We start from the raw sequence: 179,686 nt of genomic DNA on the forward strand, positions 1-179,686 counted from the left end.
CAGCAAGCCGAGCTCAGTTTGAAGCTCACCTCTCAAGTTCGCAACCGGGTAATTGAAGCTTACCAGGAAATTATGCGGACGCAAATGTAGTTTGACTCCAGGTCTAGCCCTATTGATGAGGTGACAATGTGAACGAGACGATTAGCCGGTATCGTGAAAGGTTGACGCGATATTGGACGCAAATGGGAAAAAAGCAAAAGGTTTGGCTCGGAGCGACGGTAGGGATTCTGCTTCTGACCATCATTTTGCTCACCTATGTTTTTTCCCGGACGCAATACGAATTGGCCTTCCAAAGCTTGGACACAACGGATGCGGCCGCTATTATGAGTTACTTGGATGAGAACGGTATTGCGTACAAGCTGGAAAACTCAGGAACAAGCATCTCCGTACCGAGTGCGGTTGCGGACCGCGTAAAGGTGGAAGCAGGTTCGCAAGGATTGGTGCAAAACGGATCCATCGGATTTGAAGCCTTTAATCAAAGTTCGTCCCAATTCGGGATGACCGACAATGAATTTAATGTGAAATACCGCAATGCGCTGGACGGTGAAATTCAGCAATTGTTGAATGAGATGCAAGGCGTGCAGAGATCGAAGGTCGTCGTCAATCTGCCGAAGGAGAGCGTATTTGCTTCCACGGAAGAGCAGGCCGGCGCTTCGGCTTCCGTCATGATTACGTTCAAGCCCGGATATAGACCATCACAGGACGAAATCGACGGCTATTTCAATCTCGTCAAAACGTCGATTCCGAATTTGAGCGTGGAAGACATCACCATTTCGACGCCGCAAGGCGAATTGGCGCCTTCCCCGAAAGCGGGCGGGAATGCTCCAAACACCCAGTCCGTCGATAACCAGTTCCAGATTCAGCGCAAATACGAAAGCGATCTGCGACGTAACATCGAGCAGTTTCTCGGACCAATGGTCGGATCCGACAACCTGGTAATCAGCGTATCCAGCAGTCTTAACTTTGACCAAAAGCAAACGGACGAACAGCTTGTAAAGCCGCTCGACAACAACAATAACAACGGCATTATCTTGAGCGAGCAAACCCAGTCCTCCAGTTCGGAGGGCACCAGCAGCACTGCGGGGGGCGTTGCAGGCACGGGCGCAACGGACGTCCCGGGTTACGTGGCGAACAACTCGAACGGAGGCGCGACGGCCGAAAGCAACTCGCGGACGACGAACTACGATTATAACAAAATTAAAAATACGATCGTATCCGGCCCCTATGTTGTAAAAGACTTAAGTGTGAGCATCGGGGTATCTAATAATGTATTAACCCCGGAAACCCAACTTCAAATCAGCAATTATTTAAATTCTTTGGTACGCTCGCAGCTCATCGATTCCGGGCAGGATGTAACAAACGATTCGCTCATTGCGAAAAAAGTGGCCGTAATCGGTCAAACGTTCGTCTCGGATAGCGGCGGGCCGATCAATTCCGGACTTTCAACCGCATGGCTGGCGGGCATCGGAGCAGCGGCGCTTGCACTCGTCAGCGGGATTTTGATCATCGTTCTAAGAAGGCGCAAGAAGCGGCAAGATCAGCTTGCGGCGGAAGAAGAAATGCCGGCCAAAGTGGAGTATCCGTCCATTGATCTGGAAAGCATCAACAACGAAAGTCAAGTCCGCAAAAATCTGGAAACATTGGCCAAGCGAAAACCGGAAGAGTTCGTCAACCTTCTCCGTACATGGCTTGTTGACGAATAGGGGGGGTTATAGTGTCGAAAATGATGAACGGATTGTCAGGCCGGCAAAAAGCGGCGATTTTACTCATTACGCTTGGACCTGAAGTATCCGCCCAAATATTCAAGCATTTGCAAGAGGAGGAAATCGAGCAGTTAACTCTTGAAATCGCCAATGTGCGCAAGGTGGACGGCACGGAACGGGATACGATCATGAACGAGTTTCACCAAATCTGTCTGGCGCAGGAATATATCTCTCAAGGAGGTATCGCCTATGCAAAAGATATTTTGGAGAAAGCGCTCGGACACGAAAAGGCGCTTGAGGTTATTAGCCGTTTGACGGCGACGCTGCAGGTGCGCCCGTTTGATTTCGCCCGGAAAGCGGAGCCGACGCAAATTTTAAACTTTATCCAGAACGAAAACGCGCAGACGATTGCGCTTGTACTGTCCTATTTGCAGCCGGATCAATCGTCGCAAATCCTTTCCTCGCTCCCGCAGGAGAAACAGGCGGAAGTGGCGCGCCGGATCGCGTTAATGGACAGCACGTCTCCCGAAATTATTTCGCATGTAGAGCGTGTGCTGGAACAGAAGCTGTCGGCAACGGTCACCCAGGATTACACGAATGCGGGCGGCATCGATGCGATCGTTCAAATTTTGAACGGAGTCGACCGTGGTACCGAGCGGACGATACTCGATTCCCTGGAAATTCAAGATCCCGAGCTGGCCGAGGAAATCAAAAAGCGGATGTTTGTATTTGAAGACATCGTTAACATCGACAATCGTTCGATCCAGCGGATCATCCGCGATGTCGAGAATGCCGATCTGCAGCTGGCGCTTAAAGTGGCAAGCGAAGAGGTGCGGGAAGCGATATTCCGCAACATGTCCAAGCGGATGGCCGAGACGTTCAAAGAGGAAATGGAGTTTATGGGACCTGTCAGACTGCGTGACGTGGAGGAAGCGCAAACGCGCATCGTCGCTACGATCCGCAGGCTGGAGGAATCCGGTGAAATCATCATCGCCCGCGGCGGAGGAGATGATATCATTGTCTAATTTGATTAAATCTTCGCATGTCGTCCCGCTGGATGCGCTCAAAAGGCTGGAGTGGATTCATCGCCAGCAAGCGGCCATCGGCGGCGGAGATCTATGGAGCGTGACGCCGGAAACGGCGGACGAAGAAACGTTGTCGCTGCGCGATCAAATATTGATCGATGCCCAGAACGTTGCGGAGGAACGTCTGCGTGAAGCGGAAGAGGCGGCGGAGCGCCTGGCATCCGAGGCGAGAAACGAAATCGAAAACTGGTGGGAGCTGCAGCGCGCGAAAGATGAAGAGGCCGCCGAAGAAGCGCGAAGAGCCGGCTATGAGAGCGGCTATGCCGATGGGCTTGCACAGGCGCGCCTTGAAGCCAGTCGGCAGTGGGAGCAGCGCCTTGCGGAATCCAAGACGCTTCTGGAAACGGCCTATTTGATGAAAGATCAGATTATTCAGGAATCCGAGCCGTTTCTGCTTGAGCTGAGCACCGCGATTGCCGAAAAAATTATCGCCCGGCAGCTGACGGTTTCGCCCGAAATTGCGATAGAGCTGATCCGGACGTCATTAACCCGCAGAAAAGAGCAGGGCGTTATTGCGCTGTGCGTTTCCCCGGAACAGCTCGGTTTCGTGCAGGCGGCCCGCGAGGAGCTGAGTCTCGCCATCGATTCCCAGGCGGAGCTGCAAATTTTGCCCGATGCGACCGTTAAAGATCATGGCTGTATCATTCGTTCTTCCTTTGGCAGTATCGATGCCCGAATCGATACCCAATTGTCGGAAATTAAGCGGGAACTGATTCATCTGGCCCTTCAGATCACCGAGCGGGGGCGTTCGGATGAATCGTAAGCCGCTTGACGCCGCCAAATATATCGAGCACTTGAAGCCGATCGATCCGATAAGGATTAACGGCAAAGTAACGCAGGTCATCGGATTGACGGTTGAATCCGAAGGCCCGGACGCCGGAATCGGGGACGTTTGTTTGATTTATCCGAGCAAGGGCGCCAAACCATTGAAAGCGGAAGTGGTCGGGTTCCGCGATAACAGGCTTATCCTGATGCCGTTTGGCGATTTGCAGTCGATCGGGCCCGGATGCGATGTTGTCGGCACTGGCAAGCCGTTAACCGTTCAGGCCGGTTCGGAGCTTCTCGGAAAAGTGCTCGACGGTCTTGGACAGCCGCTGGACGGTTCGTTTCTCCCGAGCCGAATGCCGCACTGCTCCACGAACGGAGTTCCCGGAAATCCGCTGCTGCGCCCCCGGGTAAAAGAACCGCTTGGAATCGGGGTGCGGGCAATCGACGGCTTGCTGACGGTGGGACGCGGCCAGCGGGTCGGCATTTTTGCGGGCTCCGGAGTTGGAAAAAGTACCCTGCTCGGCATGATCGCCCGCAACACCTCGGCCGATGTTAATGTGATCGCGCTCATCGGAGAACGGGGGCGCGAAGTGCTCGAGTTCATCGAGAAAGACTTGGGGCCGGAAGGCTTGGCCCGTTCCGTTGTCGTTGTCGCGACTTCGGATCAACCGGCGCTTATTCGCATTAAAGGCGCGCTGATCGCCACTTCGATTGCGGAATATTTCCGCGACCGCGGCTTAAATGTGATGCTGATGATGGATTCCGTCACACGCTACGCCATGGCGCAGCGGGAAGTCGGACTGGCCATCGGTGAACCGCCGGCCACACGCGGATATACGCCGTCCGTTTTTGCCAATTTACCGAAGCTGCTGGAGCGGGCCGGGACGGGGCCGACAGGCTCCATAACCGCTTTTTATACCGTTCTGGTCGACGGCGACGATATGAACGAACCGATTGCGGACGCAGTCCGCGGTATTCTGGACGGGCACATCGTGTTGAGCCGGAATTTGGCGCAAAAAGGCCATTTTCCGGCGATCGACATTCTCGCTTCGGTCAGCCGGGTGATGAAGGAGATTATTCCCGAAGATCACCATGAGGCCGCCGCCGAGTTCAAGAAACTTCTTGCTGTTTATAGAAGTTCGGAAGACTTGATCAATATTGGGGCGTATCAGAGCGGATCGAATGAAGAAATTGATAAATCGCTGCAATTTATTAAGGCGATCACGGAATATTCGACACAGAAAACGACGGAAAAGATCAGTTTTGAAGAGGCGCAGCAGCGTCTGATCATAGATTTCCACAAGAGGTGATTGTAGACGGTGGCGGGATTTAAATATGCTTATCAGAAAATCGTCGATTTAAAGAAAAGCGAAACGACCCAAGCGGAATGGCTGCTGTCATCGGCGATCGGCAAGTTAAAGGAAGAGGAACAAACCTTGAGCCGGCTTCAAACGGAACGCGATACTTGGGAAAAACGTCTGGAAGAGCTTTCGTGCGCAGGCAGCCCGCTCATTCAATTGCAGACGATTCAGAGCTATCTCGATTATTTACATAGCTGTATCGAAGATAAATGCCGGGAAATCCGTTTTGCCGCCCACGAGGTGGAGACGAGCCGCTCCCGGCTCGCAGACCGGATGACCGATGAGAAAGTTTGGCTGAAGACGAAGGAAAAGGCGCTGAGCGGCTTCCGCAAAGAGATGCTGGCAAGGGAGCAAAACGAGCTGGACGAGATGGCTTCGATCCGGTTTGCCGTTCCTGCCCCTTAACCGCCGCGCGGGAACGAAGTGGTTTTGCCTCCGGCAAAACCTAAGCTCATGCTTACGAAGTGGTTTTGCCTCCGGCAAAACCTTTAGGAGGTGTCAAATTGGCGAATATGGAGATGGAAAAGCAGGGCTACAGCGGCATGGAGCGGCTCATGTTTTTCCTAATTCCGATCTTGTTTACGATTATTTTGCTGGCGGTTTTGTTCGCGCTGTTCAACAGCAATACGCGCAACAAAATGCTTGAGGTCGGCAGCTCGGTGCCGGGACTGTCCAAGCTGCTGCCGCCTCCGCAGAGCGCGGATACGGAAACGGCTCCGAAAACGGACAATACGGCAAAGGAAAACGAGGCGAAGCTGGCGGCGCTGCAAAACCAGCTGAAAGACGCCCAGTCCAAGCTGGCGGCGGCCGCAGGGGAGAAAACGAAGCAGGAGGACACGATTAAAGACCTGCAAAGCCGCATAGACCAGCTCATCCGCATGAACGACGAAGAGGCGCTCAGCGAGGAACAATATCAAGCGAAAATTGCGGATTTAAGCCGGATGTTTGCGAACATGACTCCGAGCAAAGCGGCTCCGATTTTGCAAAATATGACCTTGGACGAAGCGGCGCTCGTGCTGAACTCCATGAGCAGCGACAGCCGCAGCGGCATTATGGCGAAGATGGATCCGAAGCTCGCCGCCGATGTCGTCATGAAGCTGAAAGATAACGTATCGGCTAAAGATATGCAGATCGCAGCGCTTCAATCCCGCCTTCAGAAGGAAGCGGCAGGCTCTTCGACGCAAACCGTGCTTGACATTGACCAATTGAAAACGACATTCGGTTCAATGGATCCGGAGGCGGCAGCAGAGCTGTTGATTAAAATGGCCGATGTCAGTCCAAGCAAAGTGTTGCGGATTTTGAATGTCGTAGACAGCGGCGTCCGCTCTTCTATCGTGGCCCAAATGTCGGACATCAACAACGATATTACCGCACAGCTGGTAAGCAAGCTTCTGCCCGGCAAATAAAATACGCGAAAGGGGGTGAAAAAAATGGAGCCAGCGATTACAGCTGCGGTTTCACCGTCAGCCAAAGCATCGCCATCGGCAAAAGCAAGCGGCAGGACCGGTTCGGCAGCCAAAGGCGGCGGCACATTTGATCAAGCGTTATCGAAAGCATCGACAGCAAGCGATCGTTCGCCGGCGAATAGCCGCAGCGGAAAATCTGCGGAAAACACCCCGGCAGTCAAAAATTCCGATGAAGCGATCAGCAGCGGAAAAGCGGCGAACATCGAAGCTGATGCCCATAACGGCGCAGCGGAACGACCGGCTGCCGCAGGGGGAACGGATGCCGCATCCGCCATTACGCAAAGCGTCGTGCAGACAGGCGTGCGAGGCGGAACAATCACGGATGCTTTGACAGCAGCATTGCAGACGGATAGACCTTTTGCCCAGGAAACAGCCGAGCTGGGAGCGGCGGCCGTTCAGCCGGAGCCTTCGGACGATGTAACGGCGCTTGAAAACTTGACCGGCCTTATCGATTTGCTGCTGGACAAACTGCATGAGGGAACTGAACCGTTATCGGGCGAAACGGAAAAAAAGCTGGGGTCGGCATCCGGGCAGATTGAAGCTTTGCTTGCTTTGCTCGGCACTCCGTTCGCGCAGCTGCAGCCGCTGCCGGACTCGTCTCCACAATTGCGGCAGAGTGAAGGAACCGGCCTAGGAAGCACGCCGGCAGCCGTTTCGGAATCGCTGCATAATGCGCTTCTTCAACTGCAAACCGCGCTTCAACAAGGCTTCGGTTCGAAGCTGGTACATAATCAGAATCCGGCAGAACTTGTATCGGTCCAGCTCCAATCGCTGCAGCAGCTGCTGGAGGCGGGCGGTCAAGAGCCGCCGCGTATTCAGACAGCAGCAGCACCGTCAGCACAGAACGGCGGTTTTGCATCCGGTATGGCGGACACGTCTCAATTGCTGAAGCGACTAAGCAGCCAATCGGCGCCTGCGGCGGTAGCGGCGGTGCTGCAGAAGACGCATGAAACGGACGTAACGGCGGATAAATTGCCGGCTGCGGAACAATTAAACGACGATATTCCGACGTTTTTTGGAACAGACGTCCAGCGGCAGCCGTTCAATGCGGTCAAAGCGGATGTCATTCCGGTCCCGGTCAGCGTACAGCAATTTAATGAGAAGATGACGGGCCTTATTTTACAAAAGTTTGATGTTTCGATAATTAACGGCGTTTCCGAAGCGAAGCTGACGCTTGCGCCCGAGCATTTGGGACAAGTGGATGTAAAGCTTTCGATCCATAATGGACAGCTTACCGCTGTTTTTGTGACGGAGAGCTCATTGGCGAAAGACGCTTTGGAAAATCAGCTCGCCCAGCTCCGGCAGACGCTGCAAACCCAAGGCATGCAGGTAGATCGTTTGGAAGTGTCTCAAAGTCAGCTGCAAACGCAGCTTTCGTTCGGACAGCAAGGCCAAGGCGGCGGAGGGCAGCAGTCCGGCCGGGGAGGCAGCGCTCGCCGAGTGGAGAAGGACGCCGACATCGAAGCTCCCTTTGAAGCCGAAATTGTCCAGCAGGCGGCTGGCGGCGATCTGGGTTACGGGCGCGCCATTAATGTGAAGGCGTAAAGCTGCTGCAATTTAGACAGTAATACTACGAACGGGGGTGATAAGGAATGTCAACCGGTTCCGTTTCCGGCAATGCCATTTATCCGTACGTATCGCAAAAGAACGCAAAGCACGGATCGGCCGTCAAGTCAGATAACTCGCAGCTTGGCAAAGATTCGTTTCTCCAGCTGCTGGTCGCCCAGCTCAAATATCAGGATCCGATGCAGCCCGCAAACAATACGGAATATATTGCTCAGCTTGCACAATTTTCATCGGTTGAACAGTTGACGAATATATCCGACCAGTTGTCGCTATCCGGACAAGATTTGGGCAACTCGTCGAGCCTGATCGGCAAGACGGTAGAGTGGCAGGCTTACAGCAGCCCGACATCGACCGAACTCGGCACCTATACCGGCACCGTTGACTCCGTCGTTTTGAAGGACGGTTTGCAGTATATCGTTACAGGCGGGGAACAAGTGCCGATCGATGCCGTCTCACTCGTTTCGGTAGCATCGACATCCGGCAGCGATTCGGCCGGGGAGAGCGAGGCGCCTTAATATGGACGATCGCTTCAAAGTCGGTCATATGTTTCCGATCGTGCCTAAACCGGCGGGAACGGTAAAACCGGCTCTCAAGACGCCATCGGATTTCAGCCGGCATCTGGATGATTGCATTCTTAAATTCAGCCATCATGCCCAGCAGAGAATACAGCAGCGGGGGATACGTCTGCAGCCGGAAACGATCCTGAACATTGGAAGGGCGGTCGATCAAGCCGCTGCCAAAGGCGCCGTAGACTCGCTTATCGTCGGTAAAGATTTTGCCATGATTGTAAATGTTCCGAGCCGTACCGTTATTACCGCTTTGGACAAGGCGCAATTGAAAGACAATGTGTTCACTCAAATCGACAGCGCGGTTTTCGTTCCTTAATAAAAAAAGCCGGACCAATAGCTTGGAGGCTTGCAGGCCGTGGACCGACAGAAGCGGCCTTAAAGGGAAGAGCCGGAGCATTCAGGAGGTTAACAAGAGATGTTGAGATCACTGTATTCAGGCGTATCAGGTATGAAAGGCTTCCAGACGAAGCTTGACGTTATCGGCAATAACATCGCAAACGTCAATACCGTCGGTTTTAAGTCCGGCCGCGTCATGTTCCAAGATATTTTGAGCCAGACGGTTTCCAGCGTATCCCAGCCTGAAGATGGAGTAAGAGGCGGACGCAATGCGCAGCAGATTGGCTTGGGGGCTACCGTTGCCGCTATCGATACGATCCAGAACTCGGGCAGTGCGATGACGACTAACGTAACGACTGACCTCCGCATCGACGGGGACGGTTATTTTGCCGTCCGGCCTGCAGGCATGGAGGAAGGATTCTATTTAACACGGGCCGGCAACTTTACACTCGATGCGGCAAAACAGCTTGTCACGGCCGATGGAGCGCTTGTGCTCAGCTCGGACGGCGAACCGATTTCGCTTGCGGACGCCAACTCGTTCTCGATCAGCTCCGACGGCTCGGTCATTCCGGTGAATACAGACGGAACGACCGGCGACGCGATCGCTCAAATCGGAATTGTCAAAGTGCCTAATCCCGGCGGACTTGAGAAGGTTGGAGGCAATATGTTCAGGTCGACCGTAAACTCAAACGTCGACGAGTTGGCGATCGGAACGGCGGAGGATCCCGATACCGGAACCGGTTCGGTCGTATCGGGACAGCTTGAAATGTCCAACGTCGATCTGACGGGCGAATTTACGGAGATGATCGTCGCACAGCGCGGTTTCCAAGCCAATTCGCGCATTATTACGACCTCGGATTCCATATTGGAAGAAGTCGTCAATTTAAAGCGGTAAGTTAGCCGTTTGCAAAGGCGCAGCGTAAGCAGATAGATTATCATTCATGGAAGCTGTGCCTTTCGCCGGCCCGGAAACAATTTTGGACGAATCGATTGATTATGGACGGTAAACGTTCTGATCGCGGCTGTCCGGCTTTGTTTTTGGTTATGTTTTTGCTGTCGCAAAAACTTAGGAGGGGGAACATGGTCGAGGTTACCCGTTTGAACGGAACCAAATTTATCATTAACGCTTTGCTGATTGAATTCATAGAAGAAACGCCGGATACGATCGTCACCTTGACGACCGGCAAAAAAATCGTTGTCCTGGAAAAAGCCCAGCAGCTCGTTTCGCTTATCGTTGATTTTCACCGTTCCATTGGCGTTTATGCGGCTTCCCAGAAGAGCGGAATTTCGGAGGGACCTTCGTTATGAAAAAAATGCTGCCTTGGCTGATCACGACTTTGCTGGCCATATCGCTTATTGCCATTGTAGCCGTGTTTTTGTTTAATTCCATGTTGGGCGACTCTTCCGCGAAAACAGCGGGCAAACAGAGTCCGGCCGTGACCAAACCGCTCAGCGCCGACAAACGGTTGGAAGTTACGTCACAGCTCGAAAATATTAAGCGCAATTTGAAAGATAACGACAAGCTTGTCGTCATCAGCTTTGCGTTTCAGCTTGACAAGAAATCGACCAAAGAAGAGTTCGATAAAATCAAAGATATCGTCGTAAAACCGATTATTAACCGGACGCTCGCGGACACCTCCTCGGAAGGCCTTAACGGCTCAAAAGGGCAGGACGATCTGGAATCCAAGCTGTTGACGCAAATCAACGGTTCTTTGCCGGAAGGAAAGCTCGTTCGGGTCGATATTACCGATTTTATTTTAACGGAAATGTAATATTGCTTACGAAGTTTTTTTGCTACGCAAAAACTTAGCTTACGCTTACGAAGCTGGTTTTGACTCCGTCAAAACCTGGGCTTATGCTTACGAAGTGTTTTTGCTACGCAAAAACTTAAGGAGGTGAGAGATGTGGTAGATGTCTTGTCGCAAAATGAAATCGATGCGCTGCTGGAGGCCCTTTCCTCCGGCGAAATGGATGCGGAGGAACTGAAAAAGGAAGAAACCCAGAAAAAAGTCCGCGCCTATGATTTCAAACGCGCCGTTCGGTTCTCGAAGGATCATATCCGGAGCCTGACCCGCATTCACGAAAACTTCGCGCGATACTTGACGACCTATTTCTCGGCTCAACTGCGCACCTTCGTTCAAATCAACGTGGTGCAGGTTGAACAGCTTCCATATGACGAATTTATCCGCTCGATTCCGAAGATGACGATTTTGAATATTTTCGAGGCGGAGCCGCTTGAAGGCCGGATGGTACTGGAGGTGCACCCGAATGTCGCGTTTGCCATGGTGGACCGTATGCTCGGCGGACAAGGGATCGCGCCTTCCAAAATCAATGCGCTGACGGAAATCGAAACGATCATCATGGAAAAAATATTCAGCCGTACGTTTGAAAGCTTGCAGGAAGCGTGGAAAACGGTTGCGGATTTGACCCCGCGGCTGGAAGCGCTGGAAACGAATCCGCAGTTTATGCAAATCGTGTCGCCAAACGAAACGATCGCGCTCATATCCCTCAGTACCAAAATCGGCGATACGACGGGCATGATCAATTTATGTATCCCGCACGTCGTCATTGAACCGATTATGCCGAGACTGTCGGTGCACCACTGGTTTGTGTCGCAAAAAAAATCCCGTACGCCGGGAGAAGTTGAAATATTGGAGCAGCGGGTGAACAAAGCAAAGCTGCCGATTGTCGCCGAGCTTGGCGAGTCTACCCTCTCTGTGCGTGAGTTCCTTGATCTTGCGGTGGGAGATGTCATCTCCTTGAATAAGCGGGTGGACGAAGGACTTCGGATCAAAGTGGGCGAGAAGCTTAAATTTATCGGCAGTCCCGGCTCAATCAAAGATCGTCTTGCCATCCAGGTTGACGAGATTGTAAGCGAAGGAGCGGAAGAAGATTATGATGAGTAAAGACTATTTATCCCAGGAAGAAATCGACGCGCTGCTTCGTCAAACCTCGGAGGATAACGATTCCGGAAGCGAGGCGGCGGCCGATTCGCAGATCGGCACATACCTGACACCCATCGAGCAGGATGCGCTGGGGGAAATAGGCAACATTACGTTCGGCAGCGCCGCAACGGCGTTATCTACTTTACTGGGCAAAAAAGTCGATATTACGACGCCTCAAGTTACTATAGTCAAACGAGATAAGCTGGATGTCGAATTTCCGCGGCCGCATGTTGCCGTATCGGTCAGTTATGTGGAAGGATTCCAGGGCATCAACTCGCTCGTCATCAAATCGATGGACGCTCAAATCATCGCCGATTTGATGCTTGGCGGCGAAGGAAATGTGTCAAACGGAGACGAGCTGAACGAAATTCATATCAGCGCCGTGCAGGAAGCGATGAATCAGATGATGGGCTCGTCGGCGACGTCCATGTCGACCATTTTTAACCGTCTCGTCAACATTTCGCCGCCGGGAATCGACATTCTTGATATTGAGAAAGGGAACGGCATCGGACAGCTGCCGCCGGATGACGTGTTTATTAAAGTGTCGTTCAAGATCAAAGTCGGCGATTTGATCGATTCGACTATTATGCAGCTGCTGCCCGTTGACTTTGCCAAACAGATGGTGGATTCGTTAATGGGAGGCGGGTCAACCGATCCCCATTCTGAACCGGCGCCGAAGGCGTCTTCCAATGCGGAGCAGCCAGCTTCTGCGCCGCAGCCGCCTGCTCTTGCTTCTGCACCGGCAGCGGATATAAGTGAGCAGCCGCAAGTATCTTTCAGCGGTCTGCCGCCGGAACAGCAGTCTCAAGCGAATGATCCACAGCTGCCGTACGGTGTGCCGATGCAGCCGCAGCATGGTATGCCGATGCATCCGCAGTCTGGTTTGCCAGTGCAGCCGCCGTACGGTGTCCCGATGCAGATGCCTGGCGGTGCGCCTTCGCAGCCTGCGGGCGCGAATACATACGGTAATGCAGTGAACCGCAGCGTAAACGTGCAGCCCGTTCAATTCGCCAATTTTCAGGGCGGGTCCTTTGCCCATGGCGACGATACGAATCTTAATTTGCTGCTCGACATTCCGCTGAAAGTAACCGTAGAATTAGGCCGCACCCAGAAGCAAATTAAAGATATTCTTGAACTTTCGCAAGGTTCGATTATCGAACTGGACAAGCTTGCCGGCGAACCGGTCGACATCCTTGTCAACAACAAGCTGATCGCCAAAGGCGAAGTGGTCGTTATCGATGAAAATTTCGGCGTAAGGGTTACCGATATTGTCAGCCAATGGGATCGCATTGCGAAAATCCAATAACTTTCATCCAGGGAGGAAATTACAATGGCAAACCGCATTTTGATCGTAGACGACGCAGCTTTCATGAGAATGATGATTCGCGACATTTTAACGAAAAACGGATATGAGGTTGTCGGTGAAGCCCAAGACGGCTCGCATGCAATCGAGAAGTATAAAGAACTGAAGCCGGACTTGATTACGATGGACATTACGATGCCTGAGATGGACGGCATCGCGGCGCTTAAAGAGATCAAGAAAATCGATGCCGGCGCAAAAGTGATTATGTGTTCGGCCATGGGGCAGCAGGCGATGGTCATTGACGCCATTCAGGCGGGTGCGAAAGACTTTATCGTGAAGCCGTTCCAGGCGGACCGGGTTATCGATGCGATCAAGAAAACGCTCGGTTAAGGCAATGGTCGTACATCCTTTTATAAGGATCGCTGCCCGTATCTTGCTATGCTGTTGTCCGGCCCTCTTCATCGGGGCGGCAGCGGCATACGCGGAGAGCGGCAGCAGCGGGACTGCGGATAACGATGGCACCGCTCCGCATGTTAGCGGCGGCAGTATGGCCGGGAGCTTGATCTGGGTCGTCATCGCCCTTGCGCTCGTCATCGCCCTCATTCTCGCGGTAATTAAGTGGTTGTCCCGGCGCAACCAGGCGTGGGGAACGAACCGCACGCTGCGCTCTCACGGGGGAGTTGCGCTCGGCCAGAACAAATCACTGCAAATCGTCGAGGCGGGAGGCAAGCTTTACGTCGTCGGCGTAGCGGAAACGATTACGCTACTGGACAAGATCGAGGACCCTGCCGGGGTACAGCAGATGTTGGAATCGCTGAACCAGTCTTCATCCGGCGGCAATGCAGCATCAGGCTTAACGGAATGGATCGCCAATTTGCGCAATCGCAAAGGTAAGAACGATCCCGAACAGGACCAAATGCGGAACGCTTCATCTTTTCAAATCGTGCTGAACCGAAAGCTGGAACAGCAGGCCAAGCATCGGGAAGAGATGGAGATGATGTGGAAAGATTCAAATCAAAGTGATCGGTAGATGGAAAAATGAAAAAAAAATGGATGTTATTATTTTTGATGCTGTCTGCAGCTGCGCTGACGATCCAGTCGCATGCGTTTGCTGCGGATCCGCTTCCAAGTATTGACATCAGCGTCGGCGGCGGGGACGGCCAAAACGGGACAAGCGCGCTTTCCATCCTGCTGCTGCTCACCGTACTTAGCGTCGCTCCGGCCATTTTGGTGCTGATGACCAGTTTTACGCGGATCGTCATCGTGCTTGGATTTGTGCGGACCTCGCTCGGAACGAACCAGACGCCGCCGAACCAGGTGCTGATCGGGCTGGCGATGTTTTTAACCTTTTTCGTCATGACGCCGACTTTGTCGCAGGTGAATGAGGCGGCTCTTCAGCCGTACTTGAAAGGCGAGATGACGCAGACGCAGGCGCTCGAGGCGGCGGCGGTTCCGATGAAGAAATTCATGTTCAACCAGACAAGGGAAAAAGATCTGCTGCTGTTCATGAACTATACGAAGACCGAGAAGCCGAAATCGTACGAGGACATTCCGATCACCGTACTCGTTCCGGCTTACGCCATCAGCGAATTGAAGACGGCTTTCCAGATGGGCTTTATGATTTTCATTCCGTTTCTTATTATCGATATGGTCGTTGCCAGCACGTTAATGGCGATGGGGATGATGATGCTTCCGCCGGTCATGATTTCGCTGCCGTTCAAAATATTGCTGTTCGTATTGGTAGACGGCTGGTATCTGGTCGTGAAGTCGCTGCTGCTGAGCTTTAATACTTAAGACCGGCGATAGAAAGGGGAGCGGGATGTGAGCGCGGATTTTATTATCGGTCTGGCCGGGCAAGCGGTATTCGTCGTATTGAAGGCGAGCGCGCCGATGCTGGTCCTTGGTCTGATCGTCGGTTTGATTGTCAGCATTTTTCAGGCGACGACGCAAATTCAAGAGCAGACGCTTGCTTTTGTTCCGAAGATTGTAGCGGTGCTGGCTGCCATCTTGCTGTTCGGACCGTGGATATTGAACACGCTTGTTGATTTCACATACAACCTGCTGAACAACATGTACAAATATATCGGATAGGCTGAAGGTATATGGAACTGCTTTTAAACGGATTCCCTATTTTTTTGCTAATATTTTGTCGAATAACAGCTTTTTTCGTCGTCGCGCCGATTTTTTCCACCAATTCTGTGCCGGCGACGTTCAAAGTCGGACTCGGGTTTTTCGTTTCCGTACTTGTGTTTCTCGTTTATGGGGTGAAGCAATCGATCGTTCCGGATGCAACGTATTTGCTTGAAGTGGCCAAAGAAATTATGGTCGGCCTGCTGCTCGGATACGTCGTCTATCTCTTTTTTTCCGTGGTACATTACGCGGGCGCATTCATCGATATGCAGGTCGGTTTTTCGATGGTGAACGTGATCGATCCGCTAAGCGGTGTTTCCTCGCCGCTCACAGGCAATTTGAAGTATATGCTGCTGGCGCTCGTCTTTCTTTCCATGAACGGCCATCATTATTTGCTGAAGGCGCTGATGGAAAGCTACCAGTGGATTCCGCTTCAGAGCGAATTGTTCGCAGCTGTAGGAAACGGTACGGTAAGCGGCATTCTAATCCGGTTCTTCTCGCAATCGTTTCTGCTCGCCCTGCAGCTGTCCGCGCCGATTATGGTCGCCATGTTTTTGACCGATGTCGGGCTCGGATTTCTGGCACGGACGGCTCCGCAGTACAATGTGTTTGTCATCGGCGCGCCGCTCAAAATTTTAGTCGGGATGATTATGCTGATCCTGCTCATGCCGACGCTCGGCCTGCTGTTTGACAAATTGTTTTCGGTTCTGTTTCATGCGCTGGACGAGCTGGTCGTCTCTATTCAGCCGTCCCGGGCAGGCGGACCTTAAGCCTAATCTCACGAAGTGTTTTTGCTTACGCAAAAACTTTAGGAGGGTTCCCGTGGGCGCTTATCGTTATCCGCTGAATCTGCAGCTGTTCAATCAAGAAAAAACGGAGCCCGCAACCCCGAAAAAAAGGGATGAGGCCCGCAAAAAAGGTCAAGTTTCCAAGACGCAAGAGCTGCCGGGAGCATTAATTATCCTCTTCGTTTTTCTCAGTTTTTTGGCGCTTGGAGGCTACTATAAGGAGCGGCTCTACTATTTATTCGGCGGTCTGCTGCAGGATTGGCTGACGATGGATTTGTCCAGCGGCAATGTAATGTCCCTCTTTAATTCCGTCACGATGCAGATCATCATTATGCTCGCACCTGTGTTCGCCATTGCGGTTTTAACCGCTATTGCGTCGTATTATGTGCAGATCGGGTTTCTGCTTACCGGAGAGCCGTTAAAGCCGAAGCTCAGCAAATTGAACCCGCTGACCGGTTTTAAACACATTTTTTCGCTGCGTTCCCTCGTGGAACTGTTGAAAAGCTTGCTGAAGCTTACGGTTGTCGGATTGATATTGTTCTTTACCATTTGGAAAGAATGGGACCGGATTTTGACGCTGGGCAACGTTCCGGTTGAAGAGCTGTTTCTGTTCACCGCCCGGTTGACGCTGCAGCTCGGAATCGAGTTTGCCGCCGTCCTCTTTATACTGGCGGTGGGCGATTATATTTATCAGCGGTATGAATATGAAAAAAGTTTGCGGATGTCCAAGCAGGATATTAAAGACGAATTCATTAAGACCGAAGGTAATCCGCTCATTAAAGGGAAAATACGCGAACGCCAGAAACGGATGGCGCTGCAGCGCATGATGCAGGAGATCCCGAAGGCCGACGTTGTCATTACAAACCCGACCCACTTCGCCGTCGCGCTCAAATATGATTCGTCCAAAATGGAAGCACCGGTTATTCTCGCCAAAGGAATGGATTATGTGGCGCAGCGGATCAAAGAAATTGCCAAAGAAAACGGAATTGTGACGATGGAAAACAAGCCGCTTGCCCGTGCGCTGTACGACCGGACGGAAATCGGGGACAGCATTCCCGCCGAGTTGTTTCAAGCCGTGGCGGAAGTGCTGGCTTATGTATATAAACTGAAAGGCCGCACGAAATCATCTTGAGTTTATCGGGGGTTGCATCATGAAACCAAGGGACTTATTTATTTTGATCGGTATTATCGGCATCGTGCTGATGATGGTAATACCCGTCCCAACCTTTTTGATGGACGTGCTGCTTGTCATCAATATATCGGCCGCCCTTATGATCCTCCTGATCGCAATGAATACGAACGATGCCCTTGAATTTTCCATCTTTCCGGCATTGCTGCTCATAACGACGCTGTTCCGGCTGGCGCTGAATGTGTCGACGACACGGAATATTCTCTCCAAGCATGAAGCCGGAGAGGTCGTTGCCACGTTCGGCAGCTGGGTGGCCGGCGGGGAAATCGCGATCGGGTTCGTCGTCTTTCTCATTCTCGTTGTCGTGCAGTTTATCGTCATTACGAAAGGATCGGAGCGGGTGGCCGAAGTCGCCGCAAGGTTTACGCTTGACGCCATGCCGGGCAAACAGATGAGCATCGATGCCGATTTGAACGCCGGGCTCATCAATGAATCCCAAGCCCGCGACCGCCGTGCGAAAATTGAGCGTGAAGCCGACTTCTACGGCTCGATGGACGGTGCGAGCAAATTCGTCAAAGGCGACGCGGTAGCGGCCATCATTATTCTGATCATTAACCTGGTCGGCGGATTTATTATCGGCATGGCCATTCATGGAATGGGCTTCGGCGAATCGCTCAGCACCTATTCGATCCTTACGATCGGCGACGGATTGGTGAGCCAGATTCCGGCACTGCTTATTTCGACTGCAGCGGGATTGATCGTGACCCGCGCCGCATCGGAGGGCAATCTGGCCCACGATGTGACCTCGCAATTGTTCCGGTTTCCCAAGCTGCTCTACATCGTCTCGGGAACGATCGCACTGCTCGGCGTCTTTACGCCGATTGGCCCTGTGCGTACGATCCCGATTGCCGGCATCCTGGCGTTTGCCGCATGGAAAATGCAGTCGTCCCTCGATAAACGCCGGCAGGAGGCGGATCTGATGGTCGAGGAGCAGGAGATCGAAGAGGTGCGGAGCCCGGAAAGCGTCATTAGCCTGCTGCAGGTCGATCCGATCGAGTTCGAATTCGGCTACGGTTTAATTCCGCTCGCGGATACCCAGCAGGGCGGCGATCTGCTGGATCGGATCATTATGATCCGGCGGCAGTGCGCGCTCGAGCTTGGACTCGTCGTTCCGGTCATCCGGATCCGGGACAACATTCAATTGAAACCGAGCGAATACGTCATCAAAATTAGAGGCAATACGGTCGGGCGCGGCGATTTGCTGCTGAATCATTATTTGGCGATGAGCCCCGGCTTCGAGGACGATACGATCGTCGGGATCGAGACGCTTGAGCCTGCGTTCGGGCTTCCGGCGATTTGGATCGACGAGCAGACGAAGGAACGCGCCGAACTGTCCGGCTATACGGTCGTCGACCCGCCGTCGGTCGTCGCCACCCATTTGACGGAAACGATCAAGCGACACGCTTACGAGCTGATCGGACGCCAGGAAACGAAGGCGCTGATCGACAATGTGCGGGAGTCGTATCCGGCGCTTGTGGAAGAATTGATTCCGTCCGTCATGACGGTCGGCGATGTGCAGAAAGTGCTGGCTAAGCTTTTGAAAGAAAAAATTTCGATCCGTGACCTGGTAACGATTTTCGAGTCGCTTGCCGATCACGGCCCTTATACGAAAGATACCGATGTGCTGACGGAATATGTAAGACAAGCTTTGTCGCGCCAAATTACGCAGCAGTATGCGACGGAAGGCAGCGCGATGCGCGTCATAACGGTGGGCCCGGCGCTGGAGAAGCGTATTGCCGAATCGGTGCAGCAATCGGACCAAGGCAGCTATTTGACGCTCGATCCCGTCTCGACCCAGCAAATTTATCAGAAACTGAGCGAGCAGGTGAACCGTCAAATTCAATCCGGACAGCAGCCGGTCGTCCTCGCTTCTCCCGCGATTCGGATGTATTTGCGGCAAATCGTCGAACGTACGATGCAGGACGTGCCCGTGTTGTCCTACAGTGAGCTGGAGCCCAGCATTGAAGTGCAGAGCATCGGGGTGGTGAATTTATGAGAGTAAAACGGTATATCGTCAATAAGGTTCCGGACGCGTTGCCGATGATCCGCAGCGAGCTGGGCAAGGAAGCGGTCATTCTCAATACGAAGGAAATCAAAGTAGGCGGCTTTCTGGGACTGTTCGGAAAGAAAAAGATGGAAGTGATTGCCGCTGTCGAGTCCGGCGGTGCTGCCAAAGAACCGGCTCCGGAAAGAGCGCCTGCGCCTTCGTTCACCCCGCCCTCACGAAAGACTGCAGGATGGAGTAACGAACAGGGCGGAGCAGCGCCGATACACGCACGGAGCGCAGCAGCGACGAGTACCGCGTACGCGCCGACAGCGGTGAGTAACACACAGGGACCAACATCGATAAGCGGCGCTCATGGTTCCATCAAGCAGGCCGTGACTACGTCACGGGACGCTGTTGCGACGCTGGAAGTACCAGGTCCGCGGGCCGTGCCGCCTGCCGCGGCGTCGGCGTATTACACCGCCGCCAAACAGGCGTCCGTTTCGGTGGATCCGGTACCTGCAGAGAAAACGGCGTCCGAAGAAGACAACTTTCCGGTGGCGGGAGAGAAAGAGGAGCAGCTGCTGAGCGAGATCCGGGATATGAAAAGCTGGATCCGGCAGTTAACGAGGCAGTATGCCGAGCAGGCGCTGCCGGACAATCTGCAGGCGCTGCGGGAGAGATTGCTGCAGCAGGAAGTGTCGGCCGATTTGGTCAGCCGGCTGCTTGAGGAGCTGCAGGCCCATCACCTGTTCGGGGAGGCAGCCGGCAGCAGAAGGGAAATTTGGCAGCTTGCAGGCGGAATGTTGACCGAATGGCTGGAGCCTTTAACAGCCGGAGGGATCGCAGCGAACATCAGGACGATTCACTTTGTCGGTCCCACCGGCGTCGGCAAGACGACGACGATCGCCAAGCTGGCCGCGGAGCAAATTTTGAAGCAGGGCCGCAAAGTCGGCTTCGTCACTTCGGACACGTACCGCATCGCCGCCGTCGACCAGCTGCGTACCTACGCCAATATTTTAAACGTACCGCTTGAGGTTGTGTTTTCTCCCGCAGAAGCCTCCCGCGCGTTCCGCCAATTAGAAGATCGAGATCTGATCTTTATGGATACGGCGGGCCGCAATTACAGGAGCGAGCTTCATGTTTCCGAAGTGAGCAGTCTGCTGAGCTTTGAGCAGGATAGCGAAACGCTTCTCGTTCTCAGTCTTACCGGCAAATCGAAAGATATGGCTGACGTAGCCCAGCCCTTTATCCGGCATGGCGTGCGCAAAGTGGTGTTCACCAAGATGGATGAAACGAGCCAATACGGTGCGATTTTAAACCTTGCCATGGAGCAGGGCATGATGCCGACCTATATCGGGTTCGGCCAAACGGTGCCGGACGATATCGAACCGTTCCGTGCCGCGTCGTATATCGAACGGCTGCTGGGAGATGCTGCGGATGAATGATCAGGCCGAGGCGCTTCGCAACTTAGTCCGCAAACGGCACGAACCGGCCAGCCATGAGCGGCAGACCCGCATCGTAACCGTTACGAGCGGCAAAGGCGGCGTAGGCAAATCGAATTTCAGTCTTAATTTTGCGTTGACGCTGCATAAGATGGGACGCAAAGTGCTTCTGTTCGACGCGGATATCGGAATGGCGAACATCGATGTGCTGATGGGCGTGACGGCAAAGCACTCGCTCTATCATCTGCTCCGGCAGGAGAAAACGATTTGGGACATCGTTCAGCTCGGTCCGCAGGGACTGCATTTTATTTCCGGCGGATCCGGACTGAGCGATTTGCTGCAGCTCAGCGAAGGCCAGCTAAACTATTTCGAATCTGAAATTGCAAAGCTTTACGGTTTGTACGACGTCATTCTGTTCGATACGGGAGCGGGATTGTCCAAGGAAACGGTGAAATTTATTGCGGCCGCGCAGGAAACGTTCGTCGTCACCACTCCGGAGCCGACATCGATCACCGATGCGTATGCGCTCATTAAGATGGTAAGCGCGATGAAAATCGGCGCCGAGTTCAAATTGATCGTCAATCGGGCCGGTGACCGGAAAGAAGGTGCGCAAACGGCCGATAAAATGGTTATGGCGGTGAAACGGTTTTTGAACGTGGATCTGCAGACGCTCGGAATCGTTGCCGACGATCCTCTCGTAGGCAAATCGGTGAAGAAGCAGATCCCGTTCTCGGTTGCTTTTCCATCCGGGGAAGCGGTGAAAGGCGTTGAAGAGATTGCGAACCGGTTTCTGAATGCTCCCGCTGCGGCGGCTGCCGCGCATGGGGGCGTTAGAGGATTTGTGCAACGTATGTTCAGACTGATCAAATAATCCTTGTTTAGAACGGAGGGAGAATCACGTGTCTCCTTATCGCATTGTCGTCGTAGACGATTCGCCTTTTATGCGCAAAATCATTTCGGATTTAATTAACGCCGATCCCGATTTTACCGTTGTGGCGACTGCCGCTACCGGAACTGAAGCGGTCTTGGCCGCAGCGGAATGGAAGCCCGATGCCATCACGATGGATTTGGAAATGCCGGAAATGAACGGTCTGGAAGCACTGCAGAAGATCATGGATTCGAGTCCGCTTCCGGTTATTATGTTTTCCGGGATCAGCGAGGACAACACCCGCCAGACGATTGCTGCGCTTCAGTTCGGGGCGTTTGATTTTATGCGCAAGCCGTCTGTTTCGATGGATATGTTGCAAATCGGCTGTCAGCTGCTCGAAAAGCTTAAAATTGCCGTCCAGACCCGCAAACGTTTCTCCTTAGCGTTGAAGACGGGCAGTGCGCCTCCGGCAAACAACATCGAACATGGCGAAGGCAAAACGGCTCGCTCAAAGCCCGGATCTCTTGATTCCGGGAGCGGGAAATCGGCGAATAAACCGCAAGAACTTCCCCGGTCCGGCAAGAGGGAGTCCGGTCCGCCCGAACAGATACCCGATGTCAATGAGCGGTCATCCCGGCCTTCATCGGCTAACCGGATGGGAGTCGAAGGGAGGACGGAGCAAGCGCCGAATACCAGTCATTGTTCCAATCCCGGTGTTCCGGAGCATGCGGACGTAAAGGCGGGCATTTCCGTTCCCGGTCCTGCAAAGTTTGAAGTTCAGCGGCAAACGTTCCAGCATCTGATTGCAATCGGCACGTCTACCGGTGGACCGAGAGCGTTACATAATGTCATTACAGCACTGCCGGAAGATTTGCCGGCACCCGTTCTTGTCGTCCAGCATATGCCGCCGCGGTTTACCCGTTCTCTTGCCCAGCGTCTTGATTCTTTCAGCAAACTATGTGTCACGGAAGCCGAGCATGGAGAACGGCTCGCGGCCGGAACGGTATATATTGCGCCAGGAGGAAGCCATCTGAAGCTCGGACGCGATTCGCTCGGCTATTATATATCGCTGACGAACGAGGATGCCGTTTGCGGACACCGACCGTCGGTCGATGTTTTGTTCCGGTCGCTTATTCCTCATCCGGAGCTGCAGCGGATTGCGGTCATTATGACCGGCATGGGCAGCGACGGCGCACAAGGAATGAAGGAACTCGCGGCTAGCGGCCCGGCCGTTACGATCGCCGAAGCGGAGGAAACGTGTATTGTATACGGAATGCCCCGCTGCGCGGTTGAAAACGGAAGCGCAAAGGCCGTGCTGCCGCTTCACCGGATTGCCGAGCGGCTGATCAACGAAGTTACGAAGCCATAAAAAGATGAAACAGCCATTTCTGGCTTATCAGGAGGTGTGAGCAGATGGATATGAACGCTTATTTATCCATGTTTATTGATGAATCCAACGATCATCTTCAAGCTTTGAACGATAACTTGCTGCAACTTGAAAGCTCTCCGGGCGATCTTTCCATCGTACAGGTAATTTTCCGGTCGGCGCATACGCTTAAAGGGATGTCTGCCACGATGGGCTTTGAAGATCTGGCTTCGCTCACGCATGAAATGGAAAATGTGCTCGATCTGGTCCGGAACGGCAAGCTGGATATGGACGCATTTATATTCGACGTGCTGTTTAAATCGCTTGATGCGCTGGAGGCGATGGTTCGCGACATTACCGGCGGCGGTGAAGGCAAGGCGGATGTGTCCGAAATCGTAGCAGCGCTTAAGTCGATCGTGAAAGGCGACTATAAGAGCGCAGCTGCGCAGCCTCCGGTGAATACGGCAGCGGGAGGTCCGGCGGCAGGCGCTGCCAACTTGGATGAATTCCAGGTGTCGGTCCTCAGCCAATCGATCGAAAGCGGTCTGCCTGTTTATTACATCAAAGTTGCACTCGATAAAGACTGTGCATTAAAAGCGGCCAGAGCTTACATGGTATTCAACGTGCTCGAAGAAAACGGCGAAGTCATCAAATCCGATCCTTCGGTCCAAGACTTGGAGCAGGAAAAATTCGACCGCTCATTCACCGTCATTCTTATATCTCCGCTGGAACAATCGGCGCTGCAGGCAAAAATCGAAGCGGTCTCGGAAGTGGAATCGGCCGAAGCCATACAGCTTGATGCCGAGTCGCTTGCGCAGCTTGCCAAGCCGGAGACGCCCGCAGTGCCGCAATCCGCCGCTATCGGGACCGAGCCGCAGGAAGAGGCTTCGCGGCAGCCGGCCGCCGCAAAAGCGCAAACCGCAGCCGCGGCTCCTGCCGCTTCGCGGACGATCCGCGTCGACATCGAGCGGCTGGATACGCTGATGAATTTGTTCAGCGAGCTGCTGATCGACCGCGTCCGGCTGGAGCAGCTCGCAAGCGAAATCCGCAAGCCCGAGCTGACGGAGACGGTGGAGCATATGTCCAGAATAAGCGGCGATCTCCAGAACATTGTGCTCAAGCTGCGGATGGTGCCGGTGGAATCGGTATTTAATCGCTTTCCGCGCATGGTTCGCGATATAGCCAAGTCGCTGGACAAAAAAGTCGATCTGGTCATTACCGGCGCCGATACGGAGCTGGACCGGACGGTCATCGACGAAATCGGCGATCCGCTCGTCCATTTGCTCCGCAATTCGCTTGACCACGGATTGGAAACGACAGAAGGCCGAATTGCGGCACGGAAGCCGGAAACCGGAACGATATATTTACGGGCTTACCACAGCGGCAATAGCGTGTTTATCGAAGTGGAAGAAGACGGACGCGGCATAAACGGCGATAAAGTGAAAGCGAAAGCGATCGAGAACGGGATTTTAACGGCTGAAGAAGCGGCCAAGCTGACGCCACCCGAAATCAACAACCTGATTTTTGCTCCCGGTTTCAGTACGGCGGACAAAATCTCCGACATTTCCGGCCGCGGAGTCGGACTCGACGTCGTACGCTCCAAAATCGCTTCGCTCGGCGGAACGGTCTATGTGGAATCCGCCCTTGGCGTCGGCTCGAAATTCAGCATTCAGCTGCCGCTGACGTTGTCCATTATTTCGGCGATGCTGATCAAGCTCGGAAGCGAGAAATACGCGTTTCCGCTCTCCTCGATCGTGGAGACAGGCCTGATCCGCAAAGAACATATATTGAACGTCCACGGCAGCCGCATGATTCAATACCGCAATGCAGTCATCCCGCTCGTATCGCTCAGCAAAGCGCTTGATTCGCCGGACTTCGACGAGTCGGCCGAAGAAGAAACGGAAATCATCGTCGTGCGCAAAGGCGACAAATGGGCGGCGATACTGGTGGACGAGTTTATCGGTCAAAGCGATATTGTACTGAAGCCGCTCGGCAGTTACTTGTCGGACACCGAAGCGTTCTCGGGGGCGACGATCCTCGGCGACGGTCAGGTTGCCCTTATTGTCGATCCCAATGCGATGTTCCAATGAGGCACCATACTTTTATGCATATGCTTACGAAGTGGTTTTCCCTTCGGAAAAACCTTAAGGAGGTTGTATAGATGGCTGAAGAATTGAAAGTAATCGTGTTTGGTCTTGGTGATGAAGAGTACGGAATCGAAGTGGAAAAAGTGCGAACGATCGAACGGATGATGCCGATTACGCGCGTGCCCAAAACGCCATCATTCATTAAAGGTGTTATCAATATGAGAGGGGTCGTCGTTCCCGTTCTTGATTTGCGCGGCCGCTTTAATCTTCCGGAAACGGCTCCGACTGATGCGTCGCGCATCATTATTGTGGCGGTGAATGAGATGGAGGTCGGATTTATTGTCGATGCGGCGAATGACGTCATCGATATCGATGCGGATACGATCGCTTCCCCGCCCGAAGTGGTCGGAGGCATTAAAGCCAAATATTTGCGCGGCATCGCCAAGCTAGGCGACGATCGTCTCCTCATTATGCTTAATTTGTCCGAAGTTTTAAACAAAAACGAGATTATTCAGCTGGAATTGTTAGAGGTTTGATTTTCGTGAGCGCTCTTGATCGGCTGGCGGAATTCGAACTTGACGTCCTGAAGGAAATCGGCAATATAGGAGCCGGAAATGCCGCGACCGCACTGTCGCTATTGCTGGACAAGCCTGTAGATATGGATGTGCCGCGCGTCAGTCTTGTTCCGTTTGAAGAAATTGCGGAGCGGGTCGGCGGTTCGGAACAGGTCGTCATTGCCATCTTCCTCAGGGTGGAAGGCGAGGCTCCGGGAAATTTGTTTTTTATCGTCCAGCAGCAATCGGCCAAATCAATGCTGAATCAGCTGCTTGCGATGGAAACATCGGAAGATGACCGGTATTCCGAGATGGAATTTTCGGCTTTATGCGAGATCGGCAATATTTTGGCGGGATCCTACCTGTCATCGCTAGCCGACTTTACAAATCTTTCGATGGCTCCGAGCGTTCCATTTGTGACGCTTGACATGGCGGGCGCCGTCCTAAGCTACGGGTTAAACCAATACGGGGTGATGGGGGATTCCGCTCTGCTGATCGAAACGGCTTTTCTGGACGGAAGTGAGGCGCTCAAGGGACACTTCTTTTTAATCCCCGATCCCGAATCGTTTGCGAAAATATTTCGGGCGCTGGGAGTGCCGCTTGAATGACGGAACAACAATTGATCAAAGTCGGAATGGCCGATTTGAATATTGCTTCCGGCGGCGAAGCGCTGAAAACAACCGGTCTCGGTTCCTGCGTCGGCCTTACGCTATACGATTCCGTCGCGAAAGTAGGCGGTATGGCGCATGTGATGCTCCCGAGCTCGGAAATCGCCCGCGAAAGCCGGATTAATGCCGCCAAGTATGCGGACACCGCTCTTCCGCAGCTGATTGAACGCATGGAGGAGGCCGGCGCCCGAAAAGCGAGGATGGTTGCGAAAATGGCCGGCGGAGCCCAGATGTTCGCTTTTTCGGGAGGAGCAGACTCGCTTCGAATCGGGCCGCGGAATGTGGAGACTTGCACCGCGATTTTGGCGGATCTGGGCATTCCGATTTTGGCGCAGGATACGGGCGGGAATTACGGCCGCACCATCGAGCTCGATTCGACAAGCGGCACGCTCTCCATACGCAGCGTCCAGCATGGAATAAAGGAGCTGTAACATGATCGGAACATGGCGCTGGAATGTATCGATAGGCCTCGTCGGATTTATATTTACATGTTTGGTTTCAATAGCTAAAAATCCGTTGCCGGTTACCGGTTTGCGCGGGATATACGCTTTTATCGCTTTTTTTGCGTTCGGATACGTAATCCGGTTGATGGCGCGGCTGACGATATCCGTTCCGGATCGAGTGCAGCGGACGGATGCCGCGCCGGACCAATCCGGCAAAGGGGAGCATTTGGATTATGTCACCCCGGATAACGGCGAAGATTTGAACGAGCTGCTACGGTCCGGGTTATCGGGCAAAGACGATACGGCTCGGGCTCAGCCGGGCGCATTTAAACCGCTTAAGCCTCCGCATCTGGTTTCCACCGCCAGGAGCAAAAATCCGCAGGAGCTTGCCGAAGCCGTGCGTCATTGGAACAATCAGGAGGAGTAAAGGACACGCGGGATGAAATGAACGGTTACGAAGCGGTTTTGCTTACAGCAAAACTTTAGGGGGCGAAAAGACGATGATTGAACCGAAGGCGCCTCATTTGTCTAACATCGAGATGTGGCAGAGTTGGAAAGAAGAGCGGAATATTGAAGCAAAGAAGCAGCTGGTCGAACAGTATCTGCCCCTGGTCGATTATGTGACGAACCGGATGGTTATCGGCTTGCCCAAAAATGTGTCGAAAGACGACATATTCAGCAACGGCGTAATGGGGCTGATCGACGCGATCGATAAGTTCGACTATAAGCGCGGACTTCAATTCGAAACGTACGCTTCTTGGCGGATACGAGGCGCCATTATTGACAGCCTTCGTCAAGGAGATTGGGTGCCGCGTTCCGTGCGGGAAAAAGCGAAACGAATCGAAGAAGCTTATCAGCACCTGGAGCAGCGGTATTTAAGATCCGTCAGCGACGCGGAAATTAGCGACTATCTTCAGGTGACGCCAAAGGAATTTACAGGTATGCTGCAAGAAATTGCGGTTACAACGGTTTGCTCCCTCGAGGACCCGATCCGGGAAGAGGACGCGGAGACGCGGATGTCGCTGCTCGTGGACGAAAAGGCGAAAAATCCGGATCACAAGGTGCACGAGTTTTTCTTGAAAGAATCGCTGGTGAAAGGGATTGAGCGGCTGACCGAAAAAGAACGGACGGTTGTCTCTTTGTTTTATTATGAAGAACTGTCGTTAAGCGAAATAGCCGAAGTCATGTCTTTGTCTCCATCGCGGATTTCTCAGCTTCATTCCAAAGCGATCTTGCGGCTGAGGGGCGCTCTAGCCAAACAAAAAGACCAGTTAATGCAAAAATCGTAGCGAAAGGCGGGGACATGGTTGATACAGGTTCGGGAAATGGAATTGAATCTGCGTGTGGATGTATCGACAGATAAGCTGGGCGCCTATGTTCAACTGGTCCGTCTCGATGACACGTTCACCTGCACGGCGGATGAGCTCGAACAGTTTTTGCATCAGAGCGGGGTCAAATACGGCATTTTACCCGATGTTTTGGCACAGATCGCGAATGAACCTGCAGCTTATTATATGAAGCAAACGCTTGTCGCGCAGGGGCAGCCTGCCGTCGCCGGCGAAGACGGGCGGCTTGTATTTGCGATCAATATGAGCGGGAAGCGCGGACCGGCCGAGAATGAAGACGGCAAGGTCGATCTGAAGGAGATTGTACAGCTGTTGAACGTCAAGCGCGGGCAGCTTATTGCAGAGTGTGTTTCACCTGCCGAAGGAAAACCCGGCAAGGCGGTGACCGGAGAACCGATTCCGGGCCGGAGGGGTAAGGAAGCAAAAATTAAAGCGGGTAAAAATGTTGTGCTCAACGCGGAAAAAACGGCATTATATGCTGCGATGGACGGTCTCGTCACGAAAACGGAAAATGACAAAATCAACGTTTTTCCCGTTTATGAGGTGAATGGGGACGTCGATTACCGGACAGGCAATATCGATTTTGTCGGTACGGTAGTTGTGCGGGGCAATGTGCTGACGGGTTTCAAAATCCGGGCGGCCGGCGATATCCGGATTATCGGCGGCGTCGAAGGCGCGGAACTCGAGTCCGACGGTTCGATTGAAATTACGAGCGGGATCATGGCCGGCGGCAAAGGACTTGTGAAAGCGGGTTGGAACGTCCGCAGCTCATTTATTCAAGACGCAAATGTCATCGCCGGTGAAGATGTGATCGTCAATCAGAGCATTATGCATTCGAACGTGCGTGCTGGCCGCACCGTGCTGTGCACCGGCGCAAAGGGGCTTATTGTCGGCGGAATCATACAAGCAGGCGAATGCGTCAGCGCGAGGGTGATCGGCAATTCGATGTCTACCGCAACGGCCGTTGAAGTAGGGGTATTGCCGGAGCTGCGCAGCGAGCTGCTGGAACTGCGTAAAACGATCAAACAGCTTAGCGATAGTTTGAATAAAACCGAAAAAGCATTGAGTCTGCTTGACCAGTTGGCAGCAGCCGGACAGCTTGGCGCCGATAAGATGGAAATGCGCATGAAATTCGGCACAACCAAGAAACAAATGCTGCAGGAGCTTGAAGAATCGAAGGATCGCATGCTGGTCATCGAAAAATCGGTGGAAGAGAGCAATAACGCCAAGGTGGATGTGATCAACACCGTTTTTGGCGGAACCAAGATCGTGATCGGGCGCTCTACGCGCTTCGTGAAGGAACCCGTAAAGCGGATATCGTTCCGGTGTTCAGAAGGCGACATCGCGATGATTGCGTACCGTTGACCGTTTTCAAAGCGCCTCAACGACAATAACAAGCATATACGGCAGGTGATAGCGTTGGCTTTGCAGCCATGGCATTATGTAGTATTGATCGGCGCAGTTGCGCTGGTGTGGGCACTGGCGATGCCGAAAGCGAAAAAAGGCGACAATAAGGAAGCGCAGACGCTGCATAACATGGAGACGGCACTTGAGGTGTTCATGGAAAATATGGAGGCCGATAACCGCAATTTGACCGAAAAGGTGCTGAAAACGCAGCGGGAATTCATGCTGCTTGCCCAGCAGCGTGAGGAGAGAATCGCCGAGCTGGAACGCAAATGCGCGGCTTTGGAAGTTGCGCTTGAACATAGGGGTCCGTTAAGCGGCCCGGCAAGTTCCATGGCCGTTTCGGAAGGAGCTGAAGAGTGGCGCGCCGCGGAATCAAATGACGCGACGGACTTCGAAGCGGATGCGCGAAATAATGCGAGCGAACCACCAGCGGAGATAACGATCCGCTCCCGGTATAAAGAACTGCTCGAGCTGCTCGAGCAAGGCCAGTCGGTCGAGCAAACGGCCCGGAAATTGAACATGAACAAAGGGGAAGTCGAGCTCATCCGGCAGCTGGCAAGGCGGGAGGAAACGGCATATGGTTAAATCCCGGAATTTTAGAGCCGGCTTCGGTCTCGGCATGATCGCGGGAGCGCTGCTTCTGCAGCTGATGCTCGCGGGCGAGAGCCAGCAGGCAAAGCTGACCGGGTTTGCCGGAGGAGAGAATCCGGAAGATTCCGGACAAGCCAAAACCTATACGGAGCAAGAGGTTGCAGCATTGATTGAGAAGGCGAGGCGGGAAGGAGCCTCCGAAGCAGCTTCCTCAGCTGCGTCCCAGGAGCCTCAAGCCCCCGCAAAGGCCGAGCAGTCCGGGGCCGCGAAATTAAAGACGGTCATCCGCATACCGCCCTCATCAAGCTTGACGCAAACCGCAGCGATTTTGCAGGACAACGGTTTGATCGGCGATGAGGCGGCTTTTGTTGCTTATATACGGAAACAAAAACTTAGCGGCAGCATTCGGGCAGGGTATTTTTTGTTCGAAGGGAAGCCGGCGATGGAGGATATCCGCAATACGATTACCGGCGAGCCGCTGCCTGAGGCGAAAGGCAAGGAATGGATGGCGGCAAACGGCAAGTCAAAATAAGAGCGGAGCAAGCACGACGTGTTTTTGCGACAGATATTGCGCCATGTAACGCGTTGTGTTATAGTAATACACGGTGTTAAAAACACACGCGCATGAATTTTGTCAAGGGTGCTTTCCGCTGCGGAAAGTTTTGACAGAAGATGACATTCGCGGAGGAAACCATCAAAAACCATTTAGGAGGTGTTGTGGGTATGGCGGTAATTTCCATGAAACAGCTGCTTGAAGCAGGTGTACACTTCGGTCACCAAACTCGTCGTTGGAACCCGAAAATGGATCGTTATATCTTCACGGAAAGAAACGGTATTTACATTATTGACCTGCAAAAGACGGTCAAAAAAGTCGAGGAAGCGTACAATTTTGTTCGCTCCATCGCAGAAGAAGGCGGATCGGTGCTGTTCGTAGGAACGAAGAAACAAGCACAAGATTCCGTTAAAGAAGAAGCTGCACGCTGCGGCAATTTCTACATCAATCAACGTTGGCTCGGCGGCACGCTGACCAACTTCCAAACGATTCAAAAACGTATCGAACGTCTGCGCAAGCTCGAAGCTTGGGAAGAAGACGGCACGTTCGAAGTGCTTCCTAAAAAAGAAGTTATCATTCTTCGCAAAGAAAAAGATCGCCTGGAGAAATTCCTCGGCGGCATCAAAGGCATGAGAAGCCTTCCGAGCGCTCTGTTCATCATCGATCCGCGCAAAGAGCGCATCGCGGTTGCGGAAGCCCGCAAGCTCGGCATTCCGATCGTCGGCATCGTCGACACCAACTGCGACCCGGACGAAATCGACTATGTCATTCCGGGTAATGACGACGCAATTCGTGCCGTCAAACTGCTCACTTCCAAAATGGCCGACGCTATCGTGGAAGCGAACCAAGGCGAGCAAACGACTGCGTAAGACGATTTAGGAAGCGAAAAGGGTGGTCAGAAGGTGCAAGCCTCCTCACCGCCCTTTTTTCGAATGTAAATCCGGGGAGTTTTGATTCCGGCGGCAGATTTGATAATCAGGAGGAGTTAATATGGCGGTAAGTGCGAGTGCAGTAAAAGAACTTCGTGAAAAAACGGGCGCAGGAATGCTCGATTGCAAAAAAGCGTTGGAAGAAGCAAACGGTGATCTGACGAAAGCCGCAGAACTTCTGCGCGAGAAAGGTTTGGCGGCAGCGGCTAACAAGGCGGGCCGCGCAGCTACGGAAGGCGTTGTAGAATCCTACATCCACGCGAACGGCCGGATCGGCGTTCTGGTTGAAGTGAACTGCGAAACCGACTTCGTTGCCAAAACGGATCAGTTCAAAGCGTTCGTAAAAGATATCGCGATGCAAATCGCGGCAGCGAACCCGAAATATGTTCGCCGCGAAGAAGTTGTTCAAGAAGAGCTGGACAAAGAGCGCGAGATTTTGAAAGCACAAGCGCTTAACGAAGGCAAACCGGCCCACATCGTTGAGAAAATGGTTGAAGGCCGTCTCAGCAAATTCTACGAAGAGTACTGTCTCCTCGAACAGTCCTTTATTAAAGATCCGGACAAAACGGTCGCTACGCTGCTGAACGAAAAAATCAGCACGATCGGCGAGAACATCTCCATCCGCCGCTTTGCACGTTTCGAACTTGGCGAAGGTTTGGAAAAGAAACAAGACAACTTCGTTGAAGAAGTAATGTCGCAAGCAAAACTGTAAGCTTAATCCGAACGCGCTAGGCGGGGCGGGGCGTCCGCCCCGCTTTTTTTAAACTAAACATAGCAGGTAACAACCGGTACTTCTCCGGTCTCATATAAAGAATACAAATTGGGTGGATAATGGAGGGTATAACAATGGAGAGTCCCGTATACAAGCGCATTGTATTGAAGGTTAGCGGCGAGTCATTGTCTGGACAGGCGGGCTACGGTATTGATGCCGGCATTATTTCATCTATTGCTGAGCAAATCAAGGAAGTTGTGGAGCTAGGCGTCGAAGTAGCGATCGTTGTCGGAGGCGGCAACATTTGGCGCGGCATCGCGGGTACCGCAAAAGGGATCGACCGTGCGACAGCAGACTACATGGGCATGCTTGCAACGGTTATGAATTCGCTTGCTTTGCAGGATTCGCTCGAGTCGATCGAAGTTCCGACCCGTGTGCAATCGTCGATTGCGATGCAGCAAATTGCGGAGCCCTATATCCGCCGCCGCGCGATCCGCCATTTGGAGAAAGGCCGCGTCGTCATTTTTGCAGCAGGCACGGGCAATCCGTTCTTCTCCACCGATACGACGGCAGCTCTGCGCGCCGCCGAAATCGAAGCGGAAGTCATTTTGATGGCGAAGAACAAAGTCGACGGCGTTTACTCCGCCGATCCGTTTAAAGATGCTTCGGCAGTGAAGTTCGAGACGCTGACTTATTTGGATGTGCTTAACCGCAATCTCGGGGTGATGGACTCCACTTCCACCTCTTTGTGCATGGATAACAATATCCCTCTCGTCGTATTTGCGATTACCGAACAAGGCAACATCAAACGTGTCGTTCTCGGTGAAAAAATCGGAACGATCGTAAAAAGGAGTGCAGAGTAAGATGCCGCAATCAATTAAAAAAAATGCGGAAGAACGGATGGAAAAAGCGATTGGCGCTTTGAAACGCGATCTTGCCACCCTTCGTGCAGGACGGGCTACGCCGGCATTGCTCGACCGCGTTCAAGTTGAATATTACGGAGCGATGACGCCGGTCAGCCAGCTGGCCAACATTAACACGCCGGATTCGCGTACGCTTTTTATCCAGCCGTGGGACAAATCGTCGATCGCCGCCGTTGAAAAAGCGATTTTGAAATCGGATTTGGGCTTGACGCCTTCGAATGACGGCACGTCGATTCGGATATCCGTTCCGCCGCTTACGGAAGAACGGCGTACCGAACTGGTCAAAATGACGAAAAAGTTCGGTGAAGAAGCAAAAGTGGCGATCCGAAACATCCGCCGTGATGCCAACGACGATATTAAAAAGCTGGAAAAAACGTCCATCTCTGAAGACGAGTCGCGCCGCCATCAGGAAGATATTCAGAAGTCGACCGACAAGTTTGTTGCAGAAGTGGAAAAAGTACTGGTTTCCAAAGAGAAGGAAATTATGGAAGTTTAATGAATAGAAGCCCCTCCGTAAGGTGGGGTTTATTGCTTAAAGGAACGATCGCGGCTGAAAACGGCCGGATTGCGGCTGGGAGGAACGAAGATGATTGAACGACTTTGGTCCAAATTCGGCAAAACATCTCCGCAGTCGGCTGAGCCTTCTGTGGCTGATAATGTACCGCAGCATGTGGCAATCATAATGGATGGGAACGGCCGCTGGGCGAAGAGCCGCGGACTGCCGCGAATCGCAGGCCACCATTCCGGCATGAAGACCGTAAAACGGATTACGATGGCTGCAGACCGGATCGGCGTTAAATATTTGACGCTGTACGCATTCTCTACTGAAAACTGGAAGCGTCCGAAAGCGGAAGTGGAGTTTTTAATGAAGCTGCCGCAGGAGTTTCTCGCTTTGGAACTTGACGAACTGATCGCGAATAACGTACAAGTCCGGATGATGGGATACAAAGAGGATCTGCCGGGCTATACGCTTGAGGCCGTTGAGACGGCCATTCAGAAAACTGCCGGTAATACGGGGCTTGTCCTCAATTTTGCGCTGAATTACGGAAGCCGCAAAGAAATGATGGAAGCGGTCCGTGAAATTGCGGCTGCTGTGCAAAAAGGCGAGTTGAGCCCTGAAAATATCGGGGAGCAAACGATGGGTGATCTGCTTCTGACAAGCGGATTGCCCGATCCGGATCTGCTCATCCGTACGAGCGGGGAATTGCGTCTAAGCAACTTCATGCTGTGGCAGCTTGCATACAGCGAGCTTTGGTTTACCGATGTATACTGGCCGGAATTTTCGGAAGAACATTTCCATGAAGCGATTCATGAATACCAGCGGCGCGCACGCCGGTACGGCGGACTGTAGCTCCCGCATTGGAGTGTGGCACTTTAGTGAAGCAACGGATTATTACTGGACTGCTGGCAGGAGCAGTATTTGTTGTGCTGACTGTCATCGGCGGCTGGGCATATTATGTGCTGTTGCTGCTGCTGGCTCTTATCGGGTTTCGCGAATATGCCCGAATGAACGGTTTTGCCCCGCAGCATCCGGCGTCGCTGCTTGGTTACGCCGGCATGCTGTTTTTTCTTTTTCCATGGGATTTACTGCAAGTGGAGCGGCCTTCAGGCAGCGATATGCTGTGGCTGCTGATGCTTCTTTTGCTGGCGCTCAGCGTCCTGACCAAAAATCGCACGACAATTGACGGCGCGGCTCTTATGCTGCTCGGTTCTCTATATCTCGGATACGGCTTTAATGCCATGATGCTGGTACGAGACTCGGATCCGCAAGGGTTGTTTTGGACAACGTTAAGCTTCGGCTCGATATGGGCTTCCGATATTGGCGCTTATTTTATCGGCAGGGCATTCGGGCGCATCAAGCTGTGGCCCGCAATCAGCCCGAACAAAACGGTTGAAGGGTCTATTGGCGGAGTGGCGGTATCGCTCGTCGTTGCGCTGTTGTTCAGTGTATTTTCACCCGGGTGGGTGTCGGTCGGACAAGCTTTGCTGATCGGACTTACCGCCGCTGTCGCGGGACAGTTCGGGGACCTGATCCAATCGGCTTACAAGCGGGTCCGAGGCATTAAAGATACGGGAACACTGCTGCCTGGCCACGGCGGCGTCCTGGACCGCTGCGACAGCTGGCTGATCGTGTTTCCGCTGCTCGTGTTAACCGGGCTCGTGCCAGTGTAAGCTCCCGCCTTTATAAGGCGTGCAAGTAAATGGCCCGTGCATATATTGGATCGGCCGAACAATGTTTGGCCCATCAGAAACCGAGTACATATATCGTGTCTGAGGACCGCGGCAGTTTCGGCAGCAGACGGATGCTTAGGAAGGCTTACGAAGTGGTTTTCCTTTCGGAAAACCTTTGGGAGAGATCATCATGAAAAAAATATCGATTCTGGGCTCTACCGGCTCCATCGGAACCCAGACGCTCGATGTCATCGGCAGCGATCCGGGACGTTATGAAGTGGAGGGGCTTGCAGCCGGCGGCAATGTGGCGCTGCTGCTGGAGCAGGCGCGGAAGTTTCGGCCGAAGCGAGTCTGTCTCGCAACCCGGGAAGCGGCGGCGGAAGCGGCGCAGCATCTCCCGGCCGGGACAAAAGTGCTCTACGGCGAGCAAGGCTTGGTGGAGCTTGCAGGTGAAGGCGATGCCGATCTCGTCGTAACGGCGATCGTGGGCAGCCGCGGCTTGAATGCGACGCTGGCCGCAATCGAAGCCGGACGGACGATTGGACTGGCCAATAAGGAAACGCTTGTAACGGCGGGGCATATCGTGACGAAGGCCGCAGCCGACAAAGGGGTTTCGCTGCTGCCGATCGACAGCGAGCATTCCGCTATTTTTCAATGCCTGAATGGGGAAAAGCGCTCCGATATTCAAAAAATTACGCTAACCGCTTCCGGAGGCTCGTTCCGCGACAAAACGCGCGATCAGCTGAAAGGTGTAACGGTGGAACAGGCGCTCAGCCATCCGAATTGGTCGATGGGAGCGAAAATTACGATCGATTCGGCAACGATGGTCAACAAAGGGCTGGAAGTGATCGAAGCCCGCTGGCTGTTCGGGGTCGACTACGACCGTATCGGCGTCCTCATTCACCCGGAGAGCATCATCCATTCATTCGTCGAATTTACGGATAACAGCGTTATCGCCCAATTGGGCTTGCCGGATATGCGAGTGCCGATTCAGTACGCGCTAAATTATCCGGACCGGCGTCCGACGCCGACGGAGAGGCTCGATCTGGCCAAAGTAGGCACGCTGCAGTTTCGCGAGATGGACGAGCAGCGGTTCCCGTGTCTGCGCATGGCTTACGAGTGCGGAAGGGCGGGCGGTACCGCTCCGACCGTATTCAATGCCGCGAATGAAGTGGCGGTTGCGCGTTTCCTGAGCGGCGAAATCGAGTTTTTGGCGATCGAGCATATTCTCGAAACCGTTCTTGCAAAACACGATTGTATTAGCCGGCCGGAACTGGAAACGATCTCCGAAGCGGACGCATGGGCGAGGGAACTGGCGTCCCGGGTGTAAAACCCGGTTCTCTTGTAACGGGCGGGAGAATAATGATAATCTAAATACAAGCCGTTACGTTACCGACAGGAGGCCATTACATGCAGATGATTCAGGTCGTTTTTTTGACCGTTCTCGTATTTTTCGTCATTGTCACCATTCATGAATGGGGACATTTCTTTTTTGCCAAACGTGCCGGCATATTGGTCCGTGAATTTGCAATCGGCTTCGGGCCGAAGCTGCTTTCCGTCAAAAGGGGCGAAACGCGCTACACGCTGCGTCTCATTCCCGCAGGCGGCTTCGTGCGGATGGCGGGGGAAGATCCGGAAATCGTCGATATTCAGAGCGGACAAACGGTCGCCGTTCGGCTGAAGGACAATAAAGTAACGCGTATTTTTCTGGACCGGCTCGATGAGCGCAGCGATGTCATTCGCGGCGAAGTGACTGCGATCGATTTGGAAGATCGGCTGTTTCTCACGCTGAACGTCGAAGGGGCGGCGGAACGTTTTGACGTCCACCCGCAGGCGTTTATGGTGACGAAAGGGAAAGAAACCCAAATCGCCCCGGTCGACAGACAATACGGCAGCAAAACGGTCGGGCAGCGGGCGATGGCGATATTTGCCGGACCGCTGATGAACTTTGTGCTTGCGTTTGCGTTGTTTGCAGCCTATATTCAAATGGCCGGCGTCACCGTCAGCAACCCGGACCACCTGCTCGTAAACAGCGTAGTGGATGGGATGCCGGCGGCGAAAGCGGAGCTGAAGAAGGGCGACCGGATCGTTTCGGTGAACGGCACGAATATCGGAGCCGATTACGACAAAATGATCGGAATCATCGGCAAGTCGGCCGGAGTTCCGATTAAGCTGGACATCGTACGCGCGGGCAAAGCGATGGAGCTTGAGATGACGCCCGTTAAAGATCCGCAGAGCGGACTCGGAAAGGTCGGCATCACCGCCGCTTACCCGACGCGTTCGGCAACGTTCGCGGAGACGATTTCCGGTTCTGCGAAATTAATGAAGCAAATGACGATCAGCATTTTTCAAGGATTCCTGAAAATTATCGTCGGCGACTTCAAGCTGGACGATCTCGGCGGACCGGTGCGCACGGCGGAAGTGACGGGGCAGATCGCCAAGCAGGGCATTACGCAGCTGACCAGCTGGGCCGCGCTGCTGAGCTTGTATCTCGGCATTTTCAATTTGCTGCCTATCCCCGCGCTCGACGGAAGCAGGCTCGTCTTTATCGGGCTTGAGGCGCTGCGCGGCCGTCCGATCGATCCGAACCGGGAAAGTATGGTGCACGTTATCGGTTTTGCGATGCTGATGCTGCTTATGCTGGCTGTAACATATAACGATATTTTAAGATTAGTAAAAGGTTAGAGGGGAGCCGTTAGTCGCTTATGTCGAAGGAAAAGCAGTTTGTGACGGAAATTACGCCGCAGGGCGAAGATTTTTCCCGTTGGTATATTGACGTAATCAAGAAGGCGGAGCTGATGGATTACTCGCCGGTACGCGGCTGTATCGTATTCCGTCCGGAAGGGTTCGAAATTTGGGAAAACATCCAACGTGAAATGGACCGCCGCTTCAAGGAAACCGGGCATCGCAACGCGTATTTTCCGCTGTTCATTCCCGAAAGCTTTTTTCAGAAGGAAAAAGAGCACGTGGAAGGCTTCAATCCGGAGCTGCCTTGGGTAACCGAAGCGGGCGGCGAGCCGCTGGAAGAAAAGCTGGCCATCCGCCCGACGTCGGAGACGATGATCGGCCATATGTATTCAAAATGGATCCAGTCGTACCGGGATCTTCCGGTTCTCATTAACCAATGGGCGAATGTCGTCCGCTGGGAGAAGCGGACGCTGCCGTTTCTGCGCACAAGCGAATTTTTGTGGCAGGAAGGCCACACCGCGCATGAGAACGAAGCGGAGGCTCGCGAGGAAACGATGCGGATGCTGGAAGTTTACCGCGACTTTGTCGAAGATTTCCTGGCGATTCCGGTCATTACGGGACAAAAGACGCCTTCGGAGAAGTTTGCCGGCGCCGTCGATACGTATTCCATTGAGGCGATGATGAAGGACGGGCGCGCCGTACAGGCGGGAACGTCGCATTATCTCGGAACGAACTTTGCCGTCGCCTTCGACATTAAATATTTGGATCGCGAAAATACGCAGCAGTTTGTGCACACGACATCCTGGGGCACGAGCACACGCTTGATCGGGTCTCTCATCATGGTCCACGGGGACGACCGCGGACTCGCGCTGCCGCCGAAAGTGGCGCCGACTCAAGTGATCATGATCCCGATCGGACCTCCAAAAACGCGCGAGGCGGTCATTGGCCGCGTCGACGAGCTGTACAAAGAGCTTAAAACCGCCGGCGTGCGCGTACGTGTGGACGACCGCAGCGATATTAGCCCGGGCTGGAAGTTCAACGAATACGAAATGCGCGGCGTTCCGATTCGGCTGGAGCTTGGACCACGCGATATGGAAAACGGACAAGCCGTTCTCGTTTCGCGCGCCTCGGGCGAGAAACGTATCATTAAACAAAGCGAGCTGGAGGCGGAAGTCGAGAAGATGCTGGAAGAGATTCACCGCGATATGTTCGAGAAGGCCAAGCAGTTCCGCGCGGACAACTTCCATGCGGTCGATACGCTCGACGAAATGAAAGGTTTGCTGGAGCAGAAGCGCGGTTTCGTACTGGCCGGCTGGTGCGGTTCCGCCGCCTGCGAGAAACAGGTGAAGGAAGAAACGGGAGCGACAAGCCGCAACATCCCGTTCGAGCCTGCCGAGCATAAGCATAGCTGCCTCGTATGCGGCGAGAAAGCCGAGCATACGGTCGTCTTTGCACGGGCTTATTAATGGGATGAAAAAAGAAGACGCTGCGCGGACTAATTATTCTTCCGATCGCTGTTGTCTCCGGATTTCTTTGATTGTACCGCATAGCGGTTGAAATCCGGGGACAAAGCGTATGCTTCCGAAGTGGCTTTCTTGCAGAAAGCCTTTAGGCGAACGCTGGCGCTTCTCCAGAACAATTAGTCCGCTCCGCTCTCCTTTTTTTGAGGGGCAGCAGACGCGGCTGCGCGAGAGGCGCGCTTGCCGCCTGAACCGGCCAAGGGCTGGATTACAAGTCTGGGAACCGTCAGACTTGTATAGGGGAATAGTATGATCGAATGTTAGTACTGATCATACATAAGCTTTACATTGGCGTATCAAAGCAAGGAATAAAGCCAACGGTCTTAAACTGAAAAAAGTGGATTTCCTCCACTTTTTTTCGTGTTTTAAGCCGAAGCGGTGAAAAGCGAGCGGAGCGGCTGGTTTGGAGTCGGAGAAGCGCCAGCGTTCGTCTTTGCAGACGAATCGTAACCAATCCATGGTTACCTATTCAAGACGATTCGTCTGCAACAACGATCGGAGACCCAAACATGCCGTGCAGCGAACTACTTTTTCACCAATACAAGGCTGATAGAAAAAGGGGGAGGAAATCATGGGGGACAAGCGCCATCGTTTCGAGCTGCTTATGAAGCAGGCGGAGCTGCCGTTTGATATGATCGACACCCATTTTTCGGACGGATATATCGAGAAAGTGATCGTAAGCCCGAGCAACCGCGAATGGACATTTTGCATCCGTAAAGCGTCCTTGGTGCCTGCCGGCGTTTTTCTGAACTTTTGCCGAGGAATCCGGGACAAGTTTGCGCATATTGCGCAGGTGACGTTCATGTTCGAGTACGAAGAAGCGGTTATGACGAGCGATGTGCTGAAAGAATATTGGCCGATCTTCGTCGAATGGGCGCAGCGCGAGATGGTTTCGGTCAACGGCTGGCTCGGCAAAGCATCGATTGAAGCACAGGACGATGTGCTGCAGCTGACGATGATGGACGCGATGGGACTGGAGCTGGCCAAAAAGAAGCGGATCGATGAAGCGATCGTCCGCTTTTACGGCGATTATTTTTCGCGGGTGTGCCGGGTGAAGATGTCGGCGGGCGAAGCGCGCCAGGATCTGTATGAGGAGTTCAACCAAAAGATCGTGCAGGAAGAACGGGACGCCGTACAGCAAATTATGACAAGCGTCGCGAGTGAAGTGCCGGATGTGGAAGAAGGCGACGTGCAGCTGGCGGTCGGTTACGATATTCGCGAAGAGCCCGTTCCGATTATGAACGTGGTGGAAGAAGAGAAAAAGGTGACCGTGCAAGGCGCCGTCTTCGGTCTCGATGTGAAGGAGCTGCGCAACGGCAGCACGCTGTTTACGTTTAACGTCACCGATTTTACCGATTCGATCGCGATGAAAATGTTCGCCAAGACGAAGGAAGACGTCAAAGTGCTGAGCAAGCTGGCGAACGGCAAGTGGATCAAGGCGCGCGGCCGCGTGGAATACGACCGGTTCATGCAGGAGCCGGAGCTTGTCATGATGCCGAATGATATGCACGAGGTCGTGGCTCCGCCAGACCGTAAGGACGATGCGGAAGAGAAACGGGTGGAGTTCCATCTGCACAGCACGATGAGCACCATGGACGCCGTAACGCCGGTAGACGTTTATATCAAAACAGCGGCGAAGTGGGGGCATAAGGCGGTCGCGATCACTGACCACGGCGGCGTGCAGTGTTATCCCGATGCGTTCAAAGCCGGGAAAAAGCACGGCATTAAAGTGCTGTTCGGGCTGGAGGCGAACGTTGTCAACGACGCCGTGCCGATGGTGATTCATCCGCGCGATGAATCGCTGAAGGATGCCGAGTATGTCGTATTCGATATCGAGACGACGGGTCTTTCCATAACGGCCTGCAAAATCATCGAGCTTGCCGGGGTCAAATACCGCGAAGGCAAAAAGATTGATGAATTCCAGACGTTTATCGACCCTCATGAAAAAATTCCGTACCATATCCAGCAGCTGACGAACATTACCGACGATATGGTGCGCGGAGCGCCGGAGCTTGAGCCAAAGCTGAAGGAATTCGTTGAATTCGTCGGCGACGCCGTCCTTGTCGCCCATAACGCCCGCTTCGATATCGGATTTATTCAGGCGGCCTGCAAAGAAATCGGCATCCCCGAGGTGCCGAATCCGGTGCTCGATACGCTCGAGCTGGCCCGTTTTCTTCATCCGACGATGAAAAACCACCGTCTCAACACGCTGGCGGACAAATACAAAATTTCGCTCGACAACCATCACCGCGCGATCGATGACTCCATCGCCCTCGCCGGCATTTTGTACGGCCTGATCGGGGATACGCTGGAGCGCAATATTACCGGACTCCATCAGCTGAACGACTATGTCGGTCTCGACTTGTCGAACAGCCGTCCTTTCCACTGCAATATTTACGCCCTGAACGCGGCCGGCAAGAAGAACCTGTTCAAGCTCGTTTCGCTGTCCCACACGGAGCATTTCAAGCGGGTGCCCTGCATACCGAAAAGCAAGCTGACCGAGCTTCGCGACGGGCTGCTGATCGTATCGGGCTGCGAGAAAGGCGAATTTTTCGAATCGGTGCTGAACAAAACGGTCGAAGAAGCGGAAGAAGTGGCGGAATATTACGATGTGCTGGAGATCCAGCCGGTCGAATTTTATATGCATCTCGTGGAAAAAGGGCTCGTCGGCAGCCGTGCGGAAATCGAGCAGACGATGCGCAAAATCGTGCAGATCGGCGCCAAGCTCGGCAAGAAAGTGATCGCGACTGGCAACGTGCACTATTTGAACCCGCGTGACAAGCTGTTCCGCGACATTACGATTCACGGCATTACCGGTTTCAGCCCGCTCAAAGATATGCGTAAGCCCGATGCGCATCTGCGGACGACGAAAGAAATGCTGCAGGAGTTCAAGTTCCTTGGGGAAGAGATCGCGTATGAAGTCGTCGTGACCAATACGAGTGAGCTCGCCGACCGTTTTGAGCCGTTCGAGATGTTCCCGGACAAGCTGTTCACGCCGATCATCGAAGGAGCGGACGATGAAATCCGCAATACCTGCTACGACACCGCCCGCCGGATGTACGGGGAGGAGCTGCCGGACGTCGTTGTGCAGCGGCTCGAAAAAGAGCTGGTGCCGATTATCAAATACGGCTTCTCCGCCAACTATCTCATTTCCGAGCGGCTCGTGAAAAAATCGAACGAAGACGGCTATCTGGTCGGCTCGCGGGGGTCAGTCGGCTCGTCCGTCGTCGCGACGTTTCTCGGCATATCCGAGGTTAATCCGCTGCCGCCGCATTACTTGTGCCGCAATTCCGATTGCCGCCACAGCGAGTGGATACTCGACGGCAGCGTGTCGAGCGGCTTCAACCTGCCGGATAAGGCTTGTCCGGATTGCGGGCAGATGATGAAAGGAGACGGCCAGGACATTCCGTTCGAAACGTTCCTCGGCTTCAAAGGCGATAAAGTTCCCGATATCGACTTGAACTTCTCCGGGGAATACCAGCCGCATGCGCATAACTATACGAAAGTATTGTTCGGCGAGAAGAGCGTATTCCGCGCCGGCACGATCGGTACGGTAGCGGAAAAGACGGCGTTCGGCTTCACCAAGAAATACGAGGAAGACCAGGGCAAGAAGTGGCGCGGAGCCGAGCTGTCGCGATTGGCCGCCGGCTGCACCGGCGTCAAACGGAGCACCGGTCAGCATCCCGGCGGCATCGTCGTCGTCCCGGACTACATTGAAGTGGAAGACATTACGCCGGTTCAGTATCCGGCTGACGATACGAGCGCGGAGTGGAAAACGACCCACTTCGATTATCATGCTTTTGACGCCAATCTGCTCAAGCTTGATATTCTGGGACACGACGATCCGACGATGATGCGGATGCTGCAGGATTTGACGGGCATCGATCCGACGACCATTCCGATGAACGATCCGAAAGTGATGAGCTTGTTCAACTCCACGAATGCGCTCGGAGTAACGCCGCAGCAAATCCGCTCGCCGGTCGCCACTTACGGTGTGCCGGAGATGGGGACGAAGTTCGTGCGGCAGATGCTTGAAGAGACGCTGCCGACCTCGTTTGCCGATTTGCTGCAAATTTCCGGACTTTCGCACGGGACGGGCGTATGGCTGGGCAATGCGCAGGAGCTGATCAAGAACGGCACCTGTACGATCAAGACCGTTATCGGCTGCCGTGACGAAATTATGCTTTACTTGATTTATAAAGCGGGCATGGACGCCGGGCTGGCGTTCAAAATAACCGAAAGCGTGCGGAAGGGCAAAGGGCTTACGCCGGAGTGGATCGAAGAAATGAAGCGGTGCAAGGTGCCGCAGTGGTACATCGATTCGTGCTTGCGCATCGAGTATATGTTCCCGAAGGCGCACGCCGCCGCATACGTCATATCCGCCGTGCGCACCGCCTTTTTCAAGCTGTATCATCCGATTGCGTTTTATGCGACATATTTTACGGTACGCGCCGAAGACTTCGATCTGGAATTGCTTTGCCAAGGCTACGACCCAATCATGAAGCGGCTGCTTGAAATTGAGCAGAAGGGATTCAACGCAACGCCGAAGGAAAAAGCATCCGTCTCCATCTTGGAGATGGCGCTGGAGATGACCGCCCGCGGCTTCTCGTTCAAGCCGATCGACCTGTACCGCTCCGACGCCACCCGCTGGACGATCGACGGCGATTCGCTTATCCCGCCGTTTGCCGCGATCGCCGGCATCGGCGACAATGCGGCGCGCAACATCGCCGCTTCCCGCGACTACGGTGAGTTCCTTTCGATCGAAGACTTTCAGCAAAAGTCCAAAGCGACGAAGACGATCGTCGAGGTGCTCGGAACGATGGGCTGCTTCCGCGGACTGCCGGAATCGAACCAGCTGTCGCTGTTTTAAAACAAATCTTGTCAGTTAATAATGGTTATGCTATAATTTTTCTGGTAACGATGTTGATATGGCTTTAACTTCGAAGAGTGGGGAAACCCACTCTTTACGTTTTGTCAACCCATTTTTCGGCTACTGATCGGGAGGTAACGTCAATTTGAGCGCATCCAAAATCAAAACCGCCGTAGAGGAAATGATTACCCCTTTTCTCCGGGAACATGGATTTGAGCTGGTTGATATCGAATACGTCAAAGAGGGAAGCAACTGGTTTCTCCGCGTATTTGTAGATAAAGAAGGCGGCATCGACATCGACGAATGCGGCCGAATCAGCGAGTATTTGAGCGAACGTCTGGATGAGAACGATCCCGTAACGGACGCTTATTTTCTGGAAGTATCTTCGCCGGGAGCGGAACGTCCGCTGAAGAAGCCGGAGGATCTGCGCAAAGCGGTCGGCAAACAGGTCAACATTACGACGTATGAGCCGATCGACGGCTTGAAAGAATTCGAAGGCGTTCTGACCAAATTTGACGGCGAGCAAGTATCCGTCACGATTGGACGCAAAACGCACGTCATTCCATACGCGAAAGTCGCCGGAGCAAGACTGGCGATCGTGTTCTAATAAGGGGGAGCTGTAGTTCCAATGAGCATGGATTTTATCGAAGCTTTGTCGGAAATCGAAAGAGAAAAGGGGATTTCCAAAGATGTGCTGCTGGAAGCGATCGAAGCGGCTCTGATTTCAAGCTACAAGCGCAATTTCAACACGGCTCAAAACGTACGGGTGGACATTAACCGCCATACCGGCGTCATTAAAGTTTATGCCCGCAAGACGGTTGTGGAAGAAGTGCTCGATCCGCGGCTGGAAACGTCGGTCGAGGCGGCACGCGAAATCAATCCGCACTACCAGCTTGACGATATTGCGGAGATTGAAGTCACGCCGCGCGACTTCGGGCGCATTGCGGCGCAAACCGCCAAGCAGGTTGTGACCCAGCGTATCCGCGAAGCGGAACGGGGCCTCATTTATCATGCGTTTATCGATAAAGAGGACGATATCGTAAACGGCATTGTACAGCGCCAAGATACCCGCAACCTGTTCGTCGATCTCGGCAAGGTGGAGGCGGTACTACCGCTAACGGAACTGATGCCAACCGACAAGTTCAAGCATGGCGACCGCGTCAAATCGTATATCACGAAAGTGGAAAATACGACGAAAGGTCCGCAAATCATTCTTTCCCGCACGCATCCTGGTCTGCTCAAACGATTGTTCGAGCTGGAAGTGCCGGAAATTTACGACGGCGTCGTCGAGATCCGTTCAGTGGCCCGCGAAGCGGGATTCCGCTCGAAGATCGCCGTTTATTCGCGCAATCACGAAGTGGATCCGGTAGGCTCCTGCGTCGGCCAGAAGGGCGTGCGCGTGCAAACGATCGTCAGCGAGCTGAAAGGCGAAAAAATCGACATCGTCCGCTGGTCGGAAAATGTGGATGAATATGTCGCGAATGCGCTCAGCCCGTCCAAAGTGCTGGAAGTGATCGTGTTTGAGCAGGAGAAGATGGCCCGCGTCATCGTACCGGATTACCAGCTTTCGCTCGCGATCGGCATCAAAGGCCAAAATGCGCGGCTTGCAGCCAAGCTGACCGGCTGGAAAATCGACATCAAGAGCGAATCGCAGGCCGAGCAGGAATACGGACGGGAACGCACGGGCGAGGAAACGATGCACCAGGACTCCGTTTCCATCGACTGATTTCGGTGATCCGCATCCAGCCGGATAACACGCGGCGGGAGCGCCGAATGAAGGCGGAAAGACAGGGGGGACAAAGCCGTGAGACCAAGAAAAGTGCCGCTGCGCAAATGCGTTGCCTGCCAGGAAATGAAGCCGAAGAAAGAGCTGATCCGGGTCGTCCGCACGCCCGCAGAAGAAGTGCTGATTGATCTGACGGGCAAAAAAGCCGGACGAGGCGCTTATTTGTGCGGCACTGTGAGCTGTTTCAGGCTCGCGAAGAAGAGCAAGGCGCTTGACCGCGCTCTTAAGCAGCCGGTTTCGCCCGAAATATACGACCAGCTGGAACGCGATTTCATCTCCGTTGAAGAAGCGTTTCTGGCCGCGAAGGATCGGGGGGATGACGATGAGTAAGGCATTGTCGCAGCTCGGGATGGCGATGAGGGCCGGGAAAGTCGTCACAGGCGACGAAACGGTGCTCAAGACTGTGCGTCAAGGTAAAGCACACCTTGTTCTAATCGCGAGCGACGCCTCGGACAACACCAAAAAAAAGTATCGTGACAAGTGCGCCACGTATGGGGTCGTGATGTCGGAAGCTTTTTCCCGGGAAGCTTTGGGAAGGGCACTCGGTAAGGCGGAGCGCGTATCGGTTGCAGTTACCGACGCCGGCTTTGCAAACATGATCAGGGGTCAATTAAGCCAAAATACGGAGGTGGAGTATATTGACTAAACCTACAGAGAGCAAAGACAACAAAGATAAACTGCGCGTATACGAATATGCCAAGTCGCTCAATATGAGCAGCAAGGAAATCATTACGATATTAAAACGATTGGATCTGCCGGTCAATAATCATATGAGCGTCATGGAAAACGAAATGGTCGGCAAAGTGGAAGGGTTCTTCAGGGACATTAAAGCCAACGCCGCCGCAAAAAGAGCGAAGGACGGCGCGACGGTTTCGGCCACCGCTGCTGCAGCAGCGGGGCAAACTCGTGCCGGCACGGAGAAAAGACAACAACAGCAAGGGGTGCATAATATTCAAACTCAACAGTCTTCCAATAAAAATCAACAGGATAATCAGGTGACTATGAATACAACTCAATCAAACTCGCAAGCAAACGGTGCTTCGACAGGCACACAGCAGCGTACTTCCAGCCATGGCGGCAACCGCCAAGGGCAGCAGGTCGGACGCAGCGGTCAAGGACAAGGCGGCAGCCGTCCGCAAGGGAGCGGCACAGGCCGTCCGCAAGGACAAGGTGCAGGACGTCCTCAAGGACAAGGCGGTCGCCCGCAAGGACAAAGCGGCGGCGGCAGCCGTCCGCAGGGCCAAGGACAGGGCGGTCGTCCGCAAGGGACGGCCGGCAGCCGTCCGGCTCAAGGCGGCGGATCGCGCCCGCAAGGTCAAGGCGGAGCGGGCCAAGGCCAAAGCTTTGGCGGCAATCGTCCGGCAGGAGGCCGCAGCGGTCAGGGAGGACCGGCACGCACGTTTTCCGATAACAGACCCGCTTCCGGCGGCAGCGGCCGTCCGGGCGGCGGAGACTCTAATTTCTCCCGCAACTCCGGCGGCGGTGCCGGCAAACGCAAACCGGGAGAAAATAAGCGGTTTGACGATCAGCGCGGCGGCAACGGCTTCAGAAACAACCGCGGCGGCAAGGGCAACAACCGCGGACGCGGCGCTGTGCAGCCTCCGCGCGAGAAAATCGACAACACGCCGAAGAAAATTATCGTCCGCGGCAATATGACGGTCGGCGATCTGGCCAAACTGCTTCATAAAGACGCTTCCGAAGTCATCAAGAAACTGATCTTCCTTGGCGTTATGGCTACGATCAACCAGGAGCTTGATCTGGACGCGATTCAGCTGGTGGCGGACGAGTACAAAGTGGAAGTCGAAGTGAAAATTCCTGTCGAGGAAGATACTTTCGAGAACGAAGAGGAGAAAGACGACGAAGCCGATCTCGAATCCCGTCCGCCGGTCGTCACAATTATGGGTCACGTTGACCACGGAAAAACGACGCTGCTCGACTCCATCCGCAAAACGAACGTAACCGGCGGAGAAGCCGGCGGCATTACGCAGCATATCGGCGCTTATCAGGTCGAAATCAACCATAAAAAAATTACGTTCCTCGATACTCCGGGCCACGAAGCATTCACGATGATGCGTGCACGCGGAGCACAAGTAACGGATATAACGATTATTGTCGTTGCAGCCGATGACGGCGTCATGCCGCAGACGGTAGAAGCGATCAACCACGCGAAAGCGGCGGGCGTCCCGATTATCGTAGCTGTCAACAAAATCGACAAACCGGAAGCGAATCCGGATAAAATCAAGCAAGAGCTGACCGAGTATGAGCTCGTTCCCGAAGAATGGGGCGGCGATACGATTTTCGTCAACGTTTCCGCGAAACAGCGTCTCGGACTTGAAGAGCTGCTGGAAATGATTTTGCTTGTTGCCGAAGTCAACGACTACAAGGCGAACCCGAACAAGCGCGCGCGCGGAACCGTGCTGGAAGCCGAGCTTGACAAAGGCAAAGGTCCGGTTGCCCGTATTCTCGTACAGCACGGCACACTGAAGATCGGCGACGCGTTCGTAGCGGGCAATTGTTTCGGCCGCGTTCGCGCCATGATCAACGACAAGGGTCGCCGTCTGAAAGAAGCGGGACCGTCCACGCCGGTCGAAATTACCGGTTTGACGGAAGTGCCGCAAGCGGGCGATCCGTTCATGGTATTCGAAGACGAGCGCAAGGCAAGAGCGATTGCCGAACGCCGTGCGATCAAGCAGCGCCAGTCCGAGATGGGCGCGAACTCGCGCGTTACGCTCGACGATTTGTATAAGCATATCCAGGAAGGCGAGATCAAAGATCTCAACGTGATTCTGAAAGCGGACGTTCAAGGCTCGCTCGAGGCGCTTAAAGGCTCGCTCAGCAAAATCGACATCGAAGGCGTGCGCGTCAAGAGCATTCATAACGGTGTCGGCGCCATCACGGAATCGGATATTATTCTCGCATCCGCTTCGAACGCGATCGTCATCGGTTTCAACGTCCGTCCGGAACCGCAGGCGAAAATAACGGCAGATCAGGAGAAAGTCGACATCCGACTGCACCGCATTATTTACAACGTTATCGACGAAATCGAACAGGCGATGAAAGGGATGCTCGACCCGGTATTCAAAGAAGTCGTCATCGGCCATGCCGAAGTCCGCAACCTCTTCAAAGTAAGCAAAGTGGGTACGATCGCCGGCTGTATGGTAACGGACGGCAAGATTTCCCGCAATGCGGAAGCCCGTATTACGAGGAGTGGGATTGTCGTGTACGAAGGCAAGATCGATACGCTCAAACGGTTCAAGGACGATGCCAAAGAAGTGGCTCAAGGCTACGAATGCGGCATCACGCTGGAGAAATTCAACGATATTAACGAAGGCGACATTATTGAAGCGTTTGTGATGGAAAAAGTGGAACACTAATAGACAAGGAACCGCGGGCTGCAGGCAGGATACGAATTCCAGCCCGTTAGCCCGCAATCCTTATTATTGTAAGATCGGCTAGAGAGGTGAACGATCCATGGCTAAAGTCCGCGTAGGCCGTGTAGGCGAACAGATCAAAAAAGAATTGAGCCAGATTATTCAAACCGAATTGAAAGATCCCCGCATCGGATTCATTACGGTAACCGGGGTCGATGTAACGAGCGATCTGTCACAGGCACGGGTGTTTTTAAGCGTGCTCGGCAGCGACGAGCAGAAGGAAGAGACGTTGAAAGCGATCGCGCGCGGCACCGGCTTTATCCGCTCGGAACTCGGCAAGCGGATCCGGCTGCGTCATACGCCCGAGCTTCTGTTCAAATTCGACAGCAGCATTGAATACGGCAGCCGGATTGAAACGCTGCTTGAAAGAATCAACCGTGAAAACGGTGCAAAATGATTATAAGCGAATACGATAACCGGCTGCAGGATGCTCTGTCTTTTATTAACGGAGGGGACGACTATTTGGTCGTCTCCCATGTTCAGCCGGACGGCGATGCGGTCAGCTCGACCGCGGCCGTTTTTTGGCTGCTTTCTAAGCTCGGCAAGCGTGCCGTCTTAATCAACGAAAGTCCTATCCCGCAGAAGTTTGCCTTTTTGGCGGGGGCGGAGACGATCGTCCATTACCGGGAACAGCCGCCGCAGCGCAAGTTCAAGCGGATCATTGCGGTCGATTGTGCGGATTTCCGCCGAATCGGCGACGTTGCCGCGTTGTTCGAGGAACAATACGAGCTGCTTAACATCGATCACCATCCGACCAATGACCGGTACGGAACGGTTAATGTGGTCCGTCCGGATGCGGCGGCTACCGTTGAAATTTTATATGATCTTATCCAGCATGCCGCCGTTCCGCTGGATTTGGAAGCGGCGACAGCGATTTATACCGGTCTGCTGACCGATACCGGCGGATTTCGTTATTCGAACACATCTCCGCAAGTCATGGAAGTCGCCGCCAATCTGCTCGCATTAGGCGTTTCGGGACATCAGCTCGCCGATCATTTGCTAGAGCGGATGACGGTTGCCCAGCTGAAGCTGTTAAGACTCGGTCTCAATCGGCTGCAGTTTTCCGGCGACAACAAAATCTGCTGGCTTTATATCGAGCCTGCGGATATGAAAGAGATCGGCGCCGTTCCGGAAGATTTGGAAGGACTCGTGAATTACGCCTTGAACATCGAGGGTGTGGAAGTCGGCATTTTGTTCAAAGCAACGGACAATGGGGAAGTGAAGGCGAGCTTGCGCTCGGCCGGCAAGGCAGACGTCGCCGCAATTGCGCAGCTGTTTGGGGGCGGCGGGCATACAAGAGCTTCGGGCTGCCGGCTGGCGGCTCCTTTGGCAGAGGCGATGCCGAAAGTCGTGGAAGCGGTTGGAAAGGCGTTGACATCATGATGAACGGAATTTTGGCCGTATGGAAACCTGCGGGCTGGACATCGCACGATGTCGTCGCCAAGGCGAGACGGCTGCTTCGCACGAAACGAATCGGACATGCAGGGACGCTGGATCCGCAAGTTACGGGTGTGCTGCCGCTTTGTATCGGCAAGGCGACCCGGGTCGTCGAGTACATGCAGGATCTACCCAAAGCGTATGAAGCCGTTCTTCAGCTCGGCCTCTCCACCGACACGCAGGATTTGACAGGCACGGTGATGGAGGAGTTGGGTACTGTTCGTGTATCCGAACAGGAACTGCGCCGGACGCTTGTTTCATTTGTCGGCGAGATCGAGCAGCTGCCTCCGATGTATTCCGCAGTTAAAGTGGACGGCAAACGGCTCTATGAGCTGGCCCGCGAAGGCAAAACGGCGCAGCGGAAGCCGCGCAAAGCGACGATTTACGAGCTTGAACTGCTGGAGGCCGACCTTGAGCGTGATCATCCGGTTATCAGATTCAGCGTCCGCTGCTCCAAGGGGACTTATATTCGTACGTTATGCGTCGATATCGGACAAGCGCTTGGCGTGCCTGCCGTTATGGCGAAGCTGGTGAGGACGCAGTCCGGCGGATTAACGGAGCGGGACTGTCTGACGCTGGAGGAGGTCGAGGCGCTGCAGGAAGACGGCACGCTGCAGGCTCGTCTGCTCCCGCCAGACGCGGTTCTAGCCCATTTGCCTCAAGCCGTTGCGGGCGAGGAAGCGGCCCGAATGGCGCTTCAAGGACGCCGAATCGCATATTGCCTGCTGCGGGAGCGGGAGGATGGGGAGCGGTTAACCCGACTGTACGGCGAGGACGGAACCTTTCTCGGCGTATTTCAACCGGAGTCGGAAGTTTCCGAGCTGAAGCCGGTAAAAGTATTTAAACCGGAAGAGACGGAATAAACGAGTGTACAGATTTAACAAGAAATGCAGGTGGAGCGCCAGTGCATGTTGAACATATCCAGTACCCGGTAACGGGTGAAGGCAAAAACCGGGTTTTTTCGCCTTGTTCGCTAGCGATCGGTTTTTTTGACGGTGTGCACCATGGGCACCGCAACGTTATCGGCCGCGCGGTTGAATCAGCGCGGACGGGCGGGTTGAAGGCGGCGGTGATGACCTTTGATCCGCATCCGAGAGAAGTATTGAAACAGGACAGTCCGGACGCATCTTGTCTCGCCCCGCTCGGCGAACGATTGAAACGTTTCGCGGAGCTCGGAGTCGACCTCGTCTATGTGATGCGCTTCGATACGGCCTTTGCTCAAGTTTCCCCAGAATCGTTTGTGAAGGAAGTGCTGCTGCCTTTGCAGGTGAAACACGCCGTCGTCGGTTTCGACTTCACGTTCGGACACCGCGGCGAAGGCACGTCGCAGCTGCTGAAGGAGCTGTCCGCTTCCTGGATGAACGTCGATATCATGCCTCCGCTGAACCGCGGCGGACTGAAAGTAAGCAGTTCCTATATCCGGGAGTCGCTTCAGGAAGGCAATGTGGAGCTGGCGGCGGAGCTGCTCGGCAGGCCATATGAAATCATCGGCAAAGTCGTTCACGGCGATGCCCGTGGAAGAACAATCGGATTTCCGACCGCTAATATCGAACCGCTGCATGCTTATGCAGCGCTCCGGATTGGCGTTTACGCCGTCACGGTTTCATTGCTTCGTGCAGACAAGGACGGAGAAGAAGCTGTGGTCGAAGCGGAATATAAAGGGATGCTGAACCACGGAATCAAACCGACATTCAATAGCGGAGAAATCCGTCCTGTGCTTGAAGCGCATCTTTTTTCGTTCAACGGGGATATTTACGATCGAAACGTTATTGTCCGCTTTCATCATTTTCTGCGGCCGGAGCGGAAGTTTGACGGGATCAACCAGCTGATTGAACAGCTTGGCCGCGATAAAGAGCAGGCGATCCGCATTCTGGAAAAAATCGACCTTTGAAAAAGTTTACTTTATGGATTCGTTTATGATATACTAATCATCGTTGCACGGAGGATACCGTTTTTAGGTTCTCCCGCATCTTAACCTTAGCTTGGTTGCCCGCTCTCACCGGCGGCGGCGAGGCTAACGGCGATTATAAGAAGAGGAGGTGAATAAGGATGGCACTTACGCAAGAACGCAAACAAGAACTGATCGAAACGCATAAGACGCACTCGAACGATACGGGATCCCCGGAAGTTCAAGTCGCTATCCTGACGGAAAACATCGTTAACTTGACTCAGCATCTGCGGGAGCACAAGAAAGATCATCATTCCCGCCGCGGTCTGCTCAAGATGGTCGGTCAGCGCCGCAAGCTGCTGGCATACCTGAAAAACAAAGATGTTCGCCGTTACAGCGCATTGATTGAAAAACTCGGCCTTCGCCGCTAAACAAGACGTGCTAAAGAAGCAACCTGGTTGTCCAGCCGTCCGGGATTTCCGGATGAGACTGGACCGGGTTGCTTTTTATAATATCCTGCTGAAGGGCAGGATTTGCCGTTCTACTGTCGAATGGATGAGTCAGGAGGGATACTATGGATCAAAAAGTTGAAATGATGCTTGGAGGCAGGCCGCTCGTACTCGAAACCGGCCGTCTGGCCAAGCAGGCCAATGCGGCCGTGACGGTCCGCTACGGCGATACGGTTGTGCTTTGTACCGTTACCGCATCTTCGGGCCCGAAAGACCTTGATTTTTTCCCGCTAACCGTGAACTATGAGGAAAGATTGTACGCTGTAGGCAAAATTCCCGGCGGTTTTATTAAGCGCGAAGGCCGCCCCAGCGAAAAGGCGATTCTCGCCAGCCGTCTGACGGACAGGCCGATTCGTCCGCTGTTCCCAGAAGGGTTCCGCAACGATGTTCAGATCGCCGATCTCGTCATGAGCGTCGATCAGGATTGTTCCCCGCAAATCGCCGCGATGATCGGGACGTCGGCTGCTCTGACGATTTCCGATGTGCCGTTTAACGGTCCGGTCGGAGGCGTCGTCGTCGGACGGATTGACGGACAATTCGTCGTAAATCCGACGGTGGAGCAGGAAGAAAAAAGCGACATTTTCGTCGTGGTCGCAGGCACGAAAGACGCCATTATGATGGTGGAAGCCGAAGCGAACGAAGTTTCGGAAGAAGTAATGCTGGAAGCGATCATGTTCGGACATGAGGAAATCCGCGGCATCGTTGCCAAAATCGAAGAGCTTCAGCAGATCGCGGGCAAACCGAAGATGGAAGTGCAGCTGCATGCGGTTGACGCCGGCGTGAACGAAGCGGTCCGCGCTTTTGCTTCCGCACGTCTTGTAGAAGCGATTCAAATTCCGGAAAAGCATGCGCGTCAAGATGCGATCGATGCGGTTAATGCCGACACGGTTGCCCATTTTGAAGAAGTATATGCCGAGACGCCGGAGCTTCTTTCCGATGTGAAGGAAGTGCTGTACGACATCGTCAAAGAAGAAGTTCGCCGCTTGATTACGCATGATAAAGTGCGTCCCGACGGACGGGCTCTTGACGAGATCCGGCCGATCGAATGCGACGTCGCTCTGCTTCCGCGCACGCACGGGTCCGGCCTGTTCACACGTGGACAAACGCAAGCTCTCAGCGTATGTACGCTCGGCGCGCTTGGCGACGTGCAAATATTGGACGGCATCAGCCCGGAAGAATCGAAGCGTTTCATGCACCATTATAACTTCCCGCCGTTCAGCGTCGGCGAAGCCCGTCCGCTCCGTCCTCCAGGACGCCGCGAAATCGGCCATGGAGCACTCGGCGAACGCGCATTGTCCAAAGTCATTCCGCCGGAATCGGAATTCCCGTACACGATTCGTCTCGTTTCCGAGGTGCTGGAATCGAACGGTTCGACATCCCAGGCCAGCATCTGCGCAAGCACGCTTGCAATGATGGATGCCGGCGTACCGATCAAAGCTCCGGTTGCGGGTGTGGCGATGGGACTTATTAAAGACGGCGACCATTTCTCCATTTTGACCGATATCCAAGGGATGGAAGACCACCTCGGCGATATGGACTTCAAAGTGGCGGGTACGGAAGCCGGCGTTACGGCGATCCAAATGGATATCAAAATCGACGGCATCGACCGCGCGATTCTGAGCCAGGCGCTGGAACAAGCCCGCGTTGGTCGGATGTTCATTTTGAGCAAAATGAACGAAGTGATGAGCCAGCCGCGCAAAAGCTTGTCCAAATACGCTCCGAAAATCGTTACGCTTTCGATCAACCCGGACAAAATCCGTGACGTTATCGGCGCGGGCGGCAAAATCATTAACAAAATCATCGAAGAAACCGGCGTAAAAATCGATATCGAGCAAGACGGCATGGTATACATCGCTTCCTCGAACGAAGAGATGAACCAACGCGCCAAGCAGATTATCGAAGGCATCGTGAAAGAAGTCGTCGTCGGCGAAATCTACACCGGTACGGTGAAACGGATCGAGAAATTCGGCGCTTTCGTCGAAATTTTGCCGAACAAAGACGGTCTGGTGCATATTTCCCAACTTGCCAACGAACGTGTCGGCAAAGTGGAAGATGTCGTCAGCATCGGCGATGTCATCACCGTCAAGGTAACGGAAATCGATCAGCAGGGCCGGATCAACCTGTCACGCAAAGCGGTTCTTGCGCCTCCTGCTCCAGCTCAGTAAGCAGCATACAATTTCATAGCACCAAGACTAAGAGTCAGATTCGATCTGTCTCTTTTTTATTGCAACCATGTCATAAGCCGGGAGATCAAAAATATGGATCATCCATCCCATTCCGCGTACGATATTGCGCAGGTGTGTTTGTTAGCCGGAAAAATCATGCTGGAAAACGGCGGGGAAACGTACCGGGTCGAGGATACGATGACGCGCGTTGCAGCGGCATTCGGCATCCGCAATTCGCAAAGCTACGTGACGCCGACGGGAATATTATTTTCCATCGACGGGCCGCAGCAGACAACCCGAATGATCCGGATCTCCGAACGATCGACGGATTTGCATAAAGTAACGCTCGTCAACGCCATTTCCCGAAAAATTAGTCTTGGGGAGCTGTCGGTATCGGAAGCCCATCGCTTGTTGAACGAGATCGAGGGAGCAAGCGCCATGTACCCGCTTTGGTTCAAAATAATGGCGGCGGCTATAGCAAGCGGCTGCTTTTTAATCATGTTCGGCGGGACGTGGCACGATTTCATTCCCGTTTTTCTTGCCGGCGGAATTGGATTTGCCTTTCAGCTTTATTTCCACCGATTAGTTCCGATCAAGTTTATCGCCGAATTTCTCGGCTCGGTCCTCATTGGCGCGATCGCTTATTTGTTCCTGAAAGCGGGATTCGGTCATGATTTGGATAAAATGATCGTCGGGTCCGTCATGCCGCTCGTGCCGGGACTGCTCATTACAAACGCGGTTCGCGATTTAATGGCGGGTCATCTCGTTTCCGGTCTTTCAAAAGGGGCGGAGGCTTGTTTAACCGCATTCGCCATCGGAGCGGGCATCGCGTTTGTTCTTTCGTTTATAAGCGGGGTGGGGATCGGATGATCATCGAGCAGCTTCTGATGAGCTTTGTCGCTTCGGCAGCCTTTGCCATCCTGTTCAATGTACCGAAGGGGAGTCTGCTGCAGAGCGGGTTTGTCGGCATGATCGGCTGGCTGCTGTACATATCGCTTTTAAACGTTGTCGACGAGCCGATTTTACCTACGCTGATTTCTTCCTTTGTTGTGGCGGTGACGAGCCAAGTTTTTGCAAAACTGTACAAAACGCCGATCATCGTGTTCAGCGTTTCGGGCATTATTCCGCTAGTTCCCGGCGGACTGGCCTATGACGCGATGCGAAAGGTGGTCGAAAACCACTATGACACGGCCGTCCAGCTGGCGGCCAAAGCGCTCATGCTCTCCGGCGCGATCGCGATGGGACTGGTTTTTTCGGAAGTGATCAACCACTTGATCCGAAGGTCCAGGTTGTGATCCGTCAGCGGAGTGGGCGGGTTTGAATCTGGAGAAGCGTCAGCGTTCGTAAGATCAACCGTACGTGCAGCTGCCCTCTGCTCCCTTTTACATAAAAATGCAGTGAAAACGGAGCGGAGTGGCTAACTTGTGACTGGAGAAGCAACAGCGATCGGAAGCACAAGTCAGCAACGAAGCGACTTACCTATCACCGCATTTTTAATCCTCTTCCGAATAATCCTGTCCACCTTTTCATACGATTTGGAGAGAAGGGTGGGAGATGAGGGGATGAATGTCAGGAGAACGATCGTAATGGCCGCATGCATGCTGCTTGTGCTCGCTTGCGCCCGCTGGAACGAAAATATGTCCGCTTATCTCACAGCGGTTAAGGAGGGAACCCGAACGGCATATCCGGCGCTGGCGCGGGTGACTGCGGCGGCGGATGCGGACAGCGAGTTGTATGCCGTAATCAAACAGGAAGCGACAAAACGTTATGTAGCTCCTGTCGATGCGAAAGTGGATCGAGTTTGGCATGCCGTCCCCGGCTACAACGGTCTGGAAATCGACATTGAGCAAACGTATAAAGCGGCTTTGGCAGCAGGCAAAACCTCCTCTTCCGCCATCACTTACGTATTCCGGGAAATTCCTCCGAAAGTGAGTCTCGACGACCTTGGCGAACAGCCGATTTACAGGGGCAATCCGAACAAGCCGATGGTGTCGCTGATGATCAATGTCGCCTGGGGAAACGAGTATTTGGATTCGATGCTGAATACGCTTGACCGCGAAGGGGTCAAAGCAACCTTTTTCCTGGACGGCTCCTGGCTGAAGAAAAATCCCGAGCTTGCGAAAACGATCCAGTCCCGCGGTCATGAAATGTCCAACCATGCCTATTCGCACCCCGATATGAAAACGCTCGACCGTCAATCGCAGTGGAATCAGATTGCGAAGACGGAGGCGCTGCTGAAATCGACTCTCGGCGTGAGCAACCGCTTCTTTGCCCCCCCTTCGGGCAGCTATAACGCAACGACGGTCAAAGTCGCCGCCGAGCAGGGGCTGAAGACGGTGCTGTGGACGCTGGATACGGTCGATTGGCGGAAACCGTCGCCCAGCTGGATTTTGAACCGGATCGGGAATGGGATTGAGCCCGGATCCCTCATTTTAATGCATCCTACCGCTTCCGCACGCGATTCGCTGGCAGGCATTATTAAGCTGGCGCGGAGCAAAGGCTATGCGCTTGGCACGGTCAGTCAGACGCTTTCGCCGGAGAGGGTGAAAGTGAGCGGTTGAGGGCAGGCGCTAATTTTGTTATAGTGGTATCATTCGTTTTATAGGAGGTGACCCGGTGAAGAAATATACCTTAAGCAATGGTCTGCGCGTCGTCGTGGAGCCGATTCCTACCTGCCGTTCCGTGTCGTTCGGAATTTGGGTGAAGACAGGGTCGCGGAATGAAACGCCGGACAACAACGGTATTTCCCATTTTATCGAGCATATGCTCTTTAAAGGAACCGGAACCCGCTCGGCCAAAGACATTGCGGACTTGTTCGACGGTATCGGCGGCAACGTGAACGCCTTTACGTCCAAAGAATATACATGCTATTTCGCGAAAGTGCTGGACGAGCATTTGCCGATTGCGGTCGATGCGCTTGCGGATATGTTTTTTGAATCGCAGTTCGACGGGGAAGAACTGGCGAAAGAAAAAAACGTCATTTTGGAAGAAATCTCGATGTATGAAGATACCCCCGACGACAAGGTGCACGATGAAGCATCGAGGGCCGCTTACGGGGACCATCCGCTTGCCTATTCGATCCTTGGTTTGGAAGAAAGATTATCGGCCATGGATTCGAATGCTTTGCGTCATTATATGAACGATCAGTATACGATCGACAATACGGTGATCAGCGTCGCGGGCAACGTTGAGGAACGGGCGCTGCTCGAACTATTGGAGAAGCATTTCAGCCGGTTCGCTACCCGCGGAACGACTTCGGTACTGGCCGCTCCGGAATTTAAAAGCGATTATTTGTTTCATAAGAAGAAAACGGAACAAAATCATATTTGCCTTTCGTTTCCGGGCTGCTCCATTTCCGACCCGCAGCTGTATGCGATGATTTTGCTGAACAATGCGCTCGGAGGGGGGATGAGCTCGCGGCTGTTCCAGGAAATCCGCGAGAAGCGCGGGCTCGCTTATTCCGTTTATTCCTATCATACTTCTTATGCGGATACCGGGTTGTTTACGATTTATGCCGGCACCGCGCCGAAGCAGACGAAGGAAGTGCTCGATCTGACGATGGATCTGCTCGGCGAGCTGGCGGTCAAGGGCTTAAGCGATGCGGAGCTGCACCGGGGCAAGGAACAGCTGAAGGGCAGCCTCATCCTGAGCCTGGAAAGCACAAGCAGCCGCATGAACCGGATCGGCAAAAATGAACTGATGCTTGGCCGTCATTACACGCTTGACGAGATGATCGAACGGATCGAAGCAGTCACAATGGCGGATATAACAGATATAACATCGCGCATGCTGGCGGTTCCTTTTGCAACCGCAATGGTAGGCTCCACCGATAAGGCGGCGGCCGCGCTCGGGAGGGATCGTTTTGTTTCAGGTACTGTTTAAAAAATTGCCGGGCAACGAAGATGTTGCACTGCCTGCCAAAATGTCGGAACTGGCGGCAGGCTTTGATCTTCATGCCGCGGTCGAATCCCCGGTAGAGCTGAAGCCGGGAGAGCGCAAGCTGATTCCGACCGGTTTTGCGATGGCGATGCCAGCCGGGCTGGAAGCGCAAATACGGCCCCGCAGCGGACTCGCGTATAAGCACGGCATTACGTGTTTGAATTCGCCCGGGACAATCGATGCCGATTACCGGGGCGAAGTAAAGGTGCTCCTCATTAATTTGGGAAGCGAGACGTTTACGATATCCCGCATGGAACGGATCGCCCAAATGGTGTTCCAGACCGTGCCTCAAATTGAAGTTGCGGTTGCGGACGAACTTCCGGAAACGGTCCGGGGCGCAGGCGGTTTCGGCCACACCGGGGTTTAGAAGTTCTTAAAGAAAAATATGGAGTTTACAAAAGGTCAACCGTTGTGGAACGGTTGGCCTTTTGTCTTATTCGGCCAACGCCCAATTTCTGGCCGGCCATTCGTCTTTTTCCTTTTCACCCCGCATTGGGCGGCCGCATACGATGATGTAGACGCAAGCAAACCGCTCGGGCGCAGCGGACTGTCCGAACACGGTTTACCCGCGGGCGGTTACCCGGCGAAGGGCTTCCGTCCGTTGCGATTTATGTTGGAAAGGAAGTGAAATCTTGATGCTTACAGGCGTTCAAGTGCTGTTGATCGGAGGCGATGCCAGACAGCTCGAGGTCATCCGCAAACTGGTGGAACTCGACGCGTCCGTTACGGTCGTCGGATTCGACGGTCTCGCCGCCTTGCCCGCCGGGGCAATGTGCGAAGAACTGCGCGAAGAGCTGTTTGACGGCGCGGACGCGGTCATATTGCCGGCAGTCGGGACGGACGATTACGGGATTGTGCCGGCTACATTCAGCACGGGCGAACTGAAGCTGACCGGCGATCATATTGCCAGACTTCCGAAACACTGTAAAATTTATGCCGGCATGGCCAAACCGTATTTGCGCGACCTATGCAGCGGCTATGAGATCGGATTGGTTGAACTGTTTGACCGCGATGACATCGCCATCTACAACTCCATTCCGACGGCGGAAGGGGCCGTGAAGATGGCCATCGAGAATACGGATATTACGATTCACGGTTCCAACTGCATGGTGCTCGGGCTTGGCCGCACCGGGCTCACTTTAGCGAGAACATTGCAAGGATTGGGCGCGAACGTACTTGCCGGCGTGCGCCGCGAAGACGATTTTGCACGTGCGTCGGAGATGAGATTTCAGCCCTTTTATGTACGGGATTTGCTCCATAAAACGGGCAACATTGACTTGCTTTTTAATACAATTCCGACTATGATAGTCACAGCGCAAATTATAACAAAATTGCCCTCTCGAGCCGTCATTATCGACCTCGCTTCCAAGCCCGGCGGAACGGATTTCCGCTTTGCCGAGAAGCGCGGCATCAAGGCGATGCTCGCTCCCGGGTTACCAGGTATCGTAGCACCCGTAACAGCTGGACGGATCATAGCGGATTGTCTCGGTCAGTTAATTATGGAAGATACCAGCAAGCGGGGGAATGGGCAATGAATTGGACGGGAACGACAGTCGGGTACGCATTATCCGGCTCGCATTGCACGTTCGAGGAAGTCATGCCGCAGATCAAGAAATTTGTGGACGCGGGCGCGAACGTGATTCCGATTGTATCGCAGAGCATTATGACGACAGATACCCGCTTCGGCACATCCGCCGAATGGCAGCGTCAATTAAAGGAAATTACGGGCAATGAAATCATATCGACCATTGTACAGGCGGAGCCGCTCGGACCTTCCAAAAAAATCGACGTGCTGCTGATCGCGCCATGCACGGGTAATACGACGAGCAAGCTCGCCAACGCAATGACCGACAGCGCCGTACTGATGGCAGCCAAGGCGCAAATGCGCAACGGCAAGCCCGTCGTTCTGGCGATCTCGACGAACGACGGTTTGGGGCTTAATGCCGCCAATATCGCCAAGCTGCTCGTTGCCAAAAACATTTATTTCGTGCCGTTCGGCCAAGATAATCCGGTGCAAAAACCGAATTCTCTCGTAGCTCGCATGGATCTGGTCATGGAATCTTGCGAGGCGGCGCTGCAAGGTAGACAGCTGCAGCCTTTGCTGGTGGAGCGACATACGTCCTAAACTCAACGTTTCGTGATAGGGATCATTCCTTGACATATGCATCTTAGAGGGGGAGACCACAAACAAATGTCGCATCAGAAATTGTTCAACGTTGCCGTGGTTGGGGCGACAGGCGCAGTAGGGGAACAAATCCTGAATCTGCTTGAATCCAGAAACTTCCCTATCGGACAATTGAAATTGCTTTCTTCCGCCCGCTCCGCCGGGACGAAAGTTTCCTTCAAGGGGCAGGAATATACGGTTGAAGAGGCGACTCCGGACAGCTTCAAAGGAATCGATATCGCGTTGTTCAGCGCAGGCGGAGACGTGAGCAAAGCGCTTGCGCCGCATGCGGTGGAGCATGGCGCCGTCTGTATCGATAATACGAACGCTTACCGGATGGACCCGCAAACTCCGCTCGTCGTTCCGGAAGTGAACATTGAGGAAGTCGGGGGCCATAACGGCATTATTGCGAATCCGAACTGTTCCACCATTCAAATGGTTGCGGCGCTCAAGCCGCTCTACGACCGTTACGGCATATCCAAAATTATCGTTTCGACTTACCAAGCCGTCTCGGGAGCGGGCAGCCGAGCGATCGATGAAATGCTGCGCCAAACGCGCGCTGTGCTTGACGGTGCCGAAGTGAACCCGGACATTTTGCCTGTCGGATCGCTGCCGGTGAAGCATCCAATCGCATTTAATGCGATTCCGCAAATCGACAAGTTTCAGGACAACGGCTATACGCTGGAAGAGATGAAGATGGTCCGCGAAACGAAAAAAATTATGAAGGACGATTCCATCGACGTAACGGCTACATGCGTGCGCATTCCGGTCGTATACGGGCATTCGGAATCGGTCTATGTCGAATTGAAAAACGATTACGAGCTCGAAGACGTCAAACGTCTGCTTTCGGAAGCCCCTGGTATTGTCGTTGTGGATAATAACAGTGAGCAGCAGTATCCTCTGGCAACGGATGCGGCCGGCAAACCGGATGTGCTTGTCGGACGGATTCGCCGCGACCTTGGCAACAAACGCGGTTTGAACCTGTGGATTGTATCCGACAACCTCCTTAAAGGAGCGGCTTGGAACGCCGTGCAAATCGCCGAGCACATTGCCGCAGGGGAATAAATAAACAAGAAGCGGATGGAACGAACCAAGCAGCGGTCGAAAGACGTCTTCAGATGCAACTGCGGAGGAGTAACAACATGGGCGTTCTGGTGCAAAAATTCGGCGGCACGTCGCTTGCTACCGAACAGGCCAGACAACTTGTCATCCGTCATATTGAACGGGAACGAAACTTGGGTCACCGCATCGTTGTTGTCGTTTCGGCAATGGGACGCAAAGGCGATTTATACGCAACGGATACGCTGCTGCAGCTCATTGCCGACAACGGAGGCGCGCTCCCGCCGCGCGAGCGCGATCTGCTGCTTGGCTGCGGAGAAATAATTGCGGCCTCCGTTCTGTGCAGCCTGCTCAATGCTGTAGGTATCCCTGCCGTTGCGTTGACCGGCGGCGGTGCAGGCATCCGTACCGGCGACCGTTTCGGCGAAGCGAGAATTTTGGAGGTTCGGCCGGAGAAGATTTTGCGGCATCTCGATGAAGGCAGCATCGTCATTGTGACCGGATTTCAGGGACAAACGGAAGCCGGCGATATGACGACGCTGGGCAGAGGCGGGAGCGACACGTCGGCGACGGCGCTTGGAGCCGCACTGCATGCAGATATGGTCGATATTTATACCGATGTGAACGGCATTTTGACGGCCGATCCGCGTATTGTGAAGGATGCCCGGCCGCTAACGGTCGTCGGATATGCGGAAATTTGCAACATGGCGCAGCAGGGAGCGAAAGTCATTCATCCCCGTGCCGTTGAAATTGCCGCTCAGGCGCGCATTCCGCTTCGGGTCCGCTCCACATTCTCCGAAGAGGAAGGAACGCTTGTTACGGACACAGTCGTGCTTGCGCATGGAGACCGTTCGCGGCTTCGCGACCGGCACGTAACGGGAATCGCCCATGTGCATGGCGTGACGCAAATTACGGTCGAAACGATTGAAGGACAAAGCGATACGCAGCTGCAGGTGTTTCAATCGATGGCCCGCAATCATATTAGCGTCGATTTTATTAATGTAACGCCGGGCGGAGCGGTCTACACCGTTTCCGATCAGGACGCCGCGAAGGCGGTGGGCATTTTGCAAGGATTGGGCTTCAGTCCGAAAACGGTAAACGGCTGTGCAAAGGTTTCGGTCATCGGCGGCGGCATGAACGGCGTGCCGGGCATTATGGCGCGTATCGTTGAGGCGCTCACCGAAGGGGATATCCCGATATTGCAATCCGCCGATTCCAATACGACGATCTGGGTGTTGGTGCGGGAAGAGCATATGGCCGATGCCCTGCGGGCGCTGCACGCCAAGTTCGAGCTGCATCTATAAAGCTGATGATGAATGCGGTAAGGAGCCAGCGCTATTTGATTGGCTCCTTTATCGCTTATATAATATTTTGCCCTATATAACAGGTAGCCTGATGACAGGAACGATTGTAAGGAGGAGCTTTGGACATGGACTTTGGAAGACTGATTACAGCAATGGTCACTCCTTTCGACGCGGAAGGAGCAATTGACTGGGACACGACGGCCCGTCTGGTTGATTATTTGATTGACGAGCAAAGGAGCGATTCACTTGTTGTATGCGGTACAACGGGAGAGTCACCGACGCTGACCGAGGAAGAGAAACTGGAAATGTTCCGCTTCGTCCTGAAACGGGCGAATGGCCGCTGCAAAGTGATTGCGGGAACCGGGAGCAACAGTACCGTTCACACCATTCATTTGACGAAAGAGGCAGAAAAAATAGGCGTCGATGGCGTTTTGCTCGTCGTGCCTTATTATAATAAGCCTAGCCAAGAAGGAATGTACCGCCATTTTAAAGCGGTTGCCGAAGCGACGGAGCTGCCTGTTATGCTGTATAACGTTCCAGGAAGGACAGGCATCAGCATTTCCGCGGAAACGACGATTCGCCTTGCCCAAATCCGTAACATTGTTGCCACCAAAGAATGCGTTGCGGATCAGGTCGTTGAGATCGTCTCCGGCGCACCCGAAACGTTTCGGGTATACAGCGGCGACGACTCGGCGACGCTGCCCGTACTCGCTGCCGGCGGCTACGGCATTGTCAGCGTAGCGAGCCATATTATCGGTCCCCAGATGAAGGAGATGATCGATGCGTATCTGAGCGGCAACGTAAAGGAAGCGGCTGCGCTGAACATCAAGCTCACACCAATCTTTGAAGGACTATTTGCATGTCCTCATTATGTCCCGAATCCGGTTCCGGTGAAGTATGCGCTCGGTTTGAAGGGAATGCCGGTCGGCGGCGTCCGTCTGCCGCTGGTGGAAGCGAGCGAAGCGGAAGCCGAGTTTCTGCGTCAGCTGGTTCTATAGGTGGAGACTGCGGCCCAATAAACTTACGACAGCCGATGCTTCCAGCATCGGTTTTTTGTTTTTTGGACAACCTGATAACAGCAATTGGAGAGCCGTGACTTGTGTTCCATCTTTTGCATCATGTATAATGAGTTCAAGTGACTGGGTGCGGCAAAGTTTGGCATTAAACTCGTGAGGAGCGGCGTCCAACAGGAATCCAGGAAATAAGCGTTTTCAATATAGAAGTTTTGCTCTCAAAACTATAGGAGGATAGATACACTTGTCAAAAAAGAACAACCAAGACAAACTGCTCATCTTCGCGCTAGGCGGCGTTGGCGAGATCGGTAAAAACATGTATGTCATTCAATACGGCAATGATATCGTCGTTGTAGATGCGGGGCTGAAATTCCCGGAAGAGGATATGCTCGGAATTGATATTGTCATCCCGGATATCAGCTATTTGAGCGAAAATCGCGACAAAGTACGCGGCATTCTGATTACACACGGTCATGAAGACCACATTGGCGGCCTTCCTTACGTTCTGCGTCACCTCAATGTACCGGTTTACGGAACAAAACTGACATTAGGTCTGATCGAAGGCAAATTGAAGGAAGCTGGACTGCTCGGAGAAACGAAGCGGATTTTGATCAACGCCGATTCCGAACTGCAGCTCGGATCGATCCGCGCCAGCTTTTTCAGGACGAACCACAGCATTCCGGATTCCGTCGGCGTATGCTTGGATACACCGGAAGGGACGGTCGTTCACACGGGTGACTTCAAGTTCGATTATACACCGGTTAACGATCAATTTGCGGATTTGCAGCGGATGGCTGAAATTGGAAAAAGAGGCGTACTCGCCCTTCTGTCGGACAGCACAAATGCGGAACGCGCCGGGTTCACGCCGTCGGAGACCAATGTCGGCAACGAATTGGAAGACATTTTCCGCAAAGCTTCCCAGCGTGTCGTTCTGGCGACGTTCGCATCCAACGTTCACCGTATCCAGCAGGTCGTGAACGCGGCGATGGCTACACGCCGCAAAATCGCCGTCGTCGGACGCAGCATGGTAAACGTCGTAACTATCGCTTCGGAGCTCGGCTATTTGAACATTCCGGAAGGCATGATCATCGAGCCGGAGGAAGTGAACAAGCTGGCGGCCGATCGTGTCGTCGTTCTTTGCACCGGCAGCCAGGGCGAACCGATGTCCGCTTTAACTCGCATGGCCCGCTCCACGCACCGCAAAGTCGACATTTTGCCTGGAGATACCGTCATCATTGCCGCAACCCCAATTCCCGGCAATGAACGTTATGTCGGACGCACCGTAGACGAGCTGTTCCGATTGGGGGCCAAAGTCATCTACGGCAACGGTTCCGTTTCGGGCGTTCACGTTTCCGGTCACGGCAGCCAGGAAGAACTGAAATTGATGCTTAATCTTATTAAGCCGAAATATTTTATTCCGATCCACGGCGAATACCGGATGCTCCGTCAGCATGCGCTGCTTGGCGAAGCGGTCGGAATCGAACGCGAAAATATTTTTGTTATCGACAACGGGGATACGGTCGAATTCCAGAACGGAACTGCACGCAGAGGAAGCAAAGTTACGGCGGGCAACGTACTTATCGACGGCTTGGGCGTTGGCGACGTAGGAAACATCGTGTTGCGCGACCGCAAGCTGCTTTCCCAGGACGGCATTCTCGTCGTCGTCGTGACGCTCAGCAAGCAGGACGGAACGATTTTGTCCGGACCGGACATCATCTCGCGCGGTTTCGTATACGTCCGGGAATCGGAAGGGCTGCTCGATGAGGCGAACCGGATCGTAACGTCGACGCTGCACAAGCTGATGAATGACAACGTTAACGAATGGGCGTCGCTCAAGACAAACGTGAAAGATGCGCTGGGCCGTTTTCTTTATGAACAAACGCGCCGCCGTCCGATGATTTTGCCGATCATTATGGAAGTTTAACCCGTGTCGCACTCGGTTGAAAGCTTCGTTTCAACTACCACAAACAAGTCACTAAAGACAGTTCTCTTCCCTTCGCGGGAGGGGAACTGTTTTTTTGTCGGGGAAATGGTGAACACTATGGCGAGCCAATCCACGAGGAGGTACTTGTATATGAATGAGTCACTTAAGCAGGACGCCGGTTCGCCGCGGTCGGAACAGACCGAACCGGCCTCATCTCCCGACAAAAGCAAAATGGAATTGCTGCAGTCTCTCGGACAGACGATGAGCCCCGCGGCGGAATCCAACATTTTTTGCATGACGATCATCGGCCAGGTCGAAGGGCATCTTGTGCTGCCGCCGCAAAACAAAACGACTAAGTACGAGCACTTGATCCCGCAGCTTGTCGCGGCGGAACAAAATCCGAAAATCGAAGGCGTCTTAATTGTGCTTAATACGGTCGGCGGGGATGTCGAAGCCGGATTGGCAATTGCCGAAATGATCTCGTCTTTAAGCAAACCGGCCGTCACGCTCGTGCTGGGCGGGGGGCATTCCATCGGGGTACCGATTGCGGTTTCGGGCAATAAATCGTTTATTGCCGAGACGGCCACGATGACGATTCATCCGATCCGGATGAACGGTCTTGTCATCGGCGTTCCGCAAACGTTCGAATATTTGGAGAAAATGCAGGAAAGAGTCGTTCGCTTCGTTACCTCTCATTCCAACATCTCCGAGCATTTATTCAAGGAGCTGATGTTCAAAACCGGCGAGCTCACCCGCGATATCGGGACGACGATTATCGGTGCCGATGCTGTCAGCAGCGGATTGATCGATGAAGTGGGAGGGCTGGGGCATGCACTGCGGGAACTGAACAGCCTCATCGCGCGCCGCAAGAGCGAGTCCGGAACCGATCCGATGACCGATCCCGCATTTCCATATTCGCCCGGAGTTACGGTGGGTGCGCCGGGAACCGTTATTCAGCCGCCGGTGAATCAGCCCGGTGCCGGAATTCAGCCGCCGGGAGGAATGCCGTCATGACACTTTACACCAATATGCCGCTGGAACTTGTATTGGACGGCTTCCACGGCGAGCGACCGTCGCTCATGACCATCCGAATAAACGGTGTTGTGATGGAGGTCGAGCCGGTTGCGCCGGGGACGGGGAAGATCGTCCGTCTGCTCGAATGCGATTTGTATCAATATTTGAACGCCCAGTATGCGCCGGGCGAACTCGTGTCGTTTTTTGCGGATGCAGTCGTCTCCCCGAATCATTAGGAACATTCCTCCACCTATGGTATAATATTTAGCCAGAGGTGACTGATTTGGGGAAACGCAAGCGTAAAAAAAGAAGATCATTCGGCGACAACTTAAAATATGAGGTTTACGGCATTTTGCTCATCACGATATCGGTGATCGCCTTATCCGGCGAAGCAACGGTCGGCAGATCGTTGTCCAAACTGTTCGGACTCGTGCTGGGCAAATTTTATTTTGTGCTCGCGCTGGTCGGGGTCTATGCCGGATTGTCCGTCATGGTCAAACGCCAATGGCCAAGCGGCTGGTCCAATCGCAAAAGCGGGCTGCTGCTGCTCGTTCTCGCATTTACGCTAATGAGCTCGATGTCGGAGGTCAGCCGCAAGCTCGAACCGAGCGTTGAATTGACCGCTTCGGCTATTATGGAGCAGCTCGGCAGTGATATCCGCGGTGCGCTGCTCACAAGTGACGCCTCGGGCGGAGGGTTGGCGACGCAGCAGTCGATCAGCGGAGGATATGCCGGTGCCGTTCAGTACGCCCTGCTTTACTCGCTCTTTGGCTACTTCGGCGCCAAATTTATTTTGATCGTCATGTTTGCAATTGCGATCATGCTGATCACGGGCCGTTCTTATGTCGATTTGGCGCGCGTTGTGCAGCGGCGTCTCCATAATTTGATTAAGCTAATCCATGCGAAAGCGGCGAGCAGGCCTGTTAAAAGGACGGCTCCCAAAACGAGCGGCCTAACCGCTTTGCAGCCGGACGATATGGTGGATCATTACGATGATGCCGACGACGATTTCGGCGGTACGCTTCAGCCCGCTCGGCAAAATAAAAAGTCGCTGTTTTTTTCATGGCGAAGCAAGGAAGCCGAGCAAACGGCGCAGCCGGCCGGTGACGACGATTGGATGATGGAGGAGCCGTTCAGCAGCGGAGGGGCGAGTCCGGTTTCACCGGAGGTTACCATCTCCTCACGTCAAAGCGATGATGATGTTGATGTGCCTCCTTGGCAGACGCGAGCGGACGATCAGCCGGACAAACGCGCAGGTCAAGCATCGTCTGAAGGGTCGAAGGCTGGCGCGGCGGTTGCTGAATATGAACGCCCCGCGACTGCGGAAAACGATGAGCTCGAGGATGACAACGATGATTGGACGGAGGATCTGGCCGAAGTTCATCCAGAAGGCATTGACGATGGTGAGCTTGACGAATTGCCGGCGGGTTCGGAATCTGCAGCGTTTGATTCGCCGGCTCTTGAAGGAGCAGCGCCGGCTGCCGGCAGCGGCAGTGCAGCAGCCGCTCCTCAAATCCCGGAAGCGAAGCCTTACCGCCTTCCGCCGCTGTCGCTTTTGGCCAAGCCGAGCGGCAGCAGAGGAGGGGATTCCGGGGACAGCAGCGAATCGCGGCGCAAGCTGGAGGCGACGCTGGAAAGCTTCGGCGTCCGCGCCAAAGTGCTTGACGTTGTGCGCGGCCCGGCTGTTACACGGTATGAGGTGCAGCCGGCTACCGGGGTGAAAGTGAGCCGCATCGTCGGTCTGACCGACGATATTGCGCTAGCTCTCGCCGCCAAGGATATCCGGATGGAAGCGCCTATTCCCGGCAAATCGGCAATCGGAATCGAGGTGCCGAATTCTGAAGTTTCCGTCGTTACGATGCGGGAAGTGATGGAGACGCCGACCTTTACGAGCGCACCGTCCAAATTATCAATCGCGTTCGGCCGCGATATTTCCGGACAGACGATCGTCGGCAATTTGGCGCGTATGCCCCATCTTCTCGTTGCGGGTGCGACCGGTTCGGGCAAATCGGTCTGCATCAACGGCATTATTACGAGTATTTTGTATAAAGCCGCTCCCGACGAAGTGAAATTTATGATGATCGATCCGAAGATGGTGGAACTGAACGTATACAACGGCATTCCCCATCTGCTTGCCCCTGTCGTGACCGACCCCCGCAGGGCGTCGCTTGCGCTCAAAAAAATTGTCGTTGAAATGGAAAAGCGGTATGAGCTGTTTTCCAAATCGGCGACGCGCAACATTGAGGGCTACAACGGTTTAATGAAGGACAATCCAGCCGCCGTATTGCCGTATATCGTCGTGATCGTGGACGAGCTTGCCGATTTGATGATGGTAGCGGCGAATGATGTCGAGGAAGCCATTACGAGGCTTGCGCAGATGGCCCGCGCGGCGGGCATCCATCTTATTATTGCGACACAGCGTCCATCCGTCGACGTCATTACCGGCGTGATCAAGGCGAATATTCCGTCGCGGATCGCCTTTGGCGTCTCCTCGCAGGTCGACTCCCGCACCATTCTCGATATGGTCGGCGCGGAGAAGCTGCTCGGACGAGGCGACATGCTGTTCCTGCCGGTCGGCATGTCCAAGCCGATTCGCGTCCAGGGCGCGTTTCTTTCCGATCAGGAGGTGGAAGCGGTCGTTGAGTTCGCCCGCGGGCAGGCGGAAGCGGAATATAAGGAAGATCTCGTTCCGGAAATCGAGGAGCCGTCCGGCGACGACAACGAGCTGCTGGATGAACTGTTCGATCAGGCGGTGCAAATCGTACTCGAAGCCAAACAAGCTTCGGTTTCGCTATTGCAGCGGCGTATGCGCGTCGGGTATACCCGTGCCGCCCGGCTTGTGGACCAAATGGAGGCCAAAGGCATCGTCGGGCCTTACGAAGGAAGCAAGCCGCGGGAAGTACTGCTTTCGCTGGATCAGTACCAGGCGAACCAGAAACATGCATAATCGGCCGCCGCTCTTCTCATACTAGGGACTGTCTTCGCTTTCAGCTGAAACGGCAGCCGTCAGCCGCACAAGAATAAGCTGACGGGCTTTTCGTTTCTCACAGGTTAAGGAAAGCGACCAACCTTGCGAAAGAAAGGCAGATCCCGATATGAAAAAACGACTGATTGTGATGACCGCGATTACCGTATGCTTGCTGATCAGTCTTTATGGGCTGGGAGAGCATCGAAAAGGCGGTTCCAGCGAAACGTTCGGAAATACGACGCTGAAGATCGGCTCGTCGGGCGGCGATGTTTACGAGCTGCAGGGCCGCCTTAAGTATCTTGGTTACTTCGACGGAACAATCGACGGGCATTTTGGCGCCTCAACCAAAAACGCCGTGACTTGGTTTCAATGGAAATTCGGTATGAAGTCCGACGGCGTCGTCGGTGCCCGGACGAAGCTCAAGCTGTGGGAGGCCACGAAGAATTGGCAGCCCGGCGGTCCGGGCGCCGGCGGGGGCGGGACGGCCAAGGCCGAAGCCGTCAATAATGCCGGTGGCGAAGTGGCCAAATCCAATAAATTGGGATTAAGCGCAGCCGATCTGAAAATTATGGCGAACGCCGTGTACGGCGAAGCCCGCGGGGAGCCTTATGAAGGACAGGTTGCCGTAGCGGCCGTCATCATCAACCGGCTCAAGTCGCCCAGCTTTCCGAATTCGATTTCCGGCGTTATTTTTCAACCCGGGGCGTTCACAGCCGTCGCAGACGGCCAAATTTGGCTGACCCCCAACGAAAGAGCAAGAAAGGCGGTCCTGGATGCCCTTAACGGCTGGGATCCGACCGGCGGATGCACGTACTATTTCAATCCGGTAACGGCAACGAGCAAGTGGATTTGGACAAGACCGCAGGTGAAGACGATCGGCAAACATATTTTCTGTATGTAGTCTTGGAAGCAACCAAGGAGCGGGTGATCCTCTTGGTTGCTTCTTCACTTTCGGATCGGTTAGAATGGTATAGAAACCTTGAAAATGGAATAGATTTACTTCAGATAAAGCAGGTATGGAAGGAGCAATCGGTGTGGCTTTTGAACGAGGATCGTACAACCGGATACGTTTGCATGTGCTTCCGACAAACAGGTTCAAAACGTTTGCCATTTCCCTGTTTGCCGGGCTGCCTTTGGATGAAAACTCGGTGACGGAGACGGCATTGATTCCCTTTGTACTGCGCAGAGGAACGGCGTCCACGCCGGAAACGATTGCTTTCCGCGAACGTCTTGATGACTTGTACGGAGCAGGCTTCGGCTTTGACGTCTATAAACGGGGCGACGCCCAGATCGTCCAGTTTCGCATGGACGTCATTAACGACCGATTCGTCAGCTCGGAGCAGTCGCTGCTGGCCGCTTCCCTTAAGCTGCTCGGGGAAGTGGTAACGGAACCGGCAATGGAAGGCGGCAGCTTCCGCACTAAATATGTAAACGCTGAGAAGACGACGCTCCACAAAAAACTGGAGGCGATCGTTAACGATAAAATCCGTTACGCCGCAGAACGCTGCCTGGAGGAAATGTGCAAGGGAGAGCCTTACCAGCTCCACCCGCTGGGCAGGCTTGACGACGTGGAGCGGATAACCCCCGAGTCATTGTCTGCCGCATACCGCGGCTGGCTGTCCCGTTCGGCGCTTGATTTGTACGTCGTCGGCGATACTTCGCTTGAAGAGGTCCAGAGGCTGGTTGCCGACTGCTTCAAGCTGGAGGCGGACGGAACGCCTTCCGCTTACAGCAAACCGGTGATCAAACGCCGGACCGGCGATGAAAAAACGGTTGTCGAACGGATGGAAGTGAGCCAAGGGAAGCTGAACATGGGACTGCGCACCGGAGTCGGCTACGCCGACGAACAGTACGCGGCAGCGCTGATGTACAACGGAATATTGGGCGGTTACCCGCATTCCAAGCTGTTTTTGAACGTGCGCGAGAAACAGAGTCTGGCTTATTATGCGGCTTCGCGGCTGGATGGGCATAAAGGGATCTGCACGATCCAATCCGGCATCGAAATCGCCAATTATGAGAAGGCGGTCGCGATTATTAAAGAGCAGCTGGAGAGCATGCGCAGCGGCGAGCTGTCGGAGCTTGAAATGAGCCAGACGAGGGCGATGATCACGAACCATTTGCGCGAGCTTCAGGATTCGGCCTACGAAATGATCGCCTACGATTTCAACACCGTTTTGTCCGGACAAGAACGCACCGCGACGGAGCTGATCCGCCAGATTGGCGCTGTAACGCCGGAGCAGATCGCGGAAGTCGCACGCGGCGTGGAACTCGATACGATCTATTTCTTGCGTGACGGAAAGGAGGCCTGAGGCGGCTGTGGAACCTCTCGTTTATGAAGGCGTCGAAGAGACGCTGTACCATGAAGTAATGCCGAACGGGCTGAATGTGTACGTCCTGCCCAAGGAAGGTTTTCAAAAAACGTATGCTACTTTCTCCACCAAATACGGATCGGTCGACAACTATTTTGCCGTCGGCGATCAGCCGCTCATTAAAGTGCCGGACGGCATCGCCCATTTTCTGGAACACAAAATGTTCGAGGAACCGACGGGGGACATTTTTGCCACCTTTGCGTCGCAAGGCGCTTCGGCTAATGCATATACCAGCTTTGACCGGACCGTTTATCTGTTTTCGGCAACGGAGCAGATATCAAGCAATATACGGACGTTGATCGACTTCGTGCAAAATCCGTATTTTACCGACCAGAACGTCGAAAAGGAAAAAGGAATCATCGAGCAGGAGATCAACATGTACCGCGACAATGCGGACTGGAGAGTTTACTTCGGTCTCATTGATGCGCTTTACAACGTGCATCCGGTACATATCGATATCGCCGGAACGGTCGAATCGATCCGGAAGATTGATAAAGAAACGCTGTATCAATGCTACCGGACGTTTTACCATCCCACCAATATGATTTTGTTTGTAGTGGGAGGCGTCAAGGCGGAAGAAGTGTTCGAGCTTGTACGCAGCAACCAGGCTGACAAGCATTTCGAGCCGCAGGGCCCGATCCGAAGAGAGTTCGAAATTGAGCCGACAAAAGTGAAAATTCCGCGCAGAACGTCGGTGCTTCCGGTATCGCTTCCCAAATGCCTGTTCGGCTTCAAAGAAAAGGAGACGGGGTTAACCGGCGCCGAGCTGCTGAAGCGTGAAGTGACGACGAAGCTGATGCTCGATACGCTGCTCGGTTCTAGCTCGCCGCTTTACCAGTCGCTGTACGACGACAATTTGATTTCCGATTCTTTTGGGCACGAATACAACAGCAGCACCGACTATGCATTCTCGGTTATCGGAGGCGACACCCGGGATCCGGATGCGCTGCTCGCTGCCATTAAAGCATCGGTGGAGCAAGCGCTTGAACAAGGGATCGACCGGACGGCTTTCGAGCGCAATAAACGGAAACGGATCGGCGGGTACCTGCGCATGCTCAATTCCCCGGAGGCTATTGCAGGCGAATTTACCCGTTATAAATTTCGCGGGCAGGATCTGTTCGAGCTGCTGCCGTTCTACGAAAATGTCACGATCGAGGACGTTAACATACGGATGAAAGAGCATTTCGACTGGAATCAGCTTTCCGTCTCGATCGTCGACAAAACCGCGCGGTGAAATCTTTGAACGAAATGACGGCGCTTATTACCGGGGGAAGCCGGGGCATCGGAGCAGCAATTGCGGAAAGGTTCGCCTCGGAAGGGATGAACGTCGTCATTCATTATTTAGAGTCGCACGAATCCGCCAATGATACTGCCCGCCGCTGTATGAGGTTCGGTGTCAACGTCATGACCGTATCCGCAGATTTGCGCTCGCGCGAACAGCTGCTTCGAATGAGGGAGAAGCTGCAGCACAATGGGATGATGCCGGACATATTGGTAAACAATGCCGGCATCGCCCATTTCGGTATGCTTTCGGACGTCTCGGAGGCGGATTGGGACGACGTGATGGCGGTCAATTTAAAAGGGATGTTTTTGTGTACCCAGTTGTTTATGCCGACTATGATTTCGCGCCGCTTCGGAAGAATCGTGAATGTCTCCTCCGTTTGGGGTCTGTCCGGCGCTTCCTGCGAAGTGCTTTATTCCACGACAAAAGGCGGAATGAACGCATTTACGAAAGCGCTGGCCAAAGAACTGGCTCCTTCCGGAGTAACGGTAAACGCGGTTGCGCCCGGCGCGGTCGATACGGTGATGAACAGCAATCTGGACGCAGAGGAAAAAAACGCACTGGAGCAGGAAATCCCGGCGGGAAGGTTTGCTCAGCCCGACGAAATCGCTTCTCTCGTTTATTTCCTCGCCTTGCCCGAGTCTGCATATATTACCGGTCAAATTATTAGCCCGAACGGCGGTTGGATGACTTAAGGCGCTTCTGCTTGCCGGCCGGCGCAACTTTTTTCCTTCGTTATTCGTTGAATAAGAAACGGCTGCTCCGCACAGAATAGGACTGTTGATGATTCCTTTCCCCAACCATTGAAGGAGGGTAACCCGATGTCAACTGTCCTGTCCAGTTTCGAATCATGGAAACATTTTTTGTCGGAGCGCGTGGAGCAAGGTAAAAAAATGGGCTTAACGGAAGATACAATCTCCAATCTCGCCTATGAAATCGGGGCTTTTTTGGACGAGAAGGTCGATCCCAAAAATGAAGAGCAGCGGGTGCTGAAGGAGATTTGGGATGCGGGCGACGAACAGGAGCGCAAAACACTTGCGCGCTTGATGGTCAAGCTGGTACAGCACTCGTAACGATGTTTTTGTGTAATCAGGAGGCTCCCTCTAAAGGGAGCTTTTCTGGCATGGTCTTGCAGGATTATGACGAACGTTGTAGAATTAGTACTTTAAATACGGTTTCGTAAGGTTGTCAATGGTCGAATTTTGTCGATTGATGGTGCGGAATGATAGGATGGTGTGTTTAATGGAATCTAAACAGTGGTATATGGAGTACAAAATACATAAGAACCGTCCTGGTCTGCTCGGCGATATCGCTTCGCTGCTCGGGATGTTAAATGTAAATATTATTACGATTAACGGGGTCGAGGATCGGACGCGCGGAATGCTGCTGCAAACGAACGATGACCAAAAAATCGAGATTTTGGAAAGAATGCTGCGTAAAGTTGAAAATATTACCGTCAATAAACTGCGCCCGCCTACGCTTCTCGACCGGCTGGCCGTACGGCACGGAAGATATATCGAGCGGGATTCGGACGACCGCAAAACGTTCCGTTTTACGCGGGATGAACTGGGACTTTTGGTCGATTTTCTCGGCGAAATCTTTAAACGCGACGGTAATCAGGTCATCGGGATTCGCGGAATGCCGCGAGTAGGCAAAACGGAGTCGATTATCGCCGGCAGCGTATGTTCGAACAAGAGGTGGACGTTCGTTTCTTCGACGCTGCTCCGGCAAACGGTCCGCAGCCAGCTCTCCAGCGAAGAGATTAATCCGAACAATATTTTCATTATAGACGGCATTGTCAGCACGATCCGCTCAAACGAGAAGCACCATGCCCTGCTTCAAGAAATTATGGCGATGCCTTCAACGAAGGTGATCGAGCATCCCGATATATTTATTCAGGAATCGCAATACGATTACAGCCATTTTACGACGATTATAGAGCTTCGTAATACGCCCGACGAAGAAATTACGTATGAAACGATAACGGCCAATTATAACGAATTCTAAGAAAGGAGGAGCGGCAGTTCATGTCTGAATTAGGCCTTACGCTTCGCAAAGCAAGAGAAGAGCAAGGATTGACTCTCGACGAAATTCAGGAATCGACGAAAATTCGGAAGCACTATTTGGAAGCGATTGAAGAAGGCAACTATAAAGCGCTCCCGGGGAGCTTCTATGTCCGCGCATTTGTCAAAAACTACGCAGACGCGGTCGGACTGGATTCGGAGGAGTTGCTCCGTTTTTATAAGAGCGAGCTGCCCGGCGCAGCGCCGGACCTCGTGATGGATACGGGAACGATTCGCGTTCCGCGGCGGGCTGAAACGTCACGTACTTCGGAACGGTTCGGCAAGCTCGGCTTTTCGGTGCTAATGTGGTCTTTTCTGCTGCTGATTGTCGTCCTTGTGTATGTTTTCGTCATTAACCGGGACAACGGGGAACCGCCAAAGACGGCCGATAATACATCGTTTACGGACAAAACGAATCCGCCGTCGTCTTCTGCTAACGGCAGCGGTCAGGGAGGTTCCAAAGGAACGGCGGGGGGCACGGAAGGACCAGGTGCCGGCGGGACGGACGCAGCGGGTGGAGGCACTGCAGGCGAGGGCACCGGGACACCTGGCACAGAAGCAGGGGCGGGTACAGGCGACCAGTCGGCTACAACCGTCACGTTTTCCAAAAAAAGCGGCAAGACCGATCATTATGATGTAGCCCCGCCGGGTCAGCATACGGTCGATATTTCGGTCAGCGGCGGCGATGCGTGGCTGGAAGTCCGCAAAGACAGCTCCAAAGGCGAATTTGTTCAGAACGGAATCGCACAGGACGGAACGAAGGTGAGCTTTTCGCTCGATACTCCGATCTATATCAATACCGGCCGTGCCGATTTGACGGAAATTAAGGTTGACGGTCAAGTGATCGAGGACGGAGACCGGCCCGGATCGAAAAAAATCCAGTTTGATCCTTCCGCCCCGGGGACTTCAGGCACATCGGCAGCGGACGGCGGATCGCGGGCCGGGAGTACGGCGGATAGCGGGGCTACCGGAAGCGATACTCCTTCTGCGGGTCAATAAATCAGCCAAAAGGCGTCCCAAGCCGGGATGCCTTTTCTTGTTTATCAAAGTACGTTATAATACGGCAAGAAAAGTTTGGAAACATAAAGGAGTGGAATGCGATGAGCTCTGAAAGCTCTTTTGATATCGTGTCGAAGGTGGATATGCAGGAATTGAACAACGCCATCGTACAGGCGGAGCGGGAAATCGAAACCCGGTTCGACTTCAAAGGCAGCAAAAGCAGCATTTCGATGGAAAAAGAAGACCTGGTCGTCGTATCGGACGACGAATACAAGTTGAAGAGCGTTATCGATATTTTGCAGTCCAAGATGATCAAGCGCGGGGTGCCGATCAAAAATATGGAATACGGAAAGATCGAGGGGGCCTCCGCCCATACCGTCCGCCAGCGGATTAAGCTGAAGCAGGGAATCGAGCAGGACATTGCCAAAAAAATCAACATTTTGATCCGCGATTCGAAGCTGAAAGTGAAAAGCCAGATCCAGGGCGACCAAATTCGCGTTACCGGCAAAAGCCGCGACGATCTTCAATCCGTCATCCAGCTGCTCAGAGGCGCCGATCTGGCGATCGAGCTGCAGTTTACCAATTACAGGTAGGGTGAAAAAGGAAGCGCTGCGCGGGCGGGCGGCTTAATCCTCCGATCGCATTCGCCTCCGGATTCGATTAACTTCGTTTGGTGAAAGGGCCCCGCTGCGCGGACTAATTATTCTTCCGATCGCTGTTGTCCCCGGATTTCTTTGATTGTACCGCATAGCGGTAGAAATCCGGGGACAAAGGCGAACGCTCCGCTTCTCCAGAACAATTAGTCTGCTCCGCTCGCTTTCACCTCGTTAAATCGGGGACAAAGGCGACCGCTGCGCTTCTACAGATTCAAGCCCGCCCGCTTCGCTCTCCTTTTTCGGGGTGGGAGCAGGGGAGGCTGTGCTAGAGTGCTCGCTTGCCTACAACTGAAAACATGGATAATCTGCAACGGTAATTAAAAGAAACGCTCCGGAGAAAAACGATTACTCGTTTTTTTGCCGGAGCGGCTCGTTTTGACACGTTACAAAAGCATGTATTATACTTGACATGATAAGCTTTTCGGCAAAGATCTGGGGGACCGTACCAATGACAGAACGAGTGAAAGTGGTTACGCTTGGATGTGAGAAAAACCTGGTTGATTCCGAGATTATGTCCGGACTCATTCACGGGCGCGGTTACAGCCTTGTGGAGGAAGCGGAGGAAGCAACCGTCATTATTGTCAATACATGCGGTTTTATCGACGCCGCAAAGGAAGAATCGGTTAATACGATTCTCGATATGGCCGAATTGAAAGAAACGGGAAGGCTGAAAGCACTCATCGTATCCGGCTGTCTGACGCAGCGGTACAAACAGCAGCTGATGGAAGAAATGCCGGAAATCGACGGCATCGTCGGTACCGGGGACTTCCATCATATCAATGAGATCGTCGATGAGGCGCTGCGCGGCAAACGGCCGGTAAAGGTCGGCAACCCGGTATTCGATTATGAGCAGAAGCTGCCGCGTATGGTGGCCACTCCCCGCTACACGGCTTATGTCAAAATTGCGGAAGGCTGCGACAATGCGTGCACGTTTTGCAGCATCCCGATTATGAGAGGCAAGTTCCGCAGCCGTTCCATGGAGTCGATTATTGCGGAAGTGGAGACTCTTGCGGCTGCAGGCGTACGCGAAGTCAGTCTGATCGCTCAGGATTCGACCAATTACGGAACGGATCTTTACGACCGGTTTATGCTCCCCGAGCTGATGAACCGTGTCAGTGAAGTGGAAGGAATCTCCTGGGTAAGGCTTCATTACGCATATCCCGGATTTTTTACGGATGAATTGATTGAAACGATTGCTTCCAACCCGAAAATTTGCAAGTATATCGACATGCCGCTGCAGCACAGCGAAGATTCGATTTTGAAGCGGATGCGCCGTCCCGGACGGCAGCGCGATACGCGCGAGTTGATCGCCAAAATACGCGGCCGTATTCCGGATGTGGCCCTTCGCACGAGTCTGATCGTCGGGTTTCCGGGGGAGACGGAGGAAGACTTCGAGCGGCTGTGCGATTTTGTGCGGGAAATCGGTTTTGACCGGTTGGGCGTATTCACGTACTCCAGCGAAGAAGATACGCCTGCAGTCCGGCTGCCGAACCATGTTCCCGACGAGGTGAAGCAGTGGCGCGCCAATACGCTGATGGAAATTCAGCGCGATGTGGCCAAGAACAGCGGCGGCAAATATGTCGGCCGTGAAATTGACGTGCTGATCGAGCGCTATGACGGCCGCAGCGACATCTATGTCGGCCGCTCGCAGTATGACGCTCCGGAAATCGACGGGGAAGTGTTTGTCACGGGCTGCTCTGCGCCGATCGGCGAAATTCAGCGGGTACGTATTACCCATGCCTACGAATATGATCTTTCCGGGGAGGGAATCGCATAATGAACCTGGCGAACAAGATTACGCTCGCGCGTATTTTTCTTGTACCCGTGATCATGATTTTCCTCCTGGTACAAATGGATTTGCAGCCGATAACGGCCGGAGAATTTTCGATTACATACAATCAGCTTGTGGCGGCATTAATTTTTATTCTTGCGGCCAGCACCGACGGTCTTGACGGCTACATCGCCCGCAAAAACAAAATCGTAACGAATTTGGGCAAACTGCTCGATCCTTTGGCGGATAAGCTGCTTGTCGCAGCCGTGCTCATTTCGCTCGTCGAGATGTCTAAGCTGAGCGCGTTTATTGCTATCGTTATCATTAGCCGCGAATTCGCCGTGACGGGACTGAGGCAAATTGCGCTGCTTGAAGGAACGGTTCTCGCGGCGAGCAAATGGGGCAAATGGAAAACGGCCATTCAGATAACGATGATTATTTTGCTGCTGCTGAACAATTTTCCGTTTGCGTTTATCGGCATCCCGCTCGATTTTATCGTAAGCTGGATGGCGGCGATCATTACCGTTTATTCCGGGATCGATTATTTTGTCAAAAACAAAAACCTGATTGCCGATTCCGTGAAAAGGTAATCTGGAAATCACCGTTAACTTATATTATTCGCTTTAACATCATTCCCCATGCCGGGAATGATGTTATTTATATCTCACGGGAATACAAATCGTATAAGGAATAAATTCAGATCCGGAAGGGGAGTCCCCGATTGAAAGCAGAAATTATTGCCGTCGGTACGGAACTGCTGCTCGGTCAAATCGTCAACACAAACGCCCAATTTTTATCGCAAGGACTGGCGGGACTCGGAATTGACGTTTATTTTCAAACCGTTGTCGGCGACAATGCGCAGCGGCTTCGCCAGGCAATCGAGGTGGCCCGGACCCGAGCCGATTTTATTCTGTTCACCGGCGGGATCGGGCCGACGCAGGACGATCTGACGAAAGACACGCTGGCGGATTACCTGGGCCGGCAGCTTCTTATTCACGAGCCGTCCATGTCCAAAATCGAACATTTTTTTTCGTCACGCGGCTCTCATATGGTGGAAAGCAACCGGCGCCAGGCGAACATGATCGAAGGCTCCGTGCCTTTGGCAAACGAAACGGGCCTTGCGGTCGGAAACGCGATCGTACAGGACGGAACGCTATATGCACTGCTTCCGGGGCCTCCGCGCGAAATGAAGCCGATGTTCAACGGACCGCTGCGCCAATGGCTCATTGACGTAAGCGGGCAGCACAATCTCCTGTACTCCCGTATTTTACGTTTCGCCGGAATCGGAGAGTCCAGCCTGGAGGCGGAGCTGATCGACATTATCGATGGGCAAACGGACCCTACCGTCGCTCCATACGCGAAGGAAGGGGAAGTGGTCATCCGCGTTTCGACTAAAGCGGGCAGCGCCGTCGAGGCGCTCGGCAAAATCGACCGTACCGTGGCGCTTATCCGGGAGCGGGTAGGCCAATATATGTATGCGGAAGAAGATATCCCGCTGGAAGAGGCGGTGCTGCGCAAATTAAGAGACAAGCGGCTGAAGCTCTCCTGTGCGGAAAGCTGCAGCGGCGGCCTGCTCTCGGAGCTGATTACAAGCGTGCCCGGAAGCAGCGGTGAATTTCTGGGCAGTATCGTCACCTATACGAATACGATGAAGCATAAGCTGCTCGGCATTCCGCTGTCGCAGCTCGAGGGGCCGGGCGCTCCGGGAGCAATCAGCGAGTCGACGGCACAGCTGATGGCGCAGCGTGTGAATGAGCTGACCGGGAGCGACTGGGGCATTGCGATTACAGGCGTCGCAGGACCGACGGAATCCGAAGGAAAGCCCGTCGGACTTGTGTATATCGCGCTGGCGCGCAGGGGCGGCGAGACGACGGTGCATTCGATGAAATGGAGCGGCAACCGCAGCTCCGTCCGGATCCGGTCTGCGAAAACGGCACTGTACCGCTTGTGGGAACTGCTGAAGGACGAAACATAGGGAACGCAATAATTGGGCAACAATCCGAATAAAGTGTCCCTGCCGGCAAGTGCGGCGGTGCATACGGCTTTCTAAGCGTATGCTCCTACAAAAGGCTTCACTGCTGTTCGCTCTTGTATTTCGAATTAGGATCAGGTATACTTGGGATAGTTAACGGAAGAACCGTGGCAAAAGTTCATTTTGCTGCGGTTTTTTGTTTTTTTAGCCGCATGTCCGCTTCCGCGCTCCGAAAAAAAGACGAATGTATGTTCGAAAAAATGCTTGGCAACCGCTCCAAAACAAGGTATTATAATAGTACAAATAAAGAAGGATGTGAAGCTCTTGTCAGATCGTCGCGCTGCGCTTGATATGGCTCTTCGTCAGATCGAGAAGCAATTTGGTAAAGGCTCTATTATGAAATTGGGTGAATCGGCACAACTGCAGGTAGAAACCGTTTCTAGCGGTTCGCTTGCTTTAGATATTGCGCTTGGAATCGGAGGCTTCCCGCGGGGAAGAATTATTGAAGTATACGGGCCGGAATCTTCCGGTAAAACAACGGTGGCGCTTCATGCCATTGCAGAGGTTCAACGCAACGGCGGACAAGCCGCTTTTATCGATGCGGAACACGCGCTTGACCCGCTGTATGCGAGCAAGCTTGGCGTCAATATTGACGAGCTGCTTCTTTCCCAGCCGGATACCGGAGAGCAAGCGCTGGAAATTGCGGAAGCGCTCGTACGCAGCGGAGCTGTGGATATCATCGTTATTGACTCCGTAGCTGCGCTGGTGCCGAAAGCGGAAATCGAAGGCGAGATGGGTGATTCCCACGTCGGTTTGCAGGCGCGTCTTATGTCGCAGGCGCTGCGCAAGCTGTCAGGCGCGATCAGCAAGTCGAAAACGATCGCAATCTTCATTAACCAGCTGCGTGAAAAAGTCGGTGTTATGTTCGGAAACCCGGAAACGACTCCGGGCGGACGCGCGCTGAAGTTTTACTCCAGCGTTCGTCTGGATGTGCGGCGCATCGAATCAATCAAGCAGGGCAACGACGTTGTAGGCAACCGCACCCGGATTAAAGTCGTTAAGAACAAAGTGGCTCCTCCGTTCAAACAGGCGGAACTCGATATTATGTACGGCGAGGGCATTTCCAAGCAAGGCAGTATTATCGATATCGGCACGGAGATGGACATCGTTCAGAAGAGCGGCGCCTGGTTCTCCTACAACGGTGACCGTCTCGGCCAAGGCCGCGAGAATGCGAAGCAGTTCCTGAAAGACAACGTCCACGTGTCTGAAGCGATCGAGAAGCAGATTCGCGAAGCGCATAACCTGAGCGCGGCTGCAGAACGTGCGGCTGCGGGGATTACTCCCCAGGAAGAGGATGACGAAGAGTTGGAGCTGGATCTTTAGAACGACCTGATCTTGCTTTGCGAGAAATCGCTGCTTTTAAATGAAGAAATGCGGTTATGAATAGATGCTCGAAAGCACCTTTTACATAAAGGTGCTTTTGTTGTCGTGAAGGAGCTTCGGCGTTTGTTGTTTTGGCTACAATGGGGTGATCGACAGATGAAAAGGGGACGATACGGTGGATGAGGAAGCAAATGAGACAAGCCGGGAAACGGGCCGGGGACCACAATCCACATCGCTGCTCTTAACGAAGGTAGAACCGGACAGAAAGCACCGCAGCCGTTACCTGCTTTATTTCGACGGCAGCGACGAGGCGGCGCTGTCCGTTCACGAGGACATTTTGGTAAGGTACCGACTGTTGAAAGGACAAACGCTGGATGCCGCTTTATTGGCGGAAGTGGCGGCCGAAGACGGGCGATACCGGGCGTATGCCGCCGCGGTTTATTATCTCGGCTTCAAGCCGCGAACGAGTAAAGAAATCGAGCGTTATTTGGCGCGCAAAGAATTTGACGAGGAGTCGATCTCGCATACACTCGACCGTCTAAACGGCGAAGCGCTTATTAACGACGGGGAATATGCGCGCATGTTCGCCGCTCAGCGGATGCGCGGCGCTTTGAAAGGAAGGCGGCTGATCCGGCAGGAGCTGCAGGTGCGCGGCATTGCCAAAGAAACGGCGGCAAAGGCGGCGGAAGCGCTCGATCCGCAAGCGGAATTGGATGCGGCTATGCGTGCGGCGGAGAAAAAATGGAGATCCTTAAAAGGGGAGCCTATCGACCGCAAGCGGAAGCTGACCGCTTTTTTGCTCCGCCGCGGTTTCCCGGGAGAGACGGCCAGAGCGGCGGTTCGCAGCATTTCGGAAGGCGAGCAAGGCGACGATGAAGGGCTGTGGCTTGACAATTGATTTTATCAAAAGATAAAATATGTGTGTATTCCTTTCCTTCGAATCAATTTTCCTTCCAAAAATTGAGACGAAACGATTTATTTTTAGCCGAATATTGATCGTTAAACGGTATGGAAACCGGCTTAAAGCAACTGAATATCAAGCGTTTGCCTTGGTGAATGCAACGAGGAGGTGAACAAGATGACACCTGGATTATGGATCTTATGGATCTTGATCGTTCTCGTTGTTGGCGCGGTTTTCTTTGGGATTGGTTACTTTATTCGAAAGTCGATTGCCGAGGCCAAAATTTCAAGCGCTGAGCAGGCCGCCGTCCAAATCGTCGAAAGTGCGAAGAAGGAAGCGGAAGCGCTAAAGAAAGAAACGGTCCTGGAAGCCAAGGACGAAGTACACAAACTCCGTTCTGAAGCGGAAAAAGACATTCGTGAGAGACGAAACGAAAGTCAACGTCTCGAAAGACGACTGCTGCAAAAAGAGGAGTCGCTGGATAAAAAACTAGAAGCACTAGAACGCAAAGAAGAACAGGTAGCCAACAAGGAGAAACGAATCGAAGAAACTCAAGAGCAGATCGATTCCATTTACAGACAGCAGCAAAGCGAGCTTGAACGTATTTCCGGCCTGACGACGGAGGATGCCAAAGGCATTATTTTCGCCAATGTCGAACAGGAAGTCCGTCATGAGACTGCGCAGATGATTAAAGAAATTGAGCTGCAGGCGAAGGAAGAAGCGGACAAGAAAGCGCGCGACATTATCTCGCTGGCAATTCAACGTTGTGCGGCCGATCATGTGGCGGAAACGACCGTTTCTGTTGTATCGCTGCCAAACGAAGAAATGAAAGGGCGTATTATCGGACGCGAAGGCCGCAATATTCGCGCTTTGGAAACTTTGACCGGTATCGATCTCATCATCGACGATACACCGGAAGCGGTCATTTTGTCCGGTTTCGACCCGATTCGCCGCGAGATCGCACGTACTTCTCTGGAAAAGCTTGTTGCGGACGGGCGAATTCATCCGGCCCGGATCGAAGAAATGGTGGAGAAGTCCCGTCGGGAAGTGGACGAACGTATTCGCGAATACGGGGAGCAAGCCACTTTCGAAGTCGGCGTACACGGACTTCACCCGGATCTGATCAAAATTTTGGGCCGCCTGAAATACCGGACCAGCTATGGACAAAACGTGCTGAAGCACTCGATGGAAGTGGCTTATTTGACCGGTTTGATGGCCGCGGAGCTGGGCGAAGACGTTACCCTGGCGAAGCGAGCGGGACTGATGCACGACATCGGCAAGGCGCTGGACCACGAAGTGGAAGGCTCGCACGTCGAAATCGGCGTAGAGCTGGCGAAGAAGTACAAGGAGCATCCTGTTGTCATCAACAGTATTGCTTCCCATCACGGCGATTGCGAGGCGACTTCGGTCATCGCCATGCTGGTCGGAGCGGCTGACGCGCTTTCTGCGGCACGTCCGGGAGCGCGGCGCGAGACACTGGAGACGTATATCAAGCGTCTGGAGAAGCTCGAAGAAATTTCCGAATCGTTCGAAGGCGTCGAGAAGTCGTACGCCATTCAGGCTGGACGCGAAGTACGCGTCATGGTACAGCCCGAGAAAATCGACGATACCGAGGCGTTCCGTCTTGCACGCGATATTACGAAGAAGATCGAGGGCGAACTCGATTATCCGGGACATATTAAAGTCACGGTGATTCGCGAAACGCGCGCGGTGGAATACGCCAAATAAACAAACGAATATTTGCGTATGCAACATGCCGCTTGGCCGCATGTTGCATACGCCAACTAAAGTGGCTGCCCGTCAGCCACTTTTCACGTCTTTGAAGGCAGGGATGAAACGGATGAAAGTATTGTTTATCGGGGACATTGTCGGCAATGTCGGACGCGGAGCGCTGCGAAAGGTGCTGCCTGCGCTAAAAACCAAATATTATCCGGATATTATTATCGTGAACGGAGAAAATGCGGCCGCCGGCCGAGGCATCACCGCCGCAATCGCCAGAGAATTTTTCGACTGGGGCGTTCACGGCATTACGATGGGCAACCATACGTGGGACAATAAAGATATTTTCGAATGGATCGAGGATGAAGGACGCATTGTCCGTCCCGCCAACTTTCCTCCGGGCACTCCGGGAAGGGGCTCGACGGTCATTAAAGCGAACGGGAAGAAGCTCGGCATTTTGAATTTGCAGGGACGAACATTTTTACCGCCGCTCGACTGCCCGTTCCGGAAAGCGGACGAAGAATTGGACCGGCTGCTAACCGAGACGAAGCACGTGCTCGTCGACTTCCATGCCGAAGCGACGTCGGAAAAAATCGCGATGGGCTGGTATTTGGACGGACGCGCTTCGATCGTCGTCGGAACGCATACCCATGTCCAGACGAACGACGACCGCATTTTGCCGGAAGGGACCGCTTATTTGACCGATGTCGGGATGACCGGCTCGATGGAGGGCATCCTCGGCATGGAGCGCGGCGCGGTCATGCACCGGTTTCTTACCGGTCTGCCGTCGCGGTTTGTCGTCGATGAAGGGGATTGGAATGTGCACGGCGTCTTCTTCGATCTCGACGACGCGACGGGGAAAGCGAAAAGAATGGAAAAAATTAGGATGTCTGAAACCGATTGGGCCATGATGTAGCGGATGCGATAATTGTCCGATTATTTCGAACAGTTTGGAAACTGCTGTCCAGCAAGCAGGAATTTTTTCTCCTCTCTCGAATAGTATGGAATAACACCAAACATCATTCCCGAGGAGGTACTTTCCATGGAAGTCTTAAAAGTTTCAGCAAAGTCTAATCCAAATTCCGTAGCAGGCGCATTGGCGGGCGTTTTACGGGAACGCGGTGCGGCCGAACTGCAGGCAATCGGGGCTGGTGCTTTGAACCAAGCGATCAAGGCGGTGGCTATCGCAAGAGGCTTTGTCGCCCCAAGCGGAGTGGATCTCATTTGTATTCCGGCTTTCACGGACATTGTCATCGACGGGGAAAACCGAACCGCAATCAAGCTGATCGTAGAACCGAGGTAGAGAGCTCATGGGTAACGATTCCGTATTTATAGATAAAACCTGTCTAAACGCTGGACAGGTTTTTTTGCGTCCGGCAGCTTGTTACTTCCTTTTACATGAGGAGCGCTGGGCATGACGCTTATCGTGGACGGCATAAACTGATAGAGACCGATTGCCGCTTATAGTTGTGAACTTTTACCGCTGCAAGGATTGAAGCTTGTTGACCGTTGCCGAAGCAAAGTTGGAAGAGGTGGACGATGAACCGATTTGGCGTTGTTGATTTTCACTGCGATGTGCTGTCCAAGCTGCTGGAGAATGACAAGCTGCGGTTTGCCGAAGACGGGCCGCGTGAAGAAGGTGCGAAAGAGCTTGACGTCACATGGGAACGTTTGCGCGCGAGCGGCAGCCTGTTTCAAATGTTTGCGATCTATATTCCGGAACGAATGGGCAAAACGATGACGCCGATTTTGCAAAGCGTCGATTTGTTCATGCGCCGCATTGAGGCGCTGCCCGGCATCGCTTTTGTCCGTACCCGCTGCCAGCTGCGGGAAGCGCTCCAGAACGGCAAGACCGGCGCCATGCTGTCGCTGGAAGGCGTCGACGGGCTGCAGGGGGATTTTATAGCACTTCGAATATTGTATTATCTCGGCGTGCGCGCGCTTGGTCTGACATGGAACCATGCCAACTGGGCAGCCGACGGGGTGATGGAGCCGAGGGGCGGCGGCCTGACGGGGAAAGGGCGTCAGCTTGTCCGGAATTGCAATGAGTTGGGTATGATGCTTGATGTCTCGCACTTGACGGATCAAGGGTTTTGGGAGGTTGTCGAATTAACGAACCGTCCCCTAATCGCTTCCCATTCCAACAGCCGGAAATTATGTCCGCATCCGCGCAATTTGACCGACGATCAAATCCGGACACTAGTGGCGATGGACGGAAGAATCGGCATTACATATGTTCCCTGGTTTGTAACCAGCGAAGGGGAAGCGTCGGTTTCCGGGGTCGTTCGGCATGTAGACCATGTATGCAGCTTGGGCGGGGAGAAGCACGTGATGCTCGGATCGGACTTCGACGGCATAGACCGTCATGTTGCCGGTCTTGCCCACCCCGGTGAAGTATGGAGATTAACCGAACAGCTTCTTCAGCACTATAAAGAAGAGCAGGTTCGAGGCTTCATGTCGGAAAATGCGCTCCGTTATTTGGATCAAAATTTGCCGGATTGAACGAAGGAAAAGGCATTCGGTCGATAGAGGCTGCATGCCTTTTTTGACTCCAATGGTAAGAGATAGTAATATACGAAGAGATCAAGCGACAATAAGGAGAGAACTACATGTCTAAAAATGTGCCAGTCGGCGTGTCAGCACGTCATATTCATCTATCCGCAGCTCATGTTGAAGCGCTGTTCGGACCGGGTGCGGGATTAACGGAAATGAAGCCGCTCTCCCAGCCGGGCCAGTTCGCCGCGGGCGAGACGGTTGCCGTCGTCGGACCGAAAGGGACGTTCCCGAAAGTCCGCATTCTCGGACCGGCGCGCAAAGCGACCCAGTTGGAAGTTTCCCGTACCGACGCGTTTGCGCTCGGAATCAATCCTCCCTTGCGGGAATCCGGCGATATTAAAGGGTCCGCCGGCATTACGATCAAAGGTCCGGCCGGCGAAGTGACGATCGATGAGGGCGTGATCGTTGCGGCGCGTCATATCCATTTCCATACGTCCGATGCCGAGAAATGGGAAATCCGCGACAAGCAGAAGCTTAGCGTCCGTTTTGGCGGCGAACGCGGCGTCGTATTCGAAAACGTCATCGCACGCGTATCGCCTGATTTCGCGCTGGACATGCATATCGATACGGATGAAGCGAATGCGGTTGGAGCCAAAACCGGCGATACCGCTGAAATTATCGGCTAATCATAATGAACAGACAGCCGCCGCCTTGCGCCGGCCCTGCAAACGCGAACCCGCACGCTGCGGCTTCGCGTTTTTCTGTTTTTCGCACGTGCAGCACGCACTTGTTAATGGTTTGATTTGGAGAATACGCTTTTTCTTCCAGATGGATATAGAAGAGTTTAGATGATATAATACGATATTGGACGATACAAATAAGGAACCATTCAACATAGAAGGAAGTGAATCCGTTTTGACCAAGGAGATTAGCTCGAAGGACAAGGCAATCGTCCAGGGCGGCAAGGACTACTCCAAATATTTCGATTTTTCCGGTGCGAAAGTCATCAAGGAAGAGGAAGGCAAGACGACTTACCGCCTTAAAGGAAGAGACATTACGATAAATGCTGTTCCGTCCTATAAGGATGAGAAACGAAGAGGCAAGGAAGAGATCGAGGTTCATTACGACTTTGCCATTCCGGAAGAAATGCGCACCTTCGGCGCAGGCAAATATTATTCGATCACAACGTACGGCTGCCAAATGAACGAGCACGACACGGAAGTGATGCGCGGCATGTTCGAGGCGATGGGGTACACATCGACGGAAGACCGCCGTCAGGCCGATGTGATTTTGCTTAACACGTGCGCGATCCGCGAGAACGCGGAAGATAAAGTGTTCGGCGAGCTTGGCCATCTGAAGACGCTGAAGACGGAGAAACCGGAGCTGATCTTAGGTGTTTGCGGCTGCATGTCGCAGGAAGAATCGGTCGTATCGCGTATTTTGCAAAAGCATTCGTTTGTCGACGTCATCTTCGGCACGCACAACATCCACCGTCTGCCGCATCTGCTGCAAAATGCGATGTTCAGCAAAGAAATGGTCGTCGAGGTGTGGTCGAAGGAAGGCGACATTATCGAAAATATGCCCAAGAAGCGCGAAGGGATGCGGGCTTGGGTCAATATTATGTACGGCTGCGATAAGTTCTGCACGTACTGCATCGTGCCGTATACGCGCGGCAAGGAGCGCAGCCGTCGTCCGGAAGACGTCATCGCCGAGGTGCGCGAGCTGGCGCGCCAAGGATTCCGAGAAGTGACGCTGCTTGGGCAAAACGTGAACGCCTACGGCAAAGATTTCGAAGATCTTGATTACCGATTCGGCGATCTGATGGCGGACATGTCCAAGATCGACATCCCGCGCATCCGCTTTACGACGAGCCATCCGCGCGATTTCGACGACCATCTGATCGAAGTGCTGGCCGGCGGCGGCAATCTGGTGGAACATATCCATCTGCCGGTCCAATCGGGCAGCACGGAAGTGCTGAAGCGGATGAGCCGCAAATATTCGCGCGAAACGTTTCTGGAATTGGCGGCCAAAATCAAAAAGGCCATCCCGAACGCGATGCTGACGACCGATATTATCGTCGGCTTCCCGGGCGAGACGGAGGAGCAGTTCCAGGACACGCTCTCGCTCGTGGAAGAAGTCGGCTTCGATTCCGCTTACACGTTTATTTACTCGCCGCGCGAAGGAACGCCGGCCGCAGGCATGGAGGATAACGTTCCGGCCGAAGTGAAGAAAGAGCGGCTGAAGCGCCTGAATGACCTGATGGCCAAGTTGTCGCGCGAAAGCAACGAGCGGATGAAGGGCCAGATCGTCGAAGTGCTCCTGGAAGGCGAAAGCAAAAACAACACGAATGTGCTTTCGGGCCGGACGCGCAGCAACAAGCTCGTTCATGTTGAAGCGCCGAAAGAGTGGATCGGCCAGTTTGCGATGGTGCGCGTAACCGAAGCGCAGACATGGTACATTAAAGCGGAACCGCTGGAAAAAATTTCTTTGCAGGGAGCCGTCTCCTGACGGTTTTCCGGCAAGATACTACAGAGGAGGAATCGTCTTATGGCAGAGCGGCAAGCGGCAGCGAAGCAAGATTCCGATACGTCCGGCAAGCACGATCATGAACATGGACAGGAGCCGGGAGCTTCCATTCCGGTTTACGATACGCGCGATTTGCTCGTGCGCAGCGATATTATGGCGAAAGCGAAAGAGCTGGCGAATCTGATCTACACATCCGAAGAAGTGCAGCAGTTCCGCCGCGCCGAAAAGCAGATTCAAGGAAACGACCGGATTCAGACGCTCATCAGTCAAATTAAGAAAAAGCAGAAGGAAGCGGTCGCCTTCGAGCAGACGTTCAAAAATGCGGCGATGGTCAAAAAGATCGAGAGCGAAATGGAGAATCTGCAGGATGAGCTCGACGGAATTCCGATTATTACCGAATTCCAGCAAAGCCAATCCGATATTAATTATTTGCTGCAGATGGTCGTCTCCGTCATCCGCGATACGGTTGCCGAAAAAATAACGCTGGACGACGCTCCGGAGGACGCGCCCGAAAACTGCGATTAAACGGACGGCAGCACAAAGTAATGCGTACTGTAACGTCTGTAGAAAAAAGCTTGTCCGTTGCTGGATGAGCTTTTTTCTTCCCCCGCAAGGGCGGGGCCTGCCTTCATGAATACATAACCGGTAAGAGAGGATGGTACGATCCTAATGAGAGCTTTTACGTTTCATAACCCGACAAAATTGCATTTTGGACGCGATCAGCTGAAGCAGTTGAAAACGGAAGCCGTTAAGCTCGGCAAGTCGGTGCTGCTCGTCTACGGCGGAGGCAGCATCAAGCGCAGCGGCCTTTATGATCAAGTGCTGGAGCAGCTGGAGCTTGCCGGCTGTACCGTGACCGAACTGGCGGGCGTCGAGCCGAATCCGCGTCTGACCACCGTCATGAAGGGCGCGGAGCTGTGCCGGCGCAGCGGAATCGAGTGGGTGCTGGCGGTAGGCGGTGGCAGCACGCTCGATTGCGGGAAGGCGATCGCCGCTGCAGCCAAATATGACGGCAGCTTCTGGGATATCGTGACCAAGAAGGCGCCGGTGGAAGCGGCGCTTCCGATCGGAACGGTGCTGACGCTTGCCGCTACCGGTTCGGAAATGAACGGCGGTTCCGTCATTACAAATGAGGAGACGCTGGAAAAGCACGGATGGGGGAGCCCGCTCGTATACCCTCATTTTTCGATTTTGGACCCCGTATTTACGGCAACCGCGCCGAAGGAACATACCGTATACGGGATTGCGGATATAATGTCGCACGTGTTCGAGCAGTATTTTCACCATGATGCCAATACTCCGGTTCAGGACGGCTTTTGCGAATCGATTTTGCGCGCCGTTATCGAAACCGCTCCGAAGCTGGTGCAGGATCTGGAAAACGTGGAATACCGTGAAACGATTCTGTACTGCGGCACGATGGCGCTCAATAATGTGCTCTCGATGGGCATTGTGGGCGACTGGGCCAACCACGACATGGAGCACGCCGTATCGGCGGTTTACGATATTCCGCACGGCGGCGGACTGGCGATTTTGTTCCCGAACTGGATGAATTATGTGCTGGACGACAACGTGGCGCGGTTCCGCCAGTTCGCGGTCAACGTGTTCGGAGTGAAGGAAGACGGCCGCAGCGACCGTGAAATCGCCGAAGAGGGGATTCAGGAGCTGCGCCGGTTCTGGACGTCGATTGGCGCCCCGTCCCGATTGGCCAACTACGAGATCGACGACAGCCGGCTTGAGGAAATGGCGGACAAGGTGGTCGGAGGCGGCACCCGCGGCAATTTCCGCGCTTTGACGATGGAAGATGTCATGAACATTTACCGGATGTCGCTGTAACCCGGCCGGAAGGATATTTGCGGGAAGCACGTAGAACGGCAAAACAAAGATGACCGCCCTTCACTTGGAGGCGGTCATCTTTGTTATGGCAATGCGTTTCAATTGGTGGTCTGTTTGTGGGCAGACGTTTTTAATAAGAGCTTCCGGCGGCGCCGTTATAAGGGGCGGAATCGCGGTGCAGGCTCGGCAAATAATTGCGGAGAGCGACCGCCGCAGCGGCGGCGACGACATTTTTCACGGCATCGCCGGGAAGATACGGATAGCATCCGGCAGTCATCGCTTTCGCAAAGGAAAGCCCTGTCACATGCATCAGCCACGGAATACCGCCGACGTAAGCCAGAAACGATCCGAACAGTTCCATCACGATAAATAACACGATGAACGAAAGCACGCGGTTCTCCGCGAGACGGCTGCGCAGCAGACGGACGGATACGTAACCGGTGAGCAGCGCGCAAAAGGGGAATATCCACAGAAACCCGCCGGTTGGTCCAACGATGAGCGACCACCCGCCCTGGCCGTGCAGCAGCGGAAGACCGGTTGCCGTCAGCGCCAGTACGAGCGCAATGCTGAGGAAGCCGTCACGTCCGCCGAGGAAGACGCCCGCCAGCACGACGCCGAGCGTCTGCAGCGTGAACGGAACCGGTGTAATGCCGACATTGAGCTTGATTGCGCTGAGCAAAATAAATAAGGCAGCAAACAAGGCGATGAACACCAGTCTGCGAATTTGGATACGGGATGACATGTTAAACCGACTCCTTTTATGTAACATCTTGATATGTTAACCTATATGATATGTTTTCGGTTAACATTCTGCATTCTAACATACGGAAATCGATTTTGGGAAGAGGGTTTGGGGGAAAAGTTTTGATGCCTTCATGGATGGTTTTAATGGAGCGGGTCGATGTTTATCCGCCGGAACTTCCGGCCGCTGCAGGCGGCGGGGCGATTGTACGCGGTATCGGTCTGGCGATATACGCGGGGGAATGGATCAACGTGACGGGCCGGAACGGCAGCGGTAAAAGCACGCTTGCCCGCGTCATTGCCGGATTCGGAAGATTCCGGGTCGAAGGCGTCGTTCGGCGCCGCTTCGACGGCCGCTTTCAAGGGGCCGCGCTGCCGCTTGTGCTGCAGCGTCCGGAGGAGGCGCTGATCGGCTCCACGCCGTGGGAGGATGTGTCGCTTACGCTGGAGCATCTTGGCATGACATGCGGTCAGATCGAGAAAGCGGCGGTCGCTGCGCTCACGCGGCTCGGACTGGAGAGCTGCATGCACCGCCCGTTCGCCGAGCTGTCCGGCGGCCAGAAACAGCTGACCGCTGCGGCCGGCTGTCTTGCGTCCGGAGCGCCGATGCTTATATTGGACGAGGCGACCTCGATGCTTGATCCGGATTCGTCCGCGCTTGTGCTGCAGGCGCTGCGGCGGTTGAACGGAGAAGGGGTGACGGTGCTGTGGGTGACGCAGAAGCTGGAGGAGCTGCGGCGCGGCGACAGGCTGCTCGCCGTCGATAACGGACGGATCGTGTATGACGGCCTTGCGGAACGTTTTTTTGCCCGTCCGGCAATAGGGGAGGACTTTCATCAAGGACTAGAGGGTGGAAGCCCGTGCGAGCGGACGGGGCTGCACCCGCCTTATGTCGTGGAGACCGCCTGGGAGCTGCAGCGGCTCGGCATAACGTTCGCGGACATGCCGCTTACGCCGGAAGATTTGGCCTCGGAAGTGGACCGCTATGGGTAAGGACTGGAAGGTATCGGAGCTTATTGTTGCCGCAGGGAGTGGAATGGCGAATCGCGCCGTTAACGCCTTTTTTCGGGACGGGCGGATTACGCTGCTCGTCGGAGCAAACGGTTCCGGCAAAACGACGCTGCTGGAGTCGCTTGCCGGATTGCGGCAGCCGGCGAGCGGAGCCGTGGAGCTGGGCGGTGAGTCGCTTTGGTCCGGCAGGCGCAAGCTGAATCGCAGCGTGCTGCTTGCGCTCGGCATCGCGCCGCAGCATGCCGAGTCGCAGTGGTTTACCGGCAGCGCCCGGCGCGAGCTCGATTATTCGATGAAGCCTTACCGGCTGGCGGAGCCCGAGCGGGAGCAGCGCATCCGGGAAGCGCTGGAGCGGACGGGGCTTGGTCCGGAGCTGCTGCAGCGCGACCCCTGGACGCTCAGCGGCGGGCAGCAGCGGCGGCTGGCGCTTGCGTGCCTGCTCGCATGCCGCCCGCATTGGCTGCTGCTGGACGAGCCGACGGCGGGGCTGGACGCCGAAGGCATTCGCCGCCTGTGCGCCATTTTGGAGGCGCATAGGCGGGAGGGGCGCGGAGCGGTCGTGGTGACGCACGACCTCGACGCGCTGCTGCCGCTCGCGGACGACGTCGTCGTCATGGACGGCGGCACCGTCCGCGAAGCGGTGCCGGCCGCGGCGTATGCGCGGTCGCTCGCCCGCGAAGCGGGCCCCGCGGCGCCGCAGGCGCTGCGCACGGCAGCGGAGCTGGCCGCAGCCGGCTTTGCGCCGCCGCAGCCGGAGGGCGGCGCGCCGTGGCTGCCGCCGCGAGCGCTTGCGGCGGAGCTGGCAGCGCAGCTGGGCCGAGGGCGCGAGGCGCATGCCAACGCGCCGACTGCGAGAAACGATGCGGCCTCTGGCGCCGCGATCCAACCGGCTGCAAACGAGCCGCCCGCCATGCTGCGGTCTGCCGGCACCGCCGGCGCCTCCAGAACAGAAGGAGCCACCAGAACAGAAGGAGCTGCCTGTGCAGAAGGCACTTCCGGCGCGCCGGTCGCAGCCGCCGGCGCTCATTCAGCTGCCTCGAAGCGGTTCGAGGCAGCCGGTCGCTTCGAAGCCCGCCTGTTTGATCCGCGGGCGCTGCTCGCTGCATATATGCTGCTTGCTGCGGCAGTGCTGCAGCAGCGCGGGTGGGCCGGAGCGGCTGTCGCATCGGCGCTGACGGCCGCGCTTCTGTGGCCGCTGCGCCGATATCTTCGTCCCTACGCGGGGGCGGTTAAGGCTTACGCGCTCTTAATCTTCATTATGACGGCGCTGGCAGGCATCCGGCTGCAGCCGCCGGGGTTCGACACAGCCGCCGCTTCACTTACGCTGCTGCGGCTCGGGAAGCTGCTTCTCGTTATGCTGCTCGGCTTGCCGCTGCTTGGGCTGACGACGCCGCTTAGGCTGCAGCAGGCGATCGAGCAGTCGCTGGCATGGACGCGCCGGCTTCGCGTTCCCGTTCATTCCATCGCGCTTACGGTTGCGCTCGTGTTCCGCTTTATTCCGCTGCTTGCCGCGGAATGGCACCGTTTTGCCCGCATTGCCTGCGCGCGCGGCAAAACAAACTCGCGTCCGGGCTCCGTGCCGCCCGCGATGCTGAAGGCGGTGCTCATCCCGTTCCTGCTGTCGCTGCTGCGGCTCGCGGACGGTGTGGCGGACGCGCTGGAGGCGCGCGGTTTCGGTTCCCGCGACGAGGGGGCGGCCCCCGGAACGCGCCTTCGCTTCACGCGTGCAGATGCCATTCTGGTGATGGCGGCGCTTGTTCTTTTTATCTGCTTATTTTTGGCCGCGCGAAGCGGAACGTTATAACGAACACAAGTAGATCGCTCCGAAACCTTCCGATGATCTAACGGAACACATCGCTCTTATTTTGCATTTATGAGCTCATTTGGATATCTAACGGAACTGATAGCTCTTAATCTCTTTAAAAAGGTGTATGTTCAGACCGAAAAACAGAAATAAGGTCCAATACTTCCGTTAGATGTTCAAATCAAACAACATGAGCTGAATAACGTCCACTGCTTCCGTTAGCATCCAAGAACAATCTGTAATGGTAACGGTTTTCAGGATCGTTCGACTTGTGCCGCGTCAATCGAGGACGCGGCTTTTTCATGTTTTCAAGCGGTATCGTCCGGCCAACTATTTACATACCGATAAAACTTTCCATGTAAAAAAAAGTACCAGCTCCTGCTAAACGGAACCGGACAGCTTCTCTCTAGTCCCGGCGATCCAGGCGTCAGAGCGGCTTTGCTTGCTTCATCCGGGTTCCTTCTGCCGTGCTCGAGCCGTTCATGGTTATAAACACGGAACATCGAGGACAGCAGCTCGAATAAGGCCGCAAAACTTTATCCGCCTTTTTATCGTTAACATTGTAAATGTGAATTTTTCCAGAAAATATACGTTCCGGCTGCTTGAGCACAGTCGGCGTGAAAGGGGCAGCAACGAAGTTGAACAATCCATCCTCGCCTAAAAAAGAGCCTAAGCGCAGCCTGTTCCGCGAAATACGCGAATGGACCGCAGCGATCGTAATCGCGGTGGCGGTTTCGATGCTTATCCGCAATTACGCCTTCGCCCAGACGGAGGTACATAACGTTTCGATGCAAAAAACACTCGTGGAAGGCCAGCGGCTAGTGGAAGATAAATTATCGTACCGTTTCTCCAATCCGGAGCGGGGGGATATCGTCATCATAAAAGGGCCGGAAAGCGAGCTCAGGCTGGTCAAACGGGTTATTGGCTTGCCCGGAGATAATCTGGATATGAAAAATGGCCATGTTTACATTAACGGCCGTCTAAGCGAGGAAACGTATACAAAAGGGGAAACGTTCCCGGAAGGGCTGAAGCTGCCTTTTACCGTCCCGGAAGGCACCGTCTTTGTGATGGGGGACAACCGCGAGAACAGCCAGGACAGCCGCGAGCTCGGGCCAATACGCTTCTCCAGCCTGGAGGGCAAAGTGATATTCAGGCTGTGGCCGCCGAACCGGATCGGACCTGTCCGCTAAGAGGCGCGTCCGAATGCATTGTCCGTTTCCTAAGGTCAACGTTTAACCATAACGCTGAACCAGCAGGATTTTGAATATGGAACTGCTGCTCATCTATCGAAAGGAGGAATTACTTTGCCATTCACCTTATCCCATCCGGTATACGCGGTCGTGCTGCGCAAAACGGTTCCGTCTTTCAGCTTCACCGGTCTCGCGCTCGGAAGCATGATTCCGGACATGGAATACTTCATGGCAATGGATACTTTCAAAACGATCGGACATTCCATCCCCGGTTTTTTGCTGCTTGGTCTGCCGCTCTCCATTTCCATCGCGTACGCCTTTCACAATGTAATGAAACCGGTCGTTCCAAGGCTGCTGCCGTCGGCAGGAGGATTGGACCGGTATGCCGCCCAGCGGCTTGGGGGACGCTGGAAACCGGAAGGCGTGACGGGTTGGTTCGTCTTTTTGATCTCGCTCTTCATCGGATACCTCGATCATCTATTTTTGGACGGCATGTCCCATACGGGCGGCTGGCTTGTGAATGAATTTCCCGGATTAAGGCGTACTGTTGCCGGTATTAAAGGATACTCGTGGCTGCAGTACTTTTTGTCACTGGTCGGACTTGCGATTCCGCTCAGATGGCTCTACAAGGACTGGCTGAAATGGCGCAAAAACGAGCCGCAGGTTGTAAGGCCGCTGCGGCGTTCTCCATACGGCCGCAAATTCGGTCCGCGCTTTATGCTGCTGTTGTCCGCAGCGATGCTGTTTACATTAAAAATGAAGCTGACGCCATATCCAGCCGACAATGTGATGCTGCTCGTATCTTCCAGTTCCGCGCTGCTGTTTGGCTGGTATGCCGCATCTCTTTTTCATTCCGGTTCCCTCCGGGGAGCGGGCATGCAGCGGATGTCTGCTTTGCTGGCGCTTTTGGCGATCATGGCGGTGTTCAAGGCGGCTCGTGCCGCCGCGGGCATGATCGTCGACAGCAGCATTCCGCAATTGGTGCTGTGGATCGCTTTCATCTGGACATGGTCGGCAGCCGTCTGGATCATATCCCGCCGGGCGGCAGAGGGAGCCGGATGGCCGTGGAAAATCCGGGGCAGATTTGTATGACCGGTCAATTTTTCAATCTTCTTGCAAAATTCAGACCGGATAACATATACAATAATCCTCCCAGCATCCAAAACGGTTCCCAAAACAAAAAGCGCCACCACGCTGCGTAATGACCGATAGATAAGTTCAATACTTGGATCATATGAAGAAGCTTAACGGCCCCTGTTAACCAAACCAGCTGCACGAAATGTTGTTCTCCGCCGCCAGCCCAATAGAAACTCATAAGTGCAAAAAGCAGCGACCAGAGGATCGCGCAAAAAACGGGCCGCCGATTTGGTGTAGTCATATCTTCAGGTACGTCCTTTCTGTTATAACCTGCGCATTTCGGGCGCAAAAACGGCAGCGGATACGAAGCTTCCTGCAAAGCTTTGTTCCCGCTGCCGCACTTATGTTTCATAAAGGTATTAATTGGTCACAAATGTACATGTACATGCACATGCTGTCCGATGTGTTAATTCGAATCTTTGCCTGCCGCCGCGGCAACAGTCAATTCACGCAGCGCAGCAACGAAAGCGTCCATCTCCTCATCGGTTCCGATGCTGACGCGCAGCCGGTTGTCGATCCGGGGCTTGTTGAAGTACCGCACCAGAATACCTTTGTCGCGCAGCTTGCGGAACAGCTCTTCGGCCGGCTTGTCCGGATGGGCGATGAACAGGAAGTTGGCTTTGGACTCCGGAACGTCAAACCCGAGCTCGCGCAGCTGTCCGGCTATCCGCTCGCGGGTGGCGATCACGTTGCGGCAGCATTGCTGGAAATAAATTTCGTCCTTCAGCGCCGCTACTGCGCCGGCCGACGCCAAACGGTCGATCGTGTAAGAGTTGAATGAATTTTTGACCCGGTTCAGCCCATCGATCAAGTCGGGATGACCGAGCGCGAAGCCGACCCGCAGCCCGGCAAGGGAACGGGATTTCGACAACGTTTGGACGACAAGCAGATTCGGAAAATCGTGGATCAATTTGACGGCGGATTCGCCGCCGAAATCAATGTAGGCTTCGTCCACAACGACGACGCGGTCCGGATTATGCTCGAGAATGGAGCGGATGCCTTCAAGCGCCACGTACTTGGAAGTCGGCGCATTCGGATTCGGAATGATGATGCCGCCGTCCACGTTGTAAAACGATTCGATCGGCACATCGAAATCGTCGGTCAACGGCACTTTTACCGATTCGAGTCCGTACAGCGACGCATAAACCGGGTAGAAACTGTACGTAATGTCAGGGTAATAAACTGGCTCCGATGTGCGGAACAGTGCCGCGAATGCGAATGCCAAAATTTCATCCGAACCGTTGCCGACAAATACGCTTGCAGGCGGCAGTCTGTAATATTCGGCAATCGTTTCCGTGAGGGCGGTGCTGCTTGGATCGGGATAAAGCCGCAAATCGCCGCCTGCTGCGCCGCGCAGCGCTTCCAGTACTGCGGGGGATGGCGGGTAAGGATTTTCATTTGTGTTCAGCTTGATGTACTTTTTGTCTTTCGGCTGCTCGCCCGGCACGTAAGGCACGAGAGAAGCGGCCAGTTCACTCCAGTATCGGCTCAAAATCGTAAGCTCCCTTCATATTACCGTTACTGCCATTATAGCGGAAAATACGTCAAAACGGGAACCGGGTAGCGGAAGACTTCTGCGGCCATACTAAGGGAACCGTACAAATGAAGGGAGAAAGGCCAATTAGATGAAAAAGAACATCATGATTTTTCCGCTGCTGGCGGCGGTTTTGCTGATTTGGGCTGTTCCGGCGCTTTGGGCTGTACCGTCGATTTCATCCGCCGAACCTTCCTATGCCCGCTTTGGACGAATCGCCGTTAAGGAAACGATCGCCAAATATGGCGCCGAAGTCGTCGATTACCGCTACGACGGCCGATTTCCGCTGCCGGATGATATGGCCGAGGAACGGTTCAGGCTGTGGCTGCGAAAGGAAAACCGGGAATTCGGCGTAACCGTGCATATGACGATTGTACCCTCGACAAACCGGCTTGTGTCCATCCGCTGGGAGTCCGGCACTTCTTGAAACGGGTTGCTGCATTGGCAGAAGAGAAACTTTTTGAAACAGTTTCCTTTTTCTGTACGTAATAAGGAGCGTGACAAACGATATTCGTTTTGTAACTGGAACCATTTTCCTGTATGCTGAAATGGACATCAAATTGTGAGAGGGGTTATTTCATTGCTGCTAACAACAACATCGACGATTCAAGGACGGGACATTTTGGAATATTCAGGAGTCGTGACCGGCGAAGCGATTATGGGCGCCAACGTTGTCAGAGATTTTTTCGCATCGATTACGGATATCGTGGGGGGCCGTTCGGGCGCATACGAAAGCAAGCTGAAAGAAGCGCGCGATGTGGCGATTGAAGAAATGAAGCAGCAGGCCTCCCGGATCGGGGCCAATGCGATTGTCGGCATCGACATCGATTACGAAGTGGTCCGCGAAGGAATGCTGATGGTGGCCGTCAGCGGTACGGCAGTACGGATTTAAAATCGAGGCGTTTCCGGCAGTTATTTAATCCTTTAGTTATAAGCAGTCTGGCATAGCAAGCAAGCGGCCGTTTCCGTTTCGGAAAACGGCTTTTTTTTTCGATGACCCTGCTCACTTTGCACCGTTTCGCCGGCTTATTGCGGAATGGCGAGATTGTAAGTTGCGCATCTGTTCCGGAAGCTTCCGCTCTGGACGCGGCGGCTGGCGGAAGGTACAATTCAACTAGGCAAATGGTTGGATTTGTTTTCTGGATCGTAAATTGCGAATCGTCTGGAGGTGCGGCAAATGGACCTGTTCTCGATTTTGGCGGAACAGAAAATCAAGGAAGCGATGGAGCGCGGGGAGTTTGACCGTCTTTCAGGCGCCGGCAAGCCGCTCGATTTGGAAGATTTATCGCATATTCCGGAGGAGCTGCGCGTAGGATACTTGATGATGAAGCGGGCGGAGCTGCTGCCGGAGGCGCAGCGGCTGAAAAAGGAAATTTCGACGCTGCAGGATTTGCTCGACCACTGCAGAGATGACGAAAGAAGGCGTTCCGAGCTGGAACGATCGCTGTCTGTACGCCGGCTGCAGCTGCGCAAGCTTGGTGAAAGCAGAGACTGGGTGAACAATGAAGCGGTTTTGCAGTACGAGCATCGAATCAAGACGAAATTGGAAGGGGAACAAACTTGATGAACAGCGAAATGACGACCGAACAGCTGCGGACAAAGCTGGAAGAAGGCGAGCCGCTCAACCTGATCGATGTCAGGGAACAGGAAGAGTGGAACGAGGGCCACATTAAGGAAGCGAAGTTTCTTCCACTGTCCGAGCTGCAGGAGCGGCTCGATGAACTGAAGGGACAGACTCAGCCGCTCGTTCTCATATGCAGAAGCGGAAACCGAAGCGGAAAGGCATGCGCTTTTCTCGCGGCTCAAGGTTACTCCGTCGTGAACGTGCTGGGCGGCATGCTGGCCTGGGACGGTCCGGTCACAACCGGGGAATAACAAAGCAGGATCCGTCATTTCCTCTCAGTGCTTGCGCCGTTTCCTCGCCGGGATTTACTTGTTTCCTGCTCGGGGTTTCCGTTGGTTCCTCTCCGAGGATCTTGTCGGTTCCTGCTTCGGGGCTTGCCGAAAGTGAGTCTTGAGATCGGGCATTTTTCCCCCTGTTCACAAGCTGCATACGAAGCAGGACGTAGACATCAAAGCAAAAGAACCGTTTAAGGGCAGCGCCTTGACCGGTTCTTTTGTTTATAAATCGTATGAGCTATACGTGATCCGCTAAAACCCTGCTTTAGCCGACATCCCAGTTTTTTCATTGGCAATCCTTATCCCGGCCATTCATGGAACTCTCCGGCCTGCCATATAGTGGAGGAGGGGACAACACGCCGATATGGAAAGCGGGGGGAGAACGTGAGCAATAAGGCCGGGGACGTATCGCTCGATTATCGAATCGAAGGGATGAGCTGCACCGCGTGCGCGGCTCGCATTGAACGGGCGCTAGGAAAAATGGACGGCGTCCGCCAAGTTTCCGTCAGCTACGCCTCCAGAATGGCTTGGATTCGCTTTGACCCGCTGTTGCAGCAGCCTGCCCGGATCGTGGAGAGGATCGGACAGCTGGGCTTTCGGGCGGTCGGCACCGAAGGTGCCGGCGTATCTTTCGATGAGGCTGCCCGTCTGCAAATGCGGCTCATCGTCTCCGCTTTATTCAGCTTGCCGCTGCTCTGGTCGATGGCGGACCATGTGCCGCTGCTTGGCCTGCTTCCTATGCCGCCGCTTTTTCGCAATCTGTGGTTTCAGCTGGCAATTGCGTCCGTCATCCAGTTCGGTATCGGAATGCCATTTTATATCGGCGCTTGGAATGCTCTCCGCGAGCGGACCGCCAATATGGATGTGCTCGTCGCGGTCGGCACTACCGCCGCCTATTTATACAGTCATTACATGGTCTTTGCTTTTATTCGCGAATCCGGCGGCTTTCGTTTGACGTCAGGGAGCCATCCTGCCGTCTATTTCGAAACGCCGGCTGTCGTTATTACCGCGCTCCTTCTTGGCAAATATATGGAATCCCGCATCGCTGCGCGCGCCTTGCGCGAAACCGAAGGCTACGGCGGGCTGCGCAGCAAGGAAGCGGTAATCGTCCGCGCGGGCTCCAGGCGCAGCGTCCCGCTTGCCGAGGTGCGGGTCGGGGATCACGTAATGGCGGAAGCGGGCGCCAAAATTCCGGTCGACGGCGTCGTGCTGGAAGGAGAGGCCGAGGCCGACGAATCGTTGCTGACCGGCGAGAGCCGTCCGGTCCGGAAGCGGACCGGAGCAGAAGTATGGGCCGGTACCGTGCTTATTGGCGGCACGCTTCGCATCCGTACGGAAGCGGTCCAGGCGGGTACGATGCTCGATCGTATCCATGGGCTGCTGAAGCGGGCGCAAGCGTCCAAATCGACGGTTCAGCGCCGGGTGGACCGAATATCCGTAATTTTTGTTCCCGCTATGCTTACGTTGTCGGTGTTGACGTTTGCCGGAAACTGGCTCTGGTTTGCCCCCGGCGAGACGGACCGCGCCCTGCTCCGTTCGCTGGCCGTACTGCTGGCCGCTTGCCCGTGCGCGCTTGGCCTTGCCGCTCCGATCTCACTGGTCATCGCTTCCGGGAGGCTCGCGCGCCGGGGGATCGTCGTCAAGGACGCGGGGGCGCTGGAGAGGCTGGCGCATCTCGACACACTCGTACTGGACAAGACGGGCACCTTGACCGAAGGAAAGCCAAATCTGAGCGCTGTGAAGCCGCTGGCGGTAAGCGAGACGGCTTTGCTGCGCTTGGCCGCGGCTGCGGAGTCCGCTTCGCCGCATCCGTTCGCGAAGGCGATTGTCGATGCGGCAGCAAGCCGCGGACTCGTTCCACCTTCCTCGACCGGCATCCGCGAGCTGCCCGGATATGGGATCACCGCTCAAGTGGAGGGCCGGCAGATCGGCATTGGCAGCGCCAAATTTATGGAAGATCAGCAGTGGACCGGATTGGAGGCGCTGCAGTTATTCGCACGGAAGCACGAGGATGCCGGCGCAACGGTGCTTTATGTCGCCGCTGACGGCAGATGCCTCGGCGCATTCGCGTTTTCGGATAAAGTAAAAGACTCGTCGGAACGGGCGGTAGCTTGGCTCCGAAAGGCGGGACTTGACGTACATCTTGCGACCGGCGACCACAAGGCGCCGGCGCTGGCTGCGGCGGAAACGGCCGGAATCGGGTCCGTGCATGCGTCGATGACGCCGGAGCGGAAGTTTGCGCTGGTGGAATCGCTGAAGCGGGAGGGACGCGTCACGGCAATGGCCGGCGACGGCTGGAACGACGCCCCTGCGCTGGCTGCCGCCGATGTCGGCTTCGCGCTCGGAAGCGGAGCCCGGGCGGCATTGGAGGCGGGTCATCTGACGCTGCTGCGGCCGCGCTTGACCGGCATTTGCCAGGCAATCGCGATCAGCCGCCTAACGCTTCGCAATATCCGGCAAAATCTGGCCTTTGCGCTGTTGTACAATATGATGATCGTGCCGCTGGCGGTCTGCGGCCTGCTTCAGCCGTGGATGGCCGGAGGCGCGATGGCGCTCAGCTCGCTGTCGGTCGTCTGCAACGCGCTGCGGCTCGGCCGCTTGATTGACCGCAAGCTGAAGGAGAATTCGGCAGAATGATGCGGCAGCGGGCACGCGCGGCGCAAGCTTTGCGGATAAGGATAGACAAGCCGGGGAAGGGATGGTATAGTTACTACGAATCTTTTTCATAAACATGGAAACAGGTGCCGCAGCGCGGGAGCAGTAGCTTTCGCCCGCAGCGGTTAAAAGGGAAGTCCGGTGAAATTCCGGCACGGACCCGCCACTGTAACAAGCGTTCCGCCTTCGGCAGTCTTTAAGCATGCCGTATCTTCGGAACATGCCGCGCACAGATGCTGTCACTGGAGCTTCATACTCCGGGAAGACATGCACGGCAGCAGCTTGAAGCCAGGAAACCTGCCTGTTTCAGGACGCTGTAACCTACGAGGATTTAGGGTGGTGTCGGAGAGAGGCTGCTTGCTTTGAGGGAACCTGTATTTTGATATGGTTGCCGCCGGACAAGCAAACCTTTTGTTCCTGTAGACAGGAAGCACTTCCGACACGTTCGGAGGTGCTTTTTTTAAATATAAGAAAGGATAACGTTTCATGCTGATCCTTCCTTAATATTTTCACAGCGAAACTTTTGACCGCTGTTGGAGATGAAGACAGCGCTCAAAAGTTTCTGCTTCAAGTTTTAAATTAAAGACAGGGGTGTTGGAAGAAATGAAACAACAAGCAATGAAATCCTTCAAATTATCGGTTGCCATCATGATCGCAGCAGTAATGCTGCTTCTCGCCGCATGCGGCAGCGGCGGCGAAAGCGGCAGCGGAGCCTCCACGAACGGGGCGCCTGCAAACGGTGCGAGCCAATCGGCCGCGTCAGAGGAACCAAGTACGGGAGCGGCAACCGGCAATTCGGCGGACGCCAAGACGACCGCGTATCCGCTGACGGTCAAGGATGCATCGGGAACGGAGATTACGTTTGACAAAGCTCCGGAGCGCGTCGTATCGCTCGTGCCGAGCGAAACGGAAACGTTATTCGCGATCGGAGCGGGCGATGAAGTCGTTGGCGTCGACGAATACAGCAACTATCCCGAGGAGGCAAGCAAAAAAACGAAAATCGGCGATTTGAAGACGAATGTGGAAGCCGTCACCGCGCTTAATCCCGACCTCGTTGTCGCCTCTTCGACGATGAATGCGGAAGCGATAGAAAAGCTGCGCCAGCTGAACATTAAAGTGTACGCGTCCGCACCGAAAACGTACGATGAAACGGTTGACAAAATCGGCCAGCTCGGTCTCATCATGAACAAACAGGAGCAGTCCGGACAAGTGCAGCAGCATATGAAAGATGTGAAGCAGCAGGTCACGGACGCGGTGAAAGACGCTCCGAAGACAAAAGTGTACCTGGAGTTTTCGCCGGGCTGGACGGTCGGCAAAGGCGAGTTTATGGATGAACTGGTGACGCTGGCGGGCGGTACGAATGTGGCCGGCGACCAAAGCGGCTGGTTCGAAGTCAACTCCGAACAAATCGTCAAGGCCAATCCGGAGCTGATCGTATATCCGAAATTGGACGGTAACCCGATTTTGCCCGGCATTAAGAGCCGTGCGGGCTGGTCGGTTATCGACGCGGTGAAGAACAACCGCTTCGCGGAAGTGCCGATGGATCCGCTTGTCCGTGTCGGTCCCCGCCTCGCGGACGGGCTTCTCGATCTGGCAAAGGCGATTCATCCCGACCTTGTGAAATAAAATGGGCATCAAAGCCAAATTGTACGGTTATGGAGGAGCAGGCTTGCTCCTCCTTGCCTTTTCTGTCGTTGTCAGTCTTTCTCTCGGCTCTGCCGGAATGTCCCTTCATGATGTATGGGGCATTTTGACGAGTCGATTGTTTGGAGGCGCAGCCGACGGTTGGAACGAAGGCCAAGAGGCCATCGTGCTGCAAATCCGGCTGCCCAGAGTGATGCTTGCCATTCTGATCGGCGCCGCACTTGCCCTCGCCGGAGCAGGATTTCAGGGCGTCCTGCGCAATCCGCTGGCCGATCCATTCACGCTTGGAGTCGCTTCCGGCTGTTCGGTGGGGGCAGCATTTTTAATTTTGTTCGGATACCAAACATTGGTCGGAATATGGACGCTTCCGGTGGTCGCTTTTGTAACCGGAATTGTCGCGCTGGCAGGTGTTCTGGCGCTTGCCCGCACCAAGGGCGCGATGGGGTTAGAGACGTTAATTTTGTCCGGTGTCGTCATCGAATCTTTTCTCGGCTCGCTCGTATCGTTTATGGTCAGTCTTTCTCAAGGTGTCGTCAACCAGATTTTGTTCTGGCTTATGGGCAGCATTGCGCTAAAAGGATGGAGCGAAGTTTATCTTGTCATCCCTTTTATTGCGGTCGGACTGCCGCTCCTGCTGGCATTTGCACAGCCGCTAAACCTGTTTGTGCTCGGTGAGCGCCATGCGGCTCATCTCGGCGTGCGCGTGGAGCGGACCAAGCTGATCGTGCTGGCAGCATCTACGCTGCTTACGGCGGCGGCGGTATCCGTTGCAGGCGTCATCGGTTTTGTAGGCCTTGTCGTGCCGCACTTGATTCGGCTCATCGCCGGTCCGGATTACCGGCTCATTATCCCGCTTTCTGCAATCGGCGGCGGCATATTCGTGCTATGGGCCGATACGCTGGCGCGGATTGCGCTCAGCCCGCGCGAAATTCAGCTTGGAGTCGTCACCGCTTTTATCGGGGCGCCGTTTTTTGCTTATTTGCTTTACCGCCGTAAAGCGGTTAAAGGGGGAACGACATGATCGAAGCGAAAAATGTCGCGTACCGGCTCGGACAAACCGAGGTGTTAAGCGGTCTTTCGTTTACGCTGGCGCCGGGCAAGCTGTACGGCATTATCGGTCCGAACGGAGTCGGGAAATCGTCGCTGCTTCGTCTCATTTCGGGCGTGGAGAAGCCGGCGGCAGGGCAGCTGCTGCTCGAAGGCAAACAGGCGGCGGCTTACCCCCGCAAGGAACTGGCCCGCTGGCTGTCCGTGCTGCAGCAGGGAGGACTGCCGCCGGTCGGTTTTACGGTCAGGGAAACGGTCGCGATGGGCCGCTTTCCGTTTCAAAACTGGCTTGGGGATGAAGAGGCCGACACCGAAGCCCTGATCGATTCGGTGCTCGAAGCGATGGGACTATCGGCGCTGCAGCACCGGACGATGGACAACTTGAGCGGCGGTGAACGGCAGCGGGTCGCACTGGCCCAAGTGATGGCGCAGCAGCCGCGTTTGGTGCTGCTGGATGAGCCGACGACGTACCTCGATATCGGCTTTCAGGTTTTGCTGATGGATACTGTTTCCGGCTGGCAGCGTAAGCGAGGGCTGACGGCAATTGCCGTCCTTCACGATTTGAATCTGGCTTCGCTTTACTGCGATGAGATATTGGTGCTGCATGAGGGGCAGCTTGCCGCATTCGGTCCTCCGGCCGATATATTGGATGCAGCGCTGGTCCGCCGTGTGTATGGGACGGAGGCGGCAGCCGTTGCGCACCCTGCGAACGGCCGGCCGCAGTTTTTGCTTATGAACGGAAAATGACAGGAAGAACGACAGGGAGGGTTCAAACTTTGAACGAATGGAAACGAAGTGGAACGGGGCAGAGGATTGGCGCGGATGATCGCGAATTCGGGGCTGCGGATGAGAAGGCCATCCAATCTGCAATCGAACGCATTCTTCCTTTTGACGAAGAAGCTGCCGCCGCGGCCGAACGCCATTCCGACGGACTGACCAAGCCGCCGGGAAGTCTCGGCAAGCTGGAGGCGATCGCCCGCCAGCTTGCAGGCATCGCGGGCGGATTATGGCCGGAATTATCGCGCCGTGCCGTTATCGTAATGGCCGGTGATCACGGCGTGTGCGAAGAGGGCGTCAGCGCGTTTCCGGCCGAAGTGACGCCGCAGATGGTGCTGAACTTTCTGGAGGGCGGCGCGGCTGTAAACGTGCTCGCCCGCCAGAGCGGTGCCGACGTCGTCTGTGTGGACATCGGGGTCAATGCGGAGCTTAAGCATGAGCGGCTTGTCAGCCGCAAAATTCGGATGGGCACCGCCAATATGGCGGCGGGCCCCGCAATGCTGCGCGGTGAGGCGGCCGCGGCGGTTCGCACCGGCATTGAAATTGCCGAGCGGCTGGCGCAGGAAGGCGTCCGGTTGTTTGCTACGGGCGAGATGGGAATCGGCAATACGACGGCCAGCGCCGCTCTTGCTTCCGTGCTGGCTGGCATCGATCCGGAACGCTCGGTAGGCAGCGGCACGGGGATTGATGAACAACGACGCCGCCACAAAGTGGACGTTGTCAAAAAAGCGATCGCCGTCAACGAACCGGATGCTGCGGATCCGCTCGGCGTGCTGGCGAAAGTGGGCGGACTTGAGATCGCAGGCCTTGTCGGGGTCATCATCGGAGCTGCCGCAAGCCGCTGTCCCGTCGTCATTGACGGCTATATTTCTACGGCTGCAGCGCTAGTCGCCGTACGTCTTGCTCCCGGGGTGAAGCCGTATTTGATCGGCTCCCATCTGTCGATGGAGCAGGGGCACCGGGATTTGCTTCAGGCAGTAGGGCTGAGCCCGCTTATCCAGCTGGATATGAGGCTGGGCGAAGGAACAGGAGCGGTGCTTTGCTTTCATTTTATCGATGCCGCGCTTGGGCTTATGCAGGAGATGGCAACGTTCGAAAGCGCCGGCATCTCGAAGGGATAGCGGAATTGCGGCGGCCGAATAAACAGTGGCGTTCGATGAAACCGAGCGTTAAACCGGGCTGTTAATTGATGTTGAGGCATGAAGGATTATTAAAAGTTAGGGGGCCGTATGCATGAAGGTGCTCGTTACGGGCGGCGCGAGAAGCGGCAAGAGCACATTTGCCGAGCAGCTCGCCATGCGGCTGTCGGACCAGGGAATTTATATCGCCACTTCGCGTATATGGGATACGGAAATGGAACAACGCGTCGAAATTCACCGCCGTCAGCGGTCGGAGTCCGGCTTTAGCTGGGAGACGGTGGAAGAGCCGCTTGCGCTCGCGGAACGGCTTACGGAGCTTAAACGGCGTCCCGATATCCGCAGCGGCCGTGCGCCTGCTGTGCTGGTGGATTGCCTGACGTTATGGTTAACGAACCATCTGCTGGAAGAAGAAAAGGAAGAAGAAAAGGAACAGCCGGCACAATCGGAAGAACGGGCAGAAGCGGAAGAAGCGGAAGAAGCGAATTCGCAAGCGGCCGGATTGCGGGGAAGTCTGGAATCGGCGATGAACGATTTGGAAGAGGCAGCGGCGGATTTTCCAAGCCCGATTATTTTCGTAACAAATGAAGTCGGAAGCGGCATCGTGCCGGCGTATCCGCTCGGACGGCGGTTTCGCGATGAAGCGGGGAGGATGAACCAGCGGATGGCACAGCTGTGCGAACGCAAATTTTGGGTCGTATCCGGCGTGCCGGTCGATCTGAATAAAGTCTCCTTCGCCTGGGAGGACTTGTGATTTTTTATTCGCTGCCGGAAACTTTGCTGTTGATTGCAGCCGCCATCGTTATTGATTGGACGGTAGGAGATCCAAGGCGTATCCCGCATCCGGTCATTATGATCGGAAAGTTGATTGCCTATCTGGAACGCAAGCTGCGCAGACAGGAAGCCGGGTATACGAATAACGGCCTGTTGTATCGCGGCGGAATATTGGCCGTGGCCGTCCTGACAGTTTCGTTTGCGGTGATGCTCGGAATGACGGTGCTGGCGGACGCCATTCATCCGTGGCTCGGATATGCGGTCACCGCTTGGTTCATTTCCACGACGATTGCCGTCAAAGGACTGAAAGACGCCGCAATGCTCGTTTTCCGCCCTCTGATGAGTGGGGATATGGATGAGGCGCGCAAATATACGGGTTATATCGTCAGCCGCGACACCCGCTCGCTGGATGAGCGCGGCGCGGCCCGCGCCGCTGTGGAGACGGTGGCCGAAAATATCGTCGACGCCTTTCTGTCGCCGCTGCTGTTCGCGATGCTCGGCGGCGCGCCGCTGGCGATGCTGTACCGCGCGGCGAACACGCTCGATTCGATGGTCGGCTACCGCAGCGACCGTTATTTATATTTCGGCCGCGTCAGCGCGCGTATTGACGACGCGCTCAATTACATCCCCGCGCGGCTGTCCGCGCTGCTGCTGGCGCTGTCGGCGCTGCTGCTGCCCGGGATGAATCCATGGCGGTCGCTCAAATCGGCGGCGGTTTTTGCCCGCCGTCATCCGAGCCCGAACAGCGGTTTTCCCGAAGCAGCTGCAGCGGGGGCGATCGGCATCGAGCTCGGTGGGACGAACGTTTATTTTGGGCATACGAGCGAACGGGCGCGAATGGGCTGGCCGCTGCGGCCGCTTGAGGCGCTTGATATCGTGAGGACGGTGCGGCTGCTCTATGCGGTCAGCATTTTGGTCTGGATCGGAGTGATCGGCTGGTGGCTGTATCTGTTGTTAAAAGGCTGACGGAAACGGTATGGCATCCGTTTGGCGCTTCCGTACAATTTTTGACCCGCTTTCCGCTGCCGGCAGCGATTCCGTTTACGCCGCCTGTATTGACGCGCAGCCTCGTCTTCTTTCCCGCTGCCGGCGCGCTGATCGGCGCTCTGCTTGCGGGCTGCGCTTACCTGTTTGATCTCGCTTTGCCGGCGCTGCCGGCAGCGGCGCTGCTGCTCGCGGTATGGGTTTGCGCAAGCGGGGGACTGCATCTGGACGGCCTGATGGATACGGCCGACGGCGTTCTGAGCGGAAGAAGCCGCGAGCGGATGCTCGAAATTATGAAAGACAGCCGTGTCGGCGCGATGGGTGTGCTGGCCGCCATATTGGTGCTGCTGCTGAAATTTTCACTGCTCTGTTCGCTGCTGCAGAGCGCCGATTGGGGCACTTGCCTTCCGCTGCTGTTCGCGGTTCCGGTATGGAGCCGCTGGTGGATGAGCCTGGCCATCGTGCGCTGGCCTTATGCGGGAGGGGAGAACGGACTGGGCAGCTATTTTCGCGGAGCGAATATGGGCCGCATCTGGGGCTCGCTGCTGGTCGGTGTCGCATTGACCGCAGCCGGCGCTCGGATCGGCGCTTTTTCGCCGGTGGAAACGATTATGCTGTGCGCATTGGCGCTGCTTCTCTGCCTTGCTGCCGGGACCGTATCGGCGCAATGGATCAGCAGGCGGCTCGGCGGATTAACGGGAGATACGTACGGGGCGCTCAATGAATTGCTGGAAGCGGCGCTGCTGCTTGCAGCGGTTGCAGCTATCGCGGGCTAACTGTAGGAAGCGGTTAAAGTGCGCAGCTACCATGGGCTAATTGGGGGAAGCGGTCAACGTGCGCAAGGGCTGCGGGTTAGTGTGGAAGCGGTCGTCGTGAGCAGCGGCCGCAAGCTTACTCCAGAAGCGGTCAACGTGTGCCGGGAGAGCAAACGTGCAGCCATTTGCTGCAATTACATATAGGGAGATGGAAACATGCTGGAACGATTCGGACATGGGGGCGATCTGCTGACGGCGGAAGAAACGTATGGGCTCTCCGCAGACGATTTTCTCGACTTCAGCTCCAATATGAATCCGCTCGGGCCGCCGGAAGCGGTAAGCAAGGTGCTGGGGGGTATGTGGCCAGCATCACGCAATATCCTGACCCGGCGGTACGCGGCCTGCGCCGCAAGCTGGCGAAACGCCACGGCGTGGGAGAGGAGCATATTCTTGTCGGGAACGGCGCTGCCGAGCTCATTGATCTGGCTGTGCGCGCGCGGCGTCCGCGCCGGACGGGCCTCGTGCAGCCGTGCTTTGCGGAGTACGGGGATGCCGCTGTCAAAGCTGAAAGCCATATCGCGGCGGCAAAGCTAAGCGAAGAAGACGGCTTCGAACTGCGCGCGCACCATTTGCAAGCGGAGACGGGACGCGAAGCGGATATGTGGCTGATCGGCTCGCCGAACAATCCGACGGGACGAATCGCCGATCCGCGGCTGCTGCTTCATCTCGCGCAGGCTAGCGGCTCGCTTGTCGCGGTTGACGAGGCGTTTATGGATTTCGTCCCGGAGGAGCGTACCTATTCGTTAGTCCGACAAGCGGTTTCACTGCCCAATCTGCTCGTCTTTCGTTCGATGACGAAATTTTATTCCGTTCCCGGCATTCGTCTCGGATACGTGATAGGCTCAGAACAGAGAATTGCCGAACTGCGCCGGCTGCAGGTGCCGTGGAGCGTTAATTCGCTTGCGCAGCAAATCGGGGAAGCGGTGCTGGAGGACGATGCGTTTGCGGAGCGGACGGGCGCTTGGCTGAGACAGGAGCGTCCTTGGCTCGCAGATGAGCTGCGAAAGCTCGGGCTGACCGTTTATCCCGGCGACGTCAATTACATTTTGTTCCGGCTGCCGGATACCGGCGTACTGAAGGAAGCCGGAGAGCTTCAGCGCCGGATGGGCCGGTGCGGCGTCCTTATTCGCGACGCCTCGCATTTTGCCGGACTCGGCCCGGGCTTCTGCCGCGTTGCGGTCAAGCTGCGCGAGCACAATGAGCGGCTTATCCGCGCGCTGCGCTCCTGCCTGGAGCAAGCTGCCGAAGGAGGTGCAGGCCGATGAAGCCAACCCGTATTGAAGGCGGAAACGGAAGTCCGATTGATGCCGGAAACGGCGGTACGTTCGAAAGCGGGAACGATTCACCGCTATGCAGCCGCTTGGCCGATGAGGGCACACCCCAGACGCAAGGGAGTCCCGCCGCCAGGAAGGCGAAGACGATCATGCTGCAGGGGACGGCGTCGGATGTCGGCAAAAGCTTGCTGACGGCGGCATTATGCCGCATCCTGACGCAAGACGGCTACCGGACGGCTCCGTTCAAGGCGCAAAATATGTCCAACAATTCCTATGTAACGCCGGACGGCAAAGAAATCGGGAGGGCGCAAGGCATGCAGGCCGACGCCTGCGGCATTGAGGCGACGACGGATATGAACCCGATTTTGCTGAAGCCGACGCGCGATATGTCGTCGCAGGTCGTGATGAACGGCGTCCCGCTCGGAAATTTCGAGGCGCGCGTATACCGCGAGCACGTGCTGGTGCAGGCGGGGGCGGCCGTACAGGAAGCGCTTGCCCGCCTGCGCAGCCGCTTCGACGCCGTCGTGCTCGAGGGGGCGGGCAGCCCGGCCGAAATCAACCTCCGCAGCCGGGATATTGTGAACATGCAGGCAGCCAGATGGGCCGACGCACCGGTCGTGCTGGTCGCGGATATCGACCGCGGAGGCGTGTTCGCCTCGATTGTCGGCACGATGGAGCTGCTGGAACCGGAGGAGCGGGAACGGGTATGCGGCTTTATTATCAATAAGTTCCGGGGAGACGTGACGCTTTTGCAGCCGGGGCTCGACTGGCTGGAGAAGCGGACCGGCAAGCCGGTGCTCGGCGTGGTGCCGTGGCTGCCGGAGCATGGACTCGAAGAGGAAGATTCGCTGTCGCTGCCGGCCAGCGCATCGCAAGCGCCGGGTCACCTTCAGAACCCGCTCTCAGAGGAGGCGCAAGAGCATTCCGCTTATAAGCGCGTACTTGATGTCATCGTGCTCCGCCTGCCCAAAATTTCCAACTTTACGGATATGGATCCGTTCCGGTTCGAGGAAGATGTGTCGCTGAGATACGTGGATCATCCGTCGCAGTGGGGAGAGCCCGATGCCGTCATCGTTCCGGGCAGCAAAAACGTCGCATCAGACCTGCAATTTTTGCGTGCGGCGGGACTTGCGGACAAGCTGGCGGCCCATATCGGCACCGGCGGCTGGACGGTCGGTATTTGCGGCGGATACGAAATGTTCGCGCAGCGGCTGCTCGATCCGGACGGGGTCGAGTCGGCTGACATCGAGAGCGCGGGACTCGGCATTTTTCCGATGGATATCGTGTTTGGGGCAACGAAACGGACGGAGCGGGTCGAAGGTGTATTCACGCTGGACGGAATCGGCACTGCTCTCCCTGTGGAAGGCTATGAGATTCATATGGGAGAGGTGCAATTTCTGGGATCGTGCGCGCATCCGCTTCGATTGGGAGCGGGAGCGGTGCCCGAAGGAGCGGCCGCGGTGGACGGACGGTGCTGGGGCACGTTTATGCACGGTATATTTCACAATGACGGGCTGAGACGGGCATGGCTGAATGCCGTTCGCGAAAGCAAGGGCTGGGAGCCGCTGGAGGAAGGAATGTCCTTCAGGCAGCGCCGTGCGCAGTCATTCGACCGTCTTGCCGATCATGTCAGGGCCCATGTAGATATCGAACGGATAAAGCTGGCGGCCGGACTTGGACTGGAGCGGATGCTGTGAGCCAGCCGTTCCGTACGGCGGCGGAATACCGGTCCAAATATATCGAAGGGCTTGTTCTCGCCTATTCCGAGGAACGGATCGTGCTGGAGTCCGCCATGCCGCTGCAAACGCTTGGAAACGCCGTGTTCGGGGGCGGGCTGGCGACAGTGAACCGGTTCGTCAACTGGAAGGTGCCCAGAAGCTACCGCGGCAACGATCCAAACGGTGACGCCGCAGAGGCGGTAAGGAGTTGGGGCTTCAATCCGAAACGAACGTCGGTGCTGCTGACGGCGGCCAAATTATCGCATGCTTCGGTGGAAGAGACGGCCGGCGACCGCTTCAGCCTGCTCATCTGCACGACCGCGGGGACAAGCAATGCGGCGCGAGCGGGCAGCGTCCGGACGCTTTTTCCCGCTTACGGCTACATGCCCGGTACGATCAATTCGTTTATTTATATCGACGGCGCCCTTACGCAAGCGGCGATGATCAATGCTCTCATGACAGCCGTCGAAGCTAAGGCGGCAGCGCTTCAGGATGCAGGAATCAAGGATGCGGATACCGGCCTGACGGCAACCGGAACGACGTCGGATGCCATCCTGCTCGGCGTAACCGGTTCGTCCGCTTACGGAGCGGTCCACGCTTATGCTGGAACGGCAACGACGATCGGCGGCGCCGTCGCGGAGGCCGTTTACCGGACGGTGCTGGAGGCGGTCATGACCCAGCATGAGCGGTAGCCGCTGAAGCGGGTTCAAATAAACGGTAAATGGGTTGATTTTCCACCCGGCGGCTTGTATGCTTTCCGTGTAGGAACGGTTAACAAACGTTTTGCTCAACCTGGTTATTTCAACGCGCGGTGAAAATACGGGAGAGGGTGTGGATGATACGATGAAGTACCGGACACTTGGAAAAACGGGTCTTAACGTCTCCGTTGTCGGCGTCGGAACGTGGCAGTTCGGCGGCGAATGGGGAATCGACTATACGCAGGAGGAAGTGGGATCCATATTGCGCCGGGCGAAGGAGCTCGGAATCAACCTGATCGATACGGCGGAATGCTATGGGCCGGATCATTTGTCGGAATCGCTCATCGGCGGCTATTTGAAGGAGGACCGGCGTGAAGACTGGATTCTCGCCACCAAGTTCGGACATCTGTTCACCCGCAATTTCGCAAGGGATAACCGCTGTTCGGCGGAAGATGTGATCAAGCAGCTGGACGAGTCGCTTCAAGCGCTGAAAACCGACTACGTCGATATTTACCAGTTCCACTCTCTCGGCAATGAATGGTTTGACAACGACGAGCTGTGGACGGCGCTGGACAAGCAGGTTGAGGCCGGAAAAATCCGTCATTTAGGCATTTCGATAGGTTCGAATGCGGATATCTATCAAACGTCGAAAGCGTCCGATGTTCGTGCCGGCGTCATCCAGGTCGTCTACAACCGCTTGGACCGGACTCCCGAGGAGAAGGTGCTGCCTTCCTGCCAGGAACAAAATCTCGGCGTGCTCGCCCGCGTCCCGCTCGCCAGCGGCTTCTTGAGCGGCAAATACGATGCCTCCACCACGTTTCCCGACAACGATCACCGCTCCCTGGAAGGCCGTTTTCCGCAAGAGAGGCGGGAGAAGCTGCTGCGCGAAGTCGAGGAGATCAGGCGAAGCGAAGTACCGCCCGGCGTGCCGATGGCCGAGTGGGCGCTCGCCTGGTGCCTGAAGCATCCGGCCGTTACAAGCGTCATTCCGGGCTGCAAAAACCCGGCGCAGGTGGAATCGAACGCCCGGGCGGCCGATTTGCTCGAAGCTTAAGCGGCTTGAGCAAGGAACGCACTTTGTTAATCCTCGCTATTGACAGAGATTTTCCGAGCATATATAATTCAACCCAAGTTATACCAATTAGGCCATGATCAAAGACACGACTTCATTATTCATGCTGCACAGAGAGAGGGGCGACAGCTGCAAGCTCCTTCAGTCATGACGATGAAGTTACCCCTTTGTAGCTGTGATGTGGAATCCGTATGTCTGCCCATACGGTAGTATTCGTCACCGGTTCATCCCCGTTAAAGGATGCCAAATGAGGGCCCCGATCTTTACATGGGGTCGAAATTAGGGTGGAACCACGAGTAAACAAGCACTCGTCCCTTTGCGGGATGCGTGCTTTTTTTATGCGCATTTCGCTTGACTTGATTTCAAAAATCAGGAAGGTGAGCACGATTGGCTATTCGAGTAACATTTCCAGACAGTGCCGTCAAACAGTTTGAAGCCGGAATTACAATTGAACAGATCGCAGGGTCGATTTCCCCGGGTCTAAGGAAAAACGCTATTGCGGGTAAAATTAACGGAAAGTTGGCGGATGTTTATTCGCCGCTGCATGCCGATGCTGCGGTTGAGATCGTAACGGTGGACAGCGCGGACGGCTTGGAAATTTATCGTCACAGCACAGCCCATTTGCTGGCGCAGGCACTTACGAGACTGTACGGGCAAGCAAACGTTAAACTGGGGATTGGCCCCGTTATCGAAGACGGGTTCTACTACGATATCGATATGGAACAGTCGCTCACGCCCGAGGACTTGGTGAAGATCGAAAAAGAGATGGAGAACATTACCGTACAAAATTTGGCTATCCGCCGCAGGGAAGTAAGCCGGGAAGAGGCTCTGGCGATATTTACGGAACGGGATGATCACCTGAAGCTTGAACTGATTCATGATCTGCCGGAAGATTCCGTTATCACTTTATACGATCAAGGTGAATTTTTTGACTTGTGCCGCGGGCCTCATCTGCCTTCCACCGGAAAAATTAAAGCTTTCAAGCTGCTCAGCATTGCAGGGGCCTATTGGCGCGGCGATTCCAACAATAAGATGCTGCAGCGCATATACGGCACTGCTTTTCCGAAGCGGGCCCAACTCGATGAGCACTTGTTCCTGCTTGAGGAGGCAAAGAAACGCGATCATCGTAAACTTGGCAAAGAGCTCGAATTGTTTATGTTTTCTGAAGAAGCGCCTGGGATGCCGTTTTACCTGCAGAACGGTATGCTCATCCGCAATCAGCTTGAAAACTTTTCCCGCGAGCTGCAGATGCGGCAAAACTATGAGGAAGTCCGGACACCGTTAATGATGAACCAGCGGTTGTGGGAGCAGTCGGGGCACTGGGATCACTACAAGGAAAACATGTACTTTACCGATGTTGACGATACCAAGTTTGCGTTAAAACCGATGAACTGCCCGGGGCATATGATCATTTATAAAAACCGGCTTCATTCGTACCGGGAACTGCCGATCCGCATATCGGAGTTCGGGCAGGTTCACCGTCATGAATTTTCAGGCGCTCTGAACGGCATGATGCGGGTGCGGACGTTTTGTCAGGACGATGCTCATATTTTTGTCCGCCCGGATCAGATTGAGGAAGAAATTAGCCGTGTGATCGCTTTAATTGACGAGATCTATGAAGTGTTCGGCTTCGAATATACCATTGAGCTGTCGACTCGGCCAGACGATTCCATGGGTTCGGAATTGCTGTGGAGCAAGGCCGAATCAGCCTTGCAAAATGTGCTGGACAGCCGCGGTATTTATTACCGGATCAACAAAGGGGACGGGGCGTTTTATGGTCCCAAGATCGACTTCCATATACTGGACGCCCTTAAACGGAGCTGGCAATGCGCAACGATCCAGCTTGACTTTCAGATGCCGGAGAAGTTTGAGCTCTCCTATATCGGTGAAGACAATCAAAAGCATCGTCCGGTTGTCATTCACCGGGCTGTATACGGCTCCGTCGATCGTTTTATTGGAATTTTGACGGAACATTACAGCGGACAATTCCCCGTATGGCTTTCACCCATACAAGTTAAACTATTGCCGGTATCGGATCACTATATCGACTATGCTTGCGAAGTGAAAAGCATTTTAAGCGGACACGGTATTCGAGCGGACGTTGATGCACGCAGCGAAAAGCTTGGCTACAAAATACGGGAAGCGCAGTTATCCAAAGTGCCGTACATGCTCGTGCTGGGCGAAAATGAAAAAACGAACCGATCTGTTTCCGTTCGTAAACGGGAGGAAGGAGATCTCGGAACGAGTGAGGTTCAAGCGTTTGTAGATCGCATTATCGAGGAAATTCAACTGAAAGTATTAAATTAGCGCCATACTGGCAGAGCTGCCGGTGTTGTGCCGGAATGTTGAGGACGTAGCCCCAGCTAATTCGCGGGGGAGACGTCCTCGTTTTACGAAAGCAATTATTAAAGAACCATTACTGTGATAATATGGGATTAATACAAAGGCTCAATACCGAAATCAGTATTTGATGATAACAGATTGCGATCGGACTGTAACTGGAATAAGGCTAGCCCATTACAGGGAGGAATATCTGTGGCAAATGACAATCATGCTCGTGAAGCAGCGTTCGCGACGAGAAAAATTGTAGCAGGACTTTTCATGTCGCTGGATGGGGTGGTGGACTCGCCCGCAAACTCGCCCCACAAGTGGATCAACGAACAATTAATGACCCAGATTGCCGCCGGCATCGCGCAGGCGGACGCCGTCCTGCTGGGTCCGGGTACGTACCGGCTGTTGGCTCAGTTTTGGCAGCACCAGAGCAACGACGTACCAATGGCTAATTTCCTGAACAATTCAACCAAGTATGTGGTGTCAAATACGGTGGACACGCTCGAGTGGCAGCCGGCGGCCCTGATCAAGGGCAATGTTGCCGAGGAGATCGCGAAGCTCAAGCTGCAGCCCGGCAAGAACATCCAGATCCCCGGCAGCCCCAGTTTGGTGAGGTCGCTGCTGCGCGATGGTCTGCTCGATGAGCTCAGCCTTAATATTTGTCCGGTCGTGGCAGGCTCCGGAATGCGCCTCTTCGACAATATAAACGATCAAGTGAACCTCGAACTCGCAGACTCGAAAATCTACAGTAACGGTGTGTTAGGGGTCACGTACCGGCCGGTGCGATCCGTCGACAAGTAGAACGATCCTGAAAAACCGTTACCATTACGGGTTGTTCTAGGATATCCAAACGGGCTCATAAATGCAAAATAAGAACTACTTCAGTTCCGTTCGATCATCGGAAGGTTTTTCGGATCGATCTACTCGGCACCATGCTCCGCTCCTGCATACAACCGTTCGCCGATAACCAACCGGCTAATCGCGGAAGCCCCCGTCGGAGTGGATGATTTGTCCTGTAATCCATGCCGCATCTTCCTTTATCCTGGCCGGATATCATATTGATGATCCGCCTGCCTGAAGGGTTATTGAAACGCCGCGCAAACTGGGCGCTGAGCAGGCACGCGGCGCGCACATTTACCGCATAATGGGCGTTCTGAAGCTTGCATCCAAGTTTTCATATCCGTCATGGGTTGAATGGGTTGCATTGTTGACTAAACTAAAATTCCATACCCGCTGCACGGACGCCTTCAAGCTGCAACAGCTCCACAAGACGCCCCGGCCAATCCCGGTCCTCGCCCCATTCCATCGCCCATTGTTTAACCTGCTTATCCCATACCTCCCTAACTAGATCACAATGATTGAGGAGGGAAGAGGGCGAAAATGAGTAGTGTCCCGAAACATTCCCGATTGCCCGGGATTCTCTCACCATGACGACGGGACCGTGTACTTGATATTCTTGTGAAGGATTCCGATGCAGGGGAATTGCCGATTAGCTGATTAGCTGCCGGGTATTCAATCATGAAATTGGAGGGTTATCGGATGAAGATGGAACAGATTACAAGGGGGCTGGCATTAACGGCGCTCTTGGGCGGTATCGCTCGGATCGGGATGGCGCCGAGCGCAGTCATTTGGGGAACCGACAGCCAGCAGGAACTCTATTTCGGATTCGTCGCTTGCTTGTTGATGGGGGTCGGTATTTTCGGCGTGTATCTGTACGAGGCGCATCGGCTTGGAATGATCGGGTTTCTATCGGTGCTTCTCATCTCGCTCAGCAGTACGCTGACGGCCGGATTAGTATGGTCAACAATGCTGGGGGTATCGGCAAGCAGCAGCGACTTTATCGCACCGATGCAAAATATCAACTCGCTTATGGCGCTGATTGGGATGCTCGGATTTTGCATTTTGACGTTACGAGCACGAATTTATCCGATTTGGACCGTTGTGCTCTTCTTGCTCTTCCCTGTGATATCCTTCATCCCGGTCGTGACAGATTGGGCAACCGTAGCATGGGGGCTCAGCTACATTGGCTTCGGCTATTATGTCCTGGCGAACAAGACGGTTAAAAATAGTTCCTATTTTGAGGCTTCGGTATAGCTGGCGGTTTGCTGTATGATAACTGAAGACGGCTTCGACGATTCCAGCTATAATTACAGATACAATAGCCGATGGAAGCTGGGGAAAGGATGATGAGTCGCCGTTTTCTGTTATTTTCCGTAACCATTGTTTGGTGGCTGGTTCTTGGATTGGCCTTGGCTGTCTTTGCCGTGTCCAAATGGGAAGGGTACGCTTCTCTCCAGATTGCATGCGAACAGCCGCTGCACTGCGAGAACCCGATGCGCTTAACTGAACATGCCGCGAATGATTTGGCCGCATACGGCATCACTGCTTCATTGTACAGCGCCTTGCTTATCATTTTCATGAGCATATCCAATCTCTCTTATTTTTCAGTGGCTGTTCTATTATACCATTATGGAAGACGGGATCCCTTCTGTCTGGCAGCGTCAATATTCCTGATCATAACGGGCACGATCTTCTGTACGGATCCGCTGGCGCTGCAGCAATCGCCGGTGCTGCTGTTTACATTCCACGCGATGGACGCGGCAGGATCCTTCTATCTGCCATTTTTATTCCTGTTTCCTGACGGGCGCTTCACCCCCAAATGGACGCTGATTCCGTCCGCGATTTGGGTGGGTGCCCAGTCGTACCGGTTTATTGTTCCGGAACATTGGGCGCAGCTGAATTGGGATCCCGTCTTTATGACGGTACTCCTATTGTCGACTCACGGTCCGTTCCTGCTCTCGCTCCGTGATCGAATGCGTCATACGATAACCGTCAAAGAACGACGGAACCTCAAGTGGTTCGCGATCAGTCTGCTGTGCTACGTCTTCGGCGGACTGCTGTTAGTGCTTCCTTATTTGCTGCAGGATGGGCTTGTGCAGCTCGTCGTGCAGGTGATATTTTTTGCAGCGTTGATGTTCTGGCCGGTCGCAATCGGAATCGGCGTGCTCGAGCACCGCCTTCAGAAATCAACTGTCGCGCTGCATCGCACGATCGTTTTTACAACACTGAGCTTTTTGATCACGCTGCTCTATGCTTTTTCGGTGGGCGGGTTCAGCATTCTGCTGCGGGGAGACAATGTTCTGGTCTCGCTTTTGGCCAGCGGCGTTATCGCCGTCCTCTTTCATCCGATTCATCTCGGTCTGCAGAGAGGCATCAATCGACTCGTTTATGGAGATCCGGAAAACCCATACCTGCCTTTGACGCGAATGATCGCTCAGGTGGAAACGATCGGGCGGGCGCAATCGGTTTGGACGGATATCGTGATCGGAATTGCGCAAGCACTTTCCCTCACTTACGCGTGTCTCTACACCGGGACCGGCGCCGAAAAGAAAGTCGCCGAATTTGGAGACCCGCACGAAATGAGCACGAAAGTGCCGCTTGAATGGGAAGGAAAGAACGTTGGAGCATTGGTCATCCATGCCGCGGAGTCGCTTAACAAAATGTCGATTGAACGGCTTGAGCTGCTGCATCATCTGATCCGTCAGATCAGCTTCGCCCTTTATGCGGAGCGGCTGAACGAACAGCTGAGGGAGTCCAAGGAGAGGCTTGTTCATACCCGCGAAGAGGAACGCCGCAGGCTGCGCCGCGACCTGCATGACGGACTGGGCGCTCACTTGGCGAGTATTCTGTTGAAAACCGAGGTAATCGCGGATCGCATGGAAAACAACACGTCCCTGCAGCGGCTCGTTACGGACGTTCAGGAAGGCATCGAGTCGGCAATCGCGGATATTCGTTCGCTCGTCTATGCGCTTAGGCCGCCGGTATTGGATGAGTTCGGACTGCTGTTTGCTTTGCAGGAGCTTGCTTTGCGGTTCTCGGAGGGTGGCAAAGAAGTGCGGATTATTGCCGCGCAGCCGCTGCCTCCCTTAAGCGCAGCGACAGAGGTAGCGATGTACCGGATTGTTCAGGAGGCAATTACCAATTCTTTCAGACATGGAGGGGCATCGCGTTGTCAGGTGGAATTGATGTCTTCAGATGGACTCCGCCTCACAATTGCGGACAACGGGAAAGGATTCGAAAGCCCTGTTTCCCCCGGTGTCGGGATCAGATCGATGAAAGAACGGGCGGAGGAACTCGGAGGATGCTGCCAAATCAATTCCACCGGACAAGGGACAACGGTTCAAGTGATGATTCCGGCAGCAAAGGAGGCGGCGGGCAATGGAGCGGACAGCTCAGGAAATTGAAGAGATGATCCGGATTTTGGTCGTCGACGACCATCCCGTTTTCCGGGAAGGACTGCTGTCGATTCTGGCCAGTGTAAAAGATTTTGAGTTCGCGGGAGAGGCGGCTACGGGCGCCGAAGCGATCGATATGGCAGAGGAGCAGCAGCCGGATATCGTGCTGATGGATATAGATCTTCCGGACTGCAGCGGTATCGAATCGATGCGCGAGATTCTGCGAATGAGCCCGCATATTGGAGTCATCATGTTAAGTATGATCGATGACGACGCTTCGATTTTCTCCGCCATGCGGGCGGGTGCTCGCGGTTATTTGCTGAAGGGAGCCCGAAAACGGGAAATCGTAAGAGCGGTATATGCGGCAGCCGACGGTGAAGCGATATTCAGCCCGGCGATTGCCAAACGGATGATCTATTATTTCGATTCGCAGCAGCATAGCGCACGGATTGATCTATTCCCGGAGCTGACGGCAAGGGAAAAAGAGGTTCTTGCTCTTCTCGCAAAGGGAAACAGCAATTCCGAGATCGGCACTCTGCTCGGACTGCGTCCGAAGACGGTCCGGAACCATATTTCGAACATCCTGAATAAATTACAGGTGACGGATCGATCCAAGGCGATCATATTGGCCAGAGAGTCCGGTCTGTAAAGCCGTTTAAAAGGAAAATGCGATGAACGTGCATTCGATTCAAGCTTGAATGTTGGACTGCTCCTTTATATGAGCAACAAGGGGATTCTCGTCATCAGCCATGAGCGGCATTTCATATATCGGTTGTGTTCGAACAGGAAGTGATGGAAATCACGAAAAAAGAGACCTTGCAAGGTCTCTTTTTTCGGAGAATCTCGTCCTCCAGCCAGAGTGTCGAGCAGCTCGCTTACTCGAGCTTGTCAGTAAACCGTGATCTCTCTCGGCGCACTGCGGCACTCTAATGTTCATCCATTCCGCGGCACAATCTGCCGGCGCGAGAATTGCTCGAAGCGTTACAGGTTGACGGCTTTCATGCCGGCTTCGTGATAACGGCTTCCCGCCGCGGCGCCTTGCGGAGCCGCTTCTTCGATGCGGGCGAGGTCCGCTTCCGACAGCGAGATGCCGAGCGCGCCCACGTTTTCTTCCAAATAGATTCTGCGTTTCGTGCCCGGAATGGAGACGATGTCGTCGCCCTGCGCAAGCAGCCACGCCAATGCAAGCTGAGAAGGGGTGCAGTCTTTTTCGGCGGCAATTTCTTCGATGCGGATGACAAGATCGAGGTTTTTCTGAAAGTTGTCCCCTTGAAAGCGAGGGGAGAAGCGGCGGAAATCGTCTTCGGCCAAATCATCGATCGTCCGGAATTGACCGGTGAGGAATCCGCGTCCGAGCGGGCTGTATGGGACGAATCCGATGCCAAGCTCCCGGCAGACCGGCAAAATCTCATCTTCCACATCGCGGCTCCACAGCGAATATTCCGTTTGCAGCGCCGTGATCGGATGGACCGCGTGTGCGCGCCGGATTGTTGCGGGAGCGGCTTCGGACAGCCCGAGGTAGCGGACTTTGCCTTCGCTCACAAGCTCGGCCATCGCGCCGACCGTTTCTTCAATCGGCACGTTCGGATCGACCCGGTGCTGGTAATAAAGGTCGATATAGTCGACGCCGAGGCGCTTCAGACTCGCTTCGCAGGCGCTTCTGACATATTCGGGACGGCCGTTGACGCCGAGGAAAGCGCCGTCCGCGCTGCGCATGTTGCCGAATTTGGTCGCCAGCACGACTTCGCCGCGCCGGTCTTTTATCGCTTGTCCGACCAGCTCTTCGTTTGAGCCGATGCCATACATATCTGCCGTATCGAGGAAATTAACGCCCAGATCCAGCGCCCTGTGAATCGTCAGCACCGATTCCTCTTCATCCCGGCCGCTGTAAAAGTCCGACATTCCCATACATCCGAGTCCCAGAGCCGATACTTCCAGCTCTCCGCCGAGCAATCTCTTCTCCATCGTAATCGCTCCTCTCATTTTGGACGCTTGTCCGCGTCCGGTTACGTCGAGACAACCATATTTTGGGATGAGTCCCATCTCCATTGTATTAAATGCCCATGCAGATGTACACCTCCGTACCATTCATCGATTCCGTTCACTTGCATCCAGTCTTTTTCCCCGCTCAAAACGACTCTGCCCAGCTCCGTTAAACGAACGGCACAGTTGCCGAATGACGGCGAGTGATTTTTATAATTTGGAAAAGAGGTTAGACCTTCGATATGGAGCAGGGGATGCGGACTTTGAGACATTTTCGCAAGACAGTGCCAATACTGCAGATCACCCATGCCAAGAACGTGAAGCCGATCCCCGGCTTGAGCGAACAGATTAAACGTCGTAAGCGGAGCGCGCTGCAGGATCTCCAGCGTCGTCTGCTCGACAATGCCGAGTCCGTTGTAAACGGAGGGGAGACGCGACAAATGGAGCTGAAAAGCGTCATGCACAAAGGGGAGGGCGGAGGTATCGGCTGCAAGGAGCCGCACAAGTTCGCCTGGTTCGGGCGAAGCGTACGCTTCCCACACTTGAGCGCCCAAATCGAGTTGCTCCTGCTGCACAGGGTGCCAAGCGCCGAGCAGTTGCTCCAGCTGTTTCACGGACAGCTGTCCCAAGCCGCGAAACGAATCGATGCCCGGAAACGAGTCGATGTTTAGCAGGCTCAGCTTCGTATGGCCAAGAGATTGTCCGGAAAACCAATGGAGCAAATAACAAAGCATCGTCTGGTCGAACAGATCGTATTCGAACCACAATACGATTTCCTTGTAGCGGCTGAAATCGGCCAGCGCCTTCTCCTGCGCTTCGCAGCCGGCAATGTATTCCCGGGCCGGAATTCCCATCGTCCGTTCCAAATATTGCGCCCGCACGGAACGGTGGGACTGCTGCGCGGGATCGTCAAATACCGGACCTTCAGAGTAGAGTTCTCTCCAGACGAGAATATCGCCCTGCACGACGGTTTGCCGCAGCTTGTCCGCGACGGAATCTCCGTTTACGATATGGAGCATGCTTCGACCTCCTTAATTGAAATGCTTCATAGTTCAATTAAAGCACACCGGCAAACTTTTTCAGAGTCCACGTTTAAAATTCTTTCATGATACCAAATTTTACAAAGACATTGCACGTATTTCGGGGGTATCGAAATCGACGGTTTCGCGCGTTACTTCCAATGATAACGGCGTCATTCACCTCGTCAACGACGATGAGCGCGGCGGGCAGCTGGCGGCCGAATTTATGCTGACGCTTGGCCTATCCAACATGGCGTTCATCGCAGGGCCTCAGGAACATCGAAGCCACTTTTTAAGGTTAAAAGGATTCCGGGAGAAATTGCATGGGCACGGCTATGAAATGGACGAGTCCCACATTTGCTGCTGGACACTTGAAGCAATCCGGGGCATCCGCCGATACGTTTCCTGTGCTATGGGACTCGGTAACGTTCAAAGGAAAAGTGTGGGATGATTTTCAGGAATAGGATTAAATGGAAAAAAATTCATAATCTCGCCGTCAACGGGAAAACGCTGTTTTATTTCGGCGGGGTGTGGAACGTGAACAACTGGGCTCAAGACACTTTCCATGACCAGCTCGGCAAAGTTCATGCGAAATGGGTGAATGAGCATTTTGGCATGATGCTTTACCCTGCGCGCAAAAAGGCGGCAAACCGCTTACGCTTTCCCACCCGTTCGATTATACCGTTTCTGCGCAAACGAAACACCCGGAGCTTGTGACGCGACTGCATGAAAGATCTCGAGGCGCAATTAAAGAACGAATCTCGGCGATCAACTGAAAAATCTCATAATGAGCTAAGCGGGCCTCATTTGATTGCTGTGTCCAATCGTTGGATTCGGTGACGCATAAAACAAGTGCCGAAATGCGAAATACGTTCAAATCCGCTTCCCGGTGTTTCCCGCCAGCATCTGCAGCAGACGCTCATCGACCTCTACAGCTTCGCGGGGAACGCGTTCCAGCTTGAAATCCGCCGCCAGCTCGGCGGACTTGACCGGCTCGGGCCGATCGAGCAGGCCGCTTAAGTAGGCCAGGCAGCCGATTACCGTCTCCGGCGGCGTGCCGCTCTCCCGGATGGCGTGAAGCGATACCGCACCGTGGCGCTTTGCCAGACGCTTGCCGTCACTGCCGTTAAGCAGAGGCACGTGGGCGAAGCGCGGAGGGGTGAGACCGAGTCCGTCATACAGATAAAGCTGGCGGGGAGTCGAATCGAGCAAATCGACGCCCCGAAGCACGTCCGTCACCATCATTGCGGCATCATCGACGACGACGGCCAGCTGGTAGCTGATGATGCCGTCAGCACGGCGCACGATGAAATCGCCGCCGGCACCGGCGGGAGCGGTCTGGTCGCCGGCGGCCTCGTCCCGGAAATGAACCGGCTCATCCGGCACTCGGAAGCGGAGCGACGGCGTCTTGACGCGCGCGCGTTCCAGTCGCTCCTGAGGCGACAGGCAGCGGCAGGTGCCGGGGTACTGCGGTCCCTCGGACGCCAGCCCGTGCGGCGCGCTGGCGACGGCAAGCAGCTCCGCGCGACTGCAGTAGCACGGATACAGCTTGCCTTCGCGTTCAAGCTTGCGCAGTGCCGATTCGTACAGCTCAAGCCGCTCGCTCTGCGTATAGGGTCCGAACGGACCTCCCGTATCCGGCCCTTCGTCCCAGTTCAGACCGAGCCAGCGCATATCTGATACAATTTGTTCCGCGAAACGGGGCTTGGATCGCGGTCGGTCGATGTCTTCCATTCGCAGGATGAATTCCCCGCCGCGGCTGCGGATTAGCAGCCAGGCCAGCAGCGCGGTCCTTGCGTTGCCGATATGCATAAGCCCCGAAGGCGTCGGGGCAAAGCGGCCGCGAATCAATCGCATCCTCTCCTTTTATGTATCCATGTTCCCATGGTATGATAACGGTCTAAAGAGACCGAATAATAGAGCCGAAACTTTGCGTATGGCTGCGGAAATATTTTTCCCGGAAAACAGGGAAGATGAGCATGAACCTGCAAAAGCGACACGATAATGATAGCATGCCTTTTTTGGACGGCGCAATTTGATCGGATAAGGTGCTTCATCGTAAGCTGCACCTGAGCAGCATATGAGCTGTGCCGGAACAAATAGAGAAGTATGAATAGCAATGACGCTGTGATCGGTAACGGGAGGAACGAAACGGGTATGATTCGAGTGATGGCGATGACGAAACAGCAGGAGCTGCTCAAAGATTTGAAGCTGGCGGATCTGGAGACGTTGGATAAGGAATGGTATTGGGTTGATTTCGACAACCCGGACGAATACGAAATTCAGCTGCTGGACAGCTATTTTCACTTTCATCCGCTGGCGATCGAGGACTGTCTTCATCTGCTGCAGCGGCCCAAAGTGGACCATTACGGGGATATCCATTTTTTCGTGCTTCATTCCATTGATCCCGGAACGCTCCATGTGAACGAAGTGAATGTGTTTCTCGGACCGGACTTTGCTGTGACGTTTCATTTTCATCCATCCTTTGAGATCGATGATGCATGGAAGCATTGTCCTTTTCCTGCCGAACATGCCGCCAGAGGGCATTTGTTTGCCGTTTATTTCGTCATGGACAAGCTTGTGGACCAATATTTTCCTGCCGTTTATGAGCTTGAGGATACGCTGCTCGATATGGAAATCGGGAGCGGCCATTTGGCGAGCCAGACGGATATGAACGATATTTTCAACATCCGGTCGCGTCTCCTCCGTCTTCGCAAAACCGTTGTGCCGATGCGCGATTTGCTGTACCGGATCATAAGCATGGGAGAGATTCCCGGCATGAAGGAACTGGCGGCTTTTTTCCATGACGTGTACGACCATCTGCTCAAGCAATCCGAAACGATCGAAGCGAGCCGCGAGATGACCGCCGATCTGCGCGACAGCTTCATGTCTTATAACTCCAACCGGATGAACCTGATCATGAAGACATTGACGGTCATCACGACAATCTTTATGCCGCTTACTTTTATTGCCGGTATTTACGGGATGAACTTTGTCAACATGCCGGAGCTGCAATGGCAGTGGGGTTATTTCGCAGTGCTCGGCGTTATGCTGCTGGTCGGGTTTTCCATGTATGCGTGGTTCCGCCGCAAGGGATGGTTTGAATGATTTCGATCAGGGGTCAATATGAAAAAAAAGGAGGCGGCGCAATGAAATCACTGCCGATTGACGGCGTGCTGCCGCAGCTGCTGAATGCGCTCCGGGAGCGGCGCAATGCGGTGCTGGTGGCGCAGCCCGGCGCAGGCAAAACGACGCGGGTTCCGCTCGCGCTCCTTAAGGAAACGTGGCTTGCCGGACAGCGCATTATTATGCTGGAGCCGCGCCGGCTTGCGGCGCGCTCGGCCGCACGCTACATGGCCGCCGAGCTCGGCGAGCAGCCGGGAGGAACGGTCGGCTACCGGGTGAGAATGGATACGAAGGTCGGGCCGTCGACCCGCATCGAGGTCGTAACCGAAGGCGTGCTTACTCGGATGCTGCAGGAGGATCCCGCCCTTGAGGGCGTCGGAGCGGTGCTGTTCGACGAATACCATGAGCGCCATCTGCACAGCGACCTTGGGCTGGCGTTATGTTTGCAGACGCAATCGCTGCTGCGGGATGATCTGCGGCTGCTCATTATGTCGGCGACGATTGAAGCGGAGCCGGTTGCGGAGCTGCTCGGAGATGCCCCGGTTATTGAAAGCACTGGGCGGCAGTATCCGGTGGAAACGAGGTATAGGCCTCTCGGTCCGGGCAAAAGGCTGGAGGAGGGAGCTGCTGCAGCAGCTCTTGAAGCGGTGCGTGAAGGGGACGTGCTCGTGTTTCTGCCCGGAATGGCGGAGATGCGCCGTACCGATACCGAGCTGCGCCGGCTCGGTCTGCCGGATGGTGTGAAGGTAGCCTTTCTGCACGGCAGTCTGCCGCTGCAGGCGCAGGACGAAGCGATCGCCCCTTGCGGACCGGGAGAACGAAAAATCGTGCTGTCCACCTCGATCGCGGAATCGAGCTTGACGGTGGAAGGCATTACTGCGGTTGTGGACAGCGGGCGGATGCGCGTGCCCCGATTCTCGCCGCGCACCGGCATGACGAGGCTGGAGACGGTCGCCGTCTCGCGCGCATCGGCCGATCAGCGGCGGGGGCGCGCGGGAAGGCTCGGCCCGGGAATTTGCTTTCGGCTCTGGTCGCAGCAGCAGCAGCTGCAGCTGCCCGCATCCGGAACGCCTGAGCTGCTGGAGGCCGATCTTGCGCCGCTCACGCTGGAATTGGCGGTCTGGGGCGTGCACGATCCGCTCGAGCTGGCGTGGCTTGATCCGCCGCCGCAGGGCGCTTATGCGCAGGCGCGGGAGCTGCTGCGCTCGCTCGGCGCGCTGGACGAGAGCGGCCGCGTGACGCCGCACGGCCGCCGCATGGCCGCGCTTGGCGGGCATCCCCGCCTCGCGCACATGGCGCTCGCATCCGCGCCGCTCGGCTGGGGCGATGCCGCATGCGAGCTGGCCGCGCTGCTTGGCGAGCGCGATCTGCTGCGCGGCGAGCGCAGCGCGGACATCCGCCTGCGCCTGGAAGCGCTGCGCGCATGGACTCGCGGCGGCGCGGCCTCCGGCCGCACGAGCGAACCGGGCTTCGCCGCGGCCGCTGCGAAGACGGCGGCGGAGGCGCGGCAGTGGCGCAGGGCGCTCGCGCAGCAGCTCGGCGCCTCAGGCTCCGCTGCCGTCGGTGGCCCGGCCACCGACGCTTCCCCTGCATCCCCTGCATCTGATGCACCCGACGCATCCATCGCACCCGACGTCTCCGCGGGATTCGCTGCACCTGTCGCACACGCCGCATCGGCCGCATCTGTTGCTCCCGCCGCATCGCGTGCTTCTGCGTCACCAGGTGCATCCGCGGCATCCGCGGCAGATGCCGCCGCCGGCGCTGACGGCAGCGGCGCATCAATGGCCCGCGCTGCGTCCGCCGAGCCGCCTTGGGGCTTGCTGCTTGCGCTTGCCTATCCCGACCGTATCGCCCAGCGCAGGCCGGACGGACGCTTTTTGCTCGCGAACGGACGGGGGGCCGCGCTTGCGCACCTGCAGCCGCTCTCGCAGGCAGCATATCTCGCCGCTGCCGAGCTGGACGATTCCGGCACGGAAAGCCGGATCGACCTGGCCGCGCCGGTATCAATTGAAGAGCTGGAAGAAGCGATGGAGACAAGGTTTCAAACCGAAGAGACGGTTGAATGGGATCGTGAAGCCGGAGCGGTTCGAGGACGGAGGCGGGTGAAGCTGGGAGCGCTTGTTATACGCGAAGTGCCGCTGCATCGTATGAATCCGGACGAGGTCGCAGACGCACTTTTGGACGGAATACGCCAGGAAGGGATTGGGCTGCTGCCTTGGAGCCGGGGGGCAAGACAGCTTCAGGAGCGGATCATCGCCATGCACAGCGTGAACGGTACCTATCCGGATGTGTCGGATGAAGCTCTTTCTGCAAATGTGGGGCAATGGCTGGCGCCTTTCGTTCACGGGATGAAAAGCCGGGAAGATCTGCGCCGGCTGCCGCTGACGGATGCGCTTGAGTCGATGCTTGACTGGCCGCAGCGGAGGGAGCTTGACGAGCAGATGCCGACTCATATTACCGTGCCGAGCGGTTCGCGCGTGCCCGTAGATTACAGCGATCCGGCCGCGCCGGCGGTTGCGGTGCGGCTGCAGGAAATGTTCGGCATGAGGCAAACACCCCGGCTCGGCGGCGGACGCCTGCCGCTAACGCTTCACTTGCTGTCCCCGGCCCGCCGCCCGGTTCAAGTGACGCGGGATCTGGAAAGCTTCTGGAGCAGCGTCTATTTCGAAGTGAAAAAAGATTTAAAAGGTCGGTATCCGAAGCACTATTGGCCGGACGACCCGCTGTCAGCCATTCCGACCAGCCGCGCCAAGCCGAGGACATAAGCCGCATTGAATAGGATCGGATTTTTTCATAAATGTCGGAAGGAGGTGACCGGATGGCTGTTGCGCTGTTTACACTATATATTGCCATTATTAATATTGCCGCTTTTGCCATGTTCGGGAGCGACAAAGCGGCCGCACGCAAAAACCGCCGCCGCATCCCCGAGAAACGTCTGTTTCTCGTCAGTGCGGCCGGCGGTTCCATGGGTGCGTTAATCGGCATGCGGATTTGGCGCCACAAAACGAAGCATGCTTCGTTCACGATCGGCATTCCGCTGCTGCTCCTGCTCAACTTGGCGCTTGGAGCGCTGTTCGTACGAAGCTTGTTATAGCCGGTGCGTTATTTGCGGCTTTCGGTCGTTTGCCCGCCCGCAAGCTCGCGCACCTTAAGCAGGGCGCGGCGCGAACCGAGCTGCTGGTCTTCGTCGCCTTCATATTCAACGGTAAGCCAGTCTTCGTAGCCGGAGAGCTGCAGCTGATCGAACACGTACCCGATATCAACCGAGCCTTCGCCGGGTACTTTGCCGGCAAACCGCTCCCCGTTAAGCGCCTTGAACGCCAAGCCTTCATAATTTTCCGGCACTTTCACGAAATCTTTCACATGCACATGCGACAGATAAGGGAGCAGCTTGACGATCGCTTCCGACGGATTGTCATCGACAAGCAGGAAGTTGCCCATATCGAACGTGCTGCGCAGGGCGGGGGAGTCCACCTGCTGAATGATTTCCAGCACCTGGTGCGCCTTGCCTGCAAACACGCCGTGATTTTCCAGGCAAAGCGCAATTCCTTTCGCTTCCGCGTAAGCTGCCGCTTCCTTCAATCCTTCCGCAATCCATAATTTGGCGTCGTCGTACGAGACGCCTTCTTTACGGTCTCCGGCAAAGACGCGGACGACACTCGCGCCGAGCGCGGCGGCACGATCGACGGCGGTGCGGATGTCGTCCACCTGCTGCCGGCGTTTGACTTCATCAGGCTCTGCAAAGTTATTCCCCGCTCCGAAGCAGGCCAGCTTCAGTCCGTTGCGTTCCAAAGCTTCCTTGACTCGGTCCAGTTCATCATCATTTTTCCAAAACATATTAAGCAGCTCGACGCCTTCAGCTCCGGCTTCGGCGGCAAAAGCGATGAAATCCTCATTGTTCCATGTTCCATCATACAAATATTTGTGGCAACTCCATATGCTCAGTGCCGGTTTCATGTTACGTTTCCTCCTTTGATTACCGTCAACGGAATGCCCGGATGAATTCGACCGCTTTGCGGATGTCTTCCTCGGGTTTCGTGCCGACCTCGCGTTCGATCGTCAAATACCCTTCATATCCGATTTCCTGCAGTGCGGCAAAATAAGCGCTGAAATCGACTGCTCCTTCCCCGAGCGGAACCTCTTCGAACGCGTTGCCCGAGGAAGCCATTTCGGAGATCGCCGCATGGTCCAAGCCGTTTCCTTCGAAGCCAAGAAAACCGTACACTTTGCGCGGATCGATCGGCCTGCGCCGGATGCCGTCCTTGACGTGCGTATGGACGATATAGTCTTTTAGCGTGCGGACGCCCTGTACCGGATCGTCGCCCGTCACCATGACCATATTGGCGGGATCGAAATTGACCGATACGCCGTTCGTGCTCAGCGTGTCGAGAAACGCCTTCAGATGGGCGGCCGGCTCCGGTCCGGTTTCGATCGCAAAATAAGCGTTCATGCTTTTGGCGTATCGTCCCAGTTCATCGCACGCTTCCTGCATCGCGGCATAAATCGGACCGTTTGCATCGTCCGGAACGATGCCGATATGCGTCGTCACAATGGGCGTTCCGAGCTCGACCGCCAAATCGAGGATCCGCTTGGACTTTTCCACCTTGGCAAGATTGGCGCCCCGGTCCTGGAATCCGTACCCGCCGAGGTCGCCGCACAGCGCCGAAATTTCAAGCCCGAGACCGTATATAAACTCCCGCAGCTCTTTCCGTTTGCCGGGGGAGAGAGCGGCCGGGTCCATTTCTCCGGATACGGCATAGATTTGAACGCCTTCCGCGCCGACCGCCTTCGCTTTCTTTAATCCCTCGGTAACGCCGATTCCGAAGCTGTCTACGATGACGCCGATTTTATTGGACAAATTCATCTATCGCACATTCCTTTCCTGATCAAGCGGTAAAATGGTGAGTATACTGCGCGCGGCTTGCCGGCTGCTAAAAGTGAATTTCCTTGCCGATTGCCGCCGATTCATAGATCGCGGTCAGCATTTTAATGAGTTCAACGCCGTCCTCAACTGGACTGAGCGTCTCCTTCAAGCCCCGGCAGCTGTCGGCGAAATGGGCAATTTCACGCCCGAACGCCTGCACAAAATCAAAGGACAAATGATCGACCTGAGGGGTGATGTTCATGATCGTATCGTGGCGCTCGGTCACGATGCGCAGCTCGGGCTCTAGCTCCGCGCCGCCCTTGTCGCCAAACAGCTGTACCGAAATCGAATCCTGTTTCGCATGCAGCGTAAAACTGACATCCACAAACAGCGACGCCCCGTTTTCGAAGCGGATGAGCGCATTGGCCAAATCTTCCACGTCATTGCGCTCGGCGTCGTAATCGGCTGCTTTGTAAAACGATAAGTTTTGGATGTTGGAGCGGTTGCCCAGCTTGCGGTATGTATTGCCGCTCACGCTTTTTACTTTCGGACGACCCATCAAATACCAGCACGCGTCAATGATATGAACGCCGAGATCGATCAGCGGACCGCCTCCGGACCGTTCGCGGTCGGAGAACCAGCCGCCCGGATTGCCGAGCCGCCGCAGGCAGCTCGCCTTTGCATAATAAATGTCGCCCAGCTCACCCGCGTCCACAAACCGGCGTACGACATCCGTGTTGGAGGCGTACCGCCGTACAACGCCGACTTGAAGCAGCTTGCCGGAACGGCGGACGGCGTCCTGCACGCGCAGCGCTTCCTCGACCGTTTTGCAAAGCGGTTTTTCGCACAGCACATGTTTGCCCGCTTCAAGGGCTGCGATGCTGATCTCGGCGTGCGTGTTGTTCCAAGTACAAACGCTGACGGCCTCGGCATCGGAGCTTGCAAGCAGCTCGCGGTAATCGGTGTACACGTTCGGAATGCCGTATTTGGCCGACGTTTCCTGCGCCCGCTGCTCGTTCAGGTCGCATATTGCTACCAGCTCAATGTCCGGGTTGGCCGCATAAGCTCCCAGATGCGCACCCGATATGGAACCTGCGCCGATCACTCCGACTTTCAATTGACTCATTCGCCTGTGCCTTCCTCTCCTGCGGTAAGTTTGCTGCCGCCTCGCGTTGCTGCCGAGATTAGCGGCATGACCTATTTGTTCATCTTCATTAAAAGGATGTGATATCATGATGTTTGAGATAGCTTTAATTTACCATGCAATATTCGGGTCGTGAATGTACAGAATGCCAACCTGCATGGACTATATATTCATTTCAACAAGATTTTGACCGTTCCGCCCTTTAATGAATTGAATGATCCTGAACCAATCTGCAATAAAGTAGACATCCGGTATTTCCGTCTTAATACAAAATCAAACCTGCTTAAACATGATTATGATCGTCTGGTTACCGGGGAATGAGTAAACGAAAGGCTATGAAAAATTCTTGAACATAAGGGTCCCAAAAACGTTGATGAATTAGAATCTAAAGCAGCTGATTTTTCTGAAGAAATTCAATAAACATCATAACAAGAAGACGGCATGCCGAATAATTCTCGGATGCCGGTTTCTCAACTAACGGGTACGATTCTTTAATACATTTGGCATAAAAGTTATACTGATAAATGATGTGAATCAATCACGTTCGGGAGGGAGTATTATCTTTTTCAATACAATAAATTACCTAAAGTCAGGGAATGAAGTTCAGCGCCGAGCCTATACAGTAATCAAAGAACTCAACGTTCTCAATGACCTGTCTAGGTATACACCTACACTATGCGGTACCATTCCAATTTCTATTGACGTAGAGGGGTCTGACCTCGACATTATTTTAGAGGTATATGATTTCGAGTTTTTTAAAAATGAACTCTATTCACTTTATGGAAACTTAGAAGGGTTTGTTTTAAAGGAGTTAAGCGTCAGAAGTGTGCCAACAATCGTGTCAAACTTTCGTTTTGGTGGCTTCGAATCGGCACATGATTATTGAAAATCACCTTTTAATATTGAACCCCCATATAAGAACAAAAATTATTAGCCTTAAGGAAAAAGGCATAAAGACAGAGCCGGCATTTGCTCAAGTTTTCGAATTAACAGGTGACCCTTATGATGAACTTCTTATTCTTGGAAGTAAAATTGGCATCATCAATTAAGCCAACGGTTACTTTAGTGAAATAGCGCAGCGGCAGTCTGGACTCTCGTCATTGACTGCCGCTGCTTCTTTGTTCAATGTTAGTCTAAAAAACTAATTTCTCTAAAGGCTGGTGATTGTTTGATGCCAAAATCCACATCAGATCAACAACGCCAGTCTGGAACTTATTTTCTCTGATCACCTGCGAGCTCCACTCCAACCATGATTTCCTCTTGGTCGGCAATACGCGTGCAGCTGCCCTGGCTGGTGCCGCATACCCGCTGCATGATGATCCCCGCCGTCCGCGACCCCTTCCATGAGAACGACGCGGTTTGGACCCGGTTGCTCCAGGGCATCGCCCACCGGTTGGGTCAAGCTGGCTCTACAGATCCTTCCGGCTGAACGCCCGGCACCCCAGCAAGAGCAGAACCGCCGCATACCCCACCGTATAAAGGAGGAAGGCATTCGAAGGAACACTCGGCATGGAAAAAGGACCCATGTCAGCCAGCGCCAACCCGGCCCAATCCGCTCCCCCCATAAGCTCGTAGAGGCTTCTTCGGTAGACCGAGTCCGTGGGCAGGAGCAGCCCGGTCAGAAGGACGAATTTTTCCAGTGCGGGGTGTGTCTCTCCATAGCTCGATACCCCTTCGAACAGCCCGCTGAAGAGGGCAAACCCGTACAGAAGGGCGGCGAAGATCCCGTTCCCGAGCATCGGCAAATAGACGGAACCCAGCATTGTCAGCGTGAGGAGAAGGAGCGGCATCCAGAGGAACAGCACGAAGCTTCGCAGCAGTTCTTCCGCCCGTACGGGAAATCCGCCCAGGCTGTGGATGGTCCAGACCACGGAAACGAACAGGACTGTGCTGTACACGGCGATCCAGACGGCGTGGCCCAGCCATTTGGCCAGATAGAGCTTCCAACGGGGGATGGGGCGGGCGGCGACGGCCAGCAGCAAACCGTTCTCCTGTTCGCCCGTGACGGTCCCCATGGCTGAGAAGAGCACGAAGAAGGACGCCAGGAATTGTGCGAAAAAAAGCCCCAGCACCATCAGCACCATGCTGTTCATCAGCCGTTCGGCGGGGGAGACCCGGTTCTGCCAGGCCATGCCTGCCAGCTCCCGGACCCCGAAGGCGAACAGGACCAGAAAGACGAAGGTCAGAATTAGCGTGACCAGGAACACCCGCTTGCGGGTCAGCTCCTTGAAGGTGGCGGAGATGTATAAGGTCATTGCGGGACACCTCCTTGACGGGACCCGGCCATTCGGAGGAACCAGTCCTCCAGGCTGTACGGCTCGGGGCCGGATTCGTAGAGCGTCAGGCCGCTCCGGATGAACAGAGAGATCAGATAGCCGGCCTGTTCCCGGTCGGTTACGCGGGCGGACAGGAGGGCGTTACCGCTCTCATCGGCCTCGACCAGGCTCAGCTGGGAGGAGAGGGCGCCGCCGACGGCGTCGTTCAGCTCCGCCCACGTCTCCGGGAGCCAGCCGCCGAGCCGGAAGCGCCAGTTGGCACCGCTGTCCCCGCTATCACCGGTGCCGCTGAGCAGCTTGTGCAGCGGACCCGACGCCAGCAGCTCGCCTCCGTACAGGAAGGCGGCTTCATCGCACAGCTCCTCCACATCCTCGAGCAGATGGGTATTGAGGAAAATCGTCACGCCTCTGCCCCGGAGCCGCTTCAGCAGGCTGCGGATCTCGTAGCGGCCGACGGGGTCCAGGGCCGAAGCGGGCTCGTCCAGGATCACCAGCTCGGGATCCAGGAGCAGGGCTGCAGCCAGGCCGAGGCGCTGCTGCATTCCCTTGGAGAAGCCGCCGACCCGGCGGTCCGCGGCTTCGGACAAGCCGACCAGCTCCAGGGAATCCCGGACCCGGCTGCGGAAGGCGGGCGCCCGCGTTTCCTGCGGGCGCAGCCCGCCCAGTTGACCATGGAAGCGGAGCACCTCCGCCGGTGTCAGCCAATCCTGAAAGCGGAACAGCTCGGGCAAATACCCGAGCTTGCGTCGTGCCTCCGGCCGGCCCAGCGGCAGCCCCAGCACGTTGGCCCGCCCGGAATCGGGGCGGTGGAGGCCGGCGAGCATTTTGACGAAGGTGCTTTTGCCGGCACCGTTCGGTCCCAGCAGGCCGAAGATGCAGCCCTTCGGCACCTGCAGGGTGATGCCGCGGCAGCCGCCGCGGCCGTTGTAGGTCTTGGTTAATTCCGCCGTTTCAATCATCATCATGACTGGACAAGCTCCTCCGCGGCCCGCTGGAAGGTGGATTCCATGGGGAAATCGTTCATATCGCCGCTCAGCAAGCCGATCCGTTCCCCGTCGAGCCAGAGCAGATAGCGATTGCTGCCGTCCAAGGTCATGATCGCATCATGTCCGCCCAGCCGCAGGCTGGTGGTCACGCCGTCTTGGACCGGAACCGGCAGGGTGCTCCGCCAATCGCCGATGGCGGCCAGTTTGGTCCGCAGGCTGTCCGGCAGCACGGGCAGCCCCAGTACCGCCTCTCGGACGGTTGCCGCATCGATGCCGCCCTCCACCGTCAGCTCCGGCTTGCCGAATTGGAGCAGCCGCACCGGCTTGCCCGACAAGGTGCCCTCTGTGGTGATGCCGTCCGGGATGTGCAGCCGGATGGCTTTGCCGTCCGCCTCGGCAGGCAGGGTGGTGGTGCTGCCCAAACGGGTGAGCAGCCGGTTGACCGCCTTCACGTTCAGGTGGAAGGTCAGCGTGGTGGCCGGCTGGTAGGCGGGGGCGGTAGGGTTCCCCAGCTGGAGCAGGGGGGCGCCCATCCGTTTTTTCGCTTCCTCCCAGGTAACGGTGCGGGCCTTCCCGCCACCCGATTGGGTCAAGGTGCCGTATTGGGCCAGGTTGAAGCTCCGGTCTCCATCGGGAGAGCCGCGGTCCAGCAGGCTGGAGATGGCCGCCATGTCATCCGCTGTGATCCCGACTCCGACCATGTGCTGGATGCGGAAGGTTTGCATCATGGCGGCCAGCGCCCGGTCCCCCAGGGGAGTGGTGATCAGGCCGATGGCTATAACAGCTGCGGCAACTCCGGCGGTCAGTCTCCGAAGCCTGCGTTTGGCCGGTCTCTCCGTCCGCCAGGTGCCGTCCGCGCCATTAGCACCTGTCGCCTTTTCAACCCCCGTTCCCCCGACAACCGGGGCCCCTTGTGTCACCCGGAATTCTCCTGTCTGCTTCATCTCAAGCGCACCATCCTTCTCGTGATCATTTTGATTCCCATCCAATCGTGCCTCGATCCTTGTTTCGTCCGTACGCCGATCTTCCTCCGCCAGCCTCCAAAATGCCGGAACCGGCTCCCGGGCCGCCAGCCTCTCGAACCGCTCCCAAGCCCGGTCCGTATCAAAAACCGGCTCCCCGCCGGTCCGTTTCGCTCCGTCCGCCATCGTGCTGCTCCTCCTCCTGCCCGTATTTCTTCTTCAGCCGTTCCTCCGCCCGGGCCAGCAGCGTGCCGACAATCTTCGGGTTGACCTCCAGCCGGAAGGCAATCTCCTCGTAGCTGTACCCTTCCTCCCGAAGCAGAAGGGCGGTCCGGTCCCGGTCCGAGAGTTTCTGCAGCACCCGGCGGACCACGTCTATTTCCCACTCGCGGATGACCTCCGTCTCTCCCGAAGGGGCGGTGCCTTCCGACCAAGCCGCCACACGGGCGGTTTCCTTTTCCAATAACGCCTTGCCCGACGACCGTTGTCTCAAATAATCGTAGCCCACCCGGGTCAGAACCCGATGCAGCCAAGCGCGGGCGGCCTCCAGCTGGTCCGGAGGGCTCCGGTAGAGCCGCAGGAACACCTCTTGGGCCAAATCCTCCGCCGTCGCATAATCGCCGGTCAACGCATAGAGCTTCCGCGCCACCTCGGGGTAATGCTCCCGGAACAAGCGCTGGAACAGCTCGGGTACTTGTGAGCCTTCTTCCATGTTGCCGCCGTCCCCCTTTCACTTATAAGACGGATGCCGGATCGTTTTTGTAGCAGTGTAAAAAAACAATTCTCATTTTGATATTATTCTGCGGAATCTCTTCCGCCATGGTGGGGGAAGTCCTGGTCCCCTGGCTAGCAGAACGATCCTGAAAAACCGTTACCATTACGGGTTGTCCTTGGATGCTAACGGAAGCCCCAAAGCTGGGCAATCGCGTCCTGGCAGGGCGGCACTGACGGATCAATCTGGATCGTTTCGGAATGCCTACTGTCAGATGAAAATAAAGTAGACAATTAATTCCAACAATGATATAATTCTCGCTCTTGACATTATTGGCGCGGATTTACGAAAGCGTCATTGCTTGCTGCAAAACTTTTGGGAGGTAACTGATCCATGACTGTTCAAAGTGCCTATCAAGAAGAAGAAAAGCGGCTGAACGAGGCCGTAACCGAAATTAATGGACAGCTCAGCGAAATCGGGCCGCGTTATACCGGCAACGATTTTACCGAACAGATGCTGGACGTTCAGCGCGAGGAGCGGAAGCAGAAGCTGGAAATCGCCCGCAAAGAAGCTTATTTCGGACGCATCGATTTTCAGGAAAACGGCGGAGCCGCTCCGAAGCCGCTTTATATCGGCAAAGCCGGCGTCGGGCGCCAGCATTCGTCCGATCTGCTCGTCATCGACTGGCGGGCGCCGGTAGCAAGCCTTTTTTACTCGTTCAGCGGCGGGGAAGCCCCGGTCCGGTACGAGTCGCCGGAAGGCGAGGTAAGCGGAACCGTCCATTTGAAACGGAACCTGATGGTGCGCGGCAGCGAGCTGCACCGGCTCGTTGACAGCTATATCCGGGGACAAGAGGAAGATGCCGTCACCGACGAGTTTTTGCTGTACCGTCTCGGCGAGAGCAAGGACAACAAGCTGCGGGATATCGTATCGACCATTCAGGAGGAGCAGGACAAAATCATCCGTGCGGACAAAAATGTCGCGCTCTTCATCCAGGGGGTTGCGGGAAGCGGCAAAACGACGGTGGCGCTGCACCGGCTCGCGTTTTTGCTTTATCGTTACGCCGACCGCATCTCGTCTGAACGGATGATTATTTTTGCTCCAAACCGGATGTTTCTTGATTATATATCGGGCGTTCTGCCGGAACTCGGCGTCGGGGATATCGTGCAGACGACGTTTGCGGATTGGGCGGTCGAGCTGTTGGATCATCAGGTGACGCTGCAAAGTGCGGCGGAAACGCTGGAATATTGGTTTGAACAGGAGCGGACCGAGGAAGATTTGCGACAAGCCTCGGGACGTTATAAAGGAAGCGCCGCGTTCAAAGAGCTGATCGACCGGCAGCTGCATGAGCTGGAGCAAAGCATTCTTCCGGAGCAGCCGTTTGAGCCGCTGGACGGCATCGTTCTGCAGCCGGCGCAAATCAAGGCTTGGTACGAGACGGATTACGGCGAAGAGCCGCTGATGAAGAGGCGCGAGCGGCTCGCAAGCCGGCTGAAGCGGTGGCTGGAGTCGGAGCTCAAGACGCGGCGCATCGTCGACAAGAAGTTGCGCGCCAAAGCGCTCGCCAAACTGAATTCGTATACGAAAAAGATTCCCGCTTTATCGGCGCTAGAGCTGTACCGTACATTATTCTCCGGCAAGCAGTCGGCGCCCGAAGTGCCGAAAAAGATCGCCGCGGAAACAGCCGCCCGGCTTAAAGCGGGCTTCGCCGCCGTCGAAGACTTGGCCCCGCTCGCTTATTTGCACATCCGGCTTTACGGGCTCGGCAAGCCGTATTTCGACCATATCGTCATCGACGAAGCGCAGGATTATTCGCCGTTTCAGCTCGAAGCGCTGCGTCTTTGCCAGCGCCAGCCGTCGCTGACGGTGCTCGGCGACCTGCAGCAGGGCATTCACGCCTACGCCGGCATCGGCAGCTGGCAGGAGCTGCAGCAATTATTCCCGGAGCAGGACACCGGCTATTTCGAGCTGGACCGCAGCTACCGCTCAACGATGGAAATTATCGATTTTGCCAATCGGATCTTATCCGGGATGGACGGCGGAGTAAAGCCGGCCGTACCGGTCTTCCGCAGCGGCGACTCGGTCGTGACGGAGCGGACGGACGACGCGCAGTGGCTGTCCCGAATCGCCGATACGGTGCGGGAGTGGCAGGAGGAAGGCATCTTCCAGAGCATTTCGGTCATCGGGCGTACCGCCCGCGAATGCGACCTTATTCACCGTTATTTGCTCGCCGGCGGCTTCGAAGCCTCGCTCGTTCAGAGCAGACAGCCCGCTTACGGCGGAGGCTTGACGGTCGTGCCCGCCTATTTGTCCAAAGGGCTCGAGTTCGACGCGGCGCTGATTGCCGACGGAAGCGGACAAGCGTACCGGCGAGCAGATGCGAAGCTGCTGTACGTCGCCTGCACGCGCGCCCTGCACCGGCTGAAAGTGCTGCATCGGGGCGAGCTGACCCATTTGCTTGATTAATCCATTCGATAGACCGTTAACGCTGCCGTCGTTAGCGGTCTTCTTTTTACATAGGCTATGTTAAATCTTAATGTTGCTTTTTGACTAACGATTCATTAAACAATCGTATTCGGTAGTCAAGACTCGATTTCAATACTGACAACTGTTTTCCACGTTTCTGGAAGATGACACTGCATTGCAGGTGTGAAATAGATTTCTTTTCGATCTCCTTTAATTCGATACTCCTGCTCGGCGATATAATTCTCAATTTCCTGGTAAGTTCGTTTAGTGTCACAATAATGCCCAACGTGAAGTTTCTGGGCACAGAGTATGGAATCGACTTCGATAAATTTAGTCTCAGGGATTACCTGTCCACGCAGGTTCTTCTCGACTTTAGCTCTTGCTTCTTCGTACATCGAAAGAGTAATACAATGAGGGATTTGCATCATGTAAGTAACGGAATACTGATTGCCTTCATTTAATCCGTGCCAGATGATTTCGTGCGGCATTAACTTAAATTGATAGCCCAATTCATATGGAAAGCGGTATTCATCTGCTGCGACACATATTGCAGCCTAGGAACTTGCTGAATACTTACGGCTCCTGGTTTAAGTGCGTAAACCTGAGGATAAATCTTTCGATGATCATGTATGATTTTTTTAATTTGTTCGGTTTCCAAAGATTAGATCCCTCCCAATGGGTTCTTCAATTCCTTCATATCCATAAGTAAATCATCTCTCCGAACAATGATGCTACCCAAATTATAGAACAAATGTTCGCATGTCGCAATATCTACAATGTAGTTTAACATAGCTTTACATAAAAATTGACAAATACACTCTTCCTCCTTTACCCTTTTGATTGACACCAATGTCAATGTAAAGAGAGGGAGCCGTCATGACGCCGCGTACAAAAGAACAAAATGAAGCGATTCGCAAGGAGCGAACCGATCAGATTTTGCAGGCTGCCATTCACGAATATGCGGAGAAAGGTTTTGCGGCATCGGAGATCGGCGAGATCGCACAGCGGGCTGGTGTTGCGCGCGCACTTGTATACCACTATTTTAAAAACAAGCAGACGCTGTTTCGTGAGCTTTACGAGTACATGATGGATAAAGCACGGCAAGCGACCTTATCTCATTTCGAGCAGGAGGGATCCGCGCCCCGGCTGTTCGGTGAGTATGCGAGGATCGTTTGCGAACAAGTGATGGAGGAACCGGCGGTTTCCCGCTTTTTCATGCGGATCAGCCTCGATGTCCATTATTTGTATCCGGCAGAAACATTTTCACCGTTCGAATGGGTAAAAGATTTTATCCAGCCGATGGCGCTGGCGATTGAGAAGGGGATGAAGGAACAGACGATCCGCCAAGGGGACGCCAATCTAATGGCGATGCAATTTTGGGGCGCCGTATCGCAAGGAATGAATTATTTGGACCGGCTGCAGCAAGATCTTCTCTCGGGCGGGGTTTCCGAGCCGGAGGCGAAGGGGCAGCTGAAGGTGGCGCTGGAGCAAGTCATTGAGTCGGCTCAGGCAGTCGTCAGACCGGAGTAGTTTTTTTTGCCTTTATAATTGACATTAGTGTTAGTCAAAAAAAGGAGTGATTAAATGGCGTTAATAACAATGACAAAACGTGAATTCGATTCTTTAGACGATGAAAGGCTCGGGCGGACATGCATGGAACCGACCTTCCTCCAAATCCGCGAAAAAGATATGTCCGTGAAAACAAAGGCCATCTCTCAACTGACCGAGGGACAGAAGGCGCTCTGCATGTTCAGAGTTTTTTACGATCATGCCGACAATTCTGCCGGTGAGTATTACGCATGGGTTTCCTACTTGCTCGATAAGCCGGACTTTTGGTGCGGAGTGACGGGCGGTCTGCGTTTCTTTGGCGATGCTTCCATGATGCATTTGTTAGAGGAAACGAAGGAGGCTCTCGAAGCGAGAAACCGAAAGCGGGGCTTGCAGTGGAGCGACGCTGCTTTGCAAGATCTAGACCGCGATCATGAACTCCAATACGCTGTAAACCTTTTGTTTGAACGCTTCCGGAAGAATGCCCCGCAAAGTCATAAACTTATCGGCACGTATATTCGATCCCATTCGAATGAATTTGTCATCATCGAGGACTAGAAAAACGTTCTGAAGAATCCGCTGCTTTCGCAGCTTTTCATCTAACACATGCCGTATCTCTTAGACTCGTTCAAGAGGAAAGTGCGGCTCCGGGGGCAGCTCGACGACGATCGGATCTTCGGGAAATACGACGCCATCCGACAGTACAATTCCCATGATGCCCGCCTTGCGAATGAGATTGCCCTGCTCATCGCGCCCAAGCACGGCTGCCGTCAGTCCCTGCTGAAAATGGTCTAACTGGGCTTTCCCGGCTTCAAGTTCCATTTTATTAAGCTCCTTCTTGCATTGGCTTTATTCTCTTTTATTGATCATTTTACAGCGGTTTCCATTCAAAGAAAATGAACACTTCCTCAAGTCTTCATCAACTCTCCAACATTCTAGCGGCAGCGCCTTGCGAATGTAACGCGCGGATCCTGTGAATCGGCAGGATATAAGTTGACAAAAATTGCCGATATGGTTATCTTGGATCTCAAAATAAGAGATTTCATTTAAACATTACCGCTCGTGATCATGTCGGTTCATCTGGAAAATAGCTCAATTGTCATCGCTCTTTTTTATACAAGTTAGGAGGCTCAGTTAATGTCAGCATTTTCGCAATTCGAGAACGGCGTATTCCGCTCCGTTTGTCCGCTCGATTGTCCGGATACATGCGCCCTGCATGTCCATAAAGAAAACGGCAAAATCGTCAAAGTAACGGGCAATCCCGACCACCCGGTAACGCAAGGAGCCATCTGCAATAAAGTGCGCAACATGGCGGAGCGGATTTACCATCCCGATCGGATTCAATATCCGATGAAGCGGATCGGAGCGAAAGGAGAAGGAAAGTTCGAGCGCATTACGTGGCAGGAAGCGATCGACGAGATTGTGCAGCGTTTTCAGCAGATCATCAAGGAACACGGTTCTGAGGCGATTTTGCCATACAGCTTCTACGGTAATATGGGGATCTTGAACGTGGACGGGATGGACCGCCGTTTCTTTCACCGCTTAGGCGCAAGCAAGCTGGATCAAACGATATGCAGCGTTGCCGGATCGCTCGGATTCAGGTATACGATGGGGATCCCGGGCGGCATCGACCCGGAAGAAACGACGGATTCCAAACTGATTATCATTTGGGGCGGAAATTTGGCGAGTACAAATATGCACCAGGTTGCCCTGGCGGAAAAAGCGCGCAAAAAAGGAGCGACGATCGTCGTCATCGATGTTCATAAAAATCAGACCGGCCGCTGGGCGGATTGGTTCATCCCGCTGCGTCCCGGAACGGATGCGGCGCTCGCACTCGGGATGATGCATGTGCTTTTTGCCGAGCAGCTAGTGGACGAATCCTTTTTGCAGCAGTATACGTACGGCTACGAGCAGCTGCGGGAGCATGTCAAATCATATCCCGTCGACAAAATTTCCCGCATTACGGGAGTTCCCGAAGAGGATATCGTCCGTTTGGCCCGTTTATATGGAGCGACCTCGCCGTCTTATATTCATATCGGCAACGGCTTGCAGCACCATGATAACGGAGGCATGAACGTCCGGACGATCGCTTGCCTGCCTGCATTGACCGGTCAATGGGCAAAAAGAGGAGGAGGAGCGACCAGGGGCAACTCATGGTACGCACGCGTCAACGGCAGAGCTTTGGAGAGAGCGGATTTACGTCCCAATCCAAAGGCCAGGAGCGTCAACATGAACCGGATCGGGGAAGCTCTGCTCGCGTTGGACCCGCCCATCCGCGCCATGTTCGTCTACTGCAGCAATCCGGCCGTCGTGGCGCCGGAATCGGGTAAAGTGCAGCAGGGACTGATGCGGGAAGATTTGTTTACCGTCGTGCATGATTTGTTCATCACCGACACCGCGAAGTATGCCGATCTGCTGCTTCCGGCCACGAGTTCATTCGAAAATACAGACCTTTACAATTCGTACTGGCATCATTATATACAGCTGCAGGAGCCGGTCATCCCGATCTATGGGGAAAGCAAATCCAACTATGAATTGTTCCGCACGCTGGCAAAAGCAATGGGATTTAAAGATGACGCTTTTGACGACACCGAAGAGGACATGATCCGGCAGGCGCTTGACAACCCGTCCAACCCTTATTTGGAGGGCGTAACATTGGAAGATTTGAAGGAGCACGGCTGGAAACGCCTCAGCATGGACAGGGAGAGGCCTTTTTTGAAAAGACTTCCTACTTCATCGGGAAAAATCGCGCTCTATTCAACCGCCTTGGAAAAGAAAGGGCTGCCTCCGCTTCCGACGTATATGCCGCTTAAGGAAGGTTATGATGGTGAGAGCCAGCCCGGGGCAGGCGAAGCGTTTCCGCTCATGTTTATTTCGCCTCCGAACCATAACTTCCTCAACTCTACCTTTGCCAATGTGCCCAAGCTGCAGAAGATCGAAAAGCGGCCGACGCTGCAAATCCATCCGGATGACGCAGCATTGCGCGGTATTTCGGACGGGGAGCTCGTTGACGTCTTCAATGAGCGGGGTCAAATCGAGCTGACCGCACTTGTAACGGAAAATTTGCTTCCCGGTGTCGTGGTCAGCCAGGGGCTTTGGTGGGAAGGGGAAAAGAGATCTCAGCGCGTCAATGTGCTGACGCCGAACCGGTCCGCCGATATGGGCGGAGGAGCGACGTTCTTTTCGACCACCGTTGAGGTAAGGAAAAATCGCGGACATTAATTGTTTCCGCCACGAATTCACCCCTCCTCATTGGAGGGGATGAATTTCGGCCGGTCGAAACATACCGGACTAATCGAAAAATTTCATATGCGGCTTTTCGCTCCGGTAATAACGCAAACGGTCGTTCAAGCTGCCGGTATGATGATACCCCGGTTTTCAGGCGAAGTTCCTTCCTTTTTTTACCTTATATTACCAATAGAAAGTATACGCGAATCGATCGCTCTAAACGAGTCAATCTTGACGAGGCGCTCTGTTTTGGAGCGGCAGACTGCAGTTTTTGCATCCTTAACGGGAACGCGAACGTATTACCGACTATCAGCTTGTTAAGGAACGATAAGGGGGAAAATGACGATGGCCAATCGGAATGCTTATACGGCTTCATCGATGGAGAGCAAAGCGGAGCTGGAGGCGGCGCTGCAGGAAATCCGGAAGTGGGAGAACAACCAGAAGGATCTCTGGTTCTGGGAAAAGCTCGGAAGGCTGCCGTTCATGCTGCTGGATAAAATCACGCCACGGTTTATTCAAGAGAAGCTCGGTGCCGCAATGGATGAGCTTGGGGGATATATTCAAAACGGCGGGCGATATCTCATTTCGGAAAAATCAATCGCCAGCCTGCTGGCGGACCATGCCCGCGGCTCAGGCGCGGAAGGTTTGCCGGCTTATCCGCTCGCGGTAATGGACCGCACGGCCGAACAATTAGCCGCCAGCCGCGCCAAACTCGCCGCTATACAAGGCGCTTCAACCGGAATCGGCGGGCTGTTCACGCTGGCAGTCGACATTCCGGCCGTGCTCGGCCTCTCGCTGAAAATCATTCAGGAAATCGCGATTTGCTACGGTTTTGATCCGAAAGAAAAGGAGGAGCGCATCTTTGCGGTCAAGGTGATGCAGTTCGCATCTTCGGACATTGTCGGGAAGCGGGCCATCATTGAGGAGCTGGCCGCAATCGGCTCGGCGGACGAGGACAAGCGGCAGCGGGCGATGATTTCGCAGCTTCAGGGCTGGCGGGAAGTCGTGGCCGTGTTCCGCGACAATTTCGGCTGGAAAAAGCTGTTTCAGCTCGTGCCCGTAGCGGGCATGATCTTCGGTGCGCTCATCAATAAGGGCATGCTGCAGGATATGGCGGAAGCGGCACAAATGTTGTATCGTAAAAGAAGAATATTGATTCGACTGGCCGAAAGCGGGGAACAGCATGACAAGCATGAACGATTGGAGCGAACGACATAAATTGGCGGCGGAAGCGGAAGCGTTTGTGCGTTCCTGTTACGGCGAGCTCGGCTTGACGCCGGAGGAGACACAGCGCAGAATCGCCGGCATCAAGCACGACATCGGACAAGCCGGCACGTACCGGCATACGGCAGAGGAACTGATCCACGGAGCCAAAATGGCGTGGCGCAACAGCGCCCGCTGCATCGGCAGATTGTTTTGGCCGTCTTTGGAAGTGTTCGACCGGCGGGAAGCGGCAACCGAGGAAGAAATCGCCGCAGCGCTCGTTCATCATATCGAATACGCGACGAATGGCGGGCGCATTCGCCCGGTTATAACGATATTCGCGCCCGATGAAGGCGGCGGACGCCGGATCCGCATTTGGAACCATCAGCTGCTCCGGTATGCGGGATATGAGACGGAGAGCGGCGTCGTCGGCGATCCGGCGTCGCTGGCGTTTACGCAGGAATGCATCCGGCTAGGCTGGAAGGGCGAAGGCACCGCCTTCGACATTCTTCCGCTCGTCATCCAGATCGGGGATAGCGAACCGAAGTGGTTCCCGATCCCGCCTTCCGTCATTGTCGAGGTGCCATTGTCGCATCCGGAGCTTTCCCGGTTTGAAGAACTGGATTTGCGCTGGTATGCCGTGCCCATTATTTCGGACATGATGCTGGAAATCGGAGGCATCCGCTATCCGGCGGCTCCGTTTAACGGCTGGTATATGGAGACCGAGATCGGCGCGCGCAACTTGGCCGACATCGATCGCTATAACCGGCTGCCGCAGGTCGCCGAGCTGTTCGGACTTGACAGGTCGACTAATACGTCGCTTTGGAAAGACCGGGCGCTGGTGGAGCTTAACCGCGCCGTTCTGCACTCATTCAAGCAGGCTGGCGTCAGCATTGTCGATCATCATACGGCGGCCGACCAGTTCATCCGGTTCGAGAAACAGGAGCAGGAAGCCGGCAGGGAAGTTTCCGGACGGTGGTCGTGGCTCATTCCGCCGTTGTCGCCCGCGGCGACTCCGGTTTGGCACAACAGCTACAATGAGCTGAATCTGTCTCCGAATTTTCATTATCAAACCGCTCCTTACGGAAGCGGGACAGAATCCGCTATTGGAAAGACGGATGCGCCGGCAGCCGGGAAGAATACCGAACCCTCCCAGGTTGCAGGCAAGCCGGCTGAGGCGGCTCATTCCGCCGCCGCGCGCTGCCCATTCCATTGATCGGGTGAGGCGTAATGTACCGCATTAACATTTAGAGGACTGCCAACCTGTGGCGTCCTCTTTTTTTGTGAGTCCGGCATAGGCATCACCATGATCCAATTCAGAGATTAGAGATTTTGTGCGTGAAGGGAATATGACCCGAAGGTATAGAACTGCGAAAGAACAACGAAAGGAATAGAACAACGAAAGGAATAGAAACGAAGTGTTGACAGAATGTTGTCCAAAATGATATTTATTAATTAATAAATTAATAACGCTTTGCCTTTTTAACCGACTTTGATTGATTTATTAATAAATAAAAAAGGAGATGAAAATGATGTTTACTGCATCGCGAATCCGGTTGCTGGTCGTTACTTGCGCCGCGCTGTTTATGGCCATGCTGGATAATCTTGTATTGGGAGTGGCTCTGCCCTCTATCCAAAAATCGTTCCAGGCCAGCATATCCGATCTGGAGTGGTTTACGAACGCTTATACGCTCGCATTTGCCGTGCTTCTCATTCCGCTGAGCATGCTTGGGGAACGATTTGGCCGCAAGCGGATATTTCTTATCGGAGTCACGATTTTTACACTGGGATCGGCACTGGCCGGGCTAAGCGTAACCCCCCTGCAGCTCATCCTGTCCCGGGTGCTTCAAGGCATCGGCGGCGCCGCAGTCGTGCCGCTCAGCCTAACGCTCGTTAGCCGCGCTTTCCCTGAACAAAATCGCGCCGCCGCGCTTGGCATTTGGTCGGGCATATCGGGCCTGGGGCTATCCAGCGGACCCCTTATCGGCGGGCTCATTCTGGAAGGCGCCCCTTGGCAGCTTATTTTCTGGGTAAATGTGCCGGTCGGTGTTCTTACGCTTTTGTTCGGACAGAGATGGGTGGAGGAGTCGCGCGGCGAGAAAACGGCGATTGATTTCATGGGTATTTTGCTGCTGGGATCCGGCTTGCTCGGCATTGTTTTCGGTCTGGAGAGAGGTAATACGGAAGGCTGGACGTCCTTAACGGTGACGGGACCGCTAGCGGGAGGCGGGGTGCTGCTCATTCTGTTCTATCTGTGGGAACGGACGCGCAGGCAGCCGCTTGTACGCTTTGATTTGTTTCGCAGAAGCCGGTACACCGTATTGATCGGGGCGGGATTTCTGATGAATGCGGGCGTCTTCGGCGCGATCTTCCTGTTGACTCTTTTCCTGCAGCAGGCCCAGGGCAATACCGCTCTCGGAGCGGGCGTACGGGAGATGGCTTGGACGGGCTGCACGATGGCTGCGGCGCCCCTTGCCGGTCTGGCCGTATCGAAGCTGGGCACCAGAGACGTTCTGCTCTTTGGACTGCTGCTGCAGGTGGCGGGGCTCACCGGTCTTGCCGCGCTCATTTTTTCGCTTGGCGTTGATATACCGTTTGGCTATATGGCGCCGTTTTTGATGATTGCCGGCACCGGCATGGGGATGAGCTTTACTCCGCTTTCGGACGGCGTTATTTCTTCTGTGCCGGAATCGTCGGTCGGCGAAGCGAGCGGACTGAGCAACGCAACCCGCGAGCTTGGAGGCGTGTTCGGCATTGCCTTGTGTACGATGATTTTTCAGCGGGGACCTGCCATTACATCGCCTGAAGACTTTGGCAATCATATCGTTCCTTCAGTATTTATGGGAGCCGGGCTCATTGCGGCGGCGCTGATTGCTGTGCTGCTGTTCGTCAGAAGGGAAGCCGTCCGCCCGGTTGCAGAGACAAATATGAATGGGGGCAGAGCAGAGGAGGCGGGCTGAACCTTTAGTTGTTCCATGCCGAGCGCTTGATCCCGAATCCTAGCTGGCGGTAGACTAAAAAACAAACGAACCGGTCGAAAGGGCAAACCCTTGACCGGTTCGTTTAAGTTTTTGAGCCAAATGAGCTGTATATCTTTTTTTGCAGCTGCGCTAGTTTGCTTTTTCGGGTTCCTTGAACATCATGCCTAACGTATCGACCGTAACGCTTTTCATAACCGGAAGCTGCTCGGGCTTGTCCTGGCTGTCGCGGGGCAGATTGACGATCTCATCCACGACTTCCATCCCTTCCGTCACTTTTCCGAACGCCGCATATTGGCCGTCCAAATGGGGCGCATCCGCTACCATAATGAAAAATTGCGAGCCTGCCGAATTCGGGTGCTGCGAGCGCGCCATCGAAAGCACTCCGCGCGTATGCTTCAGGTCGTTCTTAAAGCCGTTGCCGGAAAATTCGCCGGCAATCGAATAACCGGGGCCGCCGGCTCCCGTCCCTTCAGGATCGCCCCCTTGGATCATAAAGCCCGGGATGACGCGGTGAAAGACCGTACCGTTGTAAAATCCTTTGTTCACGAGCGAAATAAAATTGTTCACCGTGTTCGGCGCCACTTCCGGATAGAGCTCCAGCCTGATCGTTTTTCCGCTGTCCATTTCAATGGTGACGACCGGATGCTTGACATCGCTGTCGGCGCTTCCGCCGCTTGAACCGCTGCCCGTAACGTTTGAAGGCTTGTTTCCGCATCCGGCCGTTATGGCCAGAATCGCCGCAAACAGAAGAAATATTACCGCACGCCTCGATTTAAAACCTGACATGATGCACTCCCCTTTATCCGCATTCAACTTTTGTATCATAGCATATTGCGAAAATAGGCTCAATTGAACTAAAACTATCTCTGTTTCTATTTCGTTGTAAGAACGCCGTGTGTCATTACGGACATTTGAATCGAAGGCGCGAAAAAGCGGTAACAAGCGGGTGTCCGCTTATCCCGAATGTGCTATGCTATGGAGACGACTGATTACAGCGCAAGGGAGTTATTGGGGAACGATGGATTTTACCGTACATTTTTTATCTTTTTTTGTCATTCAAACCGATAGCGAAGCAAGCGATTCCGGCAAACGGTTCAAGCACTACCAAACGCTCGATAATGAAGATTACGCCCAAAGCGAATTGAAAGATTTCCTGGATGGGGAGTTCGGCCGCATCGTGAAGCGTAAGGCGGAGCGCAATCCGGTTTCGGAGACGGTTCCGACCAAGATCGGCCTTTTCCGGGTGGAGCCGGGCTATGAGCTGGAAAGCAACCCGGATTTCAATCTGCTGCAGCGGCTGCGCGATGCAGAAGACAAGGAACGTTTTCACAGCATCGCCGACGAGCTGGTACGAATTTATATGGATACCTCCGCCGTTCGGGGCGGAGCTCTAATTGTCGTTCAGGCGCAGCTGTCCAAGCTGTTCGACGAGTCGTTTTTGTTCGTCATGAAATGCGACTTCGAATCCAAAATTGCGCGCATCGCCGATGAGCGGAGCCTCATCTCACGGGTGGAAATGGCGATCAGCGCCAAAAGCATGAAATCGATCCTTTATCCGAACATGCCCGAGGAAGGGATGCTCGAGCGGTGGGAGGTCAAAATTCATCAGGCTTCGCACGCACGCTATTTCGAAGATTTTCTGAAATTCGTCACTTATGAAAAGCCGCTTCCGGAAGTAATGGGCGACCAAGTGCTGGAGATGGTGCAGCAGTATATGGAAGACAAATGGCAGGATCATCAGGGGGCGGAGCGGAAGGAAGAGGAGGAAGCGATTGAAATATGGGCAGCCAGCGAGAAGCGGGAGCTGCAGGAGAAGTGGACGCCGGAACAGGTGTCGGCCGCATCCGCCGTGCTGATCGAACAGAAGCCGGATTTAGGCTTTTCGTTCAAGCTGGGAGATGTGACGGTGAAAGGACTGCTGGCCGATTTTGGCAGCGCGATCCGTTTGGCGCGCCATAACGGCCGATATGTGGCCGTCATTGAGGGCGGCAGCTTCTTGTTCGAACGCGGCGTTTCGCCGGTCGAGCTGCTGCATCCACCTGAGCTGACCGATATTTTGGACGAAATCGGCAGCGGCGAGCCTGAAGCGTCAGGAGCGGGGGCTTCCGATTCCGGAACGGACTTTGCCGCCGGCTTTTCAGCCGGTGAAGACTCGGACGTTCCCTGGTGATGCCGGTGATGGGAATGATAATACCGCCAAATGGACGTTTTTAGGAAAATAAGACCCGCTGTAAGGGACGAAGTACTCTGTTCAGATGGCGAAGATTAGGGGAAAATGGAGTAATGCGTCAGCCAACAGAAAAACAGAAGGAGAGGACTAATTATGGAAAAGCTGTTTTTCATCGAAATCGGTATGGGAACGGATCTGCACGGACAGAACATCACGAAAGCCGCTGTGCGCGCGGTACAGAACGCTATCCATCACAATTCAATGCCGGGACTCGTATCCGTGCTCCCCGACGGGTCGCTGCACAACATGAAAGTAAATGTGAAGCTGGCGCTTCCATGCGATAAGGAGAAGCTGGATTACGAGCTGGTCAAGGCCGAGCTGCCATACGGACAGGTAACGATTGAAGCAGTGGATGGCGGTATGGTGACGACGAGCGGGGTTGTGCTTAAAGACAAGGATGATGTGAACGACCTGATTTACGTCGTGCTGGCTTCCGTGGAGGTCGGCTATTAGATGGGCTTCCGTGCAAAAACCGCCCGTACAGCCGGGGCGTTAATTATATATCAAGTCGAGTCTTAACAGGAGATTCGTGATGAATGTCGAATGAAAGATTTTTAGAGATTCAGACTGGATAGGAGGAGAAATGAAACTGTGGAACTATTAAAAGCGGTTATATTGGGAATTATTGAAGGACTAACGGAATTTTTGCCCGTCTCTTCCACCGGTCATATGATTTTGGTAGCGGATCTGCTGAACTTTGTCGGAGAGCGCGAGACCGTATTTGAAGTCGTCGTCCAGTTTGGCGCCGTAATGGCCGTATTCGTCCTTTATTTTAAACGATTTATAAGCTTTCTCCGCTTTGACTTCTCCAAAGGATCGGGCCTCAATATCATCCACCTTATTTTGGGTATGATTCCGGCTTCCATTATCGGATATCTCCTGCACGGTTTCATCAAGGAGCGCCTGTTCAGCACAACGACGGTGCTCATCGCGCTCGTGGCCGGCGGTCTGCTCATGATTGCGGCCGACAGATGGAAAGAACGGACGCGTGTGACGGCGGAAACGATTGACGACATTACATATAAGCAGGCATTCGGTATCGGATGCTTTCAAATTTTAGCTTTATGGTCGGGATTCTCCCGCTCCGGCTCCACCATCTCCGGCGGGATTTTTCTCGGGACGAGCCAGAAAGCGGCTGCCGACTTCACCTTTATATTGTCCGTCCCAATGATGCTGGGCGCCAGCGGCGTCGATTTGATCCAGAGCCGGGATGTGCTTTCAGCATCGGACGCGCCATTGTTTATAACGGGGCTCATTGCTTCGTTTGTTGTCGCGCTCATTGCGGTAACGACGTTTATCAATGTGATCAAACGGGTCAAGCTGACTTGGTTCGCTTATTACCGGTTTGTCATTGCGGCGCTCTTTTTAGCTTATTATTTTATTTGATCGTTACATGAACGCCTTGCTGGGCTGCTTAAACCGCAGCTTCGCAAGGCGTTTTTTTTACCACAGATAGAATTTATAAATTTCGGAGTTGCGAAAATCAAATTCTATCTTGGCGATAAAACCTACCTTTAAACGCGGTCGCTCATCCCTGAGAGGCCTCGATAGAGGTTTTCTCATATTGACAGCAAAACTTTTGAGCTTGTTTAAGAAAGCGTCAGCTGAATAAAGCAATTTTTGTTAAACATCCTGCTGTTACGGTTATTATTTATAAATATTGCGGCTGTAACAAACTATATTTTACAAAAGGGCTGTATCCGGCTTTAACGGCATAAAATTCGAACAGGAGGCATTCTTCATGTCAGCATTTTTCCGAAGATCGGCAGTATCGGCAGCGGTAACGCTCGCGCTCGGCATTACATCGGCCATACCCGCAACTCAGGTGGCAGCAGAAAGTTCGTCCGTATGCCGGACGGACGACCACGGATTGTTTAACGGCAAACCGGCGGGTGACGGTTATTATCACTTCTCGGACGTCAATTTTTTGAGCAAATCGACAGGGCGTGCTGCCGGAAACGGCTTTTTGATCGGGACATCGGATGCGGGCTGCAGTTGGCAGAATATTTATAAAGGGACGTGGCAGTTCAGCCAGCTCGACTTTGTTTCCAATACAACCGGTTGGGCGTTAGCCAAGTCATCCGAGACGGGACCCAATGCGCTCATCTACACGAAGGATGGGGGTTCTCATTTCACAAAAATCCCGACCGGCGAGATGAATTTGGAACGAATTCATTTTACCGATTCCCGCAGCGGATTCGGGTATAGCCGTATTTATGCTTATCGTACGACGGACAGCGGCATAACATGGACGAAGATCGCAACGCCGCCAAACAACCGCTATGCACAATTTGCGGATTCAAAGAGCGGCTGGTCGCTTGTTGTGGTGCCGGGTACGGGCTATAAGCTGATGAAAACGACCGACGGCGGCAAATCTTGGACGACGAAGCTGACGGTCAAATCCGAAGAAATCAGCGGCGGCGCAGTCTATACCGATGGCAGTCGAGTGTGGGCGCTGTTTAACGGCGGGGTTGGGATGTCGCAGATGTCTTACTCGCTCTATGCTTCAACGGACAGCGGCGCCAGCTGGCGCAAAGTCATTAGCCAGGATACGTCCGGAGGAGGTCCCGCGCCGGGTGGAGCGAAAGGCGTTGCTGACGAAGGGCCGGCTTCTCCCGGCAGCCATCCGGGCAATATGCAGCTTCTGGATGGAGCGGCGATATTAGCAGGTTATTCCGGAGCGGCCGAGAAAGCGGGCGTCGGACGTTCCCTCGACGGCGGCAAAAGCTGGACTAATCTGTCTACCGTTCATGGATTTGAAAACAGGATCTCGTTTACAAGTCCGGACAGCGGCTGGATGGCTGTGACAAGTATAAGCGATTCGGCGGTCTATTCAACCCGGGACGGCGGTAGATCATGGACCAAAACGATCAGTTTGCCGAATCCCGACTAACCGGCTGGCTGCATGTTTAATCAGGAGAATCTTAAGTGAGAAAGAGAATGTCATATTGAGTGCCATGATGAGGGCAGTTCCGGCGATTGTGAGCTGGAAGCTGCCTTTCTCTTTTCCGGACGTTTTAAATGCGATAAGACTGTGAGAGATGTATAAAGTATGGTTGAAGAATTGATTTCATTTACATATAAATTAAGGAAATTTAAGGAACTTTTTATTTAAAAGAATGATATGATCGGAATAGAGGCGTCGTTGCCGGAACCGGGAAGAGTTTTTAATTTTTTTGCCGTTTCACCATTGCAAGTTTACAAGTCTTCGTTGTGCCTCATATCCCCAAGAAATAACAACATACCTGTTTCAATTGTAAGTTCTTCCCTCATATTACACAAATGCTCACAATAAAATATAATAAAATGAAATTAATTTCAATAAATGTAGTTCTAAAGTCTCATTTACGAATAAATAACGGATTATTTATAAAAAATTACCTCTCTTTTAACTTAATGTGAGATATAATGACAACGTACTATTAGAGAGAGGGTGGAAAAAAGAATGGTAGGAGTAAACCGGTTTTTGGCTTGGAAAAAAACGACAGCCAGCACGCTTGCCGTGACCGTAGTGGCCGCCCAGACATTATTGGGAGCGGGAGCCATACTGGTTCCGGGACAAGCGTCGGCGGAGGAGGCATCGGCACCGCTTAAAATTCGTATTATGGACACGACCGACGTCCATACGAACGTCATGGATTACGATTATTTCAAAAATGCGCCTTCACTAACAGTCGGTCTCGACAAAACCGCGACATTAGTCACTTATGCCCGGGAAGAGAACCCCAACTCGCTTTTGTTCGACAATGGCGATTTGCTGCAAGGCACGCCGCTCGGTACATATATGGCGAAAGTGGACAAGCTGGCTGATCCGGATTCCGTTCACCCGATGTACAAAGCAATGAACTTGATGAAGTACGATGCCGCAACGTTCGGCAATCATGAATTCAACTACGGATTGGATTTTCTCGACAAGGCGAAAGATAAAGCGCAATTCCCGTACGTGAACGCCAATATTTACAAAGATAACGGCGCTGACGGAGATTCCAGCAATGATACGGAAAATATGTATACACCTTATATTATCCTTAATAAAACATTTAAGGATGAAGCAGGTAACGACCAACAGGTTAAGGTTGGCGTCATCGGTCTCGTAACGCCGCAAATTATGGAATGGGACAAAGTGAATCTGCTGGGGAAAGTGACAACGAAAGACATTGCGGAGACGGCCGCCCAATTCGTACCGAAGATAAAAGATGAGGGAGCAGACATTGTCGTCGCTTTGGCGCATACGGGCTTTGACGCCGGCGCCGTTTCGGGCGACATGTCGGAGAACGCAGTTAATGCGCTGAGCAAAGTGCCCGGTATTGATGCAATCGCGTTTTCTCATACACATAAAGTATTTCCGACCGTAGACGACAAATCTTTGGATGGGTCGTTTAAAGGAAGCGATGGTAAACTTCTTTCCGTCATCGATAATGTGTATGGCCGTATCAACAACGTTCCTGCTGTCCAAGCCGGATACGGTGGCTCCAACTTAGGCATCATCGATTTGACATTAGAGAAGAACAGCGAAAACAAGTGGACCGTTAAAGGTTCGAAGTCCTCTACATTGGCTATTTATGACAAGATTACAAAGACTTCGCTTGCCGATCCCGATCCGGCCATCGCAGCTGCAGTACAGGCCGAGCATGCGGCAACAATTGCCTACACCGGTCAGGAACTTGGTCAGACGACTGCGCCGATCAACAGTTATTTTGCGATGGTACAGGACGACCCGTCCATTCAAATCGTGACAAACGCGCAGAAGTGGTATGTGGAAAAATACATTCAAGAGAAACTGCCGCAATACAAGGACCTTCCGGTTCTTAGTGTCGGTGCTCCATTCAAAGCGGGACGCAACGGTCCTTCCGAATATACCGATATTGCAGCAGGACCGCTGACGATCCGCAGCGCAAGCGATTTGTACCTTTACGACAACACGTTGAAAGCAATTAAACTGAAAGGTTCAACCGTCAAGGAATGGCTTGAAATGTCCGCGGGAGCTTTTAATCAAATCGATCCGGCAATAACGGACGAACAGCCGCTCCTTAATTCAAAGTTCGCAGTATATAACTTTGATGTAATCGACGGGGTCACGTACCAAATTGACGTTACGAAGAAGGCAAAATATAACACGGATGGAACAATTAACGATGCAGGTTCCAGCCGGATTGTAAACCTTAAATACAATGGCCAGCCGGTTGATCCGAATCAGGACTTCATCGTTGTAACGAACAATTACCGGGCCGGCGGCGGAGGTAACTTCCCGGGCGTAAAAGGGTCCGAGCTTGTCGTTGATTCTCAGGATGAAAACCGTCAAGTACTGATGGATTTCATTGCGGAAGAGAAGTCGATCAATCCTTCGGCCGATGGAAACTGGTCTATTGCTCCTGTTCAGGGCAGCAACGTAAACGTCACATTTACAAGTGCTCCGGAAGCGGAGAAATACACGGCAGGTACGAACGGGAAAATCACGTTTACCGGGAAGTTCAACGATTTGAACTTTGGCATTTTCAATATTGATCTGAATCGTTCAGACATGGACAATTCGATCGACGTTCACATCCTTGGTATTAACGATTTCCACGGCCAGCTCGATACAACTTCCATTGTGGGGGGCAAACCGGTCGGAACGGCGGCAACGCTGGCTGCATATTTGAAATCGCTGCGTGCGGCATATCCATATTCTCTGCTTGTTCATAACGGAGATTCCGTCGGTGCTACGGCGCCGGTGTCGTCGCTGGAACGTGATGAGCCGACACTGGAATGGATGAACATGATGAAATTCGACGTTGGCACGCTCGGCAACCACGAGTTTGACCAAGGCGTGGCAGCGTTGAAAGCACAGCTTTACGGCGGAAAAGATCCGAAAAATGAGGCAATCGTTCATAAGGGAGTAGACTTCCCTTACGTCAATGCTAACGTCGTCGACGAGAAAACGAACGAGCCGATTATCGAGCCTTATGTCATTAAAGAAATCGGCGGCGTTAAAATCGGCTTTATCGGCGTCGTCACGATGGCTACCGTTACAAAGGTATCGCCGGAAGGTCTGAAAGGCGTGAAGCTGGTAGAGCAGGCGCCTGTCGTCAACAAAGCGGTCGAAGAACTGAAAGCGAAAGGCGTAAAAACGATTGTCGTACTGGCGCACGATCCGGCCACGACAAGAGGGGATGCAACGACCGGCGAAGCTGCCGATCTTGCCAAAGCGATCGATCCGGAAGTCGATGTGGTGCTTGCCGGAGACAATCACGCGATGGCTAACGGCATCGTGAACGGAAAGCTTGTTGTTCAGGCTTACTCCTACGGAACGGCGTTTGAAGACGTCAAGCTAACGATCGATAAAACGACAGGTGACGTTATAAGCAAATCGGCCGTCGTAACGACAACTTTCCAAGACGGCGTAACGCCGGATGCCGAATCGGTGGCGCTTGTAAACAAATATTTGGACAAGCATCCCGAGCTGAAACAACCGGTCGGCACAACGGACGGAACGATTACCAGAAAGGATGCTTACATCCAGGAATCTTCGCTCGGCAACCTTATTGCCGATGCGATGAGAACCGCATTCCCGGGATCGGACTTTGCGTTCATGAATCCGGGCGGAATTCGTGCCGATCTTCCAACGGGCAATGTAACGTTCGGGGATTTGGCTAAAATTCAACCGTTCGGCAATACGCTCGTGAAGCTGACGCTCACCGGCAAACAGATCCGTACGCTGCTGCAGCAGCAGTGGGGAACGAAGGCCGACGGTACGCCGGATACGAAGACGCTGCAAATTTCCGGACTGAAATATACCGCTTATATGAAGAGCCCGGTCAATGACCGTGTTGACGCGCTGACCAAAAGCGACGGCACACCGATCTATGACGACCAATATTATACGGCTGTCGTCAACAACTTTATGGCTGCCGGCGGGGACAATTACAAGGTGCTGACGGAAGCCAAAGAAGCCGTTGTCGGACCTAACGATCTCGACGTGTTTTACGATTATATTAAAAACACTTTTAAAGGCGGCAAAATTACAGCTCCGATTGAAGGACGCATCACAAATAAAGATGAAGAAAAGCCAGCACCTTCATCCACATATACGCCTAGTGCACCAACCGTGCCGGTCACACCGCCGGCAGGAGCCGTGTTCTCGGAAAAAGATATTCCAAAACCGGTTGACGGCGTCGTTACGCTCGATGTGAAGTTCCCGCAAGGGGCGAACGACGGAAGCATTTCGCTGCCGCGGAGCATTTCAGATCTTGTCGGCAAAGGCGGCAAGCTGAAATTAAACATCGGCAGTGTAACGGTTGCGGTGCCGGCTTCGGTGCTGGCGAAAGCGGCCGAACTTGCTCCTGCTGATAAAGCGACTGGCTCCATCCTGACTTTCACAACTGCAGGGTTGGCGGCCGATGCCGTTTCGAAGCTGACGACTGCCGCTTCCACGAGCAACGTTGCCGTGAAGGGCGCGGGAGCCGTAACCCAATTGGCATTGTCGGTTAACGCTGCGGATGGAACGGTAATCGGGAATGTGTATTCATTCGGCGAACCGCTGTCCGTTTCCGTCAAGCTTGATTCTTTCGCAGATGCGAAGCTGGCCGGTATTTACCGCATCGGCGACAAGGGCGAGCTGACTTATATCAAAGCGAAGTTGAATGACGGCATTCTGACTGCATCCGTGACGGAGCCGGGAACGTACGGCGCGCTGACCTATGATAAAACGTACCGCGACGTTTCAGCCTCGCATTGGGCGTATCAAATTATTAAGGAACTGACGGCGAAGCATCTCGTTCAAGGAATGACTGCGAACAACTTCTCGCCTCAGAAGCCGGTAACACGCGCCGAATTTGTCAATATGCTGGTGAATGAATTCGGGTTGAAAGCTTCATCCTCGCCTGCTCCATTCACGGATGTGCAAGCGGGAAGCTGGTATTCAAGCGCAGTTAATGCCGCATACAGCAGCGGGCTCATTCTCGGAAGCGGCACTGGCAGCTTCAACCCGAATGAGGTTCTAACCCGCGAGCAAATGGCGGTTATGCTGCACCGGATTCCGGCTCTGGCTTCCGGCAAGTCCGGATTGCCAGGATTCAAAGATGCCGGCGGCATCAGCAGCTGGGCGAAAGCTTCAGTTGATGTTATCGCCGGGGCTGGTATCATGCAAGGACGCGGGGCTGAGCTGTTTGCTCCCAAAGCGGTTACAACACGAGCCGAGGCAGTAAAAGTTCTGGCCAACCTGCTCGTAACGGCCGATAACGGCGGCGGCTTTACCATAAGCGCCAATTAATCGGTAGCAATGCCGATGAAATGAGTTTTCGCTCCGGGTGAAAGCTCATCGATTCAAGCAGAACATAACAAAAGCAAAAAATCCGCCCCTGCGTCATAGGTTCAGACGCAGCGGACGGATTTTTTTTGTTTCCGTAAAAATCAAGAGGTTACAGCAGAAAGATGGCGACGACGCTCGTTGCGCCAAATCAAGCAGGACCGGCTTCAAATTTCGCCGGGCGAGCTCAAACCGATCGACGCCGCAGATGGCTGCCACCGGAATAAGCGCCCATCACTTCAACATAGGGTTGGCGGGCAGTGTAACGCTGTCGTACAGAGAGCTGTCGACATCGGCTGCAAGACGGGTTAATTCGCCGGCCGTATACAGACGAAGCCGGTGCATCGCCCGTGTGCATGCCGTGTAAAACAACTTGCGGAGCCCTTCGTCGTCATATGCGGCAGCGGATGCGTCATAGATGAGGACGGCATCAAATTCCACACCTTTGGCCAAATAGGCGGGGATGATAACGAAACCTCCGCTAAAGGTCGGCGTTTCCCGCGTTACGAGCTTGATCGCATCCAAGCCGGGACGATTACGCAGTTCTTCGAAAGCGGCCGCGCTTTCGGTGGCCGATTTGCATATAACCGCAATGGAATGAAAGCCCTCATCGTTCAATTTCAGTATATCCAGTCTTATTTGTTCGAGGCGGTCACTCCCGCTTTCTGCAAAGACGATAACCGGTTTGCCGCCGTCGCGCTGAAACGGTTCGATCGCTTCGCCTCCCGGGAGCATCGCTCGCGTAAATTCCACGATTTCGCGGGTGGACCGGTAGCTGCGCGTCAGAACGATGTTTTCCGTCTCCACCTCGCCGTAAAGCCGGAGAAGGGCGGAGCTGCCGACGAGTGTCGTGGAATGAGGAAAAATTCCTTGGTTGAAATCGCCCAGCGCCGTCATCCGGCTGAACGGGAAGAGCCGTTTCAAAAATTCGAACTGGAACGGCGAATAATCCTGTGCTTCATCGATTAACACATAGCGGATGTTCGTATTGCTGTTGAACCCTTCCACCAGTTCCCGCAAATATAACAACGGCGCAGCATCCTCATAAGGCAGTTCCTTCGATCCGAGCCGCTCTTTCGTATAAGCGCAAATTTCGTTCCACCGGCCAGGGAGACTGCGACCTTCAGTTCCGTCTTCGTTAAGTTCCAGGGTTTGATCGGGAACGGGGGAGAACAGCCGCAAATAGAGTCCGGTATAATCGATAAAGGCGAGTCTTTTGATTCTTCGGCGCAGCGGCTTAAAATGATGACGTACAATGACTTCGCGCAGCATTTGTTCTTCCTGCAGGGCATCATCGAAGGCGGGATCATGGCCGCCCTGGCGTTTGCGCATCTGAACGTAAGCACGCTGATACTGCTCGTTATCCAAATAATCCATTTCATCCCGTACCCAATCCGCCGAACGTTCCGCCACCTCGAACCGTTTCAGCTCCGCAAGCAGCCATTCTTTCATCAGCTCGACCCGGTTCGGGAGCCGGATGGATGCGTCATAGCTGTAAAACTTTGCACGCATTTCTTCCTGAGTAATGAGCGTTCGACTGCGGAAACGCACGCTTTTGAACATCATGCCCGACTTCTCGAGCTGCTTGCCGAAGCGGAGCATATCATCCAGAAACAGTTCCGAGTTTTTGTAGCGGATGCCGCTCATGCGCGCCTCGTAACCGGGATCGTTGTGCCCGTTTAGCCGGTACTCCATTTGCTGGAACGGGTCTTCGATTTGAAACTGCTTGCCGAGCCTGTGTTCCAAGTAATCTTGGAACGTCGTCTGCCGGATATTTTCCTCCCCAAGCTCCGGCAGGACGGAAGAGATGTAGCTGTTGAACATCGGGTTCGGCGAAAAAAGCACCATCCGGTCGGCGCTTAAGTGTTCCCGGTGCTTATACAGCAAGTAAGCGACGCGCTGCAGCGCAGCCGACGTTTTTCCGCTTCCTGCCGCGCCTTGTACGACCAGCAGCTTGCTCCGGTCATTCCGTATAATGCGGTTCTGCTCCTGCTGGATCGTGGCGACGATGGACTGCATCTGGGTCCCGGCGCTTTTGCCAAGCACCTGCTGCAGCAGCTCATCGCCGATCGTGACGCCGGTATCGAACATCGCTTTGAGCTCGCCGTCCCGAATCAAATACTGTCTTTTCAACGTGATTTCGCCGCCGATTGTGCCTGAAGGCGTTTCATAACGGGCGGGTCCCGGCGGATAGTCGTAATAGAGGCTCGCTACCGGAGTGCGCCAATCGTAAACGAGAAACGTATCGTCCTCCTCGTTATAAAACGACGAAACGCCGATATAAATCTGCTCTGGCGACGGATCGCCTTTTTCTTTGAAGTCGATTCGCCCGAAATAGGGCGATGGAAGGAGGCGTTTCATGCTTTTAAGCTGCGCCTGCAAATGGCGGTGACTTCGTTCGCGTTCGGACAAAATTTCCGCCTGCTGCTTCATGCTGATTGCCGTTTCCAATTGATCGTCGCTGTTGGCGATATTTACGGTAACATCATCCCAAAAGTTCGTGCGAATATCGACCACTTGAGCACGCAGGTCCGATACTTCCGGCTCATTTTTCTCAATTTGTTTCTGCAATAGCCGTCGGACCCGTTCGATCCGCTGCTGTTCCTGCTGTCGATCCTGCTCCGAAATACTCATCGAAATTCCTCCTTACCGTTGTTCCCCCAGATGGTGTTGACAAGAATGGGACTTGGTGATATAATTATTATGAGATATAATTGTTTAAAATCCTAAGTTTGACATATAAGTTGATTTTACCATTTCATAGTTCCATTTGCAACGTTGAATATATTGGAGTCTCTCAGGAAACAGGTCGACCGATGGTCGGCCTGTTTTTTTGGCATTCCTGCCGGGTATGCGTTTATATCTTGCATAATACGTAAGGGAGCAGGGGAAAATGGCAGTAATAAATTACACTTCGGGTGGTCTCCATGCTGATAAACCGTATCATTAAATTTTTTTATCAAAAACAAAACGCACAAGACGATCCCGGTGAAGGAACAGAATCGCCTGAACCGGTCGCCTGCAGCCTGCAGCAAAATTTGGACACGATCAAAAAGCTGACGGGAAGCAGCTCGGACATTATCATCCGCAAAGTACAACGAAATCACAGCCTGCAGATGGCTGTTGTTTATATTGAGGGGCTTACCGACAACGCAATAATTAATCAGCACATTTTGAATCCGATCATAAACGGTGAACAAGACATCTCCGTTTACGCCGATTCGTCTCCCGATTCTTTCCCTGTCATTCAAAATCAAGTGATCCCTATAGGCGGAACGAATAAGGTTCAAGACATCAAAGCGATCATTGCCGCTTTATTTAACGGTTTTGCCGTTATTCTCGCCGAAGGATGGAACGAAGGTTTATCCGCCGCAGCGTCCAAACGGATGCAAAGGGGAGTGGAGGAACCGACATCGCAAACGGTGATCCGAGGGCCGAAAGAAGGTTTTACGGAAAATATCGGCACCAATGTGGCGCTGCTCAGGCATCGGATCAAAAGCCCGAAACTGTGGAAGATCGACCGCACAATCGGAACACTCACCCAAACTTCCGTCAGTGTCATGTACATAGAGGGCGTTGCCACAGAATCGGTGTTAAAAGAGGTGCTCCAAAGGCTGGACGGTATTAAAACGGACAGCATTCTCGAAGGCGGATATCTGGAGGAATTTATCCAGGACCACACGTTCACTCCGTTCCCGACGATTATCAACACGGAGCGTCCCGATTCGGCGGCTGCTGCCTTATTGGAAGGACAGGTTATCGTGCTCGTTGACGGTTCGCCGTTTGTGCTGATCCTCCCGATAACCTTTTTCAAATTTTTTATTGCCAGTGAAGACTATTATCAAAGATTCGATATTTCAACCTTTTTGCGCCTTATTCGTTTCGCCTCGTTTGCATTATCGATGCTGTTGCCTTCCCTGTATGTCGCCGTGACGACATTCCATCAGGAGATGCTGCCGTCGACGCTGCTCTACAGTTTGGCTGTACAGCGGGAAGGCGTTCCCTTGCCGGCGCTGTTTGAAGCCATCTTGATGGAGCTTACGTTTGAGATCTTAAGGGAAGCGGGTATTCGGATGCCAAGAGCGATCGGTCCCGCAATTTCGATTGTAGGTGCGCTTGTACTCGGACAAGCGGCGGTTCAGGCGGGGCTGGTATCGGCGGCAATGGTCATCGTCGTCGCCTTGACGGCGATTTCCAATTTCGTCGTGCCGCAATTCAATATGGCGATTGCAGCGAGGCTCCTGCGTTTTGTGCTGATGCTCTCTGCCGGCACATTGGGGCTGTTCGGGATTATGTCATGTTTGATTTTTCTGCTGATTCATATGGCAAGTCTTCGTTCATTCGGAATTCCGTATATGACTCCCGTCGCTCCAATGATACCCGCCAATATGAAAGACATTTTCGTCCGGGTGCCTTGGTGGATGATGTCGACGAGACCGAAGCTCTTCGCTCCGAAAAACAACGTTCGGCAAAGTGCGAATTTACGGCCTACGCACAAAAAGCGGAACGATTAACCGTCTAACGGTTTCCTGGCGAAAAGACGGCGTTACAACCTTTACGCTAGAAAACTTGTACGCATTGGAAAAAGGTCGCACAGCCGGAGGGGGACAATCGATGAAACGCGGAATCGTTTTGGTACTGATCGCAGTGCTGCCACTTTTCGTTAGCGGCTGTTGGAATAAAAGGGAGATGAATGAGCTCGGAATCGTCAGCGCAACGGCGCTCGATCTGGGTGAAAACAATGAATGGAATACGACTTATCAGCTCGTCATCCCGCAGTCGACCACCACGGTAACCGGCGGCGGCGGCGGCGCTCAGGCACCGATTACCGTCTTCTCGACGAAAGGAAAAACGCTGATGGAGGCGTCCCAGAATGCCCAGCTGGAAGCGCCCCGCCCCCTTTATTTTTCCCATAATCAAATCATTGTCATCAGTGAGAGCGTTGCCCGGCGGGGAATAAATGAGATCGTTGACGTCTATTTGCGGCAAAACGAAAGAAGGGAGACGGCGGATGTCGTTCTGACGAAGGGAAAGGCCATGGATTTGTTGGAAATTCTTACCCCATCGCAAAAAATTCCCGGTGAATCCATCAACTACCTGCTGCAAGGCGGTAAAGGAGGGCAGACCGTCCTGATCGATTCGCAGTTGTATCGGCTTGTCAACAAGCTGGCGACTCCGACTTCCAGTGCCATGCTTCCTGAAGTTGTTATTTCCGGCAATAAAGAAAAACAGAGCTCTTTGGACGCCTACAAAGAAACGCGTAATCCGGCCATCATGAAACTGAATCGGCTCGGGATATTCAAGAAAGATAAATTGGCGCACTGGTTAAAGCGCGAGGACAGCATCGGTATGGCGTGGATTTATGATCATGTCGATAATTTGACGGTCGTATTTCCATGCGGAGAGGACAATCAAGCGATGGGGTCGTTTTTGGTCGAACGAAATCGAACCAAGCTGAAACCGAAACAACAACAAGGGCGGCTCATCATGGATATCCGACTGAAAACGGATGGAAGCTTGTTTGAAACGCCGTGCAGGCTAGAGCTGAAAAAACCGGAGACACTAACGAAATTGGAAAAAGCGGTTGAAAAAGAAATCAAGAAGCAAGTCGAAAAAACGGTGGAAGCTTTACAGGGGATTAAAGCGGACGCCGTCGGCTTTGACGATGCTTTTCATCGCGCCTATCCGAAGCAATGGAAGACATGGAACCGGAACTGGGAGGATGAATTTGCCGAGATAAAGTTAATCGTGCATGTCAAGGTGAACATTCGCAGAACGGGAATGATCAATGATTCATTCTCTAAAATTTCGGGCGGTTAGATCAGAAAGGGGGTCCATATGGAGCGCATCAGCAAATATCAGCTGGGAACGATGATCATCCTGTTTGAAATCGGCAGCACGCCGCTGTTTGAACTCGGAATAAAAGCGCAGCGGGATGCGTGGATTGCGGTTTTGTTATCGATTCTTTTCGGGCTGGTCCTGCTCCTATTATTTCTGGCGCTCCAAAAGCGGGATCCGGAATTGAACCTGATCCAAATGATGATCAAGTATTGGGGACCGGTCATCGGGAGGGTTACGGCATTTCTCTATATCGTTTTTTTTGCTTATGAATCGATGCGCAATGTAAGGGACTTTGGCGATTTGACGCTCATGACCTTTCTGTCGCGAAGTCCGATTTCGATGATTATGGGGATTTTGATTTTTTTATCGATGTACGCGATCTATAAAGGGATCGAGACTTTTTTTCGGGTATCCGAATTTATGGTTTTGGGGGTCATCTCTTTTTATTTGGCGCTGTGCATTATGGCTTTCATTTCCGGCATTGTCGATTTTAAGCAGCTGCTGCCGATGTTGGAATACGGCGTTCTGCCCGTCGTAACGCTCGCGGCGTCGGATACGGTCTTTTTCCCTTTCGGCCAAATGGTCCTCTTTCTCATGTTTTGGTCTTATGTAAAAAAGAAAGAAGGACTGGCCGGCGCTTCGTTTGGCGCATATCTGGTTTCAAGCACAGTCATTCTTATATCCAATATTATGAACCTGGCGGTGCTCGGTGTGCACTACACCAGCATCAGCATGATTCCGCTGCTTCAAAACGTGCAGTTGATCCAAATCGCCCGAGTGTTCGAACGGTTTGACGCGCTGGTCATTCTGTTGTTCTACGTCGGAATTTTCATTAAGGCGACGTTGTGGTATTTGGCGGCCGTAATGGGACTGGGGGAGATTTTCAACACGGACTACCGCAAGATGATCCTGCCGGTAGGCATTGTCATTTATTCCAGTTCTTTTTTGGAGCCGGACTGGACGTACCATCTTTGGCTCGGACACTTCGTTGGGGTCACGAGTATGGTAAATCCGATTTTTCTTGTTTTTCTGCCCCTGCTTCTCTTTTTGGTCATGTTGATGAGACGAAAGTTAATGAAGGCCTCTGCTGACCAACCGGAGCCCGGACTGGAACAGTCGTCTGATGTGTAGCTGCGGCGCATGATGTGTGAAAAAATGGGGGTTCGTATGGAGCGGATCAGTAAATATCAGGTGGGTACGATGATCATCCTATTTGAAATCGGCAGTACGCCGTTATTTGAACTTGGTATTAAAGCGCAGCGGGACGCATGGCTGGCGGTATTGTTCGCGATCCTGTTTGGATTGGCGCTGGTGCTGCTGTTCCTGGCCATTCAAAGCCGCGAGCCGGAGCTGAATTTGACCCAGATGCTGACCCGGTATTGGGGGCCGTTCGTCGGGAAATTGACGGCTGTTTTGTACACGCTTCTTTTTGTTTATGAAGCGATGCGTAATGTAAGGGACTTTGGCGATTTAACCGTCATGACTTTTTTGTCGCGCAGTCCGATTTCCCTCATTATGGGTGTTTTGCTTTTTTTATCGGTATTTGCGATCTATAAAGGAATCGATAATTTATTTCGGGTTTCCGAATTTATGGTGATTGGAGTGCTGTTTTTTTATTTGCTGCTGGCCGTTATGATCTTCATTTCCGGCATCGTCCATTTTGAGCAGCTGCTCCCGATGTTTGAAAATGGCGTTCTGCCGGTTGTCACACTTGCGGCGACGAATACGGTCTTCTTTCCATTCGGCCAAATGGTGCTTTTTCTGATGTTTTGGTCCTGTTTAAAACCGAAACAAGGAATGATTGGCGCTACATTTGGCGCTTATTTGGTCTCCAGCACCGTCATTCTGTTATCCAATATTATGAATCTTGCCGTGCTCGGCGTGCACTATACCAGCATCAGCACGGTTCCGCTGCTTCAGAACATACAGCTGATCCAAATCGCCAGAGTGCTGGAACGGTTTGACGCTTTCGTCGTTATGCTGTTCTATGCAGGTATTTTCATTAGAGCCACTTTATGGTATTTAGGCGCCGTAATTGCGATGGGGGACATCTTTAACACGGACTACCGGAAGCTGATTCTGCCGGTTGGATTTGTCATTTATGCCGCTGCATTTTTGGAGCCGGATTGGCCTTACCATATTTTCCTGGGTCATTTCGTCGCGTATACGCTTATGGTCAATCCGCTGTTTTATGCGATTTTGCCCATGCTTCTCTATGTGGTCATGCTGATGAGACGAAATTTGAATCACAATTCGATGGAGGATGGGGAAGGAAAGATTAACCGGACGTCCGATTCATAGTTACAGTTAAGACAATGCGGCGGACTTGTCGAAAAAAGAGTTGTCGTTGGCAGGAAATGGCGCGTTAATGTCGAATAAATGTCTCTCGAATTCCGTATTCTGGCTTAATGTTCGGACTGAAGCGACTGAACCGGAATTGGAGCGGACCATAAGGGAGACATGACGATGGCACATTTGCTGATAGCCGAAGACGAGCCGGTGCTCAGAATGCTCGTACTGGACACATTGGAAGAGGAGGGCTACCGCATCGATGTCGCATGCGACGGCGAGGAGGCGTACCGGAAACTGCTTGACAACGATTATGACCTTGTATTGCTGGATTATATGATGCCGAAGATGACCGGGATCGAGATCATTGAGCGTATCCGGCAAATACCGGAGCGGAGCGGTTTGCAAATATTGATGCTGTCGGCCAAGAGCCAGCAGGCGGAGCGGCAAAAAGTGTTGGACGCGGGAGCGAACGCCTTTCTGTCCAAACCGTTCAGTCCGATCGAGCTGATCGATAAAGTGGAGGAAATGCTGAAATGAGCGGCGGCCTTGTATTTCGCAACGGGATCAGGCGCCAATTGACGCGCAGGCTTCTGTTCGTCTTCTGCCTGCTGCTCGCCGGTACCGTACTCGTCGCCGCGACGACATTGTTTTCGCTTATGCGTTACGAACGTACGTCGCAGTCGCTCCGTGAGAAGCAGAAGCTGGTTGAAGATATAAGGTACCATGCGGGTGAAATCATTTTGCGGTCCCGTGGATATTACGTTTTATTGAATGACTATGAATATAATCGGATATTTACAGAAAAAGAAGCGCTTGAGGCCGATCTTTCTTCGTTCAATAAAATGGCCGTCACCAAAGCGGAGAAGGATTGGACCGCGTCAATTGAAAGTTTTTACGATCATTTCTTTAACGATTTGCTGCCTGCCGCAAGTACGTACGCACAGCAAGGGAATTACGACGCCTTGCGCAAGCTTACGGTGCAAGGAGAGAACAGTCCGGCCAATACGATCATGAAGCTCGCGGATCAATTCAGGGCGCAAATCAACGAGGCGGCTGATGATCAGGACCGGCAGCTGTTCAGTATTATGACAATGCTGGGACTGATCTATCTTGCATTTATTGGCGGCACTCTCGGAATCTCCATCTTAGTTGGGAGGACGCTTGCCAAAGAAATCGGTTCGCCGCTGGAACAGCTTGCAGCGCAGGCAGAGCGCTATAGACGGGGCGAAGAAGTTCATATCCGGGTTCCGGATAAGGATGATGAGATTCGCCACCTGGCCAAATCGTTCGAGGCGCTGATGATCCAAATACAGGCCAACGAGGAGGAGCTGACAGCTCAAAACGATGAGCTGCATGCTCAGCAGGAGGAGCTGCAGGCTCAGCAGGAGGAGCTGACCGAGGCGCTGCGGCGGATGGAAGAAAACGAAGTGCTGCTTCAAAAGCGCAACCTGTTCATTCAATCCCTCGTCGACCCGCAAAATAGGGAGGAGCTGCTTGCGAGCGTCATCCGCAATACAGTCGAGATTGCCCGTTTCGACAAAGGGTTGATCGTGATGATGCCGGGTCTCCAATATGCGGCATTCGGCGTATCGGAGCGTGCGGCGCTTACGCTGCTCGAAAATTTGGACGACAGTCCGGTGAAGAGAATAGCCGAATCCGGCGAGCCCTATATTCAACACCGTGAAGGACTGTCGGGCGAATTCGGCATCCACGATGCGAAGCTTGCGGTTACCGACGCGTATGTACCGGTCCATAATACGGACGGGGAACTGTGCGCCGTCCTTATTTTGTCGCGGACCGGAAGAGCGGTCGGCAGCGCCGAAATCAATGAGCTGACCAGCTTCGCCCGGCAAATTTCGCTGTCGCTCGCCAAGCTTGACATGCTCGAAGCAATCCGGAGCCAGCGGAGGCTGATCCGCAACATTTTGAACACGGTGCAGGAGAGCATTCATGTCACCTCGCCAACCGGCGAAGTGACGTTCATCAACCGTAATATGAGAAATCTGGTCGGCGGGCTTGCGGCAGCGGAGCAAATGCATCTGACGGCAGCCGATCTGTTCCGGCAGCTTGATGGGAAAGTGAAGGATTCGGATAAGCTCAAACGGTTTTATGAAGATGCTCTTCAGCTTCCCGAAGGCAGGTCCAGCAGCTTCATTTATGAAATCGGGCAGCCGGAACGCATCATCATACAAGTTTATGCGCAGCAATTGTTTAACGGACAAGAGCTTTCGGGTACGCTGTTTGTGCATCGCGATATGACGCGCGAACGCGAAGTGGACGAGATGAAATCCGAATTCGTCAGTACGGTAAGCCATGAGCTGCGGACGCCGCTCGCAAGTGTTCTCGGCTTCGCCGAATTGATGCTTCACCGCGAGCTTACGCCGGAGCGGCAGCGCAAATATATTAGCACCATCTATCAGGAAGCGGCGCGTCTAACCGATTTGATCAACGACTTTCTTGATTTGCAGCGGATGGAATCCGGCAAGCAGTCTTACGACATGAAAGCGATCGAAATTGCGCCGCTGCTGGAAGAAGTTGCTGATCTGCATCGGGCCGCCGCGCCGCAATGTTCCATTGTGCTGCAATTGCAGGAACAACCGCTGACTGTTAAGGGCGACCGGGACAAGTTAAAGCAAATGCTGATGAATTTGATCGGCAATGCGGTGAAATATTCTCCGGACGGAGGGCGGATCGATATATCCTGCTTGTCGGAGCAAGACGAAATCCGTATCGATATTGCGGATCAAGGACTTGGCATCCCGGAAGAAGCGCTGCCGCACCTGTTCACGAAGTTTTTCCGGGTCGATAACAGCGACCGCCGCGAAATCGGGGGCACCGGGCTCGGACTTGCAATCGTTAAAGAGATCGTCGAGAAGCATGAGGGACGGATCGAAGTCCGCTCGACCCTTGGGGAAGGCAGTGTGTTTACCGTTCATCTGCCCGCAGCGCCGCCTGCGGTTAACCGCAGCTTGCCCGACAAAAATGCGGCCGAAGGCGCCTGGAGCTCCGGCGGCAGCCGGCCTACGATCATGCTGATTGAAAACGATTTGGCGCTATCCGATATGCTTGGCGACGAGCTGCAGGAGAGCGGGTTCGATGTACGGCACTTTTCGGCAGGAAACGAAGCGCTCGAGGCGATGAAGGAAATCGTTCCCGACGCCGTCATTGTCGACTTGATGCTGGAGCCGGGCATGGACGGCTGGAAAGTGATCGAATGGATGCAACACGTTCCCAAGCTGCAGCACGTTCCCGTGCTGATTTCCAGCGCGCTCGAAGAGAAAGAAAGGGCGATGCAAGCGGGAGTTCGTCATTTTTTGGTAAAACCGTATCAGCCGGGAAAGCTGATCGATTCGCTCCGCAGCCTGGTGACGACTTCCTAATGAAGCATTTTGCAGACGCTTGAAATATGTATCCGAAAAACGATAAAGCGAGGTCGAATAATGGTGGAAATAACGATTATACAAGCATCCATGTCTTACAGCAAAGAGGATGGATATATAGGTACGGTCGCCTTCACGGTGGAAGGGCATTCCGAGCCTTATGAAGTCGCTTTGCAGAGCAAGAAAGGCAAAGACTGGGCGTACAGCTTGCTTTTCCGGCACGGTTCCGGCAAAGAAGAGGACATTCTCGCGCTTGAAGAAAGGCTCGAGGAGGACGACGAGCTGTTTGACCGGCTTGTCGATGCGGCGATGGCCGCCTATCGCGAAGCATAAGGATTGTCTTGCAACGGTAATATTGGCCTAATAAAGAACCTCCCGCCCCACAATTTTAGTGGTGGTTTCGGAGGTTCTTTTGCTCATGTAATGGGACCGGTCATTCGCCTTCACTCTTTTGGGGCAGCCCCTGCCTAGAGCTTCTTTGCCATGCGAATATGCAAAATTCCGGCATCAAGGAAAGTATCGGGCGAGACGGGAGCATATCCGAGCTTCCGGTAAAACGGTTCCGCCTGGCACTGGGCGTCAAGTACGGCATCGGTGTAGCCGCTTGTCTTTGCCGCATCTTCCAACGCCTTGACGAGTTCTTTTCCTGCGCCTGTTCCTCTGTACGGCTTGCGGAGCGCAATCCGTTGAAGCTTGGCGGCCGAATCGCGATACGGAATCAGTCGTCCGGTTCCGACCGGTTGTCCGTCCCTTGTCAGCAATATGTGCAGGCAAGATGCCGGACTTGCATCGTAATCATCCATTTCCAGCTCGATATCGACTTGCTGTTCTTCGACGAATACTTCTTTGCGGATCGCCAGGCACTGTTCCAGCTGCTTCGCTGTCGTGACACGAATGGCTTGCATCGTTATCGGGTCGATCGTCATCTCTTCCTTCCGGTTTCAAAATCGAACATCTATTAAGGAAAATTCCGGCATTCCAATTGTAGCAAAAAAACGTTTGAAACCGCAATTATGATGCATATCGGCAGCTTCTCTCGGCTCTCCTAGTCCGGTAATGTTGACGGCTGCCCCTAGGAAATCTGTGTCATCACTCGCCTCCATAGGTTAAAGAAAAGAAACGGGAACCGCCGGATCCGGCTTCCCATAGGAGGAATGGACATGAATCAATTAAGCGAATTCCAGATTCAGCGGTTGAAGACGCTGCTGCTCGAAAATAAGCACGATTTGGAGGAACATTTTGAACTGAACTCCGAGCGGGATAGGGACGGTCAGCCGTTATCGCAATCGGATTCCACCGGGGAGCTGTCCGGATATGATAATCATCCGGCCGACAGCGGTACGGAAACGTTCGAAAGAGGGCGAGACCAAGCGCTCGATGAGTCGTTAGGCAGGAAGCTTGCACAGGTCAACCTGGCGCTCACCATGATGGAAGATGGCTCGTACGGCATATGTGCGGCTTGCGGGGAGCCCATTCCATTCGAGAGACTCGAAGCGATGCCGTCAACCCGATATTGCATCAAGCATACGCCCCGGAAAGAGCCGGCGGGAGACCGCCCGGTCGAAGAACAGGTGATGACGGCGCCGCCGTCCGGGGCCGGTGAAAGCCGACAGGCGCACGCAGGCCATTTCGATGAAGCGGATGCGTGGAGCACAGTTGAGAAATACGGGAATTCGTCGGATACCGTACCGGCGGAACCGCAGTCGTCGGAAGCGCTGAACGAGGTGAACAAGCTGTAAAAAGAGGGATCCAAATGGAATACGGGATGATTTTAACGAAGCTGGCGATCGCCATTATCGGATTATGGAGCATGATGAAGATGCTGGGTAAAAAAGAGATTTCCCAGCTGACGGCTTTCGACTTCGTCTCCTCTCTAATGCTCAGCGAGCTGGTCGGCAATACGATTTACGATAAAGAAGCATCATTATCTAAGCTGGTGTTCGCAATGATCGTATGGACGCTTCTTTCATTAGGGCTCGAAAAGCTGATCGGCGCTCTGCCGTGGCTTTCGCGCAAAGCGACCGGATCGCCCGATCTGTTGATTCAAAACGGGGTGATCGACTATAAGGCGATGAAGCGCAACAATCTGGATTTCAACCAGCTCGGCATGCTGCTGCGCGAAAACAACGTATTTTCGGTCAGCGAAGTCGCATATGCGGTTTTTGAAACAAACGGCAGCATCAGCGTGCTGCTCAAGTCGTTAAGCGACTCCCCGAGCAGAGGGGATTTGAACCTGCCCGAGCAGGATGTGCAGTTTCCTTTTACGATTATAGAAAACGGCTGGGTCGATAAACGGGCGCTGCGGCAAGCGGGCAAAGAGATGAGCTGGTTAATGGACACGCTGCACCGCAGCGGCATTCAAAAACCGGAACAGGTGCTGTATGCGGAATGGACGGAAGGGAAAGGGCTGTATTTTCAATTGAAACCGGTTCATCCGAAGCGAGATACTTCGGGGCTTTCAAAATGTGAACACCCGTCCGGGCGAGAAACGGGGAGCGCTTCTTTTATTTTCAGAAAAAGGAAAAGGAAATGAGAAAATCTTAACGGTTATACCCTCCAAAGCTGCGTTAAAATATTCGAATATTGTTTTCGAGGGAGGAATTGTGATGGAATCGAAACGTTGTTTATTTTGCGATACAGTCGTTCCCGTCAAAAAAAACGGTGAAGAGGATCTATTCGTCGGCTGCTACTGCGCGCCGGCAAGCTCCTATAGCCTGGATTGCGAAAGTTACGATCGGTTAAGCATGCTTTCATATACGAAGCAGCGGGTGCTGTATCCGATCGCATCGGCTTATATCCGGGAGTTGACCGATTGCGAAGAGCAGGTGCGACTTTCTCTGCCAGAGCTGGAACGGGTCGCCGCTTCCCCGCACATTCCGGCCACTGTGGAGGAGAAAGGCATCCGCCTTCTTCGTTATTTGCGCCGCAACAGCAGTGCACCGATGAATCCGGTTGTCATCCAGCCCCTGACGAAGAGCTTTAACTTAACGTATTCGCCTAATCTCCAGGAAATGGTCTATATTATCGAAACGTTGAAAGATAACGAGCTCGTGGAGCGTACCGGTTCGACTTTGCGTCTGACGGAATCGGGATGGCGGCGTGCGGAGGAAAGTATGGGAGACGGCAGGTTGAAGCCGTGTTATGTGGCGGCGGCGGATTGGGGAGCCCACAAGGAGATGTGGACGGAAGAGGTGCTCCCGCGCATTCAGCAATGCGGTTATTTACCCCGTTACGGCGGTCAGGCTGCGGATGAAAAAAGCGGCGACACCGCGCTCCGTCTAACGGCTGAATGTAAGCTTCTGATTGCGGATTTGACCGAACACGCGCATGAAGTATATTTAGCCGCAGGCTGCGCCATGGGACTGAATATTCCGGTCATCTGGACCGTTCATCGCGAGGCGGTCGACAGCATTCCCGTAACGTCCGATTACATCCGGCCGATCGTATGGGAAACCGGCGACGAACTGGCCGCTATGCTCCAGCAGCGGCTCGGGGGATAAAGCCGCAGATCTTGCCGCTGCGCGCAAAGGTTCCGCTTCCGAACGGATTATGCGATGAAACACGCGCGGCGACTAAGAGCTCGAGATATGCGAACGGTTGGGACGGACGAATTATATGATAACAAAGAGCGCCTCGCCGATTTCTTCGGCAAGGCGCTCTTTTTCTAAACTTGTCCTCTTTGAACCGCGTTGCATGCGCTTAACAAATTGCCGTCAGGGTCTTTAAACCCAAATCCTACGTGGTCTGAGTTCATATTCAATGACCCGACTTCTAATTTCAACATCCACTACAAACTTCCTTCCCGATCAATTATTTTCGTTATTAGCTCGGCACCAGACTTTACCGTATGGGGGGAGAGGTGTATAGGAAAGAATACTTGAAAATATCGGGTGAGGGAGGGGGGAATGCAGTGAAGAACGTGTCTGGGGCGGCGGCCGTTCAAATCAAAAGAACCTTATTTGATGACCGGATGCTAGAGGAGCTGCTTAAGCGGCTTCCGGTATGGAAAATAAAAGGGATCGTCGTTCCGTCGCTTATATTGGTCGTTACGATTCGCAAAAGACTTGATGGGCGCAATAATGCCATTTTTTCACGAAGGATGATGCTGGAATATGTGGTTTGGGCCGTTTATCGGCAGCAGCGTCAGACGAATGTAATGGGTTAGGTTAGTCGAATGTAACGGATTAGGAGGAATCCGGATGAAAGTCGGAATCGTGTCGGATACGCATATGCCCCGCAAGTCCAAGGAGCTGCCGAAATCGTTAATGAAAGGTTTCCGCGATGTGGAGCTGATCATTCACTGCGGTGATTGGACGACGGGTGAGGTTGTAAAGGCGCTGGAGTCGATAGCCCCTGTCGAAGGCGTTACGGGAAACGGAGACAGCAAAGAAATTGAGGAGCGGTTCGGATGGAGCAAAATCATCCGCGCGGGCGGTTTGGCAATTGGCATTGTACACGGTCATCTCGGAATCGGAGCTTCGACTCCGCAGCGGGCATGGAATACGTTTCGCGGACAAGCGGTTGATCTGATTGTATTCGGACATTCTCATATTCCGTTTAAAGAAAGCCGAGAAGGCGTTATGCTGTTAAATCCCGGTTCGCCGACGGACAAAAGACGCCAGCGGCTTTTTTCTTACGGCATATTGGAAGTCGGAGACGGAGTGTGGGATGTAAACCATCTTTTTTTTAGCACAAAAATCAAAACATAATCGCGGCTATTCCGGGAAAAGATACTTACAGATACGACCAATCTGAGCAGGAGGCCGTTAAAGATGAATGTAGGACAGAATGTAAACAGCATGAATATGACTTATGAGCAGTTTATGGATCAAGTCAGAATCCGCCGGGAGCAAGAAATGATGGCGGCAAGACAGGCTTTGCAAAATGCCGGTGCAGACAGTCAGTCCGGGCGGGGGAGAGAAATACTTAACAGTATGGAAAGCATTATTCGTGAATTGGAACTGGCCGAGAACCAGCTTCTCGTTCAAATGGATGCTCAGCAGCGCCAGTTGAAACGAGTCCGCGATCGGATCAGGGAGACGGAAGCAAGTATCCAAAATTATGTTCTGAAAGGCGGAACACTGCCTCACTGAGAAGGATAACCGGTTTACCGGACGATTTAGCGGTACGGGATTTAAAGTCAGACAAGCAGAGCGCCAGCGCCCTGCTTTTTCATTCTTGCAGTATTATGGAATCAGCACCCGATTTCCGAGCCAAACCATGCGAAATCCGCCGGGTTATGGTATGCTGTACAAAACTCGGAAGGAGGGATAGCTGTGAACCGGGATTTTATGCCGTTAATTGGAATGGACGGAGAACTTGTAATTTCAATAAAGAAAGCGGAATACGGAATGACGGTATTTACGAAGGAATTGGTGTACCATAAGCCGCATGTCAATTATTATATAAAACTCGCCGACATTACCAGCATCATTCCTTTCGAGACGCGCGAATCACATAAGGTGGCCATCGGCAGAGGGCTCCATGGAACCTCCGAATATGTGAACCTGATGCGCGGAGATCCGTCGTACAGCCTATATGTACGGGGAGCGCTGATGCATAACCGCAGCGGTTTGTTTACGATAGGGAACATGCAGTTCGTTCTCCCAGTTCCCGAGAGAGCTTTGGAAGTGATAGGGAAATACAGCGGAATGAATGTCTTTCGTACTTGAATCTTTGGCATGTTTGAAATCGCAATGGCGATGAGGCGTGAGTCGAAGCGGTCCGTTTCAAACGGATCCGCTCTTTTTTGTTTTGTGAACGGAGCAGGCAAGAA

165 protein-coding genes, 1 pseudogene and 1 riboswitch (1 of these 167 running past the window's edge) are annotated in these 179,686 nt (G+C 54.1%); of the genes and pseudogenes, 148 read left to right on the forward strand and 18 right to left on the reverse strand.

All coding sequences use genetic code 11. The features are described from left to right. The 90 genes from fliE to VN24_RS21280 form a co-directional block, all read left to right on the forward strand. Window positions 1-90: the 3' portion of a flagellar hook-basal body complex protein FliE gene (fliE, locus tag VN24_RS20830; protein ID WP_045671989.1), read on the forward strand. It extends 216 nt beyond the left edge of the window; 90 of the gene's 306 nt are visible here — the last part of the coding sequence; its start codon lies off the left edge, out of view; it ends in the stop codon at window positions 88-90. Window positions 91-128: 38 nt separating this feature from the next. Beyond that, window positions 129-1,703, forward strand: coding sequence for a flagellar basal-body MS-ring/collar protein FliF (gene fliF, locus VN24_RS20835; RefSeq protein ID WP_045671990.1), 1,575 nt, complete (start codon window positions 129-131; stop codon window positions 1,701-1,703). A 20-nt stretch (window positions 1,704-1,723) separates the two neighbouring features. Further along, window positions 1,724-2,728: a flagellar motor switch protein FliG gene (gene fliG, locus VN24_RS20840; protein ID WP_045673531.1), complete on the forward strand. Its 1,005-nt coding sequence runs from the start codon at window positions 1,724-1,726 to the stop codon at window positions 2,726-2,728. After that, window positions 2,721-3,551, forward strand: coding sequence for a FliH/SctL family protein (locus VN24_RS20845; protein WP_045671991.1), 831 nt, complete (start codon window positions 2,721-2,723; stop codon window positions 3,549-3,551). Before fliG ends, VN24_RS20845 begins: the two co-directional genes overlap by 8 nt. Then, window positions 3,541-4,866 (forward strand): flagellar protein export ATPase FliI, encoded by a 1,326-nt coding sequence (gene fliI / locus VN24_RS20850; RefSeq protein WP_045671992.1) that lies wholly within the window; start codon window positions 3,541-3,543, stop codon window positions 4,864-4,866. Before VN24_RS20845 ends, fliI begins: the two co-directional genes overlap by 11 nt. Window positions 4,867-4,875: 9 nt before the next feature. Beyond that, window positions 4,876-5,322 (forward strand): flagellar export protein FliJ, encoded by a 447-nt coding sequence (gene fliJ, locus VN24_RS20855; RefSeq protein ID WP_045671993.1) that lies wholly within the window; start codon window positions 4,876-4,878, stop codon window positions 5,320-5,322. Window positions 5,323-5,429: 107 nt separating this feature from the next. Then, window positions 5,430-6,323 (forward strand): magnesium transporter MgtE N-terminal domain-containing protein, encoded by an 894-nt coding sequence (locus VN24_RS20860; protein WP_238590945.1) that lies wholly within the window; start codon window positions 5,430-5,432, stop codon window positions 6,321-6,323. A gap of 24 nt (window positions 6,324-6,347) precedes the next feature. After that, complete coding sequence (locus VN24_RS20865; protein ID WP_045671995.1) at window positions 6,348-7,928, forward strand: flagellar hook-length control protein FliK; 1,581 nt, start codon at window positions 6,348-6,350, stop codon at window positions 7,926-7,928. A gap of 47 nt (window positions 7,929-7,975) precedes the next feature. Beyond that, window positions 7,976-8,464 (forward strand): flagellar hook capping FlgD N-terminal domain-containing protein, encoded by a 489-nt coding sequence (locus tag VN24_RS20870; RefSeq protein WP_045671996.1) that lies wholly within the window; start codon window positions 7,976-7,978, stop codon window positions 8,462-8,464. A gap of 1 nt (window position 8,465) precedes the next feature. After that, window positions 8,466-8,834, forward strand: a complete 369-nt coding sequence (locus tag VN24_RS20875; protein ID WP_045671997.1) for a TIGR02530 family flagellar biosynthesis protein — start codon at window positions 8,466-8,468, stop codon at window positions 8,832-8,834. Window positions 8,835-8,933: 99 nt separating this feature from the next. Continuing rightward, entirely contained in the window at window positions 8,934-9,749 is an 816-nt protein-coding gene (locus VN24_RS20880; protein ID WP_045671998.1) for a flagellar hook-basal body complex protein, read from the forward strand. Between the two features lie 185 nt (window positions 9,750-9,934). Beyond that, the gene (locus VN24_RS20885; RefSeq protein WP_045671999.1) at window positions 9,935-10,162 is read left to right on the forward strand and encodes a flagellar FlbD family protein; all 228 of its coding nucleotides are present in this window, start codon (window positions 9,935-9,937) and stop codon (window positions 10,160-10,162) included. Beyond that, complete coding sequence (locus VN24_RS20890; RefSeq protein ID WP_045672000.1) at window positions 10,159-10,626, forward strand: flagellar basal body-associated FliL family protein; 468 nt, start codon at window positions 10,159-10,161, stop codon at window positions 10,624-10,626. Before VN24_RS20885 ends, VN24_RS20890 begins: the two co-directional genes overlap by 4 nt. Before the next feature lie 132 nt (window positions 10,627-10,758). Next, window positions 10,759-11,760 (forward strand): flagellar motor switch protein FliM, encoded by a 1,002-nt coding sequence (gene fliM / locus VN24_RS20895; protein WP_045672001.1) that lies wholly within the window; start codon window positions 10,759-10,761, stop codon window positions 11,758-11,760. Beyond that, entirely contained in the window at window positions 11,750-13,105 is a 1,356-nt protein-coding gene (gene fliY / locus VN24_RS20900; RefSeq protein WP_045672002.1) for a flagellar motor switch phosphatase FliY, read from the forward strand. Before fliM ends, fliY begins: the two co-directional genes overlap by 11 nt. Window positions 13,106-13,129: 24 nt before the next feature. Then, window positions 13,130-13,492, forward strand: coding sequence for a response regulator (locus VN24_RS20905; protein ID WP_045672003.1), 363 nt, complete (start codon window positions 13,130-13,132; stop codon window positions 13,490-13,492). Beyond that, a complete protein-coding gene (locus VN24_RS20910; protein ID WP_045672004.1) occupies window positions 13,467-14,132 on the forward strand; it encodes a flagellar biosynthetic protein FliO in 666 nt (221 codons plus the stop codon). Before VN24_RS20905 ends, VN24_RS20910 begins: the two co-directional genes overlap by 26 nt. An 8-nt stretch (window positions 14,133-14,140) precedes the next feature. Then, window positions 14,141-14,896, forward strand: coding sequence for a flagellar type III secretion system pore protein FliP (gene fliP / locus VN24_RS20915; protein ID WP_045672005.1), 756 nt, complete (start codon window positions 14,141-14,143; stop codon window positions 14,894-14,896). 27 nt (window positions 14,897-14,923) lie between these two features. Then, the gene (gene fliQ, locus VN24_RS20920; RefSeq protein ID WP_045672006.1) at window positions 14,924-15,193 is read left to right on the forward strand and encodes a flagellar biosynthesis protein FliQ; all 270 of its coding nucleotides are present in this window, start codon (window positions 14,924-14,926) and stop codon (window positions 15,191-15,193) included. Between the two features lie 11 nt (window positions 15,194-15,204). Then, complete coding sequence (gene fliR / locus VN24_RS20925; protein WP_045672007.1) at window positions 15,205-16,002, forward strand: flagellar biosynthetic protein FliR; 798 nt, start codon at window positions 15,205-15,207, stop codon at window positions 16,000-16,002. Between the two features lie 52 nt (window positions 16,003-16,054). Next, window positions 16,055-17,152, forward strand: coding sequence for a flagellar biosynthesis protein FlhB (flhB, locus tag VN24_RS20930; RefSeq protein WP_045672008.1), 1,098 nt, complete (start codon window positions 16,055-16,057; stop codon window positions 17,150-17,152). A 19-nt stretch (window positions 17,153-17,171) separates the two neighbouring features. Then, window positions 17,172-19,205, forward strand: coding sequence for a flagellar biosynthesis protein FlhA (gene flhA / locus VN24_RS20935; protein ID WP_045672009.1), 2,034 nt, complete (start codon window positions 17,172-17,174; stop codon window positions 19,203-19,205). Further along, window positions 19,202-20,641 carry a flagellar biosynthesis GTPase FlhF gene (flhF, locus tag VN24_RS20940; RefSeq protein WP_045672010.1) on the forward strand — a complete coding sequence of 480 codons (1,440 nt, stop codon included), beginning with the start codon at window positions 19,202-19,204 and terminating at the stop codon, window positions 20,639-20,641. Before flhA ends, flhF begins: the two co-directional genes overlap by 4 nt. Then, the gene (locus VN24_RS20945; protein WP_045672011.1) at window positions 20,634-21,509 is read left to right on the forward strand and encodes a MinD/ParA family protein; all 876 of its coding nucleotides are present in this window, start codon (window positions 20,634-20,636) and stop codon (window positions 21,507-21,509) included. Before flhF ends, VN24_RS20945 begins: the two co-directional genes overlap by 8 nt. Before the next feature lie 28 nt (window positions 21,510-21,537). Further along, window positions 21,538-22,875 (forward strand): protein-glutamate methylesterase/protein-glutamine glutaminase, encoded by a 1,338-nt coding sequence (locus tag VN24_RS20950; RefSeq protein WP_045672012.1) that lies wholly within the window; start codon window positions 21,538-21,540, stop codon window positions 22,873-22,875. 44 nt (window positions 22,876-22,919) lie between these two features. Beyond that, window positions 22,920-24,962 (forward strand): chemotaxis protein CheA, encoded by a 2,043-nt coding sequence (locus VN24_RS20955; RefSeq protein WP_045672013.1) that lies wholly within the window; start codon window positions 22,920-22,922, stop codon window positions 24,960-24,962. 71 nt (window positions 24,963-25,033) lie between these two features. Next, on the forward strand, window positions 25,034-25,495 hold the full coding sequence (locus tag VN24_RS20960; protein WP_045672014.1) for a chemotaxis protein CheW: 462 nt from the start codon (window positions 25,034-25,036) through the stop codon (window positions 25,493-25,495). A 5-nt stretch (window positions 25,496-25,500) separates the two neighbouring features. Further along, window positions 25,501-26,121, forward strand: coding sequence for a chemotaxis protein CheC (locus VN24_RS20965; protein ID WP_045673532.1), 621 nt, complete (start codon window positions 25,501-25,503; stop codon window positions 26,119-26,121). Further along, window positions 26,118-26,612, forward strand: a complete 495-nt coding sequence (locus tag VN24_RS20970; protein WP_045672015.1) for a chemotaxis protein CheD — start codon at window positions 26,118-26,120, stop codon at window positions 26,610-26,612. Before VN24_RS20965 ends, VN24_RS20970 begins: the two co-directional genes overlap by 4 nt. A 1-nt stretch (window position 26,613) precedes the next feature. Then, window positions 26,614-27,051, forward strand: coding sequence for a hypothetical protein (locus VN24_RS20975; RefSeq protein ID WP_045672016.1), 438 nt, complete (start codon window positions 26,614-26,616; stop codon window positions 27,049-27,051). 73 nt (window positions 27,052-27,124) lie between these two features. Beyond that, window positions 27,125-27,913 (forward strand): FliA/WhiG family RNA polymerase sigma factor, encoded by a 789-nt coding sequence (locus tag VN24_RS20980; protein ID WP_045672017.1) that lies wholly within the window; start codon window positions 27,125-27,127, stop codon window positions 27,911-27,913. An 18-nt stretch (window positions 27,914-27,931) separates the two neighbouring features. Next, entirely contained in the window at window positions 27,932-29,335 is a 1,404-nt protein-coding gene (locus VN24_RS20985; RefSeq protein WP_238590744.1) for a flagellar assembly protein A, read from the forward strand. Window positions 29,336-29,389: 54 nt separating this feature from the next. Beyond that, the gene (locus VN24_RS20990) at window positions 29,390-29,962 is read left to right on the forward strand and encodes a hypothetical protein (RefSeq protein ID WP_045672018.1); all 573 of its coding nucleotides are present in this window, start codon (window positions 29,390-29,392) and stop codon (window positions 29,960-29,962) included. Next, complete coding sequence (locus tag VN24_RS20995; protein ID WP_045672019.1) at window positions 29,955-30,500, forward strand: hypothetical protein; 546 nt, start codon at window positions 29,955-29,957, stop codon at window positions 30,498-30,500. Before VN24_RS20990 ends, VN24_RS20995 begins: the two co-directional genes overlap by 8 nt. 191 nt (window positions 30,501-30,691) lie before the next feature. Then, window positions 30,692-31,390 carry a 30S ribosomal protein S2 gene (rpsB, locus tag VN24_RS21000; protein WP_045672020.1) on the forward strand — a complete coding sequence of 233 codons (699 nt, stop codon included), beginning with the start codon at window positions 30,692-30,694 and terminating at the stop codon, window positions 31,388-31,390. A gap of 121 nt (window positions 31,391-31,511) precedes the next feature. After that, window positions 31,512-32,162: a translation elongation factor Ts gene (tsf, locus tag VN24_RS21005; protein WP_045672021.1), complete on the forward strand. Its 651-nt coding sequence runs from the start codon at window positions 31,512-31,514 to the stop codon at window positions 32,160-32,162. 134 nt (window positions 32,163-32,296) lie between these two features. Next, window positions 32,297-33,025, forward strand: coding sequence for a UMP kinase (gene pyrH / locus VN24_RS21010; RefSeq protein WP_045672022.1), 729 nt, complete (start codon window positions 32,297-32,299; stop codon window positions 33,023-33,025). A 1-nt stretch (window position 33,026) separates the two neighbouring features. After that, window positions 33,027-33,581 (forward strand): ribosome recycling factor, encoded by a 555-nt coding sequence (gene frr, locus VN24_RS21015; protein WP_045672023.1) that lies wholly within the window; start codon window positions 33,027-33,029, stop codon window positions 33,579-33,581. Between the two features lie 90 nt (window positions 33,582-33,671). Next, a complete protein-coding gene (locus VN24_RS21020; protein ID WP_045672024.1) occupies window positions 33,672-34,436 on the forward strand; it encodes an undecaprenyl pyrophosphate synthase in 765 nt (254 codons plus the stop codon). 26 nt (window positions 34,437-34,462) lie between these two features. Then, window positions 34,463-35,257, forward strand: a complete 795-nt coding sequence (locus tag VN24_RS21025) for a phosphatidate cytidylyltransferase (RefSeq protein WP_045672025.1) — start codon at window positions 34,463-34,465, stop codon at window positions 35,255-35,257. Window positions 35,258-35,447: 190 nt separating this feature from the next. Further along, complete coding sequence (locus VN24_RS21030) at window positions 35,448-36,587, forward strand: 1-deoxy-D-xylulose-5-phosphate reductoisomerase (RefSeq protein WP_045672026.1); 1,140 nt, start codon at window positions 35,448-35,450, stop codon at window positions 36,585-36,587. An 80-nt stretch (window positions 36,588-36,667) separates the two neighbouring features. Further along, the gene (rseP, locus tag VN24_RS21035; protein WP_045672027.1) at window positions 36,668-37,942 is read left to right on the forward strand and encodes an RIP metalloprotease RseP; all 1,275 of its coding nucleotides are present in this window, start codon (window positions 36,668-36,670) and stop codon (window positions 37,940-37,942) included. Window positions 37,943-37,962: 20 nt separating this feature from the next. Next, complete coding sequence (gene proS, locus VN24_RS21040) at window positions 37,963-39,411, forward strand: proline--tRNA ligase (protein ID WP_045672028.1); 1,449 nt, start codon at window positions 37,963-37,965, stop codon at window positions 39,409-39,411. A gap of 625 nt (window positions 39,412-40,036) precedes the next feature. After that, on the forward strand, window positions 40,037-44,335 hold the full coding sequence (locus tag VN24_RS21045; RefSeq protein WP_045672029.1) for a PolC-type DNA polymerase III: 4,299 nt from the start codon (window positions 40,037-40,039) through the stop codon (window positions 44,333-44,335). A gap of 145 nt (window positions 44,336-44,480) precedes the next feature. Then, window positions 44,481-44,942, forward strand: a complete 462-nt coding sequence (gene rimP, locus VN24_RS21050) for a ribosome maturation factor RimP (protein WP_045672030.1) — start codon at window positions 44,481-44,483, stop codon at window positions 44,940-44,942. Between the two features lie 21 nt (window positions 44,943-44,963). Then, on the forward strand, window positions 44,964-46,061 hold the full coding sequence (gene nusA, locus VN24_RS21055) for a transcription termination factor NusA (RefSeq protein ID WP_045672031.1): 1,098 nt from the start codon (window positions 44,964-44,966) through the stop codon (window positions 46,059-46,061). Window positions 46,062-46,139: 78 nt separating this feature from the next. After that, on the forward strand, window positions 46,140-46,451 hold the full coding sequence (rnpM, locus tag VN24_RS21060) for an RNase P modulator RnpM (RefSeq protein ID WP_045672032.1): 312 nt from the start codon (window positions 46,140-46,142) through the stop codon (window positions 46,449-46,451). Continuing rightward, window positions 46,444-46,767 carry a L7Ae/L30e/S12e/Gadd45 family ribosomal protein gene (locus VN24_RS21065; RefSeq protein WP_148505283.1) on the forward strand — a complete coding sequence of 108 codons (324 nt, stop codon included), beginning with the start codon at window positions 46,444-46,446 and terminating at the stop codon, window positions 46,765-46,767. The genes rnpM and VN24_RS21065 overlap by 8 nt, the downstream gene beginning before the upstream one ends. 64 nt (window positions 46,768-46,831) lie before the next feature. Then, a complete protein-coding gene (gene infB, locus VN24_RS21070; protein WP_045673535.1) occupies window positions 46,832-49,495 on the forward strand; it encodes a translation initiation factor IF-2 in 2,664 nt (887 codons plus the stop codon). A 97-nt stretch (window positions 49,496-49,592) separates the two neighbouring features. Then, the gene (gene rbfA, locus VN24_RS21075) at window positions 49,593-49,949 is read left to right on the forward strand and encodes a 30S ribosome-binding factor RbfA (RefSeq protein ID WP_045672033.1); all 357 of its coding nucleotides are present in this window, start codon (window positions 49,593-49,595) and stop codon (window positions 49,947-49,949) included. Window positions 49,950-49,951: 2 nt separating this feature from the next. Further along, window positions 49,952-50,935, forward strand: coding sequence for a DHH family phosphoesterase (locus VN24_RS21080; RefSeq protein WP_420798635.1), 984 nt, complete (start codon window positions 49,952-49,954; stop codon window positions 50,933-50,935). Continuing rightward, entirely contained in the window at window positions 50,935-51,852 is a 918-nt protein-coding gene (truB, locus tag VN24_RS21085) for a tRNA pseudouridine(55) synthase TruB (RefSeq protein WP_045673536.1), read from the forward strand. The genes VN24_RS21080 and truB overlap by 1 nt, the downstream gene beginning before the upstream one ends. Before the next feature lie 41 nt (window positions 51,853-51,893). After that, complete coding sequence (locus VN24_RS21090; RefSeq protein ID WP_045672035.1) at window positions 51,894-52,880, forward strand: bifunctional riboflavin kinase/FAD synthetase; 987 nt, start codon at window positions 51,894-51,896, stop codon at window positions 52,878-52,880. A gap of 158 nt (window positions 52,881-53,038) precedes the next feature. Continuing rightward, window positions 53,039-53,308: a 30S ribosomal protein S15 gene (gene rpsO, locus VN24_RS21095; protein ID WP_045672036.1), complete on the forward strand. Its 270-nt coding sequence runs from the start codon at window positions 53,039-53,041 to the stop codon at window positions 53,306-53,308. A gap of 143 nt (window positions 53,309-53,451) precedes the next feature. Beyond that, a complete protein-coding gene (pnp, locus tag VN24_RS21100) occupies window positions 53,452-55,551 on the forward strand; it encodes a polyribonucleotide nucleotidyltransferase (RefSeq protein WP_045672037.1) in 2,100 nt (699 codons plus the stop codon). A gap of 93 nt (window positions 55,552-55,644) precedes the next feature. Continuing rightward, the gene (locus VN24_RS21105; protein ID WP_045672038.1) at window positions 55,645-56,421 is read left to right on the forward strand and encodes a threonine/serine exporter family protein; all 777 of its coding nucleotides are present in this window, start codon (window positions 55,645-55,647) and stop codon (window positions 56,419-56,421) included. Beyond that, window positions 56,418-56,846, forward strand: a complete 429-nt coding sequence (locus VN24_RS21110) for a threonine/serine exporter family protein (protein WP_045672039.1) — start codon at window positions 56,418-56,420, stop codon at window positions 56,844-56,846. Before VN24_RS21105 ends, VN24_RS21110 begins: the two co-directional genes overlap by 4 nt. A 267-nt stretch (window positions 56,847-57,113) precedes the next feature. Continuing rightward, window positions 57,114-58,112, forward strand: coding sequence for a polysaccharide deacetylase family protein (locus VN24_RS21115; protein ID WP_045672040.1), 999 nt, complete (start codon window positions 57,114-57,116; stop codon window positions 58,110-58,112). 55 nt (window positions 58,113-58,167) lie between these two features. Next, window positions 58,168-59,433, forward strand: coding sequence for a M16 family metallopeptidase (locus VN24_RS21120; RefSeq protein ID WP_045672041.1), 1,266 nt, complete (start codon window positions 58,168-58,170; stop codon window positions 59,431-59,433). After that, window positions 59,414-59,857 (forward strand): dUTP diphosphatase, encoded by a 444-nt coding sequence (dut, locus tag VN24_RS21125; RefSeq protein WP_082083973.1) that lies wholly within the window; start codon window positions 59,414-59,416, stop codon window positions 59,855-59,857. Before VN24_RS21120 ends, dut begins: the two co-directional genes overlap by 20 nt. A gap of 268 nt (window positions 59,858-60,125) precedes the next feature. Beyond that, window positions 60,126-61,025, forward strand: coding sequence for a dipicolinate synthase subunit DpsA (gene dpsA, locus VN24_RS21130; RefSeq protein ID WP_045672042.1), 900 nt, complete (start codon window positions 60,126-60,128; stop codon window positions 61,023-61,025). Then, window positions 61,022-61,615 (forward strand): dipicolinate synthase subunit B, encoded by a 594-nt coding sequence (locus VN24_RS21135; protein WP_045672043.1) that lies wholly within the window; start codon window positions 61,022-61,024, stop codon window positions 61,613-61,615. Before dpsA ends, VN24_RS21135 begins: the two co-directional genes overlap by 4 nt. A 66-nt stretch (window positions 61,616-61,681) precedes the next feature. Continuing rightward, window positions 61,682-62,719 (forward strand): aspartate-semialdehyde dehydrogenase, encoded by a 1,038-nt coding sequence (locus VN24_RS21140; protein WP_045672044.1) that lies wholly within the window; start codon window positions 61,682-61,684, stop codon window positions 62,717-62,719. Between the two features lie 77 nt (window positions 62,720-62,796). Next, on the forward strand, window positions 62,797-64,017 hold the full coding sequence (dapG, locus tag VN24_RS21145) for an aspartate kinase (RefSeq protein ID WP_045672045.1): 1,221 nt from the start codon (window positions 62,797-62,799) through the stop codon (window positions 64,015-64,017). Between the two features lie 125 nt (window positions 64,018-64,142). Then, on the forward strand, window positions 64,143-65,015 hold the full coding sequence (dapA, locus tag VN24_RS21150) for a 4-hydroxy-tetrahydrodipicolinate synthase (protein WP_045672046.1): 873 nt from the start codon (window positions 64,143-64,145) through the stop codon (window positions 65,013-65,015). A 259-nt stretch (window positions 65,016-65,274) separates the two neighbouring features. Beyond that, window positions 65,275-66,954, forward strand: coding sequence for a ribonuclease J (locus VN24_RS21155; RefSeq protein ID WP_045672047.1), 1,680 nt, complete (start codon window positions 65,275-65,277; stop codon window positions 66,952-66,954). 150 nt (window positions 66,955-67,104) lie between these two features. Continuing rightward, window positions 67,105-67,968, forward strand: coding sequence for a ClpP family protease (locus VN24_RS21160; protein WP_082083975.1), 864 nt, complete (start codon window positions 67,105-67,107; stop codon window positions 67,966-67,968). Beyond that, window positions 67,965-68,204 (forward strand): YlzJ-like family protein, encoded by a 240-nt coding sequence (locus VN24_RS21165; RefSeq protein WP_045672048.1) that lies wholly within the window; start codon window positions 67,965-67,967, stop codon window positions 68,202-68,204. The genes VN24_RS21160 and VN24_RS21165 overlap by 4 nt, the downstream gene beginning before the upstream one ends. Window positions 68,205-68,251: 47 nt before the next feature. Then, window positions 68,252-70,915 (forward strand): FtsK/SpoIIIE family DNA translocase, encoded by a 2,664-nt coding sequence (locus VN24_RS21170; protein WP_045672049.1) that lies wholly within the window; start codon window positions 68,252-68,254, stop codon window positions 70,913-70,915. A 148-nt stretch (window positions 70,916-71,063) separates the two neighbouring features. Continuing rightward, window positions 71,064-71,837, forward strand: a complete 774-nt coding sequence (gene sleB / locus VN24_RS21175) for a spore cortex-lytic enzyme (RefSeq protein WP_045672050.1) — start codon at window positions 71,064-71,066, stop codon at window positions 71,835-71,837. Between the two features lie 115 nt (window positions 71,838-71,952). After that, a complete protein-coding gene (gene yfmF, locus VN24_RS21180) occupies window positions 71,953-73,245 on the forward strand; it encodes an EF-P 5-aminopentanol modification-associated protein YfmF (RefSeq protein ID WP_045672051.1) in 1,293 nt (430 codons plus the stop codon). A 7-nt stretch (window positions 73,246-73,252) separates the two neighbouring features. Beyond that, the gene (gene yfmH / locus VN24_RS21185) at window positions 73,253-74,539 is read left to right on the forward strand and encodes an EF-P 5-aminopentanol modification-associated protein YfmH (RefSeq protein WP_045672052.1); all 1,287 of its coding nucleotides are present in this window, start codon (window positions 73,253-73,255) and stop codon (window positions 74,537-74,539) included. A 14-nt stretch (window positions 74,540-74,553) separates the two neighbouring features. Further along, window positions 74,554-75,282 carry an elongation factor P 5-aminopentanone reductase gene (ymfI, locus tag VN24_RS21190; RefSeq protein WP_045673539.1) on the forward strand — a complete coding sequence of 243 codons (729 nt, stop codon included), beginning with the start codon at window positions 74,554-74,556 and terminating at the stop codon, window positions 75,280-75,282. Between the two features lie 126 nt (window positions 75,283-75,408). Continuing rightward, window positions 75,409-75,660: a DUF3243 domain-containing protein gene (locus tag VN24_RS21195; RefSeq protein WP_045672053.1), complete on the forward strand. Its 252-nt coding sequence runs from the start codon at window positions 75,409-75,411 to the stop codon at window positions 75,658-75,660. A gap of 169 nt (window positions 75,661-75,829) precedes the next feature. Continuing rightward, entirely contained in the window at window positions 75,830-76,594 is a 765-nt protein-coding gene (locus VN24_RS21200; protein WP_045672054.1) for a DUF3388 domain-containing protein, read from the forward strand. Between the two features lie 20 nt (window positions 76,595-76,614). Continuing rightward, the gene (locus VN24_RS26540; RefSeq protein ID WP_052703069.1) at window positions 76,615-77,649 is read left to right on the forward strand and encodes a helix-turn-helix domain-containing protein; all 1,035 of its coding nucleotides are present in this window, start codon (window positions 76,615-76,617) and stop codon (window positions 77,647-77,649) included. A 101-nt stretch (window positions 77,650-77,750) separates the two neighbouring features. After that, window positions 77,751-78,242 carry a YajQ family cyclic di-GMP-binding protein gene (locus VN24_RS21215; RefSeq protein ID WP_045672057.1) on the forward strand — a complete coding sequence of 164 codons (492 nt, stop codon included), beginning with the start codon at window positions 77,751-77,753 and terminating at the stop codon, window positions 78,240-78,242. 511 nt (window positions 78,243-78,753) lie between these two features. Further along, entirely contained in the window at window positions 78,754-80,082 is a 1,329-nt protein-coding gene (gene rimO / locus VN24_RS21220) for a 30S ribosomal protein S12 methylthiotransferase RimO (RefSeq protein WP_045672058.1), read from the forward strand. Further along, window positions 80,082-80,666: a CDP-diacylglycerol--glycerol-3-phosphate 3-phosphatidyltransferase gene (pgsA, locus tag VN24_RS21225; protein ID WP_045672059.1), complete on the forward strand. Its 585-nt coding sequence runs from the start codon at window positions 80,082-80,084 to the stop codon at window positions 80,664-80,666. Before rimO ends, pgsA begins: the two co-directional genes overlap by 1 nt. A gap of 131 nt (window positions 80,667-80,797) precedes the next feature. After that, a complete protein-coding gene (locus VN24_RS21230) occupies window positions 80,798-82,051 on the forward strand; it encodes a competence/damage-inducible protein A (RefSeq protein ID WP_045672060.1) in 1,254 nt (417 codons plus the stop codon). A gap of 321 nt (window positions 82,052-82,372) precedes the next feature. Continuing rightward, window positions 82,373-83,431 (forward strand): recombinase RecA, encoded by a 1,059-nt coding sequence (recA, locus tag VN24_RS21235; protein WP_045672061.1) that lies wholly within the window; start codon window positions 82,373-82,375, stop codon window positions 83,429-83,431. Between the two features lie 175 nt (window positions 83,432-83,606). Then, window positions 83,607-84,329, forward strand: coding sequence for a regulatory protein RecX (locus tag VN24_RS21240; RefSeq protein ID WP_238590746.1), 723 nt, complete (start codon window positions 83,607-83,609; stop codon window positions 84,327-84,329). A 180-nt stretch (window positions 84,330-84,509) separates the two neighbouring features. Next, complete coding sequence (rny, locus tag VN24_RS21245; protein ID WP_045672062.1) at window positions 84,510-86,060, forward strand: ribonuclease Y; 1,551 nt, start codon at window positions 84,510-84,512, stop codon at window positions 86,058-86,060. Between the two features lie 112 nt (window positions 86,061-86,172). Further along, the gene (locus VN24_RS21250) at window positions 86,173-86,967 is read left to right on the forward strand and encodes a TIGR00282 family metallophosphoesterase (RefSeq protein ID WP_193790080.1); all 795 of its coding nucleotides are present in this window, start codon (window positions 86,173-86,175) and stop codon (window positions 86,965-86,967) included. A 126-nt stretch (window positions 86,968-87,093) separates the two neighbouring features. Next, a complete protein-coding gene (locus tag VN24_RS21255) occupies window positions 87,094-87,354 on the forward strand; it encodes a stage V sporulation protein S (protein ID WP_045672064.1) in 261 nt (86 codons plus the stop codon). A 236-nt stretch (window positions 87,355-87,590) separates the two neighbouring features. Then, window positions 87,591-88,553 (forward strand): dipeptidase, encoded by a 963-nt coding sequence (locus VN24_RS21260; protein ID WP_045672065.1) that lies wholly within the window; start codon window positions 87,591-87,593, stop codon window positions 88,551-88,553. 107 nt (window positions 88,554-88,660) lie between these two features. Further along, window positions 88,661-89,233: a phosphate propanoyltransferase gene (gene pduL / locus VN24_RS21265; RefSeq protein ID WP_045672066.1), complete on the forward strand. Its 573-nt coding sequence runs from the start codon at window positions 88,661-88,663 to the stop codon at window positions 89,231-89,233. 229 nt (window positions 89,234-89,462) lie between these two features. Next, window positions 89,463-91,055 (forward strand): tRNA (N6-isopentenyl adenosine(37)-C2)-methylthiotransferase MiaB, encoded by a 1,593-nt coding sequence (gene miaB / locus VN24_RS21270; protein ID WP_420798582.1) that lies wholly within the window; start codon window positions 89,463-89,465, stop codon window positions 91,053-91,055. A 39-nt stretch (window positions 91,056-91,094) separates the two neighbouring features. Further along, on the forward strand, window positions 91,095-91,598 hold the full coding sequence (locus tag VN24_RS21275; RefSeq protein ID WP_045672067.1) for a YlbF/YmcA family competence regulator: 504 nt from the start codon (window positions 91,095-91,097) through the stop codon (window positions 91,596-91,598). 144 nt (window positions 91,599-91,742) lie between these two features. Then, the gene (locus VN24_RS21280) at window positions 91,743-92,906 is read left to right on the forward strand and encodes an iron-containing alcohol dehydrogenase (RefSeq protein WP_045672068.1); all 1,164 of its coding nucleotides are present in this window, start codon (window positions 91,743-91,745) and stop codon (window positions 92,904-92,906) included. Window positions 92,907-93,036: 130 nt separating this feature from the next. Here VN24_RS21280 and VN24_RS21285 read toward each other — a convergent pair whose 3' ends face one another. Beyond that, window positions 93,037-93,648 carry a biotin transporter BioY gene (locus tag VN24_RS21285; protein ID WP_045672069.1) on the reverse strand — a complete coding sequence of 204 codons (612 nt, stop codon included), beginning with the start codon at window positions 93,646-93,648 and terminating at the stop codon, window positions 93,037-93,039. A 125-nt stretch (window positions 93,649-93,773) separates the two neighbouring features. Between VN24_RS21285 and VN24_RS21290 the strand changes: the two genes are divergently transcribed. From VN24_RS21290 to VN24_RS21310, 4 genes are all read left to right on the forward strand, one after another. After that, window positions 93,774-94,640 carry an energy-coupling factor ABC transporter ATP-binding protein gene (locus VN24_RS21290; RefSeq protein WP_045672070.1) on the forward strand — a complete coding sequence of 289 codons (867 nt, stop codon included), beginning with the start codon at window positions 93,774-93,776 and terminating at the stop codon, window positions 94,638-94,640. Beyond that, window positions 94,633-96,462, forward strand: coding sequence for an ATP-binding cassette domain-containing protein (locus VN24_RS26545; protein ID WP_052703070.1), 1,830 nt, complete (start codon window positions 94,633-94,635; stop codon window positions 96,460-96,462). Before VN24_RS21290 ends, VN24_RS26545 begins: the two co-directional genes overlap by 8 nt. A gap of 638 nt (window positions 96,463-97,100) precedes the next feature. After that, window positions 97,101-97,652 (forward strand): signal peptidase I, encoded by a 552-nt coding sequence (gene lepB, locus VN24_RS21305; protein WP_045672073.1) that lies wholly within the window; start codon window positions 97,101-97,103, stop codon window positions 97,650-97,652. A gap of 114 nt (window positions 97,653-97,766) precedes the next feature. Further along, on the forward strand, window positions 97,767-98,744 hold the full coding sequence (locus tag VN24_RS21310) for a DUF4184 family protein (protein WP_045672074.1): 978 nt from the start codon (window positions 97,767-97,769) through the stop codon (window positions 98,742-98,744). Window positions 98,745-98,748: 4 nt separating this feature from the next. On the opposite strand, the gene VN24_RS21315 is transcribed toward VN24_RS21310, so the two are convergent. After that, on the reverse strand, window positions 98,749-99,108 hold the full coding sequence (locus tag VN24_RS21315; RefSeq protein ID WP_045672075.1) for a hypothetical protein: 360 nt from the start codon (window positions 99,106-99,108) through the stop codon (window positions 98,749-98,751). An 87-nt stretch (window positions 99,109-99,195) separates the two neighbouring features. Then, window positions 99,196-100,281 (reverse strand): histidinol-phosphate transaminase, encoded by a 1,086-nt coding sequence (gene hisC, locus VN24_RS21320; RefSeq protein ID WP_045672076.1) that lies wholly within the window; start codon window positions 100,279-100,281, stop codon window positions 99,196-99,198. Between the two features lie 133 nt (window positions 100,282-100,414). On the opposite strand from hisC, the gene VN24_RS21325 reads away from it, so the two are divergent. The 22 genes from VN24_RS21325 (at window position 100,415) to VN24_RS21425 (ending at window position 124,031) form a co-directional block, all read left to right on the forward strand. Then, window positions 100,415-100,750 carry a DUF3889 domain-containing protein gene (locus VN24_RS21325; protein ID WP_052703071.1) on the forward strand — a complete coding sequence of 112 codons (336 nt, stop codon included), beginning with the start codon at window positions 100,415-100,417 and terminating at the stop codon, window positions 100,748-100,750. Between the two features lie 153 nt (window positions 100,751-100,903). After that, on the forward strand, window positions 100,904-101,215 hold the full coding sequence (locus tag VN24_RS21330) for a YbjQ family protein (RefSeq protein ID WP_045672077.1): 312 nt from the start codon (window positions 100,904-100,906) through the stop codon (window positions 101,213-101,215). Between the two features lie 285 nt (window positions 101,216-101,500). Further along, on the forward strand, window positions 101,501-101,887 hold the full coding sequence (locus VN24_RS21335; RefSeq protein WP_045672078.1) for a DnaJ family domain-containing protein: 387 nt from the start codon (window positions 101,501-101,503) through the stop codon (window positions 101,885-101,887). Beyond that, window positions 101,887-102,198, forward strand: coding sequence for a rhodanese-like domain-containing protein (locus VN24_RS21340; RefSeq protein ID WP_045672079.1), 312 nt, complete (start codon window positions 101,887-101,889; stop codon window positions 102,196-102,198). The genes VN24_RS21335 and VN24_RS21340 overlap by 1 nt, the downstream gene beginning before the upstream one ends. Before the next feature lie 408 nt (window positions 102,199-102,606). Next, window positions 102,607-104,859, forward strand: a complete 2,253-nt coding sequence (locus VN24_RS21345; protein WP_052703072.1) for a heavy metal translocating P-type ATPase — start codon at window positions 102,607-102,609, stop codon at window positions 104,857-104,859. 85 nt (window positions 104,860-104,944) lie between these two features. After that, window positions 104,945-105,196, forward strand: a riboswitch (cobalamin riboswitch). A 284-nt stretch (window positions 105,197-105,480) separates the two neighbouring features. Next, window positions 105,481-106,503, forward strand: coding sequence for an ABC transporter substrate-binding protein (locus VN24_RS21350; RefSeq protein WP_045672080.1), 1,023 nt, complete (start codon window positions 105,481-105,483; stop codon window positions 106,501-106,503). Between the two features lie 7 nt (window positions 106,504-106,510). Further along, the gene (locus tag VN24_RS21355) at window positions 106,511-107,542 is read left to right on the forward strand and encodes a FecCD family ABC transporter permease (RefSeq protein ID WP_045673544.1); all 1,032 of its coding nucleotides are present in this window, start codon (window positions 106,511-106,513) and stop codon (window positions 107,540-107,542) included. Beyond that, window positions 107,539-108,315, forward strand: coding sequence for an ABC transporter ATP-binding protein (locus tag VN24_RS21360; protein ID WP_045672081.1), 777 nt, complete (start codon window positions 107,539-107,541; stop codon window positions 108,313-108,315). The genes VN24_RS21355 and VN24_RS21360 overlap by 4 nt, the downstream gene beginning before the upstream one ends. A 110-nt stretch (window positions 108,316-108,425) precedes the next feature. Further along, window positions 108,426-109,466 (forward strand): nicotinate-nucleotide--dimethylbenzimidazole phosphoribosyltransferase, encoded by a 1,041-nt coding sequence (gene cobT, locus VN24_RS21365; RefSeq protein ID WP_045673545.1) that lies wholly within the window; start codon window positions 108,426-108,428, stop codon window positions 109,464-109,466. Between the two features lie 112 nt (window positions 109,467-109,578). Further along, window positions 109,579-110,235 (forward strand): bifunctional adenosylcobinamide kinase/adenosylcobinamide-phosphate guanylyltransferase, encoded by a 657-nt coding sequence (gene cobU, locus VN24_RS21370; RefSeq protein ID WP_045672082.1) that lies wholly within the window; start codon window positions 109,579-109,581, stop codon window positions 110,233-110,235. After that, the gene (cbiB, locus tag VN24_RS21375; protein ID WP_045672083.1) at window positions 110,232-111,221 is read left to right on the forward strand and encodes an adenosylcobinamide-phosphate synthase CbiB; all 990 of its coding nucleotides are present in this window, start codon (window positions 110,232-110,234) and stop codon (window positions 111,219-111,221) included. Before cobU ends, cbiB begins: the two co-directional genes overlap by 4 nt. Next, window positions 111,194-112,015 (forward strand): adenosylcobinamide-GDP ribazoletransferase, encoded by an 822-nt coding sequence (cobS, locus tag VN24_RS21380; RefSeq protein WP_238590747.1) that lies wholly within the window; start codon window positions 111,194-111,196, stop codon window positions 112,013-112,015. The genes cbiB and cobS overlap by 28 nt, the downstream gene beginning before the upstream one ends. Before the next feature lie 18 nt (window positions 112,016-112,033). Continuing rightward, window positions 112,034-112,198, forward strand: coding sequence for a hypothetical protein (locus tag VN24_RS27740; RefSeq protein ID WP_158453693.1), 165 nt, complete (start codon window positions 112,034-112,036; stop codon window positions 112,196-112,198). Window positions 112,199-112,353: 155 nt separating this feature from the next. Then, window positions 112,354-113,319, forward strand: coding sequence for a pyridoxal phosphate-dependent aminotransferase (locus VN24_RS21385; RefSeq protein WP_238590748.1), 966 nt, complete (start codon window positions 112,354-112,356; stop codon window positions 113,317-113,319). Next, a complete protein-coding gene (locus VN24_RS21390) occupies window positions 113,316-115,025 on the forward strand; it encodes a cobyric acid synthase (RefSeq protein WP_082083982.1) in 1,710 nt (569 codons plus the stop codon). Before VN24_RS21385 ends, VN24_RS21390 begins: the two co-directional genes overlap by 4 nt. Further along, window positions 115,022-115,738, forward strand: coding sequence for an adenosylcobinamide amidohydrolase (locus tag VN24_RS21395; protein WP_045672084.1), 717 nt, complete (start codon window positions 115,022-115,024; stop codon window positions 115,736-115,738). Before VN24_RS21390 ends, VN24_RS21395 begins: the two co-directional genes overlap by 4 nt. A 151-nt stretch (window positions 115,739-115,889) precedes the next feature. Continuing rightward, window positions 115,890-116,798, forward strand: a complete 909-nt coding sequence (locus VN24_RS21400) for an aldo/keto reductase (protein WP_045673548.1) — start codon at window positions 115,890-115,892, stop codon at window positions 116,796-116,798. Window positions 116,799-117,203: 405 nt separating this feature from the next. After that, window positions 117,204-119,123: a threonine--tRNA ligase gene (gene thrS / locus VN24_RS21405; protein ID WP_045672085.1), complete on the forward strand. Its 1,920-nt coding sequence runs from the start codon at window positions 117,204-117,206 to the stop codon at window positions 119,121-119,123. A 228-nt stretch (window positions 119,124-119,351) separates the two neighbouring features. After that, the gene (locus tag VN24_RS21410; RefSeq protein ID WP_052703073.1) at window positions 119,352-119,948 is read left to right on the forward strand and encodes a dihydrofolate reductase family protein; all 597 of its coding nucleotides are present in this window, start codon (window positions 119,352-119,354) and stop codon (window positions 119,946-119,948) included. 738 nt (window positions 119,949-120,686) lie between these two features. Beyond that, window positions 120,687-121,241 carry a hypothetical protein gene (locus tag VN24_RS21415; protein ID WP_045672086.1) on the forward strand — a complete coding sequence of 185 codons (555 nt, stop codon included), beginning with the start codon at window positions 120,687-120,689 and terminating at the stop codon, window positions 121,239-121,241. 92 nt (window positions 121,242-121,333) lie between these two features. Next, window positions 121,334-123,391, forward strand: coding sequence for a sensor histidine kinase (locus VN24_RS21420; RefSeq protein ID WP_158453694.1), 2,058 nt, complete (start codon window positions 121,334-121,336; stop codon window positions 123,389-123,391). Then, on the forward strand, window positions 123,366-124,031 hold the full coding sequence (locus VN24_RS21425; protein WP_202967399.1) for a response regulator: 666 nt from the start codon (window positions 123,366-123,368) through the stop codon (window positions 124,029-124,031). The genes VN24_RS21420 and VN24_RS21425 overlap by 26 nt, the downstream gene beginning before the upstream one ends. Before the next feature lie 332 nt (window positions 124,032-124,363). Here VN24_RS21425 and VN24_RS21430 read toward each other — a convergent pair whose 3' ends face one another. Both VN24_RS21430 and VN24_RS21435 read right to left on the reverse strand, forming a co-directional pair. Then, on the reverse strand, window positions 124,364-125,347 hold the full coding sequence (locus VN24_RS21430; protein WP_045672088.1) for an aldo/keto reductase: 984 nt from the start codon (window positions 125,345-125,347) through the stop codon (window positions 124,364-124,366). 41 nt (window positions 125,348-125,388) lie between these two features. After that, window positions 125,389-126,384, reverse strand: coding sequence for a DUF1835 domain-containing protein (locus VN24_RS21435; protein ID WP_045672089.1), 996 nt, complete (start codon window positions 126,382-126,384; stop codon window positions 125,389-125,391). A gap of 16 nt (window positions 126,385-126,400) precedes the next feature. Between VN24_RS21435 and VN24_RS28730 the strand changes: the two genes are divergently transcribed. Together VN24_RS28730 and VN24_RS21445 are read left to right on the forward strand one after the other, a co-directional pair. Further along, window positions 126,401-126,835, forward strand: coding sequence for a LacI family DNA-binding transcriptional regulator (locus VN24_RS28730; RefSeq protein WP_045672090.1), 435 nt, complete (start codon window positions 126,401-126,403; stop codon window positions 126,833-126,835). Further along, window positions 126,832-127,101, forward strand: a complete 270-nt coding sequence (locus tag VN24_RS21445) for a hypothetical protein (RefSeq protein WP_045672091.1) — start codon at window positions 126,832-126,834, stop codon at window positions 127,099-127,101. Before VN24_RS28730 ends, VN24_RS21445 begins: the two co-directional genes overlap by 4 nt. A gap of 156 nt (window positions 127,102-127,257) precedes the next feature. Here VN24_RS21445 and gluQRS read toward each other — a convergent pair whose 3' ends face one another. Continuing rightward, the gene (gene gluQRS / locus VN24_RS21450; protein WP_045672092.1) at window positions 127,258-128,241 is read right to left on the reverse strand and encodes a tRNA glutamyl-Q(34) synthetase GluQRS; all 984 of its coding nucleotides are present in this window, start codon (window positions 128,239-128,241) and stop codon (window positions 127,258-127,260) included. A 300-nt stretch (window positions 128,242-128,541) separates the two neighbouring features. Between gluQRS and corA the strand changes: the two genes are divergently transcribed. The 3 genes from corA to VN24_RS21465 are packed head-to-tail and all read left to right on the forward strand — an operon-like array spanning window position 128,542 to window position 132,604. Continuing rightward, on the forward strand, window positions 128,542-129,492 hold the full coding sequence (corA, locus tag VN24_RS21455) for a magnesium/cobalt transporter CorA (RefSeq protein ID WP_045672093.1): 951 nt from the start codon (window positions 128,542-128,544) through the stop codon (window positions 129,490-129,492). Window positions 129,493-129,533: 41 nt separating this feature from the next. Further along, window positions 129,534-132,275 carry an ATP-dependent helicase HrpB gene (hrpB, locus tag VN24_RS21460; RefSeq protein ID WP_045673551.1) on the forward strand — a complete coding sequence of 914 codons (2,742 nt, stop codon included), beginning with the start codon at window positions 129,534-129,536 and terminating at the stop codon, window positions 132,273-132,275. Window positions 132,276-132,328: 53 nt separating this feature from the next. Then, complete coding sequence (locus VN24_RS21465; RefSeq protein ID WP_045672094.1) at window positions 132,329-132,604, forward strand: DUF1294 domain-containing protein; 276 nt, start codon at window positions 132,329-132,331, stop codon at window positions 132,602-132,604. 8 nt (window positions 132,605-132,612) lie between these two features. Here VN24_RS21465 and VN24_RS21470 read toward each other — a convergent pair whose 3' ends face one another. The 3 genes from VN24_RS21470 to VN24_RS21480 all read right to left on the reverse strand — a co-directional run bounded on the left by VN24_RS21470 (window position 132,613) and on the right by VN24_RS21480 (window position 135,500). Beyond that, window positions 132,613-133,467 carry a sugar phosphate isomerase/epimerase family protein gene (locus tag VN24_RS21470; protein WP_045672095.1) on the reverse strand — a complete coding sequence of 285 codons (855 nt, stop codon included), beginning with the start codon at window positions 133,465-133,467 and terminating at the stop codon, window positions 132,613-132,615. Window positions 133,468-133,492: 25 nt separating this feature from the next. Further along, the gene (locus VN24_RS21475; RefSeq protein WP_045672096.1) at window positions 133,493-134,374 is read right to left on the reverse strand and encodes a sugar phosphate isomerase/epimerase family protein; all 882 of its coding nucleotides are present in this window, start codon (window positions 134,372-134,374) and stop codon (window positions 133,493-133,495) included. A gap of 67 nt (window positions 134,375-134,441) precedes the next feature. Continuing rightward, window positions 134,442-135,500 carry a Gfo/Idh/MocA family protein gene (locus VN24_RS21480; RefSeq protein WP_045672097.1) on the reverse strand — a complete coding sequence of 353 codons (1,059 nt, stop codon included), beginning with the start codon at window positions 135,498-135,500 and terminating at the stop codon, window positions 134,442-134,444. A gap of 577 nt (window positions 135,501-136,077) precedes the next feature. Here VN24_RS21480 and VN24_RS21485 point away from each other — a divergent pair. After that, window positions 136,078-136,567, forward strand: a pseudogene (locus VN24_RS21485) (DUF4269 domain-containing protein). Between the two features lie 360 nt (window positions 136,568-136,927). Here VN24_RS21485 and VN24_RS21490 read toward each other — a convergent pair. The 4 genes from VN24_RS21490 to VN24_RS21505 are packed head-to-tail and all read right to left on the reverse strand — an operon-like array spanning window position 136,928 to window position 140,454. After that, entirely contained in the window at window positions 136,928-137,773 is an 846-nt protein-coding gene (locus tag VN24_RS21490; RefSeq protein ID WP_045672098.1) for an ABC transporter permease subunit, read from the reverse strand. After that, complete coding sequence (locus VN24_RS21495; protein ID WP_052703074.1) at window positions 137,770-138,759, reverse strand: ABC transporter ATP-binding protein; 990 nt, start codon at window positions 138,757-138,759, stop codon at window positions 137,770-137,772. The genes VN24_RS21490 and VN24_RS21495 overlap by 4 nt, the downstream gene beginning before the upstream one ends. Next, window positions 138,756-139,928, reverse strand: coding sequence for a hypothetical protein (locus VN24_RS21500; RefSeq protein WP_045672099.1), 1,173 nt, complete (start codon window positions 139,926-139,928; stop codon window positions 138,756-138,758). Before VN24_RS21500 ends, VN24_RS21495 begins: the two co-directional genes overlap by 4 nt. Next, window positions 139,885-140,454, reverse strand: a complete 570-nt coding sequence (locus tag VN24_RS21505; protein ID WP_045672100.1) for a sigma-70 family RNA polymerase sigma factor — start codon at window positions 140,452-140,454, stop codon at window positions 139,885-139,887. Before VN24_RS21505 ends, VN24_RS21500 begins: the two co-directional genes overlap by 44 nt. Before the next feature lie 393 nt (window positions 140,455-140,847). On the opposite strand from VN24_RS21505, the gene VN24_RS21510 reads away from it, so the two are divergent. Continuing rightward, window positions 140,848-142,920, forward strand: coding sequence for a HelD family protein (locus VN24_RS21510; RefSeq protein ID WP_045672101.1), 2,073 nt, complete (start codon window positions 140,848-140,850; stop codon window positions 142,918-142,920). A 487-nt stretch (window positions 142,921-143,407) separates the two neighbouring features. Here VN24_RS21510 and VN24_RS27745 read toward each other — a convergent pair whose 3' ends face one another. After that, window positions 143,408-143,578 carry a hypothetical protein gene (locus tag VN24_RS27745; RefSeq protein ID WP_158453695.1) on the reverse strand — a complete coding sequence of 57 codons (171 nt, stop codon included), beginning with the start codon at window positions 143,576-143,578 and terminating at the stop codon, window positions 143,408-143,410. Between the two features lie 218 nt (window positions 143,579-143,796). Between VN24_RS27745 and VN24_RS21520 the strand changes: the two genes are divergently transcribed. Both VN24_RS21520 and VN24_RS21525 read left to right on the forward strand, forming a co-directional pair. Continuing rightward, a complete protein-coding gene (locus VN24_RS21520) occupies window positions 143,797-144,450 on the forward strand; it encodes a TetR/AcrR family transcriptional regulator (protein ID WP_045672103.1) in 654 nt (217 codons plus the stop codon). A gap of 123 nt (window positions 144,451-144,573) precedes the next feature. After that, window positions 144,574-145,026, forward strand: a complete 453-nt coding sequence (locus tag VN24_RS21525; protein ID WP_148505285.1) for a hypothetical protein — start codon at window positions 144,574-144,576, stop codon at window positions 145,024-145,026. A gap of 60 nt (window positions 145,027-145,086) precedes the next feature. Here VN24_RS21525 and VN24_RS21530 read toward each other — a convergent pair whose 3' ends face one another. Next, window positions 145,087-145,290, reverse strand: a complete 204-nt coding sequence (locus VN24_RS21530) for an MOSC domain-containing protein (protein WP_045672105.1) — start codon at window positions 145,288-145,290, stop codon at window positions 145,087-145,089. Window positions 145,291-145,605: 315 nt separating this feature from the next. On the opposite strand from VN24_RS21530, the gene VN24_RS21535 reads away from it, so the two are divergent. The 4 genes from VN24_RS21535 to VN24_RS21550 all read left to right on the forward strand — a co-directional run bounded on the left by VN24_RS21535 (window position 145,606) and on the right by VN24_RS21550 (window position 151,859). Then, window positions 145,606-147,690, forward strand: a complete 2,085-nt coding sequence (locus VN24_RS21535) for a molybdopterin-containing oxidoreductase family protein (protein ID WP_045672106.1) — start codon at window positions 145,606-145,608, stop codon at window positions 147,688-147,690. Between the two features lie 351 nt (window positions 147,691-148,041). After that, window positions 148,042-148,914: an EcsC family protein gene (locus VN24_RS21540; protein ID WP_045672107.1), complete on the forward strand. Its 873-nt coding sequence runs from the start codon at window positions 148,042-148,044 to the stop codon at window positions 148,912-148,914. Continuing rightward, on the forward strand, window positions 148,880-150,115 hold the full coding sequence (locus VN24_RS21545; RefSeq protein ID WP_082083990.1) for a nitric oxide synthase oxygenase: 1,236 nt from the start codon (window positions 148,880-148,882) through the stop codon (window positions 150,113-150,115). Before VN24_RS21540 ends, VN24_RS21545 begins: the two co-directional genes overlap by 35 nt. A 313-nt stretch (window positions 150,116-150,428) precedes the next feature. Next, window positions 150,429-151,859: an MFS transporter gene (locus VN24_RS21550; RefSeq protein ID WP_158453696.1), complete on the forward strand. Its 1,431-nt coding sequence runs from the start codon at window positions 150,429-150,431 to the stop codon at window positions 151,857-151,859. Between the two features lie 150 nt (window positions 151,860-152,009). Here the strand turns inward: VN24_RS21550 and VN24_RS21555 are convergent, their stop codons facing one another. Next, window positions 152,010-152,666, reverse strand: a complete 657-nt coding sequence (locus VN24_RS21555) for a peptidylprolyl isomerase (RefSeq protein ID WP_045672109.1) — start codon at window positions 152,664-152,666, stop codon at window positions 152,010-152,012. 232 nt (window positions 152,667-152,898) lie between these two features. Here VN24_RS21555 and VN24_RS21560 point away from each other — a divergent pair, with 232 nt between their 5' ends. The 5 genes from VN24_RS21560 to VN24_RS21580 all read left to right on the forward strand — a co-directional run bounded on the left by VN24_RS21560 (window position 152,899) and on the right by VN24_RS21580 (window position 162,361). Beyond that, window positions 152,899-154,050, forward strand: coding sequence for a DUF3900 domain-containing protein (locus tag VN24_RS21560; protein ID WP_082083996.1), 1,152 nt, complete (start codon window positions 152,899-152,901; stop codon window positions 154,048-154,050). 153 nt (window positions 154,051-154,203) lie between these two features. Further along, window positions 154,204-154,563: a Lin0512 family protein gene (locus VN24_RS21565; protein WP_045672110.1), complete on the forward strand. Its 360-nt coding sequence runs from the start codon at window positions 154,204-154,206 to the stop codon at window positions 154,561-154,563. Between the two features lie 138 nt (window positions 154,564-154,701). After that, the gene (locus VN24_RS21570; protein ID WP_045672111.1) at window positions 154,702-155,496 is read left to right on the forward strand and encodes an undecaprenyl-diphosphate phosphatase; all 795 of its coding nucleotides are present in this window, start codon (window positions 154,702-154,704) and stop codon (window positions 155,494-155,496) included. Window positions 155,497-155,851: 355 nt separating this feature from the next. After that, window positions 155,852-157,003, forward strand: coding sequence for a WD40/YVTN/BNR-like repeat-containing protein (locus VN24_RS21575; RefSeq protein ID WP_045672112.1), 1,152 nt, complete (start codon window positions 155,852-155,854; stop codon window positions 157,001-157,003). A 573-nt stretch (window positions 157,004-157,576) separates the two neighbouring features. After that, entirely contained in the window at window positions 157,577-162,361 is a 4,785-nt protein-coding gene (locus VN24_RS21580) for a bifunctional 2',3'-cyclic-nucleotide 2'-phosphodiesterase/3'-nucleotidase (RefSeq protein ID WP_238590749.1), read from the forward strand. Window positions 162,362-162,631: 270 nt separating this feature from the next. On the opposite strand, the gene helD is transcribed toward VN24_RS21580, so the two are convergent. Then, entirely contained in the window at window positions 162,632-165,031 is a 2,400-nt protein-coding gene (helD, locus tag VN24_RS21585) for an RNA polymerase recycling motor HelD (RefSeq protein WP_045672114.1), read from the reverse strand. A 293-nt stretch (window positions 165,032-165,324) separates the two neighbouring features. On the opposite strand from helD, the gene VN24_RS21590 reads away from it, so the two are divergent. The 7 genes from VN24_RS21590 to VN24_RS21620 all read left to right on the forward strand — a co-directional run bounded on the left by VN24_RS21590 (window position 165,325) and on the right by VN24_RS21620 (window position 174,243). Beyond that, the gene (locus VN24_RS21590) at window positions 165,325-166,911 is read left to right on the forward strand and encodes a spore germination protein (protein ID WP_082083999.1); all 1,587 of its coding nucleotides are present in this window, start codon (window positions 165,325-165,327) and stop codon (window positions 166,909-166,911) included. 100 nt (window positions 166,912-167,011) lie between these two features. Further along, the gene (locus tag VN24_RS21595) at window positions 167,012-168,217 is read left to right on the forward strand and encodes a Ger(x)C family spore germination protein (RefSeq protein ID WP_045672115.1); all 1,206 of its coding nucleotides are present in this window, start codon (window positions 167,012-167,014) and stop codon (window positions 168,215-168,217) included. Between the two features lie 18 nt (window positions 168,218-168,235). After that, a complete protein-coding gene (locus VN24_RS21600; protein WP_045672116.1) occupies window positions 168,236-169,369 on the forward strand; it encodes a GerAB/ArcD/ProY family transporter in 1,134 nt (377 codons plus the stop codon). Between the two features lie 36 nt (window positions 169,370-169,405). Beyond that, window positions 169,406-170,539, forward strand: a complete 1,134-nt coding sequence (locus VN24_RS21605; RefSeq protein WP_045672117.1) for a GerAB/ArcD/ProY family transporter — start codon at window positions 169,406-169,408, stop codon at window positions 170,537-170,539. A gap of 165 nt (window positions 170,540-170,704) precedes the next feature. Then, the gene (locus VN24_RS21610) at window positions 170,705-171,067 is read left to right on the forward strand and encodes a response regulator transcription factor (RefSeq protein ID WP_045672118.1); all 363 of its coding nucleotides are present in this window, start codon (window positions 170,705-170,707) and stop codon (window positions 171,065-171,067) included. Continuing rightward, window positions 171,064-173,910, forward strand: coding sequence for an ATP-binding protein (locus VN24_RS21615; RefSeq protein WP_045672119.1), 2,847 nt, complete (start codon window positions 171,064-171,066; stop codon window positions 173,908-173,910). Before VN24_RS21610 ends, VN24_RS21615 begins: the two co-directional genes overlap by 4 nt. Window positions 173,911-173,970: 60 nt before the next feature. Further along, complete coding sequence (locus VN24_RS21620; protein ID WP_338012193.1) at window positions 173,971-174,243, forward strand: hypothetical protein; 273 nt, start codon at window positions 173,971-173,973, stop codon at window positions 174,241-174,243. A gap of 134 nt (window positions 174,244-174,377) precedes the next feature. Here the strand turns inward: VN24_RS21620 and VN24_RS21625 are convergent, their stop codons facing one another. After that, complete coding sequence (locus VN24_RS21625; protein ID WP_045672120.1) at window positions 174,378-174,836, reverse strand: GNAT family N-acetyltransferase; 459 nt, start codon at window positions 174,834-174,836, stop codon at window positions 174,378-174,380. A gap of 234 nt (window positions 174,837-175,070) precedes the next feature. On the opposite strand from VN24_RS21625, the gene VN24_RS21630 reads away from it, so the two are divergent. From VN24_RS21630 to VN24_RS21660, 7 genes are all read left to right on the forward strand, one after another. Next, the gene (locus tag VN24_RS21630) at window positions 175,071-175,649 is read left to right on the forward strand and encodes a TraR/DksA C4-type zinc finger protein (protein WP_045672121.1); all 579 of its coding nucleotides are present in this window, start codon (window positions 175,071-175,073) and stop codon (window positions 175,647-175,649) included. A 14-nt stretch (window positions 175,650-175,663) separates the two neighbouring features. Further along, window positions 175,664-176,443, forward strand: a complete 780-nt coding sequence (locus VN24_RS21635; RefSeq protein WP_082084002.1) for a DUF421 domain-containing protein — start codon at window positions 175,664-175,666, stop codon at window positions 176,441-176,443. Between the two features lie 73 nt (window positions 176,444-176,516). After that, on the forward strand, window positions 176,517-177,410 hold the full coding sequence (locus VN24_RS21640; protein ID WP_045672122.1) for a hypothetical protein: 894 nt from the start codon (window positions 176,517-176,519) through the stop codon (window positions 177,408-177,410). 410 nt (window positions 177,411-177,820) lie between these two features. Beyond that, window positions 177,821-178,075: a hypothetical protein gene (locus VN24_RS21645; RefSeq protein ID WP_045672123.1), complete on the forward strand. Its 255-nt coding sequence runs from the start codon at window positions 177,821-177,823 to the stop codon at window positions 178,073-178,075. Between the two features lie 34 nt (window positions 178,076-178,109). Then, window positions 178,110-178,619 carry a metallophosphoesterase family protein gene (locus VN24_RS21650; protein ID WP_045672124.1) on the forward strand — a complete coding sequence of 170 codons (510 nt, stop codon included), beginning with the start codon at window positions 178,110-178,112 and terminating at the stop codon, window positions 178,617-178,619. Between the two features lie 63 nt (window positions 178,620-178,682). Further along, window positions 178,683-179,003: a hypothetical protein gene (locus VN24_RS21655; protein ID WP_045672125.1), complete on the forward strand. Its 321-nt coding sequence runs from the start codon at window positions 178,683-178,685 to the stop codon at window positions 179,001-179,003. A 183-nt stretch (window positions 179,004-179,186) separates the two neighbouring features. Next, a complete protein-coding gene (locus tag VN24_RS21660; RefSeq protein WP_045672126.1) occupies window positions 179,187-179,582 on the forward strand; it encodes a hypothetical protein in 396 nt (131 codons plus the stop codon). Window positions 179,583-179,686 lie beyond the last annotated feature (104 nt).

The organism is Paenibacillus beijingensis (assembly GCF_000961095.1).
Classification (GTDB): Bacteria; Bacillota; Bacilli; order Paenibacillales; family Paenibacillaceae; genus Paenibacillus_O; species Paenibacillus_O beijingensis.

Coding starts and splice junctions, on each gene's coding strand:
- VN24_RS21605 (WP_045672117.1), top strand. CDS start 169,406: ATGGAGCGGATCAGTAAATATCAGGTGGGTACGATGATCATCCTATTT.
- VN24_RS21640 (WP_045672122.1), top strand. CDS start 176,517: ATGGAATCGAAACGTTGTTTATTTTGCGATACAGTCGTTCCCGTCAAA.
- VN24_RS21360 (WP_045672081.1), top strand. CDS start 107,539: ATGATCGAAGCGAAAAATGTCGCGTACCGGCTCGGACAAACCGAGGTG.
- ymfI (WP_045673539.1), top strand. CDS start 74,554: ATGACGGCGCTTATTACCGGGGGAAGCCGGGGCATCGGAGCAGCAATT.
- VN24_RS26545 (WP_052703070.1), top strand. CDS start 94,633: ATGGGTAAGGACTGGAAGGTATCGGAGCTTATTGTTGCCGCAGGGAGT.
- fliR (WP_045672007.1), top strand. CDS start 15,205: ATGGAACTGCTTTTAAACGGATTCCCTATTTTTTTGCTAATATTTTGT.
- fliY (WP_045672002.1), top strand. CDS start 11,750: ATGATGAGTAAAGACTATTTATCCCAGGAAGAAATCGACGCGCTGCTT.
- pnp (WP_045672037.1), top strand. CDS start 53,452: ATGGATCAAAAAGTTGAAATGATGCTTGGAGGCAGGCCGCTCGTACTC.
- VN24_RS21495 (WP_052703074.1), bottom strand. CDS start 138,759: ATGATGATGATTGAAACGGCGGAATTAACCAAGACCTACAACGGCCGC.
- VN24_RS21110 (WP_045672039.1), top strand. CDS start 56,418: ATGATCATCGAGCAGCTTCTGATGAGCTTTGTCGCTTCGGCAGCCTTT.
- VN24_RS21565 (WP_045672110.1), top strand. CDS start 154,204: ATGGAAAAGCTGTTTTTCATCGAAATCGGTATGGGAACGGATCTGCAC.
- VN24_RS21510 (WP_045672101.1), top strand. CDS start 140,848: ATGACTGTTCAAAGTGCCTATCAAGAAGAAGAAAAGCGGCTGAACGAG.
- VN24_RS21390 (WP_082083982.1), top strand. CDS start 113,316: ATGAAGCCAACCCGTATTGAAGGCGGAAACGGAAGTCCGATTGATGCC.
- VN24_RS21620 (WP_338012193.1), top strand. CDS start 173,971: ATGGTGGAAATAACGATTATACAAGCATCCATGTCTTACAGCAAAGAG.
- VN24_RS21465 (WP_045672094.1), top strand. CDS start 132,329: ATGGCTGTTGCGCTGTTTACACTATATATTGCCATTATTAATATTGCC.
- VN24_RS20875 (WP_045671997.1), top strand. CDS start 8,466: ATGGACGATCGCTTCAAAGTCGGTCATATGTTTCCGATCGTGCCTAAA.
- VN24_RS21550 (WP_158453696.1), top strand. CDS start 150,429: ATGATGTTTACTGCATCGCGAATCCGGTTGCTGGTCGTTACTTGCGCC.
- VN24_RS21400 (WP_045673548.1), top strand. CDS start 115,890: ATGAAGTACCGGACACTTGGAAAAACGGGTCTTAACGTCTCCGTTGTC.
- VN24_RS21505 (WP_045672100.1), bottom strand. CDS start 140,454: ATGGAAGAAGGCTCACAAGTACCCGAGCTGTTCCAGCGCTTGTTCCGG.
- VN24_RS21610 (WP_045672118.1), top strand. CDS start 170,705: ATGGCACATTTGCTGATAGCCGAAGACGAGCCGGTGCTCAGAATGCTC.
- rimO (WP_045672058.1), top strand. CDS start 78,754: ATGACAGAACGAGTGAAAGTGGTTACGCTTGGATGTGAGAAAAACCTG.
- fliP (WP_045672005.1), top strand. CDS start 14,141: ATGAAAAAAAAATGGATGTTATTATTTTTGATGCTGTCTGCAGCTGCG.
- VN24_RS20975 (WP_045672016.1), top strand. CDS start 26,614: ATGATCGGAACATGGCGCTGGAATGTATCGATAGGCCTCGTCGGATTT.
- VN24_RS20860 (WP_238590945.1), top strand. CDS start 5,430: ATGGAGATGGAAAAGCAGGGCTACAGCGGCATGGAGCGGCTCATGTTT.
- helD (WP_045672114.1), bottom strand. CDS start 165,031: ATGAGTATTTCGGAGCAGGATCGACAGCAGGAACAGCAGCGGATCGAA.
- VN24_RS21500 (WP_045672099.1), bottom strand. CDS start 139,928: ATGGCGGACGGAGCGAAACGGACCGGCGGGGAGCCGGTTTTTGATACG.
- VN24_RS21520 (WP_045672103.1), top strand. CDS start 143,797: ATGACGCCGCGTACAAAAGAACAAAATGAAGCGATTCGCAAGGAGCGA.
- flhF (WP_045672010.1), top strand. CDS start 19,202: ATGAGAGTAAAACGGTATATCGTCAATAAGGTTCCGGACGCGTTGCCG.
- VN24_RS21650 (WP_045672124.1), top strand. CDS start 178,110: ATGAAAGTCGGAATCGTGTCGGATACGCATATGCCCCGCAAGTCCAAG.
- VN24_RS21350 (WP_045672080.1), top strand. CDS start 105,481: ATGAAACAACAAGCAATGAAATCCTTCAAATTATCGGTTGCCATCATG.
- pduL (WP_045672066.1), top strand. CDS start 88,661: ATGTCTAAAAATGTGCCAGTCGGCGTGTCAGCACGTCATATTCATCTA.
- VN24_RS21045 (WP_045672029.1), top strand. CDS start 40,037: ATGGGGGACAAGCGCCATCGTTTCGAGCTGCTTATGAAGCAGGCGGAG.
- cobU (WP_045672082.1), top strand. CDS start 109,579: ATGAAGGTGCTCGTTACGGGCGGCGCGAGAAGCGGCAAGAGCACATTT.
- VN24_RS21540 (WP_045672107.1), top strand. CDS start 148,042: ATGGCCAATCGGAATGCTTATACGGCTTCATCGATGGAGAGCAAAGCG.
- VN24_RS21415 (WP_045672086.1), top strand. CDS start 120,687: ATGAAGATGGAACAGATTACAAGGGGGCTGGCATTAACGGCGCTCTTG.
- VN24_RS21280 (WP_045672068.1), top strand. CDS start 91,743: ATGAGAGCTTTTACGTTTCATAACCCGACAAAATTGCATTTTGGACGC.
- gluQRS (WP_045672092.1), bottom strand. CDS start 128,241: ATGCGATTGATTCGCGGCCGCTTTGCCCCGACGCCTTCGGGGCTTATG.
- VN24_RS21160 (WP_082083975.1), top strand. CDS start 67,105: ATGAATGAGTCACTTAAGCAGGACGCCGGTTCGCCGCGGTCGGAACAG.
- VN24_RS21530 (WP_045672105.1), bottom strand. CDS start 145,290: ATGGAACTTGAAGCCGGGAAAGCCCAGTTAGACCATTTTCAGCAGGGA.
- VN24_RS20870 (WP_045671996.1), top strand. CDS start 7,976: ATGTCAACCGGTTCCGTTTCCGGCAATGCCATTTATCCGTACGTATCG.
- VN24_RS21285 (WP_045672069.1), bottom strand. CDS start 93,648: ATGTCATCCCGTATCCAAATTCGCAGACTGGTGTTCATCGCCTTGTTT.
- VN24_RS21140 (WP_045672044.1), top strand. CDS start 61,682: ATGTCGCATCAGAAATTGTTCAACGTTGCCGTGGTTGGGGCGACAGGC.
- VN24_RS21275 (WP_045672067.1), top strand. CDS start 91,095: ATGGCAGAGCGGCAAGCGGCAGCGAAGCAAGATTCCGATACGTCCGGC.
- VN24_RS21475 (WP_045672096.1), bottom strand. CDS start 134,374: ATGAATTTGTCCAATAAAATCGGCGTCATCGTAGACAGCTTCGGAATC.
- VN24_RS20970 (WP_045672015.1), top strand. CDS start 26,118: ATGACGGAACAACAATTGATCAAAGTCGGAATGGCCGATTTGAATATT.
- VN24_RS20980 (WP_045672017.1), top strand. CDS start 27,125: ATGATTGAACCGAAGGCGCCTCATTTGTCTAACATCGAGATGTGGCAG.
- VN24_RS21490 (WP_045672098.1), bottom strand. CDS start 137,773: ATGACCTTATACATCTCCGCCACCTTCAAGGAGCTGACCCGCAAGCGG.
- VN24_RS21470 (WP_045672095.1), bottom strand. CDS start 133,467: ATGAAACCGGCACTGAGCATATGGAGTTGCCACAAATATTTGTATGAT.
- VN24_RS21600 (WP_045672116.1), top strand. CDS start 168,236: ATGGAGCGCATCAGCAAATATCAGCTGGGAACGATGATCATCCTGTTT.
- VN24_RS21195 (WP_045672053.1), top strand. CDS start 75,409: ATGTCAACTGTCCTGTCCAGTTTCGAATCATGGAAACATTTTTTGTCG.
- VN24_RS20885 (WP_045671999.1), top strand. CDS start 9,935: ATGGTCGAGGTTACCCGTTTGAACGGAACCAAATTTATCATTAACGCT.
- VN24_RS21200 (WP_045672054.1), top strand. CDS start 75,830: ATGGAATCTAAACAGTGGTATATGGAGTACAAAATACATAAGAACCGT.
- VN24_RS21260 (WP_045672065.1), top strand. CDS start 87,591: ATGAACCGATTTGGCGTTGTTGATTTTCACTGCGATGTGCTGTCCAAG.
- VN24_RS21325 (WP_052703071.1), top strand. CDS start 100,415: ATGAAAAAGAACATCATGATTTTTCCGCTGCTGGCGGCGGTTTTGCTG.
- rpsB (WP_045672020.1), top strand. CDS start 30,692: ATGGCGGTAATTTCCATGAAACAGCTGCTTGAAGCAGGTGTACACTTC.
- VN24_RS21575 (WP_045672112.1), top strand. CDS start 155,852: ATGTCAGCATTTTTCCGAAGATCGGCAGTATCGGCAGCGGTAACGCTC.
- VN24_RS20905 (WP_045672003.1), top strand. CDS start 13,130: ATGGCAAACCGCATTTTGATCGTAGACGACGCAGCTTTCATGAGAATG.
- VN24_RS26540 (WP_052703069.1), top strand. CDS start 76,615: ATGTCTGAATTAGGCCTTACGCTTCGCAAAGCAAGAGAAGAGCAAGGA.
- VN24_RS21115 (WP_045672040.1), top strand. CDS start 57,114: ATGAATGTCAGGAGAACGATCGTAATGGCCGCATGCATGCTGCTTGTG.
- VN24_RS21135 (WP_045672043.1), top strand. CDS start 61,022: ATGAATTGGACGGGAACGACAGTCGGGTACGCATTATCCGGCTCGCAT.
- yfmF (WP_045672051.1), top strand. CDS start 71,953: ATGGAAGGAGCAATCGGTGTGGCTTTTGAACGAGGATCGTACAACCGG.
- VN24_RS21525 (WP_148505285.1), top strand. CDS start 144,574: ATGGAACCGACCTTCCTCCAAATCCGCGAAAAAGATATGTCCGTGAAA.
- VN24_RS21250 (WP_193790080.1), top strand. CDS start 86,173: ATGAAAGTATTGTTTATCGGGGACATTGTCGGCAATGTCGGACGCGGA.
- rbfA (WP_045672033.1), top strand. CDS start 49,593: ATGGCTAAAGTCCGCGTAGGCCGTGTAGGCGAACAGATCAAAAAAGAA.
- VN24_RS21630 (WP_045672121.1), top strand. CDS start 175,071: ATGAATCAATTAAGCGAATTCCAGATTCAGCGGTTGAAGACGCTGCTG.
- dapA (WP_045672046.1), top strand. CDS start 64,143: ATGGACTTTGGAAGACTGATTACAGCAATGGTCACTCCTTTCGACGCG.
- VN24_RS20995 (WP_045672019.1), top strand. CDS start 29,955: ATGGTTAAATCCCGGAATTTTAGAGCCGGCTTCGGTCTCGGCATGATC.
- VN24_RS20910 (WP_045672004.1), top strand. CDS start 13,467: ATGCGATCAAGAAAACGCTCGGTTAAGGCAATGGTCGTACATCCTTTT.
- VN24_RS21655 (WP_045672125.1), top strand. CDS start 178,683: ATGAATGTAGGACAGAATGTAAACAGCATGAATATGACTTATGAGCAG.
- VN24_RS21615 (WP_045672119.1), top strand. CDS start 171,064: ATGAGCGGCGGCCTTGTATTTCGCAACGGGATCAGGCGCCAATTGACG.
- VN24_RS21105 (WP_045672038.1), top strand. CDS start 55,645: ATGGATCATCCATCCCATTCCGCGTACGATATTGCGCAGGTGTGTTTG.
- VN24_RS21560 (WP_082083996.1), top strand. CDS start 152,899: ATGGATTTTACCGTACATTTTTTATCTTTTTTTGTCATTCAAACCGAT.
- hrpB (WP_045673551.1), top strand. CDS start 129,534: ATGAAATCACTGCCGATTGACGGCGTGCTGCCGCAGCTGCTGAATGCG.
- VN24_RS20945 (WP_045672011.1), top strand. CDS start 20,634: ATGAATGATCAGGCCGAGGCGCTTCGCAACTTAGTCCGCAAACGGCAC.
- VN24_RS21535 (WP_045672106.1), top strand. CDS start 145,606: ATGTCAGCATTTTCGCAATTCGAGAACGGCGTATTCCGCTCCGTTTGT.
- truB (WP_045673536.1), top strand. CDS start 50,935: ATGAACGGAATTTTGGCCGTATGGAAACCTGCGGGCTGGACATCGCAC.
- pgsA (WP_045672059.1), top strand. CDS start 80,082: ATGAACCTGGCGAACAAGATTACGCTCGCGCGTATTTTTCTTGTACCC.
- VN24_RS21595 (WP_045672115.1), top strand. CDS start 167,012: ATGAAACGCGGAATCGTTTTGGTACTGATCGCAGTGCTGCCACTTTTC.
- VN24_RS20865 (WP_045671995.1), top strand. CDS start 6,348: ATGGAGCCAGCGATTACAGCTGCGGTTTCACCGTCAGCCAAAGCATCG.
- VN24_RS21165 (WP_045672048.1), top strand. CDS start 67,965: ATGACACTTTACACCAATATGCCGCTGGAACTTGTATTGGACGGCTTC.
- VN24_RS21555 (WP_045672109.1), bottom strand. CDS start 152,666: ATGTCAGGTTTTAAATCGAGGCGTGCGGTAATATTTCTTCTGTTTGCG.
- VN24_RS21255 (WP_045672064.1), top strand. CDS start 87,094: ATGGAAGTCTTAAAAGTTTCAGCAAAGTCTAATCCAAATTCCGTAGCA.
- VN24_RS21435 (WP_045672089.1), bottom strand. CDS start 126,384: ATGCTCCATATCGTAAACGGAGATTCCGTCGCGGACAAGCTGCGGCAA.
- VN24_RS21445 (WP_045672091.1), top strand. CDS start 126,832: ATGATTTTCAGGAATAGGATTAAATGGAAAAAAATTCATAATCTCGCC.
- rpsO (WP_045672036.1), top strand. CDS start 53,039: ATGGCACTTACGCAAGAACGCAAACAAGAACTGATCGAAACGCATAAG.
- fliG (WP_045673531.1), top strand. CDS start 1,724: ATGATGAACGGATTGTCAGGCCGGCAAAAAGCGGCGATTTTACTCATT.
- VN24_RS21420 (WP_158453694.1), top strand. CDS start 121,334: ATGAGTCGCCGTTTTCTGTTATTTTCCGTAACCATTGTTTGGTGGCTG.
- sleB (WP_045672050.1), top strand. CDS start 71,064: ATGAAAAAACGACTGATTGTGATGACCGCGATTACCGTATGCTTGCTG.
- fliI (WP_045671992.1), top strand. CDS start 3,541: ATGAATCGTAAGCCGCTTGACGCCGCCAAATATATCGAGCACTTGAAG.
- VN24_RS20955 (WP_045672013.1), top strand. CDS start 22,920: ATGGATATGAACGCTTATTTATCCATGTTTATTGATGAATCCAACGAT.
- tsf (WP_045672021.1), top strand. CDS start 31,512: ATGGCGGTAAGTGCGAGTGCAGTAAAAGAACTTCGTGAAAAAACGGGC.
- pyrH (WP_045672022.1), top strand. CDS start 32,297: ATGGAGAGTCCCGTATACAAGCGCATTGTATTGAAGGTTAGCGGCGAG.
- VN24_RS21335 (WP_045672078.1), top strand. CDS start 101,501: ATGGACCTGTTCTCGATTTTGGCGGAACAGAAAATCAAGGAAGCGATG.
- infB (WP_045673535.1), top strand. CDS start 46,832: ATGAGCAGCAAGGAAATCATTACGATATTAAAACGATTGGATCTGCCG.
- VN24_RS20960 (WP_045672014.1), top strand. CDS start 25,034: ATGGCTGAAGAATTGAAAGTAATCGTGTTTGGTCTTGGTGATGAAGAG.
- VN24_RS21030 (WP_045672026.1), top strand. CDS start 35,448: ATGAAAAAAATATCGATTCTGGGCTCTACCGGCTCCATCGGAACCCAG.
- VN24_RS21340 (WP_045672079.1), top strand. CDS start 101,887: ATGAACAGCGAAATGACGACCGAACAGCTGCGGACAAAGCTGGAAGAA.
- VN24_RS21425 (WP_202967399.1), top strand. CDS start 123,366: ATGGAGCGGACAGCTCAGGAAATTGAAGAGATGATCCGGATTTTGGTC.
- VN24_RS21020 (WP_045672024.1), top strand. CDS start 33,672: ATGATTGAACGACTTTGGTCCAAATTCGGCAAAACATCTCCGCAGTCG.
- VN24_RS21430 (WP_045672088.1), bottom strand. CDS start 125,347: ATGGAGAAGAGATTGCTCGGCGGAGAGCTGGAAGTATCGGCTCTGGGA.
- VN24_RS21590 (WP_082083999.1), top strand. CDS start 165,325: ATGCTGATAAACCGTATCATTAAATTTTTTTATCAAAAACAAAACGCA.
- VN24_RS21215 (WP_045672057.1), top strand. CDS start 77,751: ATGAGCTCTGAAAGCTCTTTTGATATCGTGTCGAAGGTGGATATGCAG.
- VN24_RS21635 (WP_082084002.1), top strand. CDS start 175,664: ATGGAATACGGGATGATTTTAACGAAGCTGGCGATCGCCATTATCGGA.
- frr (WP_045672023.1), top strand. CDS start 33,027: ATGCCGCAATCAATTAAAAAAAATGCGGAAGAACGGATGGAAAAAGCG.
- rseP (WP_045672027.1), top strand. CDS start 36,668: ATGCAGATGATTCAGGTCGTTTTTTTGACCGTTCTCGTATTTTTCGTC.
- VN24_RS21545 (WP_082083990.1), top strand. CDS start 148,880: ATGACAAGCATGAACGATTGGAGCGAACGACATAAATTGGCGGCGGAA.
- VN24_RS20880 (WP_045671998.1), top strand. CDS start 8,934: ATGTTGAGATCACTGTATTCAGGCGTATCAGGTATGAAAGGCTTCCAG.
- rny (WP_045672062.1), top strand. CDS start 84,510: ATGACACCTGGATTATGGATCTTATGGATCTTGATCGTTCTCGTTGTT.
- VN24_RS21290 (WP_045672070.1), top strand. CDS start 93,774: ATGCCTTCATGGATGGTTTTAATGGAGCGGGTCGATGTTTATCCGCCG.
- flhA (WP_045672009.1), top strand. CDS start 17,172: ATGAAACCAAGGGACTTATTTATTTTGATCGGTATTATCGGCATCGTG.
- VN24_RS21480 (WP_045672097.1), bottom strand. CDS start 135,500: ATGAGTCAATTGAAAGTCGGAGTGATCGGCGCAGGTTCCATATCGGGT.
- dpsA (WP_045672042.1), top strand. CDS start 60,126: ATGCTTACAGGCGTTCAAGTGCTGTTGATCGGAGGCGATGCCAGACAG.
- nusA (WP_045672031.1), top strand. CDS start 44,964: ATGAGCATGGATTTTATCGAAGCTTTGTCGGAAATCGAAAGAGAAAAG.
- VN24_RS21625 (WP_045672120.1), bottom strand. CDS start 174,836: ATGACGATCGACCCGATAACGATGCAAGCCATTCGTGTCACGACAGCG.
- proS (WP_045672028.1), top strand. CDS start 37,963: ATGTCGAAGGAAAAGCAGTTTGTGACGGAAATTACGCCGCAGGGCGAA.
- dapG (WP_045672045.1), top strand. CDS start 62,797: ATGGGCGTTCTGGTGCAAAAATTCGGCGGCACGTCGCTTGCTACCGAA.
- VN24_RS21065 (WP_148505283.1), top strand. CDS start 46,444: ATGAGTAAGGCATTGTCGCAGCTCGGGATGGCGATGAGGGCCGGGAAA.
- corA (WP_045672093.1), top strand. CDS start 128,542: ATGATTCGAGTGATGGCGATGACGAAACAGCAGGAGCTGCTCAAAGAT.
- VN24_RS20890 (WP_045672000.1), top strand. CDS start 10,159: ATGAAAAAAATGCTGCCTTGGCTGATCACGACTTTGCTGGCCATATCG.